At 51.1% G+C, this 230,686-nt stretch carries 192 protein-coding genes and 2 pseudogenes (2 of these 194 running past the window's edge); 78 read left to right on the top strand and 116 right to left on the bottom strand.

All coding sequences use genetic code 11. The annotated features are described in order from the left end of the window. The 8 genes from NHAL_RS06860 to moeB all read right to left on the bottom strand — a co-directional run. Positions 1–4,352 carry the 5' portion of a response regulator gene (locus NHAL_RS06860; RefSeq protein WP_013032449.1) on the bottom strand. Its footprint begins 148 nt before the window's first position, so the window shows 4,352 of its 4,500 coding nt (coding positions 1–4,352); the start codon lies at positions 4,350–4,352; its stop codon lies beyond the left edge, outside the window. Positions 4,353–4,361: 9 nt separating this feature from the next. Beyond that, complete coding sequence (locus NHAL_RS06855) at positions 4,362–5,246, bottom strand: ABC transporter substrate-binding protein (protein WP_013032448.1); 885 nt, start codon at positions 5,244–5,246, stop codon at positions 4,362–4,364. Positions 5,247–5,444: 198 nt separating this feature from the next. Continuing rightward, positions 5,445–6,164, bottom strand: a complete 720-nt coding sequence (locus NHAL_RS06850) for an SDR family NAD(P)-dependent oxidoreductase (RefSeq protein ID WP_013032447.1) — start codon at positions 6,162–6,164, stop codon at positions 5,445–5,447. Between the two features lie 29 nt (positions 6,165–6,193). After that, positions 6,194–8,263, bottom strand: a complete 2,070-nt coding sequence (locus NHAL_RS06845; RefSeq protein WP_275261072.1) for a TonB-dependent receptor plug domain-containing protein — start codon at positions 8,261–8,263, stop codon at positions 6,194–6,196. 230 nt (positions 8,264–8,493) lie between these two features. Continuing rightward, complete coding sequence (locus tag NHAL_RS06840; protein ID WP_013032445.1) at positions 8,494–9,327, bottom strand: citrate/2-methylcitrate synthase; 834 nt, start codon at positions 9,325–9,327, stop codon at positions 8,494–8,496. Positions 9,328–9,386: 59 nt separating this feature from the next. Further along, on the bottom strand, positions 9,387–10,187 hold the full coding sequence (locus NHAL_RS06835) for a citryl-CoA lyase (protein WP_013032444.1): 801 nt from the start codon (positions 10,185–10,187) through the stop codon (positions 9,387–9,389). Beyond that, positions 10,184–12,004, bottom strand: coding sequence for a thiamine pyrophosphate-binding protein (locus NHAL_RS06830; protein WP_013032443.1), 1,821 nt, complete (start codon positions 12,002–12,004; stop codon positions 10,184–10,186). Before NHAL_RS06830 ends, NHAL_RS06835 begins: the two co-directional genes overlap by 4 nt. A 405-nt stretch (positions 12,005–12,409) precedes the next feature. Then, positions 12,410–13,861, bottom strand: coding sequence for a molybdopterin-synthase adenylyltransferase MoeB (gene moeB / locus NHAL_RS06825; protein ID WP_013032442.1), 1,452 nt, complete (start codon positions 13,859–13,861; stop codon positions 12,410–12,412). A gap of 180 nt (positions 13,862–14,041) precedes the next feature. On the opposite strand from moeB, the gene thiD reads away from it, so the two are divergent. The 4 genes from thiD to metK all read left to right on the top strand — a co-directional run bounded on the left by thiD (position 14,042) and on the right by metK (position 20,358). Further along, positions 14,042–14,845, top strand: a complete 804-nt coding sequence (thiD, locus tag NHAL_RS06820; RefSeq protein ID WP_013032441.1) for a bifunctional hydroxymethylpyrimidine kinase/phosphomethylpyrimidine kinase — start codon at positions 14,042–14,044, stop codon at positions 14,843–14,845. A gap of 111 nt (positions 14,846–14,956) precedes the next feature. Next, positions 14,957–15,619 (top strand): class I SAM-dependent methyltransferase, encoded by a 663-nt coding sequence (locus tag NHAL_RS06815; protein WP_013032440.1) that lies wholly within the window; start codon positions 14,957–14,959, stop codon positions 15,617–15,619. 298 nt (positions 15,620–15,917) lie between these two features. Beyond that, on the top strand, positions 15,918–19,166 hold the full coding sequence (locus NHAL_RS06810) for a cation-translocating P-type ATPase (protein WP_013032439.1): 3,249 nt from the start codon (positions 15,918–15,920) through the stop codon (positions 19,164–19,166). A gap of 4 nt (positions 19,167–19,170) precedes the next feature. After that, the gene (gene metK, locus NHAL_RS06805) at positions 19,171–20,358 is read left to right on the top strand and encodes a methionine adenosyltransferase (RefSeq protein WP_013032438.1); all 1,188 of its coding nucleotides are present in this window, start codon (positions 19,171–19,173) and stop codon (positions 20,356–20,358) included. Between the two features lie 160 nt (positions 20,359–20,518). Here metK and NHAL_RS06800 read toward each other — a convergent pair whose 3' ends face one another. Beyond that, on the bottom strand, positions 20,519–20,872 hold the full coding sequence (locus tag NHAL_RS06800) for a hypothetical protein (protein ID WP_013032437.1): 354 nt from the start codon (positions 20,870–20,872) through the stop codon (positions 20,519–20,521). A 5-nt stretch (positions 20,873–20,877) separates the two neighbouring features. Then, positions 20,878–21,285 carry a hypothetical protein gene (locus tag NHAL_RS06795; protein WP_013032436.1) on the bottom strand — a complete coding sequence of 136 codons (408 nt, stop codon included), beginning with the start codon at positions 21,283–21,285 and terminating at the stop codon, positions 20,878–20,880. Positions 21,286–21,986: 701 nt separating this feature from the next. Between NHAL_RS06795 and iscB the strand changes: the two genes are divergently transcribed. From iscB to lodB, 3 genes are all read left to right on the top strand, one after another. Beyond that, on the top strand, positions 21,987–23,270 hold the full coding sequence (gene iscB, locus NHAL_RS06790; protein WP_013032435.1) for an RNA-guided endonuclease IscB: 1,284 nt from the start codon (positions 21,987–21,989) through the stop codon (positions 23,268–23,270). A gap of 164 nt (positions 23,271–23,434) precedes the next feature. Continuing rightward, positions 23,435–25,486, top strand: coding sequence for a CTQ-dependent lysine 6-oxidase LodA (gene lodA, locus NHAL_RS06785; RefSeq protein WP_013032433.1), 2,052 nt, complete (start codon positions 23,435–23,437; stop codon positions 25,484–25,486). Next, complete coding sequence (gene lodB / locus NHAL_RS06780; RefSeq protein WP_013032432.1) at positions 25,486–26,658, top strand: lysine-epsilon-oxidase maturase LodB; 1,173 nt, start codon at positions 25,486–25,488, stop codon at positions 26,656–26,658. The genes lodA and lodB overlap by 1 nt, the downstream gene beginning before the upstream one ends. A 137-nt stretch (positions 26,659–26,795) precedes the next feature. Here lodB and NHAL_RS06775 read toward each other — a convergent pair whose 3' ends face one another. The 5 genes from NHAL_RS06775 to NHAL_RS06755 form a co-directional block, all read right to left on the bottom strand. Further along, entirely contained in the window at positions 26,796–27,194 is a 399-nt protein-coding gene (locus NHAL_RS06775; protein WP_013032431.1) for an HMA2 domain-containing protein, read from the bottom strand. Between the two features lie 239 nt (positions 27,195–27,433). After that, a complete protein-coding gene (locus tag NHAL_RS06770; protein ID WP_013032430.1) occupies positions 27,434–28,135 on the bottom strand; it encodes a hypothetical protein in 702 nt (233 codons plus the stop codon). Between the two features lie 177 nt (positions 28,136–28,312). Further along, a complete protein-coding gene (locus NHAL_RS06765) occupies positions 28,313–28,789 on the bottom strand; it encodes an HMA2 domain-containing protein (protein WP_013032429.1) in 477 nt (158 codons plus the stop codon). Further along, complete coding sequence (locus NHAL_RS06760; protein ID WP_013032428.1) at positions 28,786–29,103, bottom strand: DUF5132 domain-containing protein; 318 nt, start codon at positions 29,101–29,103, stop codon at positions 28,786–28,788. Before NHAL_RS06760 ends, NHAL_RS06765 begins: the two co-directional genes overlap by 4 nt. A 146-nt stretch (positions 29,104–29,249) precedes the next feature. Next, positions 29,250–29,543, bottom strand: a complete 294-nt coding sequence (locus NHAL_RS06755) for an HMA2 domain-containing protein (RefSeq protein WP_013032427.1) — start codon at positions 29,541–29,543, stop codon at positions 29,250–29,252. Between the two features lie 201 nt (positions 29,544–29,744). On the opposite strand from NHAL_RS06755, the gene NHAL_RS20965 reads away from it, so the two are divergent. Together NHAL_RS20965 and NHAL_RS20230 are read left to right on the top strand one after the other, a co-directional pair. Beyond that, positions 29,745–29,921, top strand: a complete 177-nt coding sequence (locus NHAL_RS20965; protein WP_013032426.1) for a hypothetical protein — start codon at positions 29,745–29,747, stop codon at positions 29,919–29,921. A gap of 163 nt (positions 29,922–30,084) precedes the next feature. Then, positions 30,085–30,249, top strand: a complete 165-nt coding sequence (locus NHAL_RS20230) for a hypothetical protein (protein WP_013032425.1) — start codon at positions 30,085–30,087, stop codon at positions 30,247–30,249. Positions 30,250–30,286: 37 nt separating this feature from the next. Here NHAL_RS20230 and folE read toward each other — a convergent pair whose 3' ends face one another. Next, positions 30,287–30,928: a GTP cyclohydrolase I FolE gene (gene folE / locus NHAL_RS06750; RefSeq protein ID WP_013032424.1), complete on the bottom strand. Its 642-nt coding sequence runs from the start codon at positions 30,926–30,928 to the stop codon at positions 30,287–30,289. Positions 30,929–31,074: 146 nt separating this feature from the next. Between folE and NHAL_RS06745 the strand changes: the two genes are divergently transcribed. The 6 genes from NHAL_RS06745 (at position 31,075) to NHAL_RS06715 (ending at position 37,473) form a co-directional block, all read left to right on the top strand. Continuing rightward, positions 31,075–31,863, top strand: a complete 789-nt coding sequence (locus tag NHAL_RS06745; RefSeq protein WP_476703502.1) for a class II glutamine amidotransferase — start codon at positions 31,075–31,077, stop codon at positions 31,861–31,863. Between the two features lie 117 nt (positions 31,864–31,980). Continuing rightward, positions 31,981–32,331: an Hsp20/alpha crystallin family protein gene (locus NHAL_RS06740; protein WP_238985459.1), complete on the top strand. Its 351-nt coding sequence runs from the start codon at positions 31,981–31,983 to the stop codon at positions 32,329–32,331. Position 32,332: 1 nt separating this feature from the next. Beyond that, positions 32,333–34,672, top strand: coding sequence for an endopeptidase La (gene lon / locus NHAL_RS06735; protein WP_013032421.1), 2,340 nt, complete (start codon positions 32,333–32,335; stop codon positions 34,670–34,672). 31 nt (positions 34,673–34,703) lie between these two features. Next, on the top strand, positions 34,704–35,471 hold the full coding sequence (locus tag NHAL_RS06730; protein ID WP_013032420.1) for an SDR family NAD(P)-dependent oxidoreductase: 768 nt from the start codon (positions 34,704–34,706) through the stop codon (positions 35,469–35,471). Next, positions 35,468–36,469 carry an XdhC family protein gene (locus NHAL_RS06725; RefSeq protein ID WP_013032419.1) on the top strand — a complete coding sequence of 334 codons (1,002 nt, stop codon included), beginning with the start codon at positions 35,468–35,470 and terminating at the stop codon, positions 36,467–36,469. Before NHAL_RS06730 ends, NHAL_RS06725 begins: the two co-directional genes overlap by 4 nt. A gap of 437 nt (positions 36,470–36,906) precedes the next feature. Beyond that, the gene (locus NHAL_RS06715; RefSeq protein ID WP_013032417.1) at positions 36,907–37,473 is read left to right on the top strand and encodes a DUF4184 family protein; all 567 of its coding nucleotides are present in this window, start codon (positions 36,907–36,909) and stop codon (positions 37,471–37,473) included. 240 nt (positions 37,474–37,713) lie between these two features. Here the strand turns inward: NHAL_RS06715 and NHAL_RS06710 are convergent, their stop codons facing one another. The 4 genes from NHAL_RS06710 to NHAL_RS06695 form a co-directional block, all read right to left on the bottom strand. Then, complete coding sequence (locus NHAL_RS06710) at positions 37,714–39,441, bottom strand: DUF885 domain-containing protein (protein WP_041354698.1); 1,728 nt, start codon at positions 39,439–39,441, stop codon at positions 37,714–37,716. 213 nt (positions 39,442–39,654) lie between these two features. Next, positions 39,655–39,897, bottom strand: a complete 243-nt coding sequence (locus NHAL_RS06705) for a hypothetical protein (RefSeq protein WP_013032415.1) — start codon at positions 39,895–39,897, stop codon at positions 39,655–39,657. A gap of 271 nt (positions 39,898–40,168) precedes the next feature. Continuing rightward, complete coding sequence (locus tag NHAL_RS06700; RefSeq protein ID WP_013032414.1) at positions 40,169–41,308, bottom strand: carboxylate-amine ligase; 1,140 nt, start codon at positions 41,306–41,308, stop codon at positions 40,169–40,171. Next, on the bottom strand, positions 41,292–42,467 hold the full coding sequence (locus NHAL_RS06695) for a M20 metallopeptidase family protein (RefSeq protein ID WP_013032413.1): 1,176 nt from the start codon (positions 42,465–42,467) through the stop codon (positions 41,292–41,294). The genes NHAL_RS06700 and NHAL_RS06695 overlap by 17 nt, the downstream gene beginning before the upstream one ends. A 154-nt stretch (positions 42,468–42,621) precedes the next feature. Here NHAL_RS06695 and NHAL_RS06690 point away from each other — a divergent pair, with 154 nt between their 5' ends. Further along, positions 42,622–43,287 carry a ferredoxin reductase domain-containing protein gene (locus NHAL_RS06690; RefSeq protein ID WP_013032412.1) on the top strand — a complete coding sequence of 222 codons (666 nt, stop codon included), beginning with the start codon at positions 42,622–42,624 and terminating at the stop codon, positions 43,285–43,287. Positions 43,288–43,371: 84 nt separating this feature from the next. On the opposite strand, the gene NHAL_RS06685 is transcribed toward NHAL_RS06690, so the two are convergent. After that, positions 43,372–45,018 (bottom strand): MutS-related protein, encoded by a 1,647-nt coding sequence (locus tag NHAL_RS06685; RefSeq protein WP_013032411.1) that lies wholly within the window; start codon positions 45,016–45,018, stop codon positions 43,372–43,374. Positions 45,019–45,145: 127 nt separating this feature from the next. Between NHAL_RS06685 and NHAL_RS06680 the strand changes: the two genes are divergently transcribed. Then, the gene (locus tag NHAL_RS06680; protein ID WP_013032410.1) at positions 45,146–45,916 is read left to right on the top strand and encodes a hypothetical protein; all 771 of its coding nucleotides are present in this window, start codon (positions 45,146–45,148) and stop codon (positions 45,914–45,916) included. Between the two features lie 13 nt (positions 45,917–45,929). Here NHAL_RS06680 and NHAL_RS21815 read toward each other — a convergent pair whose 3' ends face one another. Both NHAL_RS21815 and NHAL_RS06670 read right to left on the bottom strand, forming a co-directional pair. Beyond that, positions 45,930–47,693 carry a hypothetical protein gene (locus NHAL_RS21815; RefSeq protein WP_238985458.1) on the bottom strand — a complete coding sequence of 588 codons (1,764 nt, stop codon included), beginning with the start codon at positions 47,691–47,693 and terminating at the stop codon, positions 45,930–45,932. A 335-nt stretch (positions 47,694–48,028) separates the two neighbouring features. Next, a complete protein-coding gene (locus NHAL_RS06670) occupies positions 48,029–51,529 on the bottom strand; it encodes a pyridine nucleotide-disulfide oxidoreductase (RefSeq protein WP_013032408.1) in 3,501 nt (1,166 codons plus the stop codon). 255 nt (positions 51,530–51,784) lie between these two features. On the opposite strand from NHAL_RS06670, the gene NHAL_RS06665 reads away from it, so the two are divergent. Further along, positions 51,785–52,375 (top strand): Uma2 family endonuclease, encoded by a 591-nt coding sequence (locus NHAL_RS06665; RefSeq protein WP_013032407.1) that lies wholly within the window; start codon positions 51,785–51,787, stop codon positions 52,373–52,375. Between the two features lie 67 nt (positions 52,376–52,442). On the opposite strand, the gene gpmA is transcribed toward NHAL_RS06665, so the two are convergent. The 3 genes and pseudogenes from gpmA to NHAL_RS21810 all read right to left on the bottom strand — a co-directional run bounded on the left by gpmA (position 52,443) and on the right by NHAL_RS21810 (position 54,869). Further along, positions 52,443–53,165, bottom strand: coding sequence for a 2,3-diphosphoglycerate-dependent phosphoglycerate mutase (gene gpmA / locus NHAL_RS06660; protein ID WP_041355482.1), 723 nt, complete (start codon positions 53,163–53,165; stop codon positions 52,443–52,445). Between the two features lie 50 nt (positions 53,166–53,215). Next, positions 53,216–54,289 (bottom strand): annotated as a pseudogene (locus NHAL_RS06655) (RNA-guided endonuclease InsQ/TnpB family protein); the annotation flags it as partial. Further along, positions 54,189–54,869 carry an IS607 family transposase gene (locus tag NHAL_RS21810; protein ID WP_013032404.1) on the bottom strand — a complete coding sequence of 227 codons (681 nt, stop codon included), beginning with the start codon at positions 54,867–54,869 and terminating at the stop codon, positions 54,189–54,191. The pseudogene NHAL_RS06655 and the gene NHAL_RS21810, both read right to left, overlap by 101 nt. 229 nt (positions 54,870–55,098) lie before the next feature. On the opposite strand from NHAL_RS21810, the gene NHAL_RS06645 reads away from it, so the two are divergent. Continuing rightward, positions 55,099–55,707, top strand: coding sequence for a hypothetical protein (locus tag NHAL_RS06645; RefSeq protein ID WP_013032403.1), 609 nt, complete (start codon positions 55,099–55,101; stop codon positions 55,705–55,707). Positions 55,708–55,725: 18 nt separating this feature from the next. Here NHAL_RS06645 and hypE read toward each other — a convergent pair whose 3' ends face one another. The 8 genes from hypE to NHAL_RS06605 form a co-directional block, all read right to left on the bottom strand. Next, positions 55,726–56,763: a hydrogenase expression/formation protein HypE gene (hypE, locus tag NHAL_RS06640; protein ID WP_013032402.1), complete on the bottom strand. Its 1,038-nt coding sequence runs from the start codon at positions 56,761–56,763 to the stop codon at positions 55,726–55,728. A 3-nt stretch (positions 56,764–56,766) separates the two neighbouring features. Further along, a complete protein-coding gene (gene hypD, locus NHAL_RS06635; RefSeq protein ID WP_013032401.1) occupies positions 56,767–57,921 on the bottom strand; it encodes a hydrogenase formation protein HypD in 1,155 nt (384 codons plus the stop codon). Further along, positions 57,918–58,613, bottom strand: a complete 696-nt coding sequence (locus NHAL_RS06630) for a D-sedoheptulose-7-phosphate isomerase (RefSeq protein WP_013032400.1) — start codon at positions 58,611–58,613, stop codon at positions 57,918–57,920. The genes hypD and NHAL_RS06630 overlap by 4 nt, the downstream gene beginning before the upstream one ends. After that, positions 58,606–58,902, bottom strand: coding sequence for a HypC/HybG/HupF family hydrogenase formation chaperone (locus NHAL_RS06625; RefSeq protein WP_013032399.1), 297 nt, complete (start codon positions 58,900–58,902; stop codon positions 58,606–58,608). The genes NHAL_RS06630 and NHAL_RS06625 overlap by 8 nt, the downstream gene beginning before the upstream one ends. A gap of 61 nt (positions 58,903–58,963) precedes the next feature. Then, entirely contained in the window at positions 58,964–59,818 is an 855-nt protein-coding gene (hypB, locus tag NHAL_RS06620; protein WP_013032398.1) for a hydrogenase nickel incorporation protein HypB, read from the bottom strand. After that, positions 59,818–60,159: a hydrogenase maturation nickel metallochaperone HypA gene (gene hypA / locus NHAL_RS06615; RefSeq protein ID WP_013032397.1), complete on the bottom strand. Its 342-nt coding sequence runs from the start codon at positions 60,157–60,159 to the stop codon at positions 59,818–59,820. Before hypA ends, hypB begins: the two co-directional genes overlap by 1 nt. A 518-nt stretch (positions 60,160–60,677) precedes the next feature. Continuing rightward, the gene (locus NHAL_RS06610) at positions 60,678–61,817 is read right to left on the bottom strand and encodes a patatin-like phospholipase family protein (protein ID WP_013032396.1); all 1,140 of its coding nucleotides are present in this window, start codon (positions 61,815–61,817) and stop codon (positions 60,678–60,680) included. A gap of 280 nt (positions 61,818–62,097) precedes the next feature. Further along, the gene (locus NHAL_RS06605; protein ID WP_013032395.1) at positions 62,098–62,853 is read right to left on the bottom strand and encodes a phytanoyl-CoA dioxygenase family protein; all 756 of its coding nucleotides are present in this window, start codon (positions 62,851–62,853) and stop codon (positions 62,098–62,100) included. A 160-nt stretch (positions 62,854–63,013) separates the two neighbouring features. On the opposite strand from NHAL_RS06605, the gene NHAL_RS06600 reads away from it, so the two are divergent. Beyond that, positions 63,014–65,353 (top strand): NADP-dependent malic enzyme, encoded by a 2,340-nt coding sequence (locus tag NHAL_RS06600; protein WP_013032394.1) that lies wholly within the window; start codon positions 63,014–63,016, stop codon positions 65,351–65,353. Positions 65,354–65,565: 212 nt separating this feature from the next. On the opposite strand, the gene hypF is transcribed toward NHAL_RS06600, so the two are convergent. From hypF to NHAL_RS06455, 30 genes are all read right to left on the bottom strand, one after another. Further along, complete coding sequence (hypF, locus tag NHAL_RS06595; protein ID WP_238985457.1) at positions 65,566–67,935, bottom strand: carbamoyltransferase HypF; 2,370 nt, start codon at positions 67,933–67,935, stop codon at positions 65,566–65,568. Positions 67,936–68,172: 237 nt separating this feature from the next. Next, the gene (locus NHAL_RS06590) at positions 68,173–69,222 is read right to left on the bottom strand and encodes a class I fructose-bisphosphate aldolase (protein WP_013032392.1); all 1,050 of its coding nucleotides are present in this window, start codon (positions 69,220–69,222) and stop codon (positions 68,173–68,175) included. 98 nt (positions 69,223–69,320) lie between these two features. Further along, entirely contained in the window at positions 69,321–69,707 is a 387-nt protein-coding gene (locus tag NHAL_RS06585; protein WP_013032391.1) for a hypothetical protein, read from the bottom strand. Between the two features lie 46 nt (positions 69,708–69,753). Beyond that, a complete protein-coding gene (locus tag NHAL_RS06580; protein ID WP_013032390.1) occupies positions 69,754–71,163 on the bottom strand; it encodes a hypothetical protein in 1,410 nt (469 codons plus the stop codon). Positions 71,164–71,625: 462 nt separating this feature from the next. Next, positions 71,626–73,203 (bottom strand): GMC oxidoreductase, encoded by a 1,578-nt coding sequence (locus NHAL_RS06575; protein ID WP_013032389.1) that lies wholly within the window; start codon positions 73,201–73,203, stop codon positions 71,626–71,628. Next, a complete protein-coding gene (locus NHAL_RS19715; protein WP_013032388.1) occupies positions 73,200–74,903 on the bottom strand; it encodes a hypothetical protein in 1,704 nt (567 codons plus the stop codon). The genes NHAL_RS06575 and NHAL_RS19715 overlap by 4 nt, the downstream gene beginning before the upstream one ends. 40 nt (positions 74,904–74,943) lie before the next feature. Further along, on the bottom strand, positions 74,944–76,974 hold the full coding sequence (locus NHAL_RS06565; protein ID WP_013032387.1) for a patatin-like phospholipase domain-containing protein: 2,031 nt from the start codon (positions 76,972–76,974) through the stop codon (positions 74,944–74,946). 17 nt (positions 76,975–76,991) lie between these two features. Continuing rightward, positions 76,992–78,443 carry a c-type cytochrome gene (locus tag NHAL_RS06560; RefSeq protein ID WP_041355477.1) on the bottom strand — a complete coding sequence of 484 codons (1,452 nt, stop codon included), beginning with the start codon at positions 78,441–78,443 and terminating at the stop codon, positions 76,992–76,994. A 116-nt stretch (positions 78,444–78,559) separates the two neighbouring features. Continuing rightward, on the bottom strand, positions 78,560–80,080 hold the full coding sequence (locus tag NHAL_RS06555) for a c-type cytochrome (protein ID WP_013032385.1): 1,521 nt from the start codon (positions 80,078–80,080) through the stop codon (positions 78,560–78,562). Positions 80,081–80,104: 24 nt separating this feature from the next. Continuing rightward, positions 80,105–80,272, bottom strand: a complete 168-nt coding sequence (locus NHAL_RS21485) for a hypothetical protein (RefSeq protein ID WP_013032384.1) — start codon at positions 80,270–80,272, stop codon at positions 80,105–80,107. A gap of 61 nt (positions 80,273–80,333) precedes the next feature. Continuing rightward, on the bottom strand, positions 80,334–81,659 hold the full coding sequence (locus tag NHAL_RS06550) for an NADH:flavin oxidoreductase (RefSeq protein WP_013032383.1): 1,326 nt from the start codon (positions 81,657–81,659) through the stop codon (positions 80,334–80,336). A gap of 13 nt (positions 81,660–81,672) precedes the next feature. After that, the gene (locus NHAL_RS06545; RefSeq protein ID WP_013032382.1) at positions 81,673–83,838 is read right to left on the bottom strand and encodes a hypothetical protein; all 2,166 of its coding nucleotides are present in this window, start codon (positions 83,836–83,838) and stop codon (positions 81,673–81,675) included. Between the two features lie 651 nt (positions 83,839–84,489). Continuing rightward, complete coding sequence (locus NHAL_RS06540) at positions 84,490–86,976, bottom strand: hypothetical protein (RefSeq protein ID WP_013032381.1); 2,487 nt, start codon at positions 86,974–86,976, stop codon at positions 84,490–84,492. Positions 86,977–87,152: 176 nt separating this feature from the next. After that, positions 87,153–88,874: a GMC oxidoreductase gene (locus tag NHAL_RS06535; protein ID WP_013032380.1), complete on the bottom strand. Its 1,722-nt coding sequence runs from the start codon at positions 88,872–88,874 to the stop codon at positions 87,153–87,155. A gap of 890 nt (positions 88,875–89,764) precedes the next feature. Further along, on the bottom strand, positions 89,765–91,279 hold the full coding sequence (wbaP, locus tag NHAL_RS06530; RefSeq protein ID WP_013032379.1) for an undecaprenyl-phosphate galactose phosphotransferase WbaP: 1,515 nt from the start codon (positions 91,277–91,279) through the stop codon (positions 89,765–89,767). A gap of 161 nt (positions 91,280–91,440) precedes the next feature. Next, complete coding sequence (locus NHAL_RS06525) at positions 91,441–92,265, bottom strand: polysaccharide biosynthesis/export family protein (protein WP_013032378.1); 825 nt, start codon at positions 92,263–92,265, stop codon at positions 91,441–91,443. A 432-nt stretch (positions 92,266–92,697) separates the two neighbouring features. After that, complete coding sequence (gene fcl, locus NHAL_RS06520; RefSeq protein WP_013032376.1) at positions 92,698–93,621, bottom strand: GDP-L-fucose synthase; 924 nt, start codon at positions 93,619–93,621, stop codon at positions 92,698–92,700. Between the two features lie 141 nt (positions 93,622–93,762). Beyond that, positions 93,763–94,989, bottom strand: coding sequence for a glycosyltransferase family 4 protein (locus tag NHAL_RS06515; RefSeq protein WP_013032375.1), 1,227 nt, complete (start codon positions 94,987–94,989; stop codon positions 93,763–93,765). 105 nt (positions 94,990–95,094) lie between these two features. Continuing rightward, positions 95,095–96,219 (bottom strand): GDP-mannose 4,6-dehydratase, encoded by a 1,125-nt coding sequence (gmd, locus tag NHAL_RS06510; protein ID WP_013032374.1) that lies wholly within the window; start codon positions 96,217–96,219, stop codon positions 95,095–95,097. Between the two features lie 90 nt (positions 96,220–96,309). Then, complete coding sequence (locus NHAL_RS06505) at positions 96,310–97,179, bottom strand: sulfotransferase family protein (RefSeq protein ID WP_013032373.1); 870 nt, start codon at positions 97,177–97,179, stop codon at positions 96,310–96,312. Between the two features lie 13 nt (positions 97,180–97,192). Next, positions 97,193–99,367 carry a right-handed parallel beta-helix repeat-containing protein gene (locus NHAL_RS06500; protein WP_013032372.1) on the bottom strand — a complete coding sequence of 725 codons (2,175 nt, stop codon included), beginning with the start codon at positions 99,365–99,367 and terminating at the stop codon, positions 97,193–97,195. 37 nt (positions 99,368–99,404) lie between these two features. Beyond that, a complete protein-coding gene (locus NHAL_RS06495; protein ID WP_013032371.1) occupies positions 99,405–100,649 on the bottom strand; it encodes a glycosyltransferase in 1,245 nt (414 codons plus the stop codon). Beyond that, a complete protein-coding gene (locus NHAL_RS06490; RefSeq protein WP_013032370.1) occupies positions 100,646–101,749 on the bottom strand; it encodes a glycosyltransferase family 9 protein in 1,104 nt (367 codons plus the stop codon). The genes NHAL_RS06495 and NHAL_RS06490 overlap by 4 nt, the downstream gene beginning before the upstream one ends. Before the next feature lie 87 nt (positions 101,750–101,836). Next, a complete protein-coding gene (locus tag NHAL_RS06485) occupies positions 101,837–103,240 on the bottom strand; it encodes a hypothetical protein (protein ID WP_013032369.1) in 1,404 nt (467 codons plus the stop codon). 386 nt (positions 103,241–103,626) lie between these two features. Beyond that, positions 103,627–104,508: a sulfotransferase domain-containing protein gene (locus NHAL_RS06480; RefSeq protein WP_013032368.1), complete on the bottom strand. Its 882-nt coding sequence runs from the start codon at positions 104,506–104,508 to the stop codon at positions 103,627–103,629. Between the two features lie 11 nt (positions 104,509–104,519). Further along, entirely contained in the window at positions 104,520–105,428 is a 909-nt protein-coding gene (locus NHAL_RS06475) for a sulfotransferase family protein (protein ID WP_049780591.1), read from the bottom strand. A gap of 171 nt (positions 105,429–105,599) precedes the next feature. Continuing rightward, complete coding sequence (locus NHAL_RS06470) at positions 105,600–106,982, bottom strand: flippase (RefSeq protein ID WP_013032366.1); 1,383 nt, start codon at positions 106,980–106,982, stop codon at positions 105,600–105,602. Positions 106,983–107,154: 172 nt separating this feature from the next. Beyond that, on the bottom strand, positions 107,155–108,606 hold the full coding sequence (gene hldE / locus NHAL_RS06465; protein WP_013032364.1) for a bifunctional D-glycero-beta-D-manno-heptose-7-phosphate kinase/D-glycero-beta-D-manno-heptose 1-phosphate adenylyltransferase HldE: 1,452 nt from the start codon (positions 108,604–108,606) through the stop codon (positions 107,155–107,157). Between the two features lie 2 nt (positions 108,607–108,608). Further along, positions 108,609–109,166 carry a D-sedoheptulose-7-phosphate isomerase gene (locus tag NHAL_RS06460; RefSeq protein ID WP_013032363.1) on the bottom strand — a complete coding sequence of 186 codons (558 nt, stop codon included), beginning with the start codon at positions 109,164–109,166 and terminating at the stop codon, positions 108,609–108,611. Between the two features lie 202 nt (positions 109,167–109,368). Continuing rightward, positions 109,369–110,898, bottom strand: a complete 1,530-nt coding sequence (locus NHAL_RS06455) for an O-antigen ligase family protein (RefSeq protein WP_013032362.1) — start codon at positions 110,896–110,898, stop codon at positions 109,369–109,371. A 158-nt stretch (positions 110,899–111,056) separates the two neighbouring features. Between NHAL_RS06455 and NHAL_RS06450 the strand changes: the two genes are divergently transcribed. After that, positions 111,057–111,293, top strand: coding sequence for a hypothetical protein (locus tag NHAL_RS06450; RefSeq protein ID WP_013032360.1), 237 nt, complete (start codon positions 111,057–111,059; stop codon positions 111,291–111,293). Between the two features lie 132 nt (positions 111,294–111,425). On the opposite strand, the gene NHAL_RS06445 is transcribed toward NHAL_RS06450, so the two are convergent. From NHAL_RS06445 to NHAL_RS06420, 6 genes are all read right to left on the bottom strand, one after another. Further along, the gene (locus NHAL_RS06445) at positions 111,426–112,700 is read right to left on the bottom strand and encodes a tetratricopeptide repeat protein (protein WP_013032359.1); all 1,275 of its coding nucleotides are present in this window, start codon (positions 112,698–112,700) and stop codon (positions 111,426–111,428) included. 25 nt (positions 112,701–112,725) lie between these two features. Further along, positions 112,726–114,999, bottom strand: coding sequence for a GumC family protein (locus NHAL_RS06440; protein WP_013032358.1), 2,274 nt, complete (start codon positions 114,997–114,999; stop codon positions 112,726–112,728). Positions 115,000–115,090: 91 nt separating this feature from the next. Next, positions 115,091–115,909 (bottom strand): tyrosine-protein phosphatase, encoded by an 819-nt coding sequence (locus NHAL_RS06435; RefSeq protein WP_013032357.1) that lies wholly within the window; start codon positions 115,907–115,909, stop codon positions 115,091–115,093. A gap of 560 nt (positions 115,910–116,469) precedes the next feature. Then, positions 116,470–118,062, bottom strand: a complete 1,593-nt coding sequence (locus NHAL_RS06430) for a sensor histidine kinase (protein WP_013032356.1) — start codon at positions 118,060–118,062, stop codon at positions 116,470–116,472. Next, positions 118,049–118,660 carry an ANTAR domain-containing response regulator gene (locus NHAL_RS06425; RefSeq protein ID WP_013032355.1) on the bottom strand — a complete coding sequence of 204 codons (612 nt, stop codon included), beginning with the start codon at positions 118,658–118,660 and terminating at the stop codon, positions 118,049–118,051. The genes NHAL_RS06430 and NHAL_RS06425 overlap by 14 nt, the downstream gene beginning before the upstream one ends. Before the next feature lie 699 nt (positions 118,661–119,359). Then, the gene (locus NHAL_RS06420) at positions 119,360–120,124 is read right to left on the bottom strand and encodes a hypothetical protein (protein ID WP_162010820.1); all 765 of its coding nucleotides are present in this window, start codon (positions 120,122–120,124) and stop codon (positions 119,360–119,362) included. 270 nt (positions 120,125–120,394) lie between these two features. Here NHAL_RS06420 and NHAL_RS06415 point away from each other — a divergent pair, with 270 nt between their 5' ends. The 10 genes from NHAL_RS06415 to NHAL_RS06370 all read left to right on the top strand — a co-directional run bounded on the left by NHAL_RS06415 (position 120,395) and on the right by NHAL_RS06370 (position 133,347). Then, positions 120,395–121,495 (top strand): phytoene/squalene synthase family protein, encoded by a 1,101-nt coding sequence (locus tag NHAL_RS06415; RefSeq protein ID WP_013032353.1) that lies wholly within the window; start codon positions 120,395–120,397, stop codon positions 121,493–121,495. 33 nt (positions 121,496–121,528) lie between these two features. Further along, positions 121,529–123,508, top strand: coding sequence for a squalene--hopene cyclase (shc, locus tag NHAL_RS06410; RefSeq protein WP_013032352.1), 1,980 nt, complete (start codon positions 121,529–121,531; stop codon positions 123,506–123,508). A 35-nt stretch (positions 123,509–123,543) separates the two neighbouring features. Then, complete coding sequence (locus tag NHAL_RS06405; protein WP_013032351.1) at positions 123,544–124,272, top strand: phosphorylase family protein; 729 nt, start codon at positions 123,544–123,546, stop codon at positions 124,270–124,272. Positions 124,273–124,276: 4 nt separating this feature from the next. Further along, the gene (locus NHAL_RS06400) at positions 124,277–125,038 is read left to right on the top strand and encodes a phosphocholine cytidylyltransferase family protein (protein WP_013032350.1); all 762 of its coding nucleotides are present in this window, start codon (positions 124,277–124,279) and stop codon (positions 125,036–125,038) included. A 44-nt stretch (positions 125,039–125,082) separates the two neighbouring features. Further along, a complete protein-coding gene (gene aepX / locus NHAL_RS06395; RefSeq protein WP_013032349.1) occupies positions 125,083–126,756 on the top strand; it encodes a phosphoenolpyruvate mutase in 1,674 nt (557 codons plus the stop codon). After that, entirely contained in the window at positions 126,753–127,904 is a 1,152-nt protein-coding gene (aepY, locus tag NHAL_RS06390; protein WP_013032348.1) for a phosphonopyruvate decarboxylase, read from the top strand. The genes aepX and aepY overlap by 4 nt, the downstream gene beginning before the upstream one ends. After that, positions 127,901–128,977, top strand: a complete 1,077-nt coding sequence (locus NHAL_RS06385) for a 2-aminoethylphosphonate aminotransferase (RefSeq protein ID WP_013032347.1) — start codon at positions 127,901–127,903, stop codon at positions 128,975–128,977. Before aepY ends, NHAL_RS06385 begins: the two co-directional genes overlap by 4 nt. A 277-nt stretch (positions 128,978–129,254) precedes the next feature. Continuing rightward, positions 129,255–129,530 carry an RNA recognition motif domain-containing protein gene (locus NHAL_RS06380; RefSeq protein WP_013032346.1) on the top strand — a complete coding sequence of 92 codons (276 nt, stop codon included), beginning with the start codon at positions 129,255–129,257 and terminating at the stop codon, positions 129,528–129,530. Between the two features lie 123 nt (positions 129,531–129,653). Beyond that, on the top strand, positions 129,654–132,305 hold the full coding sequence (gene pepN / locus NHAL_RS06375) for an aminopeptidase N (protein ID WP_013032345.1): 2,652 nt from the start codon (positions 129,654–129,656) through the stop codon (positions 132,303–132,305). Between the two features lie 217 nt (positions 132,306–132,522). Next, a complete protein-coding gene (locus NHAL_RS06370; protein ID WP_013032344.1) occupies positions 132,523–133,347 on the top strand; it encodes a M48 family metallopeptidase in 825 nt (274 codons plus the stop codon). 6 nt (positions 133,348–133,353) lie between these two features. On the opposite strand, the gene NHAL_RS06365 is transcribed toward NHAL_RS06370, so the two are convergent. The 5 genes from NHAL_RS06365 to NHAL_RS06345 all read right to left on the bottom strand — a co-directional run bounded on the left by NHAL_RS06365 (position 133,354) and on the right by NHAL_RS06345 (position 139,133). After that, on the bottom strand, positions 133,354–133,896 hold the full coding sequence (locus NHAL_RS06365) for a cytochrome b (RefSeq protein ID WP_013032343.1): 543 nt from the start codon (positions 133,894–133,896) through the stop codon (positions 133,354–133,356). A gap of 18 nt (positions 133,897–133,914) precedes the next feature. Next, positions 133,915–134,502, bottom strand: a complete 588-nt coding sequence (locus NHAL_RS06360; RefSeq protein WP_013032342.1) for a hypothetical protein — start codon at positions 134,500–134,502, stop codon at positions 133,915–133,917. A gap of 326 nt (positions 134,503–134,828) precedes the next feature. Further along, a complete protein-coding gene (locus NHAL_RS06355; protein ID WP_013032341.1) occupies positions 134,829–135,467 on the bottom strand; it encodes a peroxiredoxin in 639 nt (212 codons plus the stop codon). Between the two features lie 86 nt (positions 135,468–135,553). Continuing rightward, positions 135,554–137,293, bottom strand: coding sequence for an assimilatory sulfite reductase (NADPH) hemoprotein subunit (cysI, locus tag NHAL_RS06350; protein ID WP_013032340.1), 1,740 nt, complete (start codon positions 137,291–137,293; stop codon positions 135,554–135,556). 13 nt (positions 137,294–137,306) lie between these two features. Then, positions 137,307–139,133 carry an assimilatory sulfite reductase (NADPH) flavoprotein subunit gene (locus NHAL_RS06345; RefSeq protein ID WP_041354688.1) on the bottom strand — a complete coding sequence of 609 codons (1,827 nt, stop codon included), beginning with the start codon at positions 139,131–139,133 and terminating at the stop codon, positions 137,307–137,309. 412 nt (positions 139,134–139,545) lie between these two features. Here NHAL_RS06345 and NHAL_RS06340 point away from each other — a divergent pair, with 412 nt between their 5' ends. Next, on the top strand, positions 139,546–139,818 hold the full coding sequence (locus NHAL_RS06340) for a DUF2024 family protein (protein WP_013032338.1): 273 nt from the start codon (positions 139,546–139,548) through the stop codon (positions 139,816–139,818). 139 nt (positions 139,819–139,957) lie between these two features. Here NHAL_RS06340 and NHAL_RS06335 read toward each other — a convergent pair whose 3' ends face one another. The 4 genes from NHAL_RS06335 to NHAL_RS06320 form a co-directional block, all read right to left on the bottom strand. Then, positions 139,958–142,246: a Tex family protein gene (locus tag NHAL_RS06335; protein WP_013032337.1), complete on the bottom strand. Its 2,289-nt coding sequence runs from the start codon at positions 142,244–142,246 to the stop codon at positions 139,958–139,960. Between the two features lie 27 nt (positions 142,247–142,273). Beyond that, entirely contained in the window at positions 142,274–142,522 is a 249-nt protein-coding gene (locus NHAL_RS06330; RefSeq protein WP_013032336.1) for a lipoprotein, read from the bottom strand. Positions 142,523–142,913: 391 nt separating this feature from the next. Further along, on the bottom strand, positions 142,914–143,483 hold the full coding sequence (locus tag NHAL_RS06325; protein WP_013032335.1) for a hypothetical protein: 570 nt from the start codon (positions 143,481–143,483) through the stop codon (positions 142,914–142,916). A gap of 427 nt (positions 143,484–143,910) precedes the next feature. Then, positions 143,911–144,111: a hypothetical protein gene (locus NHAL_RS06320; protein ID WP_013032334.1), complete on the bottom strand. Its 201-nt coding sequence runs from the start codon at positions 144,109–144,111 to the stop codon at positions 143,911–143,913. 92 nt (positions 144,112–144,203) lie between these two features. Between NHAL_RS06320 and hrpA the strand changes: the two genes are divergently transcribed. Both hrpA and NHAL_RS06310 read left to right on the top strand, forming a co-directional pair. Next, positions 144,204–148,103 carry an ATP-dependent RNA helicase HrpA gene (gene hrpA / locus NHAL_RS06315; RefSeq protein ID WP_083761369.1) on the top strand — a complete coding sequence of 1,300 codons (3,900 nt, stop codon included), beginning with the start codon at positions 144,204–144,206 and terminating at the stop codon, positions 148,101–148,103. Between the two features lie 18 nt (positions 148,104–148,121). Further along, a complete protein-coding gene (locus NHAL_RS06310) occupies positions 148,122–150,260 on the top strand; it encodes a RelA/SpoT family protein (protein WP_013032332.1) in 2,139 nt (712 codons plus the stop codon). A 55-nt stretch (positions 150,261–150,315) separates the two neighbouring features. Here NHAL_RS06310 and vapC read toward each other — a convergent pair whose 3' ends face one another. Together vapC and NHAL_RS06300 are read right to left on the bottom strand one after the other, a co-directional pair. Next, positions 150,316–150,717 carry a type II toxin-antitoxin system VapC family toxin gene (vapC, locus tag NHAL_RS06305; protein WP_013032331.1) on the bottom strand — a complete coding sequence of 134 codons (402 nt, stop codon included), beginning with the start codon at positions 150,715–150,717 and terminating at the stop codon, positions 150,316–150,318. Continuing rightward, on the bottom strand, positions 150,714–150,929 hold the full coding sequence (locus NHAL_RS06300) for a type II toxin-antitoxin system VapB family antitoxin (protein ID WP_013032330.1): 216 nt from the start codon (positions 150,927–150,929) through the stop codon (positions 150,714–150,716). Before NHAL_RS06300 ends, vapC begins: the two co-directional genes overlap by 4 nt. Before the next feature lie 396 nt (positions 150,930–151,325). Between NHAL_RS06300 and NHAL_RS06295 the strand changes: the two genes are divergently transcribed. Continuing rightward, on the top strand, positions 151,326–151,538 hold the full coding sequence (locus NHAL_RS06295) for a type II toxin-antitoxin system HicB family antitoxin (protein ID WP_041354686.1): 213 nt from the start codon (positions 151,326–151,328) through the stop codon (positions 151,536–151,538). 198 nt (positions 151,539–151,736) lie between these two features. Further along, on the top strand, positions 151,737–152,888 hold the full coding sequence (locus tag NHAL_RS06290) for an IS4 family transposase (RefSeq protein ID WP_013032329.1): 1,152 nt from the start codon (positions 151,737–151,739) through the stop codon (positions 152,886–152,888). 50 nt (positions 152,889–152,938) lie between these two features. On the opposite strand, the gene NHAL_RS06285 is transcribed toward NHAL_RS06290, so the two are convergent. Then, positions 152,939–153,904: an integron integrase gene (locus NHAL_RS06285; protein ID WP_013032328.1), complete on the bottom strand. Its 966-nt coding sequence runs from the start codon at positions 153,902–153,904 to the stop codon at positions 152,939–152,941. A gap of 211 nt (positions 153,905–154,115) precedes the next feature. On the opposite strand from NHAL_RS06285, the gene NHAL_RS06280 reads away from it, so the two are divergent. From NHAL_RS06280 to NHAL_RS06270, 3 genes are all read left to right on the top strand, one after another. Beyond that, positions 154,116–154,382: a zinc ribbon domain-containing protein gene (locus tag NHAL_RS06280; protein ID WP_013032327.1), complete on the top strand. Its 267-nt coding sequence runs from the start codon at positions 154,116–154,118 to the stop codon at positions 154,380–154,382. Positions 154,383–154,385: 3 nt separating this feature from the next. Beyond that, positions 154,386–154,613, top strand: a complete 228-nt coding sequence (locus tag NHAL_RS06275) for a hypothetical protein (RefSeq protein WP_013032326.1) — start codon at positions 154,386–154,388, stop codon at positions 154,611–154,613. Between the two features lie 188 nt (positions 154,614–154,801). Beyond that, a complete protein-coding gene (locus NHAL_RS06270) occupies positions 154,802–155,377 on the top strand; it encodes a hypothetical protein (RefSeq protein WP_157862491.1) in 576 nt (191 codons plus the stop codon). A 761-nt stretch (positions 155,378–156,138) separates the two neighbouring features. Here NHAL_RS06270 and NHAL_RS19710 read toward each other — a convergent pair. Beyond that, a complete protein-coding gene (locus tag NHAL_RS19710) occupies positions 156,139–156,873 on the bottom strand; it encodes a DUF3047 domain-containing protein (RefSeq protein ID WP_049780590.1) in 735 nt (244 codons plus the stop codon). 665 nt (positions 156,874–157,538) lie between these two features. On the opposite strand from NHAL_RS19710, the gene NHAL_RS06260 reads away from it, so the two are divergent. Then, on the top strand, positions 157,539–158,237 hold the full coding sequence (locus NHAL_RS06260; protein ID WP_013032321.1) for a transposase: 699 nt from the start codon (positions 157,539–157,541) through the stop codon (positions 158,235–158,237). A 411-nt stretch (positions 158,238–158,648) separates the two neighbouring features. Here the strand turns inward: NHAL_RS06260 and NHAL_RS06255 are convergent, their stop codons facing one another. Both NHAL_RS06255 and NHAL_RS06250 read right to left on the bottom strand, forming a co-directional pair. Continuing rightward, positions 158,649–158,918, bottom strand: a complete 270-nt coding sequence (locus tag NHAL_RS06255; RefSeq protein WP_013032319.1) for a Txe/YoeB family addiction module toxin — start codon at positions 158,916–158,918, stop codon at positions 158,649–158,651. Beyond that, complete coding sequence (locus NHAL_RS06250; RefSeq protein ID WP_013032318.1) at positions 158,899–159,171, bottom strand: type II toxin-antitoxin system Phd/YefM family antitoxin; 273 nt, start codon at positions 159,169–159,171, stop codon at positions 158,899–158,901. The genes NHAL_RS06255 and NHAL_RS06250 overlap by 20 nt, the downstream gene beginning before the upstream one ends. A 144-nt stretch (positions 159,172–159,315) precedes the next feature. On the opposite strand from NHAL_RS06250, the gene NHAL_RS06245 reads away from it, so the two are divergent. From NHAL_RS06245 to NHAL_RS06230, 4 genes are all read left to right on the top strand, one after another. Then, positions 159,316–160,407, top strand: coding sequence for a COG3904 family protein (locus NHAL_RS06245; protein ID WP_013032317.1), 1,092 nt, complete (start codon positions 159,316–159,318; stop codon positions 160,405–160,407). A gap of 261 nt (positions 160,408–160,668) precedes the next feature. Next, positions 160,669–161,271 (top strand): transposase, encoded by a 603-nt coding sequence (locus tag NHAL_RS06240; protein ID WP_238985456.1) that lies wholly within the window; start codon positions 160,669–160,671, stop codon positions 161,269–161,271. Positions 161,272–161,384: 113 nt separating this feature from the next. After that, on the top strand, positions 161,385–161,678 hold the full coding sequence (locus NHAL_RS06235; protein ID WP_013032316.1) for a BrnT family toxin: 294 nt from the start codon (positions 161,385–161,387) through the stop codon (positions 161,676–161,678). Next, a complete protein-coding gene (locus NHAL_RS06230; RefSeq protein ID WP_013032315.1) occupies positions 161,671–161,880 on the top strand; it encodes a BrnA antitoxin family protein in 210 nt (69 codons plus the stop codon). Before NHAL_RS06235 ends, NHAL_RS06230 begins: the two co-directional genes overlap by 8 nt. A 115-nt stretch (positions 161,881–161,995) precedes the next feature. Here the strand turns inward: NHAL_RS06230 and NHAL_RS06225 are convergent, their stop codons facing one another. Further along, on the bottom strand, positions 161,996–162,202 hold the full coding sequence (locus tag NHAL_RS06225) for a type II toxin-antitoxin system RelE family toxin (protein ID WP_275261115.1): 207 nt from the start codon (positions 162,200–162,202) through the stop codon (positions 161,996–161,998). A gap of 113 nt (positions 162,203–162,315) precedes the next feature. On the opposite strand from NHAL_RS06225, the gene NHAL_RS20210 reads away from it, so the two are divergent. From NHAL_RS20210 to NHAL_RS06205, 4 genes are all read left to right on the top strand, one after another. Beyond that, positions 162,316–162,597, top strand: a complete 282-nt coding sequence (locus NHAL_RS20210) for a BrnT family toxin (RefSeq protein WP_013032314.1) — start codon at positions 162,316–162,318, stop codon at positions 162,595–162,597. Further along, positions 162,590–162,841: a BrnA antitoxin family protein gene (locus NHAL_RS06215; protein ID WP_013032313.1), complete on the top strand. Its 252-nt coding sequence runs from the start codon at positions 162,590–162,592 to the stop codon at positions 162,839–162,841. Before NHAL_RS20210 ends, NHAL_RS06215 begins: the two co-directional genes overlap by 8 nt. Positions 162,842–163,260: 419 nt before the next feature. Next, positions 163,261–163,428, top strand: coding sequence for a hypothetical protein (locus tag NHAL_RS21805; protein ID WP_238985454.1), 168 nt, complete (start codon positions 163,261–163,263; stop codon positions 163,426–163,428). Between the two features lie 4 nt (positions 163,429–163,432). Then, entirely contained in the window at positions 163,433–163,708 is a 276-nt protein-coding gene (locus NHAL_RS06205; RefSeq protein WP_238985453.1) for a helix-turn-helix domain-containing protein, read from the top strand. 74 nt (positions 163,709–163,782) lie between these two features. On the opposite strand, the gene NHAL_RS06200 is transcribed toward NHAL_RS06205, so the two are convergent. Then, positions 163,783–163,995 (bottom strand): type II toxin-antitoxin system RelE family toxin, encoded by a 213-nt coding sequence (locus tag NHAL_RS06200; protein WP_013032311.1) that lies wholly within the window; start codon positions 163,993–163,995, stop codon positions 163,783–163,785. A gap of 252 nt (positions 163,996–164,247) precedes the next feature. Here NHAL_RS06200 and NHAL_RS06195 point away from each other — a divergent pair, with 252 nt between their 5' ends. Next, the gene (locus tag NHAL_RS06195; protein WP_013032310.1) at positions 164,248–164,466 is read left to right on the top strand and encodes a type II toxin-antitoxin system HicB family antitoxin; all 219 of its coding nucleotides are present in this window, start codon (positions 164,248–164,250) and stop codon (positions 164,464–164,466) included. Then, positions 164,463–164,612, top strand: a complete 150-nt coding sequence (locus NHAL_RS22335; RefSeq protein WP_083761367.1) for a type II toxin-antitoxin system HicA family toxin — start codon at positions 164,463–164,465, stop codon at positions 164,610–164,612. Before NHAL_RS06195 ends, NHAL_RS22335 begins: the two co-directional genes overlap by 4 nt. Positions 164,613–164,857: 245 nt before the next feature. On the opposite strand, the pseudogene NHAL_RS06190 reads toward NHAL_RS22335, so the two are convergent. Further along, positions 164,858–165,130, bottom strand: a pseudogene (locus tag NHAL_RS06190) (BrnA antitoxin family protein). Positions 165,131–165,630: 500 nt separating this feature from the next. Here NHAL_RS06190 and NHAL_RS06185 point away from each other — a divergent pair. The 4 genes from NHAL_RS06185 to NHAL_RS06165 all read left to right on the top strand — a co-directional run bounded on the left by NHAL_RS06185 (position 165,631) and on the right by NHAL_RS06165 (position 170,851). Continuing rightward, positions 165,631–167,430, top strand: a complete 1,800-nt coding sequence (locus NHAL_RS06185) for an FG-GAP repeat protein (RefSeq protein ID WP_013032309.1) — start codon at positions 165,631–165,633, stop codon at positions 167,428–167,430. Positions 167,431–168,531: 1,101 nt separating this feature from the next. Next, complete coding sequence (locus NHAL_RS06175; protein ID WP_013032307.1) at positions 168,532–168,972, top strand: hypothetical protein; 441 nt, start codon at positions 168,532–168,534, stop codon at positions 168,970–168,972. Positions 168,973–169,107: 135 nt separating this feature from the next. After that, positions 169,108–170,385 carry an NAD(P)H-binding protein gene (locus tag NHAL_RS06170; protein WP_013032306.1) on the top strand — a complete coding sequence of 426 codons (1,278 nt, stop codon included), beginning with the start codon at positions 169,108–169,110 and terminating at the stop codon, positions 170,383–170,385. Position 170,386: 1 nt separating this feature from the next. Beyond that, entirely contained in the window at positions 170,387–170,851 is a 465-nt protein-coding gene (locus NHAL_RS06165; protein ID WP_013032305.1) for a DUF2269 family protein, read from the top strand. A gap of 20 nt (positions 170,852–170,871) precedes the next feature. On the opposite strand, the gene NHAL_RS21800 is transcribed toward NHAL_RS06165, so the two are convergent. Then, positions 170,872–171,837, bottom strand: coding sequence for a YecA family protein (locus tag NHAL_RS21800; RefSeq protein ID WP_041354683.1), 966 nt, complete (start codon positions 171,835–171,837; stop codon positions 170,872–170,874). A 142-nt stretch (positions 171,838–171,979) separates the two neighbouring features. On the opposite strand from NHAL_RS21800, the gene NHAL_RS06155 reads away from it, so the two are divergent. The 3 genes from NHAL_RS06155 (at position 171,980) to mgtE (ending at position 175,220) form a co-directional block, all read left to right on the top strand. After that, complete coding sequence (locus NHAL_RS06155) at positions 171,980–172,930, top strand: LysR family transcriptional regulator (protein ID WP_013032303.1); 951 nt, start codon at positions 171,980–171,982, stop codon at positions 172,928–172,930. Between the two features lie 15 nt (positions 172,931–172,945). After that, a complete protein-coding gene (locus tag NHAL_RS06150) occupies positions 172,946–173,758 on the top strand; it encodes an inositol monophosphatase family protein (protein ID WP_013032302.1) in 813 nt (270 codons plus the stop codon). A 94-nt stretch (positions 173,759–173,852) separates the two neighbouring features. Further along, positions 173,853–175,220, top strand: coding sequence for a magnesium transporter (mgtE, locus tag NHAL_RS06145; protein ID WP_013032300.1), 1,368 nt, complete (start codon positions 173,853–173,855; stop codon positions 175,218–175,220). Here the strand turns inward: mgtE and NHAL_RS06140 are convergent. The 8 genes from NHAL_RS06140 to dxs form a co-directional block, all read right to left on the bottom strand. Continuing rightward, positions 175,197–177,446, bottom strand: coding sequence for a serine/threonine protein kinase (locus NHAL_RS06140; RefSeq protein ID WP_013032299.1), 2,250 nt, complete (start codon positions 177,444–177,446; stop codon positions 175,197–175,199). The two genes, mgtE and NHAL_RS06140, sit on opposite strands and share 24 nt — an antisense overlap. Before the next feature lie 143 nt (positions 177,447–177,589). Beyond that, a complete protein-coding gene (gene hpnR, locus NHAL_RS06135; protein ID WP_013032298.1) occupies positions 177,590–179,119 on the bottom strand; it encodes a hopanoid C-3 methylase HpnR in 1,530 nt (509 codons plus the stop codon). A gap of 96 nt (positions 179,120–179,215) precedes the next feature. Beyond that, entirely contained in the window at positions 179,216–179,362 is a 147-nt protein-coding gene (locus tag NHAL_RS20955) for a hypothetical protein (RefSeq protein ID WP_157862490.1), read from the bottom strand. Then, entirely contained in the window at positions 179,337–181,634 is a 2,298-nt protein-coding gene (gene metE, locus NHAL_RS06130) for a 5-methyltetrahydropteroyltriglutamate--homocysteine S-methyltransferase (protein ID WP_013032297.1), read from the bottom strand. Before metE ends, NHAL_RS20955 begins: the two co-directional genes overlap by 26 nt. A 120-nt stretch (positions 181,635–181,754) precedes the next feature. Continuing rightward, complete coding sequence (gene glgX, locus NHAL_RS06125; RefSeq protein ID WP_013032296.1) at positions 181,755–183,863, bottom strand: glycogen debranching protein GlgX; 2,109 nt, start codon at positions 183,861–183,863, stop codon at positions 181,755–181,757. 12 nt (positions 183,864–183,875) lie between these two features. Further along, on the bottom strand, positions 183,876–185,519 hold the full coding sequence (locus NHAL_RS06120; RefSeq protein ID WP_013032295.1) for a copper resistance D family protein: 1,644 nt from the start codon (positions 185,517–185,519) through the stop codon (positions 183,876–183,878). Positions 185,520–185,532: 13 nt separating this feature from the next. After that, positions 185,533–185,925, bottom strand: coding sequence for a copper resistance CopC family protein (locus NHAL_RS06115; protein ID WP_013032294.1), 393 nt, complete (start codon positions 185,923–185,925; stop codon positions 185,533–185,535). Between the two features lie 84 nt (positions 185,926–186,009). After that, a complete protein-coding gene (gene dxs, locus NHAL_RS06110) occupies positions 186,010–187,932 on the bottom strand; it encodes a 1-deoxy-D-xylulose-5-phosphate synthase (protein ID WP_013032293.1) in 1,923 nt (640 codons plus the stop codon). Positions 187,933–188,238: 306 nt separating this feature from the next. Between dxs and ispH the strand changes: the two genes are divergently transcribed. The 10 genes from ispH to lpxA all read left to right on the top strand — a co-directional run bounded on the left by ispH (position 188,239) and on the right by lpxA (position 199,778). Further along, the gene (ispH, locus tag NHAL_RS06105) at positions 188,239–189,201 is read left to right on the top strand and encodes a 4-hydroxy-3-methylbut-2-enyl diphosphate reductase (RefSeq protein ID WP_013032292.1); all 963 of its coding nucleotides are present in this window, start codon (positions 188,239–188,241) and stop codon (positions 189,199–189,201) included. Positions 189,202–189,231: 30 nt separating this feature from the next. Then, a complete protein-coding gene (gene hpnH, locus NHAL_RS06100) occupies positions 189,232–190,347 on the top strand; it encodes an adenosyl-hopene transferase HpnH (RefSeq protein ID WP_013032291.1) in 1,116 nt (371 codons plus the stop codon). Between the two features lie 86 nt (positions 190,348–190,433). After that, positions 190,434–191,552, top strand: a complete 1,119-nt coding sequence (locus tag NHAL_RS06095) for a glycosyltransferase (RefSeq protein WP_013032290.1) — start codon at positions 190,434–190,436, stop codon at positions 191,550–191,552. A 112-nt stretch (positions 191,553–191,664) separates the two neighbouring features. Beyond that, positions 191,665–192,279, top strand: a complete 615-nt coding sequence (locus NHAL_RS06090; RefSeq protein WP_013032289.1) for an HpnM family protein — start codon at positions 191,665–191,667, stop codon at positions 192,277–192,279. 26 nt (positions 192,280–192,305) lie between these two features. Next, on the top strand, positions 192,306–195,014 hold the full coding sequence (locus NHAL_RS06085) for an MMPL family transporter (protein ID WP_013032288.1): 2,709 nt from the start codon (positions 192,306–192,308) through the stop codon (positions 195,012–195,014). A gap of 251 nt (positions 195,015–195,265) precedes the next feature. Next, positions 195,266–196,282, top strand: coding sequence for an HpnL family protein (locus NHAL_RS06080; protein WP_013032287.1), 1,017 nt, complete (start codon positions 195,266–195,268; stop codon positions 196,280–196,282). Positions 196,283–196,387: 105 nt separating this feature from the next. Continuing rightward, positions 196,388–197,533 (top strand): flavodoxin/ferredoxin-dependent (E)-4-hydroxy-3-methylbut-2-enyl-diphosphate synthase, encoded by a 1,146-nt coding sequence (locus NHAL_RS06075; RefSeq protein WP_013032286.1) that lies wholly within the window; start codon positions 196,388–196,390, stop codon positions 197,531–197,533. A gap of 3 nt (positions 197,534–197,536) precedes the next feature. After that, complete coding sequence (locus tag NHAL_RS06070) at positions 197,537–198,328, top strand: hydroxyacylglutathione hydrolase (protein ID WP_013032285.1); 792 nt, start codon at positions 197,537–197,539, stop codon at positions 198,326–198,328. Positions 198,329–198,554: 226 nt separating this feature from the next. Then, entirely contained in the window at positions 198,555–198,914 is a 360-nt protein-coding gene (smbP, locus tag NHAL_RS06065) for a small metal-binding protein SmbP (protein WP_013032284.1), read from the top strand. A 93-nt stretch (positions 198,915–199,007) separates the two neighbouring features. Beyond that, entirely contained in the window at positions 199,008–199,778 is a 771-nt protein-coding gene (lpxA, locus tag NHAL_RS06060) for an acyl-ACP--UDP-N-acetylglucosamine O-acyltransferase (protein WP_041355462.1), read from the top strand. A 19-nt stretch (positions 199,779–199,797) separates the two neighbouring features. Here lpxA and lpxB read toward each other — a convergent pair whose 3' ends face one another. Genes lpxB through NHAL_RS06045 form a run of 3 tightly spaced genes read right to left on the bottom strand, consistent with a single transcriptional unit; the run spans position 199,798 to position 203,050 of the window. Further along, positions 199,798–200,976, bottom strand: coding sequence for a lipid-A-disaccharide synthase (lpxB, locus tag NHAL_RS06055; RefSeq protein WP_013032282.1), 1,179 nt, complete (start codon positions 200,974–200,976; stop codon positions 199,798–199,800). Continuing rightward, entirely contained in the window at positions 200,966–202,069 is a 1,104-nt protein-coding gene (locus NHAL_RS06050) for a DegT/DnrJ/EryC1/StrS family aminotransferase (RefSeq protein WP_013032281.1), read from the bottom strand. Before NHAL_RS06050 ends, lpxB begins: the two co-directional genes overlap by 11 nt. Positions 202,070–202,099: 30 nt before the next feature. Continuing rightward, positions 202,100–203,050: a Gfo/Idh/MocA family protein gene (locus NHAL_RS06045; RefSeq protein WP_013032280.1), complete on the bottom strand. Its 951-nt coding sequence runs from the start codon at positions 203,048–203,050 to the stop codon at positions 202,100–202,102. Between the two features lie 675 nt (positions 203,051–203,725). On the opposite strand from NHAL_RS06045, the gene NHAL_RS06040 reads away from it, so the two are divergent. After that, entirely contained in the window at positions 203,726–205,810 is a 2,085-nt protein-coding gene (locus tag NHAL_RS06040) for a putative bifunctional diguanylate cyclase/phosphodiesterase (protein ID WP_013032278.1), read from the top strand. 4 nt (positions 205,811–205,814) lie between these two features. Here NHAL_RS06040 and NHAL_RS06035 read toward each other — a convergent pair whose 3' ends face one another. Then, positions 205,815–206,573 carry an alpha/beta fold hydrolase gene (locus NHAL_RS06035; protein ID WP_013032277.1) on the bottom strand — a complete coding sequence of 253 codons (759 nt, stop codon included), beginning with the start codon at positions 206,571–206,573 and terminating at the stop codon, positions 205,815–205,817. Positions 206,574–206,734: 161 nt separating this feature from the next. Here NHAL_RS06035 and NHAL_RS06030 point away from each other — a divergent pair, with 161 nt between their 5' ends. Then, positions 206,735–208,435, top strand: coding sequence for a SpoIIE family protein phosphatase (locus NHAL_RS06030; protein ID WP_013032276.1), 1,701 nt, complete (start codon positions 206,735–206,737; stop codon positions 208,433–208,435). A gap of 17 nt (positions 208,436–208,452) precedes the next feature. Here NHAL_RS06030 and NHAL_RS06025 read toward each other — a convergent pair whose 3' ends face one another. Both NHAL_RS06025 and NHAL_RS06020 read right to left on the bottom strand, forming a co-directional pair. After that, positions 208,453–208,962: a PaaI family thioesterase gene (locus tag NHAL_RS06025; protein WP_013032275.1), complete on the bottom strand. Its 510-nt coding sequence runs from the start codon at positions 208,960–208,962 to the stop codon at positions 208,453–208,455. 65 nt (positions 208,963–209,027) lie between these two features. After that, positions 209,028–209,963 carry a hypothetical protein gene (locus tag NHAL_RS06020; protein WP_013032274.1) on the bottom strand — a complete coding sequence of 312 codons (936 nt, stop codon included), beginning with the start codon at positions 209,961–209,963 and terminating at the stop codon, positions 209,028–209,030. A gap of 205 nt (positions 209,964–210,168) precedes the next feature. On the opposite strand from NHAL_RS06020, the gene NHAL_RS20950 reads away from it, so the two are divergent. Beyond that, the gene (locus tag NHAL_RS20950) at positions 210,169–210,351 is read left to right on the top strand and encodes a hypothetical protein (RefSeq protein ID WP_157862489.1); all 183 of its coding nucleotides are present in this window, start codon (positions 210,169–210,171) and stop codon (positions 210,349–210,351) included. 58 nt (positions 210,352–210,409) lie between these two features. On the opposite strand, the gene maiA is transcribed toward NHAL_RS20950, so the two are convergent. The 6 genes from maiA to NHAL_RS05990 all read right to left on the bottom strand — a co-directional run bounded on the left by maiA (position 210,410) and on the right by NHAL_RS05990 (position 216,433). Further along, positions 210,410–211,042, bottom strand: coding sequence for a maleylacetoacetate isomerase (maiA, locus tag NHAL_RS06015; RefSeq protein ID WP_013032273.1), 633 nt, complete (start codon positions 211,040–211,042; stop codon positions 210,410–210,412). Next, positions 211,036–212,013 (bottom strand): fumarylacetoacetate hydrolase family protein, encoded by a 978-nt coding sequence (locus NHAL_RS06010; protein ID WP_013032272.1) that lies wholly within the window; start codon positions 212,011–212,013, stop codon positions 211,036–211,038. The genes maiA and NHAL_RS06010 overlap by 7 nt, the downstream gene beginning before the upstream one ends. Positions 212,014–212,066: 53 nt before the next feature. Then, positions 212,067–213,185 carry a homogentisate 1,2-dioxygenase gene (locus NHAL_RS06005; protein ID WP_013032271.1) on the bottom strand — a complete coding sequence of 373 codons (1,119 nt, stop codon included), beginning with the start codon at positions 213,183–213,185 and terminating at the stop codon, positions 212,067–212,069. Between the two features lies 1 nt (position 213,186). Further along, positions 213,187–214,242, bottom strand: a complete 1,056-nt coding sequence (hppD, locus tag NHAL_RS06000; protein ID WP_013032270.1) for a 4-hydroxyphenylpyruvate dioxygenase — start codon at positions 214,240–214,242, stop codon at positions 213,187–213,189. Between the two features lie 132 nt (positions 214,243–214,374). Further along, positions 214,375–215,583 carry an aminotransferase class V-fold PLP-dependent enzyme gene (locus tag NHAL_RS05995; RefSeq protein ID WP_203434366.1) on the bottom strand — a complete coding sequence of 403 codons (1,209 nt, stop codon included), beginning with the start codon at positions 215,581–215,583 and terminating at the stop codon, positions 214,375–214,377. Next, complete coding sequence (locus NHAL_RS05990) at positions 215,570–216,433, bottom strand: tryptophan 2,3-dioxygenase (protein WP_013032268.1); 864 nt, start codon at positions 216,431–216,433, stop codon at positions 215,570–215,572. The genes NHAL_RS05995 and NHAL_RS05990 overlap by 14 nt, the downstream gene beginning before the upstream one ends. Positions 216,434–216,618: 185 nt before the next feature. Here NHAL_RS05990 and NHAL_RS05985 point away from each other — a divergent pair, with 185 nt between their 5' ends. The 4 genes from NHAL_RS05985 to NHAL_RS05970 all read left to right on the top strand — a co-directional run bounded on the left by NHAL_RS05985 (position 216,619) and on the right by NHAL_RS05970 (position 221,019). Continuing rightward, entirely contained in the window at positions 216,619–217,734 is a 1,116-nt protein-coding gene (locus tag NHAL_RS05985) for a Leu/Phe/Val dehydrogenase (protein WP_013032267.1), read from the top strand. A 114-nt stretch (positions 217,735–217,848) separates the two neighbouring features. Continuing rightward, a complete protein-coding gene (gene pdhA / locus NHAL_RS05980) occupies positions 217,849–218,925 on the top strand; it encodes a pyruvate dehydrogenase (acetyl-transferring) E1 component subunit alpha (RefSeq protein WP_013032266.1) in 1,077 nt (358 codons plus the stop codon). Then, complete coding sequence (locus NHAL_RS05975; RefSeq protein ID WP_013032265.1) at positions 218,918–219,898, top strand: alpha-ketoacid dehydrogenase subunit beta; 981 nt, start codon at positions 218,918–218,920, stop codon at positions 219,896–219,898. Before pdhA ends, NHAL_RS05975 begins: the two co-directional genes overlap by 8 nt. Next, positions 219,895–221,019: a dihydrolipoamide acetyltransferase family protein gene (locus NHAL_RS05970; RefSeq protein WP_013032264.1), complete on the top strand. Its 1,125-nt coding sequence runs from the start codon at positions 219,895–219,897 to the stop codon at positions 221,017–221,019. The genes NHAL_RS05975 and NHAL_RS05970 overlap by 4 nt, the downstream gene beginning before the upstream one ends. A gap of 190 nt (positions 221,020–221,209) precedes the next feature. Here the strand turns inward: NHAL_RS05970 and NHAL_RS05965 are convergent, their stop codons facing one another. The 7 genes from NHAL_RS05965 to pssA form a co-directional block, all read right to left on the bottom strand. After that, a complete protein-coding gene (locus NHAL_RS05965) occupies positions 221,210–221,662 on the bottom strand; it encodes a type II toxin-antitoxin system VapC family toxin (RefSeq protein WP_013032263.1) in 453 nt (150 codons plus the stop codon). After that, positions 221,646–221,867, bottom strand: coding sequence for an AbrB/MazE/SpoVT family DNA-binding domain-containing protein (locus NHAL_RS05960; protein WP_238985452.1), 222 nt, complete (start codon positions 221,865–221,867; stop codon positions 221,646–221,648). The genes NHAL_RS05965 and NHAL_RS05960 overlap by 17 nt, the downstream gene beginning before the upstream one ends. A gap of 267 nt (positions 221,868–222,134) precedes the next feature. Beyond that, entirely contained in the window at positions 222,135–223,586 is a 1,452-nt protein-coding gene (locus NHAL_RS05955; protein WP_013032261.1) for a bifunctional 2-methylcitrate dehydratase/aconitate hydratase, read from the bottom strand. Positions 223,587–223,598: 12 nt separating this feature from the next. After that, entirely contained in the window at positions 223,599–224,723 is a 1,125-nt protein-coding gene (prpC, locus tag NHAL_RS05950; protein WP_013032260.1) for a bifunctional 2-methylcitrate synthase/citrate synthase, read from the bottom strand. Continuing rightward, positions 224,720–225,610, bottom strand: coding sequence for a methylisocitrate lyase (gene prpB / locus NHAL_RS05945; RefSeq protein ID WP_013032259.1), 891 nt, complete (start codon positions 225,608–225,610; stop codon positions 224,720–224,722). The genes prpC and prpB overlap by 4 nt, the downstream gene beginning before the upstream one ends. A gap of 137 nt (positions 225,611–225,747) precedes the next feature. Continuing rightward, on the bottom strand, positions 225,748–226,185 hold the full coding sequence (locus tag NHAL_RS05940) for a universal stress protein (RefSeq protein ID WP_013032258.1): 438 nt from the start codon (positions 226,183–226,185) through the stop codon (positions 225,748–225,750). A 65-nt stretch (positions 226,186–226,250) separates the two neighbouring features. Next, complete coding sequence (pssA, locus tag NHAL_RS05935) at positions 226,251–226,763, bottom strand: CDP-diacylglycerol--serine O-phosphatidyltransferase (protein ID WP_013032257.1); 513 nt, start codon at positions 226,761–226,763, stop codon at positions 226,251–226,253. A 279-nt stretch (positions 226,764–227,042) separates the two neighbouring features. Between pssA and NHAL_RS05930 the strand changes: the two genes are divergently transcribed. The 4 genes in view from NHAL_RS05930 to NHAL_RS05915 are tightly spaced (at most 27 nt apart) and all read left to right on the top strand, a layout consistent with a single transcriptional unit that may run on beyond the window. Then, positions 227,043–228,185, top strand: coding sequence for an efflux RND transporter periplasmic adaptor subunit (locus NHAL_RS05930; RefSeq protein WP_238985451.1), 1,143 nt, complete (start codon positions 227,043–227,045; stop codon positions 228,183–228,185). Positions 228,186–228,189: 4 nt separating this feature from the next. After that, on the top strand, positions 228,190–228,885 hold the full coding sequence (locus tag NHAL_RS05925; protein ID WP_013032255.1) for an ABC transporter ATP-binding protein: 696 nt from the start codon (positions 228,190–228,192) through the stop codon (positions 228,883–228,885). 27 nt (positions 228,886–228,912) lie between these two features. After that, entirely contained in the window at positions 228,913–230,073 is a 1,161-nt protein-coding gene (locus NHAL_RS05920) for an ABC transporter permease (protein WP_013032254.1), read from the top strand. Between the two features lie 2 nt (positions 230,074–230,075). Beyond that, positions 230,076–230,686 carry the 5' portion of an ABC transporter permease gene (locus tag NHAL_RS05915; protein ID WP_013032253.1) on the top strand. It continues 556 nt past the right edge of the window, so only the first 611 of its 1,167 coding nucleotides appear in the window; its start codon is at positions 230,076–230,078; the stop codon falls past the right edge of the window.

The raw sequence follows: 230,686 nt of genomic DNA, 5'->3' as shown, positions 1-230,686 counted from the left end.
TTAAGGAAGGCTTCCTGCCCATGGGTTTCCACCCCTTCGGCAACCACTTTCAAACGCAGACTATGGGCTAACGCAATAATCCCGACAATAATTGCAGCATCATCGGAATTATCCATGATGTCGCGGACAAAACAGCGGTCAACTTTTAATGTATCGACGGGAAAACGTTTCAAATAATTTAACGAGGAATAACCCGTACCGAAATCATCAATCGCCAACTTGATCCCCATTTCCCTCAACTTACGGAACTTAGGTATGGCTGCATCGGCGCATTTCATGACCACGCTTTCAGTAATCTCAAGCTCTAGCAGTTCTGGGGACAAACCCGTTTCTTCCAGGACCGCTATAATCTTATCTACCAGATCCCCCTTTTCCAACTCTCGTCCCGAGACATTCACCGCAATACGGAAAGGTCCAAATCCTTGCCGTAACCAGGACTGCATTTGGACACAGGCCTCTCGCAACACCCATTTGCCAATGGACACGATAAGCCCGGTCTCTTCCGCTAGGGGGATAAACTCGGATGGCGAAACCAGGCCACGTTCTGGATGATGCCAACGTATGAGCGCTTCCATGCCGATGAGCTTTCCAGTGCTCAGCTCCACTTGCGGCTGATAACAGACAGTAAACTCCTTTTTATCCAGCGCCCGGCGCAGATCCGCCTCCAAGACTAACCGCCTAGCGGCCGCCGTTTCCATACCTTCTTCATAAAATTGGTAGCTATTGCCTTGCTCCTTAGCACGGAACATTGCAGTATCAGCATGCTTAATGAGCGTGCTAGTATCTTCGCCATCATTAGGATAGAGGGAAATGCCAATGCTGGTGCTGATATACATTTCCTGCCCCAAAAAAGCAAAGGGCTTAGAAAGCACACCGCAAATTTTAGTGGCCACTCCTTCCGCAACCTCGGACGAACTAATCTCTTCCAAGATTACCGTGAATTCATCACCCCCTAGCCGAGCCACCATGTCCCCAGAGCGGAGACAATGCACAATGCGATCAGCGGCCGCCTTCAGCAGTAAATCACCCACGTCATGGCCGAGGGTATCATTAACAAGTTTGAAGCGGTCTAGATCAAGAAATAGAATTGCAAACATTCTTTTCTCAGAATGAACCCGGTTCAACAACTTCTCAAGATGCTTACGAAACAGGGCGCGGTTTGGCAAACCAGTTAATGAATCATGATAAGCAAGTTGATGAACATGTTTCTCAGCGCGGCTGGCATCGAGCAGGCGGGCCACCCGCTGCCGTAATACACCAAAGTGCAATGGCTTGGGGATATAATCGGTCGCACCCGCGGAAAAAGCTTGCTCAATGGAATGCTCATCATCCAAAGCAGTAATGATTAATACCGGCGTGTGCCTACTGCCCGGCATATCCCGTATTTGAGTGCAGGCCTTGAAGCCATCTAATAGCGGCATGACCGCATCCATCAGAACAAGGTCCGGCATCTGCCGTCTACAAAATGCAAGCGCCTGCTCGCCGTTTACCGCCTCCTCAATCCGGTAACCGCCCTCTTCCAATACATTACGCAAAGCCATGCGCATGGCCCGATCGTCGTCGACGATGAGCACCCGCGATGGTCTCTTGTCCATAGCGCCATAAGATTCCGGCTGAATTTCCTGTTGTAGTGCTTCTTTAACCAGGGAATATTCCGAAACTAACACCGCTAATAATTCTCTAGCCCCTTTGGTGGAACCGGAGCGCCCCAACTCTTCTAATTGCTTAGCCACAGAAGCAAGCCGGGCGGCCCCAAAATTCTTAGCACTGCCCTTAATGCTATGGGCCATATCCCTGAGTTCCTTAGTTCCGTTTTCAATGATCGCTTTTCGCAGCAAGTCCAGATAGATGGGGGTATCCTCAAGAAAGACCTCAATCATTCTAGAAAAGGTGTCACCTACACTGGCACGAAGCTGATTGAATACCTCTGGATCTAATGGAGTCTCATCATCCAGACTTTCTAGTTGAGTACCTGAGGAATCTACGCTAGTTGTGCTTGAAGAACTTAAGCACAACCAATACTGTAGTTTGTCTCGCAATAAATTTAGCCGGAGGGGTTTTGGCAAGTAGTCGTTCATACCTACCGAGAGACACTTATCACTGTCACCTTCTCGAACATTGGCGGTCATGGCAATAATGGGTACCTGCACTTTGCCAGCTTCCAAGCTCCGAATCCGACGAGTCGCCTCATAGCCGTCCATCCGCGGCATATGGCAATCCATCAGCACTAAATCGTAGGATTTACGGGCCACTAGATCCAATGCTTCTTGCCCATTAGCCGCCACTTCCACATGGCAACCAAACCGCTTTAACATCCCGACAGCCACCTGCTGATTCACCCGATTATCTTCCACCACCAAGATATAACGATTGGCGAAACTCGGTTCTTCCATTGCCGCGAGCGGAAGTTCTGGCTGTCCCTTCCCGCTTTGTTTAACCGTGGTCACAATAGCATTATATAAGGGAGACTGCTGCACCGGCTTAGCGATATAGTTCACTACCCCAGGTAAGTGGGAAACATCAACTGTAGGCTGGTGCTGACGCCCCATTAGTATGATTTTAACGGATGAAATCTGGGGAGATTCGGCAATCCGATGCACCAGATCCACTCCCTCCATACCTGGCATATTTTCATCAATAAGGGCAAGATCATAGGCCCGACCCTGAATCGCGGCACTGCGTAACATCTTTAGGGCCTGTTGCCCATTCTCAGCGCTACCATGGTACATTCCCCAAAAGCTAAAGGTCTGTTCTAAAAAACGGCGACTTACGGTGCTGTCATCCACAATCAATAACCGCAATCCAGCCACATTGGCCCTATTGAGGTCCCGCCGTTCTTGAAGTGCCACCGCTTCTTCCAACGGTACAGTAAACCAAAACCTGCTCCCTCCGCCGAACTTGCTCTCTACCCCAATATCTCCCCCCATTAAGTCCACTAACTGGCGGCAGATAGCTAAACCTAAGCCCGTACCTCCGTACTTACGTGTAGTGGAACTATCCGCTTGGGAAAAGGCCTCGAAAATGTGTTTCTGAAATTCTATCGGAATGCCGATTCCAGTGTCCTTTACTTCAAACAGCAGCACTAATTTTTTTGCTGTTTTCTCAAGAAGCTGGACCTCGACCGACACCTCCCCTTGTTCGGTGAATTTGACTGCATTGCCCATTAAATTAATAAGGATTTGCCGAATTCGGGTCGCATCGCCCCGTAGCGATGGAGGGACATTTTTAGCCACCACATAACCTAGATCCAAATCTTTTCGCTGGGCTTGACCAGCAAGCAAACCGATAGCATCATCCAAAATTTCTTGTAAGTAAAAATCAGCCGGATCGAGCTTAAATCTTCCTGATTCGATACGGGAAAAATCCAATATATTGCCGATGAGTTCTAATAGGGTCTCTCCCGAGTTGCATGCCACCTGAACATACTCTCGCTGCTTAGGAGTCAATCCCATATTGCGCAACAACTCAAGCATGCCTAGCACTCCATTGAGAGGAGTACGAAGTTCATGGCTGACATTGGCCGCAAACTCTCCTTTAATGCGGGCAGACTCCAAAGCAGCATCGCGAGCCCTTTTCAATTCCTGTTCCCGTGCCTCTAGAACAGTCATCATCGTATTAAAGGCACTCTCCATATCCATAATATCCTTAGGACCATCCATCTCAGCGCGCACTTGCTTCTCACCTAATTGAGCCTGCCTCATGGTCTCCGCTAAGTTCCTCAAGGGCGTGGTTATCCGCGCCGTAATCCCAAGCAAGACAAGCAATAATACTGCCGCTAGGGCGATGGACACCAACAAATTGCCATGTAAGATATCCGTTGCTAAAGTCTTTAAGGTATCTTTGCCCATGACTACCCGGACAAAACCTATTAGTTCCGGATCAGGGGGATTGGCTATAAAGGGCGATTCTTCCTGTTCAGTATTCCCCTGGCGGGTATAAACTGGCGCCACGAAGTACCATGCTTTTTCTGTTTCTCGCTCTAGCCACAACTGTTTCGGCCACTGTACATTATCTCCTGGCGGCAAAGCTTTTTGCCCCTTAGAAAGCAATACTTGATATTCCAAATCGTAAATGGCCACGCCTTGAATATCCGGGAAAGCTAACGTTGCGTTGGCGGCCTCCTTGGCATTATCGGCGCTTTGGTAGAGTAAGGCGAGCGTGCTTTGGGTAGCAAAAGTCTCAGTAGCACGGCGCCCCTGCTCAATCAGAGTAGTACGAACAGTGCGACTCGATAGGGTTGAAATGGCGAAAGATGAAAACAAGGCCAAACAAAGAATTCCGATAGTAAAAGTGAGTACCAATTGCTGACGGAATCCTATTGGTCCACGAAAAATCCGTAACAATCGCCTCACTCTGGCCTCCTATTGCAGCGGAAAAATCAAATCAAATTCCCGCTTCATCTGACTTGTCAGTTTAAGCCCTAGGTGCTCAGCGGTACGAATATTGACAGCAATCAAAAGATCGCGCAAAGGCATGACACTTAAAGGAATATTGTCACCATTTTGGATCTGCTTTAAGGCAATCTCGGCGAGGCTGCGTCCCATATTCTCATTGTCCGGGTATAAAGCAAAAAGAACTCCCCTTTTTAAATGAGATAAATTGCTAGAGAATACGACTAAATTTCTCTCCCAGGCTTCTTGCAATATCAATGGCAAAACCGCCTGTTCATCAAGGATACTATCTTGTAACAACCAAATGGCATCTGTTTCACTTTCTAATTGACTCAGGACATCGCGGTACAAAGTTGCCGCCTCACGAAAATTTTTTGCTGGCAATGCATTGAGTTTTAAATTATAGTTTCTAATGCTCTCTTCAGCCCGCTCGATAAGCCAATCACTGTAACCTTGCTCGTAAATTACCGTAACTCTCTTAACATCAGGTGTAAGCTCTTTAATTTTCTGAAAGAAAGTTTGCGGATCCGGAGTCAACGAAATCCCTGTCAATTCTGTACCGTCGGGAGCAACCAACACTGCACCTACGACTACTTTAAACATGGATTGTAATTTTCTTGCTGCTAACAAGCCGCGCCCTCCAAGAGCAATAATCACTTGTATTTCTGCTCTTTCAAGCCTTTCTCTTAACATCACAATGTTATAGTCTTTTTCTAGCGCATAAGCATCTATTGGTGTCTTTAATCTTTTTTTTATACCGTTGATAATGCTTAGAAAGACGCTCCGGTAAGGCTCACGGATTTCTGGATAGATAACGGCCACCGGTGATGGACTGGCAAATGCCGCCGGCACCATACCCGCTCCAATCGACATACACCATAGCGATAAAAATAGGCATGGAGAGCAAATTTTTATTCTTTTAATTGGCAACTAGATGTCCCTTACCAGAATTACTAACTGCGAACATCCTTGGTTTTCTAGAAAATTCAAATATTTTATCAATATTTCAGCGTGAACCGCCTACTATCATTTACAGCCAAAATTTATTAATCACTATGTATTGACCCCACCATCGATATCCCAAACTGAGCCGGTCACATAGGTTGCCTCAAGTTGTGCTACAATCACATTGGCTACTTCCTCAGAACTGCCAAAGCGTCTTAGTGGAATTGTCGACAGCAGTTGCTCTTTCGCAGCTCCAAGTTGCTCTGAGGGAATTCCCATCTTAGAAAAAATTGGCGTCTCAATGGCCCCTGGGCAGACCGCATTAACCCGAACACCTCGCGGAGCTAGTTCTACCGCTAAATTTTTTGTAAATGCATTAACGGCCCCTTTCGTCGCCGCATATAGTGAAAAACCTGACGCCCCTCGCTGGGTAATAATCGAAGAAACCGTAGTGATACTACCACTTCTTTTTTCAACTGCAGATAACAAATTTTTTATTAAAAATAACGGCCCCCGAACATTAGTATAAAAAAGTCGATCAAAAACATCCCCATCATAGGCTTCAATGGGAACCGGCTGGGCAATACCGGCATTATTCACTAGCACATCAAGACCGCTATTTCTAAAGGGTGCTGCAAGGGATTCAATATCTGCTAGTTGCCCCATATCCGCAACCAGGGACTCTACTCCAAGCTCGGAAGCAGCTTGTTGCACTTTCTCAGAGTTACGACCAACAATATAGACCTGATATCCTTTTTTTTGTAATTTCCGGGCGGTTGCGAAACCAATTCCCGAGTTACCTCCGGTAATAAGTGCTGTTTTTTTCATTAGATAAAGTTTCTTCCCCTGATAAATGACTAAAAACGTAACCGAACCTCTCCAAAAAAGCTTCTCCCTGCTAACGGTAAGTCATGGGGGATAAACGTTTTCGGACTGCTTACTGGGCTAGGCTCACGGGCATCAGAATCAAATAGATTACGCACCGAAAAAGCGATTTCCCAATGCTCCTTCAGAACCATCCGACGGAGGGTTAAATCAAAAATACTGTAATCGTCGATTTCAAGTCGATTATCACCGGCGACACGGGATCGATCTATAATCCAGTTAAGCTGGGGATTTAAGTGCCAGTCAGGTAAAAATTCCCAGTCTGCACGCAAATAAATCTGATGATGAGGTGCATTGCCTGCGTTTTCGTCTGTCTTTTCATCCGTCGACTGTTGAAACGCATAGTTGCCTAATAAATGAAAATCATCAGTGAGCCCCCAATCAGCTTCCAGCTCCATACCAAAACCAGTCTGTTCACCCGCATTTCGGGCGATATGTCCAGCAACCCCCGGCTCGGACACAAATTGGATGATATCGTCCCATTGATAATGAAATAAGCTCAAGGCAAAGTGCAGCTCATCCGTTGGCCGATAATCAAAAGCCAACTCTATCGTTTCAATAGTTTCCGGGTCCAAGTCAGGATTACCTAAGGTTACAGGGTTATTAATATTGAATAATTCAGCGAAAGAAGGAGCACGAAAAGCCCGCCCATAGAGAAATTTGGTGGTCAGGTTATAGCGGGTCAGCCAAACCAGGGCGAGGCGGGGGTTGACGGTATGACCAAAATCCGAGAAATGATCATAACGCAAGCCGGCTGTAAGCTCCCAATCATTAGCAAAATTCCAAACTTCCTGCATGAAGAAATAATAATTTTTGCGATTTTCCTCGCGTAGGAAGACAAGAGACAAGTCTCCCGTAACATCTCTTAAGCTTCCAAGAGGTTGTGGTAACCCGGTTATAGGATCCTGGAGAAAATTTTTAGTTTCCTTAACCTTATAAAGATCACCATAATAAAATCCAGTACCGACACGCAACTGGTGTTTATCAAATCCCTTATAGAAAGCTGAAATATTAAAGCGAGCATGACGCTCAAATACTTCCGGATTGCCAATCACACCCTCTGGAAAATCTACTCCAGGGACTGCGCCAAAATCTGCTCCTGGTGGAAATAACCGGACATCCTGTTGAACTTCCTGAGTCGTATCCAAATAACTGAGTTGCGCCATGACATCCCAATTCTTAGTAAAAAACTCCGGATTATGATAAGTCAAATCCACATTCCATCGGTCGCTGGCAAATTGTCCGTTAGGATCCAGGGCTTCTGCCACACCGGCACCGGTTTCGAAATTCCGCCGCCGTTGTAAACCTGCCCGTAGGCGCCAATGCTCCCGCGTGATATCCAAGCGAGCATCGAAATTCTCCCGCTGCAAATTCACGGGACCAGGAGCAAGGGAAGCATTAGTACCGAAAACATCATCAAAGAAAGTTTGAGCGTCCGCATCGATAATCTCTCGCTGACCATTGGTATCACCATACTCCAGCATTACCGCTATATCAAAGCCACCCCAACTCCCTCCATGCAATGCCCAAGCATCCCACGTACTAAAACTCCCTGCGCGCACGCCCACCTCGGTCCCTTTTATGTCTTGCTTAGTCTTGGTGATGACATTAATCACACCGGCAAAGGCGTCAGCTCCGTAAATTGCCGATCCCGGCCCCCGGATCACCTCAATGCGGGAAATGGCTTGTAGCGGCATCCCGCCCCAGATTTGGTTCCGATCTCCATGGAATAAATTGGTAATAGGAATACCATTAATTAAAACCAGCACCTGGGGATTGAATTGTGAAAATATCCCGCGAAAACTATAAATAGGATTGTATCCCTGGGGGGCTCTTGCCACATGCAACCCTGGTATAGTTTCCAGCACTTCATCTAAGTCTGTTGCACCAATCTCTTTAATGTCTTCGGCTGTAATGACCGTTGCTACCGCAGGTGCCCTAGGAACAGGTTTTTGCTTTCCGGTAGCAAGGGAAATCATATCCTCACTACCATAAACAAAATCCATGGTCTCCTCATCTTCCTGCCCCAGGTTCTGAGCCATCACTTTAACCGCAAATAGCAGGAATAAAAAAAAGAGGAGGCGGGTTGCAAACACCATAATATTGATGTGATCGTATAGGATATATTTAAGAAATAAAATATATATTTCTACTCCTAGGAACTAGAGCCAATAGGAAGGAAAATTTTTCACCAGATAACCGATCCATTCCCGACCCATAGTTGGGAACTTCCCATTACTCACAAATTGACTGCTCTCAGTCTTAGATAGCATTACTTTGATTCTATACATACCTTATTTGGAACTTCCCAATAGCGATGTTGTTTGCCTTCATATTTAACCCGATCACAACGCAAAGGAAAAAAGGTACCCTCCGACTTTTTTAGTGCATCTAAATAACAAGGAAACATACCCGCAGAAAAACATAAAACTAAGTAGTGATAATATTCACGGCGAGACAACCCCTGATCTGCTGCTAATGCTGCTGCCACGGCAGCAATATTCATATACAAACGCCACCGGCCTTTTAACAAAATTTCCTCGATAGCAAATGCAAGCTCCAGATAAGGACCTTGAGCAAAGCCTAATTCTCCAGCTAAAGCCATAAGCGGTTCAATACGTTCGTCTTTTTTTGTAATAGGACGACCATATCCTGGAATAAGTTTATATTTTTTTAATTCCTTCCTGACAAGCTCTTCTATATCGGCACCTTTATCTAATTGGCATTTTGTCCGCAGTAAAAAATCAATAGCCCGAATATCTGGCCGCCGCCCATAGATCGATGCTTCGGAGACGGCATTCGCTGCTCCTATAGCTAACGCAGCGGTGCTTCTAGCCGTACCTGCTAGCGCGGCAACACGATTATTCCACAACCTTGGATCGGGATAGCTCGTGCACAATGTCCAAATGCCTTCAAACAGCCGGATCTGTTTCTCATTAGGAATCTTCCCTGTAATGCCATAAAGAAGCAAACCCATCCAGGGAAGATCTTGAAGCTCATGAAATAAATCCTTGCCGCGGAAAACGACCCGCTCCCCCGGAAACCAAGCCCCTATGTTCGTCACCCAATGGTCTTCATTTTCGAAAAGATATTCAGGTCCTTGCATAATCTCTATTCCTAATATTTTATCCGGTAAGTTATCGGAGTCGTGGCAATAGCAACGCTCTACAATTGTGGTTCAGTGCTTAATTTCAAACCATTGGCAAAAAATGGATAGCGGCGCCAGCCATACTCTTGCTGCTCCAAAGCATGGGCGGCTGCCCCAGGTAAGCGGAGTAACAGATACAGCATCTCACCTTGTTGAATACTAAAGTCCAGGTCAATCATTGCTGCAGCGGCTACCCCGCTCATCGCCAAGGGGCAATTGGCCGCAGCCTCAAGTTCCAATCGATGTTGCTGCAACCAAGTTAAAACACCTTCGGAGTGATACTTTGCCAGAAAAGCGAGGGTTTGCCGCACCGGCGTGGCACAACTGGCGCCATGGGGATCAAAACCAGGAGGGTGCTCCAAGGGCAACCAAATATCAGCCCGTTCCTCTTGCAGGGGGTGTTTAAGACGCTCCTGCCATGCCATTAAATTTTTACCGCAGTCCTGCCAATAGGCCATAGCCACAGCCACTTCATGGGCACCATTTAACTGACCGGCACCAACCGCAAGGGCAGCCATCAGAGAGGAAGCGGAAGTGGAGCCGCCTACCCCGGCGCACATGGCGGCACGAACGCTGTGTTCCCGCGGCCCTGGGTTAGCGACAGCCACGGCAAGTCCTTCCAAAAGTTTGGCCTTCTCTGGAGCGGGACGCTCTTGTTTTAAGAGCAGGTATAAATATTCAATCCAACTGGCTTTACCCAACAAGTCCCCGTAAACGTCATACCCGGAACAATAACAAGCCGCCGCCGCAAAAGGGTTATCTGGTTCCGCAACTTCTTCCCAGACCCGGCTATGGATAACCTCCCGTTCCTTGCTCATTGCGACGTCCCCAATATCCGTATCCGGGTCTTGATGGGGGGCACCTCCTCCGGATCGACTCGCACATCAATAAGAGTGGGACCTGGCCGTTGACAAATGGCCTCAATATCAAGTTCAAGCAGGTCCTGCGGAGCGTGGATAACATGACCGGGGACTCCCATGGCCTCAGCATAGGCACAATAATTGATTTGTGGGAGTTCAAAGGCGATGGGTTCAGCCTTTGCTAATCGCTGGCCATGCTTCACCATCCCTAGGGCGGCATCATTTAGAATAATGAAAATCACAGGCAATCTTTCTTGAATCGCCACGGTAATCTCTTGACCACTCATGAGCAGACTACCATCCCCCGTAATACATACCACCGGGTTGCCGGGGGCGCCTAACGCAGTCCCCACAGCGGCGCCAATAGCCCACCCCATCGAGGCAAATTCCAGACAACTACGGAATATCCCCCCTCTCGCATCACGCCGACCGGCTAAACGCCGATCGGAGGGTTGTAAGTAGTGGATTGCCCAAGCCATGCTGTTTCCCGTATCTGCTAGGAAGCGAGTATTGGGGGGAAACAAGCGGGTGAGCTCCCTCATTAGCCGTTGCGGCTTAATGGGCGTAGAGTCATCGTAATACTTCGCCTCCTCGTCAAGCTGAAAATGCCACTTTGACTCTCGTACTGTGGTACTCCGCATGGGGGAATCATGTCGCCTGCGTTCTATCCGAGAGATCTGTCCCGCTTCTTTCGGCAGGCGGCTGTGAAGATAATCCAATACGCGCTCGCAAATGGTGTCAATTGTTCCCCGTACGTGCAACCGGGCCATGGGGGTGCGAGTCAAATTACCCTCTGTGTTCTCTATGTGGATTAGCCGGTTATTGAGAAGCGTATTTGCATCCCAGCCATTGCTCGCCCATTCCCCCAGGTTAGCGCCAAATACCACCACGGCATCCACTTTTGGATCAGACAAGGCCTCACTGGCACTGAGATGCCCGGCAAAACCAACGACACCGCGGAATAAGGGATGATAGGGACTAACCAGCCCTTTACCATGGGGCGTGGTAACCACTTCGGCCTGAATTAACAGGGCCAGTTCCAGAATAGTGCCAATCGCTTCACTACATTCTTCCCCTACCACAAACACGACTTTCTTTGCCTGTTCAATCTGGCAACAGAGTGCTTTTACCGCATCATCATCTAGCAAGGAAGGTTGATGTAACAGGGTGGCGAGATTATAGGAAGGTTTTTCAACGGGGCTGGTACTACGCAAGATATCTAAAGGGATGCTCAGATGGGTGGGACCGCGGGGGGACTGATAGGCCATCATGATCGCCGTACTGAGCTTATGTTCCAATTGGTCCACGTGGGAGACTAAAGTACTATAGCGGGAGCAATACTGAAATAATCCGACGGTGTTAATTCCGGTACAAGAGGATTCCTGGAAAGCCCCCCGCCCAAAATTACTCAAAGCGGTCTGGGCGGTAATCACCAACATGGGAATATGGTTCTCATAGGCTGAGGCCACCCCTGTGATCAGGTTGGTGGCACCCGGACCGGTAGTGGCGCAACAAACGGCTAGCTTGCCGGTCTGACGCCCATAACCATCAGCCATAAAGGCAGCCCCCGTTTCGTGGCGGGCGACCACTGATCCCGGCCCCCCACGGCGGGCGCTGCGGGCTAAAGCATTATATAATGGCTCAATAGCGCCTCCCGGCACCCCAAACACATAGTCCACAGATAATTGCGCCAAATAAGCAACTAATAAATCTCCTGCCTCTAATTGTGGCTGAGATACGCTTCCTTGGGCCACGCTAACCGTTCGACTTGGCATCACGAACATCTCCCCCTTGTGAGAACTGTACTTGCTACTTTCAGAATCAGGCCCAGGTATAAAAAAAGATTAGAAATTTTCCCTTGCCGCTAGCGAGTATTAATACCAATTTAATCAAAGAATGCAATTTATTAAGGCTTCAAGTGCTTGTTTAAACTGCATCTATACAATGCAAAGTCACATAAAATTGGTATAAGCGCTTAGGATTTGAGACCTGGATTTTGTCGCGCCCAGCATTTAGCAAAGGGGAAACCTATGTTTTCAATTGTGAGCCGTTGACTCTGGCTTTATGGCCTATGCAACGGCCCTTCCAAATATAACTTTAGGTTTTAAAACGGTATCGCTTAATACCTAGAGGGAAGTGTTTAGGCCTTGCCAAAAGGAAGGAATTAGGATTCTCGGAGGTCAAGAAGACTTCAACGAAACATTTGCGGTGCTGCAAGTCTGATCGTAATTTACGTAGCCTGGAAACACCGCGCCCTCGCTGCAATAGGCACAATGGGATCGCCGCGCCAGCTTGAGTTCGGAAAAACTAGCTTTAAGGGCATCATAATACAGCATCCGGCCGAGCAGGGGCTCGCCCAGTTTCAACAGGATTTTAAGGGCCTCCACCGCCTGCAATAGGCCGATAACACCGGGCAACACGCCAAGGACACCCGCTTCGGCACAGGAAGGGGCTAATTCCGGGGGGGGCGGTTCCGGATAGAGACAACGGTAACAGGGGCCTGAGCGGGCCGGCCAAAAGACACAGATCTGGCCTTCGAAACGGTACACGGCCCCATACACATTGGGCAGTCCCAATTTAACGCAGGCATCATTGACCAAGTAACGGGTGGGAAAGTTGTCGGAACCATCGATGACCACCTCATAGTCCCTACAAATCTCTTCCACGTTGCGGCTCTCTAGACGGGATTCATACTCGTTGATACGGATGGTGGGATTCAACGCTGCCAAAGTTTGACGGGCGGAGGCCACCTTGGGCATCCCGACCCGATCATCCCGATGCAGGACCTGGCGTTGGAGGTTGCTGCGGTCCACCACATCGTGATCAACCAACCCTAGAGTCCCCACCCCTGCCGCTGCTAAATATAAGCTGGCAGGCGATCCGAGCCCTCCGGCCCCCACCAACAACACTTTGCTCGCCATCAGTTTTTGCTGGCCTTTCTCTCCGATTTCCGGCATCAGAAGATGGCGGGAATAACGGCTCCGCGCCGCCCCATCTAATATCTGCGGCACCTCAAAAGGCAAACCCTCATCTTTCCAGCGGTTAAACCCTCCGGCAATGGAACGAACATCCCCATAACCCAGTTGCTTGAGGCTTTCGGCGGCAAAAAGGGAACGTGTTCCACTCCCGCACAGGGTGAGCACGGTGCAATTGAAGTCCGGCACACTTTGTTCAACTCGCAGCTCTAAATATCCTCTTCCCAGGCGGTAGGCACCCGCAGGACTACCTTGGGCAATCTCTTCACTTTCTCGAACATCGATAAGCACGGCACCTTTTGCTTGCAGCGCCAATGCCTCTGTCGGCGTTATTTCCGGAATGCTCCGTTTCAATGACTGTAGCCGGCAATCTTTGCCACTGCCCCCGGCTACCGCGGGAATAATGGTGAGGACATCCCCGTCCTTAAGAGGGGTTTCCAGTCCTTGCAAAGCGAGAATATTATCCTCCCCCAAAAAGAGATTCACGAAAGGACGAACTTCACCTTCCGGAGTCAGCAAGCGATTTAAAATACCCGGATGAGCCACCCCTAATGCCTTAAGGGCACCGCCTACCGTATCGGCTTGAAGTTGCAATTGCTCCGCTCCGCCCACATCACCCCGTAAGGGGGAGGGAATGTGAACCGTAATTTTGCTCATACTTGGATGGCCTCTTCGAGAAAGCTTTGGCTCGGGGGTTAATCTTAATAATTAAGACCCTACAAACTGGTTTAAGGGGTGTCCAGGAAGATATAATCCAGCCATGGTTAAAAGAATATATCGAAAAATTTGGGTAAGTGAACGGCAGCTAGCCGCCTCCCATGGGAATCCTAGCCGGTTATGGATGGTCGCGTCCTGATCATTGCCGGCTCGGATTCCGGTGGCGGCGCTGGAATTCAGGCTGACATTAAAACCGTCACCGCCCTGGGTGGCTATGCCGCCACGGCAATTACCGCCCTCACCGCCCAAAATACCCAAGGGATCTTTGCGGTGCTGCCGGTAGCGCCTCATTTCATCGCTGAACAGGCACGGCGGGTGCTGTCGGATATCGGCGCCGACTGTATCAAAATCGGGATGCTCCATTCAGCGGCAGCTATTGAAACGGTGGCCGATGTTTTGGAAGAGCTGGCGAGGGGCATTCCTCTCCTTCTTGATCCGGTGATGATAGCCAAAGACGGGACTCCACTCCTTGATCAAGCCGCCCTCAAGACCTTAAAACAGCGTTTGCTCCCCCAGACCCACTTGATTACGCCGAATCTCCCGGAGGCCGCAGCGCTTACCGGCCTTAACATCAGCCATCCTGAGGCCATGCCAGAGGCGGCAAACGCATTGCTGGAGCTCGGCCCTACCGCCGTCCTGCTCAAAGGGGGGCATCTTCCTGGCCATCACCTCCATGATCTGCTGATGACACGGGATTATAAAGAAAGTTTCCAAACCCGGCGCATCCCGACCCCCCATACCCATGGGACAGGATGCACGCTGGCTTCGGCCATTGCCACCGGCCTTGCTCAAAAGCAACTCCTTCCGGAGGCGGTTCGGCGAGCCCATGCCTATGTACAAGAGGCAATCCGCACCGCTCCCGGCCATGGGCAAGGCCAGGGACCGCTCAACCATACCCATACCGTGAGTCCCTTTGAGGTCTAACCTCTTGCGGATATTCCAAGAACTTCCATAAATCCCTATACAAAATTAAGCAGTCATCATTCAAGATTATTCATCCCTTACTTTACTCTTAGATTAGGAGAAAAACAGTCCATGTCCAACAAAACACTCCAGATTACCGATGACCTCTATGACTATCTGCTCTCGGTTTCCCTCCGGGAGTCCGATATCTTGCGGGAACTTCGGGAAGAAACCTCGACCATGCCCAGGGCCAATATGCAGATTTCCCCGGAGCAAGGTCAATTCATGGCCCTTCTCATAGAGCTACTAGGCGCTCAAAAGACCCTAGAGGTAGGGGTCTTTACCGGCTATAGCGCGCTTTGGGTGGCCCTCGCGCTACCCTCCGAGGGACGGATTGTGGCTTGTGATGTCAATCCCGACTGGACTGGGATCGCCCAGCGCTATTGGCAACGGGCCGGCGTGACCAACAAAATCGATTTACGCCTGGGACCGGCTATTCAGACCCTGGATCAACTCATCGAAGCGGGGGAAGCGGGCACTTTCGACTTTGCCTTTATCGATGCCGAGAAAGTAGAGTACGAGGATTATTACCAACGGGCCTTGGAGCTGGTACGCCCCGGCGGCCTGATCGCCGTTGATAATGTCCTCCGGGCGGGGCGGGTCATCGACCCTAGCTTCACCGATGAAGATACGGGCGCTATTCGCGCTTTCAATTTAGCCCGGCTGGAAGACGAACGGGTCACCCTGAGTATGGTGCCCATTGCCGATGGACTTACCTTAGCACGAAAGCGCTAACCTGCCCGATAAAAATAGACCCCTTGAGCAACCCATTTCCTGCCCAGTGAAATGGGTTGCCACCTTTGCCCTTCGCTTTGATTTCCCCAAAAAATGACTATGCTTACATTCATTGGGCTGTGCCTAAAAGCACATTGGTGGTGTTTTAAATGGAGAGAATTGAGCAAATGCTTGGAATCTCCAGATCTGGAATACTACCCAGCGCACCTATCCTAAATAACCACCTTGTCTAAGGGGAAACCTTACCCCAGGGCATTGAAAGACAAACAAACTTTGCTATTCAGTGGGGAACACTGAAATGCCCATCAGCCACCAACAAAGAAAAAATCCTCCCCAGTCTTCCGATCTCATTCGCTTTCCCCTAGTACAGCCCGTGCACACCACCGTGAGGGGTCGGGCGCGGTTTAAAATACCGCTTCTTTACCGTGCCCGACACCTGAAAGCACCCCTAGAGAAAAAGCTACAAGCACTAAAATCAATCCATAGCGCCAGCATAAATCCTGTGCTGGGAAGCGTATTAGTTCAATTCGACCCTGCTGTTCCCCTCAGCGAGATTATTGCTTTAATCCAGCAGCAGGTCGCCACTGTGGTGCGGGATATCCCTCCCCCTGAAAAGAAAAGTCCCCAAGCCTCCAAAGCTCACGGCTCGTCAAGTGGCTTTGCCACCATTACTTCGATTTTCGAGTACTGGACCCGACGCAACGAGCCTAAACCAGACCAATTCGCCGGAAGCAAATCGGAACAACCGAAGGACGCCTCCAGGGGGCACGCCAAGGAAAGCGCCCATCAAAACAACTCACTCCCCCTGTCGACGCCCGCGCCCACTGGGGACGGCGCCACCTGGCACAGCCTTGAATCAGCCCAGGTGCTGCAGCACTTAGACAGTGATTTCCATTCCGGCCTGACGACCGCCGAGGCCAGCCAACGCCTGGCCCATTATGGGCCTAATCAATTGCTGCAAGCCCAAGCCCGCTCCCCCCTGCAGATCTTTTTGTCCCAGTTCAATAGCCTCCCGGTTTGGTTGCTAGGCGCTTCTGCGGGTATTGCTATTTTCACCGGGGGGATGGTGGATGCCGCCGTTATCCTCGGAGTGGTGCTCATCAACGCCACCATCGGCTTTGTAACCGAACGATACGCGGAACGGACCCTCACTACTGCCCTTGCCCAGATGGACTCCCATACCACCGTGGTGCTCCGGGAAGGTCAACCCCTGCAAATGTCTGCAGAAGAAGTGGTCCCGGGGGATGTGATCTTGCTGGCCCCTGGCAATTATGTCCCTGCCGACATCCGATTATTAGCCGCGAAACGCCTCAGTCTGGATGAGTCCGCCTTAACCGGAGAAAGCTTGCCCGTTGCCAAAGACCCTGAGTTTCTCGGCAAAGAGGAGACGCCCCTCGGCGACCGCTTGAACATGAGCTACATGGGAACGATGGTCACCGGGGGCAACGGCCGGGGCATTGTCGTCGCCACTGGAACAGCCACCGAAATCGGCAAAATTCAGGCTATGGTGGGCAGCACTAAGCTCCCGGAGACCCCTATGGAACGGCAACTGGACCAAATAGGGACCCAACTGGCCATCCTCAGCGCTGCCGTTTGCGGAGGAGTCTATGTGGTGGGCTTGTTGCGGGGCTATAGCTGGTTGGAAATGCTTAAATCCTCTATCTCCCTGGCGGTTGCCGCCGTACCGGAAGGCCTGCCCCCGGTGGCCACCACCACCCTGGCCCTGGGCATGCGAACCATGAACCGGCGCAAGGTACTGATCCGGCGGCTGGATGCAGTGGAAACCCTGGGCTCGATACAGGTGATTTGCCTGGACAAGACCGGCACCCTTACCAAAAACCGTATGACCGTAGTAAATATCAACACGGGAAGGGGAGAAATTATCGTCAACGATGGCCATTTCTACCTCTCTGGGGATCGGATCGAGCCGGCGCAACTCCAAGATCTCTTGCGTCTTTTCCAAGTCATCGCCCTCTGTAACGAATCCGAATTGGAGACAGACAACACCACCAACGGTTCCTCCACGGAAAATGCCTTGCTAGAAGCCACCGGCCTGGCGGGTATTGATATCCACCAGCTGCGGCAAGAGTTTCCCAGGCTCGAAACTCAATACCGTGCCGAAGGCCGCAACTATATGAAAACTACCCACGCTTCTCCCTCTCCCGAGGGCAAGCGGTTTTTAGCCGTCAAGGGCAGTCCCTCCCAGGTGTTGGCCATGTGCCGCTGGCATACCCACAATGGCAGGCAAGTTGAAATCCAGGAGGAGGACCGAGCCGCTTTTCTAGCCCAGAATGAGGCCATGGCGGCAGACTCCCTGCGGGTGCTGGGCGTTGCCTACACTTGGCTAGAGCCGGATCAACCCTCCAAAAACGCCAAACTGACTTGGCTTGGCCTGGTGGGAATGAGCGATCCGGTACGCACCGGCATGGCCGAGCTGATGAATCGCTTCCACGCCGCCGGTATCGATACCGTTATGATTACCGGCGATCAAAGCGCTACCGCCTATGCCATTGGAAAACAACTTAGCCTGGCCAAAGGGGAACAACTCCAAATCCTCGATTCCACCCATTTGGAAAAACTAGACCCAGAACTGCTATCGGGGCTGGTGCAGCAGGTCCATGTTTTCTCCCGGGTCAGCCCGGCCCACAAACTGCAAATCGTGCAAGCCTTGCAACGGGCAGGAAAAGTGGTAGCCATGACCGGCGACGGGATCAACGATAGCCCGGCGCTGAAGGCCGCCGATATCGGGATTGCCATGGGCAGTACGGGAACGGAAGTGGCCCGGGGGGTCGCCGATGTGGTGCTGGAAGATGATAATTTGCACACCATGGTCGGCGCTGTGGAACAGGGCCGCACTATCTACGGTAATATCCGCAAATCGATCCATTTCTTGCTGGCCACCAACTTTAGCGAAATTGAGGTGATGTTGGCCGCTATCGCCCTCGGCCTCGGACAACCCCTCAATCCCATGCAGTTACTATGGATCAACCTCATCACAGATATCTTTCCCGGTCTCGCTCTGGCCCTCGATCCCCCCGATAAGGAGATCCTGAATAAATCTCCCCGGGATCCCCGAGAATCCATTATTCAACGCCAAGAACTCAAGCGAATGGGGCTGGAATCGGTGGCGATCGCTGCCGGCAGCTTATCCAGTTATGGCTATGCCCTGTGGCGTTATGGCCCTGGCCCTAAGGCAGGCACCCATGCCTTTACCAGCTTGACCTTAGCCCAATTGCTCCACTCCTATAGCTGCCGCTTCCCCCAGCAGAGCCTCTTGAGCGGCGGCCGGCCTCCGCCTAACCCTTACCTTAACTGGGCGGTGGGGGGCTCCATTGGAGCCCAAGCCTTGGCCAGCTTGATTCCGGGACTGCGCAATATTCTGGGTATCACGCCTATCAGCCTCATAGATGGTTTGGTCATTGGGGCCGGGGCCACCCTCCCCTTCCTCATCAACGAGGCCACCAAGCCTACAGGCAAACTTCCAGCCCCTCTCAGCCCGGAAACCGACCCTCCCGCAGCCGAAGCCAACCCTCAAGGAGAATCCTAACACCATGAAAACAGACTTCATGTTCACCTCTGAATCGGTCACCGAGGGCCACCCGGATAAACTTTGCGACCAGATTAGCGATGCCATTGTGGACTCCTTTTTGGTCCAAGACCCCTTGTCCCGGGTCATTGCCGAATGTGTGGTCTCCTCCGGAGTCCTGTTCCTGGCCGTCCGCTTTGCCTCCAAGGCCACTCTGGATATTCCCGGTATCGCCCGCCGCGTGGTTCAGGAGATTGCTTACCCGGAGCAGGTCTTCAATGCCCGGGAGTCGACGATCATGACCAGTTTTCAAGAACTCCCTCTGGATCATCAGGTATCGGCCCATGAAGACCATATGAGTGAGGAAGAAATCGATCAACTCACGGTGCCCAATCAAGCCACCATGTTTGGCTTTGCCTGTAATCAAACGGCGGCCTTTATGCCCCTTCCCATCTGGTTGGCCCATCAACTGGCCCGGCGCTTATCCGTCGTCAGGCTTAAGAACCAACTGCCTTACCTTTCTGCCGACGGGCAGACTCAGGTCGGCGTGGAATATCGAAACCGCCGACCTGACCGAATTCACAGCATCACCGTCGTCGCCACCCAAAAAGAATCCGGAAGCCCTGCTCTAAATACCTTACGAAACGATCTAATCCAACATGTGGTTGAGCCTGTTTTCCAGCATGAGTCCCTTTCCCTGGATAATAAAACCAAAATCTGGATCAACCCGGATGGACCGGTTATCGGCGGCGGCCCGGCCTTACACGCCGGACTCACTGGCCGCAAAAATGCAGTCGATAATTATGGAGGTTACTCACGCCACAGCGGCGCTGCCTTGAGTGGCAAAGATCCCACCCGCATTGACCGGGTGGGGGCCTATGCCGCCCGCCATGCGGCCCGTACCGTGGTAGCGGCTAAATTGGCGGAAGAATGTGAAGTGCAACTGAGCTATACTCTTGGTCAAACCCGACCGGTGAGCATCCAAGTGGAAACTTTCGGTACCGGGAAAATCGAGGATAGTGAGATCCAGCGGCGGCTTGAAGAAAGTTTTGACTTTCGCCTTGGTGGGATTATTCGGAAATTTCGACTACGGGAACTCCCGAGCATACATAAAGACGGGTTTTACCGAAAACTGGCTACCTATGGGCATTTTGGGCGGATGGACATGATCCTGCCCTGGGAACAGGTGGATCCCCAGGTGTTGCTTGATTAGCCCGGGTAATTCACAAGATCACCACTAAGGCACCAAGACCACATAGCCTAAAACGCTACTCTGGTGAGAAAAATGGAACCCAGTATCGCAAGCGCAAATAGTCTAAGGACTAGGATGGCTTCTTTTCAGAACTAGGCCGCCTTTTCCACCTGCGCTCAGGCTAGATAGGCCCGCTCTTAGCCGTGATCAATCTTTCACCTTGCACGGGGGCCACACAACCGCGTAGCGCATCGTCAATAAAGGTGGATGAACAACCGATATCCTGACAGCGCTTTTTAGTAAAGGTTTTCGTGTCCTCACCATCGAATTGGATTTTCTGATTTTTCTCGGCGCGTACCATAACGGGCACGATTGGAATTTGCCCCTCCCTTGTCTCCAGCCACAGCGGAAGTTCCGTTTTACCCTGAATCGTTTTCGAGCCAGAGAGCCGTATTTTCCGCTCACCGAGGGCATGTCCCCACCGGTCGATCAACCGAATGACCACTTCCCCTTCTCCTTGAATCCGCACTTCCATGCCCGCTACTCCACTTCGTCGATATAAGTATGGGCGCCGATAAGGCGGCCAACGGCGATTGTTCCCGGCGAATCAATGCGGTAACCCGGGTCTTCAATTTCCAGGATGGCCATTCCAGCCCCTTCAATACCCGGTGAGGGAACATGGGAAGGGGCATGGAAGGATTGAAGGGGCCGGTCCTGTCCCGCAAAGATGAGAAAAAGCTTGACATAGGCCCCGTCAGTAAGATCCATCGATCCGGTATGCCTATTAAAGGCAACCCCGCCTATCTTCTCGGCGGCGATCTCGCGAACGATGGTAGTATCCCCATCAAGGGTGTCAAAGGCGTGGGCGAAGAGCCATGGCACCGATGTCACCGTAGGATCGAAGAATTCGGCCACCTCCATCTGAATCATTATGCTGCCCTTGGCCATGGTTGCACCTCCTTGATGGAAAATTTAACGCTCGCTTCTGGAAAAGAAAGCCTTATCTATATGGGGTGGTTAACTCCACATCTTTATGAGTCTAGTTGCCCAAAGAAGAGATTTCATCAGCGCGAAAGTAGTGCCTGGAGACTAGAAGGAGTCCTGGAGAAGGTCCCGCTGGAGACCTAGAGAAAGAAGAAGAGCTGAAAGGATGGGCATCTATCCCTAGCAAGGCAGTAACTCTAATCCCACCAGCCGAGAGGAAAAAACCTCTAGAGAGCTCCATGCCCCCGGACCTCGATTTGTTTTAAAGATTGCTATCAACGGGCCGATAAAATACCAATGAGGTAACCCAGAGGAATGGGCCGAATGCGCTCGACTGCTGGCGTTTAATTTAACCCATTAACGGCAAGTGCATGGCCGCGTTTTCCATAAAGTGCTGTAGGAACGCATCGTTGAGTCGTCGCCCAACTAATTCTCCAAGTTCGTCCTGAACTTTTCGAATGAGTTGGTTGGCTCAACCAGCCTCAGCCCTTCGGGGCTACGTTTGAAGTTGAAGCGAAAGCGACTCACCCTGGAGTGCATTTCTCAGCCCCAGGCGCTGAGGTCAAAGGCAATGAACTACGGAGCGACACAGGAGCGAATGCCGAGACTGAACGACCCTTCAAACATTGGCGAGAGAACCCTAACTTTTAGAGTAGCGAAAGCTAATGAATAGAGTTTTTGTATTAGACACTGATAAAACAGCGCTGATGCCGTGCAGGCCCTCAAGGGCTAGGCGGTTGTTGCGGGATGGGAAGGCTGGCGTTTATCGGATGCAGCCATTTACGATCATCCTGAAATATAGAGTTGATTCTAACCCGCAGCCGGTTGAGTTCAGGGTTGATCCGGGCAGCAAAACCACCGGATTGGCTTTAGTTGGGAATTTTCCTCAACAGGGGCGCGTCGTGCTGTGGGCCGCGAACCTGGAGCACAGAGGGCAATCTGTACGCGATAGGTTAGAGAAGCGGCGCAGTTTGCGCCGAGGTCGTAGAGGCAGAAAGACCCGCTATCGTGCGCCACGGTTTTTGAATAGAACAAGACCCGCCGGTTGGTTACCGCCTTCACTGCGATCACGGGTTGAGAATGTTTCGACATGGTTTAACCGTCTACTCGATAGAGCGCCCCTATCTGAATGCCACATTGAAACCGTACGCTTTGATATGCAGAAAATTCAAAACCCGGAAATCAGCGGCGTTGAATATCAGCAAGGCGAATTGATGGGGTATGAGGTACGCGAATACCTACTAGAGAAGTGGGGCAGGAAGTGCGCCTACTGTAGCAACAAGGATGTCCCTCTGGAAGTTGAACACATCGTCCCTAGATCTAGGGGTGGCAGTCACCGGGTATCTAATTTAACCTTGGCGTGCACGCCCTGCAACCAAAAGAAGAATAGTAAAACGGCGACAGAGTTTGGATATTCTCAGATCCAATCCAAAGCCAATCAGCCCCTAAAAGATGCCGCCGCGGTCAATGCTACCCGCTACGCTGTTGGTCGCGCTATTCAATCAGTGGGGTTGCCGACTTCTTTTTGGAGTGGCGGAAGGACTAAGAAAAACAGGATCAGTCAAAGCTACGGCAAAGACCATTGGATTGATGCCGCGTGCGTGGGTGAAATCGGTGAGCAGGTGACCCTCACCGAAGGCTACCGAGCACTTCAAATAAAGGCCACTGGACGCGGCACACGGCAAGTTGCGCGCACTGATAAGTACGGATTTCCACGCGGGAAGGCCGGAAGGTGCAAGCGAGTAAGAGGATTTCAAACGGGTGATCTGGTGAGGCTCATTCAGCCCAAAGGTAAGTATGGGGGCACACACACCGGAATACTGGCAGGCATCCGGGCTAACGGCGCCTTTGACATCAAGGCCAAGGCCCGGAAGATTTCGGCCAACTGGAAGCATTTCAAACTCATCCAAAGAGGTGATGGTTATGACTACGGGCTATCGGCTGTCTGAGCCAAACACGGCGACGACAGCAAGTCATGCTGACCCTCGCGCTCACCGCGTAGCAAGCTGCGCACTCTCGCTGGGGGGGCGTCGTGCGTCCATGCACTCCTTCCTGGAAGAAGAGCCATATCATACCTCGTTACACTAACTTAATTATCAGAAAAGGCCGACACATGAGTTATACCTATCTTTTATCTCCTTCCATTGGCATAGCCCGATTGGGCAACAGCCCTACCGATTTCTATCTTGCCCCAACTGAAATCGGCGGGTTACCGTTGGAATGCGATGCTAACGGCAATGCAACGGGTGCGGCGTTTTCTTCTTTTAAAGATTCGGCTGGAAGAGTGAAGCGCCAGGCGCAGCCATTCCGCGTTATGCGCACCAAAGATAATAAAAATTATGAGGAGATAACGCTATCTACCGAGGGCGTAGCCTCTATCCACTGGACGGTGCATCTCGCCAACAAGAAAGCCGCTTGGTATCAGTTTTCGGAATTGCAGGGAAACCTACTATTGGGTGAAGGCAATAGCTATAAAAATCAAAAAATCCCCCTGAGGAATAATACGGTTACCGATTCTTCTGCTCGCCAGAAATTAATTATCGATCCGGGTCCACGCACCCTCAGCGGTGCAAACCAGAGTATTGAAGTCGCTCGCACCAATATCCCTTCGGATTACCCCCATGGCAGTTTTCCTAATTCCAGCCCCAAATATGGCTGGCCAATCAATTCCCTGGGCACGATTAAGACCGACAGGGAAGGCCGTTTGCTCGTATTGGGCGCTTATGGCCGTGCCGGCGGGGATGAGCCAATTACCAGTTATGGCGGTGCCGATACCTGGTATGACGATATCGCGGATGGGCCAGTTGAGTGCACGGTAGAATTCACAGACGGGACCCGCATCAGCCTGAATAGCTGGGTCGCATGCTGTTCCCCTGATTTCGCACCGGAAATCGTCAATATCTCCACCCTGGACGATACGATGTTTGATGTGGGTGTGCGTCATTTCAACCTGGTGCCGGATATGCATGCCAATGGGGCATGGAATACGGACTTCGTCGCTAACTACCAGCGAGACATTCTGCCGATCATCCAACGTATTTCACGTTATCAGTGGGTCTCGAACGTGCAATCAATGAGCGCCTTCTGCTCGTATATTTTCGATTTCAGCGATCCTTCCCCCGCCAATGCTGCAAACCGCCAACAATATTTTTCTTACTTCCGCAAACCGACTATTTATACGCCGAACGGGATTGAGGGCGAAAGCATTACCCTGTTCAGCGAGGATAATATTCCGATGATGCCCCTCAACTCCGGCAGTAACTCGGTGAGTAACGTGGATATTGAAAAATTTCTGACATTGAACCAGACCCAGTATTTCCTGCTCTCTCAATGGGCGGAAGGGAAATTTGTCAATGATCCAAACTACCAGCCCTATCCCCTCTGTTCTGCCACCAGTGCGGCGATGGGCAATTGCGTGGGCTTGCCCATGTGTCCCGGTATCGAGGTGACCTGGAGCATGCAGAACCCTGCCATTTATGCATCACCTTACCGTATCGCGCAATCTGGCGATGAGAGCAATTACCAGATGCACGGCCTTTCCCCTTCACGGGATGAAACAGAAGGCGGAGGGTGCGAGCCGGGCGATCTGACCAAGCGCATGGCGATTCCATGGCAGGCGGATTTCTTCAATTGCACAATTCAGTACGTTAATTTCACCGATCCCGACATCAATAAGCTGAACGGTATGCCGCTACCACCGAGCTATTATGCTTATTGGTGGCCGCCGCAAGCACCGTGGGATGTGCTGACGGGGGATCTCACGGCCGCGGAGCAGGCGCTCGCCCATACCCCAGCCGGGTTGCAGGTGAATTATGCCCGTGGCATCAACAGCTATGTACAGATGATTACCGAATGGTCTTATCTCGGCTTTATCCGCAACCAAAATTCAGGAGCGAACTCCAATCGCTTTCCCTACCTTGTGGAAACGGAGCGCCTGCATGGCATGTTTGAATACCAGGACGTGCCGGTCAGCCAGATCAGCCATAATCCCGATGACAGTGAAACGACCGTTCCTATCTGGTATTCAAAACCCCAGCAAAAACTAGCTCCAGAACATGCCGAGTTGTTGCGCCTTCGCGTTGAAGAAGAAATGTTCAGGGAAATCGCCGTAGCTGAGTCGCAACGCCAGCGCACGCCGCGACGGGGCACGCGGACCCGTTTCTAGTGACAGATAACAAGAATTGTCTCCCCCTGCTCGGGGAAGTGGATGTGGCCATCGTGGGCGGCGGGCCGGCGGGATCTGCCTGCGCCCTTGCCCTGCGCACCCATAGGCTTGCTTACCGGGTGGCGTTGGTGGAATCCTCCTTCTACCATGCCACCCGGTTGGGAGAAAATGTCTCATCGGCGCTATTGCCCCTGCTTGATTATCTGGAAATAAAAGAGCACTTTCTTGCCCAGGCGGCATATGTGGAAAGCTTTGCAGTACAAGCCTGCTGGGGGAGTCATATCCCGCTGCTGCAACATTCTCTCCGCCATTGGTCGGGTGAGGGTTATTTGTTGGATCGTCGCTGTTTTGATGCCATGCTGGCCGAAACTTTCCATCTACGGGGGGGGAAGTTGTATCTCTCATGCCGGGTAGAAACGATACTTCCGGCGGAAGATGAAGAAGGGGGTTATCTGTTGCACCTGCGGCACCAATCGGGCAAGCGGTTTGCCTTGAAGGCGCGCTTCCTGGTGGATGCCACGGGGCGAAAAGCCAATATCGCCCGCAGATTAGGGGCAACCTCCCTACACTACGATGCCTTGATTGGCGTAAGTCGGTTCTTCGAAATAAACCCCGCGGCCCCCTGGTCGAAAGACATCGTCATTGAAAGCGCACCGGAAGGCTGGTGGTATTCCGCTCCCCTGCCGGAAAACCGCCTGGTCGTCACCTGGATGACGGATGCCGGGCTATGGCGGGAACAAGGGCAGGATAAGCTTAATTGCTGGGAATCCCTGCTGAAACAAGCGCCAAACAGCGATGCCCGGTTGCGACAGACCGCCGTCGCGGCAGATACCACGCTGACCGTGCGCCCCGCCCACACCCATATCCTCGACCAAACAGTAGGAAAAAATTGGCTGTCCGTAGGCGATGCGGCAGCGAGTTTTGATCCGCTTTCCTCATTGGGGATTGGGTTTTCCATGCATTCAGGATGCCACGCGGCGCGGGCTATTGTCGGCTATCTGGAAAGCGGGGAAATGAACAGCCTGCACCATTATAGGGATTCCGTTAAACGGCAATTCACGGAATATCTGCCTACCTGGCAGCACTATTACCGTTATGAAACCCGATATCTCCACTCTCCCTTTTGGCGAGCGCGGCATGAACAGAATTCATTCTCGCAGGCTCTCCCTTAGAAGGACCGAGCTTGCAATCGATGCCCCCTCAGAGGAGAGAAATAGTGGGCAAAATTTTTGAAAAAAATGCGGCCGGTTTAGCGCGGCCCAACCACCCCGATCAGTAGGCATGCGCACGAAGAGGAGCTTAACCTGCCTTATAAGATAGCGCCGATCAAGGCCACAGCAGAGCGCTCCACCATTTTCTCCACCACCACATCCAGAACGGCTTTTCCAAACTTCTCCCCTACCTGACCGACCGCTTTGCCCGTCGTTTGCACCTTCTGTTTGGAGGAGGCAGCGCTTACAGGGGGCATGGTCACTAATTGACGGCAATAGCCATGATCATGAAGCGCTTGCAAAATAGCTTGGGGTTGGGTTCTTTCCCGATGGTAGGCCACGAGGATACTTCCCGTCACCGGGTTGACCTCGGCTTTGCCTATCCCTTCAAACCCTTCCAATAGTGCCTTCAGGGCTGCTGCCTGAACAGGATTCCGCTTGAGGGAAGCAAGCTTGACCCGCAACCGACCAGGTACATGATGAATGTATTGAACCATACGCACCTCAACAAGAAGTAACCTTCTGCCGAGGCTCATTAAAGCAGGCCCTTATTACGTTTTTATGACAATCTTGCCCTCCCCCAGGTGGGAGAGGGCAGGTTTTTATTTTCTCAAAGCTTACGCCAAAGACCCGGAGTCGTTATCCCTGCAAAGGCGGGTATCCAATTTTCTCAGGCATTCAATAGATTCCCGCCTACGGGGGAGTAACAAACTGCATAAATTTACTATTGCAAACCTTATCCCGCTTTCGCTGATGACTTCTTCCGGGAGGAGGGTTCCAACTGTTCCGAGCTTTCCTCAAGCTGGGCTTGCTCCCCTTTGGGTAAGGCGGCACTGGCAATCTCCTTGACTCCTCCCACCACGCCAACCAGCATATCCTTGACAGTAGCAACGGCAGCATTCCCAATGGCTCCGGCCGCTTCGATGGCAGCCATTGCCGCTCCCCGAACCACATCAATCACATTGACCCCGACTTCGTTGGCCGCCTCAGTCACCCCATCGACAGCCCGCCGGGCCACGACCCCCACATCGGCGCCCACTTTGGAAGCACCCTGAACAAGGGCTCTGACGGTGGTATCGGTTACCTTGAGTACATCACCCCCCACATCGCTGACCCCCATGACGACCCCTTTGGCCACGCTCTTGGTGGTCATGGTAAGTCCCGTGCCCACTTCTTCGGTAGCGGAAACGGCCCCTTTGACCACATCCCTGACGACAGTAAGCGTTTCCTCAGTCACATTACCCGTGGCAGTCACCGCATTGGACACGGTGTGACGAACCAAGGAAACGATCTCGGTCTCAATTTCATCAATTCCCCTGAGGCTGTTGACCACTCCCTCTTTAACGGTGGTTCCGGCGGCTCCCACGCTGTATCCTCTACCGGCTTGTGCTGTCCCTTCCGCCTCGGTGGAAGCGGTTTTTTTCGTTTCCTCAGCCATGATCAATCCTCCTTATTTAATAGTGGATTGGTTACTCATTTGGCGTAGTCAATTACGTCATCCTGCGTTTGCGCATCCCCTCCCTTAGACGGTAATCACCCTAGGAAGGTGGCGGCTTCAACATCGTTTGAAAGCCTGAGGTTACCCTCACCTTGTTCCCAGCCAAAGATCTAGTTCTTAGGGACCCTGTTTGCTAGTGGCGGACCTCAGGAGATCGACGGCATACCAAAGCAGTGTAGTTGCCGGTACCAAAATTTGCCCTCGAAAAATTTGAACGATGGCCGTCACGATGAGCACCACATAGAGGACCGAGCGAAAATCAAAGTGACCACTCGTAGCCCAGTTGAAACCTGAATCTAAACTGGAAAATCCTGCGGCAGATTTTTGGAGTACGGGGTCCTGCTGGTATTGGACATTTTCCAGAATAAACAGGCCAGTGGATTGGGCATATTGAGCGATTTGCTCCCGTGCCCCCTCTGTATGGTGGATAAGAATACTGCCGCTCTGATCATTGATTTTAATCTGATGGACCACTGAGAGTTTTTCCAGGGCTTGCCCTACCCGTAAAAAATAATCCGGTTCACCCCGTTTACAGCGAATGCGAATTCTAGTTCTTCCTGGAAGCCCATGACTCAACTCGGCAGCAGGCGTCATTTTGAAGCCGGAGGCGTTCTTTTACCTGAGCTGGCCTCTTCTGCGGTCTCTACTGCTTCCCCTGTCACCGTGCTTCCCTCCTCAAGTTCCGCCCTCGCTTCGGCAACTAGATCTTCGACAACCTCCCCCATTTCAACGACGGTTTCTCGTCCCTTTTCATAAACCACAATGCTGGTTTTAATAGCAGCTTTTGCCAAGGGTCGAACCACGGCTGCCACGGCAGGGATCACAATAGGGGCCAGTACCGAGGCCCCAATACCAATTGCTAGACCTTTAGCAGTATTACTCTTGAAGAGGTCATCTATGGATGCCATATAGCTCACTCTCCACCAAAATTCCTGGGCAATATTTTGAAATAAAATAAGCTTTCACCTGCAGGGACCTTATCGCCTCTAGCGGCTCAAACATAACAACTCAATAGATATGTATATAGAGTACCTTAGGGGAAAAAACAATTACCCTATTGTGATTCTAAAAATGTCTCCAATTGGCCTAATTCCACCCCAGGAAACAATCTTTTTAGGGTGGTAATTAGCGCTTGTACTGAATCCGGTGAAGTAATCTGCTGCTTGTCATAAACCACCAGGATACTGCTGGATATCTCACTTGCCTCCACCTGTTTAATTCCTGGCACCAAAGCCACTTCATCTTTAACTGTTTGTGCCAGCTCTGTATTTCCTTTTAATAGCTGGAACCTTAGCCGCACCCTTCCCGGCACAAAAGAAGTGACCCGCACCCCTTCTGCAATCTTCATCTCTATCCTCTACTTTCTTAGCAAAGTTATGCTATTAATAACTAATTAATAAATTGACACAAATAATACTAATCCCAGAAATTAACGCTCTTTTACCCCTTCTCCCCTGGCGGGAGAAGTTTAGGATGAGGGGGGTTAATGGTTAATAAAGAATGTTTTTTATTGGGATTGGTATAACAGTAGCATTATGGGAGAAATTTTATGTGGACTCGAGTCTTAATTGGAATAGGCCTTTTCCTGCTAGGCTACTACGTAGGGAAACAGGTTGAGCGTGATGCGCCCACCCGTGATTGGTTGCGTCAACGGCGGGAAGAAAAAGAACAAGAAGCGATTTCCACCGAGAATCATGAACCTCCTCCTGCCACTGGAGAACAATAAGCTAATAAAGCCATTTTCATCGGGACTTACTCTTAATGGTCTACGATGCACTTCCCTAAGCCACACGGTAAGGCACTTTGATAGTGAGCTAAATCCTCTCCATTTGTTATTCCTTAAAATGGGGGGGCTGGCCATAAAGCAGGTGAAATGAGCACTCAATTCTATGAAAAACAATAACTTACCCAAAGATAAGGCACTGGAACGCATTGGCGATCATTCCAAGAGCATTGCGGAATATGTGATTTACTTCGTGAAGGGAAAGAATGTCCGCCACCGGTGGGAAGGGGGCGAAAGAGAAACTGGACAGCCTGAAAATAGGGAAAAATAATCACTTGGAAAGCGGACACCGGCAAAAACAAACCAACCTAACCCCCTGAGGAACGGCGAATCAATTCCATAAATTCTGCACGGGTTCGAGGGTCCTGCCGAAACGTCCCCAACATGGCGCTGGTGACCGTCTGGCTATTTTGTTTCTGTACCCCCCGCATCACCATGCAAAAATGACAAGCCTCCAGAACCACTCCCACGCCGCGGGCATTGAGGACCGACATCAGCCCGGTGGCGATTTGGGTAGTGAGGCGCTCTTGCACTTGCAGCCGCCGGGCGAAGACATCAATAACTCGGGCGATTTTACTCAGGCCCACAATGCGCCCCCTCGGCAAATAACCCACATGGGCACGCCCGAAAAAAGGCAATACATGATGCTCGCAGAGGGAATAGAATTCCACATCCTTGACAATCACCATTTCTTCGCACTCGTCCTCAAAAAGGGCATCCCTGACCACCTCCTCCACGGTCATATTGTAACCACTGGTGAGGAAATCCAGGGCCTTGGCGACCCGCTGTGGCGTGCGCTTGAGTCCCTCACGGTCAGGATCTTCGCCGAGGCGGGTTAAAATTTTTTTCACGCTGGCTTCAAATTCCCGGTCATAGTGCTCCCCCGGCTCCACATCCAGGCTACCAATGTAGTGGCCTTCCTTCACCGCCTTGGTCAATTTTTTATCCATTGGCTCTCGCTCTACTACGGGGAACGCCTAGGCGCTCCCATTGTCGCTATGATTAAGATTAAAACAACACTTGTCACCACTTTTTAATAGTATACAGAATTACACCAATTTGATGTCTAAAGCCAAAGCCGCATCCCTAAAGGTTTATGTCCATGTGCCAACTGCTTGGAATGAATTGTAACGTGCCCACCGATATCTGTTTCTCCTTCGAGGGGTTTAGCCAGCGTGGTGGCGGCACCGACGAGCACCGAGATGGTTGGGGAATCGCCTTCTTCGAGGGCAAGGGATGCCGGAGTTTTGTGGACATTTTGCCTGCGGCCCACTCCCCCGTGGCCCACTTGGTCAGGGAGTATCCCATTAAGTCCCTCAATGTGATTGCCCACATCCGTAAAGCCACTGTCGGTCAAGTCTGTTTAGAAAACACCCATCCTTTTGTCCGCGAACTCTGGGGGCGCTATTGGATCTTTGCCCATAACGGTGATTTGAAAAATTTTGCGCCTCCCCTTCTGGCCGACTTTCGTCCGGTGGGGGGGACCGATAGCGAAAAAGCCTTTTGCCTCCTTCTGCAACAATTGAAAGACCGCTATCCCACTGCCATGCCCTCACTGCCGGCGTTGTACCAAACCCTGCGCACCACGGCAGCAGAGATCGCCACTTACGGCAGCTTTAATTTTCTACTCTCCAATGGAGAGCATTTATTCGCCCATGCCTCCACCCAACTGAGCTATATTGTTCGGCGCCATCCCTTTGGCCATGCCCACTTGGTGGATAAGGATATGACCGTTGACTTCCGGGAAGTCACCACCGAAAGGGATCAAGTCGCCGTTATCGCCACCACTCCCCTCACCGATAATGAGACCTGGACCCCGATCCCCTCAGGAACTCTGGCCGCCTTCCAGGATGGGCTTCCGCTGATTTTAGACTCCGGCGAATAGTCCGCTTACGCCTTGCCGCTAGGGCATTTATCTCCTAGGATTTAATTATTCAATAGTCTTCAGGGCCATCGCGACAGACAATTTTCTACTTCTATGGCAATGTATCTCTCTAGAGTGATGCAAATATTGATTAATTCTGAAAATGGGATCTACCAAAAAAACATTTGGCAACCCTCCGCCGATATCTACCGCATTGAACAAGGATGGTTGGTTAAACTCGATCTTGCCGGAGTTCGCAGCGAGGACATCCACCTGAGTGTCCGGGGACAACACCTGATCATCCAGGGTTTGCGCCGAGACTGGATCGTGGAAACCGGGCAGCAATATTACTCTATGGAGATTGCTTATAATCGCTTTAAGCGCGTGATTGAGCTTCCCACCCACTTGGAACACGCCCGTATCACCACCGAGTATCGTGATGGCATGCTACTCATTTGGCTAAAAACAGCGCCTAAAGGGGGGTTGTGATATGGAACACAGCACCTATCCGACACTGCCGCTTAAAAATACTGTCCTCTTTCCCCACTTGGTTCTTCCCCTATCAGTGGGACGCTCAAAGTCCATAGCTGCAGTAGAGACCGCACTGGCCAGCGAAGATAAACTGATTGCCGTTTTTCCCCAACACAATCCCCGGACCGAGGAACCGACAGCAGACGATTTGTTTCGCTTTGGTACGGTGGGCGTGATCAAAAAGATGGCCCGCAGCGGGGACACGGTCCAAATTCTAGTTCAGGGAATAGAGCGGGTGGAACAGTTAGAAACGGTCCAAGCGGAACCTTATCTGTCCCTCAAAGTAACGACCCTCCCTGAACCGTCCGATACGGGCACTGAAATCGAAGCCTTGCACCGAACCGTCATCGAATTGGCGGGCAGAATGATCGAACTGGTACAGCCCCAAGTCCAGGTCAGCATCCACCACATCATTTCCGACGTAGAAAAACCCCTTCACCAGATTTATCTCCTCACCTCTGTCCTGTCGCTGGATTTTGACAAGGAGAAAGAACTGCTAGCCGCTGCCACCCAAGCGGAAGCCTTGCATTTGATGTACCGCTACCTCAACCATGAAGTGCAGGTACTGGAGGTGCGTCAAAAAATTACCAGCACGGCCCAAACCGAGATAGATAAAAAACAGCGGGAATATGTGCTGCGCCAACAGTTAGAGGCCATCCAAGAAGAATTGGGAGAAAAAAGCCCTGAACAGGCCGAAATCAGCGAATTGCGCCGGCGAATGGAAGAAACTGAGCTCCCGGAACTGGTGCGTAAAGAAGTGGAAAAAGAACTTACCCGCTTGGAACGGATGCCCTCAGCTGCCCCTGATTATCAGTTGACCCGCGGTTACGTGGAGCTGGCCCTCGAACTGCCCTGGAATAAAACCACCGAAGACCGTTTAGATCTCAAGAGGGCTCGCGAGATCCTCGATGAGGACCACTTCGACTTGGAGGACGTTAAAGAACGGATCATCGAACACCTGGCGGTAATGAAACTCAACCCTGAGGCGAAATCACCCATTCTTTGCTTCGTGGGCCCTCCGGGGGTCGGTAAGACCTCGGTGGGACAGTCCATTGCCCGGGCCCTGGGCCGGAAATTCGAGCGCATGAGCCTCGGCGGCTTGCATGATGAAGCCGAGTTACGGGGCCACCGCCGCACTTACATTGGCGCCATGCCCGGTCGGATCATTCGCGCCATCCGCCGCGCCGGCTACAAGAATCCTCTCTTGATGCTGGATGAGATTGACAAATTGGGCCGGGATTTTCGCGGTGATCCGGCGGCGGCATTACTGGAGGTGCTTGATCCCGCCCAAAACGTGGAATTCCATGACAATTATTTGGATCTGCCCTTTGACCTCTCCAAGGTCTTCTTCGTCACCACCGCCAACACCTTGGATACCATCCCCCGTCCCCTGCTGGACCGAATGGAGGTCCTCCGGCTACCCGGCTACAGTGACGAGGAAAAACAACAGATTGCCCGCCGTTATCTGATTGGGCGGCAAATTGGAGAAGCCGGCCTCTCGGAGATTCAGCTTTCCATCCCCGATGAAACATTGCGTTACGTTATCCGTCGCTATACCCGGGAAGCGGGGGTGCGGGAGCTAGAGCGCGTGCTAGGGCGGATTGCCCGCAAAGTAGCGACCCAGGTCGCCGAAGGTCAGACTCAACCGATGACAGTCAAACCAAAAAAATTGGTTGAATTACTAGGACCAGAGCGCTTCTTCGCCGAAGAGGTGCGCCAACAACTCCCTCCCGGAGTGGCGGCAGGTCTCGCCTGGACCGAAGCAGGCGGCGATGTCCTCTACGTGGAAGCCGCGCTTCTGCCGGAAGGCAAGGGCCTGACCCTGACCGGGCAACTGGGCAATATCATGCAAGAATCGGCCAAAGCCGCCCAAAGCTACCTCTGGTCCCATGCCGAGGAACTAAGGATCGATCAAAAAAGCATCCGAGAATCAGGGGTCCACATTCATGTTCCGGCGGGCGCCATTCCTAAGGATGGCCCCTCGGCGGGAGTCACCATGGCCACGGCGCTTACCTCCGCCTATGCCCATTGGCCTGTCCGAAACGATACGGCGATGACGGGGGAAATCACCCTGAGCGGCTTAGTCCTTCCCGTGGGAGGGATTAAGGAAAAGGTGCTTGCCGCCCACCGGGCTGGCATCCGACGGATCATCCTCCCCAAAGAAAATGAAAAAGATCTCCGGGAAATCCCGGAGCATGTCCGGCAAAGCCTCCAATTCATTCTTGCCGAGCGGATCGAAGAGGTGCTCACTGCCGCTATCCCGGAGTTGAACAGGCTGCACAGCCGGGGGGCTGCCTAGTGGAGGGTTTGCCCCTAGATCGAATGATCCCATGACCCAGGAACAACGCCTCGCCAACAAGACTGCGGTAGTGACCGGCGCCAGTAGCGGCATCGGACGGGCGATAGCCCTCCTGTTTGCCCGCCACGGGGCACAGGTGATTGTCAACTACCGCCGCTCCAAGGCCCAGGCTGAAGAGGTGGTGGAGGAAATTACCCGCAACGGAGGCCAAGCTAGAGCGATTCAGGCGGATATCTCCAAAATCGAAGAGGTCGATCGCTTGGTCCAGTCTACCCTGGAAACACAAGGTCGAATCCATATCTGGGTCAACAATGCGGGGGCCGATATTCTCACGGGGCCAGGACCCCAGCTTAGCCACATTGAGAAACTAGACCAACTCATTGCCGTTGACTTGCGGGGCACTATTCTGTGTTGTTGGCGAATAGCGCCTTTAATGAAAAAAGCTGGCGGCGGAGTAATTCTCAATATGTCCTGGGACCACGTACTGCACGGTATGCCCGATCCTAACCCGGAGATGTTTGCTGCGGTCAAAGGGGGGGTGTTGAGCTTTAGTAAAAGCCTGGCCCGCTCCTATGCTCCAGAAGTCCGGGTCAATGAACTGGCCCCCGGCTGGATAGAAACTTCTTTTGCCAAAGAAGCCATGACGCCGGAGGCTTACCAAGCAGTGGTCGAAGCCACCCCCTTGCAGCGTTTCGGCACTCCCGAAGACGTGGCCTATGCCGCCTTATATCTCGTTTCCGACGAGGCGTCCTTTATTACCGGCCAGCATCTTAATATCAACGGCGGCATGGTGTCATGAACAAAGTCGATGAGGAAACGCTACAACGCCTTGTCCACTGGTTGGAGGCGGGTCAACATGGATTTCTGATCACCGTAGTGAAAGCTTGGGGCTCCTCCTTCCACTTGATAGGGGCTCAATTAGCCGTCAGCAGCGAGGGACGCTCAGCCGGTTCTCTCTGCGCAGGCTGGGTCGAAGAGGACCTGCGTCAGCGCCTGCCTATTGAATCACCCTGTCGGCCCGAAGTCATCACTTATGGGGCCAATGCCGAACCTCCCCGCAATCGCCCCTTGCCTCGCGAGGGAACCCTCCAATTAGTGATTGAACCGGTGCGCTCCCCGGACAACTTAAAACAAATACTTGCCGCGATCGCACGTCGAGAGGTGGTCTGCCGACATCTGGACATGGGCAGTGGGTATGCGGAAACATTTCCAGGCCAACCAGACAGCCAGTTGCATTTTAACGGCAAGACCCTCATCACGGTCTATAGCCCCCGTTGGCGCCTATTACTCATCGGCGCCACAGCCTCTGCCCATTACTTAGCCCAGATGGCCTTGGCCCTAGACTATGAGGTGATCGTCTGCGAGCCCCGCCCCGAATACGCCGATTCCTGGGATCTCCCTAGCACGGAATTACGCACCGACATGCCAGACGAGATGGTAAGAGAATTCGCCCTAGACCCCTGTGGCGCCGTAGTGGCCATGACTCACGACCCCCAACTGGATGAAATGGCGCTACGAGAGGCTTTAGAATCAAAGTTTTTCTACGTGGGCGCTCTCAGCGCTCAAATAGGCAATGAGCACTCCCAGAAACCGCTCGCCCAGCGCCTTGAGTGGACCCCGACACAACTTTCCCGCCTTCATAGTCCAGCCGGTCTGCCTATCAATGCCCACACGCCGGCTGAAATTGCGCTTTCCATCCTTGCCGAGATCACTGCCTTGCGCCACGCCCGGGAGCACTCCACGACCACCTCCACTAAGCAAGCTTTGGCAAAGGCTAGTTCTGGATTTCATCTCTAATAAACTCTAACTTACCTTCATGAAAATAAAGGATTTTAATTATCTTTCTCGAATTTTTATCATAGATCCAGCGGTTTCTGTCCTGAAATGTGGGCTCACCGCACTTTTTCAGTACCGTATAATTAGACGTTTCCACACCGCCTTCAATAACCCATTTTCCACATCGTATGCTGGTGTCAGCATGAATGTTGGTCCCAAATAGACCTACAAAAACTAGGCTATACCATTTCATCGCTACGCCTCCTGCAAACGATTTAAGGCTAGGATTACTTTTTAGGATAGACCATCACTATCTCCCTATGTTCTCCAAAACAGGGAGGAATTTCCCTTTAGAGTCGGCCTAATCTTTGCCACGCGCCTTTGATTGGTGGGTTGTCAATCTTTTAATTTCGGTGTAAAAATTTAACTACCTTATATCATGTGTAGGGAGTTGGACCATGCCAGCCACCATCATACATCTTGGCTTAGGCCTACAGATGAAATCTGTAACGCCACGATATTTTAGTTTTCCTGTGTTTGTGTTTACCCAATTAGCTATTGATACGGAGGCACTATATTTTCTCATCAAGAATGAATCACCGGTTCATCGATTTCTCCATACCTATCTTGGCGCTACCTTGATTATTTTACTTGCCGTTCTAGTGGGTAGACCACTATGTCAGTGGGGAATTAAATTATGGAATACCTTGCTTAAAGAAAAATACTATCGCTGGCTCTATGTTACGCCTAAAATTTCATGGAGAGCAGCGGCTATAGCCGCAGCATTTGGCGCCTATAGCCATATCCTGATGGATAGTATCATGCACGCCGACATGCAACCCTTTGCCCCCTTTTCGTTAGTCAATGGCTTCTGGGGGGCTATTAGCGATTTTCATCTGCATATGTTCTGCATTATGTGCGGAGGACTCGGTATTATCGTTTTATGGTTATTCTGGGAAACAAGAGAAGTTTTGGAGGCCACAGAAACAGAAAAAGAACAGCAGGTTAGCAACCAGGGGCATTGAGTAATCTAAATAAGTGGTGTCCCGCAAACCTTTTTACTAACAAACAAAAGCGGGTTTGCGGAACACCACAAATCATTCCCAGATGATAGGGGCTTACCACCAAGACACAAAGTACACGAAGGTAAAGAAATCTCAGTCAGTTGGAAGAAATTGATGAAAATGTTCCTCTCTAATCTACTTATTCTTTGTGTTCTTCGTGCCTTTGTGGTGATCTTATGAATTATCCGGGAGAAACCAAAGTTAGAGAGGGGAACCTGCACTACTCCCTAGCATCTCTTTCCGAATTAATGGAATAGGGGGCCCACCATAGGAAAGAAATTTATCGTGGAACGCCCGCCACCCCTCGCGTCCTCCCCGAGAAGCAGTCCACTCTTCCCGTAACTTCTTAATCATCAACTTCCCCAAGGTATAGGTGATATAGGCCGGATCAAAGGTTCCCCGCGCCGCCTGTTGCCTTGCCGTACCCGCATCCTGATAGGCAAATTCCCGAAACATCTGTTCTGATTCTGCTAAAGTCATCCTTTGGGCGTGCAAGCCAATGGCGGAAAGGTAACGCACATTTCGCAATAGGGCATTGAGCAATTGACCGATATGAATTTCTGGATCGCCATTACCTAACCCGGCTTCCCACATCAGTTCCTCCGCATAGTGGGCCCAACCTTCAGCAAAGCCGTAACCCACAAAAAGTTTTCCCACTGGGGAAGCCACCCGGTTGGAGTGTAAGAACTGTAAAAAATGGCCCGGCCAAACTTCATGGACCGAGACAAACAATAGGTCTGCCTTATCCGGAATGTAGGCTTCTTGTTCTTCCTTAGACCAGGACGGATCAGGCGGCGCCACATAGTAAACAGAAGGTAACGCTTTATCAAAAGGACCAGGAATGTCGATATAGGCAAAATTCCATTGCATATAAGGGGGGGAAGGCTCCACCTGAGCTTGCTCAGTGCCTGGAATCGTGACTAGATCTTTAGCAATGACAAAGGCCTTAAGTTCCTGGAGCTGGCGGCGTGCTTCCTCAACAGGACCCTTTTCAGGTTTTACCGCCTGGGCTTTTTCAATGCACTCCGGTATTGTCTTGCCAGGGGCATAATCTCCGCACGCCTTCTGCAATGCCGCAAGATTGCGCTCAAGATCTTGACGCCCTATTTTCTCTAACCGCTCAATAGGCACTTTTACCCGCTCGGTCTCCCGCAACAGGGCCCGAAAAAGAGGCGCACCTAAAGCAAAGTCATCGGTGGCATTGTCTCGTTGTGCCTGCATCCACTGTTGCAGTTCCCTCATCGCTTCAATAGCTCGCTTATTGGCCGCCCGAAATTTTCTCTGCAACTGCGCGTTATCCACGGCGCTGAAAATGGCCAGCGCATCTTTTTCATAGTAAGCGGCGAGACCTCCGAATACCTTCTCGCCAATGTCCACATAGGTTCGTGGCAGCGGCGTCCTCAGGTTATGGCGAATTTGTTTGGCTGCGGTGGGAATGGCTCTGGTGTAAGCAATATAAGCTCGCATACGTTCTTCTAGCGGAGCATAGGGGCGGCTAAGGTAAACATTGGGATCAAGCTCTTGAGTATAGAATGCTGGATTTTTATAAGGCCATTCCGAAGTCTCCAACCAGAAGAGATCCTTATCAATCCAGGCAATTAAATAATCACGCTCAAAACGCTGACTTGCCGTTAAGGAATCTGAATCAAAAGCAAGGGCCCGTTGGCGTTCCGACCGCAGGCGCTTGACCTCTTTGGCAAGCGCTTCTGGACTCCAATCAGGCAGCTTGCCATCAAACTCATGCCGACCCGCACGAACGGCAAAGTCAGGATTGACAACAAAATATTCTTCGATGAAATTGTGAACGAATGCATCCCAGTCGGTATTATTTTCTGCTGCTCGCGTCTCTTGGACACCTACGAAAAACAGGAGTAAGGTCAAAAAGAAAACGACTATACCCCCTGAAAAGAAAGAAAAAGTTTTTCTCATTTTTGTCCCCTTAGCGCCTATTACAATGGGATCGGTTTCACGCAGCTTAACCGCCCCTACGAGCCGACAAGTAGCGTGCGCTGTGCGCACGAAGAGAAGCCTATTACCATAAAGCGAACTCTTCAAGAGCGTTCTGGGGCTCAAGATAGCCTTAAAAATTAACTTTGAAAAGGTAGGCGATGAAACTAAACCCCATCGCCTGACCAGTAGAGATTAATAACTGAGAGTTTGGGATACCGTGTTCGATAACGAATGATGCTGGGTCCGACTCTGGGTTTCCCTATTCGTGGACATGGGGACCACTTCCGGGGAAGGGGTTAATGGCCAGAGCGGGTGAGCTTGCATTCGCTCACTTAAGCTTAAGCTGGGTAATTGGAAACCACCCACCACAGCAGCGCGGGCCTCGGGGCTGAGCTCCCGCGCCTCAGGCAGATCTTTAAGTACGAGAATAGCCATCTTCTAGGATCCTCCTCTTCAAGCTAAAAATATTCGTTAGGCTAAAATTTAAAATTTGCTGAGCCTTTTATGCTCAACCCTCTCGCTGCACACCCTATGCCAATTGTGATGGAGTTCTCGTAAAAAACAACAAGTTATTGAATAAATAAGTATATATTTCTCTTTAGGCCACGACTTCGAGAATGCCATGATCTCTAAACTCTAGCGACAACCCAACATAAACCAAGCTACTGTTTGATAAAGAGCAACAAATGCATTTTGGACCACAGCTTCACTGGGTAATTTCTTGCTCCAATTCTTGAGCCAGCGCAGCAGCGACCTTTTTTAAAGAACCGGTTCTTTTGAAGACTTCCCGCTGCCGGATATAGCTAGGTCCCTCTTCCAGATGTGTTTCCAAGCGCTTCAAATAGGAGGCTGTTCCTAGCTTTTCAGCAGTGGGCGCCAAGGTTGTCAGAAGCTCTTGAATGATAGCTCTCATTGGCTTGCTGTGGCCCTGGTCATCAATAATATAATTTGCCTCGACCCCTTGGTGGGAACTTCTGAAATGATTCATCTTTTCCATCCACCAATGGTGTGGCATTAACAAATAACCACATTCCTTTTGCTCGCAACAACGTTGGAGATAAACAATCAGGGTATGGACTAGCGCCGTCAACATCATCGTCTCCTTAATCGTTGGCTGAGTATCCATGACCCTGACTTCTAAAGTTCCTAGCTGGGGACGGGGGCGCAAATCCCAGTGAATGTCGCGAATAATGCCATAGACCCCAGCCGTTTGAGTATTCTCAAAAAACGTCACAAAATCTTTCCATTTATGAAAAGTAGGCGGCACCCCATAATCCCGCATAATGGCCAACACCCGTTGGCGAAAAGAGGCAAATCCCGTCGAGTGCCCTTCCCAAAAAGGGGAGCTGGCGGACAGGGCTAAGAGAATAGGCAAATAAGGTTTCAACATGGCCATGACCGCAAGGGTCGTGTCCCCTGAAGGCATGCCCACATGAACGTGTAATGCAAAAGTCTTGAAAATGTGGGCTAAATAGCCCACCCGTTTTTCCATCTCCCGATACCGGGGGAGGGGCGTAATGGTGGCAGGACGTACCGAGAAAGGATGAGTCCCGGCACCACACAGGACCAGTTTCTGCTGTTGACAACGGGCTGCTAAAGTTTCAATAACCGCGATAATATCGGTTTCTAACTCCTGGAGGTTGGCGCACACTTTGGAGTTGATCTCCACAGTGCATTGACTCATCTCCGGCTTGATATAAGGCGTCTCGGGATAGTTTTCGATAAGGGGTAAGATCCCATCTGCTAGATCCAATCCTTCCTTATCCAGGAGTTGAAATTCTATTTCTATCCCTAAAGAAGCCTTCCTAGAACCTTTAAACTCCAAATGCTTATGGCTCTTTCGCATACTCAGCTATGGCTTCCCGCGCCACCTGATCAAAGAAGGCTGCCCCCATCCTTAAAGCTTCTTCATCGAAATCGAAAGCAGGACTATGCAAAGGAATATTTTTCCATCCCTCACGGCAAGCACCTATCCGGACATAACAGCCCGGCGCTTCTCGAAGGTAAAAGGAAAAGTCTTCTGAACCCATGCTGGGGTACTCAATGGGGATCAATCCCTTCTCCCCCACCACTTTGAGTGCGGCTTGGCGGGCAATCTCCGCTTCTCGATCAGTATTGATGACGGGGGGGTAACCTTCCGTAATTTCTATGTCTACCATAGCATTATGAAGCTCACCGGTGGCTTTGGCCATACGCTTTAGCCCATGGAGAATATGGTTTCTCACGGCAGGTTCGGTCGTCCTGATGGTCCCTTGGAGCAAAGCGCCCTCTGCAATCACATTGGGTGCACTGCCTGCTTGCACCTGACCAATGGTGACCACTGAAGGATGGAACGGATTAATTTCCCTGGATATCAAGGTTTGTATCGCCATGATGAGCAGCCCCGTCACCACGATGGCATCCACTGCCTCATGGGGTCTGGCTCCATGCCCTCCCCGTCCCTGCACCCGAATGGTAAATTTGTCGGAGTGGGCGGTAATCAGGCCATGGGCCACCATGAACTCACCAACTTTAAATTGGCGCATCACATGGCCACCGAAAATGGCTTTGACTCCCTTGAGGGCTCCGGCTTTGATCATGACTTTAGCCCCGGCCCCTCGCTCCTCTGCCGGCTGAAAGATAAGTCTTACCTTGCCGGGCGGGGGGTTTTCCTTTAGCAAGGCGGCTGCTCCCAACAGCATTGCCATGTGGCCATCATGGCCGCAGGCATGCATCTTGCCTTTATTCGATGAAGCAAAAGGAAGTCCGGTCATCTCCTCCCCGGGAAGAGCATCCATGTCAGCCCGCAAGGCCACGGTTGGACCCTCCTCTTTGCCGGTAATCTGGGCGACGACCCCACCGCCGACCCCGCCATATTCAAAAGCAATATCGAGACGCTGCAATTCCTCCATAATGACCGCAGCAGTTCGCTTTTCCTCAAAGGCAAGTTCTGGATATTGGTGGAAAATCCTCCTTAGCTCCACCATTCTGGGAAAAATTGGCTCAACCTGCGCTACCATGCTCATCAGTCTTCACCCCGCAGCTTTTTGCCCTCAGCGGTTGCCTTGCTCCGGCCCCGCAGACTAGACTTTGAAAATACTGTTTTGTTCTTTATGACAGCTCTATTATTTGATATAGACTAAAAAACATGGTTAATACACTTTTAGGGGATGCTATCCAATGTCCTATACCGTGACCTTATTAATGACGGAGTTCGTTACCCATGATGTTAAGCGCTTCCTGGTAAGTCGGCCGCCTGGGTTTGAGTATCAACCTGGCCAAGGTGTTGAGTTGGCCATTAATCAGCCGGAGTGGAAAGACCAAGGGCGGCCCTTCACGCCGACTTCCCTAGAAGAAGATAAGGTTTTGGAATTCATTATCAAAGAATATCCGGACCATCACGGCGTCACGGAAAAACTGCATGCTTTGCGGCCAGGTGAAGAACTACTCCTATCCGAAGCCTTTGGCACCATTACCCATCAAGGGCCCGGGGTTTTCATTGCCGGCGGCGCTGGAATAACGCCTTTTATCGCCATCATTCGCCAACTTGCCCGTGAGGGTCAGCTTGCTGATCATATGCTGATCTTTTCCAATAAGACGCCGGCAGACGTTATTTGCGAGAAGGAATTCCGTTATTATTTTGATGAAAATTGTCTTTTGACTTGTACCGAGACTAATGGGGCAGGCTATGACAACCGGTTTATCAACAAAGAATTCTTACAAGAGAAAATCTCTGACTTTAGTCAGCGTTTTTATACTTGCGGGCCACCACAATTTGTCAAAGACATTAACAGCGCACTGATCGAGCTTGGCGCTGCTCCTAATACACTGGTGTTTGAAAAATAAGATATTTACAAAATGTGGTTAGTCGCCTTCCCTGGCGACTCCCCATTAGCTTTTTATACTTATTAAACCAAGTAATAGGAGTGTTTATCCACTGATAAAACCTCTTTCCTTTAAATATCTTTCTATATCCTCTTTCGCAAATCCTACTTTCCTTGCTACTCGATCCGCATGGCTTACTTTTGAGATTCCCTCTACGATTTTGTGAGTGGGAGCTTCCCCTACAAACTGCATCTGAAAATGCCGTCCAAGATTATTTTCCTTAAATCGCTCAGCCAGCTCATAGTTATGAGTCACCAGGACGGTATTATTTCCTATTTTGTAAAACCCATTGAGCACATGAAAAGAGGTCTCTAATTTTTCATCATGAGTCGTTCCTTCCGACAACTCGTCTAAAATAATCAAGCTCTGTGGGGTGGTCACCAAAAACATATCCTTTGTCCGTTTAAGCTCCTTTCCGAATCGCCCTTCTACATCCTCTAGGGAGCTGATCTCTGGAACTTGGTAAAAGATCCGGTCGGCAACGGAGGCTTCAGCGTCTTCTGCAGGCACATAGCAACCTATTTGAGAAAGCAATTGAATTTGGGCAATCGTTTTACAAAGAGCTGTTTTGCCCCCACTATTCGGACCGGTAATAAAGGTTAACTTCTGCCCGTCCAGGTCAAGGTCATTGGGAACATAACTGGGATTGCCTTTGCCCAGGATAGGATTCCTCGCCTCCCTCAATACCAAAGTATGGGTCTTTGCTTCGATAACTCTTGGTAATGAGGTGGGACTGCCAAAGGACTTCCCATAGTGATGAAAAGAAAGGAGTTCATCTATCTTCCCCAAGGCTTCCAGTGCGGTGTGGACTTCTTCCGAATCTTTGTAGCGCTTCCGCAAGGGATAAATGCAACTATCCCGGTCAAATGTCCCCACCGCCGGCATATAAGACAGTAGCAGCACGGGCACGAAAAACAACATGAACATGGGCGTCATGGAAAAGGAGATGCCGAGCACCATAGGGCCATAGGTCGTTAGAACAACAATGATGAGCAATACTGCCAGGATAAAAAAGGGCTTAAAGAGGGTGGGCCTAAATCTTGCCGCGGGAACAAATCTTTTTTTCTCTTCTCTGGATTTAATTCCACCTTCTGTTAAATAGACAGGTCCTTGCATCAAAGAGTAAATTTTTGTAGAGCCAAATTGCTTGATATCATCGACCAAAACTCTGAGATAATCGCTCTCCGGTGTAGGTAATGCACGGACATCCTTGACCAAGTCGAGCATAAAAGCAGTGCCCTTTTTATAAGTGGCATAGCCGTAGCCTTCGATTTCACTATCCCCTCTCGAGCTACCAAAGAAACCGGTAAATTTACTAAAAAGTAAACGATAAAAATCTTGTTCCCGCTGTGAAGCTTTTTGCAGCAGCGCTTCGATCTTTTCTCGAAGGCTCCCATTTGACGCCAGTTCCTGCAATGCCTCCTGCTTAGCCTTGATAAGTTTGGCGGAATGTAAAGGCTGGGCTACGGAGCGATACAGTGCGGTCTGCCCCACCACTGTATTGGCGCCATTTAACGCATCGAAAAGCCTGTCCGCTTCTATCACCTGGAATGTAGATTCATCAATAACTCCTTCCCCCACGCGCGATGGCTGTGCGGAACGAATCGACGGTGGAGCTTCACTGCCCCTCAAAATAGGTTCGTACATTCCATGTATCATTTCTCTTAGATATTCTTTTAAAGCACTACTCATCAATCACTCCAAACTATAGGTGAACCTTTCTTTTGAATGGGTATCGAATTTATAATTATTAAAAACCACTATGTTCAATGACTCTTGGGACTGTCAATCCTCAAATTCCAAAACCTCTAGCTTACCGATGACAAAAAAAGTTAAAAAATCAGGCTCTCCTGCCTGGGTCGTTGGAGCCCGTTTAGGGCTCCTCCTCGGCCTGCTCACCCTCCTGTTCGCCTGTGCCACTTACGGAGAACGGGTAGCACCGGTCCCCTTTCCAGAGGCCCAATCGGACCACGTGGATGTGGACGGCGCAAAAGTGGTCGCCCGGGCCTTCGCCAGCGATAAAGAAGCCAATAAAGCCTTTGGCTTTGATATCCGCGGTGCGGGCCTCTTCCCCATTCGCTTTGTTATCGACAACCAAAGCCTGTCAACAACCCGGGTCAGGGCCGACCAGACTTTCCTTATCGACGCTCAAGGACAGGCCTGGCCCTTGTTAACCGCCGAACAAGCCTATCAACGCGTCCGCAGCCATGTGGAACTGGGAGAAACCGCAAAAGGAACCGGCAAACCCGCCGTCCTTCTCGGCGCCGCCGGCGCCCTGGCGGGCATGGCGGTTGGAATTGTCACCGGAGAAAATGTGGGTGAAATTACCGCCAAAGGGGCTGCAGCAGGGGCCGCCGCCGGCGCGCTCTTTGGCGGAACCAAGCGCTATGACGAGCTTGACCAACAGATTCGCCAGGATTTACTTCGAGAATCTCTGCGGAATGAACGGATTCGCCCCGGAGAGTTGGCCTATGGCTATCTCTTTTTTCCGGGCAAGGAAGAAGCCCAATCGGCAAATTCAATACGCCTTGGCCTCAACCTGGGGGATAAAACCCATATCGTCACGATTAACTTTGCGGCACCGAAGTAAAAATTACATCCAATCAACCCATGAGGTACAACACCCCATAGCCTCCGAGAAACAACAACAGGATTAAAAAGCTCTCCCAGCCAATTCCCGCAATCCCCTGACGTTGGCGATACAATAGCCCCAAGAGCAAAACTCCCATTAATAAGGCGGTCAAGGCAATAATAAAGGTCTGGCTCTCCGTGGTAGCGTGCAGGAGTGAACCGTCAAGATAGACGAAATCGGCTGCGGCAACGACCAGGACTTCGAATGAATTGCCTCCTACAATGTTACCGACCGCCAAGGTCAGTGCTCCCTGCTTTACTGCACTTACCGAAACCACTAATTCAGGCAAGGAAGTGGCCACTGCTGTGAATAAGCTGCCAACGAAGGTCTCGGAAAGCCCAGTCTTGGCGGATAACGCAATCCCGGATTGAGCAACGAGGTAACCGGCGATGGCAACCGCTATCCCATTGACCAGAAGGCTCACAGAGACCTTGGCTAAGCTGGTGTGCTGAATCCCCTTTTCATCAGGTTCATCCAGCACGGTCTGAGCCGTTTTCCGGGGCGCCCACATGGGCATCTTACTGGATCTGGAGACGAGTTTAACGGCTGCGAGATAGGCGACAATGATGACAGGAGACGCGGGATGAACCCCAAAGACGGTAACTTGGGGGGTCGTAATCACGGCCAGCAATACCATGAGTAGGCTAATCAAAATCACACTTTGCATTAAATTTTGGAGGGAAGCGGCGGCATGCTCGAGATTGGCCCCCCGGTAAAACAAGTCCGCCACAGCAAGGAAAGCCGTCTGGGCCGCGATACCCCCAATGGCATTGCTTACCGACAGCACGGGATGACCTTCAGCCGCTGCCGTCAGGGAAGTGACGACACCCGCTAAGGAGGTGACCGCACCCAGCAGCACCGCCCCCACTAACGCCTCACCAATCCCCGTGAGATCCGCGAAAAGATCCGCTGAGCGGGTGAGATAAGTTCCCGCCACCCCGATCACTAAAGACGCTCCTGCAAAGATGGCTATTGTGGCCCCAAGCCCAAGCGCCTCGAAATTGAGAACATTCACCGCTTCCCTCTTGCTCAAAAGGTAAGCCACAGTTACCGCCATCAGGGTCAAGGCCACCAGAATCAGCGGAGTCCGGAAACGACGGGCGAAATCGGCTACCATGGCCCCATAATCACGGTCTTCATGAGACGCCATTTCCGTTTTTTTCAGGAGATGACTCTGGGCAGGCAGGGTGCGGCTTTCCAGTCGCATAAGCACGAGATCCCCCCTTTTCAGCTCGCCCACTGGCACGGTTTCCCTCTGGTCTTTTTGGGTGATCCGCTCGACTGTTTCAGGCAGCAAGCTAATTATTCGCTGCAGAGGAGTAGTGACCTGACGCAAGCGACGCCCCCCCACCCATTGGCCAAGGAGCAGTCCATCCATCAGGACGACCCCTATCCACAGAGACCCCCCTATCGGCGCTGAAACCAGGAAAGCCAAGATCAGAAAGGCGAGGGAAGCACTAATAGCCCCAATGACCAGCAGAGAAAGAAACGCCATCATTCCCCAGTGAGAGGAGTGAAGTTCTTTAGCTGCTAGGCGCAAAAAAGGCAAGCCGCCATAGCTAAAAACAAGGAGCGCAAAAAGCGGCGCTATCCAGGAGCGGACCATAAATGCCGGTAAAGAGAACGGAAGCCACTCCTGGAATGGCGGACTATAGAACAGAACGGGCATGGAGAGAAGCAAACCGATCCAAAACTGACGGCGAAGTCTCTTTTCCTCGCTTGGGAGAGTAATCATTAACTCTTGGCGCTCCATTCTCCCTGCTCTCTCGGTTCACCTTGGTATTGTTTTGCCGGATACGTAACGCTTAATCCGGCCTACGGGCGGTTTATGAGCGCCTCCTAGTAGGCCGGACCGATTCGCCGGGAGCGAATCGGGACCTCCTGCAGGAGGCCCGAAGGGCGCGCGCCAGGGAGGGGCGCATCAATAAGGCCTTGAGGCCGTTTCCGGCAAGGTCATTGCCCGAAACCGATAGGCTTAGCCTTCCCTTCATTTGCTCAATTCTCCCCATTTAAAACACGACGACTTTCGTTTGTGGCGTCTACAAGAACCTGAGCTATCCAGAACCGCCGTTAGCTAGGATGGGTTTGAGATAAGACATAATCCAACCACTGGGAAGTGAGCCGGTCCGGAAGACGATTCTGGAGCTGACGCGCCACCAGATTATCGATATCGATCCAACTTAAAGGCTGGTCCTGCTCGGCGCAAGAAAAGACAGCACGGGTGCGTTTTCCCGTCTCCGGGTCAATCTGCCACTGCAAACACTGGGCGCAAACGCCCTTTAGCATGCACTGCATGGGACTTCCCACCATGCCGATGGCTTTGAGATCGGAGCGAAAAACGTCTTTCAGGGGCCCTTTCAAAGCCCCTTGGAAACCGTGCAATAGCCCTGTAGACCCCATCACCAGAAATCGATTTACCGACCTCAAAGGAAGACGTCCACTGCCCTCAGGGCTCCCTAATTCCCCCGCCCCGTAGCGCTGTAGCAGGGCAACCATGTCCGTTTCCACTACGCTCAAGTCCTGGGGCCGACGGGGAGTAATTTTCGGCTCCCGAGCCGTGCTCCAAATGAGCTGATCGGCCGCCATTTCAAGCTCATCTTGGCGGTCTAATTCAGCGGCCGAGCCAAAAGCAGCCACATAGAGAACCCGATTGCCCGCCGCCCGGAGGGCAGGACCCAGATCAAGCATTGCCGCCGCCCCCCAGCGGCCTGCCACGACCAGCACCGTCTCTCCCTGGGGGATCTCAGTAGGCGCCCCGGTCGGCCCCATAAGCACCAGGGGATCTCCAGGCTGCAAACGGCCGACCAAACGGGGTCCAGCCCCCCACTGCAATACCATCAACCGAATTTGATCGTCCTGGACTCCCGTGCCGCTGACGGTGAGCAGCGGTATTTGCAAACGGGTCCCTTCCACTTCGGGGCTATTGGACTCAAAACTCTGCAAACGAAAAAATTGTCCGGGACGGAAATTACGGGCGGCAAGAGGAGCCCGCACCCACACTTCTACTATCCCAGGATTACTGCGGTTGACTTGACTTACTCGCGGGGTCAATAAGTCGGCCATTTGCGCTCGAAAGTCGTTATAGTCCTCTTTACTCGCCGGCGGGTGCAGCGCCAAAGCGGCCATGACCTGGGGATAGCTACGCTTACTTGAGGCAATCGCCTTGACCACACTGCCCTGGAATACCGGATGGGTATCCCCCACAAAAGTGACCATATGCCCTTCCCGGTGGTAAGAAGTAAAGGGACCAAACTCCGACGACTTGCAATCTTCAGCCACCTGAACCGGCTGCAAACCATCGGGATGCTCCACATGGGGTAAGAAGTGATCACCTTCTAACTCAATACTGCCAGGATATTCATGCTCATAGATAGTATTAGGCTTAGCACCGGCGGCAATAAACACGGCGCGGGCGGGCAAGGTGATCTCCTCCCGCGTGCCAAGCCAACGCCCCTCTTCCTGCCTCATGCGCCGACACACCAGCGCTTTCACATGGCCGTATTTATCCAGCTCCGCCCGAAGAGGTTCCAGGCCCTCCGCGTAATAAAGCCCCTCCTCCATGGCCTTGAGGACTTCTTCATGATTACGCTGATAGGCCGGAGAAGCATTGAGTCCCTTGCGGTAGGCCAGGGTAACGCCGCCCCAAGCGCGCAGCAGGGGAATAAAATCCGGTGCCTCTCCTGCCTGAGCGGCCCGTTGACGCTCGGCTCTTACCAAACGTCCATGGGCCAGAAATTCTTCTAGGATTTCCTCATCTTCTTCGCTCAAACCTGCCCGCACTTGCGCCTTGCCCTGGGCTGCCACCAGCTTCTCATAGCGGGTGAGCATTTTTTCCACTTGCTTAATGTAATAGGCTTGAACTTCCGTGGCCGTGTCAATGGCCGTGAGGCCACCGCCTATGACCACCGCAGGCAACCGCACTTGCAGGTTGGCGAGGCTGCTTTCCTTGCCCGCGCCGGTGAGCTGTAGGGCCATTAGAAAATCGCTCGCCTGCCGCATTCCCCGAGCCAAGCTATTGCCCATGGGAATGACCCGGGGCAACCCGGTGCCGGTGGCAATGCAAGCATGATCAAATCCCAGCTTCCAGGCATCCTCCAAGGTCATGGTCCCGCCTAAACGAACCCCACCAAAAGCCTGGAACAGGGGGCGCCGAAGCAAACTGAGATAAATGAGCTTCAAGAAGTTTTTATCCCAGCGTACGGTGATCCCATACTCAGCGACTCCCCCAAACCCCAGTAAAATACGTTCGTCTAGGGATTCCTTGAGGGCTGACCACTCCCGGACAGGCTGTTTCAACAACGCTTCCGGCAAAGGTTCCATCTTGAGCCCATCAATACCCACCACGGCGCACCCCTCCATGGTCAGGTGGTGGGCCATGGTGAAACCGGCCGGCCCCATCCCGGATACCAAGACCTTGTAGCCGTTATAGGGTTGAAGTAAAAATTGCCGCTGCCGTAGGGGGTTCCAGCGGGTGAGAAGATCATAAATCTCCACTCCCCAAGGCAAGTCTAAGACATCCGTCAGCACCCGGGTCTCGATCTGGGGAATGTTCACCGGTTCCTGTTTCTGATAAATGCAGGATTTCATGCAGTCATTGCAAATGCGATGCCCCGTGGCCGGCACCATGGGGTTGTCCACCATGGCAACGGCCAAAGCTGCTATCGTGCGGCCCTCCCGCTTGAGGGCGTGCATCTCGGAGATTTTCTCCTCCACCGGGCATCCGGTCAGAGTAACCCCCAAAGGATCGGCTTTAAACCCCAGTTCCGGCTGGTTCTTCTTCTCCGGAAAACCCTTGGAGCAGAAATCTCCATTATGGTCATGACAGTAAATGCAGTAATGCACTTCTCCCTGCACCGCCCGGGCCGACATGCGGGGATCGGTGAGCTTGAACCCATCGCGCCGCCGAAAGGTGGCTGGATTGGCCTGGAGCCGGTGGAGCGAATCCCCTTCCAGGTGTTCAAGGGGCACCAAGCGGGCATGGTCCACTTTTCGCGGCAGATGAAAACTGGTCCAACCGGCGACCGCCCGCTGCCCATCCGGATCGGTCAACGCCAAGGCGCACCATTGGATTAAGGCCTCAGTGACCTCCCCAGGGACCGCTTCAGCTTGATGCAGGCCCTGGGCCCATTGGGCAACCGCCTGTTCCCGGTCGGCCTCCGCTAACCCAGCTTGCTGGAGTTGTTCGCTCAACCACCGATCTAGGGTATAAAAAGATCGCGCAATGGGTTTCCGATAGCGCCGTCCTCGGCGCTGCACCCATTCTTTTTTAAAGACCATCACCGGATCATGGCTCAGGGTGGCATTGCCACTGGCGGCCAATTCTCCTTCAATCCCAAAGAAGCGCGCCAAAAAATCTTCTAGATGGGGGGCCAAAGCCAAGAGTAATTCACTTTCCGCCACCGGCGGCAAGGGTTCGGAAGCCTGTCGGTAGCTGATAACGTGCCGATAAAGCTCGGAATCCCGGTACTTTAATAAGTCTAAAAACCCCTTATCCAAAACTTCCAGCCCGGTGACCTGGAACAGCTCAGAGAAGGCGATATCCTCTAGCGTCAATGCATCGTCTGCTGCCATCCTTTCTCTCATCAAAAACCAATTGCTCAATAACTGCTTAAACTTATTAGTTTACCTTGCTAGGCCCTAAAATACCCACCATGATTATCAGTGCAGGGGAAATGAGAGGGCGGTCCGGCTAGAGTAATGGGTGCCGGGGATGGAATCGGAACCGTTCCAAAATCAGTGACTAATGATTTTTTGCTCGAAAAGGACACACCCGACCAACCCTGCGATGATATACTAGCAATCACCGAACCCTAAGGATGAGAACCGATGACCACTGCGTCGACGGATTCACCCCCAATCATCATGGCGCCCCATCGCAAATTAACCGTGGCTGAATACCATCGCATGGGCGAGGCGGGCATCTTGCGCGAGGATGATCGGGTGGAGCTCATCGAGGGAGAACTGATTGATATGGCGCCCATCGGCCACTTGCACGCCAGCCTGACGAGTACGCTGAATGAGTACTTGACCCCCCGGCTTATCGGCCGCGCTATCGCCTGGATACAGAATCCCATTCAACTCGCACCTTATTCCGAACCGCAACCCGACTTCGCATTACTACGCTACCAGCCGCACCGATACCGGCACATTTTACCGGCGGCCACCGACGTGCTGCTGGTGGTGGAAATCGCCGATACCACGGTGCATTATGACCGGGAGATCAAAGGACCCCTCTATGCACGGCACGGAATCCCAGAATACTGGCTCATTAACCTCCCAGGGCAATTCATCGAGGTCTATTTCGAGCCCGAACCGGAAAACGCCTGCTACCAAACTGTTCAAGCAGTCACCGAAGGCCAACTGGCGCCCCAATGCTTTCCCGAGGTCATCTTGAATGTCCGTGAATTTCTGAGCTGAAGCTTCGGTATGCCGTTAAAAAACCCTTTGCCTGCCGATGGCAAAGGGTATCGACAAACAGCCTAGCCTAATGGGCCATCCCATCGACAGCCACCTGACCCTTTTCCGAGTCGGCAAGGTAATAATGGGCGGTTGGCCGGAAAGCCTCATCTAGTTCAAACACCAAGGGGATACCGGTCGGGATATTAAGCTCCATGACTTCCTGATCGGACAACCCCTCAAGATGCTTGTATAAAGCCCGCAAAGAATTGCCATGGGCGACAATAATCAGCTCCTTGCCCGCGGCAATATCCGGTAAGATATCTTTCTCCCAACAGGGAATAACCCGCTGAAGCGTCTTCTCAAGGGATTCCGAGGCCGGGACTTTCTCGGAAGCTAAGTGGGCATAACGCCTATCAAAACGCGGATGGCGGGGATCGGAATCATCCAATGGAGGCGGTTCAATCGCATAGCCCCGGCGCCATTGATGCACCAGCTCCGCACCATATTGTTTGGCCATTTCAGCTTTGTTCAGTCCTTGTAAACTGCCATAATGGCGTTCATTCAACTCCCACCGTTTTTCTATGGGAAGCCACATCAAGTCCATGACTTCTTCTACAATCCACAGGGTACGAATGGCCCGCTTAAGCACTGAAGTGTAGGCCTTATCAAATTGGTACCCCTCATTTTTCAATATCTTGCCTGCAAGGCGGGCTTCTTCAATACCATTTGCAGAAAGATCAACATCGGTCCAGCCCGTAAATCGATTTTCCAAATTCCATACGCTTTCACCATGACGCAGTAAAACGATTCTACTCACCATAACCTGATCCTTTCTTGGTAACGTTTAGCTACCAAGTGCTAACATTTCGTTAGGCCGTATCCGACAAAGCCCTTGAGATAAATCCCAAGGGCGCCATTGTGGTCTCGCTTCATGGAGTTTCCGTCCGAACCCTTCACTATCCGAGCGCCACCCAGTTTATGGTTGACTTCGCCCGTCCAGTTCACGGTCTTGCTGGTGTAGGATTCGTTGACAGAAATTACAGTGGTCCCTAGTTTTTTTGCCATCCATTCCAAGCGCTGACGAAACTGGTAGTGGGACCACGTGAGCATGGCGCGAACCGATTTTTTCCTCAGCTTTCGCTTGGTCCGTGAAGCCATTTGCTGCGTTTCAAAGTCGGGGATAAACACGACTTCAAAGTTTTCACAAAGAAAACGGGCGCACTTCCAATGTACTTCACGGATTAAGTCTTTAATCTTCCACCGAAGCCTATTGGCTGCCTTGCGCATACGTTGACGCTTAGCCGCATTGACTCGGTTTTCCTTGCGCTTCGGGTCAAGACGGGACATTAAATCGTCCAAATAGGCACACAAGCGGGCAATCCGCCCAAAATCGCCTTCGCCTAAATCCCCAACTGCGCCATCGGTATAAAAACTGAGGAAAGTGCGCACCCCAGGATCGACCCCTACAGCATAATAGGGCTTGGTTCTCGCCCCCGGCGATAAGGTGATTTCATGGGGCACGCACATAAACCACCGTCCGTTTTCCCACGTGATCCGAGAATCCCGTGGGTGTTCAGGCAATGATTCGGAAAAGGACAGCACCCCCAATTTGGTAGGGTACACAGTCCCTTTCCGAATCATGTCATTGCGGATAAAGAGAGTTTGCGTGGGTTCCCGCTTTGAGCGGAAGCGTACTTTATGGGGGTTGCCAGTTTGCTTGGTCTTTACCTTGGCCGCCTTAACGGCCCGGCAAGCGTCCATGACCGCACCATCACGAATAGCTCGCGGAACCTCAAAGGTATACTCAGGTTGAGCCGGAATCAGCCATTGCTTAATCGCTTTCCAGTCCGCTATCGTCCCTGGAGTAGCTAAGTGTTCGACCGTCTTGTTGTAAATCCTTCTCGATACGCCGAACCAACGCCTGAACAAGTTCTTCTGCGCTGTAGTAGGATAGAACCGGATCTTCTTCGACCTGATTACTTTTATACTTTCGTCGCCCATACATTCGGCAAGAGAAAACGTGGAGGATATGCAAGAGGTCTTGGGTGAGCTCTTCTTCTGCGCTTCCCACACGTTGATCGAGAACCACGATTTCGCCGCCGGGTTTTTGGACGATAAAGTCCACGAGTTCCCAGCCAAACCGTGCAATACGGTCTCGTGAGGCAACCACAATTTTGAGACGCTCTCCGCATACTGCGCGTTCCAGTAAGGCGCGTAAGCCTTTTCGTTTATAGTTGAGACCACTGCCGACATCACGCACCACCTCGCTTGCGTATTCGCTTAGATATTCCACCTGGCACTCTAAGTCCGGCTTTTGCCCTTTTGAGCTGACCCGAGCGTAGGCGACGGCTGTTTGTTTAGTGAGTTGTCCAGTGAAACTGTCCAAATCAAAGAGCCGTTGCCCGCTCGGGGTTCGGATAACATTAATACTTCCCTGGTCTGCATACTTTCTCAGGGTGTTCTTGGATAAACCGAGCGCTTGCACGGCTTTTCTTAAAGGTACCAATTTCATGAGAGAATGGTACTATTTGGTAGTGTTTTGCCAACTAGTTAATCACTCCTTTCCACCGAAAACTCGTTGCAGCCAATATCGTATAGCCCAATGACTTCTAGAGGGTGGGAGTCAATATTCCTGAAAATAGGGGCATTCCGCTTCTCAAATACCTTTGTTTTCACCTTAGTCCTATTAGTAAACTACATTTTAAGAATAATAGGCGCTGACCATGCCAAAGGAAAAATCCATGTCCAAAATCACCCCTCGTGTTTTCCTGCCGGCCACCTTGTTATTATCGCTTCTGTCTATTTCAATAGTATGGCCGGAAACTGAACAAAAAGCTGAACACCATAGAATGGAACATGGTCTGCATTCCATGTCCGCTATGGAAAAAATTCCTCTCACAGAACCCGGTAATGCCATTTTTGCCGCCATTAAGGAAGCGATTGCTCAACTTGAAGCCGACCCCAAAACCAATTGGTCTCAAGTGGATTTGGAAGCTTTTCGACGCCATCTGGTGGACATGTATCATTTCATGACCAATGTTGAAGTGATTGCCCAAACCTCTACAGCAGAAGGAGTTCATATTAAAGTTCGCCCCCTAAGCGCCCCGGCCCAAGAAACCCTGGCCCGCGTACTGGCGCCTGGAGCGCACCCGGCAGTGTTGAAACAGGAAACGGGCTGGAATATGGCGGTGGCGCAAGAAAACGGCATCTATGGCCTTACCATCACCACCGACAATCCCCAGGAGGTCGACAAGATCAGGGGCTTAGGGTATGCCGGTCTCATGGCCTATGGAGAACACCACTTACCCCACCACTGGTTCATCACCCAGGGTAAGGCCCCCCATGAGTGATGCTGTTTATCCCAGCCATTAGCAGATGCGAGGCAATTGCTCTCCCACTAGCATATCCACAATGCGCTCCCCCCCTAGAGCGGTCGCCAGCACCACCCTTCCCTCAGGGACCGCCGTCACTTCGCCAATTATCGCCCCCTCCCGACCGGCGGGGTGGGAGCGCATGGCGGCTAAAACAGCTTCCGCTGCCTCAGCGGGCACTATCGCCACCAGCTTTCCTTCATTAGCCAAGTAGAGGGGATCCAGTCCCAGGATTTCACAGACGCCCCGGACCGTCTCTCGCACTGGCAGTGAGGCTTCTTCAAGACGCATCCCCACCTGGGCCGCTTGGACAAATTCGTTGAGCACCGTGGCCACTCCACCCCGGGTGGCATCCCGCAAACAGTGGATATCAGGACAGGCCGCCAGCATCGCTGCCACTAGCCCATGGAGGGGCTGACAATCGCTTTCCACCGGATTGTCCAAGGCTAGATCCCCACGGGCATCCACGATGGCGGCCCCATGATCCCCCATAAAGCCATTGACCAAAATAGCATCCCCAGGTTGGGCCCGGTGGCTGGCAATATGAACACCTTCCGGAATCACGCCTAGACCGGTGGTGTTAATAAACAGCTTATCCACCGCTCCCCGGGGCACCACCTTGATGTCGCCGGTAACGATACTCACCCCGGCAGCATCGGCGGCACGGCCCATGCTCTCCACCACCTCCTCCAGAAGGGTTATGGAAAGGCCTTCCTCCAGAATCATCCCACAGCTTAGGTATAGGGGCTGAGCGCCGCTCATGGCAAGATCATTGACAGTGCCGTTGACCGCCAGGGTACCGATGTCGCCGCCGGGAAAAAATAACGGATCAACCACAAAAGAATCAGTGGTAAAGGCAAGCCGATTTCCCCCTGGTGACAATTCCCCAAGCCCGATCCGGGCCTGATCTTCCAGGGGAGTCAGCCAAGGATTATGAAAATGACGGACAAAGAGAGTCTCGATGAGATCACGCATGGCCTTGCCGCCACCGCCATGGGCCAAGGTGATATGCCGACTCCCCTGGTGACTGTTCATCCCTTAAGTTCGATCCATCATATCTTGGGGGTGAGCCGGTGTTTGCTGCTGGAGGCGACCAAACCGGTAGTAAGCGGCGCAAGCCCCTTCAGAAGACACCATCAAGGCCCCTAAGGGGGTTTCAGGAGTACAAGCGGTGCCAAAAACCTTGCATTCCCTGGGCTTGAGAATCCCCTTGAGAACCTCCCCACATTGACAGGCTTTAGGATCGGCGATTTTAAGGTTAGGGAGAGAAAAACGCCGCTCTGCATCATAACGGGCATAGCGCTCCCGCAGCCGCACCCCGGAATAATCAATGGAGCCGAGCCCTCGCCATTCAAAATATTCCCGCACCTCAAAAACCTGACTAAGGGCTGTCAGCGCCGCCCGATTACCCTCCTGAGGGACTACCCGGCCATACTGATTTTCCACCTCTGCCCGTCCTCCGGCAATCTGCCGCAGGACCATGGCTACCGCTTGCAACACGTCAAGGGGCTCAAAGCCGGCAATCACCACCGGTTTATGGTAACGCTCCGCGATGAAACCATAGGGACGGGTGCCAATCACCATACTCACATGGCCCGGTCCCAGAAAGCCGTCCAGCTGCATATCCGGGGAGTCCAGAATGGCTTTAATGGTGGGAATAATGGTGATGTGATTACAAAAAACCGAGAAATTGTTGATCCCTTCGCGCTCGGCCTGAAGCACGGTGAAGGCGGTACTGGGAATAGTGGTCTCAAAGCCTAAGCCGAAAAACACCACTTCCCGCTCCGGGTGCTGGCGAGCCAGCTTTAAGGCATCCAGAGGCGAGTAGACCATCCGAATATCGGCTCCCTCGGCTTTGGCCTGGGCCAAGCTCTTGCGGGAACCCGGCACCCGCATGGGATCCCCGAAGGTAGTGAAAATCACTCCCCCTTGCTCGGCAAGGGCAACACAATCATCAACCCGCCCCATGGGCAATACACACACCGGACAACCGGGCCCATGGACCAGCTCGATAGCCTCGGGCAACAGGGTCTCAATCCCGTATTTAAACAGGGCATGGGTATGGCCGCCACAGACCTCCATCAGTTGCAATGGGCGGACTTGGCAGGTGGCAATTTGTTCTATTTGGCGGTTGATTTCCCCGAGCAAATAACGGGCCTTCGCCGGATCCCGAAATTCATCCACATATTTCATGGGACGGAGTTCCCTTGATAGGTGACGGACTTCCCCCGATCATCGGCAAGCAAGGTGTGCACCAAATCCCAGAGAATATGATAAATGACGACATGACATTCTTGAATCCGGTGGATGCTGTCAGTAGGCACAATCAAGCAGTGGTCAAGGAAAGGACTCTTTGCCATCGCCCCGCCACTCATGCCGGTTAATCCGATGGTGGCCAACCCCTGCTCCTTGGCCTTGGCAAAAGCAGCCATCAGGTTCTCCGAATTACCGCTGGTGGAAATACCAATGAGCCCATCCCCGGCCTTGGCGTGGGCCAATAGCTGCCGCACAAAAACATGCTTAAAACCAATATCATTGCCCAATGCCGTCATTAAAGCAGTATCTGCACCTAGGTGGGTGGCAGGAAGAGCAGGCCGGCCTGCGGTCACCGGATGCTGGAATTCCACGGCAATGTGGGCCGCATCACAACTAGAGCCTCCATTCCCCATGGTAAATAGGCGCCCTCCTCCCCGGTAGACGGTAGCCAGAGTATGGGCCACCGCCACCATTTGGTGAAGGTGAGCGTCAAAAAAGGCCTGCTTTACCGAGAGACTATCCGCGGCTTTTTGGCGCACCGATTCCAATAACGCACCATCTCCTTCCTCGGGTGCTTTCCGCCCCTCCTGGAGAAAGGGATAAAGGGAGTGGAGTGGATCCTCATCCATGCTGTTCGTCCTCGGGGGTTAGCCCCTCTTGATCTTCCATTTTAACTTGGAGTTCACCCAACTCCTCAAGCAATTTCAAAGTCTTATCCGCCTCCTCCGGGTCAATGCGGCTCATGGCAAAACCCACATGCACCAAGACCCACTCTCCCACCCAAGCCTCTAAGGGCGAGTCGCCTTCTATGACACAGGCCAAGCTAATTTCCCGCTTAACGCCGCCAACACTGACCACGGCAAGCAAGTTCTCAGCATCGGTAATGTTTACAATCTGAGCCGGGATACCCAAACACATCGCGCACCTCCTGCGCTAATCTGCGCTTAGCTCAGGGCCAGGAAAAATAGAGGGCGCCCAACTAGACAGCTAGGGGATCCTCCACTGCTGCCACGGGTTTCCCCGACTGTTGACCCAGCAGCGCCTGCTGTTGCCGCCCAATCCAAGCGTACCAGTCGGCTAAGCCCTCGCCAATCTGGGCGGAAAGCTGGATGACTTCCATCTGGGGATTAACCCGGCGGGCATATTCCAGGCAACGGGCCACATCAAATTCCAAATAAGGCAAGAGATCGACCTTATTGAGGATCATGAGACGGGCGGCATGAAACATATCGGGATATTTGAGAGGCTTGTCTTCCCCTTCGGTGACCGAAAGGACCACAACCTTGTGGGCTTCCCCCAAGTCAAAGGCGGCAGGACAAACCAAATTGCCCACATTCTCAATAAACAGCAAGCTGTCCTTGGGGGGGCGTAGACACTCCAGGGCATGCCCCACCATGTGGGCATCCAGGTGACAGCCCTTGCCGGTATTGATCTGCAACGCAGGGACACCGGTAGCGCGAATACGCTCCACATCGTTGCTGGTTTGCTGATCCCCCTCAATCACCGCCAGCGGCCCCTGGGCCCTGAGTTCTTCAATCGTGCGGACCAACAGGGTCGTTTTGCCAGCACCGGGGCTGGAAACCAAGTTTAATGCCAAAATCCCATGGGCCTGAAAATAGTGGCGATTTTCCTGGGCATAACGGTCATTCTTACTCAGGATATCTTGTTCGATTTGGACCATCCGCTTTTGAGACAAACCGGGGGCATGGACCCAAATCGGGCCTGAGGTGAAATCCCCTGAATTAGGGGGATGATGCCCATGATGAGGGTGGTGAGAGTGCGCCTCCCCCTCCATTGTCACTTCACCTTCACCGCAACCACATACCGTACACATCACTCTACCTCCAGTTCTTTGATCCGCAACTCCTCACCGCTTGTCACCTGAAGCGGGTAGCCGCCGCACCGGGGGCAAGGGGAAAACCGTTCATTGAGGACAACGGTTTCCCCACAGGACAAACACTTAGCACGGCCAGGGACGGAAATGATCTCTAATCGCGCCCCCTCGGCCAAGGTACCGCGAGTAACCGCATCAAAACTAAACCGCAAAGATTCTAACTCCACGCCCGCCAGAATCCCAACCTCCAACCATACCGCCTTGACCTGGGAATAAGACTGAATCCCGGCCTGCTCCTCCAATATTTGCACCACCCCTTCACAGAGAGAAAGCTCGTGCATTTTTAATTTTGGACAACAATTCTAAGAGGTTCCACTCTATCACTCGGGGCTTGACAATTCCAAAATTTTTGGCTCTTCTAACCTTCTTCACGAAAAAGTTTTCAACAGGCAGGCCTTGACTCCGGGAACGCCCCCTTTTATAGAGACGCTAACTCTTGGTCATTTAAGAAAATTTTTATAAATTACTGATTTTTAAACAACTTTTAGATTGGTTATTTTATCACCAATTTGAAACAAAGGCCTGACGGTTGGGGCTTAACGAGATACTACCCCCACCTTATCCACATACTTATCCACAAAAATTGTGGATAAGTATGATTCTTTATGTAGAGATAACGGACTATCATTAATCAAGAGGAAGCGCAGGAAATATGGCAAGATCAGCTATCCATCCCGGCGAGGTTCTGAGCGATGAGCTGGAGGCCCGTGCCCTGTCAGCGGCGGAACTCGCCCGGCAAATTCATGTTCCGGTCAATCACATTACCCAAATCATAATAAGAATGGAAGGAAAAGAAGATTTACCCTTCCAAGAACTTGCGAATCTCGTCACTTCGCTTTTGGGCATCGTGGCAACCCAGTTCCATGAGGCGATGGAGATAGTCCGGCTGGAACATGAGCAAGCTCAAGACATCATTGCTGCGGGTTTCTCGGGTGCCCAACCCTCGAGTCATAAAGCGGAAGGAACGCGGCAGCGCCGGTTCATATTCGTTGGCCAGCTTGCCTAAATCCTGGGATGGCCGCAACAGCAACAGTTTAACGGGACGCAAGCCGTAGCGCTGCCTTTCAGGCAGTCTGGCTATCAGCCGGTTGATCCGCCCCAAACGCAAGGCATCGTTATCAAACACATCCAGGAAGATGGAATCGAAAAGAGCACCGGCAATTTGTATCGGCGGAGGATAATGATCAATATTAGGAAAATTATCTTCCTCGTAGCTGGGGGCGTAGTGGGTCGAGATAGCCAATATCCGGCTTGCCCCCAGGTGAATAGCAGGTGATAAAGGGGCGGTCATACGGATACCCCCATCTCCGTACCAGCAGCCGTCAATTTCCACCGCTGGAAAAAAAATGGGCAAAGAAACCGAGGCCAGAACATGCTTAAGCTTAAGGGCGCAGTGGATACCCTTTCGATGGGCCCGCTCCCAGCGTCGTAATTCCCTCCCTTGCACCCAACTCACAGACTGGCCAGTGGAATAATTGGAAGCGGTGATGGCAATGGCCTTAAGCTCCCCTCCCCCTAGATTGCGCTGAATGCCGGCTAGATAGCCGCCACTGGGCTCAAAAACCTGTTCTAAGAGGGCCTCTAAGGGCGTAGTATCCAATAGGCTGCGGGCTTCAATGGCACGGGAGGCCCCCCCTAACAGCAGGCGAAACCCCCAGCGGATGACATTACAAAAAATGGAGAGCAAATCAACCCGAAACACCTGTTCGGCATTAAGCCCCGCCCATACCCGGGTCAAACCCTCAACTCTTTCCCCAAAATTGCCAGGTTGATTGGCCAGATAGGCGGCATTGATAGCACCGGCAGAGACTCCGGTCAAAATCGGTATCTTTAGTTCGGGATAAAGCCGAGCAAGGCAATTGAGAAAACCGATCTGATAAGCAGCGCGGGCCCCCCCACCGCTCATCACTAAGGCAAGATCATCCTCTTTGGGGCTCATATAGACATAATATTTTCAACAGTTGACAAATTGACCGAGGTCATTTCTCATTAATGCCGCCATCCAGTGCTTACCAACTCTGAAATAATTTTTATAAGTTTTTGATTTTTATAAACATTAAATGAATTGCTCATTTTGTCATCAACTTGTCATGATGCCCGCTAGCATGGGACCTGCAGCCCTTAAATTCCATCTTATCCACATAGTTATCCACAGAAATTGTGGATAACCTTCCCTAACCCAGATATTGCCGCTAAGCTATGGAAAAATAAGCCGCCCCCTAAACCCGGAATACATATTCCTTCCCTTCCTCTCGCTCGCAGTCCTGGGGATAACTCTTACGCTTGTCCTCATAATACTGCTCGCGGGTATCTCCTTCCGAGAGGCGATTGTAGGTGATAAACAAAAGCCGACGCTGCTTATCTGTAAGGTTAGGCTGAGATCCATGGGGAGTAAAAGAATCAAATAAAATCATATCCCCTGGTTGAGTCGGACAAGAAATGAATTCCATCTCTTTCATCTCCTCTTCGCTCAGGGGAGTCCACCCCTTGAACATGCCACTCTTATGCTTTCCTGGGGCAATCTCTAGGCAACCATTTTCCTGGTTGGCCTCATCAATGCAAATAAGCGCGGTAATACAAAGGTTATTGTATTTCCACCATCCCGCCTGGTGGTCTTGATGGGGCTTGAAACCATCGCCACCGGGGAATTTGAAGTTGATTTTTTCCTTGAAAAGGACCGCCGGCTCACCGAAGAGTTCGGAGATAGCCTCTTGAAGCTTACTGTTATGAAACAGCTGGGCAAACCCCCTATGATAGGGGGAAAAATTCTCCATGCGATTTAACAGCCGCTGACCAGGCTCGGCAAGGGAATCCTCATAATAACGCTGATATTTGCCGGGGGCATCGGGATAGGCTTGGACCTCCTCTACCCAGTGCTTAATCTGCGCCATTTCCTGGTCATCATAAAACCCCCGCACCACAACAAAACCATCACGCTCAAAAGCTTCAATCTGCTCCTCCGTCAAATGGCTCATGGAGACTCCTTCAATCTTCACGGTTAAGAACCAAACCCACCTTTATAACCGAAATATCCCCTTTACTCTATGATCCCATTAGGGGTTAGATAGCCCTCTTTGTCAACTATGCTTGATCACAATTCGACAACATCGGCAACATAGAAATACAATAGAATTCATGATTTCCCGTGACGAAGCACTCGAATACCATCGCCGGGGGCGGCCTGGCAAGCTGGAAGTCACCCCCAGCAAACCTTGCCTCACCCAGCGCGACCTGGCGTTGGCCTATTCCCCCGGGGTGGCCGAACCCTGCCGGGAAATCTATCAAACTCCCGATGATGTCTATCTCTATACCGGCAAAAGCAATTTGGTGGCCGTGGTGACCAACGGCAGCGCGGTGCTCGGTTTGGGACCTCTGGGGCCTTTAGCCAGCAAACCGGTAATGGAAGGCAAAGGGGTCTTATTCAAGCGCTTTGCCGACATCGATGTGTTTGATCTGGAACTCAACGCCCCCACCGCCGATGGGGTGATTCAAGCCTGCCGCCTGCTCGAACCCACTTTCGGCGGCATTAATCTAGAGGATATCGCGGCCCCCGATTGTTTCTATATTGAAGAACAGTTAAAAGAGACCCTAGCTATCCCCGTCTTCCATGACGATCAACACGGCACAGCCATTATCTCGGGGGCGGCCCTGCTCAATGCCTGTGAATTGGTGGGCAAAGAGCTGGATGAAATCAAACTGGTCATCAATGGCGCCGGTGCGGCGGGTATCGCCTGCGCCAAATTTTACCTCACCCTGGGGGTGAACCCGAAAAATCTACTGCTCTGCGACAGCAAGGGAGTGCTCTACGAAGGACGCCAGGATTTGGCACCAGACCACCCCCGTTATAACCCCTACAAGGCCCAATTTATCCGGCCCAGCCAAGCCCATACTTTAGAAGAAGCCCTGGTGGGGGCCGATGTCTTCTGTGGATTGTCCATCCCCAATGTGGTCACTCCCGAGATGGTGCGGTCCATGGGCAACAACCCCATTATTTTCGCCATGGCCAATCCCGACCCGGAAATCACCTATCCGGATGCCCTCGCCGCCCGCCCCGATGTGATTATGGCCACAGGCCGCAGCGACTATCCCAATCAAGTCAACAATGTGCTCGGCTTTCCTTTCATCTTCCGAGGCGCCCTAGATGTCCGTGCCCACACCATCAATGAAGCCATGAAAATTGCTGCGGCCCAGGCTCTGGCGGCCTTGGCCAAAGAAGGGGTTCCGGAAACCGTCTGCCGCGCCTATGGCATGGAGAAAATTGAGTTTGGCCGGGAATATCTAATTCCCAAACCCTTCGATCCCCGGGTACTGTTGCAGGTGACCATCGCGGTGGCCAAAGCGGCAGCCGAATCCGGGGCAGCCCGTGCGCCCATCCAAGACTTTGAAGTCTACCGGGAACAGTTGGAGCGCCGCCTAGGACGCTCCAAAGAAGTCATGCGGCAGGTCATTAATAAGGCCAAACGCCGCTCCCAACTGGCCATCCAAAGCCTTGAAACAGAAAAACCAGCCTCCCTCGGCCCCATTCGGATTGCTTTTCCCGAGGGAGATGATGAGCGCATTATTCGCGCCGCGAGCCGTATTGTGGAAGAAGGTATCGGTGAACCGGTGCTTTTTGGCAATTTCCATGAGATCCAGGTAAAAGCGAAGCAGCTAAGGGTTAATTTGCAGCAAATTGAACTGCTTGATCCCCAAACTCATCCCCTACGGGAGGATCTCGCCCGGCAGTTCTTTGCCATGCGGGCCCGCAGAGGGGTCACCTTAGCCGAAGCGCGTCGCCATATGCTGCGTCGTCATTACTATGCCCCCATGCTATTGCTTCGAGGGGAGATGGATGCAGTAGTCTGTGGCGAAACTTACCATTATCCGGATTCCATCCGCCCTGCCCTTCAAATCCTTCCCCTGGACAAAGGAATCCGTCATGCCTCCGGGCTTTATATGCTTCTGTTCAAAAACCAGATCATTTTTTGTGCCGATACCACGGTCAACATCACCCCCGATGCGGAAACCTTGGCTGAAATTGCCCTGTCGGCGGCGGATACGGCGCGCCGTTTCGATATTGAACCTCGGATCGCCCTGCTTTCCTTCTCCAATTTCGGCTCAGTGAAGCACGCCCTGGTGGATTTGGTTCAAGAAGCGGTGGAAATGGTCCACCGCCGGCGTCCGGATTTGGTCATCGATGGGGAAATGCAGGCGGATACGGCCACCAATGAAGCCATTCTCCATTCCACCTACCCCTTCAGCCGGCTGAAGGAGGGCGCTAACGTCCTGATCTTCCCCGATCTGACCTCGGGGAACATTGCTTATAAATTGCTGGTAGAACTGGGGGGCGCCGAAGCCATTGGACCTATCCTGATGGGGCTATCCAAGCCCTATCATGTCCTGCAACGGGACGCTTCCGTGGATGCCATTGTGAATATTGCCGCCATTGCCGCCGTGCAAGCCCAAGAAATCGAGCTTCAGGCCCGCTCCGCCTGAACGATCTACAGGTTTTTGACAAGCCCAGCATGGGCTAGCCCAAATATAACATCCCCTCCCCCTTGATGGGGGAGGGAAAGGGTGGGGGTGAATGCTTGAGATTCTCAATTTCCCCCTAAGGGGGGGATAAACAAGGAGGACTCTGTTCCGGAAATCGCCTAAATAAGGAAACGGGTAGACTCAGGCATAGAAACCCTTAATTATAAAGTTCATTAGCCGCCCAATGCCCAGGCCGCCCCCACCACGGCCTGTCCCACCGAAAGCCCCCCATCATTGGTAGGCAAATAGCGGTGCGAAAGCACAGTCAACCCTTCAGCCTCTAGTCTTGAGATCATTCCCTCTAGCAGCAACCGGTTCTGAAACACCCCGCCAGAAAGGGCCACGGTCCCCATGCCCTGTGCCTTCCCAAGATGTCTGACCATGGCCACCAGTACTTCCACCAGTCCGAGATGAAAACAAACCGCCATTTTTTCCCTGGACTCGCCTCGGTTAAGATCGTCCAAGAGCCTTTGCCACAGGGGGGTGGGATCAATCCAAGGCAATCTGCTGTTATCCCCCATGCTAAGGGCAAAAGGATAGGGCAGGCAGCGGTCTTTTTGCGGCCATCCTGCTTCCGCCCAAGTCTCCAGGGCCATGGCGGCCTGACCCTCGAAACTCACTTTCCCCCGATGTCCGCCCAAGGCTGCGGCCACCCCATCAAATAATCGTCCGCAAGAGCTGGTCTGGGGGCAGTTTAGCCCCCGTTTCACCATGGCGTTCAAGGTGGCCAAAGGTTTAGTATTGAGATATTGAAATAGTTCTAGAGCCCCATACTCCTCCTGAAACCTGTCCCATCCCAAGCCGGTGAGAATATGGGCGTAGGTGCTACGCCAGGGTTCCCGGATGGCCTGGACCCCACCTATCAGGGGAGCAGGTTTAAAAGTGGCCAGACGTTCAAAACTTCGATAATCGGCGCGGAGAAATTCCCCTCCCCATAGAGTGCCCCCCTCCCCATAGCCTAGGCCGTCCAAGGCCACCCCTAGCACCGGCGAAGTCTCCAACGGCAGTCCATTTTCGGCCATGCAACTGGCAATATGGGCATGGTGGTGCTGCACTTCCAGTAAGGGCAACCCTTCCCGGGCGGCCCATTCCCGCCCCAGCTTGGCGGACAAATATTCAGGGTGTCGATCCACCACCAACATCTTGGGGGTCTGCTGATACAAGCGGCGATAGAGGGAGAGGTTTTGTTGATAATCCGCGAAAGTCTTCGCTTCCTCCAAATCCCCCAAGTGCTGGGAGGGAAGGCACTGCCCCCCCTTGAGCAAACAGAAAGTGTTCTTAAGCTCCCCCCCTAGGGCGAGTAACGGCGGCGCGGCTTCAAAACCTGGCGGCAGCGCGAGGGGGGCTGGCGCATAGCCCCGGGCGCGGCGCAGCCATCTGGGCCGTCCCGCCATGATCCGAACCACCGAATCATCCACCCGGTTAATGATATCCCGATTATGGAGTAAAAAATAATCGGCGATCCCCGCCAGCTTGGAGCGGGCAACCGGATTATGAAGACAGGGAGGTTCTTCGGAAAGATTCCCGCTAGTCATCACCAGGGGCTGATCCAATTCGGCACACAGCAAATGGTGCAAGGGGGTGTAAGGGAGCATGAATCCCAGATACTGCTGCTCCGGCGCTACATTTTCCGCTACCCTCCCTTTTCCTTCCCTTGGCAGCAGCACAATGGGGGCTGCCGGACTCTGCAACAGCTGCGCGGCTTCCTCGGTCACCTGGCAATAGCGCCGAATCATCTCCAAATCCCGAGCCATCAGGGCCAAAGGCTTCTCATAGCGGCGCTTGTTTGAACGGAGCCTGGCCACCGCTTCAAACTGGGTGCCATCACAGGCCAAATGAAATCCTCCCAGCCCTTTGATCGCCATAATAGCCCCTTTAAGTAACAGCTGTGCCGCGGCGGCAATGGGATCGGCACAGCCCAGGGCGGTTGGGGGAATTTCTTGAGCGGTCGCATCTTCCAGCCAAACCTGGGGCCCGCATAGGGGACAGGCATTAGGCTGAGCATGAAAGCGTCGATCATTAGGATCTTCATACTCCGCCTGACATGCTGGACACATGGCAAAGGGTGCCATGCTAGTATTGGAGCGATCGTAGGGAATCTCCGCAATGATAGAAAAGCGCGGTCCACAATGGGTACAGTTGGTAAACGGATAACGATAGCGCCGGCGGGTAGGATCAAAAATTTCCGTTAGGCAGGACGCGCAAACAGCAGCATCGGGCATCACCCCTGTCCGCACTTCACCTTGAGAACTGTGGAAGATGCGAAATTCAGAATTTGGGGGGGTGATCTCCAGTGGTTGGCGCTCAACCGTGTCAATACGGGCCAGGGGCGGGGCCTGGGATTTTAGTTTGCGGACAAAAGCTTCCAAAGCCTCTACCTGACCCCAGGCGCGGATTAAGACCCCTTCACTGTCATTGCGCACCTCACCCCAAAGTCCACATTCTTTCGCTAAACGCCAGACAGTGGGACGCAAACCAACCCCCTGAACCAAGCCTCGGAGGCGAATTGTTTCCCCCACAGGGCATGGCTTAGATTTCGACACGATTAGAGTAACCCTGGTATTTCGTCCCCCCCTTAAATCGCTTCATTGGACCTAAATTTCTCTTTAAAGGCTTGGATGCCAAAAGGCAGAGAACTGACAACAAAATCTTGCCGGAAACGGCCCAAGACTTTATTGATGCGCGCCCTCCCTGGCGCGCCCCCTTCGGGCCTCCTGCGGATGTCCCGATTCGCTCCCAGCGAATCGGTCCGGCCTACTTTCCACCCTGTAGGTCTGGTTTCAGGCCACAGTGACTTTCTCTGATAAATAGACATCCTGAATGGCATTTAATAACTCGATACCCTCTTTCATGGGTTTCTGGAAAGCCTTACGACCAGAAATCACCCCCATGCCTCCAGCCCGTTTATTAATAACTGCGGTCCGCACGGCTTGATGAAGGTCATCTTTGCCAGAGGGACCTCCAGAGTTGATAAGGCCCACCCGACCCATATAGCAATTGGCGACCTGGTAGCGCACTAGATCGATGGGATGATCAGAAGTGAGTTGCTCATAAACGCGAGGATCGGTTTTACCAAAACCAATGGCCCTATAACCCCCGTTGGTCAGCGCTTGCTTTTGCTTCACAATATCCGCCTCTATGGTAGCCGCCAAGTGGTTAGCCTGACCGGTAAGGTCTGCGGCAGTATGGTAATCGGTTCCTTCATGCTTAAAGGCTGAGTTACGCAGATAGGCCCAGAGTACCGTCGCCATGCCCAGCTCATGGGCATGCTGAAAGACCTCGGTGATTTCCTGGATTTCACGTCGGGAATCTTCAGAACCATAATAAACGGTCGCCCCAACCGCCACTGCCCCCATATCAAAAGCCTGATCGACACTACCGAACAGGGTTTGCTCATACCGGTTTGGATAGGTGAGTAGTTCATTGTGATTAAGCTTTACCAAAAAGGGGATGCGGTGGGCATACTTGCGGGATACGGCACCCAATACGCCTAAGGTGGAGGCGACCGCGTTACAGCCCCCTTCTATCGCTAGACGAACAATATTTTCTGGGTCGAAATAGAGGGGATTGGGTGCAAATGAAGCGCCGCCTGAATGCTCCACCCCTTGATCTACAGGCAGGATAGATAAATAGCCGGTACCTGCCAGGCGGCCATGATTGAACAAGGTCTGAAGACTGCGTAACACCCGTGGTTTTCGGTCCGTTTGGGTCACCACAGTATCGAGGAAATCTGGGCCCGGTAGATGCAGAGCACTTTTGTCAATACCCTGACACCGATAGCCCAATAAGGATTCCATCTCTTCGCCCAAAAGGGTTTCGATGTCAATCATTAAGTTTACCTCCAGCTTTAATCATCAAGAAATGCCAAAATCATAGAACAAAATATTACGTTATAGATTAGAAAGGAGAAAAAGATTGTCAATCTGGATTAGTGATTTGTTATCTGCACCTTGATCCACTTAGCTACAGCTTTATCCTCAGCAGGGTCAGTTCTTATCTCGACATTCAAACCTTCCTTAAGATCGGTGAAAGATCCATCTAAGTTTCTAGCCTTGATTTGCGACCGGTCTAACCATATTTTAGTATTCTCGTTCACTCTATAAATATGGCTTTCGGAATCCGTACTAACAGTAACGGTTTTTTCATCTTCGTCAGTGGCAACAATGCTGCCGATAGTCGTATATTTTTCACTTAATCCTGGAGAATAGCCCAGAGGAATAAACTTTTCATATCTCTCATGGCTATCCCCATGAACAAGGGGAATAGAGAATATTAGGAATATAGCGATTCCAAAACATGATGGCTTGTTAAGCATAGCTTGATGCTCCAGTTATAGTGTGTCGCTTGTCTGTATGAGGGGCCTAATAGGATCTAGCAAGATCGTCACGTGCGTCCCTTAACTCACCAATCGCATCTACCATAAGATGCTTTAAGGCAGCATTACCTCTTACTTGTTCGATTAAATTATAGGCTGAGTTAAGATCGGCAACTGCCTGCGGATGCAAATCACTTTCCGCCAATACCATAACCGCATCTTCAATCTCAAAGTTAGCGATCCTCAGTTGCTCATCAAAATCTCCAAATATCGCAAAATGCCTACCCATTGCTCCTTCAATCAATTCAATGCTCAAGCGAATATTTTCCAAAGCATTTATAACCCGAAGGAAAGCAGAAACAGCAACCACCTGATTTCCATTTAATTGAATACCGACCCCCTTAGGATCGCGACTGGCAAGTATCTGGCCTGCCGGAGAATTATTAAAAGCTTCACTGTTATAAAAAGCGACTGCGCCTTCAAGGGTATCAATCACATGATTATGGAAAAAAGGAGCTGTATCTGCCGCCTCGACCAAAGGTGGGGTATTGAAAGTACCATCTCCCGGGGTCCCAAACCCATCATCAGGCGGCACCAATTCATCGCCATAAGTTGCTTCTCTATCAGTAAAACTTTCAACACCCGTATTAAAATTGGCATTACCTACATCCTGTCCACCTAAACGGGCATTGGCCCCTGCATTCTGGTGGCAAATGTTACACTTTCCAACTGTGTCGTCTAAGAATATTTCCTGTCCGCGATTTGCCACTGTCCCTTTTAAAGGCAGGGGTAATGATAAATCCTTTTGCCGCCCCAGGGCGCGTTGAAATGCTTCTAAGGCAACAAGCTCGTCTTCAGTTGGAAGACGAAAATCAATATCCGGAGTTCTATTTAAAGTCTTAGTAAAATGCTGAATCACCGCTCCAATCGCAAATAGCTTCAGGGTCCCCTCCCTAGGTGAACCATCACCGGACCAACCCAAACGAGGTCCCTCTGGACTTTCTACTGAAGTAGGTAGCGCCAGCGTAGGAAGTGCCCCCCGTAATACGAAGACATTTTCTAAATCCCCAAAGCCATCTAGGTTCTCGACAATCAATCCGAACTGGCGCATGAGCTTTGGATTTTCAAAATTCTCACTCAGGTTAGGGTTAAACTCGGCCACGAACAAAGGATCGCTGTCTGGTAATGTGCTAATAAATTCAGGATCAATTGTAAAATTTGCTTCTGCTCTATGACAGGTGCTACAGGTCCGGCCATTGCCGTTAAATGTCTCATTAAAAAAGATATCCCTTCCTTTATCGATAAGTTTTTCTTCGGGTGTAGGTGGAGAGGGTTTAGGAAAATCAGGAGGCTTAGATTCACATGCCGCTAGAAGCAAAAAAATAATAAAGAAAAACCCGGCACGTATCGGAAAAAACAACCCTAAACAACAAGGCCTAATATTGATGGGTCCCATTTTAACTTCCTCTATTCTTTACTAGGGATACCCAATAAAGCTTAGTGACTGTCTCCGTACCTTGCCATCAAAATTTTTTATGGGCGTGCCTATAACCTCGGGGTTGAAGACAGGAGATTTTCCTTTGATCTATTAAAGAGTGTATTGGAGCTTCTAGGGGCACTATTGGAAAGGAAGGTCGCGACTGTTTTACTTACAGCTTCTGATATAAAAATGGAAGGAAAAATAAATAACTAAAGGGCACCTCTAAAAATACCTAGAAACGACCTACATCAATTCATGAGTTTTTATACCAATTTAACCAAAGAATGCAATCTATTAAGGCTTCAAGTGGTTGTTTAGGCTGAATCTACACAATGCAAAATCACATGAAATTGGTATTAGAGGTGCCCTCTAATGTAGAATGAATTTTTAGTCTGAGCTACCACCTTGGCGGCCCATAAGTTTAAAGGGAAAAAGTTGTTAGTTTTGGGTCATCAAGTCCGCCATTCGCTCCGCTAGAGCACCAATGGTCATTGAGGGATTGCGGCCTGTGGGTTTTGGCAGGAGAGCGCCGTCGACAACATAAAGATTGGGATAACCAAACACCTGACCCCGATGATCTACCACTCCATCCTCTGCACTGCCGCCAATACGGCATCCTCCCAGGGGGTGAACGGTAACTAGATTGCGCAACACCCGCCAGTAGAAGGGAACCTTGAGCCGGCCACCATCCACTTCCGATAACTGCCGATGGATGTCGATGATGGCATCAATGACCGCCCGCGACTCCTCCACCTCCCAGTCCAACTTAAGTTTCCGCTGCCAAGGCTTGAGCCAGGAGCGTCCTAGGTGGAGTCGACCATCAGCGGCATCCAGACCTTCACCCAGCCACACCATCACCTGAGCGGTAGGATTTTTCTCGTCCAGACCACGCCTTAGAAGGTTGTGCAACAGTCTCCCCAAGAAGCCGCTGCCTAACCGGGAAGCAGCAGCATTGAGCAACAAGTTGGGAAAGCCATCGTCTTCGATATAGAAACGCTGCCCGTTCACCTCGCTATCCATAAAGCGGAGACCAGCAGAGATAGTTGGCCCAATCCCCTGATTGACATCCACTCCCTTTGGATAAATAGCGGGGGTCAGAAAATTGGCGTTGGCGCTCCAGTCGACACCCAATTGCCGGCTCACTGCAGGCAGAGTTTTGGCCTCATCGCGACTGCGCAATAAGATTTCGGTAGAACCTAAAGAACCAGCGGCTAATACCACCCGGTCGGCTTCCGCCGAACCACGCACCAATTTTCCATCCCGTACTTCATCCCACACTACCCGGTAACCCGTCCCGGCAGGCTCCACATGGCGAACCAGGTGCAGTGGCCGTACCTCGGCCCCGTGCTGCTCCGCTTCCGGCACATAATTGAGATCGAGCGTATTTTTGGCCTTAACATCACATCCAATATCGCAGTTGCCTAGGTGCACACAAGTGCCCTGACGAACCCCCTGGGAATTGACAAAAGACTTGGAATGCTTCGCATCGATGGGGTTAGGTAAATCGTAGCTATATTCTGGATCAAAAGAGATAGCCAAGGGGACCGCCTCAAAGCGATCCCTGTAGCCCAGTTCCTCCGCCGCCCGCCGCAACAACTGAAAACGGTGGGTGTGCTGCCCTTCTGGGATTGAGCCCAGGGCAAGCATGCGGCGCACCTTATCATAGTAAGGACGGAGTTCTTCGTAAGTAATCTCCGGCGGCCACCCCTCCATAAAACAGTCAGCGTCCGCTTCCATCACCACGCTGGAGTAGCATAGTGACCCCCCGCCAACACCGGCGCCCTGGGCTACCGCCATGCCCCGGAAGAAGCGCAGGTCTAACCAACCGCTGTGTTTCTGGGGATGGCTTGGGTGGTAAAACCAGGGATCTTGGAGTTTCCGAGGATAGGTCTCTGGAGTCCAGCGTCGACCGCGCTCCAGCACCAATACGCGTGCGCCTGCCTGAGCCAAACGGCAGGCGGTGATGGCGCCACCAAAGCCCGTGCCGACCACAATAGCATCGAAGTGCGCACTCATTGCCGCACCTCGCTATAACCCGCCTCGTTGGGCACAGGCTGAGGCACATTGGGCACATCCCGCGGAATCCAAAAATGGAGCTGCTTATCACTGCCCTCGGAGACCACGTCCTCAGTGAAGGTAATGGAACCGATACGGGTCCACTCCGCGTCGCCGAAGTTCTTGACCTGGATATCATAAACTAACTTCCCATCCGGATAGTTTCGCAGCCGGATCTCGTCCCGGAAATCCTTAGCATCTACCCGTGGTGTTCCCTCCATCGGCATCAGGCGCAGCAAGTCGGGGGTCACCACTGGGTCCCCAGGTTTGACTCCCAGGGTAGAGATAGGAAAGAGCTGGCGATAGCCAGGTCGAGTATCCATCAGGCGAAACAGCATCCGGTTAATAAGGTTGGCGACCGGGTCCAGACCAATAGTCGGGTAATTGAGTATTTCAATGTCCAGTACATGCTTCGCCTTGGAGCCGCTTAGGTGGCTGACAGTCACAAAATTGCCCGGCCACACCCACTCATCCGGGTCCATCGTTGGGAAAACCTTACCCGCAATGCCAAAGGCACGCTTGGCGCCCTGCCAGATGAGTGGGCCAGCCACCGAGGCGCGGGCAACGAGCAATCCCTCTGAACCCGTAGCGAAGTAACCCGAATAGGGGGTTTCTTGGTCAATCTTCCAAGTCCCTGCGTAACAGACTCCGTTAGAGTGGATTAATTTATTATAGACCGGCCGGATATCCCGCTTGTCGTGCATGTTCCGGGAGCTATCGTTGATGAACTGGAGGAAAGTAGTCAGTCCTAAACCCTTATGATATGGCAGGTTGTGGTCGTCATAGGGTCCACGGAAAGCGGCCTCCTTGACGTAGCGGAAGGTGGTGCCCCGATACTCGCCCACCTGGGTATCCCAGAAGCGGCGGTTGGGAATGAGTTGCATCACTTTCACCAGGAATGGGAATTGGATGAGAAACAGGAAACCGTCTAACCATCCGAAAGCCGGGTAGAAACCAGGCCAAAGGAGAAAGAAAAAGATCACCCCAGGCGGCCGCGCCAGCACCGCCATCCAAGCGTTAAAGCGATAACGATAGGGCTTGTTGGCACCAGGAATGTAGAAGATCGCTAACAGCACCAGAATAAGGGCGGCGAAGGAGGTCCATACGGGGTCATCAGTGGGGCGAAAACCCAACAGCCCTAGCACCCACTGAGGAGCAAAGATGGCGGGGATACCCAACACGAAGTCGGCGATGATCCCCACCCACAAGGTCCGGCGCAGCCAGGTGGTGGCATGGTTACGTTGCTCTGGCTCCGCCTGTAAAGTTGCCCCTTCCTTATCCTCATAGGCCGGCGCATGACGCATAGTTAAGATCAGCAAGGGGAATTGGATGAGAAACAGGAAGCCGTCCAACCATCCAAAAGCCGGGTAGGTTCCTGGATTTAGGAAAAGAAAGAAAATCACGCCTGGCGGCCGAGCGAAAACAGCGAACCAAGCGCTTAGGCGATAACGGTACGGATTGTTGGCACCGGGGATGTAGAACAGAGATAGCAGAACTACCAGCAGAGCGGCGAAGGAGGTCCATACAGGGTCACCGGTGGGACGGAAACCCAACAACCCCAACACCCACTCGGGGGCAAAGATGGTTGGAATGCCAAGAATCCAGTCGGCCAGAATACCGAGCCAAACAGCACGACGGAACCAGACAGCTTGTTTATTCATTGCAAAGCTCCGAATATATAAATGGGAGGGTTTTACCTATTTAGCGGCCAAAAACTCTATGGAGTTTTTTATTCTCAAATACTCGCTTGCCTATTTGAAAACCAAGCTCCCGATAGGCTTCGAACTGGGCTTCATCGAAAAATTGATCAGTTGTACTTTGGTCGGGAAACTTAGGATTGGCTCGACGGTAAGCATACACATCCTCCGGAAGGCCGGAAAAAATCGAGGCCTTGATATAGAGTAAAGTACCTCGGCTGCCATCTGCATAATGAATATCTCCTAACACCCAAGGTTGAGGCGAAAATCGATTAGGGCCCTGAGGTTGTAGCATTTGGGTATCCATATCGATAGCAACGCCAAAATCCACCCGGACTTTCTCCAAAGCATTTCCCAAATCGTCGAATTCCCAATCCTGATCCTCAGTCCCATCGCAAAGCACAATATAACGGCAACGGCGTCTTATGAGTTCATAAAGACCCAAGTTCTCGAAATGCCCCCCGTCGGATAAATAGACATGCATCTGGTTCTCAGCCATCTTGAGGCCGAACATTTCCCGCAAGGAATAGATGAGCCAATAGGGGCGCGACCATCCTTTCATAATTTTGGCCGGCCGCTTCGGGTTGCGAACCCAATAACCCAGCCGCAAGTTCAACAAGGTCATCATAAAAGACAAGGGCCGGGATCGAGTCACTCCTGTATTCGGATCTATAGCCGCTCCCGAAATACTAAAAGCTGTGCTCAGATCCATTGTGCCCCCTAAGTACTCGGCGCTGCGAGCATAGCCTGTCGACGGGGCACCACAAAATAAAGGAGTGAAAATGAAATTATCGCCTCCCCTGATGCGCAGTTTGGGGGTCGAAGAATTCCAAGTCATCATCAGGGTATTAATGATTTGATAAGGGGCTTTGGTCTGGGGAATGTCCTTCAATAGGCATTGACTGGGTTGGCTAAAATCAGTGAAATCCGGTGGCGGCATAAACGCCTGCATCAGCCGGTCACGGTAATAACGATGGATAGAAACGTAGTTAATATTGGCCAACGCCCCAATGAGAAGGGATAAAACTACGCCCCCACGCAGTAGTTCATCTCGCAAAACATCGCCATTATTCACAATGGCATCGGCACCATGATACATCCATTGCAGCAGGCCATAGGCTGCCAAGGCCAGCCCTATATTCAATAAAATTTTGCGATATCCCTGGATCTCCTTTCCCGAGTCCCGGCCCATCCAACCACCAACCAGGGACGCCACCCCTGCCACAGAAAAAGAAGTATTAAACTCTTCAATCAGGTGCTCAAAATACAAATCAATATAACCATGTAATAAGGGGATCATACCGAGCACTATTAACCCAGCCCCGAATAACAGCATCCGCCCCATCCAGAAGTTAGCTCGGTGCCGTAAACGAAATCGCTGTAAGCTGGGAAAGCTAGATAACAGGGCATAGAAAATGGAAGTGACACCGAGCAAAGCTAGAGAGGCAAGTCCCCCCAGCAGCAGTGCGGTAAAACCATTATGGGGATAGCCTGCAATAATCACCGGACCGGGCAACCAAACCAGGAATACGGTTACAGCAAAAAGAATCGGGATAATCACCAGCAGGTTGACTAAGGTGCCCCGGATAACCGCCGCCGATAATGCCCAAAGATCGACACCCTCACCAGGAGTTAGGTAAGAAGCATGCTCACGCAACCAACCCACCACAGCGCCGGGTGTTTCGGTATTGTGGCGGCGGGAAGTCCCGAAAGGAAAATCTTGCTTGAGATAAGACATGAACCAAGTCAGGGAACTGCCAATATAACCTCCGCCTGAAACAGTGGAGAGATAATCCACATGCTTGAGGAAGCCATAACGATGCATCGCCTGTGACAGCCCTAAATTAAAGGTGGCGGAACGAATCCCGCCACCCGAGAAAGCAAGGCCAACCGCATCTTTTTCCGGATGACCTGAAGGAAGCCCCGCCTGACGACGCCTTTCCTGGAGGCGCTCATGCTCCTGTTTCAGCATCTGCTGCTCTGTCAAAACAGGAGAACGGCTTTCTGAATCTTGACTCTCTGATAGGTGATTCAAATTCGACTCCTACTTTATCAAAGTGTCTTTAAGTACTCAAACAAGGCTTCTTTTTGCTCTTCCGGAAGCTCGGTACCAAACAAATGTCCTTGATTGCTGTTACCGGGAACCCGAGTGTCATAGCGGAAACCGATACGCTCCGCTTCTTCCCCTTGGGACACGAACCCCACATTGATAGGATCGAAAAGATCGTAACCCCGGTAAAAGACTTTGGGTCGTTCTTCCGGTTTTTTCAGCATATCCCGCAGAGTAGGTACGGAACCATTATGAAGATAAGGACCCCGCAACCATAGGCCATCGTGGGACACCGCCACATAGCCGTCCACGTCCCTAAAGTGACGCATTCCCCAATCGTAATCTTCCTGATAGGCGTTGTAGCGCTTAGCCGCTTCAGCCGTCCACATATCCACCCGGTGGCGATCAGTACCCACTTCCTCAACCGGGATTACCGTCCTATGTCGCTCCCCTCCCGGCGCATGGCATTTAGCGCAATGCTGCTCATAAATTTCTTTACCCGTTGCTGCCAGTTGTTCATCCAAATGGTATGGAGAAGCGGGATCTTCATTGGCATCAAAGGGTGAATCAGGCGGCGGTACTTCCTGTAACCAGGCCTCAATACGATCCAGGCTATCATGGGCAATGGCTTTGTAAGTCATGCCATCGCCAATGGCGGAACTGATCACCACCTCATGAAGATTAGTATTTAGACCATCCCAGTGGAGGGCATCCCCTTCACGGACTTTCATGTTCCAGAGAGGCATCATATCCGCATTGCCAATGGTTGAATCGATTCCCATTTGCAGAATCCCGAACTTAATGGGATTAAAAGGATCAATCCGCCCCGTCCCCCACGGTGGTCTTTCCTGAGACCACGCAAAATCTTGCCCGTATTGGATAAGCGCTTTTTTGGTCGCGGGAATAATCAAGTAACGATAGAGCAATTTGTCCAACCACGGCAATTCGTAAATCAAACCGATCTGCTCCATAATGTTGTCTGGATTGAACCTGGCATCATTGGCCGCAGCGGCTAGAAAACGGGCATAATCTTGGGGCCTGACGGTATTTCCCGGTCCAGGAACCACAATAATAGGCTGGCTATCTTTTTCCAGGCGATACCTTGCCGAGTGGCAAAAGGCGCAGTTGAAAGACACCCGGGAAAACCCCACGGTTTTTTTGGAGAACCCCACTGGTAATTCCTGACCTTGCTCCCAGGGAACACCAAGCGCAGCATAACCACCAGGCCCAGGCAGATACTCAGGAAACATCTTAGGCAAGACGCGCCAAATCCAATAGGGAACGCCTTGCTCCGCCTCGCTGCCAATTGAACCATATTTAAACCACTCTTCATCCGAAGCCTCTTGCAGAGAGGTTTGTTCAACTTCGCGAAAAAGTTTGTACCAGCCAACGGCCCCAATCACCAGGGCTAACGCCAACAGTACAATGATCCAGCGAACTACTTTTGACTGCATTAGCTCTGGTCCTCCTATTTCATCGCCATAAGATGATTCCAAACCGTACTCCGCGGCCGTTCCAAACAGCATAACGACTCATTTTTTAATTCCTTCTGCTGATCCACTGATTTTTTCTAAAAGGTCTTCATATATTCGACGATGGCTTCCTTCTGTGCTCCGCTTAGATAGGTGCCGTAAGCCTCGCCTTCATGGCCAGCATTGGAGTTCCCCTCCACCTGGGTATCGAACTTAAAGAAGGGGCGACCACCCTCTTCGGCAACCTCGGAGACAAACCCCACCTTTTCCCAGTCATAGACGTTATAACCCCGATAAAACACCTTCGGCCGGTTTTCTGCCGGCTCCAGCAGATCGCGCAGCGTCGGCACCGAACCGTTGTGCAAATAGGGAGCCCGTAGCCAGATACCATCCAAGGGCATGTTGGCATAGCCATTGGTTTTTCGGAAATGATTGAAACGCCAAGGATAGCCCACATAAAGGGTATTTTGGTTGACGGATAACACTTCGGTATAGGAGTTGAGCCGTCCCGGATCGGTACCGATCTCCTCTATGGACTCCACCCTTCCTAGGCGAGCGAATCGATCGGTATCAAACAGGTACTGATCCCCTTCCTTCATGCCATGGCATTCGGCGCAATATTGGACATAAAGCTGCTTGCCTTCAGCCGCTTTAGGCTGATCAATCTCCTTAGGATAAGCCGGAGGCTTAAAATCCCATAACCAATCTTCAATACGCCCGAGCCGCTCCAAGTCAATGGTGACCGGCGTAACGCCCGCCCCCAAGGCGGCGCTTTTATTACGCTCCTTGACGGAGGGATTATTGCCATCCCAATGTAAGTACATCCCTTCCCGTGGCCGCTGATCCCAAATTGAAGGGTAATCGGCCGGGCCAATTAACTCCTCTTCAGGCAACTGGTCCATAGGGAAATTAAACTGGATGGCCTTATAAGGGTTAAAGGTATCCACCCGGCCTGGTCCCCAAGGATATTGGCGGTCAAGAAAAGCCAATTGGTCACGCAGATCAAAGAGGGAGGTTCTCACCTGATCAACAACGAAGTAGCGATAGATAAGCTTCTCGATAGGATCAAGATCACCCCCCATTTCCTCAATCGTTGCCATCACATTTTCTGAGGTAAAGCGGTTATCTAAGGCAACCTCTCTCAAAAACTGGATGAATTGGTACAATTTGAAGTCGTTTGCAGGCATTCCCAAGAAGATCTGGGGCTCGCTATCTTTTGTTTCCCGTAGGGTACCCGTATGACAAACTGCACAGTTCAACCAAACCCGATCGATCCCCGTCACCCGACGTTGTGATACCCCAATTGGCAAATCCCGCCCTTCCTCGTAAATGAATCCGAATGAAGCATATCCTCCCTTCCCTGGAAACTTCTCTGGAAACATTTCTGGAAGGACTTTCCATATCCAATAGGGCAGGCCACTTACCGGTTCGCTACCAATGGAACCGTATTTAAAATGTTCATCAATGGCTTCATAGTCCACCGGCTTTTCAGGCACAAAACGAGCGATGAGATAACCGCCAATTACAACGATAATAGCGATTACCAAGATAGTGAAGATAGGTCGCGACTTCCTAGGCTTTTCCGATTTAGCCGCTGACTGCTTCTGTTGCGTAGCCATGTCAATCGATACTCCGTGACAGGATCAAAGTAAGGCGATCAGTAGCAAAAAAAGGATAACAGCCGGGATAATGATCATTAGCCGCTTCCGGACTTTTAATTCATGTTGGTCGACAGGACTCTCAAGAACCACATCCTCAATCGTTTGATCCTTTGCTACGGTTTGGACGGTTTGGGTTTCAGTGTTATTCATTTGCAACCCTTTTATAAAATTAAAATGCTATTTAGATCATCATATCGAAAAGATATTTGAACTAACGAAAAGGTGGAGGATCATAAACAGTCATCACCTCCCTAATCATGGCATCATGATCGTTGTCATAGCGACGCAAATCGTAGCAGCCCAATGGATTAGCAGGCGCATTAAGGAGGCATCGGTTGCAAAATGAGCAAGGTTTATCAGGCAGATCCTTACCCTGCTCAAGTATCTTGGCCAGATCATTATTAGCAATCAAAGGACGGGCAATGGCCACCCCATCACAGTACCCCTCAGAAATCACCTTCCGGATCAACTTGCCATCCTGATAACCCCCGGTATTGAGGACTGGAATATTGACGCTTTCTTTAACTTTCTTACAAAGTTCAGCACTGACTCCCTCAATGGGATATTTTTTCTTAGTGCGGTTCCAGAGCCAAAGAAATAGTGGCCTCAAGACCTTGAAATGGAAAACCGTATAATTCATGTAACCACGCACACCGCTGGAGGCCATACTGCCATACCACCAATTGGCCTCATCCAGAGGGAATCCCCCTGGCGGAACTAAAGGATGGGGAAAGAGACTCCCCGCCGAAACATGCAATCCATCCGCGCCGGCCTCCTCTACCCATTTACAAATTTGAACATACTCTTCCGGTTTGTTTCCCCATTTTTCCCAGGGATAGAGGGCATTGTTTTCATCAACAATATTGATTTTGACCTGGAGGTGATAATCGTCACCCACTTCCTTGCGGATCCCATGAATAACGTCTAACAAGAAACGGGCCCGGTTCTCTAATGAGCCGCCATATTCATCCTTACGGTCATTAATCCCAGAGCTTAAAAACTGAGTAAAGAGATAACCATGGGAAGCATGTAATTCCACCCCGTCGAGCCCTGCTTCCCGGGCCCGACGAGCGCCATCGACAAATTGCTGGATAGTCTGTTTAATTTCCCCCAGGGTCATGGCCTGACAGAGCAGGCCATGAAACGTATCCATCTTGCTGGTTGATGAAAGTCCCTTATTCATCAAGTTCTCAACCCCCGGAACATCCCGCTGGCGTCCAGAGTGACTCAGCTGCATGATAAACTTGCTGTCATACTCATGGACTTTCTCAGCCACCTTACGCCAAAAGGGAATCTTGTCGTCATCATCAATCATGGCGTAATTGGGCATGATCCGGCCCCGCACATGAATGGGCACGAAGGAGGAGATGATGGCACCCACCCCTCCCCGGGCAAACTTTTCTTCCCAGTTAATACGGGCCTGGGTTCCCGATCCATCGTAGTTATCCCAGCGGCCGGAAATACTGGAGCGGAAGATCCGGTTCTTGACGGTTAAATTCTTAAACTCTAAAGGTTGAAAAATAAGGTCATTTTCCACGATCCAGGCCCCCTTATAGCAGCTTCAGGTACTCGATTAATGCCCACTTCTGCTCGTCAGAAAGACAAGAGATGTTTTCATCGGAGAAATCTCGGCAAATGTGGGTGTTGTGTCCCTTATCCTCAATAAAGTCAGGGATCTGATTATAGGTCAGCAACTTGGGAACCAACTTCTTCAATTCATCGTCAAATTGCTCCTCGCCCTTGAGGGCTTTCACCAACCTGACCAGGCGGGCTGGATCCTTTAAAGCCTCTTTCAAATCATTGAGCAGTTCTTTTTTGTCGAACGCTTTGCTTAAATCAATATTGGCCAGAAGCTTAATGGGAGTGCCCTTCGGAACCCGAACCTCTAGGGAACGGAACCGCAGATAGGTATCCCTCGGGGTCACCTTAATGGAGTCCGGACCTAGACGCTTCTCCGGCCAGAGTAATTTTTCAGCCGCATCCATAAAGGCTTCGACCCGCCCTTTAACCGAAGGATCATGATTGTAGATTCCCAGCATGTTGTTGTGTAAGAGCGGCGCTGTGGCCCACACGCTGATCAAGGAGGGGGTACGGTAATAGCCGCGACCGCCGGCCGGGAACTCATATTCGATGGCATTATCGGGATTAAAGGGATTGTAAAAGGCCACTTTGCCGACCGACGGCAGCTCTTTATAGGTCTGGGATGAGAAATTCTGCCAAACATGACCCTCGAGGGCATTGGAAGCCACTGCCCGGGCAGCGTTGGTGCCAATGGCAATACTAGGATCGTCGGAATAGAGAGGATAACGCCGGTCATCGGAGAGGAAGTTATTTTCCAGAAAATCATCCTGCATGACCAATTTCAGCCAGTCTTTCCTCGCCTCTTCAGCATGCTTCTCCCTCCCTTCGTGGCTATAGCCTTCCGGCAATTTGCTGGAATGGCAACGGGCACAGTATTGAGCAAAAACCTCCTTCCCTAAATTCAATTTTTCTTCGTCTTTAGTCAGGTACTGATCACCACCCGGCGCATCTTGGAGCTTAAAGGGGGGAGGAGAATCCAAGAAGGCGGCGGCATCATCCATACGCTCGGCAGTCAGACGCCAATCCTCACATTCAGCCTCTGCCTTCTCAAGATCGAAGGGACGTTGGGGTTTGATACCAAGGAAAGTATCGTCAACGCTCATCCGATAGTCGCCGCAAGTTCCAATATTGACATAGACCCGCAGTGCTGCACCGCCTGCCCCAATGGAATCGGCACCATCTTTAAGAATATGGGGGACCTTCTCGGTGGTACCATCATTCATCACTTCCTCATAAGTAGGCCGAGCTGAGGTGATGTAAAAAATAGAATTAATCGCATTGGGGTTATCGATAAAATCCATGCTGATACGGGAAGTATCGGAAGTTCCTGCGGGCTGTTTGGCATAGACCCAGTAGAGAAAATCTTCCTCACTTAAACCCTGTCCAAACAGAGCCCCTTCTCGGATGTATTGATTGCCAAACGCCCCGGCAAGGTTCTCCCATTCAGGATGCTCGGGATCTTCGGGCGGATTAACCGGATTGAACGCAATATGGCAAATACCACAAGTTAACCCCGTCAAATAAGGCGGCTCGATGGTGGCATCTTCCTCCAGATATTTTTGGGCATCCCATTTCTCGGGATCAAAGTTTTTATTGGGGAATAACCGGAGTCCCATCACCCCACTAGAGTAGGGATCTTCGCATTCATCCAACCATAAACCGTAGGCATCGGGCTCGCTTGCTTTTTTACAACCGGGGTCATTGAGTACCCCAAATTTCTCGAAACGTTCGTCCCGTAAGCGAGTGTCCAGAAAGGCCAAGAAATTAAGATTAACCTGGAGGCCACTGACCTTGGCAATCTTCCAAGTACGGGCCTCAGCCTCACGCCAAAAATGGGGATTCCCTCCCGCATTGGGCTGGGTTGCATTCTCCCCCATGGGATCACCACCTGCCCATAGATACCAGGTGCAAGCCCCCCGCTGCTCTTCCGGGGTGAGGTCATAACCATAATGATAGGGTTCCAAATAACCTGGAATACCACCACATTCCTTGTCGTAACCGGCAAAACGATGCTTGAAAGGTTCAGGATACTGGGGCTCTGTTGAACCTTTCTGTTCAGGCTGACTATCGCATCCACCGATTATTATGGCGGCAGTCACGATAAGACAGGACAGTGCCGTATTTGTCTTTTTCATTGATGCTTCTCCACTTGTCTAAAGCGTCATTTCTGTCAATCTAGGGTGTTACTGGAACTCAACTGAAGCAATTAACTCAAAGTACCTCCACACCTATTGCATTGCAGATTAACTCATCGAGGCCTTTATTAATTCATTTGAAATGCCTCTTACTGATGGGGTATGGGAGCGAGCCGCCGGCAACCTGACTCGATAGCTACTCTTCGCGCACTTTGAACGACCTATTTTGTTACCGGCGATACCCTTTCAAAACTCCGATATTCCCTCTCATATTGGATTACCCGAACATGATTTTCCTTTTATCGACAAGAAATTACTATTCTTAAACAGCCTCTCTAAGATGGAAAGGAACAAAGCTATTTGAGTGTCTGAATAATGGATTGTATGGCCAGCTATCACTCTCCTGATGTAATTTTTTTAACAATTACTGCGTGATTTTTTATACGAGGTAGTTTTAATGTGTGTTTAACTCAGTGATAGGAAAGGTGAATTGAATACGTGTTATCATTTATTGTTGGCTACCGTAAAGGCGAATTGAATACGTGTTTCTACTTACTTAAGCTTTACCACAGGGATCTGGTGCGCTTTATTAGCCTTATTTCTATTAGCAAGGCCCATAAAGGCTAAAACCACCCCAACAAGTAGAGGCTTCTAAAGACCTATCGTGAAGACATCAACAAGCCGAAATTTAGGACCCCCCTTTTCCCCTTGAAAAGATTCCACGGGCTGGTCAATTCCAATCACATATCCCGTTAATTTTTCTGGCGTCAGCCTAAAACGGATAAAATGCCGATAGTTTTCGGACCGGGCTCCTCCCCCCGCTTCATTGTTATGGCCATTAAAAGCGAGAGCCACAGCCAGATACCAGCCAAACCAGACGCAGCTTAATATCCCTCCTACCAGAAAGGCGGCAGCAAGGCGTCCCCAGCTCACTTCCACCGCTGATCCCCAGCCGGCAACCACCATGACAGAAGCCCCCACAATTAACCATAGCAGTAGCAACCAGCGACCCAACTTTTCCTGGTCCAGGAGACTTTCATTACCCATTGGGGGCTGTGTCATTATCCAGGCGGTCAGTAACGTGACAAGGAGAACCCCGCCAACAACCATAAGAATAGTTGTCCAGGAGCTATAGACAACCAACAGAAAGGGAACCCCAATTTGAAGCACCGCATGCCAGCCCCCCAATGCTGCAAACCGCCATTTTCCGACTTTATCTTGCAGGCTACCCCCCACGACAGCAGCAAAAAGAATCAACCCGCCCAGGGTAAGCAACAGGATTAAAGCCGTCAGCGTATCGGAGAGGACTACCGAGACAGGATACATACCATAATGCCACAAACCATAGCAGATACTGACCACTGCAAAAAGCATCAGAATCCACAGGGGAGTGTAATCCCATTGGATGACCCTGTGGGATTTGGCTCGCTCGAACAATACATTGCTATAGCGCCGACTAGCCACGAGACTGACCAAAGAGGCCACCAAAAACAGGAACACCAACAAACTGGCTAGAAAGGGATGGGGGTCAACATCGGGTCCCCAATAAATAAAAAATCCAATGGGAGCAAAAAGCGCCAAGTGGAATCCAATAAACTGATAATGGCAACGAATCCAAGCTCCTGGACCGCTCTCCATAGCCGCTTCAAAAAATCCTTTGGTTCGAACTGCACTAGCGACTAACAAAGCCACTAATACAATGGCATAACCTAAATCCCAATAATACTCGTAAGTCAAACTACCCCACTCAATAGTTAGCGCCCCTTGAATACGGCTGAGTAAGGAATCACCATTATTCTGCAGGGGCCTCAGCTCATCAGGAATCAATTTAAAAATCGACCAACTGCTCTCTGGAATGGCCGCTGCGAAGTAGGTCATTAGCGCAATGATAGCACCAGCAAGCCAGATATATCCGCCTTGGAAAATATTCCAGGGCATCAAAAGGCGCTTGGTGATAAGCCGATGAGAATCCCGCCGAGAAGGATAGAGTTGGTTTTCCGCAACTTCCTCAACGTCTGTGTGTGACGGATGAAGAAAAGCTCCGCCGCCACCGGCCACCACTGAGGCATAGTTGGAGCGGGTATTTTCAGAGTGATCGGCAGCGTTTTGACCCCAATAGCGAGCATAATGATGAATGTCTCCCGAGATATCAAGCCGGCACTGGGTAGGAGATAATCTTCCCCCTTTGGACTTGAGGAAACTGGGCTCCAGGCCCAGCTTTTCAAAGGTCTCAACAATTTTTTCATCTTCTTTAGCCCACTTCCCAAACTTGATGGCGGGTTCCGGAGTAGCCACGATTAATTTATCGGGCACTCGCGGTACCGACTCGGCCTTGGCTTCAGAAATTTGCGGGTTACAAATAGACGAAAAAAATGTTGCCTGCCGTCGATCGATGCTTCCCCCTTGGGCATCCAATCCCCAGAACCACCACCCATAGGGCAATTTCAATGCCACATAGCTGGCTTCCTGGGTACGTTCGAATCCCTTGAGCTTCAGTTGAGGCTGAGTGCTTCCAACCTCATCAACATTTTCCAGGTTAAAAGGTTTGCGGAACTGACGATTAAATCCATCCAGGGCATCATAATAATCATGATTCCCCGGTATCCCATAAATGGGCCGCCGTGCTTCAGGAGTGACCTCTGGCCCAAAGATGTCTTCATAGGCCCAATTAAAAGGTCTCTGAAATCTCTCCGCCAAGGTGGTGTAATCGGCAATGTGGTAGGCCGTATCCCCCCCCACAAATAAGAATTCGCCCCGCGGCAACTTGAAGGCATTTCCCGTATCATCGGCTAAAGAAACCGTTTTGGTTTCTTTGTTGAGATCCGGCGCGCTATTCTCGTTTGGGAGCCAGAGATCGTGCATACATAAGTAGGCAATATTGTAGGTTGCACATTGTCCATCTCCCGAATCGGCAAGATAATCGAACCAAAATGCCTCCCCCTCGGGCGCCTCCCCATGGCGATCATTAATCTCGGCCCGCATCCAATCCCGAGAGTCAAGTTTATCCCCAAAAAAGGCGTAAATCGCAATCCATTTAAGGCCCGCGATCAACTGACGTCCAAAAAGCCAGGCTACTGGCCCTTTAAATGATCGATCTGACCTCGACCGACCTAACCCTTTACCTTGGAACATAGCCATTAAAGCCCCCTATGGTCCCAGCGTTATAATAATAATTTTCCACCCTGCCGAGCCGGGCGAGGTTTCTGATTTCTCGACAACTACCCGTTTTGAGAAGCGTAGAGTATGCACCCATACCCAAGAACATCACAAAACATGCTTCAACACCATATCCTCAAAAGGAGATCATCAATGTTCTATAGATCGGGATCAGGCTTGATACCCGTAATTCCTTCCGCCACCCGCTCCGCTAACGCAGATATGGTGGCAATGGGATTAGCCCCAACGGCAGTGGGCACGATCGAGCCGTCAGCTACGTACAATCCTTTATAGCCGAAAACTTGGCCCAATTCCTCCGGCTTGGCACTGGTGACCCCCTCTCCAGGATTTTCTGCCAGCCGACAACCGCCCAGAGGATGGACCGTGATGTTTCTACGAAAGGGCCACCACCAGTTGGGCAAGGGGACAAATGCTTTAGCACCGACTTGCTTGCGAAAATGCTTCCCTGCTTTCAGCATTGCTCGATATAAAGAGAGGCTATCCCGGTACGGCCAATGTATTTGCACATAGCCATCCTGACTAAGTGTCATTGTGCCATTGCCCCGATCCAGCCCCATGCACAACAGCACACTGCTCTGGTAAGAGACCTCATTGCCCAGTAGATCATGAAAAGTGTCCCCAATCCGCCCCATGGATTTACCCAAGAACCAGCGTCTAAAGGCCTGTTGAATGATCTTTACGATTGCTGAGAAGTGGGACAAACGGGGACGAATGCCTTCTACATACCAGGCAGCAAAGGCAGGATAGCTGGCATCCTCAAGAATAAAAGCCCGTTCTCGATCAAAGTGACCAAACAAATTATAGTCGGTACGCTGAGTGATGACGGGGCCATAATTAGGATCAGCAGGCTCCTTACCTTCAATCACAAAGGATAAAAAATCTCCATTGCCAGAAAATCCTTGTCCTAAGTTTTTATTGATGTTTGGCAGAGTCTTAAACACATCCCGGCACCGTAACAATAATTCATTGGAACCCAAGGTACCGGCGGCAACAATGACTCGGCGGGTGAATACAGAGCATTCTTTCTGGCTATTGAGGTCTCGGTAATAGACACGATATCCATAATCACCATCGGCATGGGGATCATCAGCCCCGTTTTCGGCCACAGGAACAATTTTTTCCACTAAATGCTCGGTGGAAATTTTGGCTTCATAACGATTTTCAGCCACAAACAAATAGTTGAGATCCAGGGTATTCTTGGAATGAGTATTGCATCCCACATCACATTCAGCACAATACACACAGGAAGTCTGTAAAGCCCCATAACGATTTCTTTCTTGAGTGCCAATGGGGGTAGGATGGGCAAAATCATTGCCAAAAAACACATTAATATCCACCAACTGGGAATCTTTTCCTTGCTCTTTGGCCAGCTTTTGGAACAGCTTGGTCCGGCGGATACGGCGGCGAGGATCATTACTTGCCGGGATTGGCCGGGCCCCCAATACGGCCTTTACTAATTGGTAATAGGGGCGCAGCGTATACTTCTTGCAACTTTCAGGCCACCCCTGCGCGAACACTTCGTCTGGGGGTTCCATGAATACATTGGCGTAAATCAATGAGCCACCCCCCAAGCCCGCGCAGAGCACAGCATCCATATGACCGAAAGTGCGGATATCAAACATTCCATGCAAGTCAAGCTTGGGAAGGCGTTTTGGCCGTGACCGGGATTCGGAAGAAAGATTCCAGAAATTTCTCCCCACCTCATGGGGCGTCCGCGGAAAAGCACCCATGGGATAGCGCTTCCCACGCTCCAATACCAGTACTTTCCCGGGCCACTTCTTTGACAGCCGACAGGCCGTGATAGCACCCCCAAATCCACTACCTACCACCACGGCTTCAAAAGCACCATTATCAGCCATATTTTTATGGTCCTGTTATTTTCTATTTCTTCTTATTTTTTACCTGTAAGAAATCATCTTCTTATGCGGGCAAGGACAGAAACTAGCCCCGGAAGGGAAATTTCTTAATAACTGGGTTTCTTGCCCTGGAAAAAGCCCTGCCAGGCCCTCCACACGAGGGACAAGGGTCCGCCTAAGTAAATGAAATAAATAAAATATCGTTCGCCACCTTTATTACTTTAACATTCTATTTCCTAGAAAAGTCAAAGTTTTTAGCAACCTGCCCTTATGGGACGATAACGCCTATCCTAAAAGTAGCGTTCCTTATTCATCTCTGCCACGGTGGATAGCGGTTCACATTTAGGGTAAAGGGGAAAGAAAGGAAGAGAAGGGAAAGTTAAGAAAGGACTAAGGAGGGGAAAGGGGAATAGCCGGGCCTTACTCCCAGGATTTGCATGAGAGTAATACCAATTTCATGTGCTCTTGCATTGTATATATTCAGTCAAAACAACCACTTTGATGCTTTAATATATGCATTCTTTGATTAAATTGGTATAAGGTGGCCTACCGACAAGTAGCACGAAGAGGCTATAAGTACCTATGAATAAAATATAGGAGATGTTTAGGAGCGAGGGGGTAGTGCTTTGCAAACCCGTTTTTCCTCCCTGAAAAAAGGGTTTGATGCGCGCCCCCCTGGGGGCATCCTCCGAATGTCGCGATTCGCTTCCGACGAATCGGTGCGGGAGGGTGTCAAGTTTTTTGTGTAACTAATTTTCAATTGGGCATCCGCTCAGCGAAGAGGATGACGAATTGATTGAGCACGGCCTTCCAGTCTCGAATGGGTTGAGCCCATTTCTTGGTGATATTGTTCAAGGCCAGTTTGGCCTCAAGCAAAGAAACTCACGGTACAGTTAATAAGCACCATTTCGCTGCAATACAACCCTAACTGTTTTTAGAAGGATAACAACGTCATACCATAGAGACCAATTCCGAACATACCAAGCATCCAGGGTAACTCTTTCACTATAATCCACGTCATTACGACCGCTAATTTGCCAGAGTCCAGTAATACCGGGCCTTACCCCTAGATAATACTTTGCTTGCTTTCCATAGCGGGCAAGCTCACTTTCAATGATAGGGCGAGGACCTACCAAACTCATTTCCCCCTTAAGCACATTCCATAGTTGGGGTAACTCATCCAAACTAGTTTTTCTCAGAAATGCGCCAATAGACGTAACTCGGGGGTCTTTCTTCAGTTTAAAATCCTTCTCCCACTCCTCCCGGGCTTTAGGATCTGCGGCCAATAGATCTTTTAAAACTTGATCCGCATTGGGAACCATAGACCTAAACTTATAGCAGAAGAACGGCTTCCCCCCTTTTCCAACCCTAAGGTGGCCATAAAAAGCACTGCCTCCCGTCAGTCGAATACGAGCAGCAAGATAAGTGAAAAAGGGGGAAAGGATGAGAAGAGACAAGCTGGAAACAAGTATGTCAAAAATCCGTTTCAAAATGCGGGAACCAAAACGCGCCAAATTATTGCGTGCCCGCAGCAATAATACCTCATGACTAAAGAAATAGCTTATATCGGTACCGAAGATAGGCAAACCCCGGATGGCAGGAGCCAAATTAAGATTCGTGCAACATAAACATAATCTTTCTAGCATTTCTCGATGAAGAGAGAGATCTTCTGCCTCCATCGCCACCACCACATGAGGATGACCCAATCGAGAAACCATAATTTCTGGTTCTTCTGTGATTGGGAAAATTGGAAAGAATTTATCCGCTAATTTTAGATAATTTTTTTGTGGACTAGCTTGACTTTCCGGATCTAAAAAAGCAACTACATCAAACCCAAGAAGAGGATCACTGCGAAGTGCTGCCGCAGTCTCTCTGGCATTTTTTCCGGTTCCAATAATAACAGTCGGCCTGGCATATTTCCCTGCTTTTCGCAAAGCATGCTTTGCCGATATCCGGATCAGAGGAACTAACAACAAGGCCAGAAACCAGGTAGCCAATAACCAAGTTCTGGAGAAAGAATCTTCTGCCATAAAAACAATCGCGATATCCACCAATGAGGCGATTGATAATATAGTCAGTATCTCCCGCAATTCCTGCCAAAAAGATTTACGATAGGCATAATGCCCCAAGCCCCAAAATCGAATGAGAACAACAGCTATTACGCCAAGGTAAAGAGCCAAGCGAATTTGCCCTATAGCTCCTCCCTCATTGAAAAAATCCTCCAGCAAGGGGCGATTAAACCACCAGTTACTGACTATGTGACCCATTAGGAAAGCCGTCACTAAAACCAAGCTATCAACACCAAGCAATAATATTTGGTTACGCCACTCCCCATAAGTATGAGTCCTGGAAGGAATTTTGACTCTTAAAGGCAGCGCTGTGTCGGCGGTCAGCTTAATATTGGCCATAGCAATACACTCCCTATATAACTCTCTAATATTTTCATTAAATGGGATGAAGAAGTGATTTGACTTCGGAGCTACCTCGTCATTTCTGAGGTCAGTACAAAATATGTCTAAGCCTGAAGACTAAATCCACCGATTAGGAAAAGATGTTTTAAATGTTTTTATTAGAAAAATACGAAGGGGTTAAGGAACATGCGGAAATAATTAGAAAGTTCATGAAAAAAAACTTTAGTCCCAGATTCACTAACCACGATAATATCATCGGCATGGATTTGTGGATCGGGCATAACTCCTTGCCGGATAGCCTCGATATCATAATAAAAAATTTGTTTTTCATCCTCTCCCTTAGAACGAAATAACTTTATCTCCTCTTGGTCAGCAACTTCGTTTATCCCCTGAGCAGAGGCAATAGCCTGTAATAGAGTCGTTTGCCCTTGAATGGGATAAATACCGGGTCTTGCAACGGCTCCTTCTACTGTCACCCGCTGACTAGCATATTCCTCAATAAAAACACTTACCTGGGGATCCTGTAGATACTTCTCTCCAAATTCCTTTGCTAGCAACGCTTCCAATTGCTGGCTAGTCAAACCATTCACTTGTACCACCCCGATGAGTGGTAAGGAAATAAATCCCTGGGAGTTAACCCGAACCGCCTGGGAAAGCTCTGGCACTTGAAAGACATTGATTTGAAGTAAATCAGAAGGACCAACCCGATAATCATCCTTTCCCTCCACCGGCTCCACTACTGAAGGAGACGATAAGGATAAAGTATCTTCCTCCACCGCTTGTGTTTTTAAACCAGAATGCGCACCTGTAGTGGAATCTGGTAACTGACTCGATACCTCACGGGAAGGAATACTGGCACTACAGGCTGTCACAAACCCCATAACTAATAAACAAAGGACACGCCAATATTCCCCTCTCACCCTATGCCAACTAGACATCCCTAAACAGATCTCTGCAAAAATGTTCCTTTTGGTTTTCATCATGGTACTCTCTTTAATTTGAATTGTGCGAGCAAAAACATGAAGAGTAAAATATGAGACACAAAAGACTCACAACACCGCACTACTAAACCCCGTATTCATCAATAAATAGTCAGTTTTATCCCTTTTCTCTTCGCGAAAAGTTGGTTGCTAAAGTATATGGTTTTTTAGGTTATGATCCGCCAACCAAACTCGCATTTAAGGATTTTGGGGGATACTATTAAAAGAAGGTAGATCAGGGTAAAGGAATTTTTTCACCCCTCTCCCATCAAGGGAGAGGGAATAGAAGACAAAGGGAATCATTCTATGATTTCCTTCCCCTTGGAGGAGGAAGGCTAGAGTGAAGGCACTTTCTTACCTCCACCCTCTTCCATCTAAGGACAGAAGATAAAAGGTGGGAATCTCTTCTTACAACCCCTTAGATGGAGGATGCTTTTAGTTCTCCAGAAACCACTTATAAGTTGAAGCAATCCCTCCGCGCAAATCTATCTTAGGCTGCCAGCCTAGCTGGGTTAATTTCGTTGTGTCCAATAGCTTGCGCGGTGTTCCATCGGGTTTTGAAGTATCGAATACAATCTCTCCCGAATAATCTACAATTTCCTTTATTAATCGAGCTAGATCTGCAATCGTGATATCTTTTCCTGTCCCCACATTAATGATTTCCCCTTCATTATAATGCCGCATCAGAAAAATCGCTGCATCCGCCAGGTCATCCACGTGCAGAAATTCACGCCGAGGAGTACCGCTCCCCCAAACCACCACTTCAGGAGCACAAGCAACCTTAGCCTCATGAAATTTACGGATTAGCGCCGGCAGTACGTGGGAAGTTTTGAAATCAAAGTTATCTCCCGGTCCATAAAGGTTAGTGGGCATGAGGGAAATGGCATTAAAGCCATACTGACGGCGGTAAGCTTGACTCATCTTAATCCCGGCAATTTTTGCCACGGCATACCACTCGTTCGTGGGTTCCAAAGGTCCCGTGAGCAGAGACTCTTCCTTTATGGGCTGGGGAGCATATTTAGGGTAAATACAAGAAGAGCCTAAAAATAAGAGCTTTTTGACTCCCCCCCGGTAAGCTGCATCGATAACATTAGTCTGAATATGAAGATTATCGCAGATGAACTCGGCGGGATAACGGTTATTGGCCAAAATTCCTCCTACTTTGGCCGCCGCCAAGAATACATAGGCCGGCTGTTCTTGTTCAAAAAATGCCTCGACCGCCCGCCGGTCTCGCAGATCCAGTTCCCGACTACTCCTGAAAATCAGATTTTTAAACCCCTCGGTCTTTAGCTGGCGGAGAATGGCCGCACCCACAAGACCCCGATGCCCCGCTACAAAAATTCGTTCATCTGGCTGCATAGCATTAGCTCAAATAAAGTTTCTAAATTTTTTCAAAATCTAACATGATGTGCTCATAATCCCAATACTCCACCCCATCATGCCGTGCTTGCTTACCTAGTAAACCCTAACTCTCCCCTGCGGCAGGGAGGTAAAGTCGCTTTAACTGCTTATTTCACTTAACCCTCCGACCGAAGCGGATGGATAGGACATGTCAATAATCGCCTCGAATCGGTCTGTAATCCTATGTATGTCAAAGGTATGCTCCGCATAGGCACGACCCTTTGCAGCCATCCGCTCCCGTCCCCTGGCGTCGTCGAGTAATTTCAACCCGGCAGTAACAAACCCTTCCCTATCATTGGGCTCCACCGCCCACCCCGCGCCACTCATCTGCACAATGCGCGCGGCTAGGTTTTCGGCAGGCACTGCCAACAGCAACGATCGTTTCGCACACAGATAAGTCAATACCTTAGAGGGCACGGCAAAAGCACCGGCATCTTTCTCAAGCAGGGCCACTAACACCTCTCCTGCAGCCAAGACCTTGTGCATAACACTAAATGGTTGGAAAGGAAGTAAGATCAGGTTGCTCAAACCTTCTTCCCGCTTTCTCTCTGCCAACCAATCCGCGCCGATACCTTCGGAAATGACCACAACCCGAACATCTTTCTGAGTAGCGGTCGCCTTAGCTAAAGCATACAGCAGACTCGGATTGTGCTTAAGGCCCAGGGTACCCGAATAAATAAAATTCCGCGTCGATGCAAGACCTTGAGCCATGCTCCAGTCATTCCGCTTTGGCTCTAGGGGAAGTTCGTCCAGCGGCGCCCAGTTCTCAATCACACAGGCCGCATCCCGTTGTCGAACCACCTCTGGCATATAAGAGATAAAATCATCCGTAATGGCAACTACCCGATCGGAACGTGCCAGTAACCATTGTTCATAACGTTCAAAGGCCTGGCCCACAAAGTCCCCTAAAACGGGTATCTTTTTCCGCAATGCTTTGCGGTACCCCACCCCGAGCACATCTTGTAGCCAAAACACAAAGCCAATCCCTTGTTGTCTACATTCCCGGAGCAGTAGGGATTGGGCACCAAGGGGCGTATTGCCCGACACCACCACATCCGGTGCATATCGAATGACACGTTCCGCAAGTTTTTTCCCCAGCTCCCTTTCCTGCAACCAGCGAGTCACCGTACTGTATTTGTCAAAGTCCTTAAGGAGGCGAATCGGACTCACTTCAATAGTACCCTCCGATTTTTTCTCAAAAGATCCTCGAGGCGCCTGCACAGACTCACAGTATGTATGGAGTACGCTATGACCCCTAGCACCGAGTTCTCGGGAAAGCTGAAGAGGAAAGGGGTGCCCAGCATAGTCGTTCACTAAAATGCGCATAGATGTTAATCTTATAATTTATAGGTTAATGGCCGTTCTGGTTGAACGAAAGGAAGGATGTTTTCTGGTCTGTCGCGCTTTAACTACGCAAAGAAGAAATACCATTTACTCGTAATAATCAAATGCTCGGTAACCTTCACGTCGTACCAAAGCATCCCGTTTGGCCAGTTGCAAATCCTCCGCTATCATTTCCCGCACCAACTCATCAAAAGTAACTTGGGGCTCCCACCCTAACCTCTTGCTGGCCTTGCTGGGATCTCCTAGCAGAGTTTCCACTTCAGTAGGGCGAAAATAGCGGGGATCAATACGGACAATAATATCTCCAGACTTGATATAACCATACTCCGCAGCTTGTCCTTCAACCGCCGCGACCACTCCCACTTCATCAGCTCCCCCGCGACTTTCCCAGCATAAGGAAAATCCTATAATCTGTGCTGCCCGCTCTACGAACTCCCGCACCGAATGCTGCTCACCACTGGCAATTACATAATCATCAGGTGCTTCCTGCTGCAACATCAGCCACTGGGCTTTTACGTAGTCCCGTGCATGGCCCCAATCACGCCGCGCTTCCAGGTTACCTATATATAAGCAATCCTGCAGCCCCAGTACAATTCTCGCCAGGGCGCGGGTAATTTTTCGAGTGATAAAAGTCTCCCCCCGCACCGGAGACTCATGATTGAAAAGAATCCCGTTGCAAGCATACATGCCGTAAGCTTCACGATAGTTCACCGTGATCCAGTAAGCATATAGTTTAGCTGCGGCATAGGGCGAGCGGGGATAGAAAGGTGTCTCTTCATTCTGAGGCACTGACTGCACTTTACCATACAACTCAGAGGTGGAGGCTTGATAAAAACGCACTTTATCTTCCATTCTCAGAATCCGAATTGCCTCCAACAACCTCAGAGTCCCTAAGGCATCTGCATTAGCCGTGTATTCAGGGGTTTCAAAGGAAACCGCCACATGACTTTGGGCTGCTAGATTATAAATCTCATCCGGCTGAACCTCCTGGATAACCCGGATAAGATTAGTGGCATCCGTTAAATCTCCATAGTGCAGAATAAAATAGCGTTCTGATTCATGGGGATCTTGATAAAGGTGATCGATGCGGTCGGTATTAAAAAGAGAAGATCGCCGTTTAATACCATGGATTTCATAACCTTTTTTCAGCAAAAACTCGACCAGATACATTCCATCCTGGCCCGTAACCCCGGTAATTAATGCCTTTTTCATTCCTTTCTTTTTCCTCGCTCATGATCCCAAACGTTTCCTTCATTTCCTTTTAGCGATCGCCGATTCTTTCCTACGAGATACAACTACCCATCATTGATAACCCCAGCGATATAACAGATCCGATTCCATCAGTTCATCGAGCCGACGAACTTCAGGGTAGAATAAATTACGAAGCTCATTTCTTGTTTCATTCGATATAGCGGGCTTAGTTTCCTCCGTGTAGGGGCTATACAACATCCGAGAAACCATGGGGGATTCCTTTATTCGCGAGACTACTGCAGGGAGCCCTATTGCACGTATGCACAACGCTGTCTGTTTAGCAAACCTGGCCAGCCAAAATGAGCGGGGTTTTGCTGCTGGAAGCACTTTTTTTGTGAGTTCTTCTGGCAACTCGAAATTATCAATACCTAGAAACTCATATATACCATTCATAAAACCCAACGGATCCGACTTTAAATCATCAAATATGCCCACATAGATTTGCTCGCGAGAAAACTGCTCTAAATAGTGCGATAGGTGCTTGGCATAGCGTCCATGATCCACAAGTTCCTCTACATGTTGCAGTGCGGTTTCAAATGATTCTTTGACTCTTCCCTGCCTGACCATATAAAGATAAGAAGAAAATGCACGGTCTACGGGTTCACGCAAACACACCATCAGCTTTGCATGTGGTAAATCCTTTGCAATACGCCTACATGCATCCGTAGAAAAAAGGTAATCGTGGGAAATTTCGCCTACAACGACATGGGCACTCGAGGCAGTGCTAAACTGCTTTAAATACCACTCTGGCCCCTTGTGATAATATTTATCAAAATAAAATAATTCTTTAGCATCCGGCAAAAAAACTTGGCTATGCTTTTTTAATATTCTATAAAGCCAAGTCGAACCGGCCTTATCGGGACCAATATAAATAAAGTTGGGGTAGGCGGGAGATAAAAATTCAGGTACAGCAATACTCATTCATATTCCCCAGCTACTTATCAAAGTCGTTGGTACGTGGCCCCACCGTTGAGAGATCAATCGGCTCAAAACCGATATCAAAAGCCGGGGAGTCCGTGGGCAGGGAAAAATCTCCGGTCTTGGGGTTTGTGAAGCGCGGATTGACCATAAGAGAATTGCGATCCCTGCCCTGCCCTTGCCACTCCGCAAAAGTTTTACCAGCGAAAACTAGCGGACGCTCGGTACTGAAGTAAAGATTGTGATCTATCTCCGCGTTCTTCTTGCTCCATTGATCACCGAAAATCCTGCCGTTATCAGCATATACAATATTTCGCTTGAAACTCATCGAGCCTTGGTCTTTTCTGCGCTGGATCAAATAATCCTCCGCGAAAGCAAAGATGTTGTTACGCACCACTAACTGGCCACCGAGTTGCTTATAAGCTGCGTCCGGAACATTATAGATGACATTGTTTTCAAAAGTAATTTCTGCGCTACCATTATCTATCTGAAGTCCAAACGCCGGATGGACGGGATGCTTACCTTCTTCATCGGCATCCCCCGTGTAGCGATTCACATCATGGACCAGGTTGTGGTGGATCACCGTTCCGGGTTGGCGCCCCAACGTATAAATCCCGCTACCACTACCTAGCAGCTTCCGGCCCATATGGTGGACATGATTATAAGCAACCTCATTATGATGAGTAGCGGTCGGTTTGTCGTGCCAATGCCAACCCACAGAAATCCCCATCCCTGCCAACGCGGTCACCTCATTATGGAGCACCCGATTATAGGCACTGTCACCCACCCAAATACCCGCAGCTGCCAGGTATATATGACCAATATTCTCCACTGTATTGTCAGTAATCAAATTATGGCTCGAATGTTCCGCGAGATTCTTCGAAGATTTTTGGGGACCAACTTTTATACCGCCCCCACCAAGGTCATAAAAACGGTTTGCAACAACCTGATTGTGGCTAGAGCCTGCTCCAATTTCTATTCCATAGGGACCAATATGTGCAACCTCGTTATTGCGGAAAACAAGATGGCGAACGCCCTGTGCACTGATAGCAGCCGGTGCGAATATATTGGATTGCTGTCTCGCATATCCTTTTCGTGAAACCCCTGCCGCCGCGTGGGAAAACGCAAGATTACGTAGGACAATGTACTCTACATAGCGCTTACTTGGAATCCCCTCGAAAATAACAAGGTGTGTTAGCCGGGGAATGACAAAGGCTATTTCTTCCGGATTCTGCCCTTGCTTTGGGTAATAAAGCAGGCTTTCTTTATCCTCGTCGTAATACCACTCACCGGGTTCATCCAGGCCCGCATGTAAATTTTCGAGATAAAACCGCTTTCCGTACCAATTTAAAGGGCGATCGGCGCGTTTTATAACCGGCGCTTGCAGATAAATAATACGGCTCTCCTCATCTATCCGCTCAACCGGCCTTCTCGTCTCATCCCAGCCAAAAAATTTCACAACTTCTATGGACTTCAGATCCGACCATTCCGCTTGCAACTGTCCCACTCGGAACTTAAAGGCAAGACGGTTGAGCTTGTCTTCGGGCCTATCGGGAACTGCTATGTCTTCAAAGAAGAAGTAACCGTCGTCAGGCTCCCGGGCACGAACGGCTCGGCTGCCATCGACGAAGAGTTGCCGCGGTGGGACATCACCCCATACCTTGGTCGGCAAGGGCGCCCGCCACAAAGGACCTTCCATAGATTTCCAGCCCTTAATCACCGTCCCCCCACTAATCACGGCTCGTTCCCCAGGATAAGCGGTGTAAGTAGTAGGGAATTGTGCCGTACCAGAATCCAAAGGCGTAAAACGCAGGGGCTGTTCGAGTTCATAAGTCCCTTCCCGCAAATAAACAACGACCGGCTTTATAAGCTCTTTATCCTGCTTCAGTTTCCGAACAGCTTCCTGTGCGCGCTTAATCGTCAGAAAAGGTCCGTCGGACTTATCTTTTGTCGTTGCCGGGCGGCGGCCGGAAAATACGTCATTCCCTGCCGGGGATACGTAAAACGTATGGGCCTCAGCCTCCGCTATCCCGCCTTGTTGCTCTTTTACCTGGGACGAAACACTGCCTGCCGCAAGAAAAAAGCACAATGCAACGACTGCTAAATTCCGGCAATAGAGGATGATGTTTATATCGTACTTTGGTAAGGAATGTCGAAAATCAGGCATCATATATTTCTTTAAAATTTGCATTCTTTAAGAATAAGGGGTAGTGGCGTTTATTTAGGCCTCACCTTGCCACATAGTCCGGGGCTTCTCGATGACCCTGGATCCATTGATAAACCGCAAGCATTTTCTCGGCTTGAACTTGCCAGGTGAAGGGCCCCACTACCTCCTTTCCCCGGGTGCCCATGTCATCTAATTCAGCAGTAGTCTTCGAGAAGGCTTGCCCAAGCGCCGAAGTAAGCTCTCCGCCTTGCAGCTCCACTCTCCAGCCACAGTGCTCTCGTTCAATCTGCGGCCAGGGGGTATGTACCGTAGTAAGTACGGCTCGACCTGCGGCCATAGCTTCTGCGATCACCACGCCAAAATTTTCAAACAACGTCGGCAAAACAAATAACTCTGCGCTTGCGTAGGCGCGTAGCTTGTCGTCCCCTACCAACTCTCCCTTAATGGTGACCCGGGCGCTAAGCCTAGCGGCGTCAATTCTCGCCTTGATTTTTCGTAAGTAGGACTCGTCCTGATGGGGGCCAACGATAAGCAAATCCCACTCAGAATGCTCCTTGGCAACGGCAATGAACGACTCAACCAGCCGATCGAGTCCCTTGCGGGGATGAACGCGAGAGAGGAAAAGTGCATAGCGCCGGGTGGGATCTAAGCCAAGCGCCTGTTTAGCATCTACACACCATGGCATGGCCTTGAAGGCTTCCAGATCGACACCGTTCGGAATCATTGCAACCGGTGTCTTGAAACCCAGGCTACGCACAGCCTCGACCTCGCCCTCCTCGGTTGCATGGAGACAGTGTGATACAGCCAGCATGCGCCGGACGAACAGATTCCAAGCCAGCGATTTTTTCCATTTGCTTCGCTTAAGTGATGCGCCGTATAGATTGGAACGCAAAGAGCACAGCAACTTAAAATCCTGCTGGAGGTATGTTCTGAACGTGGCGTAGGCCGGATATGGCCAAATACTATGTAAATGGAGTATCGTGCCGGGTAGATTGAGCCGGAGTTGCCGTCCCATCACGCTACTAAAATAAATACCCGGGAACAAGTGAGCAGGCACTGTTTCGTGCGGCAAATTATAACGCTCGATTACCTCATTTCTCTCAGGCAGATTACGCCGAACGCTAAAGAGCTGCGAACCAACGCCGAGATCGCGGAGATGCTTACTTAGGAGAGGAACACTGTTCGCAGGACCGCCAAAGCTGCTGTCCAGATTAGCAACAACGTGCAGAACCTTAACTGCCGGTTCGGCTACCCCTTCTTGAAACTGCGTAGTAATAGCAGAAAATTGTAAGGACTTGGTTATCATTTAACTAGCTCAATTGGCGCAGGATCGAAAACAAGCTTCTTAAGCTTCGTCCCAGCAAGAATCTCTTCCACTGCCGCCAGAACTTCCGAGACCTCAATGGAATAAATACATTTTTTCCCGTGCTTCTCACACACCACAAGCCGGCAGCCGAAACAGGGCATTTGATGATAAATAATTCGATGCTGTTTACCGTAAGGAAACCATTCGCCCGGCTTGTTGCGGGCACTAAACACAGCGACACAAGGTGTTCCAACCGAGGCTGCAAGGTGCATCGGGCCACTATCATGTCCCATAAACAGGGAAGCCTGCTCGAGTACAGCCGCGCTTTCCCGCGGTGACAAACCACCACATAAATTCAAGACGGGTCCTTGCCAAGCATGCCCAGTCTCAGCGCTTGTATCGGCTTCGTCTGGCGAACCGATTAACACAAGCCCCAAGTCCGGATAACGTCTGCTCAGCTGGTCGAAAAGTGCTTTCCAATTATTAGATCCCCAGTCATTTACATCCGCCTTTGTGCCGATACTCACTGCTGCGAAAGATGCAGTGCCTTCCCAAGCCATTAGCACATCCCGTGCCTTGGATCTTTCCTGAGCCGTCAAGCCGAGCTGCCATCCCTGCGAATCATCGAGTTCAATCTCCCCCAAAGTCGAGATGCATCGGCCAAGACGACTCGCTTCATGCTCATAAAAATGGCCGCCATCCAATTGCCGGGATTGCTGCAAATCGCGTTTCAGAGGAACGCCAATCAGTTTCTTGATCCCACAAGACCGGAAGAAGAGCATATCCCGAAACGCCTTGAAGAGGCCCCGAGGTGGGGTTAGATAGATCAAGGTATCCGGCCTCCAGGTGCAAATCTCACCCCGCAGTTTGACAAGCTTGTGAAAATTTCGCGTCCTGAGGGGATAGGCCATATAGCCGTGCACCAATCCGGTGTTTTTCAGAACCGCTTCCAGCGGTGCCGCTTTTGTATTTACGGGGATATTGGTGAGCACGCGCCGCTCCGCATCGGGAAACGTCTGGGCAACCAGCCGAAACGCGGGTAGCGCTACGGCCGTATCGCCTATACTACCAATGCGGTATATTAGAATTCGCCGACTCATAAAGATAGAAATCCGTTGTGCATGACTGCCTATTTAAGGGGTCCTAGGCTTAGGTCCTAATTACCATAGAATGGAAAACATCGGCCATTACCCATTACCAGAAGCAGATGAGCTTACATTGAACGATTGAGGGGATTGCAAGGAATTTATTGCTATTAATTTATGCGAAGAGGAATATACTCCGGTGCAGGTAAGCTTGCACATGAACCCGCATGCAAGGCCAAGCGAAATCCATTCTGCTAAATTTAATAACCCCCAGCCGGCTACGAGAAAGCGCACGGCAGGTAATATAAGAAAACCCACAACAGCGGCGATACGAAGGTCAACTCTAGGCTGGCGATAAAGGAGTTTCAACATTTTACGGAGGCTTAAAGCCAGAGCAATCATGAGTGTAACTGCTGCTAGAAGCCCCAGTAAGCCAGCGCCCTGCCAACTATCTATAATAATGTTATGTGCACTAAGAATCCGGTTCGGAAATTCTGCGCCAATTAACCAATTGTCTTCAATTCTATTAAACGCATCCAATATACCGCTTAACCTACCTGAATAAGATTCAGTTTGCAAAAAATATTTATTGTATATCGCTTGAATAAATGGAAAAAATCCAACGATAGCTATTATTATGGTCGGTGGTATTAAAAGAGACATTCTAATAAGATTTTTTTTCCTCCGAAGAAACTTCGGTAGCACCAAGATTCCCCAAAGGATTAAGGCCAATATTACTCCACGACTAGAAATAATAAAAATTAATAAGAGACTAGAAATAATAGCAAAAAGATGAAGAAAACTCTTACTTCTAGATCCTAACCGATACGATGAAAAATATACCGATAATGTCACTGTGACAAAAATGGCAGAAGAAGTTATATGGCGTATAGAACGTCCGAATTCCGCATCCTCTGCACTAGTCATATTCGCTAAACGGTAAAAGATTCCATATGTGATATGATTAAGATCGCCACTTTGCAGTGTAGCTCGTATCGGTTCTACCAAACTAATACCCCCTTCACGACTTGCCATCAGCATGAAGGAAACATAAAGCAGCAGCAAAAAAAGGGGCGCCCATCTAGCAATTGAACTCATTGTGAGTCGATTCCCAGCAACGAAAGCAGCTACGATCAATGCAAATATCCCATAGGAGGCTATCCGCATTACCGTAATAGGTGTATACAAAGGGTAAAAATTGATCACAATGGTGGCAGTCAAAATTAATATATAAAGAGTTACCGATAACACCAAGCTTATGTTGCTACGGACTACCACAATACTGCTGGAAATTAATCTACCTCTTCCTAAAAAGAATGATACACAAACAAAAATAATTGCAATTAAATTAAAATATTCCATATTGCCTGCGGCCGGAAGAGTAACCCATCCAACAGACAAAGAGCTTAAAAGCGCTAGAAAAATAAGTGTTAATAAATTTGAAAAAAAATTATCCCTGCCTCCTTTCAACAAGAATCTATCTTTATTAAGCCATCCGTTACTCATTTGATTTTTATCTCAATCTTCTTCCCAACTTCGCGTTGAAGATTTAGTTCTATGGATTTATTTTTTTAGATACCCACATCTCTCATAGATGGAATACCAAAAACTATAAAACCATATCTAAGGAGAATCAGTGTAGAGTTATAAAAAAGAAGGAATAGCCCTGAGATCAGGTAGATCTCTCTCAATTTCACATTATTTGTTAAGTTTAATGAGATTTACGCCTACGCAGGTATACGACAAAGCAACCTTCACTAGTTTAGGAAGGCACCTCAACAGAGTTATAAAAAAAGCATTACGTACAGTATCAAAAATTATGGGCCAGAAAAGTTCCGACAATAGTTACCGCAAATACGAGCAACATAATAAAGTGGTGGCCCATGCTTACTTCATGCCAACCAACTCGTCAGATCACGTCCCAGCAGCTTGCTCAGTTTTTCCACGTCATCACGGAAATATATGCATAATTTCTCCTGCATCTCAGGTGAAATCAGGTTATTGATTGCCCTCCGGTTGTTCCAACTTTGAACTATACTAGCCACACCAGTGCCTTTTCCGATACCTAATCTCTTTCTAACAGTGGCTGCCACACGGACGCCCTGCGCTAGACGGGGGTAACGAGGGATTTGACGAGCGTTTTCTACCGGAAAGTGAGAGCGTCCGTCATCCCCTACTCCAAGAAAATCCAGTGCGCGACGGTATTCTCGCCTCGGATCAATTTTCATATCGTCTAACAATATTACTAATACCCGCTCGCGAGATACCAACTTAAACAGCCGTTCCATTTGCTCACCGAGCGAGCAGATAGGGCCGTACAATAACTGCTTCGGGTCAGGGCACGTACGGGGCACCAGAACCCCCCGCCGCCGTTCCTTCTGAAGCGCCCATGCCCGCTCTAGTGATAATTCTTTTTCTATTCCTGATTTTAAGTTTTGCGAGTATAGAGAAGGCACCATATGCACGGGATTGCGTAAACACACCAGAAATTTCGCATCTGCATTGTACTGGAGAATAGCAGGTACGGCCTCTAAGGAGTGTAGGTAGCCTGTTGTGGCCTCACCAACAACCAAATGTCCCTCATCTGCAGCTTCGAAAAGTTGTTCATATTCTTTTATAGACCGTGGCCGAAAGAACGACTGGAAATCCCTATTAAAATACCTCGGTTCTTTGGGGCTCGACATGAAAATCTCCGGATGCGCCGATAACCAGGACGCAAACGATGTCGTTCCGCATTTCGGAGCCCCCAAAATAAAAAAATTCGGCCGCTTCATCAACTTTACCCCTACAGGTAGGCAGAACATTCGTATTGGCTAGTCCAATGGCTCAAATCCCGGCCAAGTAATTGGCTCAGTTTCTCTATATCTCCGCAGAAAAATTCTTGTAATATTGCCTGCATTTCAGGTGAAATTGTATTGTCCTTTGGCTTCTGGTTATTCAATGATTGGATCATCTTTCCTATACCAGTAGGTTTGCGGAAACCAATCCATGCTTTCATAAGGCCTACCGCCCGTAGCGTTTGGGCCAGGCGGGGATAGCGCGGGACTTGACGAGCGTTTTCTACCGGAAAGTGAGAGCGTCCGTCATCCCCTACTCCAAGAAAATCCAGTGCGCGACGGTACTCTCGCCTCGGATCAATTTTCATATCGTCTAACAATATTACTAATACCCGCTCGCGAGATACCAACTTAAACAACCGTTCCATCTGTTCACCAAGCGAGCAAATGTTCACGTATAGTAAGTCGTTGGATTCTAAGCACACCTGCGATACTTCTTTACTATGCCGCCGTGTCTCCTGAAGTTTCCACGCTTGCTCCAACGACATTTCTGTTTCTCTCCCCACCTTTATGAGTTGCATATGAACCGAAGCAACCATTTCCACCGGATTACGCAAACATACAATAAATTTAGCGGATGGATTGTACCGAAGGATAGCAGGCACAGCTTCCTTGGATCGCAAATAGGCAGTAGAAGCTTCACCAATAGCCTGATGTTGGCTCTCCACCGCTTTGAAAAGCTGTTCGTATTCCCTCAGGGACCTAGGTCGGTGAGAAAACGGAATATCCTTACTGAAATAATTTGGTTCTTTCGGCTTCGTCATGAAAACCTGCGGATGTGCCGATAACCAAGATGCAAGCGATGTCGTCCCGCACTTAGGTGCGCCCAAAATGAAAAAGTTAGCTCGCTTCATCATTTAAAATTTTATGCTCTATTTTATTGCTTCAATATATACCAAAGCCTGGCTTATATTCCCCACCATCATCAAGATCTAAACCGTATTTTTCCCATCTTGGGACTTTATTTTGGCTGTATGATTGCATTGATTTTTTCTTAATTATTTTTACACTTTGATAAGAGGATTGTTCTAATTCTTAAAACCATTGTAAGAAAAAGCCATACTATTGATCCCCAGATGCTTCCTTACCGACTGCCACAATAGAATGTTCCAAAGCACTAGGGTAACTCCCGTCGCCACGGCAGCTCCTTCCATACCCCATAGAGGGATCAAGAATAAATTAAGGACGATATTCGTAACGGCCGCGATCATAAGCCCGCGGGCCACGTTCCGTTCATATCCGGTCATATTGAGCAGGAATCCCACCGAACCCATTGCTGCATTCACCAACTGTCCTGAGGCGAGAATTGCCAAGGGGGCATAACCGGAAACAAACTCAACCCCAAACACCAGTCGCAGGACCGGCTCGCCAAATACAATCAATACCACAACAACAGGTAACGCGGTGAACAGAATGGCACGAGCGCTGGCGGTAACTACACGTTGAAGACGCACCATGTCCCCAGCAGCATACAGGCGCGAGAAATGGGGTGCGATGACCATATTGATGGCCTGCAAGCCGAAGGCGACCAACGTTGCACTCTGCACAGCCACACGATAGACACCCACCTCCTCCGCATCGCGGAATAGCCCTAGCATGATAATGTCAGTTTGGCTATTGATAATCTGCATACCAGCGATGAGCGACAGCGGCAAAGCACTGGATAGCCAGTGTCGGGTATCATACGCTGGCGCCGCTTCCTTGCTTTGCCAAGGAAGCGAGCGGACAAGTAGCCACCCACCAACCCCGAATGCCATACCAGTCGCCACTGTATGCATCAGCATGGCATCAGCAGGTGTTAGCTGCCGTTGCGGAAATAGGAGCCAAACCACACCTAGGAAGAGCAGGAACCCTCCTGGCCGGAGCACGTGCTCTGGCAATTGACCCTGTATTACCTTACGTAATCCCCTTAAGGCAGCTCCACGAAGATTGCCGAGTGCAATGAGCGGTAGGAGCAACAATGCCCAAGCAAACGTGGTGAGATATTCCTGTGAGAATCGCTCCGAAAAAACCCAAGCAACAGAACCCCCTGCCAGTGCGAGCACTATAGCTATAACTCCAACCGCCTGAAAAGCACGGCGTAATATCCCTTTTAGCAGGCCCCACTGCGCATTTGCCTGGTAGGCTGCAACCTCGCGCACGACGAGGATCGGCAGACCCATTTGTGCGGGAATACCAAGAATTTGGACCAGGGCATAAGCATAAGCATAGATACCAAACCCCTCGGCCCCGAGCACTCGTGCCAAAACCACCGTGGTCGCCAACATGAGCAAGGTATGGCCAACCTTGATGGCAATGCTCCCTATACCGCCACGTAAGAGCTGAGCGCGAAGGCCATTGCTCTTCGCTAACCCAGCTATCCGCCCAAACCGGGCCTTGAACGCTGCTACAGAGACCGCCGCCTTATTCATCCATCACCTACCCTATTGATGGGAAAAGGTCACCACGGATTCTCCCGCTATCACCATGGTAAGCATGCTGCGCCCCAAGGCTTGGATATAAATTCCAGGAACCGTTTCCTGCCATCCATCAAGCCATTCACAATATTGCTGCCAATAAAGCCAGCACCGCCTGTCACGACGATCATGCCCTCTCCTTAATATTGGCGACGTACTCACTGCGAATCCGCTCAATAATGGTTGAAGACGATACTCCAGGTTCGAAACCCATGACCTCAACCTCACCACCTGCCGCCTTCACACAGTCGTAGCCCGCAATCTTCTGCGGCGTATAATCTCCGCCTTTAACCAATAAGTCAGGAGCGATGCGACAAATAAGACGTTCTGGGGTCACTTCGGAAAAAGGCACAACCCAGTCGACGCTCTTTAAGCCAGCAAGTACTGCCATACGGCGCTGAATATTGTTTAGCGGGCGGCCATTACCCTTAAGTGCGCGTACCGAGGCGTCGTCATTGACCGCCACGATAAGGCGGTCACCCCGGCACTTGGCCATCTCCAGGTATGCCACATGCCCCGCATGCAAGATGTCAAAACATCCATTCGTCATCACTATGGTTTCACCCTGGGCACGGGCATCTGCCACCGCCAAAAGCAACTGCTCTTCATTCAAAATCCCTTTTCCAGATTCCGCCTCAACCATAAACGCTTGGCGAAGTTCGGAGGGACTCACCACCGCAGTGCCAAGCTTGCCAACCACCAGCCCTGCAGCAACATTACTGAGAGCAATGGCCTTTTCAAGGCAAAGCCCTGCCGCCAAACCCGCCGCCAGCACCGCGATGACGGTGTCGCCAGCTCCGGTAACATCAAAGACTTCACGCGCTTGTGTAGGTAAGTGCAACTCTGCCCCGGCTGCGGGGATCAGAGTCATGCCCTGCTCTCCTCGAGTGATCAGTAACCCGGTCAAACCAAGATGGCCCACCAATTCCCTGCCTCGCTGGGATAAGCTTGCTTCATCAGGACAGCGTCCCACCACTGCTTCGAATTCGGCTAGGTTTGGAGTCAGCAAATTGGCGCCCCGATAAATCGAGAAATCGCGGCCCTTCGGATCGACCAGTATCCATTTGCCGGCCGTTTGAGCTGCTGCGATTAAGTCACTTACTGCGCTCAACGTTCCCTTTCCATAGTCGGAGAAAACCACTACCTCTACTTTCCTTAGAGCAGAATAGAACAGTTCGGTTATAGCATCGGCGGCGGCCCGCGGAAACGGTGAATCGAAATCCAGGCGGATAAGTTGCTGATGGCTACTTAGCACCCGTAATTTAGCCGTTGTCGCTATTCCCCCGACGCGGTGGAAACCGCAACTCACCCCCGCCGCCTCCAACTTCTCAGTAAGGGTATCTGCAGCAACATCATCCCCAACCAAACCCATAAGGAGCGGCTCCAAGCCCAAAGCCGATAAATTGAGGGCCACATTAGCCGCACCCCCCGGCCGCTCTTCCATGTCCTTCACACACACAACCGGCACCGGTGCCTCGGGAGAAATGCGCGAGGTCCCGCCATGCCAGTACCGGTCGAGCATGACGTCACCAACTACAAGGACACGACACTTGCTGAAATCCGGAAATTCGATCTTCATGGCTAAATCTCAAAAGACTCGCACAACAAATGGAGGATGATAATATGGGCTTCTTGGATGCGCGCCGTCGATTGGACCGGTACCACCAGAGAGAGATCCACGCGTCCGGCCAGCTCGCCGCCATCGCGCCCAAAGAGACCGATAGTAGAAAGACTGCATGCCCGGGCCGCCTCCATAGCACGCACTATGTTTGGAGAATTACCTGAGGTGCTAATGACTATGAGTAGATCGCCAGCGCCAGCTAAGGCTTCTAGTTGTCGCGCAAATACGCGCTCAAAACCATAGTCGTTACCAATAGCGGTAAGTGCGGATGTATCCGTGGTTAGCGCCACAACCGGATATCCTTTCCGGTCTCGATTAAAACGACCGGTGAGTTCGGCAGCAAAATGTTGGGCGTCGGCTGCGGAACCACCATTACCACAGATAAATACTCTTCCCCTGCTCTTGAAAGTGCGCTTTAACATCTCTGCTGCGGCGGCTATTTCACTGCCCATAGCGGCAACGGCATCCACTGCGCGCCGGTGCTCCCTAAGACAATCCTCTATGTTTATTTGGCTCATTTAAGTGTAAAACCCCTAAATCCTGGATACCGAATGACACGAACCTTAGGCCGACAAACCCAGCTAGCTATAACGAAACAAAGCGGTGATAAGTTTTTTTGACAACGGGGAAGCATAGCGCCGCAGCTAATAGTTAGAGGTGAAGAGCTTTCTAGAGCGTGATTAATTTCATCCTGCTCACGGCTGCAGGCCACGCTTGCCTTTAATGGACAAAAGGATTTGTCCGGTTCTCTGGAGGTATTTTCCGAGGTTCCGGTGGATTATATTTTGTAATTGGTGAAATTTGCTTTTTTTGCTGACTGCGTCGCGGCACCTTCAAGGGATGGAAAAAAACCCCTAAGAGGAAAGCAAAGAAAATCCCATTAGCTGGAATGTGGAGATTAAAATCTACTAGAGTATGGAGCAGCAGCAAGAACAATCCTACCCCCGCGCCTATCTGAATAAAATAAAATTTAGAAGCCTGTTTTCCACGCCAAACTTTTATCCACTGCCGAAAATAGAGCAAGAGCGTAGCGACTATCAATACAGCAGCCGGCAATCCTCCCACCAAGAGCCATTCCAGATAATCATTATGGGCACGATGGACGAATCCACCGAGAAAATCCACGGGCTGAAAACGTTGGAATACTTCCGCGAAACTCCCACTGCCGCTCCCAAAGGGGAAAAACTCGCCGATGGCGCGCAGGGTTCCAGCAAAAATCGCCCAGCGACCTTCTTGCATGGGATCATCCAAAGCTGCAAAACGCTTGAAGATAGGGGCAAGTCCTATCTCTAGAGCCAGCACCGCTCCGGCAAAAGTGAGCACCCCGACCGTGCCATACACCTTTCGGCCACCAAGCTTCCACGCAAAAACCCAAAAACTCAGGAAGAGTCCCACCATCGCCAACAAAATCCCGGCTCGAGAACGAGTAAATACCATCCCCAACAAGATCACCAAAGCCATCCCAGCGTACAACATGGAGCGGCTGCCCTGCCGGCTACCCCAGGTCAAAAGGCGCTGACGCCACCCTCCGCGACGATGTGATAGCTCGAAAGGTTGGCCTACTGTTGCGATAAGCAGCGCCAAAACTACCGGCAACGCCATTTCCAACAGACCCGCTAGATGGTTACGATTCACATAGGTGCCTACTGCACTGTTCCTATAATGCTCATTCCCCAAGCGGAAAACACTCTCCGAGCCTGCACCGAATTGAATCAATCCTAATACCGCCTGGAATACTGCAATACCCAAGAACAGGTAGACCAGCCTTTGAAGCTGCTGGTGAGACAAACTCCGAGCAACTAAAAAAACCCCGACGGGGGGAAGTAGAGCCAGCCAGGCGGCTTCCGCATGGCGAGGAATAAGGGCCACAGGGCGCCATGCTTCAGAAAAAGAGCGCTCCCCCAGGGCTTCGCGAAGGGCCTCGGCGTAAAACGCGCGCCCGGGGAGAGACTCAGCCCAAAACACCGGGGGCAAAGGGATTAACTGGAATAAGGGGAAGAGCAAAATTCCACCCACAAGGACATTCTCAGCAATACTTAACTTTTTTTGTCCTTGGGAGTGAGCCCACCATAAAGCGAGCAGGACTAAGCCTGCTAACTCCAGGGCAATGAGAGGTAGCGGCCCGTTCCCCGCCCAGAAAAGGGGCGCAAACAGGAAAACCACTGCCAATATTATCCCCGGGCTTTGCTTTTCATCCATGGCGGACACTGGATAGTTGCTCTTTATGGCTGGATTATTTTTCTTCACCATCCCCTATCCTAAAGACAGTTATTACCTCGTTCTAAAATGATTCTTAAACTAGGCCTATTTGCCTTGGTTTATCTGGACTATCTGGTCTCCCTGTCCTCCCTGGCTTACCTGGCTTATCTGAATGATCTGACCTATATGGATCACCTGGCCTAACCTCCATGGCCTCTCGGGTCTTTCAGGTCTTTCGGGTCTCTCGGGCCTGTCAGGTCTATCATACCTACTGTGCCTATCGGGCCTATCGGGCCTATCGGGCCTATCGGGCCTATCGGGCCTATCGGGCCTATCGGGCCTATCGGGCCTATCCGGACTGGCTAATTGCACTCCCTGCGTCACCCACACACCACCAAAACCAAAAGACGGGGCTGAGAAGCTCAACCCTAATCCTATTACCATGATAGGAATAGGTTTCATAATACCTTTCATAATGTTTCTCTTTACTTTTAGCGTTTAACATCCTCCCCCAACCAAAGCCAGGGGACTCCTAGGATCACAAGCAGACGATATTAGCCTGCTCGCACTCCAATCCTCTATTCAGGTTTTACTGGTACAGAATGGGCTTCCATTACCGGTTCGATAGCCAAGGAATCAAACCAGGCCGTTCCCCGCACCTCAAAATCAGCAGGTGCTCGTCCTAGCAGCTCTAAACCTAGCAATTGCACGCTACAATCTTCCGTAGGCACTTCAAAAGAGAAGCTAAATCGACGCCAAAGGCTGGCACCTGCCAAGCGCTCGCTGGCAGCAAGCTGCTGCTGAGCAGGGGCGAGACAATAGACAGTCCATCGTAAACCTAGGGTGGTTTCTAAATTATCCAGCCGGACATTCCCTCTCAGTTGATAAGCTCCCGGGGATAATAAGAGCGGCTGAAACAGGTGCTTGAAACGAACCCGTTGGCCGAAGAACGCAACCCGCAAAGCCTGCTCCCCCTCCATCCCCGAGGTGGAGACGGTATCAATCTCGACCCCCCGCGGCTGGCTAAAATGCCAACCAAAGCCTTCATTCGCCAGAGGCCGCTCGAAATGACCATTGAAAAGATTGCCGGGGGCCTGTACCTCGACCTTATCCAGGGCATTCACCCAGGTAAAGTAAGCCTCCATCCACTGTCCTTCCCATTGCAGTCGAGAAACAAATGATTGCCGTTCTTGAGCGGAAGGACTACGCTCGCCTTTGGCATCGTATAAAGCACGCACAGTCGCCAACTGCTCTGCATTAACTGCGACATAAGCAAAAAAGTTCGGCCACCAAGAAGGGGAGGTACGGGCCAGAGGAAAAAAGCTCGGGCGCAATCCAGGGCGCTCGGCAATCCTAAGCAATAGAGGAAAAATCTCTTCAGAAAGGCTTGCTCGCATCTGCAAAGCGGTATCCCAACTTTGGATGGCTTGGTCCAAGCGCCGCTGCCTCAGCCAAAAGCCGGCAGCTTCCAATTGGACCGGCCACAGCCTAGGTCCCAGAGCGGAAGCCTGCTCCATCAGTTGCTGGGCGACTGCCAAATGACCTGCCCTTTCCCGAAGGAGGGCCAACATGGCATAAGCCCTAGCATCGCTAGGATTTTGTCGCAGGGTTTCCTGCAGTAGGTGGCCAGCCTGCTCCGGTGCGCTTTCCAGTAGGCGAGCAGCCTGATTGCGCAGAGCTAGAGGGTGCCGGGCATCCCAGGCCAGCGCTTGCTCCGGGTCGCGGGAAGCATAGTGCTCCCCTATGCCAAGCAGCAATATGCGCCATGCCAGGAAGAGCCCCACCCCGGTTATTGCAAGCCAGCGTATTGCTTGCTTGAAGGAATCCTTTCCCGGGGATCGGGTAGCAACCACTGTCTGCTCCGAGCTGGGAAATTAATTAGGCAACTTTCTGATCTGGTAAGGAAGGCATGGAATCATCACTATAATAATAGTAATCATAGCCATGACCATGATTGCGATTGTCAAATTTGGTTAAAACGCCGCCTAGAATAAGGATCTGCCCCATCTTTAACCGCTTGATTGCTCCCTGCGCAAAAGTACGCCGAGTACCTCCCGCCGAAACCACAAACAAGGCTCCTTCCACGAGATTACCCAGTATCAGCGCATCGGCAAGTCCTAGCACCGGCGGCCCATCCAAGATTACATGATCAAACTTTTCCTTTGCTGTGGAGAGCAAGGACATCATCTTGGCGCTCCCTAGCAACCCTGCAGGATCCGGAGGTAGGGGTCCAGCGGTAATAAGAAAGAGGTTGGGAACCGTAGTGGGCTGGCTAATTTCCACCGGCGTGGCTTCCCCGGCCAAATGGTGAGTCAACCCCAAACTATTGTCTGCTTCTAGGACACGGTGCAAGGAAGGATTGCGCAAATCCGCATCCACTAATAGGACTTTTTCCCCTGCCTGGGCAAAGTGAATGGCTAGGCTGGCAGCCGTAGTGCTTTTTCCCTCCCCCTTGCCAGCACTTACCACCAATAGACTCTTGGGAGCTCCTTTAGGGGTGGAAAACTGCAATGCAGTCCGCACGGAACGGTAGGCCTCTGCAAAAGCCGAGCGCTTATCTTCAGTGCTCACCAAGGCCAGTGCAGTCCCCCTTGAAAGGGCTTTATTTGGGTTATTGAATAAGGGGATTAGCCCCAAGGTGGGTAATTCCAGAATTCGTTCCATCTCTTCTGATTGTTTCAAGGTATCGTCTAAATGCTCAAACAGAAAAGCTAGACCAATGCCACCGAAAAGACCGAGAATCATAGACAACAAGGCGTTGAGTTTAAGACTAGGCTTATGGGGCTCCAAGGGAATCTTGACCGGATCCACCACTGAGATATTGTTCAATCCCACTCCGCCGGCCACGCCGATTTCTTTATAGCGTTGCAGCAGCCCTTCGTAGAGCTGGCGGCTCGTATCAGTTTCCCGCGCCAGCACCTGATACTGAATACTCCGTTGAGCGAGATCTTTAATTTCCTCTTTTGCAGCTTTTACCCTTTCTGCCAGCAAACTTTCCAGGGCCATAGCCGCCTCATAGTTTGACCGAATGGCAGCCCGCACATTATCCACCTCCTCGTCGATTTTTGCTTGCAGCTTGTCCATTTGTTCCCGTAGCTGCTTCATCTTGGGATAATCGGGCTTATAAACAAGAAGATTTTCCCCATATTCACCCTCTAACTTGGCCAAACTTTCCTTGAGTAGCTGTATCATCGAGCTTTGCAAAACCTGGGGTAATCCCTGGGAGGCGGTTTTTTGCATCTGCTGGTAAAGGGCTTCGCTCTTGGCCCGCTCTTCTTGAGCGGCAGCAAGGGAGGCGCTCGCGTCTTCTAACTCTTGAGCAACGAGCGGTTGGCTTTCATCAAAATTGATAATGTCATGGTTATTGGCATATTCCACCAGTTTTTGCTCGGTCTCCTCTAAGCGGGCTTTAGCTTGCAGGAGTCGGTCTTTCAGAAAGCCACGGGCGTGGGCAGTGGCATCGTAACGGCGCTCCAAATTGGCGCTGATAAAAACCTGAGCCAAAGTTTTAACCACCTGGGCGGATAGTTTCGGATCCGGGCTGTCATAATAGACTTTCACCAGTCGGGAGTTTTTGACCGGATCGACCATTAGTCCTTCTTGAAATTGATCAATAAGTTTTTCTGTCCCACCTGCTGCACTAGGGGCTTGCTCCATCCAGAGATTCTTTAAAAAAGACTTTAATCTGCCCAAAAGGGAAGGATCCTGGTCGGCGGCAAACACCGGATGCCGCGCCAAGCTCAGCTTCTCAAAGACTCGCTTGGCCAAACTGCGGCTTTTCAAAAGACCATATTGTGTCTGATAAAACTCCTCCCGCGAGGCAGCCGATTCAACCGGTGCAATATCTTCATATTCCACTACCTTGGGTAACTCTCGGTCGATTAGTATAGTTACTCCAGCCCGGTAAATAGGGGTCATGAGAAAGCTGGCGGTTATCCCTGCCGTGGCCACAATGAGAAAAAAGGTCAACACCATCCACTTCCGGCGAACCAAAATCCGCCACAGATCGAGAAGATTGATTTCACCCTCATCGGGATGACTGTAATACACTCCAGACTGAGGGAGAGTCACAGACGAAGGCGGACGCTTGGCGAGTGCGCCGTCTGATTGAACGTTGGGGGTCGGAAGATGGGATTTTTCTTCGTTGTTCACTGGGCTCTCCGCCTAATGTCCTCTATCAAAGACTTTGGTTTTCCGGCAACCAATAAATGCAACAACCCTAAATGGGGACTGAATGCAAATTTCATCTTCCAAGCCCTAACCACTGGGACAACCTTCTACCCATTCCCCCCGGTTTTGCCTCTGCCGGATACCCTCCGTTCAATGCCGGAGGCTGAGGGACAGAATCAGGAGCCTGATTGGCTAAGACCGCTTGGGGTCGGCCCTCGACCAATTGCCTGGCCTCTTCGGCGCTTACCCACTTTTCTGCGGCCATCACTCCTTCACTCAACAAAGGCGGACGCCGCCCTAAACCATGGGCATCGGTCGCAAGCAAATGGACCAGTCCTTCATCCAACATACGCTCCCCCCAGTAGCGAGCACGGCGCCCAAAGCGACCGCTGAGACTGCCTGCTGTCACCTGCATCCAAACCCCTTTTAACGCCAGTTCAACGAACAACTCATAATGGTCGCCAATCCAAGTCAACCGTTCAGGATGGGTAATAATCGGCACATAGCCATAGGCAGACAGGTTGAATGCCAGCTCGGAGAAACGGGGAGGACAAACATGATGAGGCGGTTCAAATAGAAAATAACGAGAGCTATTCAGCGTAGGCACTTCGCCGGCCTGCAACCTTTTTCTCAGATCCGGGGTAATCTGGATGTCTGCCCCCATGACCAATTCCAGCTCGATATCCGCCGCCGCCAGTGCTTGCCGCAACCGTTCCATTGCCGTCTGGATTCCCTCTACGGTGTTGTCATAGAGCCCCAGGTAAATGTGGGGAGTACAGGCGATGGTCGTGATCTGATCACTGACGGCTAGGCGTGCCATGGCCAAAGCAGTTTCCAGATCAGAGGCGCCGTCATCGATCCCCGGCAAAATATGGCAATGCAAATCAATCATATCAATATAATTTATAAAGTCTTAAGCACGCTACCGCCCTACCGTATACATTTTGTTTGCACAGCAAGGATCTTTATCGCTTTTTAGAATGGATGATCTGTCATCGATAGAACATCTTAATTTTTTATTTCGCTGCTCTCACAAGCCATTAAAAAATTAGTACTGCTTTTAAGCTAAAAATGCTAAAAATTTTTTGGAGTTAAAGTTTTTTAAGGGCAGCGTCTATAGCTTCCCTTTCAAGACCCAAAAGTTTTTAGCTCTGGCAACAGAATACGGATTTTTTAACTTGCGATTAACACGCCACCGGGGATTGGGGAAATGACGTGCATTTAAGGAAGGTATCTGGGAAATGTCCCCTTCAGATACGAGGATTCATTAATTTTTTATGACATGTTGCCAAGGGCTGGGGCAAACATGCATTACCCGGAAAGTGTAATAAAGAAGGAGAAATTGTCAAGCCTTTAGAAATAAAAAATATGAAGGTAAATTAGTATTACTCAAGAAGCGCCCTACAGTGACTGACGGAGTATCAAAAAATTTCAATTTCATAAAGCTATTTCTCAGATAGATTGAACTTGAAGGACGGGTGAACTTAGCCCAAGATAAGCTTCGACTCCGCCATCCCGTTCTTTGATAGTAAGCCTAGCTCCCACAGGTGGCAACAAGGATTTGACTAACCCTAACCCCGTACCGAGTCCTTGTCCCGAAACAAAATCTAATTCCTCATTCAAGCAAGCAGGTTCATTGCGGATCAATAACTCGGCGCTCTTTCCCTGGGTGCTTGCTGTTAACCATATCCGAATCTCTCCGCTCTTGGTATCACGATGCTTGCAAGCATTAAGCACTAACTCATTCACAATAAGGGCGACAGGAACTGCTTCCTGTTCCACAATAATAATCGGGGTGTCTAAAGCGACCGTACCATCATCAAAATGAATCGGGCAATTAGCAACTCTGCCCGCATTATGGCAAATGGCTCCCACCGTCTCCTCTAATTTTATCTGGCCCCCTTTGTTAATCGCTTGGAGACCATGAATAGCTGCCACCGCTGCAATCTGGCTAATTGCCGCTTGCATTGGCTGAGTCAATTCAGGAAAATGATGGATATACTGTTGCAACAGGCCCACCAGTCCCTGGAGATGGTTTTTAATCCTATGATGGACCTCGCGAATTAACGATTCCCTTTGGGTCAGCCATCGCATCTCCCGTCGCTTATATTCAGTAATGTCCGTCGCCAATCCCATGATGAGTCCAGCACCCTTGTTTTCCTCCATCAAAATGGAACAACGCAGACTAATCCACCGCGTTTTACCGTCAGGAACCAGAACACGAAATTGCTCTTCGTGAATAGAAGTTCCCTTTTGTTTTTGCAAGAAGCCAACATCAAAAATGCTTCTGGCCTGCCCTCCCTTTTCAGGAAAAGCATTTTTGAGAAAACCTAACGGATCGCTAGACATTGCTTTTTGTGAACAACCCCACATTCGCTCAAACGAAGGACTCACATATAATAATTTCAGCCTATTTCCTTCTATTGACCAAAAAATCTCGGGAATTTCTTCAACTAATTCCGCAAGCCTCTCCCGCCGTTGGGTCCTCTGTCTAAGCTTGTTGCTCCGTTCAATAGCGGCCGCTAGAATCCCTGCAACCAGCCGCAACACGGTAGCCTCCTCGCTTGTCCAGTAACGCTCTGTTTGTTCGTAGCAAGCCAAAAACCCCCATGGTTTTCCATCCACGGCAAGCAAAGCAACCAGTAAAGTGCCCCCCCCCATTGAACCGAGCACCGCCCGGACTTCCTGGGGAAAATCACTCATACTCGTCGACAATAGGCTTTCTTGAGCTAAACGCCCCCACCAGCGATTTATCCCTTCCTCGCTCCCTAAAAAGTTTCGGTTTTTTTGCTTGCCAAGAGGGCACCTCCAACCCGGCTTTGTCCATTCGGCACGAATGGATATCCGCAACTCGAAGGTTTCTTTAGTAAGGTTTTCTGCCAAATAGACGCGACTAAGGGCAAATTTTTTGCCAAGGCGTTCTAATACGCCAACCACTCCATCGAACCATCCTTCATCTTGGCACATCTCTTTTGCACAATCGGCAATCAAATTAAGGATAGCTTCGTCTTTAGACGGTTTCTGTTCTACCCTAGGAATGTTCACACCTCCTCACCTTACCACTGATACAATTAATCTGCTCGCCAGCGTTTATAACGTCCCGAGCTAAGTGGTGCAACTTGCAACGTTGCGCTCTGGCGTGGGATCGGAGACGTTCAAAAGCCTCTCTCTCGGTGAGGCGATAGCGTTCCATAAACAACCCTACCGCGATACTAATTTCCCGACTTCCCCTTAATGCCACATTTAATTGCTCTTCCGATTCCTTAAGCTTTTTAATTTCTTCAGCACGCTCCCTGGCAGCATGGAGAGCTGGCAACAGTTGAGGCACATCAATAGGCTTGACAAGATAACCTGACGCGCCTTCTTCGATGGCCATTTTTACTGTCTCGTCATCGTTATAGGCAGAAAGAAAAATGAACGGGATCCCTTGTTCCCGAAACCAACGACCCACCTCTATACCCGACATCCCCGGCATACGAATATCCATAATTGCAATTGCAGGTTTCACATCTTCAGCAAAAGTCATGGCTGCCTGACCGGAAGTGGCTTCGAAGACTTGATAACCCGCATTTCGCAATCCCTGTGCCAACGTCGAAAGAATAAATCGCTCATCATCGACTAATAGTATCTTGCATGGGTACATCTTATTAACGCCTCTTTACTCTGCCATTCTCTACATAAAAGTTCAGGCTAATGCAAAGGTAACTAGGGTCTACTTGAAGACCCGATCAATCTAGTTTCCCCATACTCATTCAAAGCAACAAACCATATAAAAATAGCCAGCCCCCTCTATAAATTAATGAGTGACTAGTTCCTGTTGGCATTTCACTTGCCATGTTAGGCCCATTGGGTATGGAAATACTGCGACTAAGTTTGCGTGATGACCAATGGGAACGGGTTGGGCGCATGCTTCCGGACATATCGGCAGCGATAACTGGACGAAAGTGCCCACAGAATGCTTAAAAAAACGCCGTTCTTAACCCTTATGCGATGTAGGTGGATATTCAAATATCATGCCTTATTAATAAGTCTTTGTTTTGTTTTAATTTTTATAAATAACCAAGGAATAGCACCGTGCTTTAATGACGCAATTTAGCGACGGAACAAATTATGAGAAGGCAATGAAGAGGGTTTTAATGGAAAATATCAAGCCTGGCTTGGCCCAAGAAAATTAAATAAAAGTTTTAAAAAACAATGGAATATATAGCTAGAAGCAGGAGTTATTATGGCGGAGCCGGCGGTATAAGTCAGTTGTCGCTAAGGTTAATTCCAATATAGCTTTTCAAGCTCAAACATGGCATCGGATATTAAAATAATCAATTAAAATCAAAAATTTAATTCATTATTTTGGACTGGAGGGGAGCGCTATAATCCGCAGCAAAAACCAAAGCAGTAACAAAGGAAGAAGTATCGTCTGCAGAACAAAAACCACGATTAGATCAACGACATGTTCAGCAATTTCTTCCGATTTCTCCTTTAGTTGCTCAATTTCTGCTTCAAAATTAAGCGAGCTTCGCATGTCACCCCACAACGCAGAAAATTTATCGCGCCAGTTTTTTTTCTGTACCTCTTCCTCTTTTGAAGGTATTGACTCACCCAATTGCTTGAGTTCCCTACTTTTCTGTTCCAAGGCGCTGACGGAAGCTCGTTGCTTATCCTCGATAAAATTTTCAAACACTTGACTACTCAAGGAAGCAATTACAGGCATGGCAAGATTAAGGAACAAAGTCAATAGCAGTAATTTATCGATAAAAAAAGGTAAATTCCAGCGTGATAGTAGAGGTAACCACAAACGGGCGATAAACAATAAAACGGACCCCAATAACAACACCTGCATGCCCCACCAGCCGGTCATTTCTAGCAACAATTTTTGTATGCCTAGAGAAGTGGTGCTAGCCAACATTACCCAAGAAAAACGCTCAATGAGATCATTGACCGGGTCCAGAATTTCTCCCAGGGCAAAATTCACACCCACACCGGTGGGCTCAACAGCCAGTTTTGTCCCCTGGGCTACAGAGATGATACCGTTCAAGGTTCGCGCCACCGCAAATGTGGTCAAAGCCTGTTTGAATATTCGGTCAATGTAGGCGCCCCCCTGCTCATTCAAGCCACCCTCCCAAGCCAAGATGGCCAACCAGAGGATAAAAATAGTCAGCCCCAGCTTTTTTAGGGGGGGGCTGAAGTTTGGAGTTGTTGCACTCAATATTAAAGTATATAGTTGAGACTAAAAGACTACTTCAGATAATGCCCACCATGGAGACGCGGCATTGCGGTTCCGCTAATACGGTGGTTCCGGTAATATTAGGCCTCACAGTAACTCATAATAATATCCTAATGTGCGCTTAAATTAGGAAAACAACGGCGCCTCCTTTCAAAAATGATGGGCTCTTATAATATAAGTTGCTATTCTATCGACAAGGCCTACCAGGATTATATCCTTCCTGGCGTCTCCCGCACGTTCGCACTCACCATCCCCCAGCTTCCCCCGAAGCTGCAAGAGGTGGTGGCCAACGGCTATCTGCTGTGCCGCATCGCCGATACTATTGAGGACGAACCCAGCCTAAGCATCGATCAAAAGAAATTTTTCTCCAACACCTTTATTGCCGTCGTCGCGGGGCAAGCCTCGGCTAAATTCTTTGCCCGGGCCCTATACCCCCTGCTCTCCGAACATACCCTGGCCACGGAGCGGGAACTTATTCAAAATACGCCGAGGATCATCCGGATCACCCATAGCTTTACTCCCCGCCAACGGGCCGCCCTTGAGCGTTGCGTGCGCATTATGTGCGACGGTATGCCCCGCTTTCAGAATACCGCCAGCCTGCGGGGCCTAGCCGATATGGAAACCATGGACCGGTACTGCTACTTCGTCGCTGGCGTAGTGGGGGAAATGCTGACGGAGCTTTTCTGCGACTATTCCCCCGGGGCCAACCGCAACCGGGAAGCCCTCCACAGTCTGATGATCTCTTTCGGCCAAGGTTTACAGATGACCAACATCCTCAAGGATATCTGGGATGATCGGAAAAGGGAAATCTGCTGGCTGCCACGCAGTATCTTTGAGCAAACGGGTTTTGATTTGGATAAACTCACACCAGGCCACTATCAACCGGCCTTTGGTGACGGCCTGCAACACCTTATTGGTATTGCCCATGCCCACCTCCGCAATGCCTTAACCTATACCCTGCTAATTCCACCCAATGAGGTCGGTATCCGGCGTTTTTGCCTCTGGGCCATTGGCATGGCCATTCTCACTTTGCGCAAACTACACCGGCACCGGGATTTTTCAGCTAGCCAACAGGTCAAGATCTCTCGCCGTAGCGTAAAAACAACAATAATCTTAACAAGTATTGCAGCAAGTCACGATAAGGTATTAACATTCCTATTTAATCTTGCAGCGAAAGGTGTGCCTTTTATACCACTAGAGGCAACCAGAAACGACAGCAAAGCAACACCTGTACTGCAAGCATCGCCAGAAAAATAGGCCTGATGGGATTAAACGCGAGGGGATCTCACTATGACCCGTGCACTTCGACAAGCTCCGGAATCCGCCGGCGCCGTAGACATCGCCGCCGCTTCTCCGGCAACCGAAGCCTTACCTCAAGGTATTCACCGTACTGAACTCAGTGCAGCCATCACCGCTGCTCGGGACGCCTTGCTCAAGTTACAGCACGCGGATGGCCATTGGTGCTTTGTGCTGGAAGCGGATGGCACTATCCCCGCTGAATATATTCTCTGGACCCATTTTACGGGCGAGTTGGAACCTGAAATCGAGCGCAAACTGGCCGCTCGTTTACGGGCTAAGCAAGCCGACCATGGGGGCTGGCCCCTTTACGAGGGGGGCGATTTGGATATCAGCTGCTCCGTAAAAGTCTATTATGCTCTCAAACTGGCTGGTGATGATCCTAGCGCGCCTCATATGGTCCGAGCCCGCGAAGCCATCCTGGCCCGGGGAGGCGCCGCCCAGTCTAATGTCTTTACCCGCCTTGCGCTGGCCATGTTTGCTCAGATCCCCTGGCGTGGAGTCCCCTTTATCCCTGTGGAAATCATGCTCTTGCCAAGCTGGTTTCCCTTCCATTTGAATAAGGTTTCCTACTGGTCGCGGACAGTTATGGTGCCCTTGTCCATCCTCTACAGCTTGAAAGGGCAGGCCCAAAACCCCCGGGATGTGCATATTCAAGAACTGTTTGTTACCCCGCCAGAGCAGGAACGTCACTATTTTCCCATCCGCTCGCGCCTCAATAAGGTTTTGCTTTATGTGGAGCGTACGGCCCGTTTGCTGGAACCGCTTATCCCCTCAGCCCTGCGGCGCCATGCCATGAAAAAAGCGGAAACCTGGTTCACCGCTCGCTTAAATGGTGAAGATGGCCTCGGCGGCATTTTCCCCGCCATGGTCAATGCCCATGAGGCACTGATCCTGATGGGTTACGGTCCTGACCATCCCTTGCGGGTCCAAGCTAAAAAAGCAATTCAGAACCTGCTCGTGGATGAGGGAGATTCAGCTTACTGTCAACCCTGTCTATCACCCGTTTGGGACACGGGCCTGGCTTCCTTAGCGCTCCAAGAAACCGAAGGAGGACATACCACTGCACCGGTCATCCGTGCCCTTGACTGGCTCAAGGAGCGGCAAATCTTAGAACAGCCCGGAGATTGGCAAAAACAACACCCCCATCTCAAAGGGGGGGGCTGGGCTTTTCAGTACAACAACAGTTATTATCCAGACCTAGATGATACTGCGGTGGTGGCCTGGGCGATGGATCAAGCAGCAGCACCGGAGCACTACGGAGAATCCATCCAGCGGGCCTGCGATTGGCTCTGTGGGATGCAATCCCGTAATGGTGGGTTTGCCGCCTTTGATTCCGACAATACTTATTATTACTTAAATGAAATCCCCTTTGCTGATCACGGGGCTCTGCTGGACCCGCCCACTGCGGATGTCAGCGCCCGTTGTGTGGCGCTGCTAGGACGTTTAAACCAGCCCCAATACGCCCAATCCCTAAAGCGGACCCTGGACTATCTGCGCCAAGAGCAAGAGTCCAATGGTTCCTGGTTCGGGCGTTGGGGAACCAATTATATTTATGGGACTTGGTCGGTGCTGACGGCCCTGGAACAGGCGGGCTTTGATCCCCAAGAAAGTTTTATTCGCAAGGCGGTGGACTGGCTGAAGCAGGTCCAACGTTCAGATGGAGGCTGGGGGGAAGACAACTATTCTTATTTTGACTCCTCCCTGGCTGGCCGCTATCAGGAAAGCACCCCCGTGCATACCGCTTGGGCCCTGCTTGCCCTAATGGCCGCCGGAGAAGCAGACAGCGAATCAGTTAAGCAAGGCATTATCTACCTCCTGCAAACCCAGCAAGGAGACGGATTATGGGATCATCCCGCTTTTAACGCCCCTGGGTTTCCCCGGGTGTTTTATCTTAAGTACCATGGCTATGATAAATTTTTTCCCCTCTGGGCCCTAGCCCGATACCGTAACCATCTCAATCGCCAGTGTTGATCCTCGGTTCTGGCAGTGGAGTCAACCAAGCGGCAATGGCACCGCCATTACCTTTCATTCGAGCCGGTGTGGTGGCAGCCTTACCTGCGGAAGGGCGTTGCCTGACCAAGCAGAAGCTGCGCCCTGGCAGTGATGTCTCCTTGGCCGGTGCGCTTCGCTTACAGCTGTCTGGTATCGGCCCTGAGCATGCTCGCCGGGCTGCTGAAAACCTCTTGTCTACAGGCGCCCAGGCTTTAATCAGCTGGGGCGTCGCCGGCGGGCTGGCACCTCATTTGGAAGCGGGAGTCCTGCTCTTGCCCCAGCGAGTGCAATACCTAGAGGGAGAAGAATACTGGGTTGATCCCCACTGGCGGCAATGCCTTCTGGATCGCTTAGAGGACAAGCTAACCCTCTCCAGTGCCCCACTTCATCATACAGAGACCGTTCTTTCCTCGCCGGAAGAAAAAGCCCGCCTCTACCGTCACAGCGGATGCGTGGCAGTGGATATGGAAAGTGTCGCCGTGGGTAAGGTGGCTAATCAGGCGGGTGTCCCCTTCTTGGTGATCCGGGCAATCGCCGATCCGGCTCAAATTGCCCTGCCTGCTACCGCCCTCAGCGCTCTGAATACCCAAGGTCGGCTGCAACCGTTGGCCCTGCTAGCAAGCCTGTTCTCCCGTCCCGGGGATGTCCTCGGCCTGTGGCAACTGGCCAAGCATTTTCGGGCTGCAAGAGCTACCTTGCAGACCGTAGTGGCCCAGGTGGGTCCAACCCTCCTCGCCCCCTAAAGCCATGCGTGCCCTTATTCTAGCCGCCGGTAGAGGTAAACGCCTTGCAGACAGCCATGACCATCCCAAATGCCTGTTGGAATTTGAAGGTCAAAGCCTACTTGAGCGCCATCTACTTATTCTGACTCAGCTAGGCGTTCAAGACATTGCCATTGCGGTAGGCTATAAGGCTGAGCAGGTGGAACAAGCCCTGGACACCTTGATCTTCCTCCCCCGCCCTCAAACTGTATGTAACGCCGATTTTAACCAAGGCAGCATTGTCAGCCTCTGGACTTTGCGGGATCAGCTACGCGCCGGGGGAGAGATTTTCTTGATGGATGCGGATGTCCTTTATGACTACCGCCTAGGGCAACGCTTATTACAATCCCCCCATAGAAATTGCTTCCTGCTCGACCGCCACTTGGAACCCGGCGAAGAACCCGTCAAGCTCTGCCTTCGGAATGGAGTTCTAGTGGAATTTCGCAAACAGGTCCCCACAGGACTACGCTACGATATCATTGGAGAATCGGTGGGATTCTTTCGCTTCTCGGAAGAGGTCGCCCATCGACTCGCTGATCGCTGCCAAGACTATATGGACCAATCACGTCATGAGGCCCCCCATGAAGAGGCCATACGGGACCTTCTATTAGAAACTCCAGAGCGCTTTGGGGTTGAGGATATTACCGGCTTACCCTGGATAGAAATTGATTTTCCAGAAGATATTCACCAGGCCCAAAATATTATTTTGCCCCAACTGGAACCCCTCAAGTCATCACCGTTATCATAGTTAAAAAATTAATCTTCGATACGGAAAACCCTAATCCTGAACCTATGAGTACTGTACCCCTACCCACCACTACCGATCTGAAACGCCAGCCGTCAAAGTTTGCCCAATTACGCGACTTACTGGAATCCAAGCAAACGGAATTTCTAATGGAAGCCCACAATGGCCTGAGTGCTCGCATTGTTGAAGAAGCTGGATTTAAGGGAATTTGGGCCAGTGGTCTTGCTATTTCTTCCCAGTTTGGGGTGAGGGACAATAATGAAGCCAGTTGGACCCAGATAGTGGATATGCTGGAATTTATGTCCGATGCCACCCGCATTCCCATTCTCCTAGACGGCGATACGGGATACGGAAATTTTAATAATTTGCGCCGACTAGTGAGGAAACTAGAACAAAGGGAGATTGCAGGGGTTTGTATTGAAGATAAAGTCTTCCCTAAAACCAACAGCTTTATCTCCGGTGAGCGCCAGCCCTTGGCTGATGTGGATGAATTTTGCGGTAAGATCAAGGCGGGCAAGGATTCCCAAAATGATCCGGATTTCTCCATTGTGGCTCGAGTCGAAGCCTTAATTGCGGGTTGGGGCCTAGATGAAGCTTTGCGCCGTGCCGAAGCCTACCATGGGGCGGGCGCCGACGCCATTTTGATCCATAGTAAACTGTCCCAAGCCGATGAGATCCTGGCCTTTGCCCGGGAATGGGCGGGGCGGGCGCCACTGATTATTGTCCCCACCAAATACTACAGTACCCCCACCGAGGTATTCCGCAAGGCGGATATCAGTGTCGTGATCTGGGCCAATCATTTAATCCGAGCCGCTGCGGCGGCGATGGCTGAGGTAGCGCGGGAAATTTATGGCACTGAGACCCTGGTTAACATTGAGGATCAAGTGGCTCCAGTCAGTGAAATCTTCCGCCTCCAGGGGGCCGAAGAGTTACTCGCTGCTGAACGCCGCTACACCGCGTCACCAGATGCCGAGACCGGGGCTATTGTCCTGGCGGCAACCCGAGGGGAAGGACTGGAAAGTATGACCCAGGAACGCCCCAAGGTCATGTTACCGGTCGCTGGGGTCCCCTTGTTACGCCGCCTGGTAGATAAGTTTAAGCGTCAAAACATCAATCACATCACCACGGTCACGGGCTATAAACCAGAAGCCATTGATGTGAAGGGCATATCCCTGGTCCATAATCCAGACTACGCCCTGAGCGGCGAGCTCTCCTCCCTCACCTGCGCCCTTGAAGCCTTGTCCGAGGATACCATCATCACCTATGGCGATCTCTTGTTCCGCAGCTATATCTTAAGAGATCTGCGTCACATGCCTGGAAACATTGTAGTGGTAGTAGACTCCGCCATGCCCCCTGGGAAAAGGGAGAATATCCGCGACGCAGCCTTTTGTTCCCAACCGGATGACCGCTCCTTGTTCCGCCAGGATGTGGAGCTGCTTCGGGTTGAAACCCAAAGAGAGAAAATCCACGGGCGGCCCAGCGGCCGCTGGATCGGAATGGTACGCGTGGCGGGTGAGGGCCACCAATGGCTGCTCAAGGGCCTCCAAGCATTGCGGCAACAAGAGAATTTTCCCCAACTGGGGATGCCGGATCTGCTGAATCATCTGGTGGCCAGCGGCCATCCCATCAAGGTTCTCTACATTAACGGCCACTGGCTGGACGTAAATAATATGGAGGATCTGACCCGCGCCGGCGATTTTGCCCACGGTCACCAACAATGATAGAAGCTCATCAATTTATTGACAGGGCCCGTGAATTTGGGTTTGGCTGTTATGCGGGAGTCCCCTGCTCTTTCCTCACACCTTTTATCAATTATGTCATTGAGCGCAATGATTTAAGATATATTTCCTCAGCTAATGAAGGTGACGCCGTGGCCCTAGCCGCCGGCGCCCATTTGGGAGGGCAACCGGCTATCGCCATGATGCAAAATTCCGGCCTGGGTAATGCGGTCAACCCACTCACCTCCCTGACCTACACCTTCCGCATCCCTATGCTTCTCATTATTACCCTGAGAGGGGATCCCGAACTGGGGGATGAACCCCAACATGAACTCATGGGCCGGATAACGGGATCGCTGCTGGAAACCATGGAAATTCCCTGGGAGTATTTTCCCCTGGAAAATGACCAAATTCGCCCTGCTCTGGAGCGGGCCAGCCAGCACTTAAAGAACGCCAAACGGCCCTATGCCTTTATTATGCGCAAAGGCTCTGTGGCCCCCTATGGCTCCAGCGGTAGCAAAGTCCCCCAGCGGGCCTCCCCTAATCCCCTGTTACGCCGCCATTATCAGGCCACTTCCCTTTCCTCCCGCACTGAGGCCTTAACCTACCTCCTCTCTCGAACGCCAGAGCACAATACCGTGATCATTGCCACCACGGGCTACACCGGCCGAGAATTGTGTGCCCTGGAGGATCGCCCTAATCAGCTTTATATGGTGGGCTCTATGGGCTGCGCCTCATCACTGGGCCTGGGACTCTCCCTTGCCCGCCCGGATCTACGAGTGGTCGTCATCGATGGTGATGGCGCCGCATTGATGCGCATGGGCAACTTGGCAACGGTGGGGACTTATGGCGGCCCCAATTTTATCCATGTGCTGTTGGACAATGAAGCCCATGACTCCACCGGGGCTCAAGCAACGGTTTCCAGCAACTTCTCCTTTGCCCAAGTAGCCAGCGCCTGCGGCTATTCTCTGGCCCTAGAAGGAAATGAAGTGGCATTACTGGAGGAATTGTTAAATGCCCCCCTCCAGAATGGTCCCCGTTTTGCCCAGCTCAAAATTCATCCGGGCGCTCCGCGGGATCTTCCCCGCCCCCAGCTTACCCCCTCTGAGACTAAAGAACGGTTAATAGCCCACTTGGTGAGGATTCCATGATTCTGCTTAATCCAGGTCCCGTTAATCTTAGCGAGCGGGTGCGAGCCGCTTTGCTAGGTCCCGATCTCTGTCACCGGGAAACTGAGTTTGCCGATTTGCAAGACGAGATCCGAGAACGACTATTAGCCCTCTATGATCTTGATCCTGAGCGCTGGGCAGCCGTGCTTTTAAGTGGCTCCGGCACCGCTGCAATGGAGGCCATGGTGAGTAGTCTGGTTCCCGCTCAAGGAAAATTGCTGGTCATTGAAAATGGAGTCTATGGGGAACGACTCTCTAAAATTGCCCAGATTTACGGCATAGCTCATGGAACCTTGCACCATCGCTGGGGGGCGGAGATTGATATTCAGCGGCTGGAACAAACCCTCAAAGGGGATCCCGCCATCACCCACGTGGCCGTCGTCCACCACGAAACCACCACCGGGCGTCTCAACGATCTGGCAGCCATTGGCTCACTTTGCCGCCAACACCAAACCCAGTTACTCGTCGATGGTGTCAGCAGTTTCGGTGCCGAAGCCCTGGCTTTCGAGAATTGGGGAATCAACGCCTTGGCGGCTACCGCCAACAAATGCTTGCATGGCATCCCCGGGGCTGCTTTTGTCGTGGTGCGCCGTGATAGCCTGCCCACAAACTCCCCCCAACGCAGTCTTTATTTAGACCTTGCGGTTTACTGCCGGGAACAGGATCGGCGAAGCACTCCCTTCACCCCCGCAGTCCAATCTTTTTATGGGCTGTTAGAAGCCCTCCGTGAACTGGCTGAGGACGGCAATTGGAAGGCCCGTGGAGAACACTATCGCCAATTGGCTGATTTAGTCGCTGACGGACTTAACTCATTAGGTATCGAATCCCTGCTGCCCCGGGAGTCATCCTCCTGTGTCCTCCGGGCCTATCATTTACCCGCAACCCTCAACTACCAGGAATTGCACGACCAACTCAAACGCCAAGGCTTCGTTATCTACGCTGGACAAGGAGGATTAGAAACCCAAATCTTCCGGGTCTCCACCATGGGGGCTGTATCCGTACAAGACATGAAACGTTTTGTCACTACTATTGAAAAAATATTAGAACAAAAGTAGGTAGAAATACCTACTTTTTTCCCTTGTGCTCTTGGGGGGATAGGCGTATGCTTTTGAGCTGTTCGACCTCTGATTTTTATTCCTACCGCTTGCTTTCAGATACGCTGCGCATCGGCCAGGGATAAAAGGCTAGCGAACTAAAATTGGAAAGGGTTCTTTGGCTTTAAGCTGCCTCGTTCCCTGCGCAGCGCCTTTAGCTAGAAAACCCTCTTGATTGAAGAAGGCCCTAGGGCATACTTGTAACCTTAGGGCAGTCGATGTCTTAGAGTGATTGAATATGACTTCCATTTACGTAGGAAACTTGCCCTTCCAATGCTCCCAAGATGAAATACGGGAATTATTTGAGCCTTTTGGCGCAGTAAATTCCGTAAAATTGATTTCTGATCGAGAAACCGGGAAACCTCGCGGTTTCGGTTTTGTGGAAATGGACCATGACGCCGCTGCCGAGGCCATTGAACAGTTAAACGGCACCGACTTTAAAGGCCGCCCGCTGCGTATCAACGAGGCTCGGGAACGTACTTCCCGCCCCCCCCGTCAGAGTCGCCGTTTCTAAAAAGTAAATGCTACTATTTACGCCCGTGGATCGACTCTTGATCCACGGGTTTTTTTCTTCACTTTCCCCTATTATTTAAACAGCATAATTGATTCTTGATAAGCAAGCCTGGGAGAAAAATTTATGCTAGAGATAGAAGCCCCCACCTCCCCCCAAACCATTTACCTAAAAAACTATAAAATTCCTGATTATCGCATTGAAACGATTGATCTCCATTTTGAGTTGGGGGAAAAACAAACCACAGTTCGTTCCCGGCTTGCTATCTCCCGCCATTCAGAAGCTCAAGCTTCCCCTCTAGTCCTTAATGGGGAAGCTTTAGAATTACTCTCTATCAAATTGGACGGCCAAATCTTAGATAAAAAAGATTATCAACAGAATCCAGAATCACTCACTCTTTTCCAAGTACCTGAACGCTTCACTCTAGAGATCGAAACCCGCATTTATCCCCAGGACAATACCACCCTCTCAGGGCTATATACTTCAGGCGGTAACTTTTGCACTCAATGTGAAGCGGAAGGATTTCGTCGCATCACCTATTTCCTTGACCGCCCCGATGTAATGGCCCGTTACACCACTACGATTGTGGCGGACAAGAAAAAATATCCGGTGCTGCTTTCCAATGGCAACTTGGTTGCTCAGGGCGAAGAGGATAACGGCCGCCACTTTGCTAAATGGCAAGATCCTTTCCCCAAACCTTCTTATCTTTTCGCCCTCGTGGCCGGCGACTTAGCCCGTATCGAAGATGAATTTGTCACCCGTTCAGGCCGTAAAGTAACCCTCCACATGTACGTACAATCCCATAATCGGGACAAATGCGAACATGCCATGGCCTCCCTCAAACGAGCGATGGCCTGGGATGAACAAGTTTACGGTCGAGAGTACGACCTAGATATCTACATGATCGTCGCCGTGGATGATTTCAACATGGGCGCCATGGAAAACAAAGGCCTTAACATTTTCAACTCCAAGTATGTGCTGGCCAAACCGGAAACAGCCACTGATACGGATTATGAAAATATCGAAGGGGTGATCGCCCACGAGTATTTCCACAATTGGTCAGGTAACCGGGTCACCTGCCGTGACTGGTTCCAATTAAGTCTCAAAGAAGGTTTTACAGTCTTTCGGGATCAGCAATTTAGCGCTGACCAGGGTTCGCCCGCCGTCAAGCGAATCCAAGACGTCAACCACCTGCGCACCTATCAATTCCGTGAAGATGCTGGTCCCATGGCGCACCCTGTCCGCCCGGAAGCCTATGTGGAAGTCAATAACTTCTACACCATGACTGTGTATGAAAAGGGCGCCGAAATCGTGCGCATGCTTTACCATCTCTTGGGACCAGAGGGCTTCCGCCAAGGAACTGACCTCTATTTTCAGCGCCACGATGGCCAAGCGGTCACCACTGACGATTTTGTCAAAGCCTTGGAAGATGCCAATGCTATCGACTTCTCCCAATTCCGCCGCTGGTATAGCCAGGCAGGGGCCCCAGAACTCCGGATTAGCCGCGCTTATGACTCGGAGAAATCCACTTATACCCTTAAGGTAAAACAGACCTGTCCCCCCACGCCGGGGCAACCCCATAAGGCGCCGCTCCATATTCCCCTGGCCACCGGCTTGCTGGATTCCGAGGGACAGGATTTGCCCCTGCGCCTTGCCGGAGAAACCACCCCAGTCACCGGCACGCGAACCCTTGAATTACGCCAAGAAGAAGAAACTTTTGTCTTCCATGACATTCCCTGCGAACCGGTACCGTCCCTGCTGCGGGGTTTTTCAGCCCCAGTCAAACTTTACCTGGATCTTAAAGATGAAGAACGTTACTTTCTTTTAGCCCATGACAATGATCGCTTCAACCGCTGGGAAGCCGGCCAACAACTGGCGGTCAAAGTCCTCCTAGAACTGGTGAAAGATTATCAGCAGGGAAGGCCCCTCGTTCTCGACTCCGCCTTTATTGATACAATTGGCAAAATCCTCGAAAGCGATGAGCCTGACCAAGCTTTTGTGGCTCACATTTTGGCCTTACCCTCCGAACATTACCTGACTGAGTTCATGGCAGTCATCGATCCCGATGCCATTCATGAAGCTCGTTGTTTCATCCGGCAAAGTCTTGCCAAAGCCCTCCGAGAAACTTTTGCCGCCACTTACAAAGCGCTTACCGAGACCGGCGCTTACCGCCGAGATCCTAAAGAAATGGGCCGGCGTAAGCTACGCAATACCTGCCTCGGGTATCTTATGGAACTGGATGAGCCAGATATTCGCGGTCAATGTCTCCAGCAATTTAACAGCGCCGACAACATGACCGATGTCATTGCAGCCCTCTCTAGCTTGGCCGATATAGATGGTCCTGAAAGAAAGATTGCCCTCCAAACTTTTTATGACCGATGGCAGGAAGATTCTTTAGTCATTGATAAATGGTTCACCCTCCAGGCCCTTTCCCGGCGTCAGGATACTCTCGCAATAGTGCAAGAACTCACCCACCATCCCGCCTTTAAGCTGACCAATCCGAACAAGGTCCGGGCCCTCATCGGCGCTTTCAGCCAGGGCAATCCCGCTCGTTTCCATGATCCCAGCGGCAAGGGCTACCGCTTTCTTGGAGATTATGTCCTTAAGCTTGATCCTCTTAATCCGCAAGTGGCTGCCCGTCTTGTGAGCGCCTTCAATCTTTGGCAACGCTATGACCAAAATCGGCAAGGGCTGATGAAGGCGCAATTGGAACGCATCGCTAAAACACCGCAGATTTCTAAAGACGTCTATGAGATCGTATCGAAAAATCTGGCCTAAGCGGAGGTTGAAGCCTACCTTTATCGATAGTTATCCACCAATCCAAATTCTTGCCTAAGTATCTTGCAAAAGTTTCGAAGTATTGTGGAGCCAGGGGACAAGGAAGTCCCCGCAAACCCTTTTTTCAGGGAGGAAAAACGGGTTTGCGGAACACCACCGGCTCGCTCCTAAGATATCTCATATTTTATTCATAGGTACTTAGTTCGTGGCACCCAACATGAGAAACAACTTAAACAAAAGTCTGCTATTGAGTTTGTTAAGTCTGCTCCTGTTGGCAGCTTGTGCCACTTCTCCCACGGGCCGCACCCAATTGGAGTTTTTTCCCTCTAACCAAATGGCCCAAATGGGAGAGGCGGCCTATCGCCAAATCAAACAAGAAACACCGGCTTCCCAAGATCCCGCTATCAACCGCTATGTGCACTGTGTCGCTGAAGCCGTCACGGCGGTGGCCCCTCCTCCCCAAAGTGGAGACCAGTGGGAAGTGGCGGTATTTAAAGCCGACCAAGTCAATGCGTTTGCTTTACCAGGAGGCTATATTGGCATTTACACAGGCCTTCTCTCAGTGGCTGAAAACGCCGATCAACTTGCTGCGGTTATCGGCCATGAAATCGGCCACGTCATCGCCCAACATGGCAATGCCCGTTTGTCTACCCAATACGCCACCCAGGCAGGCCTCCAGCTTGTCCAGATTCTAACCGGCACCCCCAGCAGTGCTACCGGCCAACAACTCATGGCCTTACTGGGGGTAGGGGCCCAAGTGGGCATTGTTTTACCTTTCAGCCGCGCCCAAGAAAGCGAATCCGACATCCTGGGCTTGCGCTATATGGCCCGCGCCTGTTTTGATCCCCGCCAGAGCATTCAGCTTTGGGAAAATATGATGCAAACCGGTGGTCCCCAACCTCTGGAATTCCTCTCCACTCACCCCTCTGATCAATCCCGTATTCGTCATTTAGAGCAGTCCTTACCTAAGGCCCTGGAGCTCTATCAACAAGCCCTCGATCAGGGCCGGCGGCCGAAATGCAAATTAGAAAAAAAGCAGTAGCTTCAACTACAGGCGCAGCATTCGGCGCACGACTCGATCATTGCGGAAAGCGTGATACAGGGCCCCGCTGATGTGCACCGCTGCCACGGCAAGGAGTGCCCAGCAAGTCCAGAGATGAATATCCGAGAAAAAGATATTAAGCTCTTCATCCTCCCACCCCCAGTTAGGGAAACCGACCGTCCACCACCAGGTTGTCCCCCAGCCGCTAAATGAAGAAGAAAGATATCCGCTGATACAGACGGCAAAAATCAGGAGATACAAGATCACATGATCGGCAACAGCGAGTCGGTGCATCCAACGGGGATACTCCTTGGAAATCTCCACCCGAGGGCGGTGTTTAAAGCGGACATAGAGGAGTAAGCCCAGCAATAACACCAGGGTAATCCCGATGTTCTTGTGTAATTGGAAGGGGAATGCCCGATAAACCAAATCCTCGGATGGCAGAGGCAAGGCTAACATCCACCAGCTGGAAATGAACAAAAAGAAAATTGAAACCGCCAGTACCCAGTGGATGATAACGGCCGTCCGACTGTAACCTTCTCTTTGCATATTGCCTCGCAGCTTTTTTTATCGATATGACTGTCTACTCGACTGAATCTGACTCTGGCGGCCCACAATGGCACCTACCGTCATCATGAGATGAATGAAGAACCAGAGCAGAATGTCCCAAAGGTACATGCTCCTTAATATGGGCCCGGTATTGACCACTGCGATAAAACCGACCACATCAATAACGGCTAAAGCAGCGAAGACCAACACGGCGGTGGTCGGTGCCCAACTGCGATAATGGACCAATGCCGCACCGATGATAATTGACCCGAAGGCAATGAGAGTACCGGCAAAAGCCAATTTCATTTGAAAGCTAAAGAACCAGTCCGGTGCGGACAAAATGAAATTCTGGACATTCGCCACCATCTGCTCGCACTCAGCCAGCGAAAGCCCCTCTTCTTCCAACTCATCCTCGGGACACTCTGCGGCGGGGACAACTCCGCTGGCAGGCGTAGCCTGGACGATGACCCCCTGCTTCATCCATTCGTTGCCATGAACCGCAGTCAGCAAAACACCCAACACAATCGCTACGGCACCCAAACAACTGGCCCATGTGGGCCCTTGAGAGGGTGAATGGGGGGTGGGGTTGGAAAAGGATGTGGCCATGCAACACCTAACGTTTTTTTGATATTGGGCTTTACCAAAAACTATTCCTGCAATGGCAGCAGGCCTGGGGGGCAAAGGGAGGCAAGGGGTGGCGAGACGCCATAAAGTTATACCAATTTAATCAAAGAATGCAATTTATTAAGATCTCAAATGCTTGTTTAAGCTGAATTTATACAATGCAAAATTAGATGAAATTGGTATTAGCCGCAAATTAACGCCCATGATAGCCAGGTGACCGGGGAGAAACCCAACCACCCAGCTATTTATCACGGACGACAATGCCTACTCAAAAAAGAGGCATTTGTTCCAAATATCGCTTTATTTGGTTACTTATTAGGTTGCGGAGTCATCCGCAGGTAGGGCTTGATTTCTTTGTACCCCTTGGGGAATTTCTCTTTAAGAACCTCTGGATCTTTTAATGACGGAATAATGACGCACTCGTCACCATCTTTCCAGTTCACAGGCGTTGCCACACTATAATCATCGGTCAACTGCAGGGAATCGATGACCCGCAGGATTTCATCAAAATTCCGGCCTGTACTAGGTGGATAAGTGATCACCGCCCGGATCTTCTTGTTGGGATCAATAAAATAGACCGAGCGCACCGTCACCGTTTCACTGGCGCCAGGATGAATCATGTCATAGAGCTCGGAGACCTTCCGATCCGCATCAGCGATGATGGGGAAATTCACCTGGCATCCCTGGGTTTCGTTGATATCGTTGATCCACCCCTTATGGGACTCCGTGTCGTCAACACTCAGGGCAGCCACTTTAACATTGCGCTTTTTGAACTCATCTGCCAACTTGGCGGTAAGCCCGAGTTCCGTGGTGCACACGGGCGTGTAGTCGGCAGGATGGGAATAGAGTACCACCCAACTGTCACCAATCCACTCGTGGAAGTTGAGCGGACCAATTGTGGATTCCTGGGTAAAATCTGGGGCGACATCGCCGATATGTAGTGCCATGACGCTTCCTCCTCTAAGTTGTTTTGTAAATAACGAATAATACCGAACAGGCCTAAAGATCGCTACCGCTCTAGGGTGGCTTGCAATTAGGCACTTTGTACCACCTTCTCGGGCCGAACCTCGTGGAACTCCCGTCCCGCCCTGACTTCATCAACATAGCCCATCCGGATCACAAAATCTCCAAAATGTTCGCCTTGTTGCCGTTCCCGGGCATAATGTTCAAAAATGGGCGTGAGCACCGCAATAATTTCCTCCTCGGTTAAGGATTCCCGGTATAGCTTATTCAAGCGGTGGCCGGCAAACCCTGCTCCCAGATAGAGATTGTAATGACCTAACGATTTACCCACCAGCGCGATTTCGCCTACGTAGGGACGGCCACAGCCATTGGGGCAACCGGTGATACGGACCGTGATGGGTTCATTACTCAACCCTAACTTTTCCATGACCGCCTCCAGGCGGCTGAGAAATCCGGGCAGGATGCGCTCGCTTTCAGCCATAGCCAAGCCGCAAGTAGGCAATGCCACACAAGACATGGCATCACGCCGCACAGCACTAAACCGATCAGGCAAGGGAATGCGATATTTTTCCAATAACGCCTCAATGCGGGGCTTATTGGTTTTGGAAATATTGGCGATAGTCAAATTTTGGTTGGTGGTAAGGCGAAAATCTCCCTTGTGGATCTTGGCGATTTCCCGCAGTCCGGTCATCAAAGGCTGATCCGGGGTGTCTTTGATACGACCACTTAACAGGCACAGGGTAAGGTGCCAACGACCCTTTGAATCCTGGGCCCAACCAAAACGATCGCCATTATTTTCAAAGTGGAATGGACGTGCCGGTGGCAAAGACCAACCTAGCCGCTGGTTAAGTTCCGCCTTGAACCAATCGATACTACGACTATCGATAGTGTATTTCAGCCGGGCCTGCTTGCGGTCGGAACGATTGCCAAAATCACGCTGAATTTTAAGGATGTTTTCTGCAACTTCCAGTAATTGGCTGGGGGTACAGAAGCCGATCACATCCCCTAGGCGAGGATAGGTCGCCGTCTCGCTGTGAGTCATCCCCATGCCCCCACCAACACAGACGTTGAAACCCGTGAGGCGGTTGTTTTTCCCAATAGCAATAAAACCGAGATCTTGGGAGAAAACATCAATATCATTGCTCGGCGGAATAGCCACGCCTATTTTGAATTTACGGGGAAGATAAGTCTTACCATAGAGGGATTCCTGGTCTTCAGGCAGCGTACCGGCAACTTTTTCCTCATCCAGCCAGATTTCGTGATAAGCTCGGGTCTGGGGCAAGAAATGGTCGCTCAACCGCTTGGTCCACTCATAAACCGTCTTATGGAGAGGGGAAAGGTAGGGGTTATTGTGGCAGACCACATTACGGTTGACATCGCCACAAGCGGCAATGGTATTCAACAATGCCTGATTAATGCCCGCAATGGTGGCTTTAAGATGACGCTTAACCACCCCATGAAATTGAAAAGTTTGCCGGGTGGTAATACGCAGGGAATTATTGGCGTACTGACGCGCCAATTCATCCAATTGCAACCACTGCTTCGGCGTGCAGACCCCCCCTGGCATCCGTACCCGAACCATGAAGGAATAGGCGGGTTCCAATTTCTGGCGCATCCGCTCGGTACGTAAATCCCGGTCATCCTGCTGATAGGTACCGTGGAATTTAAGTAGCTTGGCATCATCTGCGGTGACGGCGCCCGTCACTGGATCAGCCAGGCTTTCCTTAATCGTTCCACGCAGATAATCGCTCCCTTCCTTGAGCTTTTCCTCGGCACTAAGTTTGCCTTTTTGCTGCAAATCGTGAGTCACTGTCCCGACCTCGTCAATATACGTCTCGTTGGTAGCGCCTGCTCTGCTGCAGATCCCTTACATACTCCACTGCCTTTTCCCTGGAGACCCGGCTTTCCTTCTCCACAATAGAAAGCAATGCCTCATGCACATCGGGCGCCATATACTCAGCATCACCGCAGACATAAAAATAGGCCCCTTCTTCTAACCAGGCATAGAGCTCCCGGCTATTTTCAAGCATCCGGTGCTGAACGTAAGTTTTTTTCTCTTCATCCCGGGAAAAAGCCACATCAATTCGAGTTAATAAACCATTCTTGCGGTAATCGAGCCACTCCCGCTGATAAAGAAAATCGGTGTGAAAATGCCTATCCCCAAAAAATAGCCAATTCCGACCAGAAGCTTCAGTCACTTCCCGTTCTTCTAAAAAAGCACGGAAAGGCGCCACCCCGGTCCCCGGCCCTACCATAATGATAGGCGTAGCCGAGTCTTCCGGAAGGCGAAAGTTTTTATTACTGTCGACATAAACAGGCACTGTCCCATCCTCAGGCACCCGTTCCGATAAGAACGTGGTCGCCACTCCCTTGCGGGAGCGCCCATGGCTTTGGTAGCGGACCACCCCCACCGTCAGGTGGACTTCATCAGGATTGGCCTGATAGCTAGAAGCGATAGAATAAAGCCGGGGCGGTAGCTTTCTCAGCAAACCGATAAATTGCTCGGCCGTGATTCCCCGCAGGGGGTAGCCCCGAACGACATCGATGATCTCTCGACCATAAATGAAATCCCGCAGCTGGGCTCGGTTCTCCTCTTGCAACAACCTGCCAAGCTCCCGGGACTCGGCAAAGGTGGCATATTTCTCTAAAAATGGCCGAGTAATGGTGGTGATCTCATAGCTATGGGATAACGCTTCTTCCAAAGTGGTGGTTTCTTTCTTGGCATCGGAAACAACCGCCTTGGGATCGAGACCGGCCACCTCCATAAGTTCAGCAACTAATTCTGGACAATTACTTGGAACAATTCCCAGGGAGTCTCCAGGCTCAAAAGAGAGGGAGGAACCTTCTAAGGACAGTTCCACATGCCGAACATCTTTGCTAGACCCCCGCCCCGTAATCTTAAGGTTTTCCAATAAGGCCGCAGGAAAAGGATTTTTTCTAGAATAACTAGAAGTGGTGGCGGGTACCGCCACCGCCGAACCGGTGGTCACCGCCGCTGGGGTGCTCAATTCATCGGAAAGGGATTTCAGAATGCCATCGATCCAAGCCTCAGCAGAATCATCGTAATCCACGTCACAGTCCATGCGCGGATAGAAGCGCTGTCCTCCTAAAGCCTCTAGGCGGGTATCAAAGTCCTGGCCCGTCTTACAAAAATGTTCATAGCTACTATCCCCAAGGGCCAACACTGAAAACCGAAGGCTGTCCAACTTAGGTGCCTTTTTGCCATGCAGAAATTCATGGAATGCTTCGGCATTATCCGGTGGATCGCCCTCGCCATGGGTGCTTACAATCACAAAAAGGTAGTCTTCACGTTTCAGTTGCCGCGTCTTGTAACTTCCCATGTTTTGTAACGTAGGGGTAAAACCCGCTGCTGACAGTCGCTGGCACAGCATTTCCGCAAGTTTTTCAGCATTTCCAGTTTGGGAGCCAAACAACACCGTGACAGCCCTAGCAGGGCTAGCATCCGCTACTGGCTGCGCCATAGGTTGCGCCGCACTCCCCGCGCCCTGCCTAGCGGCATTAAAGCCGGCGAGATAACCGCCAAGCCAAGTCAATTGCTCAGTGGTCAGAGCTGGAATTAGACGGTTTAAAGTCTCTGCCTGCTCCGCAGTAAGCGGGCTATTTTGAACGCTAAATAAATCGTTTCCCATGGCAACGTATGTCAGCCTCTTGGCCATCCTGTTTACTCACCAGAACCGCGATGTTCTGGCAATTATGTCTTAATGAACCAAGAAAATTAACAAATACTCCTTATAATGTAAAAAAATAAAAAATTATTTATTATTAATTTTCATTATATCAAAAATAGCAGGATACTTTACTCGATCCAGAAAGATATTCTAAAAACAACCACCCCGGATTTTATACTAATCCCAGCAATTAACCCTCTCTTCTACTCCTTCTCCCCTCGCAGAGAAAGCGAGGATAAGGGGGTTAACAAAGAATTTTTTATGGAAATGGGTATTAGGAGCGTATATTGCTAAAACTCCATAACTAGCTGCTTGAGTCTATTAATTAACCTGTATTAAGATTATTTTTTTTGATCAAAGGGAGCAAGATTCTATGCAAATCGATGTATTCGATACCTATGTCACCACAACGGAAGGAAAGCGGCTTCATTTTGATGTCTTTCTTCCCACGGGTAAGGAAGAAAAACTAGCCAAGCAGTATGCGAAAGAATGGCTTGAAAGCATTGGCATCCAGGTGAAAGACGTCCAGCAGGAATCTTGCATTTATTGTCATAGCGAAGCGGCCAATCCTGCGGTCCAACAACACATCGAACAGCACGGATACTTCATTTATCAGATGGAAGGCTGTCCTTCGCCTGCCAGATAATTCTTAAAACAGCGCTAGTCCTGTTTTATATCCACGCAACCTACACCTCACTTGAATTTAAGGACCTGGTCACAAAGGCACCAAGCATTGACTAAACAGCGTCAAAAAAAGCTTGGTGTCTTTGTGAAATTTCATCATTCTAGGTGTCTTTTTGCGCTCGCAAAAAGGCCTCTGCCATTGCGCCTTGGGGTTGTGGAGACGATTTAGCTTTACTGCGCTTAGGCTTCCGTGCTTGCCCAGCGGCAGCCTGCGGTTGTTTTCCTGCTGCTTCCTTGAGACGCATGGTTAGACCAATGCGCTTACGGGCTTTATCAATTTCCAGAACTTTTACTTTAACGATATCCCCCGCCGAAACAACCTCATGAGGGTCCTTCACAAAACGGTCTGCTAATGCAGAGATATGCACCAATCCATCCTGATGCACGCCTATATCGACAAAAGCGCCAAAGGCAGTCACATTGGTCACTACCCCTTCTAACATCATCCCAGGCCTGAGATCCTCCAAAGTTTTCACATCTTCCTTAAATGTGGCCGTTTTAAATTCGGGACGAGGGTCCCGTCCTGGCTTATCAAGCTCCTTGAGGATATCTTGAATCGTGGGTAGACCAAACTGCTCATTGGTAAACTGGGCCGGATCCAGTGATTTCAAAAAATCCGTATGACCAATCAAATGGTGTATGTCGTGCCCCGTGGCATCCATGATTTTTTCCGCCACCGGGTAAGCTTCAGGATGGACTGCCGAAGCGTCCAAGGGGTTATCGCCCCCCCTGATACGCAAAAAACCGGCTGCCTGCTCAAATGTCTTAGGACCAAAACGAGGAACCTGCTTGAGGCTCTCGCGGGAGGCAAAAGAACCGTGGGCATTACGGTATTCCACCATGTTGCGGGCCAAAGTAGGCGTAAAGCCGGACACATAGGACAAGAGTGCGGAAGAAGCGGTGTTGAGATCAACGCCCACGGCGTTGACACAATCTTCTACCACATTCGCTAAGGTGCGCCCCAACTGAATCTGATTGACATCATGCTGATATTGACCGACACCAATCGATTTGGAATCGATCTTGACTAGCTCCGCTAGAGGATCTTGCAGACGGCGAGCAATGGAAACAGCGCCACGCAAGGAGACATCCACTTCCGGCAACTCCTGGGCCGCGAACTCAGAGGCGGAATATACGGAGGCTCCCGCTTCACTGACCATCAGCTTTTGCAGCTTGAACTCCGGCTCTTTTTTTAACAGTTCCGTCACCAGCTGCTCCGTTTCCCGAGACGCCGTGCCATTACCGATACTGATCAACTCCACCTGATGTTTTTTCACCAGCCCGGAGAGGGTATCCATGGAGGCCTCCCATTGCTTCTGGGGCGGGTGGGGATAAATCGTGGCCGTTTCCAGTAGCTTCCCGGTCTGGTCAATGACCGCCGCCTTCACACCGGTGCGGAAGCCAGGGTCCAAGCCCATGACCGGGCGGGGGCCCGCAGGGGCGGCAAGCAGCAGGTTGCGCAAATTCCGCGAAAAGACGCCAATCGCCGTTTCCTCCGCCTGTTCTCGCAGACGGGATTTAAGCTCTGCCTCTAGATGGGGATAAAGCTTAACTTTCCAAGCCCAGCGTACCGTTTGCAGCAGCCAAGTATCCCCCGGCCGCCCTTGCTCCTCAACGCCAAAATGTTTGGCTACCATGGCTTCACAGGGATGACACCGTTCCCCCTCTTCGGTGGGAATGTCTAATGTCAAGCTAAGCACCCCTTCGTTCCGGCCTCGGAAGAGGGCTAAGGCACGGTGGGAAGGAATCTTATGAATAGCCTCCCGGTAATCAAAGTAATCTGCAAATTTGCTGCCCTGCTCTGCTTTTTCTTTCTGCACTTTGGCGTTCAATTCACCCTGTTGCCACAGATATTCCCTGAGCTGGCCTAGCAAGCGAGCATCCTCAGCAAAGCGCTCCATTAGAATCCGTCGCGCACCCTCTAATGCTGCGGGGACCTCTTCGATGCCCTTATCCGGATTCAAATAATTAGCGGCGATCTCTTCTGGATTGAGTTCTGGATCTTCTAACAGTTGCAATGCCAGTGGTTCAAGCCCGGCTTCACGCGCTATTTGTGCTTTAGTGCGGCGCTTTGGTTTATAAGGTAAATACAGATCTTCCAGCTCAGTTTTGGTCGTCACGGCCTGGAGCTGTTGTGCTAACTCCCCCGTTAATTTACCCTGCTTCTCAATGGAGCGCACAATAGCCTCTCGCCGCTCTTTAAGTTCGCGCAGGTAAATTACACGGTTTTCCAGGTAACGTAGCTGGGTATCATCCATCCCGCCGGTGGCTTCCTTGCGGTAGCGGGCAACAAAGGGAACCGTTGCTCCCTCATCCAACAGGCCTATGGCAGCATCCACCTGCTCAGGTCGAATTCCCAGTTCCTGGGCAATCATGTTTGCAAGCTTCATGGGGATTTTTTCTAAAATTGGGGAGGGTTACTTCCCATTGTCGGGCTGCCGCAAACCTAGCTCTCCCTCAAGACCGGCCTTAATTTCTTTTAGCCTCTCGGTATCTTGAAAAGAATGGCCTTTGCTGCTTTCCAGAATTTTATTGATCCGATCCAGAGAATGTTGCAACTTTGCTTCCCGTGAAAGCTGCTCCTGTCCTTCATCCTCCTTCTCGCCACAGCCTGCCAGCAATAAGAGGGAAAAGACCACCACTGCCGCGCTCAACTTACATTTCACCGTTATGACTCCTCTCTACTCTACTTGGAATAATCATTATCAAATCAATCAGTCACTCCAGGGGAATGAAAAGGGTGTACAGTTCCAGCGGCAGGATCAAGAAGCAAAATAATGCTCAGACTAGGCGCTTATCCCTATTTTGTCAAACCAGAGTCGAATGGCTACTTCCTTGTCAGAAGCATTTAAAATCAATATGTTAATACCAATTTAGTCAAAGAATGCAATTTATTGAAGCTTCAAGTGGTTGTTTGGACTGAATCTATACAATGCAAAATTACATAAAATTGGCACAAAAATCATCAACATTTTGTTCTCGCTTGCCCTGATACCTGAGCGCTTTCCCAAGTACCAAGGCAATGCAAAAACTAAGAGTAAGGGGACGATATTGGAGCTAGCTTTCTCGCTCCAATTGTCCTTCTCCAAAGGGTTGTGGCACTAAAATGAGCTTAGGGAATGGTTCCCTTCCTAGGGAATCCGTCATAGTCTGACCCACCATGGGCCTTTCCAGTACCTGAAAGTAGGCATGGGCAAACGCGGAAGAGTGGTATTGAATGGGTATATAATACTCTCGGTGAAGCCTCAAACTCACCGGGAAGAGATTATAATTCAGCCGTCCCTGATCACCTATTGAGCACAAATAAAAGGTTAACCCCCAGGAAAGGTGGGACAGGGATTTTTTTGCGTTGTTTAAACCATTAGGGGGCTCTTTTAAGGATTTGAAATAGGATGATTGGCGTATTACACCCACCCCCCACATTCCCCACGAAACCGTTTTGACAACGACCACGGCAAAAACAGATTTTTCCAGTCCCCAGACAAAAATAACTAACATCGTCCCTGCGGAAGCACTCCAGGCAAGAACACCCAGAGGACCCCCAATAATCATTTTTATATTATTATTCTTCTTCATGTCCTTATCTTTATTATTATTTTTAATATGCTTTGTGTTAGCAAACTTCATAGTTAGCCAGTCCCTCACTAGACCGGGCCAATAGGGAGCCGGAGCATAAAACCACTTAATCTACCGGCCCGCCACCACAGTCTCAAGTTAGTTGCCACCGCCCCCTAGCTAAAGGAACGCAGCGGAAAACGAGATGGTTAGCAGAGGAGAATTACCAACCTATTCCTCATTCGCCCTGCCTAAAACTAAATGACGGCAGGACGCCCCACAGGAGCAGCGTCATAAATGATGGGCAACTATTCAGCCACCCCTCAACCACCGCGCTACTCCGATAGCCTCTCCTACCGGATATTAACTGAAAAATCAACCTTAGAAAAAGATGTATTTTATATGCATAAATAATTGATTCTCCTAGTTACATCTTTGTTAAGGTAATCAATAACCACAGGTAGTATTGTTTTGCCGGATACGCAACGCTTAATCCGGCCTACGGGATCAATGGCTCCGCCGTCGTAGGACTTAATCCTACTGCCACGATCCCGACGGTCCTCTGAGAAAATTCGCTGGGGGTAACCTCCGGCAACTGGGTGCGGCAGCCAGCAGCCCCTAAGACCATCAGAAACACCAAGCCTGATTTAGCTAAAGCCAAGACCCATTGGAAATGAGTAGATCTATCTTTCTGATTCATAAACTCTCTTTACTCCCTTGCCAAGCTGTTTTCTTTGCCAATAGCCCCCTGCCCAGTAAAATATGGAGCTTTTAAACCCAATTTATCAATCTATGGGTTCCGTTATTTTGCAACCACAACTGAAAGCATTAGCCTCAAAGATTCCCCACTGTATGCGCTGTGATCAGTACCCGCTGAGACGCCGCCTGCAGCGATTAGCGAAAGGGGATTCAATTCATAAGTTAGACCAATTGACCCAAGCTATCGAGCACTCTCTCCTGCGGCGGGAGCAGCGTCGCCATCAGTTGCCCGAGCCCACTTTTCCCCAATCCTTGCCAGTCATTGAACGGCGGGAAGAAATCGGGGCCGCCATCCGTGATCATCAAGTGGTCATCCTATCCGGTGAGACGGGTTCTGGAAAAACCACCCAATTGCCGAAAATCTGCTTGGAACTGGGCCGTGGGGTCGCAGGCATGATCGGTCACACCCAGCCGCGCCGAATTGCGGCCCGAAGCGTGGCCAATCGAATTGCCGAAGAATTAAATAGCGATCTGGGGCAACTGGTGGGCTATAAAGTCCGTTTCCATGATCGGGTCAGCCCCAACACCTACATTAAGCTCATGACCGATGGGATTCTGTTGGCGGAAACCCAAGGGGACCGCTTTTTAGAACAATACGATACCCTCATCATCGATGAAGCCCACGAACGCAGCCTCAACATTGATTTTCTCCTAGGCTATCTGAAGCAACTCTTGCCCAAGCGGCCCGATCTCAAGGTCATCATTACCTCCGCCACTATCGATACCGAGCGCTTTTCCCGGCATTTTAACCAGGCGCCCATCATCGAAGTGTCCGGGCGCACCTATCCGGTAGAGGTCCGTTATCGCCCTCTTTGTGGTGAACAAGCCCAGCAGGAGCGGGATTTACCCCAAGCCATTCTCGATGCGGTCGATGAACTGTCCCGACTGGGAGCGGGAGACATTCTGGTGTTCCTTCCCGGAGAACGGGAAATTCGGGAGACCGCCGAGGCGTTGCGCAAGCACCATCCCCCCCATACCGAAATTCTGCCCCTTTATGCGCGGCTGTCGGCTGCCGAACAGAATCGGGTCTTCAAACCCCATGCCGGAAGACGCATCGTGCTTGCAACCAATGTGGCCGAAACCTCCCTGACAGTGCCGGGAATTCATTACGTGGTGGACCCGGGCCTGGCCCGCTTGAGCCGTTATAGCGTGCGCAGCAAGGTGCAGCGGTTGCCCATTGAAAAGATATCCCAATCCAGCGCCAATCAACGGGCTGGCCGTTGCGGCCGCATCGCGGAAGGGGTCTGCATCCGCCTCTATGATGAGGATGATTTTCTCAACCGTCCCCAATTCACCGATCCGGAAATCCTGCGGACCAATCTGGCGTCGGTTATCCTGCAAATGAAGGCCCTGAAATTGGGAGCGGTGGAGAATTTCCCCTTCATCGATCCCCCGCCCGCCAAAATGATCAACGACGGCCTGCGGCTGCTAGAAGAATTGGGGGCTTTAGATGACGCCCAAAATTTGACCGCAATAGGCCGGCAACTGGCCCAATTGCCCATTGACCCCCGGATTAGCCGGATGGTGCTCGCCAGCAATGAATTCCATTGCCTGAACGAGATCCTCATTATCGCCAGCGCCCTCAGTATTCAGGACCCGCGGGAGCGCCCTCTTGACGCCCAACAAGCAGCCGATGAGGCCCATACCCGCTATCAAGATGAGCGCTCCGATTTTCTCTCTTATCTAAAACTATGGGAGGATTTTCACCACCAACGGGCCCATTTGTCACAAAATAAGCTCCGGGCCTATTGCCGGGAGCATTTTCTTTCCTATTTGCGTCTGCGGGAATGGCACGACATCCACCAACAGCTCAAACTGTTGGTGACCAATATTGGCTTTCGTCCCAACCAGCTACCGGCGGAATATGAGGCCATTCATCGGGCGCTGCTCACGGGCCTGCTCGGCAATATCGCCTTTAAGTCGGAAAAAGACCACTATCTGGGCGCGAGAAATATCAAGCTCCAGATCTTTCCCGGATCCGCCCTTTTCAAAAAGCGCCCCAAGTGGGTCATGGCGGCGGAACTGGTGGAAACCTCCCGGCTCTATGCCCGCTGCGTGGCCAAAATTGAACCCCAGTGGATCGAGCCCCTCGCTTCCCATTTGGTTAAACGCAGCTATTTTGATCCCCATTGGGAGAAGCGTCCCGCCCAAGTGATGGCCTATGAACGGGTCACCCTTTACGGCCTAACGGTGATTCCCAAACGCCGTATTCACTATGGCCCGCTTAATCCGGAAGAAGCGCGGGAAATCTTCATTCGCCAAGCCCTGGTCCATGGGGATTATGACACCCGCGCCCCTTTCTTCCGCCATAACCAGCAGCTCTTTGAAGAAATCGAAGAACTCGAGCACAAAAGCCGGCGCCGGGATGTCCTGGTGGATGAAGAAATCCTCTATCAATTTTATGACAAGCGGATTCCCGCCGGGATCTATAACGGCGCCGGCTTTGAACGGTGGCGCCAGCAAGCAGAGCGAAAAACCCCCCGGTTATTATTCCTCAGCCGGGAAGATCTGATGCGCCATGGGGCGAGCGCAGTAACGGTAGAGCGTTTTCCCGACCAAATCACCGTCAAGGGGATCCCCCTTGCCCTGGGTTATCACTTTGAACCGGGCCACCCCTTGGATGGGGTGACCCTCACCGTCCCCTTGGCGGTGCTCAATCAACTGGAGGCCAGCCGTTTTCAATGGTTGGTTCCCGGGCTGCTTAAAGAAAAAATCACTTGCCTGATTAAAGCCTTACCTAAAGCCCAGCGGCGTAATTTTGTCCCGGTCCCCGACTTTGCAGAGGCTTGTATTCAAGCCTTGAATCCCGAGCAAGGCCCCCTGCTGGAAGTGCTGGCGCGCCACCTCCAAACCATGACCGGGCATCCCCTCTCAGCCACCCATTGGCAAGACGCGGAGCTGCCGTCTCATCTACAAATGAATTTTCGGTTGGTGGATGAAGAGGGGAAAGAACTGGCCATGAGCCGGGATCTAGCTGCCCTGCAACAGGAGTGGGGCCACAAGGCCCAACGCAGTTTTCGAGGCTGGGACGAGAGTGGACTGACCCGGGAAGGGATCACCCAATGGGATTTTGGCGAGCTGCCAGAACAGGTTGAACTGGAGCGTCACGGGCTAAAACTCAAGGGCTACCCGGCGCTACAGGACAAAGGGAGTTCGGTCTCTTTAGTGATCCTGGATTCGGCCGAGACGGCGCAAGAGACCACCCGTTTAGGGCTGCGGCGCCTATTCATATTGGCACTGCCTCAGCAAATCAAATACTTGCGAAAAAATCTGCCCGGCATCCAGAAGATGTGCCTCCACTATACCCGTATCCCCCCTGCCCCTGGGGAAAAAGGCGCCTCCTCAAGGCCTTCCTGCGAAAGCCTTAAAGACGAACTGGTCCAAGGGATAGTGGATCGCACCTTTATTCTTGACCGCCCCTGGGTGCGCAACGGGGAAGCGTTTGCGGCCCGTAAGGAAAAAGGCTGTAGCGAACTGATGATGACCGCCAATGAACTCTGCCGCCTGGTAGAAGCGATTTTGGCCGAATATCACGAAATAGCCAAACAGCTCACTGGCAATCTTCCCCTTCCTTGGCTAAATTCCATTAGCGACATGAAGGAACAACTGGCCCATTTGGTCTATCATGGCTTTATCAGCCAGACCCCGCCGGCGTGGCTGGTCCATCTCCCTCGCTATCTCAAAGGGATGAGACTGCGGCTCTCCAAGCTGCGGGAGAACCCTGGCCGAGACAAGCAGCGGCAGGCCGAGATTGCCCCTTTATGGCTCGCCTGCCGGCAGAGGTGGGAAGCACAAGGTGAGACCCATCCGGCCCTGGAAACTTATCGCTGGATGCTAGAGGAATACCGGATCTCCCTTTTTGCCCAGGAACTTGGGACAGCGCACCCAGTCTCACCTAAGCGATTAGCCGCCCAATGGAAAGCGGCTTCCTAACAACCAAGACATCACCCCATGGTTTCAACGCAACACAACTTCAAACATTTACCCCTGCCCTCCGCCTCCGAGCTGGAAGAAGCCAGGGCGCTACTCACCAGCCAAGCCCCTGAGAAGCAAGTGGCGTCCTTGCTAGCCCAGGGCAATGCCGTTGCGGAATTATTGGCAGAACTGGGAGTGGATACGGAAACTCAGAGCGCGGGGCTCCTGCTGCCGGCAATGGAAATGGGGGTTCTCAATCCTGCGGTGATCACCAAAGAATTAGGTCCGGCCATTACCCGGCTACTCCGGGGCGCCGAGCGCCTGGCCGTGCTGAAACACTACCGCAGCAGCGAAAAAGACCCGACCCAGGCGGAAAAACTGCGCAAAATGTTGCTGGCCATCGTGGAAGACCCCCGGGTCGTCCTGGTCCGCTTGGCTGATCACCTCTATCGCCTGCGCCATGCCAAAAACGCCCTTGAAGCCACCCGCCAGACTCTAGGCCAGGAAACCCTAGACATTTTCGCTCCCCTGGCCAACCGCTTAGGTATCTGGCAACTCAAATGGGAGCTTGAGGATCTGGCCCTGCGCTATTTGGAGCCCGAGACCTATCAACAGCTCGCCAGAGCCCTGGACGAACGGCGAATAGACCGGGAGCGCTACATTGCCAAAATAAAAGCGCAGCTCAAAGACGCCCTCACCCAAGCGGGTCTCCGGGGCGAAGTCAGTGGCCGGCCCAAACATCTCTACAGCATCTGGAAGAAGATGCGGAACAAAAACCTGGACTTCCACCAGTTGTTCGATGTCCATGCCTTCCGGGTCATCGTGGATGACGTGAGCGCCTGTTATGCCACCCTAAGCCTGGTCCATACCCTTTGGACTCCCATCCCCGAGGAATTTGACGATTATATCGCCAACCCTAAACCCAATGGTTACCGCTCCTTACATACCGCGGTCCTCGGCCCGGGAAAAAAGCCCATGGAGATCCAGATCCGCTCCTTCCAAATGCACGGGGAATCCGAACTGGGGGTTGCCTCCCACTGGCGCTATAAGGAGGGAGCAGCCCTAGATACAGCCTTTGAGCAACGCATTGCCTGGCTCCGAAGCTTCCTGGATCGAAAAGAAGGCAGCTCGGATAACACTGACCTCATCGAGCAGTTCAAATCCAAAGCCTTCCATGACCGAATTTACGTCCTAACTCCCCAGGGACGGGTCATCGACTTGCCGGAAGGCTCCACTCCCTTGGACTTTGCCTATGCGATTCACACCGAAGTGGGCCATCGCTGCCGGGGCGCCAAGGTGGATGGGGCCATGGTGGCCCTCACCCAACCCCTGGCCAGCGGTCAAAAGGTGGAAATCCTCACCACCCGGGAAGGCACCCCCAGCCGGGACTGGCTCAACCCCCGCTTAGGTTATCTCCATACCGCTAGCGCCCGGACCAAGATCCAACGTTGGTTCAAGCAACGGGATCACGACCTCCATGTGGCCCGGGGACGGACCCTGCTGGAGCGGGAACGGCAACGGGTCAAACTGGCGGAAGTGGATTTGGCTCCCCTGCTCAAGCGGTTTCGCCACCCCCGCCCGGATAGCCTGTTGGCAGCCCTGGGCCGAGGGGATATCAGCCTTGGCCAACTGAATACAGCCCTTCGGGAACAACGACCGGAAGCTCCCCCGCCCACACCTGAGCAGAGCGCCCGCCCGGCACCCTCCGCAACCGCCGAAAATGCGGTCCATGTGCTGGGAGTCAGCAACTTACTCTCCCGCCTGGCCCGTTGCTGCAGCCCCATTCCGGGCGATCCTATTATTGGCTACATTACCCAAGGGGGCGGCGTGGCTATCCACCGTCGTGACTGCCCCAACATTACCAAGCTTTCGCCGGAGCGCCGGGACCGCCTGGTGGACGTGGCTTGGCACAGCCAACAGGGAGAAACCCATTCCATGGACATTTCGATTCAAGCGGAAGATCGCAAGGGATTACTGCACGACATTACCAGCCTCCTCGCCCAGAAGGATGTGAATATCCTGACCATCAACACCTTAAGCGACCGCTCCTCGGGACAGGCCCATATGCGGCTAACCATTGAGGTCAGCGATACCGGACAACTCAACGGCTTGCTCAAACGCCTGACCCGGATTCCCGGGGTGATGGAAGCCCGCCGTTCCGATCCTGGAAAATAAAACTTACTCATCTTCAATTTCCTGGACAAGTTGTTTCCATAAAAGCCTCTCATTATCAATGCCTGAGATTACTGCTCCGCAGGGGATAATGCCGGGCGATGGCCTCGAAATCACGGTCATTATGGAGCAGCCATGCCCCATGCTCCAAAGCGGTAGCGGCGATCATGCAGTCCACTGGCTTACGAATAGTCATGCCTTTAGCGCGGAGGCCGCGATAAATAATCGCTGCTTGGATAAAGACTGATTGGGTCATGGGCAACAACAGCAGGGGCTCCAGTCGGGTTTGAGTGCGGCTGAAGGTCTGATCGTCGCGAATCCCCTGGAGGATCTCAGTCAGTATCACTCCGCATAGGGCCAAGTCCTCGCCCTGCCCTATTATCTCCTCCAGCCGTTGTACGTGCGGCAGGTCATGGCCACGGAAAAAGTCGATCCAAACACTGGTATCCACTAAGGTCATTCACAGACCTCTCCGCGCATCGCGCCTAGATCCCCCTCCCACTCCACCTGTCCTTTGAGTTCCAACAGCTTCTTTTGATTCTCGCGGCGTAACAGTTCGCGCAGGGCGAAGTCGACAAGCTCGCGGCGGGTCTTAAGGCCGGTGACACGCAGGCCCTGTTCGATCAGCTCAGGATCGATGACGATATTGGTACGCTGTCCTGAATGACTCATGGCAGTCTCCCATACACATATTTATAAAATCAGTGTGTATAGCCTACTCTACTGGCACCAAGATTTCCTCTCGCATAGCTTATAAAGGGTCAGTCTTCACATTCCAATATTCAACGCTATGTTCAGCTATTCTCGATGCATGGTGAAACTTTCAAAACTAGAATTTGCGCGCCTATTGTTCGAAAGGGATGCGGTAGTTGAATGGTGCCTATATGAAGTGCTTTAATCACTACCATAGCCTAGCAAAGCACCAAGAAACTATTTGCCAGAATTAACAAGATACGGGGTGTTGGAGCCACTGCGAGCTACCATGGTTGATAAACCGAAGGGTTGCCTTTGGAACAGCTATCTGCCAATGACCTAAGAGGTGAATATGGCTAAATGAGGAAGCGAGTAATGAAGGATAAATTTGATGGCTTTGCAGTCAATCTCTACTTGGATAAAGAGGGAGATTGGCTTGCACATTTTGTTGAGATGGCAGAGGTTTCAGCGTTTGCCGACACCCCGGAGCAAGCATTGAATGAATTGGCCATAGCTTGGGAGGGAGTTAAGGAGAGCTATCGCAAGCATAGGGAAGAAGTCCCCGTGGCACCGTATAAAAAGACTTAGCGGGACCTTGAGGCTTGTGAATGCTGGCTACGATAGCTTTAGCTTCTCCCGAATCACTTGTGGCGGTGAAAGCTCACATTTCAATATGTGCTGTCACTACTGTCCCACTAAGAATTAACGAAAAAGGCCTGAAAACCAACTTGTTTTGATACAATGAAATCACGACAAATCATTGAAGAACAAGAAGGAGTTCAGGCCTTGGCACATCATAATACTGTATTTTCTCAGTTACTGAAACTAGTCCCGAGACATGAATTCGAGGTGCTGGCAAATCAGCACCACGAGGGCCGGAAACTACGCAAGATGACCCGTTGGTCACAATTTGTTTCCATGGCACTGGCACAGCTGTCAGGGCGCACTAGTTTGCGTGATGTGGTCAGTAATCTATCGGCTCAGGCCAGAAAACTCTACCTTTTAGGTGCCGTGCCGGTGAGCCGCTCCTCTCTAGCCCGGGTTAATGAGAAACAACCCTATGCACTGTACGAAGCGTTATTCGCCAAACTGTTTTCCCGCTGTCAAGGGCTCGCGCCCCGTCATGGTTTCCGGTTCAAGAACAAGCTCTACTCACTTGATGCTTCTACTCTCGATCTGTGCCTGAGCGTCTTTCCCTGGGCGAAGTTTCGAACCACCAAGGGGGCCGTCAAGCTCCATGTCGGTCTGGATCATGACGGGCTGCTCCCCGCATTGATGACCGTCACTAACGGCAAAGTCCACGATATTACCGTGGCCCGTACTTTGGCATTACCCAAAGGCAGTATCGTGGTCTTCGATCGGGGCTATACCGATTATGATGGGTATCATCAACTCAATACCCAGGGCATCTTTTTTGTCACGCGCCAACGTAAAAAGGCCCGCTATCGCGTGGTTGAACGCCGTAAAGTCGATAAATCCAAGGGCCTGACGAGCGATCAGACCCTCGAACTGACCGGCGCCAAGGCCCGAAACTGCCCGATCGCTCTGCGCCGCATCGGCTTTAAGGATTTTGACACCGGTATCCGGTATTGCTTCCTGACCAACAATTTTCATCTTGCTGCCAGCACTATCGCGGCAATCTATAAGTCCCGATGGCAGATCGAACTGTTTTTCAAATGGATAAAGCAGAATTTAAAGATCAAGCGTTTCTTGGGAACCTCAAAAAACGCCGTCATGACCCAACTCTGGATCGCCCTTTGTGCCTATTTATTGCTCGCTTATCTCAAGTTCGTCAGCAAAATAGACTGCTCTCTTCAGCAGATTATTCGATTGCTCCAGCTCAATCTGTTTGAGCGGCGCGACCTTCAAGCATTGCTACGAGGCGATCCGCCAGAACCAGAACTTCTACCTCTTCAGGCTTCATTGCAGTTTTCGTGAAAGTTTATGGGACAGTAGTGATGTGCTGTAGTCGGAGCACACTAGAAAGCTTACGACAGCATAGCCAAAGGACTTATCACAGCATTCCCGCCCCGTTTGAGCACATGGGTGTAAATCTGGGTGGTGCGAATATCTTGATGACCTAACAATTCCTGAACCGTGCGAATGTCATAGCCGCTTTCTAAAAGGTGGGTTGCAAAAGAATGGCGCAGGGTATGGCAACTGGCCGGTTTCTCAATCCGGGCGCGCCGCACCGCTTTTCTTATGGCGGCTTGCAAGGTCTTTTCATAGTAATGATGCCGCCGGACCAATTTTGTCCGGGGGTCCACGGAACGCTTCGGCGCTGGAAACACATATTGCCACCCCCACTCCTTATTGGCCTGGGGATATTTGCGCTCTAGGGCATAAGGAAGATACACGGCTCCAAAGCCCTGTGCTAAATCCCGCTCGTGCCACGTCTTGACCGTGGCCAGGTGACGCTTAAGGGGGACGATCAAGGGCTCAGGCAACAAGGTGACGCGATCTTTCCGCCCTTTCCCTTCTCGCACCCCTATGGCTTGGCGCTCAAAATCGATATCCTTAACCCGCAATCGCATACATTCCATTAAACGCAAGCCTGAACCGTAGAGCAGGCTTGCCATCAACCACTGCTCTCCTTCCAATTCCCCCAGTAATCGAGAAACTTCTTCTCGGCTCAACACCACCGGCAAGCGCTGAGGTTTTTTCGCCCTCACCACATTGGCGAGATCGCCTAGCGGCCGTTCCAAAACTTCTCGGTAAAGAAAAACCAAAGCATTCAGTGCCTGGTTTTGTGTCGAAGCTGCTACATGCTTCTGACAAGCCAGATAAGTCAAAAATTCGGAGACTTCCCGCTCGCCCATCTCAAGGGGATGACGTCTTTGGTGAAAGAGAATAAAGCGCTTAATCCAAGCCACATACGCCTGTTCCGTTCGGATACTGAAATGGCGAACACGGATGGCTTGGCGAACCTGCTCTAAAAAAGGGGATTTTGCCATGCAAGAATTAAGATATTTTAAGCGTTGCTTAATTCTACATAACACATTTTTAATTAATTGTGATCTGATTCACAATACATTGATTATAAAATTAAAATTATTTATTTTAGGTCAAATAATTTGTATTATATGGAGAATAATTTTCTGTTATAAAATAGATTTTTTATATCTACTCAATGTTAGGCTTCAAACCAACACATAAGGAGAAGTAATGGAAATTTTTATCCTCTGGCTATTTCTGAGTATCATCGCAGGCGTAATCGCAAGCAATAAGGGTCGCTCCGGCTTTGGATTCTTCCTTCTTTCGGTAATATTAAGCCCCTTAATCGGTATCATTGCGGCTCTGGTAGCAGGGGAAAATAGAACTAATGTAGAAGAAAAGAAAATATCATCTGGAGAAAATAAAAAATGTCCGTACTGCGCAGAAATCATCAAGAGTGAAGCGGCGGTATGCCGTTACTGCGGCAAGGGCGTTTAAGCCATGAAGCATTATATTGTGGCGGCAGGTGTTTTAATTCTAATTTACGTTGTGTACATTTGGTTCAACGGCTGGTCGGTCGCATCTCAAAGATGTGACGATGGTAAATTAAATAAATTAGTAGCCGCAATGGATATTAAATCACTATCCAATGCTCCATTTGGCAGTATTGCATTGGAAGGATATAAGGCAAAAATCAATCAATGTTATGACCTATCCACTTGGAAGTAATAGTTGAGGATTTTGGTATTAAAAAGCCTAACAAGGCAAATGCACTCGGACGGCAAAAAGCACCGCTCCTTCGTCGCTCTGCTTTTTGCCGCCGGTGATTTGCAGCGTTATGCGGATGAAATAGTAGCTATCGAATGATTCCTACGGAATGCAAGATGGAAGACTTGTCTGCGCTAGAGGGGCAGGTTATGACCCTGACAGCGAATCTGGTATTCGGCCCCGGTGATAAGAATATTAGCCGCCGTACAGCGTTAAACCGAAGACTTTTCGTTCGGCTTGTCGACAAGGGATTAGACGAGTACGAAACCGCCAGAAGGCATATCCTGGCGCAGCTTGCGGAAAAACAACGGACTCCTGATGAGATGGCTGAGCAAGGACGCGTCATCTATATGTTGAAGTTTGTGGACCATATGGAAAATTGTATATGCACAGTACGTCGCATACTTCGGCTTCTGAATCATCTCAAAGGAAATCAGGACGGACTGGAGTTCCCGAGAATCGTCAGGAGACAGATCGACTCTCTTGCGGACGACGTCGTGGACATGCGAAATGTTGTGGAGCATATGGATGACGAGATCCAAAAAGACAATATAGAAGAAAACGAGTCCGTTATGATCCAATTACTGGACTCTCAAGATGGTGTAAAAGTAGCCGGAGAATCTCTTAAGTTCTCAAGGCTGGGCACATTGCTTCGACGACTTCATGAGCTTTCGAAAAATATGGCCGAATGGAGTGCCGAAAGTAGTGAAAAATCATCTGCATAACAAGGGCGCTGCACACCGACGCTTGACCCCGTCGCGCCTTTGTTGCCACAAAGCCGCGCCGGCCTCAAGCGCGGGTGAGCGCCAACGTTGGGGCTCACTACTAGGAAAAGGACCAACAAAGGGGTCAGGTCTTGTCTATTGCTATTGTGGATTTACGGTAATATGCTTGATTCATCCTTTACACAAGGAAATTAATGCATATTTCGCCCCACCTTCACCATTCGCGCATCCAACCAATGATTAAAAGCTGTTGGACAACCTTGGTAATTCAAAATTCAAGGCCAAAAGATACCCCCATTATCATTAAAGGAGTCAGTAAGCACTTAGAGTTTGGTGGGTACGGCGCTGACATACCTTAAGCTACCCTACTAAAAAAGGGCTTTTCCAGCAGTTTTTGAAGTTCTCGGGGAATCACCAAACAACACTTAGATTTCCAATCTTCTCCTTGGCAGTAGTACTCCATTGGAGTACATTAACTTAAGCATGATCACTGTCGCTGAAACTCAACCCTATCGTAAAAAAGCCAAAAAGCTACTCTCAGAAGAAGAAAGAAATTATCTGATTGCTTATCTTTCTGAGTACCCTGCTTCAGGGACTATCATTCAAGGCACTAACGATGTCAGAAAACTTCGATGGACAAGAAATGATAGTGGTAAAAGTGGCGGATACAGAATAATTTATTCCTTTCATAATAAGTATCGGCGTCAGAGCTTGCAATCCAACATTTGGTCGCGTGTAAGACATGCGATCATGTTTTTCCGTCACTGAGTCAGGAACTGGATCCGCTTGATATAGGCGCGCGCACCCCCGCTTGTATCTTCCGTATTCATCTGGAAGCTGAAGGAGGTAATAGGCGGAACTTCCGACCGAACGAATACCATGCGAAACGTCTCGTCGAGGTCGATCTCGGTGCTCACTGTCTTGCCCGGCGGAGGATTGCACGGCCGGCACAAATAGCGCCCACCTTTTTGATAATAGTTGGCTGTATACACCTTCCCCGGCTGTGCATTTTCGCTCAGGAAAACAGAGATGAAATACGGCGCGTCGGGAACGAAGAAACTGCCACTTTCGATTCCTTCCTCGCCAAACGACACCATCACAGCGATCGGAACGCGATAAACGCCGCCTTCCCAGTCCGCACCCTCGGGATAGCGCTCGACGCCCCAGTCCACCCGGAGGCGACTCGCGCCGCCCACATCCATCTTCCGTACAAACAGTCCCGCTTCTTCCCCGTCAGTGCTCAGCGTCAAGCCATTCTCGTTAAATCGGGGATTGAGCGCCTTAGCGTCAAGACGCAACTCGTAGCCGCGATTTTGCAGCCAGGTGACAGCTTCGCCGGCTGGTTGCTCGGTGAAATCCACCGTATGGACGGCAGAGCTAGCGGAATCCTCGCCATGTACCGGACCAACCAAAAACGCGCAAACCAATCCGCGAATTGTGACCCCCAGCCGATGACCGACGTTAGGAAGTTCCACCTTGTGCTGAGCTACTCGCATCAGTAAGTTCCAGATCGCACTGCCAAGCTCCATAGAGGGGCAATGTAGCAGAGAATAGCACGAAATGCGACAGAACGCTGGGGTTCAGATTCTGGGATCAAACATGGCTTCCGACTGTCAGTCCGTGGCATTTTTCCGGCCCCGTGACCGTGATGTGCTACTGGAAACAGTGGCGCAAGGTGCGCACCAAAGTCCGCAACCTGCTGGCCTTCGGGACGCACAAACGGCAGGCAATTCTGACCGCGCGTAGTAGCAAGAGCTACTGGCACTTGTCGCGGTCGCTGGCCACCCAAACAGGAATGACCAATGACTGATTGAAAAGCCAAGGCTTGATCTCGGTGCGTGACAGGTGGATGAAAGCGGATGGGTATGCCTGATCTTGTCGTGTGCTCCCTTCGCATGAACCGCCGTGGTACGTGCTCCGTATGCCCGGTGGTGTGGGAGGAGAGGCATCGTGAGGTGCCTCCCTATCCCGATTAGCCGAAAGAAAAGATGCCAATAAGCACACATATATGCTAAAATTGGCTTCATGAAGCCTTTCAACTGGAAGCATATTAAAAATCATCAACTTATAGAAGAACGTCAAAAAAATACGGAAATATTTGGGGTCAGAGTAACATTTATCTATTATCATTGCCTTTTTGACTCGTAAATTAGGTGACGCAATGGCAAGATTAACCCGAGTTGCCCCTGTCGGCGTGCCTCAACATATCCTACAGCGAGGAAATAACAGGCAGGTCTGCTTTGCCAGTGAAGAAGATATGAAAGCGTATCTCAATTGGCTCAAAGAGTTGTCCCTGAAGCATCAGGTCGATGTGCATGCCTGGGTCTTGATGACAAATCATGTGCATCTGCTGTGTACCCCTTGGAAAGAGAATGCCATTAGCCGTATGATGCAATCAATCGGTCGCCTGTATGTTCGCTATTATAATCATACCTACCAGCGCAGTGGCACGTTGTGGGAAGGTCGTTTCAAATCTTGTTTGGTGCAAAGTGAGCGGTATCTGCTTGAACTCTATCGCTATATCGAGTTAAATCCGGTCAGAGCGGATATGGTTGATGATCCCAGTGACTATAGCTGGTCGAGCTATGCGATCAATGCATTGGGCGTGGAAAGTGAATTACAAACGCCGCATCCAGAATATCTGGCTTTAGGGAAATCGAAAAATGAGCGGTTGAGCAACTACCGTGATTTGTTTAAAGCGCATGTCGGAACAGACCTATTAAAGAAAATCAGGGAGAATATTAATAAAGGGCTGGCGCTGGGAAACGAGCGGTTCACGTCACAAATAGAAGCATTAACCAAGCAACGCGTCACGGCAAGAAAGCCAGGAAGGCCACGAAATCGTAATATTGAAACATGAATGTTACTCTGACCCCGAATATTCCCCGAATATTCTTACTCTGACCCCGAATATTAAATCTGATCATGAACGGGCACGGCGGGAAATGGAAAAACGCGCCGAAAAAATCGAAGCGCAAAAAACACTAGCGATTCAAAAACACAAAGAATTCATAAGAAATCTGGGTGTTGAATACCAAGGCGTTCAACCACTTGAGGCTAAGCAACATCGTATAACGCATTGCTATTCATGCAAGGAGCATCTTGATAGCAACATAAATATCCAATGTGCATCATGCGGTTGGCTTATTTGCTCATGCGGCGCATGTGGTTGCGATTATGAACATTAAGAGAAATCATCTAACAATCACATCCAGCCGACCCAAAAACCACTACGCGCTTTTCGGCTGGCTGATGTGAGGCGTTAGGGCTGTCAAAACTGATCATAGTGACCTCCGATGGCGAAAATATAGATGTATTTATCATCGAACTTATACACGATGCGGTCTTTTCGACTAAGGCGCCGGGACCAAAGGCCGGAAAGGCTATGTTTCAACTGTTCAGGTTTTCCCATTCCTGTAGTGGGGTCACCACGCAGCATTTCTTTTAATACGCTACGCAGCGCCTTATGTAGTTTTTTGTCGCGTTCACGCAGGTTCTCGTATGCGGTCCAGGTATTGCCTTCAAAGACCAGTGATCTCATCCATTTCCTCGGCTGAAGGCCTGTATCCTGTTCCCTTCTCGTGGGTACACAATGAATCCGCTATTTGTCGCATTAAGTCATTGTTCTGCAATACAAATAGTGTTTCTTGCTCACGTTCCCAATCCTCGGCGCTCAACACCACGAAATCGTCACCACCGCGGCGCGTGACCTTCAGCGGCGCATGCCTACTAACCACTTGTTCTACCAGAGTTTTTAAATTATCTCTAAACTTATTTACACTTACGCTATCCATTGGTCGATGTTCTCAGTTGTACGATGATCCCGTACAATATAGACAAAAAGCCCTAACAAGGCAAATCAACTCGGACAGGTTTCGTCGCTGCGCTCCTCAACCTGCCGGTTATTTGCAACGTTAGCTGAAAAAGGGAAAAGAAAATTGGCCTATATCCTAAAGCACTGGCGCGGCGAGTTTTCGCTGGCAATATCCTTCTGGGTTAACGTATTTCTCATCAACATGGGTATCCGCATTTTTGAAGTGTGGTTAACGGAAGCATCCCCAATCGAAAACCCTGTTGTGGCATCGCAGGTTACTATTGCCTATGTTTTTATAGCGCTTGCTGTTGTTTATCCTTGGCAAATAATAGGGTTATGGCGTTCTGCAAATAAACATGTAGAGGAAACGAAAAAGGGATTTTGGCCAGGTGCCGTTAAAGTCTTGGTTGTACTAGGCCTCCTTGGAACCTTTGGCAATATGAATGTTTCATGGCCAGTATATAAGGATTTATATCAAATTGGCTTTGGAAAGGATGAATACGGAGATTATAAGGTAGAGTTGACTGAGCACGGAAACCTTATTCATTTGAAGGGAGGCCTAGGTTTTGGTATTTCAAAAGAAGTTAAACAATTGGTGTCTAAGAACCCCAATGTTAAAGGCATCATACTCGATAGCCTTGGCGGAAGAATCTATGAAGGCAGAGAGCTTTCTAAAATCATACTAATTAATGGTCTTGACACTTACACATTAAAAGGCTGTTACTCTGCGTGTGGTACGGCATTCATATCTGGTAATAAACGCTTTCTAGCGAAAGGTGCAAACCTCGCTTTTCATCAATATAAATCAGGAGCACAAAGTCTTGACCCTTATGTTGATATGCCCGCTGAACAAAAAAAGGATTTAAGGATCTATCAAAGGCGAGGTATTAGCCAGGAATTTATCGATAGAATATTCAAAGCAAATAAAGATGATTTATGGTACCCGACCATTAAAGAAATGTTAAATGCCGGAGTCGTACACGAAGTAGTTAATCCTTCTAATTTAAAGCCGATTGAATATGGCGCTATCAATAAGGCCGACTTGGAAGAGGCATTCAAAGATATTTCAGGATTCCAAGCCATTAAAAAATATGAGCCTAAAACGTATCAAAATATCATCAGTAATATGGAAGCTCAGATGGAAAAGGGTGCGAGCATGATTGAGATACAACAGAAAGTAGGGGCTTATATACAGGGCGCCTCTAAAAATACCTAAAAATACGCAAAAATGACCGACATCAACTCCGCTGATTTTTCATGTAACTTGATCGGGAATTTCGCTGTCCGATTGTGTGGGGTCTTTGGGGTCATGGGGTCTTTGGGGTCAGAGTAACATTTATCTATTATCATTGCCTTTTTGACTCGTAAATTAGGTGACGCAATGGCAAGATTAACCCGAGTTGCCCCTGTCGGCGTGCCTCAACATATCCTACAGCGAGGAAATAACAGGTAGGTCTGCTTTGCCAGTGAAGAAGATATGAAAGCATATCTCAATTGGCTCAAAGAGTTGTCCCTGAAGCATCAGGTCGATGTGCATGCCTGGGTCTTGATGACAAATCATGTGCATCTGCTGTGTACCCCTTGGAAAGAGAATGCCATTAGCCGTATGATGCAATCAATCGGTCGCCTGTATGTTCGCTATTATAATCATACCTACCAGCGCAGTGGCACGTTGTGGGAAGGTCGTTTCAAATCTTGTTTGGTGCAAAGTGAGCGGTATCTGCTTGAACTCTATCGCTATATCGAGTTAAATCCGGTCAGAGCGGATATGGTTGATGATCCCAGTGACTATAGCTGGTCGAGCTATGCGATCAATGCATTGGGCGTGGAAAGTGAATTACAAACGCCGCATCCAGAATATCTGGCTTTAGGGAAATCGAAAAATGAGCGGTTGAGCAACTACCGTGATTTGTTTAAAGCGCATGTCGGAACAGACCTATTAAAGAAAATCAGGGAGAATATTAATAAAGGGCTGGCGCTGGGAAACGAGCGGTTCACGTCACAAATAGAAGCATTAACCAAGCAACGCGTCACGGCAAGAAAGCCAGGAAGGCCACGAAATCGTAATATTGAAACATGAATGTTACTCTGACCCCGAATATTCCCCGAATATTCTTACTCTGACCCCGAATATTCACAGTATGACCCGTGCCACTGGTTGACATAAACTACAACATAACTACAATGTAGTGTATGAGCCACCTGGAATTCGAATGGGATCCTCAAAAGGATGCTTCCAACCAGCAGAAGCATTGCGTCTCGTTTCAGGAAGCCAAAACTGCCTTTACGGACGAGTACGCCCGTTTGATTGCAGATCCAGACCACTCTGACGAGGAGGATCGGTTCATTTTGCTGGGCACCAGCATTCACTCTCGCCTGTTGGTTGTGTGCCACTGTGTTAGGTCGGGAGAGACTATACGGATTATTTCCGCGCGCAGGGCTGATAAGCGAGAGAGACAGGTTTATGAAGGGTACCGACATGCGTGATCATTACGATTTCTCCAAATCAATCAAGAATCCGTACGCCAAGAAGCTCAAAAAGCAAGTCACGATACGGCTGGATGAAGATACTATCGAGTATTTCAAGAAGCTTGCCGAGGAAAAGGACCTTCCCTACCAGAGCCTTATCAATCTGTATCTTCGAGATTGCGCTCAGTCGCATAAAGATCTCAAGCTAGAGTGGCAATAACTGTTAATCGGGTAAGGGCGGGTTTTTAACCCGCCCTCCCCACACCACCTAGCATGCGCACAAAGGGATCAGATCTTGTCTATTGCCATTTGTGGGAAAGCAGGTAACCGCCAATTCACCGCTTGTAAACCTCCCGGCGATTGCCAATCCGCACCACCAGAATCAGCAATTCGCTATCCTGAATGTCGGCGATAATACGATAATCACCGGCACGATATTTCCAGAACTCGTCCAGCTTCGAGACCTTGAGGGGATCGCCGATACTGTGTGGGTCGTCCAGCTTCGCGATCCGATCATTCAAAAAGCGTAGGAATCGTGAAATTTAACTCCATCAGCCCATAGTTCAATGTAGAATACATTGAGCGGGATGGAAAGTTCAGAAAACCGGGTTTTTCTACAACCTCGTTGGGCGGTGTTGATTAGTATACATATATTATGCATACTAACCGCATGGAGATCGAATTCGATCCAGAGAAGGCGGCATCGAACCTACGCAAACACCGCGTCAGCTTTGCTCATGCCGAGCAGGCGCTCCGAGATCCCCTTGGCATCACCATCGAGGATCCTGACTCGGAGAACGAGCCCCGCTTCGTCACTCTTGGCACCGATTCCCTGGGTCGAATTCTGGTCGTAGTCCACACACCGCGAGGAGATCGAGTCCGCATCATCTCCGCACGTAAGGCCAGCCGAAATGAGGCAAGGAACTACCATGCATAAAGAGTACGATTTCAGCAAGGGCAAGCGAGGCCCAGCCATCGAATCCCCCGGCAAAACCCGTATCACCATCATGTTGGATAACGACATAATCGAGGCATTTCGGGAGCGTGCCGAAGCAAGAGGCATCGGGTATCAAACCGCAATTAATGAGGCTTTGCGAGCAACTCTTAACGATGAGAATGTCCCGTTAACCGCTGGTAAGCTTCGGGAGATTCTCCGGCAAGAGCTGCACCATGCAGACTAAGCGTCCAATCGGGTAAGGGCGAGTATTTAGCCCGCCCTCCTCACGCCACCCATAAAGGGGTCACATACGCACAAGGTCAAACAGAGGGGTCAAGTCTTGTCTATTGCAGACTACAAACTTGCGGCAATATCCGGTTCATGAGCCATACTCAATCATCATCCCTCCATCAAGCTAAGTGCCAAGATCCCGATACCCCCGCAGAACACCAGCGGAAAGAGAGGGGGTTGTCAACACAGCTTGGCAAATATCCGGCAATGACGTATGATTTTATTTATGCACACCGTTGCCGAAACTGAGATCTTCCAGCGCTACGCGGCATCCCAGTGGTCGGAGCAGGAGCATGAGGCGTTCATCAACTCTGGATTGCCGCTAATCCCTCGGCTGGGGAGGTCATCCCTGGTTCTGGGGGCTGTCGTAAGGTGCGTTGGTCGCGTGCGGGGATAGGCAAACGTGGTGGCGTGCGGGTGATTTATTTCAACGGCGAGGATGGCCGTATCTGGCTGCTGATTGTTTATGCCAAGGCTAAATTCGACAGCCTGTCGGCTAAATTTCTCGCCAAACTCAATCAGGAGGTAGAACGTGGATAAGGAAATGGAACAGTTTGAAAGTGATTTACTCGAATCGGTACGCCAGATGAAAGCAGGCAAAGCGGCGCGAGTGACCTATGTAGCGGTCCCGCCCCTGGTGGAGGTGCGCAACCGTGCCGGTTTTACCCAAACACAATTTGCCGCATTATTGGGGGTTTCAGTGCGCACCTTGCAAGAGTGGGAACAGGGCAGGCGTCAGCCTTCGGGAGCCGCGAAGACTCTGCTACGGATCGCAGAAAGGCACCCAGAGGTGTTGCGGGAGCTAGCAGAGTCTTCCTGAAGCCAAATCGTTGCACCAGTACAAAATAATTACTAGTAAAAGCATAAAAGAGCATAAAAGTAAAAGTAAAAGGGTCAGATCTTGTCTATTGCCATTTGTGGGAAGGTAAGCAACCGCCAATGCACCGCTTGCAAAACCTCCCGGAAACTGCCAATCCGCACCACCAGAATCAGCAATTCGCTATCCTGAATATCGGCGATAATACGATAATCACCGGCACGATATTTCCAGAACTCGCCTAGTTTCTTGCCCTTGAGAAAAGTGGTGTCAGGTCTTGTTAAATGCATTAGAAGCGCTGCACTGGGCTCTCCTATATTCTCTAAATGTCACCGCTAACAACGTTCACGGCTTCGTCCCCTTGGTTTTAATAGCAAAAAAGTATCTTCGAGAAAATGTCTAGAACATACGACGAAGAGAGAGTAAAATTCATTGTGGTACTCTCATTTTTACAGGCTGGAGGTGACTTCCAGCTCAGCCTTGTTAGGCCCGTGTCGGATAGGTGAATAACTGATGTGAAGGATGCTGGATGAGGTAGTCAAATGCAACGGCAATTCACGCTTGAATATTGGATTGATGATGGATGGTACGTGGGTAAATTAAAGGAAGTACCAGGGGTATTCAGCCAAGGTGAGACACTTGAAGAGCTAGAGGAAAATATCAGAGATGCCTACTCAATTATGCTGGAAGAAGAAACTCCTATTGCTCATCCTGCTCACTCAGGAGCAAAAACTAAGGATATTACGGTGGATGTCGTGTGAAGCGAGGGAATTTTATTCGAGAACTTGTTAATGCAGGTTGTTACTTGAAGCGACATGGAAAGAAGCACGACATCTATGCAAACCCACGGAACGGGAAACAAGCTCCAGTACCACGGCATCCAGAAATCAAGGAGAGTCTTTGTTAGCTTATCAGAAGGCAATTGGGAATCAAAGGCAAGTAATTAGAAAGCGCAAAAAGAAAAAGGGGTCTACCATCGGATTTTGCAGGTAGCCAGCAAACTTTAAAAGGAAATCGGTGCACATTCAAGCACAAGAGATTGGGGCGATTCTACAAGGCAAGGAGCATGGCCGGAATTCAACCAGGTCAATAAGAAACAGATTCGACTACAGTTGGCCGCTTTAAATACCACAGGGCAGGTTGAAGTGGCTATTAAAAACGGTGCTTGTCGACATTCTCCGCAAGCCAAGCCTTAATCAGTGATTGATAAGGCACATCTCGCTTGTTGGCCTCGATCTTGATGCGCTCCAAGAGCGCTACCGGCAGGCGCAGCGAGATGGTCTTCGTTGATAGCTTTAAATTTGGGAAGCGCGCGGGCTTTGCTTGACTCTAATCCACATAGTTGCTGGAGTCATGGCTCTCCCAAAAAGCTTGCTCCTCAGCCTCGGTCTTAAACTTAGGTAGCGTTTTCTTCGGCTTGGCCATAGAACGTCCTCTCTTTGCGGTGCAAATCGCGCGCGGAGATCACACGGATCAAGGTCCCAGCGGTGCGAAGGATAAAAGTAATATGCAGAAGCCGACCCTCGTCGGTCTTGCTCAAAGCGTAGTAGCGAGGCTCCTGCTAACTATATTTCGTGTCGGGTACCACGTCAAAAAAGCCTGCAATGTGAAAACTGCCCCCCCCACATGAAGAGCGCGTGTCTCCAACACTACACTCAAAACTGTTTTGCATAACCGAACATATTCCCCGCCGCTACGGTTGCGGATCCTCGTCCCGTACCGCATTGCAAAAAATATTCTTGACCTGCATCAATTTATTACATGAGTTTGGCGCTGAACGACCCAGCTTTGGCACACTTCCTGCCTCAACGGCAATAATACATAGCGTAAAGCGCTAATCCCACCTTATAGAAGCTGAGGTAGCCGCAGTACAGAGCATTAACGCTCTTTGAGAGAGGCTACTTCAAACCTATGGAGGAAGTCTGATGAACACACGCCCTAGAAGCCGATTTTTCCTTCGTTTCCTTTTGGCTTTCACTTTCAACATTCTCACAGGCCAGCTGCTGTTTGCAGCGGACCCTGACCCTGGCCTGGCGGCAGAGGGTGGCACAACGAAGTGCTGCATCGGGTCAGATTTCAACGCAGCAGGCCCATGGGCGCCAACCGAGGCCATCGCTTTTGGTGATTTCAATGGCGATGGTTACCAAGATGCGGCCTTAGGCATGCCGTCTTTCGATGTGGACAATGTCGAAGACGCCGGCGCAGTGCGGGTCCTATACGGCTCGAGCGAGGGGCTCACCACGACGGACGACCCGTCTGTCGACTTGGAGCTTTGGGATCAAGACCGGCTCGAAGTCTCCGGATCCGGGGAGGTTGAAGCCGGTGACCGGTTCGGGGCATCTTTGGCGGTCGGGGATTTCAACCAGGACGGCTACGAGGACCTGGCTATCGGATCACCTGGCGAGGACTCCTCGGCGTTCGAGGATAGCGGCCAGGTGGATATCATACATGGCTCGCCATCCGGACTGGTTGGGTGCCACTCTTGTAACAATAGGCATGAGACATTGGTTCGTGAGACGTTTGTTTTAGAGTCAGCGGGAACCAACTTCGGCTCCGCACTCGCTGCCGGGGACTTCCATGGCGATGGTTACCCGGATCTGGCCATCGGAAGCCCCGGAGAAGTCAACGCCGATGGAGCAATTTCCGGGGGAGTATTCTTATATACAGGCAGTTATTCCGAGTCTCCCCAGTGGTGGTATTTCGGTGGAGTCACCAGGCACTATGGCATCCGGTCCGGTTTTGGGTCTGCGCTAGCCGTCGGCAACTTCAACGGCGATAAGAATCCAGTCACCGGCCTGCCTTTGGACGATCTTGCTGTGGGCGCCCCCCACGACGATGTCCGTCTTGGGTCCTACTATTCTTTTGTTACAGGCGGAACCGTTCTGATTTATGAAGGTTCTGCAGACGGTCTGAAACACGACAAGACGTTCCATCAGGACGATCCTCTCCTTCCCACTTGTTCTTCTTACGGGAACAAACTCTGCGAGGTAGGAGGCAGGCTTGAGGACGGTGACCAATTTGGCGCGTCACTGGCTGTCGGTAACTTCGACGGTGATTATAACCCAGACACCAACTTGTCCTTGGACGACTTGGCGATCGGCGTTCCCGGCGAGGGGCACTGGCTTAAGCTCAGCCAAGTATCCGCCCCTGGGCCGTTTCCAGACGGAGTGGGCAAAGAATATGTAGAGGATGCCGGTGCGGTCAATGTGATTTTTGGGACCAGGACGGGACTCGAACCACAGGACAATCGGATTTGGCATCAGGACAATGGGTTTGACCACACGGACATGCCCGACAAGGTGGAGGCCGGTGACGGCTTTGGTTCAGCCCTGGCAGCGGGAGATTTCAACGACGATCTGCGCGACGAGCTGGCCGTTGGCGTGCCCTACGAAGACCTGGAAGGAATACCTCGGGCCGGCCTAGTGCATGTGCTGTTAGGGTCATCCACGCTGAAAGACTTGGAGGTCTGGCCTCACAATCGCGTTTGGAACCACCTTCAATTGGATAACCCGATCCGTTCGAACGATTGGTTCGGAGATGCACTGGGCGCTGGCGATGTGAACGGCGATGGAAAGATAGATCTGGCGATCGCCGCCCCGGTTCATGCCGACGTAGAAGGGTCTGTGGCGCACGTGCTGTGGGGCACCAGGCATCACTACGGGCCAGGATGGAATAAGTGGCAGAGTTGGTACGAGGCTACAAACAGGCTTGAAGAGGGACCGTAGTTATTTGGGATATGCTAACGCGCCGTGCAAATCGCAATTAGCCGGGGTCTACCATCGGATTTTGCAGGTAGCGGGCGAGCTTTAAAAAGGTTAGCCTAGGTTTAGGACGGGGGTGCAGGGCAATGGGGTCAGGTCTTGTATATTGCTGTTGTGGGTTTATGGTAATATACATGGTTCACATATTTCGCTCGACCTTCACCATTCGCGCATCAAACCAATAATTAAAAGCTGTTGGACAACCTTGCTTGCAGCAAAGGGTGGTTCAAGACCGAAAGATCTTTTACCATTAAGCGCTTAAATTTTGGTGGATACGGCGCTAGCACGTCTTAATCCACCCTACTGAAAAAGTTTCTTAAGCTCACAGGGAATCACTAAAGTTTGGTATTTCTTTAAGCACTGGGAGCAGGGTTTGAGAACACCCAGAGGTGTAGCTTTAAAATAACAGATAAAAGCCCTCTGGTCTCGACCGGTGATCGGCGATGTTAAGACAAAAATATCCTAGGAAATCGATTTGGAATTAGCGTTCTATCTGCTAACAGTAGTGCTTATAGGTACCACAAGCTACTGGATATTAGGCAATGCTTACAGCATGATGCGTAAGCCTGCGGTGTACTTTCCCTCGTCCCTGGCGCTAGTTAGTATTATCGGTGTGTTTATAGCAGGCATTGGTGGCATTCTTTTAGCTGTATTGATTTTTAACCTGGAGTTTCGCAAACGACAGGATTACAACAAAACCCATCGCGTTATCGCGGGTACTTTCGTTCTCGGTGTTTGCCCTCTTAAGCGCCTACACACTCGCTTGGCTGATTCTGGATTAACTTGCATAAAGGGGTCAGATACAAGTCCTCCCAGCCATTACTAGGGGCCAGGTCTTGAATATTGATATTACTGCAGTATTACTAGGGGCCAGGTCTTGAATATTGATATTACTGCAGTAGTATAGGGATCATATAGCTAGACTACTCAGACTAGAATTTGTATCATGCCCCGGTTCACAATGCCCGCTCTCATTAATATTTCATTACTAAGTTAGAGAAAGATGGCCCCATATAGGATCGAATAGAAGCAATCGACCAAAAGCAATAAAGGGAGAAGTATTTAGTGCTCATAATTGCGGAAGCGTACAAGACACGTCCCATTCGCTTTCTCGGGCTATGGGAAATCAGCGGCTGGAAATTGAAAGCCTATGGCATTTCCTATGCCAATCAGATCCCAGGGCAACAGTTGATAGACGCGGCACATCGGGTTACAGGAGAGCGGCTGTCCGCAAGCGCGGCGAAAACCCATCATTATGGCGTTGGCTTTGTCGGTATCCATGAAGGAAAGACCGGTAATTTTGTCTTTGTGGATTGGTGGGCGGATGAAAATGAGTTACACCACCATGTGTATCTGTCTCCCTCCGAACAACCCGCCGCTCTGGAATATATGACTCCTACAGGGTTGACTGCCTGTGCCTGGGATCTATTCTTGATCAGTCACGAACGGGACGCCTGGGTAAATCATGTCCTTAAGCAGGCTGCGGCACCCGATCTTGAGGGTTAGCTAAAAGCAAGGTTAAACAAGGATGTTTAATCGCACCAATAAATCTGCACCCTCTGGGTTTCGAATCACTTAATATAAATTATAGGACAGAATTGAACAACGCGAGGGAAACGGAATGACTGAGGGCTGCTCCCCATGAAAGTCTTGGTCACCGGCGCAGATGGCTTTATTGGCCAACATTTAGTAACTGGGCTTCTTGCCCAGGGACATCAAGTCGTAGGGGCTGTGCGTCGCCCTGATCGCTTTGCCCGCCTATTCCCCGGAGTTGAATGCATACCTGTTGATTTTACTCAGGATCAGCGCCCGGAGGATTGGCGGCCGCGATTAACAGGTATCCAAGGGGTGATCAATGCGGTCGGTATTTTCACCGAGCAGGGCACTCAAACCTTCGAGGCAATCCATACCGCAGCACCACGGGCCTTGTTCACCGCCTGCGCCCAAATGGACGTCCAGCGGGTGATCCAAATTTCCGCTCTCGGGGCTGATTCCCAAGCCCGCAGCGGCTTTCATCTCAGCAAACGGGCAGCCGACAATTATCTCGCCTCCCTTGACCTTGAGTGGGTAGTTGTCCTGCCTTCTTTGGTCTTCGGCCCTGGGGGCCAAAGCGCTTCCCTCTTCACCATGCTGGCGGCCATGCCCCTCTTGGTTGTTCCTGGTAAAGGCCATCAACAGGTACAGCCAGTCTCTTTGGACGATCTAGTGGCAGCCGTCATCGCCCTGCTTGAACCCGATGCCCCCACCCGCTGCCGAATCCCTCTGGTGGGTCCTCAGCCCGTTTCCCTTCGCGAGTTCCTCACGAACCTGCGTCGTGCCCTGGGATTGCCCCCCACGGTGGTATTGCCGGTGCCTAGGGGGCTGGTGCATGCTGCCGCGCCGGTGGCTGAGCGACTGAACCTGCCGCTACTATCGCGGGAAGCACTGGAGATGCTCGAACGGGGCAATACGGCCCCTCCGGAAGCCATCAAAGAGCTGCTAGGACGATCGCCCCGTGGGATTGGCGAGTTCATCCCGCCTTTGTGGCAAGCCGCTGCCCGCCGTTCGGCACGCCTCGCCTGGCTGCGGCCACTGCTGCGGCTCGCCCTGGCCTTCGTATGGCTGATTGCCGGCGTGGTCTCGCTAGGCGTTTATCCCGTGGAGCAAAGCTATGCCCTGCTGGCGGCCACCGGCATTACCGGCGTGCTGGCACCCATTGCCCTCTATGGTGCCTCACTGCTTGACATTATCCTGGGAGTGGCCACCCTCACTCTGAGCCGAGCCCGTTGGCTTTGGCGAGTACAGATCGGCGTGATTCTGGTCTACAGCACCATTATCACTTGGTATCTCCCCGAATTCTGGGCGCACCCTTTTGGCCCCCTCGCCAAAAACGTCCCCATCCTGGCCCTGCTTGTCGCCTTACTGGTCACCGAGGAGTGAGATGGAATACTTGATTGTCAAGTGGCTGCATATCCTATCCTCTACCCTGCTCTTTGGAACCGGCTTGGGAAGCGCTTACTACATGTATTTCGCCAATCGTTGTGGAGACCCGCGGGTAATTGCCGTGGTCACCCGGCATGTGGTTTGGGCGGACTGGTTGTTCACTACGCCCACCGTCATTTTTCAACCCCTCTCAGGCCTTTATCTGGCCTATCTGGCGGGTTTTCCTCTACTTTCAGGCTGGATTATCTGGAGTTTCGCTCTCTATTTCCTCGCCGGCGCCTGCTGGCTCCCTGTCGTTTGGCTCCAGCTTCGTATGCGGGACATGGCTGAGGCTGCCCACCGCCACGGTCAGACGCTGCCCCCCTTGTACTGGCGTTATGGGCGCATCTGGCTCGGCCTGGGTATCCCTGCTTTCATTGCCATGGTCATCGTGTTTTATCTGATGGTCGTCAAACCTCTCTGAGCAGGGTGTGACTACCGCTCCTATTTTCCCAAGCAGCATTTTTTATATTTTTTACCGCTGCCACAGGGACAAGGATCATTACGGCCAACCTTGGGGGTAGTGCGCATGTAAATCGTAGAAGAGGTACGGGATTCTGATAGGGGCACATTCCAATCCTCATTTTCTTCCAGTGCTTCCTCTTCCCAGCGCTCCTGTCGCTTGCGAATCTCTTCGGCATCATAGAAGGATAAAGGATTGTTAAATTGTTCCCATTCAGGTTGATCCCCTTCAGCCAATGCCTCTTTAATGTCATTTAAATTAAATTCTGGGAAATCTGGATCTACCACTTGGGTACGGATCAATTCCTCCAGCAAATCCTGGTGTCGGGCGCGGGGAAAACTCAACAATAAGCTAGCTGCGCTGGCACGGAAAATATTGTCATCACTCCGATCGGCGGCGAGGGCCGCGACCCTGTCAAGGTTTTGTTCTAAAGCTTTCGTGCCCTGTTCCTGAGCTGCAGCAGTAATACAATACAGGGCATGGATACGGGTAAACCAGGTTTTAGTTCGGTCTTGCATCAGGTGTTCTAATTCAGGCAAAACCGCAGCGAACTTGCCACGGAATAGAGCCGGCCAGTAGCCGCTAAACCATTCCCAGGCGGGATCATTTTCATTCTCGCCCATCCGCGACAAAGCTTCTAGCAAGGGTTTTGCTGCTCTAGGAGTCTCCATCGCCCCGAGAATAAACACACAATGGAGTAAGCCCCACCATTGACCGCTACTGGCCGTATTAGACCAATTGGCTTCATCGGCAAGGTAGTTTTCCAACAGCGGTAGCATCGCTTCACCACGGGCCACATTCTCATCAACCACTTCTCGCGGAACCCGGTCCTCCAGAGCCGTCAAAAGACCCAATAGCTCTTGGTTGCTCATCGCTTGGAGTCTCTCCGGCGAATAGTTAGGAAGCCGTATTTCCCTTTCCATGTTGTCCTCTAAAAAATTCTCCAACTCATTTTCCCCAATATCCCCTAAATAGGGTCCAACCTAGCCTACTCGGGGGACTTATCACAGAAAAATTGCGAAAAAACTTTAGACCACCCTGAACCCAAGACAGTTTCCTGCCAGAATAAAGTGGTTCATACTTCAGGTTATGTTTATTGAGCTTCGCCATCTCCGAACCCTACTCAGCCTGCAAGAGACCGGTAGCGTCAGCCAAGCTGCCGAGCGCTTGCATTTAACCCAATCAGCGGTCTCTCATCAACTGAAGGCCCTGGAAGCGTATTTTGAGTGCCCGTTGTTCATCAGAAAAAGCCATCCGCTGCGACTGACCTCCGCCGGTCAACGCCTGCTAGAGTTGGCGGCGGTAATCCTACCTCAGGTGGAGGCGGCAGAGAGAGATCTAGCCTGCATGGCGGAGGGGCGCGCGGGACGGCTGCACATTGCCGTGGAATGCCATAGCTGCTTCCAGTGGCTGCTGCCCTCCATGGATGCCTTTCGCAATCGTTGGCCGGAGGTAGAAATGGATCTCTCTCTGGGCTTTAATTTTGAGCCACTGCCCGCCCTGCAGCGGGGCGATATTGACCTGGTCGTCACCTCCGATCCCCTTCATCTGCCCGATATTAGTTATGATCCCCTGTTCCGGTTCCAAAGCATGCTCGTTATTGCTCCTCACCACCGCCTGGCCAATAAAGCTTGGGTGGAGCCGGCTGATCTTAGGGGGGAAATCCTGATTACCTACCCGGTAGAGCGGAACCGGCTGAGCCTTTATACCGATTTTCTAGACCCGTCAGGCGTTGAGCCGGCAGGCCAACGGACCGCAGAGTTGACCCTCATGATCCTGCAGTTGGTGGCCAGCAATCGAGGGGTGGCGGCCCTTCCCAACTGGGCCATAGTGGAGGAAGTCAAGCAAGGATACGTCAAGGCCCTCCCCCTCGGCCAAGCAGGATTGTGGGCGACCCTGTTTGCTGCCGTGCGAGCGGAAGAAAAAGATCGGTTTTTCATGCAAGATTTTATCAAATTGGCGCGGGAGACCTGCTTCCAGAACTTGTCTGGAATCTTGCCCGCCTCAGCGGACCAGCCTTCTAATCATGCAATATTCTAATAATGGACGGGAGCTATGACCCCTGATCTGGAACCACTCAGTGAAATTATCATAAACACGGCCCGGGAACAGTTGCTGCCCCGGTTTGCTGCCATTGGCAGTCAAAGGAAAGCAGACGGGAGTCTACTCACCGAAGCCGATTTAGCCATGCAAAATCAAATAGGTCGCGCCCTAACCGCACGCTGGCCAAAGTTTGAATTTCTCAGCGAGGAAATGGAGGAGAAAGAACAAAACCGTTTGTTGGCAAACACGGATCAGGGCTTGTGGTGCCTCGACCCCCTCGATGGCACCCGCAATTTTGCCGCCGGTATCCCTTGTTTCAGCGTCTCCCTTGCGCTGATCTTAAAACAGGAAGTGGTATTAGGTCTGGTCTATGATCCCCTCCGTGATGAGTGTTTCAGCGCCCAAAAAGGTCAAGGGGCATGGCTTAATGGCAACCCTGTGGGAGAGCGTTACCCTAGCGCTCCCTTGGGAGGAGGAATCGGGCTGGTTGATTTCAAGCGCCTCCCCCCTGAGTTGGCAACCCGTTTAGCCACAGAACCTCCCTATAGTTCCCAACGAAGCTTGGGTTCAGTGGCCCTTGACTGGTGCTGGATTGCTGCTGGTCGTGGTCACGTCTACCTCCATGGGAGACAAAAACTCTGGGATTATGCCGCCGGCAGCTTGATACTCAGCGAAGCGGGCGGCCATGCCTTGAGTTTAGCCGGGGAACCTGTCTTCCGGGCCACACTGGAACCACGTTCGGTGGCTGCCGCCTTAGAAGAAAGCCTATTTAATGAATGGATTACTTGGTTAGGAATTGTTCGTCAAGCAAGGGGAACCCAATAACGCCCACTTCCTCCCGATGGAAAATAGCATCAAGCGAGGATACTCCTGAAGGCTCCTGGGAAATCGGCATTTTTGCCCTAGATGAGGTATCACCGTGGCAGATCAAAATAACGAGAACGACAGCCAACTCTTCGCTGAACTGGAAGAGGCCCTCAATGTTGAAGATTTAAACCGCGCAGCGGCACAACTACAGGCCAGTCATCCTCCCGCTATCGCCAATACCCTGGAAGCCTTTCCTTGGGAAAGGCGTCTCCAAATTTGGCAACTGCTGGCTCCCCAAACCAAGGGGGCAGTACTGATCGAATTATATGAAGAAGTCCAGGATGGCCTCATTGCGGAATCGGTTCCTGACGATCTAGTTAAAGCAGTCTCTGGACTTGATATAGACGATTTGGCCGACCTCTATAAGCGTCTACCAAAAGAAGTCCGCACGGCTGTTCTGCAAACCATGGATGAGCAGCGGCGGCAACGCTTTGAGGCCGTGAGCCGCTATCCCAATAATACGGCCGGCGGTCTGATGGATGTGGATGCGATAGCCGTCCGGGGCGACGCCACTCTGGACGCGGTGCTGCGTTATTTGCGCAGGACCCGCCGCCAGCAGGGAGAACTTCCCGAGCATATGGATGCGGTGATCGTGGTTGACCGGGCCTCCCAATACATGGGCATCCTTTCCCTTAGCGATCTGGTCTCTCTGGCAGAAAACCGTATCGTCTCCGAAGTCATGAACACCGAGATTAAGCCTATTCCCGCCATGACGTCCGCCAAAAAAGTGGCGCGGTTATTCGAAGACTATGATCTTCTCTCCGCCCCCGTGGTGGATGAAGATGGCAAATTGATCGGCCGAATTACCGTGGATGATGTGGTCGATGTGATCCGCGAAGAAGCCGACCATACGCTCATGAGCACAGCGGGGCTGGAAGAAGAAAGCGATATGTTCGCCCCCATCATACCCAGCGCCAAACGGCGAGCCATCTGGCTTGGCGTCAATTTGGTCAATGCTTTTATCGCCGCCTGGGTCATCGGACAGTTTGAAAATTCCATCGAGCAACTGGTGGCGCTGGCGGTACTCATGCCTATCGTGGCCAGCATGGGCGGTATTGCCGGCACCCAAACATTGACCTTGGTCACTCGAGGTATTGCCTTGGATCAAGTGGGACCGAGTAACATAGGAAGGGTACTGAGAAAGGAATTGGGCGTGATTTCGGTCAATGCCTTATTGTTCGCCCTAACGGTAGCCGCTATGGGTATAATTTGGTATCAGAACATTAACCTTGGCCTAGTGTTTGCCTCCGCTCTGACCATTAATCTACTCAATGGGGCCATGGCTGGAACCATCATCCCCTTTGCTCTACACAAATTAGGGATTGATCCCGCATTGGCGGGTGGGGTAGTGCTCATGGCTACCACTGATGTGCTTGGGTTTTTCACTTTTCTTGGTCTAGCCACTTTTTTTCTCCTGTAACCTGTGGGCATTTTCAGGTGGCCACTGCTCTCCCACGGGTTTGGAGACTATCAAGGTGGTCTCGCGGGCATGAGTACCCTGGGAATCAGCGGTTGCATCAGGGGAGGTCATTGGGTCTATCTCGGACTGATGTTCTTTCCACCACTGGGCAGCATCCTCATCACTCCAACTTCCAGCAGCCTTACACTGTCGCAGTGCAAGCAACAGCTCCTTTGCGTTTTGGGGGCGCTGCTCAGGGTCCTTTTTCAAACACTTCATGATCACCCTTTCCAAGTCCTCGGAAACCGGTTTTCCCAACCGTTCGGAAAGTGAAACTGGCGGTGTGTGAACCTGATGCATACAGATTTCCACCACGCTCTTACCATCAAAAACGGGTTTTCCGGTCAGCAAATAATAGCCCACAGCCCCCACCGCATAGAGATCGCTGCGAACATCAACCCGTTCGGGATGGGCAATACCTTCCGGTGAAACATACAAAGGCGTTCCCGTCAATGTATCAGCGGCGGTCAAGGCTGATTGTTTACCTGCATCAAGGGCTTTAACGAGACCAAAGTCGAGCAACTTGACCACATCGGACATCCCACCGCGCTGGCTCAGGATAATATTCGCCGGTTTGATATCACGATGGATCAAGCCAATACCGTGGGCCTCAATCAGCGATCCGCAGATTTGCTCGAGAATCTTAATGGCACGACCTTCAGGTTGTGGCCCATAACGTTTCACCAGCGTATCTAAGTTAATCCCTTCGAGAAATTCCATCGCATAATAAAAGACCCCTTCGGGGGTACGACCATAATCATAGACGGCAACCGTATTGGGATGATTAAGCCGGCTGGTGAGCTGGACCTCACGTTCAAAACGTGCGATCGTTTCATTGGTGGTTCTCTCAATATCCAGCAGTTTGATAGCGGTAGGGCGACGGAGCATACTGTGATGTCCACGATAAACCACGCCTATCCCTCCCGTGCCCACCTTCTCTTCTAGGGTATATTGGCCCAGTCGTTTTGCCTGTAAAGCGGCCTGCCGAGCCTGCCGCTCCAACCGAGCGACAATCACCGTAAAGATAAAGATAACCACGGCACTGGCACTCAGCAATGCAAATAATCCCCAGAAGGTATAACGGAGGATATACAGCGGATAAAACGCCTCCTCCATGTCCACCTCAGTGGTGACCCCGAAACCGTACTCCGGCAACCAGTTCCAAGCACCAATGACGGGCACGCCTCGATAATCCCGATAGCCTTCTACATCAACACCGCTATTACCCTGGGTGGCATCCGCCGCCATACGGGTTAACTCCCGCTCTGAACGCTTCAGGGGGGGGCGTTTTCCTGCAACCATGTTGACCTGAGGATCGCGAATTTCGATATTTAGAATCGACTGTTCCCCTTCCCGATCAGACAACAAGCCGATAGATTTTAATTCATCCTCAAAGCGGCTTTGGGAAATCAATAAACCGTTTTTATCAAAGGCGTAGGTTTCACCACTTTCACCAGCCCGGGCCACAGAAAGAATTCGGGTAAAAACCATTTCAGGTCGAATACGCAGCCCAATCGCGGCGACGGGGCTCCCGTCTTTCAAAATCGGTGCAGCCACGAACATAGTGGGTAACCCTGCTCGCAGGATCTGATCCTTGTCCTCCAACAAAGCCACACTGCGAAAAGGGAGTATGATCAAAGGCTTGAGCTCACTGCCATTCTTTGGAAAAAGCTTCTCTAAAGCTTCTTCCGGAAGCGGGAGATTGGATCTACCAATGAGGATATCCCGCTGAGCGGCGATGACCTGTCCCCCAGGATCAATCACGACGAAGCCATTGTAGTGCCTAGCCACCAACCAAGGCTGCATCTCCTTGCGAAGCTCGCGCAAGGATCTTGCCCTCAGGAGCATCGTCTCAGGGCTCTTGGGTTTTTTAGCCAGTTCCAACAGTTCCTCCACATGAGCGCGAACTTGTGGAGCCACTGCAACGGTTCCGGCATACATTTCCTCGTCCTCCAGCCAAATCTTTAGGGCGGCAACGTCGGCGTCAAGAATCGTCTTGAGATTGGCTGCCATTGACTTTTTCAGCGCCCCCTCGACATAGCTATGCATAAACCAGCCGATTACGCCCAGTACGATGCCGGCAATAATGGGCCATAACCAAAGTCGCCTGCGCAGGAGGAACGACTGGCTGCCAGATAGTGACGGGCTAAGCGACTGACTGCGGGACGCCGTGATAGAAGAATCCATTTGAGAGCCTATCTGAAAACCTTATACATTTTAGGGTATAGACTCAAGAGAAGATAGATAGTTGTGCCCGTAAAGCACGGCACAGTGGATTTTCATCTATCTGGGGGGATGAAAGGCCGCCTAATAGCCTGAATTCTGGATGCTTATCGAGTTTCTTCAACAAATTGTGCAGTGGCCCTATCAAGCACCGGTTTCCGTCGCCCTTGCACTCTATGAACGTAGAGCGTTTTCGGATCAACCGCCGTTCCCGGAGCAGAGGGCAAAGCCAGTTCATACTTGGGTGGCCGTCCATGATCGGCAAGTAAGCGCTCTAAATTGTAGACCTTATTGAAGCGCCAAAGCATCTTTAAGAAATTGAATTGGCCCCTAAACAGGCGCTGGGCGACTAATGCGGTTAAGTGCCTCGCCGTCCGCCAGGAGACATGCTTCATATTCATGACCTGTTGGGTTTTAAGAAGCTCCGCATAAAATTCCTCCAAGGGAAGCCGGGTTGGAAGTACCGCGTGTTGAATATCAAAGAGACGGTAATCCCGAGTCGTTAGGCGGTGGGATTCGGTGTGCCAGATTTCCGTACCCGGGTAAGGCGTATTGATACTGATGTTCACCACCTCCGGGACCTCAAGACACCACTGACGAACGACTTCAAATCGCTCCCGGTCCCAATCCGGATCCGCGATAATATTAATGGCCACGGTGATTCCTAAGGAACGGGCGCATTCGAGGGCTTCCATATTTTTGTCAAAAGGGACCCGCTTGCGAAATTTACGCAATCCCTCTTCATCGATAGCCTCAAGGCCCAGAAACATATATTCCACCCCCAAGTCCCGCCAAAACTTAAAAACATCCTTGTTGCGCAAGAGCACATCACCCCGGGTTTCAAGATAGAATTTTTTCTTGATGCCTTTACGGGCGATTGCCTCACCGATCTCTAGCCCATGCTTTGATTGGATAAAGGCCACATCATCAACGATGAAAATACCCGGCTCCTTTATCCGTTCCAGTTCTTCGACAGCCACCTCCGGGCTGAGAGTGCGATAGCTTCTGCCATAAAAGGTCCAGGCGCTGCAAAAATTGCAATCCCAAGGACACCCCCGTGAAAATTCAATGGAAGCACAAGGATCAAGCTGGCCAATAAAGTATTTACGGCGGTGCCGTACCAAATCTCGGGCGGGGCGCACCTCATCAAGACTGGGCACCATGACAGGGGCGGGACCTTCCCCCTCCAGAGTCACAGCCCCAGGCACTTCGGTGATGGCCTCCCTGTCCTGTTCGACCACATCCATAAGCTGTGCCGCAGAAGCTTCCCCTTCCCCACGAAGAATACAGTCGATACTCCCTTCCCCGTGCTCCAGAAGTTCCCGGACAGTAAAAGAAGCACTGTGCCCCCCCACAAAAATAAAACATTGGGGCAAGCATCCTTTGGTCTCTTTTGCCAGATCAACAATTTCGGGAACATTCGCTAGAAAATTGCATGAGAAGGCAATGACATGGGGGCGCCAATGTTCAATGAGCTTAAAATAGGCAGCGTGGCTTTCTACTTGCAAATCAATGATTCGGACCTCATGCCCCCCACGCCGAACCGCCTCGGCAACCAACTCAAGCCCCAAAGGCTCCAGCCGTAAAAAAACCTCGGTGTACATGAGGGGGCCTGGATGGACAGCGAGAAAACGCATGGCACCACCTTTTTGCTCACGTCGCAAGCGATAACAAAAAATCTAGTAGAAACGCTTAGCTAATTCCAGGTAATCGTGAGCTAGGGCGGTTCCCATTTAGAGGAAACCCCATTGGTCTTGGGGCTGACGTGACCAGACCGGTGAATGCCCGTCCCAGGAAGGGGCGGGCGGGACTTGGCCGCCAGGCAGGAAAGCCTGGCGTGGCAAGCCGATGTCTTTACCGCCTAGCAAGGCCCACTTCATCAGTCCGTAATTCTTGTGCTGCCGCCACCAGGGTGCAAAGCGCCGCTTCCACCTCTGGCCAATCGCGGGTTTTGAGACCACAATCGGGATTGATCCAAAGCCGCTCAGCGGGAACATATTCAGCCGCCTTTTTAATCAAGCCCACGATTTGGTTGACATTGGGTAGTGCTGGAGAATGAATGTCATAGACCCCAGGCCCCACTTCATTAGGATATTCGAAGGCAGCAAAAGCCTCTAACAGTTCCCCACCGGAGCGGGAAGTTTCAATGGTAATGACATCCGCATCCAAGGCAGCGATAGCATGAATGATATCGTTAAACTCCGAGTAACACATGTGGGTGTGAATCTGAGTTCCGTCCCCCACTCCCGTAGAAGCCACTCGGAAACAACGCACCGCCCAATCCAAATAGTGCTCCCATTCCGTTCGCCGCAATGGCAACCCTTCCCGAAAAGCCGGCTCGTCCACCTGGATAATTTTGATACCCGCCTGTTCCAAATCCTGAACTTCATCGCGGAGAGCCAGGGCCAGTTGGAGGCAGGTATCCGAATAGGGCTGATCATCGCGCACGAAGGACCATTGCAACAAAGTGACCGGCCCTGTCAACATCCCCTTTACCCGCCTAGAAGTCAGTGATTGGGCATAGCGTATCCACGCTACCGTCATGGGCTGCCGGCGAGTCACATCCCCATAGATGATCGGTGGCTTAACGCAACGGGAACCATAGCTTTGGACCCAGCCATTGTGGGTAAAGGCAAAGCCCTCTAGCTGCTCGCCAAAGTACTCCACCATGTCATTGCGCTCAGCTTCCCCATGGACGAGCACATCTAACCCATAGTTTTCCTGAGCCTCGATGGCCCTGGCGATCTCCGCTTCCATCTGCAGCCGGTATTCCTGCTCAGAAATCCGGCCCGCCTTAAAATCCCGTCGTATCTTACGGATGCTCGAAGTCTGGGGAAAAGAGCCAATTGTGGTGGTCGGATAAGGGGGCAGTTTTAACTGTTCTCGCTGGACTTGGGCACGAATGGAATAGTCGTGACGGCGCCGGGCCATCTCCGGATTCACCTTGGCCATGCGGGACCTGACTTCCGGCCGATAAATCCGATCTGACTGGCGGCGGCCAGATTGGGCTGCCGCCGAAACTTCCAAGGCCCCGGCCACCGAATTCCGCCCTTCAACTAACGCCTGTTTGAGGGTTACCACCTCTTCGATTTTTTGCACCGCAAAAGCCAACCATGACTTCAATTCTTCATCCAGTGCTGGCTCCAGAGCCAAATCCATGGGACTATGGAGCAAGGAGCAGGAAGGGGCCACCCAAAGCCGCTCCCCAAGGCGTTCCCGCAGCGGTTCCAGCAGTCCGAGACTGGCCTCCAGATCATTACGCCAAATATTGCGCCCATCAACCACGCCCGCTGAGAGTACTTTATAGGGAGGAAGCTCATCCAAAACTTTGGTCAGTTGCTCGGGACCGCTCGCCAGATCGATATGCAACCCCTCTACAGGCAAGTGGCAAGCAAGGTGAGTATTATCCCCAAGCGCGCCAAAGTAAGTGGTCAGAAGGCATTTTAGACCCCTATTCGCCAGGCCAGAGTAGGCCTTTTCAAAAGCCGCCTTCCAATCCGCGGGCAAATCCAAAACCAGAATGGGCTCGTCGATCTGAACCCATTCGACTCCTTGGGTTTGAAGGCGGTGCAACAACTGGCCGTAAACGGGAAGCAGCGACTCTAACAAAGAAAGCTTATCAAAGGCCTCGCCCTTAACCTTGCCCAACCATAAAAAGCTTAAGGGCCCAAGTAATACCGGTTTAACGGAAAAACCCAGCGCTTGGGCCTCCGCGACTTGGTTAAATAGGGCGTTGCTGGCAAGACGAAAATCCTGCTGCGGTTGAAACTCAGGGACAATGTAATGGTAATTGGTATTAAACCATTTGGTCATTTCACAGGCCGCGCCCCCCTCACCGCCCGACCCCTGCCCTCGGGCCATGGCGAAATAAGTATCCACATCGACTTCATCTTGGGGTTCACCAAATCGCGGCGGCACCACCCCCAGCAGGGTAGACATATCGAGAACATGGTCATACCAAGAAAAATCACCTACCGGGATTAAATCCAGGCCGGCCTCATGCTGCCGTTGCCAGTGGAGTGCGCGTAACTCCTTCGCCGTCTGAGTGAGCTTTTCCTGGTTCCAACGTCCTTTCCAATAGGACTCCAATGCCCACTTCAACTCCCGGTGGCTGCCTATCCGTGGGAATCCCAAATTGTGCGCCAAGATCACGAGGAATACCTCCCTATTTATTTCTTGTGTGTAAAAACAAGAGATAGTGTGGCGCAGGCACTTTATTAATACAATTTAATTATTTTTATATTTTCATGAAAAACATTCATAAAGATAGATTCAACTGACCTGGCGTAATAACAGCAACGCTCGGCCTTTAACGCCTATTTCGCTGCCTGCCGGGTAAAAGTCTGAATCTTCCTCAGGGAGTGGCTCATCCGTGGCCAGGGTTTTTACCCAGCGTTGTCCCCACTTTTCATCCGGAAGCGTAAAAGTCAGTGGCTTGTGATGGGCGTTAAATAATAGATAGAAGCTATCATCAACCAGCGGCTCACCACGACGATCGGTACTCGCAATCGCTGCCCCATTTAAAAACACCCCCAGTGATTTGGCATAACCCACATTCCAATCTTCTTCGGACATCTCCTGCCCTTCCGGAGTGAACCACTTAATATCAAAGATATCGCCACCGTGAATGGGACGGCCCTGAAACCAGTGCCGACGGCGAAAAATAGGATGTTCTTTTCGGAAATGAATCAGGCGTTGGGTGAATTCCAGCAAAGTATTATCTTTATGGTCCCAATCAAACCAGGAGATCTCATTATCCTGGCAATAACCATTGTTATTCCCCCCTTGGGTCCGGCCTAGCTCATCCCCCCCCAGCAACATGGGGACCCCCTGGGATAGAAATAGGGTCGCAAGGAAATTACGTTTCTGGCGAGCCCGGAGGTTATTGATTTTAGGGTCATGGGTAGGCCCCTCGACGCCGCAATTCCAGGAGCGGTTATGACTCTCACCGTCCCGGTTATCTTCCCCGTTGGCCTCATTATGCTTTTCGTTATAAGAAACCAAATCGTGGAGGGTAAAACCATCATGGGCGGTGATGAAGTTGATGCTGGCATGGGGCCGGCGGCCGCTAGCTTCGTAAAGATCGGAACTTCCCGTAAAGCGGTAGGCAAACTCCCCTAAAGTTTGATCCACCCCGCGCCAATAGTCCCGCACAGAATCCCGATATTTCCCATTCCACTCGGCCCAGCCCGGCGGGAAATTACCGACCTGATAGCCCCCCTCGCCGAGATCCCAGGGCTCGGCAATCAACTTGACCTGGGAAATCACCGGATCTTGATGAATAATATCGAAGAAAGCACCGAGACGATCCACCTCATGGAGCTCCCGGGCGAGGGCCGCCGCCAAGTCGAATCGGAACCCATCCACATGCATCTCCAGAACCCAATAACGGAGGCTATCCATAATCAGCTGAAGGGTGCGGGGATGCATCATGTTGAGGGTATTACCGCAGCCCGTGTAGTCCATATAGTAACGGGGGTTGTCGGGCTTTAAGCGATAATAGCTGGCATTATCAATCCCTCGAAAACAAAGGCTAGGTCCCAATTGGTTCCCCTCGGCTGTGTGGTTATAAACCACATCTAGGATCACCTCAATCCCCGCCTGATGTAATGCCTTGACCATGGCCTTAAACTCGGTGACGTGCTGGCCTAGTTCAGAGTTAGCAGCATAGCGGGCATCCGGCGCGAAATAGCCGATAGAATTGTAGCCCCAATAATTGCTCAATCCCCGTTCAACCAAAGGGCGTTCGGAAACGCTCTGGTGAACGGGCATCAGTTCAACTGCGGTCACTCCCAGGGAGTGAAGGTAGTCAATCACCGCCGGGCAGGCCAAGCCGCTATAAGTTCCCCGCAGATGCTCCGGAATTTCTGGATGGCGAGCAGTAAAGCCCTTAATATGGACCTCATAGATTATTGTGTCGTCCCAGGGGGTCCAAAGTTGGCGATCTCCTTCCCAATCAAAACTGGGATCGATAACCACACATTTGGGTAGAATCGAAGCACTGTCCCGCTCGTCTTTGCTGAGATCGGCATCGGGATGCCCGATTTGATAACCATAGAGGGCATCAGTCCACTGCACCGATCCTGCGATGGCCTTGGCATAGGGATCAAGCAAAAGTTTAGCCGGATTAAAACGATGGCCGGCACGGGGTTCATAGGGGCCATGGACGCGGAAACCATAGCACTGCCCTGGCCCTACCCCTGGCAAGTAACCATGCCAGGAAAAGTCAGTCACTTCCGGAAGCTCGATCCGAGTCTCATCTGAGCCATTGAATAGGCAAAGCTCGACTGCCGTCGCATGCTCTGAAAAAAGGGCAAAATTAGTCCCCGCTCCGTCCCACGTTGCACCCAAAGGATAGGGTTCTCCCGGCCATACCTTCATCGGCTTATCGCTTCAATGTTTCTCTCCATCAGTTACTGGAGCTTCAGAATAAAATAATAGCAGCAGTCCAACCAGAACAAATGATACTCGCCAAACCCAACCGGCCCAGTAACCCTCAGCAGACTCCAGGCGAAGCTCCAACCAGCGCCCCACGCCCATGACGACCGCCAGGATACCGAGAGCGGCATGATTGACTTCAATGAGAAATTCGGATTTCAGGGCAAACACCGTATGGGAATGGGTCAATAATAAACCACCGCCCACCATACAGAGCAGGGGAAAAACCAAAACGGCACGGGGATGGGTTAGCTTTCCCGTCCGCACCCGCCATTCAAATAAACCCAAGGCAATGACCAGCACCGTCAACAGGCGATGTTGCAGTACCACCGGCACTTGTAAGGTCTGCCAAAAACTTTCCGCTCCCAGGGGCCAAACGGTAGAAGCGGCAAATAGGAACAGGAAAACAGCCAGCCCTAAAAACAGCAGGGGCCAATGAGGGGCCCAGGTAAAAAACTTACTGCGATCCACAAGCGCTAACAACGCCATAAGCAAGACTACTGCACCAGAGAAATTGTGATTAAACTCACTCTGAGCCCTTTCCACGGCCACGGGCAAAGAATAAATGTCAAAGACAGAGCTGGCAGCCGCCGAATATTCTTCCCGCGATGGAGGCACTAAGCGGGGCATCCTGGGCATAAAACGATCCGCGACTTCGGTAAAACTGGCCTGTTGGTCAGGGGTATCCACCGCCGGTGGCAATGAAGCCAGGGCCGCCGCCGAGAGCAGGATGATGCTCAATACCCAGGCCTCCGCACCCAGGAAAGGCGGTAATTTTTCCAGTACCCCCGTCGCTTGGCGCTGCTTTTGCCAACGCCTAACTTGGGAAAAATTCCTCGCGGCTAAGCCCAGCGCCAAAAGCAGCAGCACCCCTTTAGTGAGCACCATGGTCCCATAGCCGGTGCCTATCAGGCCTTGCCAGCTCCCCACATAGTTGATTGCCAGGTAGACACCGGCAGCGGCCAGGAGAACCACCGCGCCCAACGCCACAGGCGAGAAACGGGCCATCCAGCGGGGCCAAAGATAGGAAGCCTCTAGATTTCCCCATAGCAGCCGCCATAGGGCTAATAGATGCAAGATTCCCCCCACCCAGACGACAGCAGCCCACTGGTGCACCACGGTAATAGTCATCAGGGGCACCCGGTTATCAACCCGGCTTGCCCCATGGACCAGCCAAGCTCCCGCGATCATCACTCCCCCACCCAAAAGCGCCAACCCTATCCAACCGGCTAGAGAAGTAGGCCGCCGCGAGAGCCACAACCAGGACACTGCGGTAAGCCCTAAAACCACAATGATCCGGACTATCCCCGCTTGAGCAAAATCGGTTGCTAAAAACTGCGCTAGCGGCCACTCCCTGAAGTCGTCGGCCAAAGTCCAAAACTGAAACGCAAGCCGGAGGAGCTGAGTGGCGGCCAATACCCCGCCTCCCACTGTGATCAAATGAGCACTTCGCTGCAGCGCTATTCGGCCCATAATGGTGAGAGGCTGCCAAGGCCGTAACACGGCAAGAGCCACCACCCCCCCTCCCACAGCCAATCCTAAGGCGATGAGGTCAAGACCATGCAGTAAAACGTCAAAAAACTCGATTAACAGGGTCATTGTTGCCTGCTACTTACTGGGGCTCGCTGATAACGAAACGAATAACTCCTTCCGTGGTATGCCCGTCAGTGGCTAGGATCTTATAGCGCACTTGATAGGGGCCCGGCGCTAGGGAGGGCAGTGGAATATAGAGGCGGGCTGGATCGGCCTCTGGGGCAAAATTGCTCTCAGGAATGGACAGCCGTCTCGGACGATCCTTGGCCCCCCATAGGCTAGCCTGGGCGAAAGCCTTTTCTATCTTAACGTTAAAGCGAAGCATAATGGCCTCGGGAGCTCGGGCTAGGACCTCTTGATCTGCAGGCGAGGATTTCACAATCACCGCGTGTCCCCAAGCCAGGGTCATCACTGCCCCCAGGACCCATAAAACCCAGAACTTAAAGGCAAGCCCCCAGGTCAATGGGGGCAATCTTCCCCGTTTCCTTAGCTCCACAAAGTGGGACAAGCTCTTTGCCAGCGCAAGTAAGACAATCCTAAGTGCCCATTTCCCCGGCTAGCCATGGACGCCTATTACGGAAGGTGCCATAGCGGCCTTGGATTTAGGCAATTGAGCCCGGTAAGTTTCTATGCTCCGGAGAATTCCCGGCCCATCCAAGTGGCAGTGGGCCAGTAGTTCTTCTCGGGAGCCATGTTCCAAGTAACAATCGGGCAAGCCATGCAAAAGCACAGGCACCGGAATCCCGTGGTTCGCGAGACACTCGTTTACGGCACTACCGGCACCGCCGGCAATAGCGTTATCTTCCACCGTCACCAGCAATTCATGGCTCATGGCCATTTCCAGAATCATGTTTTCATCCAGGGGCTTAACAAAGCGCATATTCACCACGCTGGCATCGAGCTTTTCCGCCGCCTCCAGGGCGGGTGCCACCATGGCACCAAAAGCCAGGATGGCAATACCTTGGCCTTCCCGCTTTAGCTCCGCCTTACCCACCGGGAGTGCTGTCATTTTTGCTTCGACCGCCACCCCAGGACCTTTCCCACGAGGATAGCGGACGGCTGCAGGCTGCTCCAACAGGAACCCGGTATAGAGCATCTGCCGGCATTCGTTTTCATCAGCCGGAGCCATGACAACCATGTTGGGAACACAGCGAAGATAGCTCAGGTCAAAACTGCCCGCGTGGGTCGGCCCGTCTGGTCCCACCACCCCCGCCCGGTCTATTGCAAAGAGTACCGGCAGGTTTTGCAAGGCAACATCATGGATCAGTTGGTCGTAGGCCCGCTGCAGAAAAGTGGAATAAATCGCCACCACCGGTTTGAGCCCATCACAGGCCATCCCGGCAGCCAAAGTGACGCTGTGCTGCTCAGCGATACCTACATCAAAGTAGCGTTCTGGAAAACATTCGGAAAATTTCACCAGACCCGAACCCTCTCGCATGGCAGGCGTAATCCCCACCAAGTGGGCATCCTGGGCAGCCATATCACATAGCCACTGGCTGAAGACTTGGGTGTAACTCACCGCGGGCGAGGGTTTCTTTGGCGCATGCTGAAGCCCGACCTTGGGATCAAAGGGAGTCACCCCATGGTAGGTCACCGGGTTTTCCTCAGCCAGCGTATAACCCTTGCCTTTGCGGGTGACGATGTGCAGCAATCGAGGCCCGCTCAACTTATGTAAATTCCGTAGGGTGCGGACCAGGGAGGCGAGGTCGTGCCCATCCATAGGGCCGAAGTAATTAAATCCCATCTCCTCAAATAAGGTCCCCGGCGCCACCATCCCTTTGACATGTTCTTCCGTGCGGCGCGCTAATTCCCACATGGGAGGCGGCATATGCTCGAGCACTTTTTTGCTGCCTTCCCGCACGGTGGAATAAACCCGGCCGCTCAACAACCGGGTTAAATAGCTGGAGATCGCCCCCACATTAGGGGAGATAGACATCTCGTTGTCATTCAGGATCACGAGCAAATCGGCATCCAAGGCGCCGGCATGGTCCAAAGCCTCATAGGCCATTCCCGCTGTCATCCCGCCATCCCCAATAATCGCGATGCTCTTGCGATTCTCACCTCTTTGCTTAGCGGCGATGGCCATACCGAGGGCAGCGCTGATTGAAGTACTAGAATGGCCCACGCCGAAAATGTCGTAAGGACTTTCATGACGGGCGGGGAAAGGCGCCAAGCCACCTGCTTGACGGATAGTTCCCAACTGCTCCCGTCGTCCCGTGAGCACTTTATGGGGATAGGCCTGGTGCCCCACATCCCAGACCAGACGATCCTCGGGGGTATTGAAAACATAGTGCAGCGCGATTGTCAGTTCTATGGTCCCCAAGCCAGCGGCTAAGTGTCCTCCACTGCGAGCGACGGAATGGAGAAGGAAATCGCGCAATTCCTCAGCCATCGGCTCCAACTCGGACTCAGGCAAACGGCGCAGGCATTCTGGGGAATCAATCCGTTCTAATAAAGGGTAGCTAGTTGCAGAAGTCATGGTCTATCCATGATAAGGCGTTAAGACTCTTAATTATGTAGAGCACCGTACGGAGGCGCAAGGATTTTGTCGTCGGAACCAGAGATGGCTGGGTGGAACCCAAAACAGTGAATCCTCAAATACGCTCCTCTCCTAATAAGGTAAGCCCTAAATAAGCTGAGGGCAAACCTAGAAATACTTTCTAAGTATAAGGTTTCTCTTGATTGTACTTGCAAAGGGCGCTAGCGGCCTGTATTTTTTCCTGATTAAATACATTCTGACAACACTTAAATTTTTGCACATTAAGAGAGCAACAGGATTAAACCGATGAAAGTTACCCTCGCTCAACCCCGCGGTTTTTGTGCCGGGGTAGTCCGTGCTATCGATATAGTCGAGCGCGCGCTAGAAATTTACGGCGCTCCGATTTATGTCCTACACGAGATCGTTCACAATCAACACGTTGTCGAAGACTTACAGCAACGAGGGGTCATCTTTACCGAAGATTTAGTCTCCATACCTCCTGGCTCTGTGACCATTTTCAGCGCCCACGGAGTCGCTACTGCCGTTGTGGAAGCAGCCAAGGAAAATAATTTACAGGTCATTGACGCCACCTGTCCCCTGGTTACCAAGGTTCACCTCCAGGCACAGAAATACCACCGCCACGGGAATGAATTGATCATCATTGGCCATTCGGGCCACCCGGAAGTAGAAGGGACCCGCGGGCGAGTGGAGGGGCCCGTATATGTCCTGGACTCGGTGGAAGAAGCAGAAAAATTGGAGATCAAAGACCCGGAACATGTGGCTTATGTGACCCAAACCACCCTCAGTATCGATGATACTCGCGATGTCGTCGACGCGCTTAAGAAGCGCTTTCCCAAAATCCATGGCCCAGAACTCGATGACATCTGCTACGCTACCCAAAATCGCCAAAACGCGGTCCGTGAGATGAGTAAAGAAATCGACATCTTACTGGTCGTGGGTGCGCGTAATAGTTCAAATTCTAACCGCTTGCGGGAGGTTGGCGAACAAAACGGCGTTATTGCCCATCTTATCCAGGATACGAAAGATCTCGATTCAAGTTGGTTTACCCCCCAGTCGCGAGTGGGAGTTACTGCCGGTGCCTCCACACCGGAGGTGCTTGTGCAAGGGGTATTAAACAAGTTGCGTGACTATGGTGTAGAAGAAGTCCAGGATTTAGACGGGGTTCAAGAATCCGTCAGTTTTCGCCTACCCGCAGTGCTACTGCGCGCTGAGTTGCAACAAAAACAAGCAGCACATTCGAAAAACTAGAGTTATTTCAAAGTTCCAAGGGGGAAAAGCATGGGTATACCTTTAATCCAGCAATATCGTGTTGGCCGCTATGTTTTGGGCAAAAAGTTTCGCGGTGAAAAACGCTATCCCCTGGTGCTCATGCTTGAACCCCTTTTCCGTTGTAATTTGGCCTGTGCCGGCTGTGGCAAGATTGATCACCCGGAGGAGATCCTCAATAAGCGCTTGAGTGTCCAGGAATGCCTCGATGCGGTTGATGAGTGCGGCGCGCCGATTGTTTCCATTCCCGGCGGAGAGCCCCTGCTCCACAAGGAAATGCCAGAGATCGTCGAAGGCATTATCCAACGCAAAAAATTTGTGTATCTTTGCACCAACGCCCTACTGCTTGCCAAGCGTCTCAAAGACTATACACCGTCCCCTTACCTTACTTTTTCCGTCCATTTGGACGGCAACCGGGAACACCATGATGCCTCCGTTTGCCAAGAAGGCGTGTTTGATCGGGCGGTAGCCGCCATCAAACTATGCCGCGAGCGGGGCTTCCGGGTCACGGTAAACTGCACCCTATTCCAGGGCGTCAAGCCGGCAGAAGTCGCTGACTTTTTCGACTACTGCATGGAAATGGGTATAGAAGGCATCACCATCTCCCCAGGCTATAGCTATGAACGCGCCCCACGCCAGGACATTTTCCTCCAGCGAGCCGCCAGTAAACGCCTATTTCGAGATATCTTCCGCCTGGATAAGGGACGTAAATGGCAATTTAACCAATCCAGCCTCTTTCTAGATTTTCTGGCCGGGAATCAAACTTACCAGTGCACCCCCTGGGGTAACCCTACCCGCAACATTTTTGGCTGGCAACGACCTTGCTATTTGTTTTCGGAAGAAGGTTACGCTCCCACCTTCAAATCCCTCATGGAAGAAACCGACTGGAGCAAATACGGTACCGGAAATCACCCCAAATGCGCTAATTGCATGGCTCATTGCGGCTATGAAGCCACGGCCGTCAACGATACCCTGGATCATCCTCTGAAGGCTTTCAAGGTTTTCCTCCAGGGACCGCGCCTTGAAGGCCCCTTGGCCCCCGAGTTGCCCATTAACTATTCAGAAAAGCCAGATACCGTATCCATACCCGTTGATAGCCTGCGCCGTAAAAGTCGGGGAACCTCCTAACGACACCAGGCTTGGGAGCTAAGAAGCCGTGCTCAACGGTTTCTTAGCCAAACAAACAAAAATTATAAAAACTATTTTTAGAGGTTATGAGTATCCAGTGGGTCGCCCTGCCAGGTCTTTTCCTATGGTGGGGAATCTTGCTGTTACCTTGGCGTCCTTGGAGTAGTCGAGAAAACCTTGCAGCCCAAGCCCCTTCGCCAGACTGTGATCTGAGCCAGATCACGGTGCTTATTCCTGCCCGCAACGAAGCCCCTGTCATTGGCAAGACCCTGCGCGCCCTGCAAAACCAAGGCAAGGGACTCCAGGTGATCCTGGTCGATGACCAATCCAATGATGGCACCGCTAAGATTGCCCAGGCGGCCATGCCTAGCGAACAACTCCAGATCATTGCCGGCAAACCCTTGCCTCCCGGTTGGAGTGGCAAACTATGGGCCCTTGAGCAGGGCCGGCACCATATCAAGACCCCCCTCACCTTACTCCTCGACGGGGATATTAGGCTACAACCCGGCATGATCGAAGCGATTAGGAACAAAATGGAAGCAGAAGGACAGCACCTCGTCTCCTTGATGGCTTGGCTGCGCATGGAGACTTTCTGGGAAAAACTGCTGATGCCCGCTTTTGTTTACTTTTTTAAGCTACTCTATCCTTTTCACCTTTCCAATAAGGGTCCTTGCTGGATAGCCGCAGCCGCCGGCGGCTGTATTTTAATCAAAACCCAAGTGCTCGCGAAAATGGGAGGCTTTGGGGTATTACGAGGCGCATTGATCGATGACTGCGCTCTGGCACGGCAAGTTAAGAGCCTTGGCTATCGGACTTGGATTGGGCTGAGCCATGGCGTCCACAGCCTCCGCCCCTACCCCAACCTGACCAGCATATGGGAGATGATCGCTCGCACAGCCTTTACCCAGCTTGGCTACTCCAATGGGTTATTGCTCCTCTGCTCAGCAATTTTCATTGCTGCCTTTTGGCTGCCACTCATCGGCCTAGGGGCAACGGATCCAGGAGTGCGGTGGACTGCGCTGCTGGCCCTTATGGGGATGATCCTCAGCTATCTCCCTATTTTGCGCTATTACGGTTTATCAACCGCTTGGAGTTTGACCCTGCCACTTACCGCGGCTCTATATTTAGCCATGACTTGGAGTTCGGCGGTGCGTTATTGGCGGGGCGAACGTTCCCGCTGGAAAGCCCGCCTCTATAGGGCCTAGAAGAAGATGTCCAGCCTTTTGGACGGGCAGGGCAGTTTGTCTGTCACTGGAGCTATGCTATGGTGCATACCCCCAGAGAGGCAACCCATCAGAACTAGGAAATTAAGGATCCATGAAACGAGTATTAATTGGGGCCATAGTGATGATTCTCGTGGGTATCACCCTGGTCATACCGCCTGCCTTGGCAGAGCAGCCCTCTTCGGCAGTGGAGCGTTTGAATAATACCCTTTTGTCGGTGATGAAAAAAGCCGAGGAACTTGGCTTTGAGGGTCGCTATCAACGACTGTTGCCCGTGATTACCCAAGAATTTGACTTACCTTTTATTGCCCGTTACACCCTTGGTTCTTCCTGGGATGAACTTAGCGACGAGCAACACCATCAGTTCATAGAGACTTTCCGGGAACTTTCTGTGGTCGATTATGCTCGCCATTTTGACGGTTATGGCGGCGAGCATTTCACCATTGAAGGGCAATCCCCTCTTCCCCGCAGCGGCATGAGAGTCCGGAGCAAACTCATCGATCCCGACGGCTCGAGCGTCGTTTTCGATTATCTCCTCCACCAGACTGACAGCCAATGGCGGATCGTCAATGTCATAGCTGACGGGGTGAGCGATCTGGCCGTCAAACGCGCTGAATATCGCCACATTATGAAAACAGAAGGCTTTAGTAGCCTGCTCAATAAACTTAAACAAAAAATCGCACTCTACCGAGGCCCGGCAGATGCGTGATCCTAATGTTACTCAGCTAGCGCGCCATGCTCCGTTCCGCCTCTTCTGACACTCCACGCCATATCAATGGAGTGGGCAACTTTTTGGCCCGCTGTGTGGATTGGGTTTACCGGTTAGCCCCCTGGGTGGTTATTGTCACCCTAGTGATCACAGGGGGGGTGTTTTACTATGTGACGGAAAATCTCGGTGTCAATACCGATACCGAGGATATCCTTTCCCCGGATCTTCCTTTTCGGCAAAGCGACAAGCGCTATTCTCAGCTATTTCCCTATTACGAAGACAACCTCATCCTGGTTATCGATGGGGATATTCCCGAACAGGCGTGGGAGGGAACCCAGCGTCTTGCCGCTAAGCTAGAACAAAACGAGGCGTTATTTAAGCGCGTTTACCTTCCCCAAGCCAACGATTTCTTCGAGCGCTACGGCTTAATGTATCTGGATTTACCAGAGCTCGAAGAGATGGCGGATAATCTGGCTCAAGCACAACCCTTTCTCGGCCGGTTGACCCAAGACCCCTCCTTGGGCGGCCTGCTTGAGATGCTCAACGAGCTTATCAAAGCAAAGCATGAAGGGGACACCACCCTTGAGTTGCAGCCTATCCTCGATCCTATTAGTCGGGCCATAGGAGCGACCCTTTCAGGACAGCCTTACACTCTGTCCTGGCAAAAGCTGATGAGCGCGGATCAGACCGCCCCAGAAGAGCGGCGCCAGTTCATCATTGTTCAGCCCCGCATGGATTTCAGCCGGCTCCTGCCAGCAGAGCCCGCCATCGAAGCCATTCGTGCATTCGCCCAGGAACTTCCCCCTGGCATCCAGGTGCGAATCACCGGGGATGCGGCCCTCTCCCATGAAGAATTAGAAAGCGCCATCGAAGGAGGAAAAATTGCGGGGGTCCTGGCCATCGCCATGACCGGCATCCTGCTCCTTATCGGGTTGCGCTCGATTACTCTCCTATTGGCGACCTTGCTGACCTTGATCAGCGGACTCATTCTCACCGCTGGATTCGCAACCGTTGCCATAGGCTATCTTAACCTGATTTCGACGGCCTTCGCCGTACTCTATATTGGTCTAGGCGCCGACTATGCCATTCATTTTTGTTTGCGTTATCAGCGGCTTGTCCATACTGAATTGAATCAGCGAGAGGCCCTGTCCGCGGCAGCCGCTGAAGTGGGAACTTCGCTGGTGCTATGCGCCGTCACCACGACCATTGGTTTTTATGCCTTTATTCCTACCGACTTCTCCGGGGTCTCTGAGCTGGGACTCATCGCTGGTACCGGGATGTTTATCAGCCTAGGGCTCAACCTGGGATTCCTCCCTGCTCTCCTACGCCTGCTACCAGTACCCCCCGCCGGCCCCCAGAGAGCATCAGGAGGGATCTTCGGTTTTCTCTTCCAATTGCCTTTACATTATAAACGCAGCATCCTCTGGAGTAGCCTAGTCTTAGGGCTGGGGGCGCTGGTGCTACTCCCCCAAATGCGCTTTGACTACAACCCCCTCAATCTCCGGGACCCTAGTTCTGAGTCGGTATCGACTTTGCGTGACCTTATTGAAACTGAAACTACTCCGCCCTGGAGCGCAGTCGTATTAACCCCAAATATCAGCCAAGCACAACAACTAGCCCATCAGCTACAGCAATTGGATACCGTGGGGACCGTCGTCACGGTCCAGGATTTCATTCCGGAACGGCAAGAAGAAAAGCTGGCGCTGATTGATGAGTTAGCGTTCCTGCTAGGGCCCCTATTAGGGCCAGCGGAATTGGAACCACAACAGCATGGGGTTACCCTCCGACAGTTTATGGGAACCCTAGAGTCCTATCTTGCCGATCCTGCAGCCTCCCCTTCGCCGGCGGCCTATGAACTGGCAGAGCAATTCCAACAACTGCTGAATCGTCTTAAGCAAAGCGATTATGCCACCCAACGGCAGTGGCTACTCACTCTCCAGCGCAGCCTGCTGGCCACTTTGCCGGATAACCTGGCACGGCTAAGGCACTCGCTGGAGGCCAGCTCCATTACCTTGAATACGTTGCCAACCGACCTCCAGCAACGTTGGACGACCCCCACCGGCATCCAACGAATTGAGATTTTTCCCCAGGAAAACATCGATATCGACAAGACTGAAGACCTACGTCATTTTGTCCAAGAAATCCATAGTGTTGCACCTGATGCCACCGGATCCTTAGTGCTTACCCTCAAGTCAGGGGAAGCGGTCGTAGCAGCATTTCAGCAGGCTTTTACCTATGCCCTCCTAGCAATCACCGCAATATTGCTCTTTCTGCTACGTAACCTCCGGGATGCGATATTAGTCTTGATCCCCCTGCTCTTAGCGGGGATTTTGCTTGGCGCAGCGATGGTGATATTGAACACCCCCTTCAACTTTGCCAACATCATTGCCCTCCCCCTCTTGCTCGGCATCGGCGTTGACAACGGCATTCATATGGTTCGGCGGATGCGCCAAGCGCCCCCAAAAACAGGCAATCCCCTGCAAACCAGTACCGCCCGGGGGGTCGTATTCAGTGCCTTAGTGAGCGCTTGCAGCTTCGGCAATTTATTGGTTACCCCCCATCCAGGGATGGCCAGTATGGGACTTTTGCTCACCGTCGGCGTCGCCCTGACTTTGCTATGCACCCTACTGCTGCTGCCCGCACTACTGATGGCAACCCAAAGTCGCTCCGATCGTGTTTTAAATGGGGAGAATTTAGCAAATGAAGGGGAGGCTAAGCCTATCCGTTGCGGGTAATGACTTTGCTACGAGGAGGCGCTCATAAACCGCCCGTAGGCCGGATTAAGTGTCGCGTATCCGGCAAAACAATACTTGGAATCTCCAGATCTGGAAGACTATCAACTGCTCCCTTGTCACCGTCAAAGGAGCATAAGTTTACCTGGATGTTACATGGTATATTATCGTCTCTAGCAGCAGCCAGGGATGATACCCGCTTTCTTATGCGGCTGCAGTTCCATAAAATAAACAATACAATAAGGTTCATCTAGGTGAAACGGGTCGTTTATATCGCTTTTCTTGCCGGACTGGCGCTGTTTACAGCTTTAGTGGCCTATCAAGGGGTGACTCAAGTGGCCTCTGCCCTAGCCATGGCAGGCTGGGGGCTGTTGGTAGTAGTTCTGTTTCACTTGGTCCCCATGACCGCCGATGGGCTCAGCTGGTATGTATTGCTCGACCGCACTTCTCGGCCACCGTTTCGCACTATCCTGTGGGCCCGTTGGATAGGCGAGTCAGTGGATACCCTCCTGCCGGTTGCGCAAATAGGAGGTGAATTGGTCAAGACCCGCCTGCTCACTCACCATCAGGTGCCTGGCAGCCAGGCAGGAGCCAGTGTCGTAGTCAATCTTACCCTTGCCGTCTTCACCCAGGTCATTTTTACCCTAGTGGGGCTAGTACTCCTGACCCTGTTGCTAGGTGAAGGTAAACTGGCCCAAGGGGTACTGGCAGTAACCGCTTTAAGTGCCTTATCTATCATTGGTTTTTATTGGTTCCAACAGCGTGGCCTATTTGGCTGGCTGGCGCGACGGTTCGAAAACCTCGCTGGTGGCCGCAATTGGCTTGCTTTGGTCGGCGGCGCCGATGCCCTGGATACCGCGGTAGTCCAGCTTTATCATCAACGCCGCCAAGTACTGCGAAGCGCTTCCTGGATGCTCCTCGGTTGGCTCCTAGGAGCTGGTGAAGTCTGGCTGGCACTTTATTTTCTTGATCATCCCGTCGGCTGGATCGAGGCCCTTATGATTGAAAGTCTGGCCCAAGCGGTCAAAGGCGCGGCCTTTCTGGTTCCTGGGGCCCTAGGGGTCCTAGAGGGCGGGTATATCCTACTGGGCAGCCTCATTGGTCTTCCTTATAGTGCCAGTTTAGCCTTAGCGCTAACCCGGCGGGTACGAGAGCTGTGCCTGGGCGTTCCAGGGCTTTTAGTGTGGCAATTCATGGAGGGAAAACGCCTCTGGCGGCAGACCAAATCCGCACAGGAGCGACTTTCCATTGATACTTCCCTAAGTAATTAATCGCTGCCTTTCTTCCTCCCTAATTGCTTGTCTCATTGCCTCGAAACAGCTAGGATTTAGGGCTTTACTAACAAGTCATCTGTTTAGTTTAAAGGAGAGTGACCATTGAATCTTCCACGTAACCCGACTCGCCCCGTCCGCATCGGCAATATCACTATTGGTGATGGCAACCCGATAGCGGTACAGAGCATGTGTGCTACCCACACTCGGGACGTCGAAGCGACCGTAAAGCAGGTCAACGACTTGGTAAAGGCTGGCGCTGACGTGATACGCATTGCGGTAGACACCAAACGGGATGTGGAAGCGCTCATAGAGATCCGGCAGCAAACCCAGGCAAACTTGTCCGTGGACCTGCAGGAGAATTATCGGCTTGCCAAGCTGGTCGCTCCCTATGTGGATAAGGTCCGCTATAATCCAGGACATTTATACCATCATGAACGGCAAAAGCCCTGGCAAGATAAGGTGAAATTTCTGCTAGATGTGGCGGGTGAAAATGATTGTGCCCTACGAATTGGAGTCAATGGGGGTTCGGTTGACCCGGCCAAGGCTTCCCAATTCCCTGAGGGCGACTCCATCTCGCCGATGTTGGCGAGCGCCTTGGAGCACTGTGAGCTGCTGGATGCCCTTGATTTCACCCGCTATTGTGTTTCCCTCAAAGATTCAGACCCCAGGAAGGTCACCGAACTGAACCAACGTTTCGCTGCCGAGCGCCCCGATATCCCCCTTCATCTAGGCGTGACCGAAGCCGGTATGCCGCCGGAGGGGATCATCAAAACTCGAATTGCTTTTGAGCAACTTATTAGCCGTGGGATTGGAGATACTATCCGGGTTTCCCTCACCTTGCCCTTTGACCGTAAGGGAGATGAGATCGAAGCAGGCCGCCAAATTCTCGCTGATATTGCCGCAGGGCGGGTACGCAGTGTGGTGGACTACGGTCTCAAAACCCTCAACATCATTAGTTGCCCGAGTTGTTCGCGGGTAGAAAATGAGGCGTTTATCGAGTTAGCACAACAAGTGAAAGCCATGACGGAATATGCCGCTGATCATGCTGTCACCATTGCAGTCATGGGCTGTCGCGTCAATGGGCCTGGTGAAACCGATGATGCGGATCTGGGTCTTTGGTGTGGACCTAAGGCGGTTAACCTCAAACGGGGTAGTGAAACTCTGGGGAGCTATGGCTACAATGAAATCTTACCCCGCCTGAAAGAGGAGCTTGATGTCATTATCGCAGAGCGAATGGAGACCACCTAAATAATGCTCGTCGAGCAAATTTGGACTGCCAATGCTTACCGTAATTTTAATTACCTGATCGCCTGCCCAGAGACTGGCGAAGCCCTCGCCATCGACCCTCTTGACCATCGCCAATGCCTCGCCACGGCCAAACGTAACGGCTGGCAAATTACGCAGATACTCAATACCCACGAACATGGCGACCATACGGGGGGCAATCGAGCCATGGTTGCCCAAACGGGGGCCAAGTTGCTCGCCCACAAAAATGCCAAAGACAAAATAAGGGGTCTCGATCAAGGCCTAGGGGCGGGAGATGTGGTTAAGGTGGGAAAGACTGTGGAGTTGGAAGTCCTCGATACCCCTGGCCATACCCTAAGTCATGTGTGCTTATTCGCCCATACCGATCTCCCGGCACTTTTTTGCGGCGATACTTTATTCAACGCCGGCGCAGGCAACTGCTACCATGGGGGTGATCCCATTGCGCTCTACCATACTTTTATCCAGCAACTTACCAAACTTCCCGATACCACCCGGATCTACCCGGGACATGAGTATATTATCAATAATCTGCGCTTTACCTTGGACCGGGAACCGGATAACGCCCAGGCAATAGCGCTGCTCTCAAAAGTCAAGCTTCAAGATCCCAACCAGGCCTTTGTTTCAACCCTCGCTCTAGAAAAAGAAATCAATACCTTTTTCCGACTCGACAGTCCCACTTTAATTAGGAAACTCCGTGAGGCTTTTCCCGACTTACCAAAGGATCTAGATCCCCAAAAAGTATTTCTCAAATTGCGGGAACTTAGAAACAAATGGTAACGAACTCCTATCTTTTAAATTCTTTTCGGAGAAAAAATTTTCTAGAAAAAAGTTCCAGAAAGCGCCTTTCCTTGACAGGTTACCCCCCCCGTGCTACATCTTAGAGTGTCTTTCGTTTTCTTCTCTAGTCAGAGAGTTATAAAAGAAAACAGAGAATACGAGGGGCAAAAAAACAAAAATAGAATCAACCGACTCAACCCAAACAATAAAGTAGGAGTAAAAAGGAATGAAAGATAAACTAGCTATTGCATTAATCACGGGCGCCTTGATCTTTGCCGGAAGCAGCATTGCTTATGCCAGCGATCATGGTGCTAAAGCCCTAGAGCATGCGGGTATGGCCGCCGCCCATGGTGAAGATGGACATGCATCAGTCCTCTCAAAGCATGCCAAAGAAGCCTTGAAGCATGCGGAAAAAGCAGAAAAGCAACACGCCTCAGCCCATGAGCACATGAGCGCAGGTGTTAAGCATCTGAAAGAAGGAATTAAACACGGCGACATGGGACATGCTGAGGAGGCCACCAAACATATTAACGAAGCCATAAAACACATGGAAGCTGCCCAAAAAGCAGAACATGGAATGGACTAAAGCTGTAAAAGCATACATTCATAGTATCGATTGACAGCAGCAAACCGGGCCAGGGAATAAGCTTCCTGGCCCGGTTTCTTTATGAAGACTGAGATGAAAATACACCCCACTGCGGTGGTTGCCCCCGAGGCAGAGTTAGGCAAAGACGTTATTATTGGGCCTTATGCGGTTATCAACTCCCCGGTAAACATTGGCGAGGGAAGCGTCATTGGGCCCCATACCGTTATCCACTCCTTTGTACGGATAGGACGCCGCAATCAAATTCATGCCCATGCGGTTATTGGCGACACTCCCCAAGATCTTTCTTTCAGTAACCTGGAGACTTGGGTCTCCATTGGTGATGATAATATCTTGCGTGAGGGGGTGACCATCCACCGTTCAACGGATCCCAATGCGCCTACCCACATAGGAAACAACTGTTACCTTATGGCTTACTCTCATGTGGCCCATGATTGCACTATCGGCCAGAGCGTCATTCTCACTAATAACGTTCTGCTCGGAGGACATGTGGAGATAGGGGATAAAGCCGTCTTGGGAGGATCCGCCGTGGTACATCAATATTGCCGAGTCGGCGCTTATGCCATGGTTCAGGGCAATGGTTCCGTAGGCCAAGATGTCTTACCCTACAGCATTGTGGGGGGGCATCCTGTCCGCCACTATCGCCTCAATACCGTTGGACTGCGCCGGGCAGGCATCAAAGGAGAACGTTACCGGATCTTAGAGCAAGCCTTTTGGCAACTTCGTAATGGCGCAGACTTAAGCGATTTGCCCGAAACCCCCGAGATAACCTACCTCAGAGCCTGGCTCGCCACAAAATCAAAGCGTGGTCTTCACCGTTTTGCCGCCAAAAACTCCACTGAATAACGCCGCTCATCCCGTAAGACTAGTTTCTCAACATATTTGGCTGTTGATTCAATTCTTCGCCCCTCAGCATCGCCACCGTGAGTTCGGCAATGGTCTGCTGGGCGCCCGCCCCCAACTTGTCTTTAATCGTGCGAAACTTTTGCTGCATTGCCCTAACTCGATCTTGGTCCTCTAAGAGGCTCAGCGCCTCTCTAGCAATCTGCTCCGGCGAAGCTTCCTGTTGGATCAATTCCGGGGCTATACCTTCACCGGCAATAATGTTGCAAAGCGCAATATGGTTAACCCTGATGAGGAGGCGCCCAATCCAATAGCTCAAAGGTTTCATCTTATAAATGACCACCAATGGCACACCCATCAAAGCTGCTTCCAAGGTCACTGTGCCGGAAGCAACAACCATGGCATCACAAGCTGCCATGACATCATAGGAGCGATTAGGGATAATTTTCAGGGGAAGCCTGCGTCCCTTTAAATAGGGGGCTAAATCAGCTTCTTCTAGGGTCATGGCCAGGGGCAATAAATATTGAATGTCAGGTTCCTGCAAATAAATTTGCTCCGCGGCATCTAATAGTATGGGCAACAGCCGTTTAATTTCGCTACGACGGCTCCCAGGCAGTAAACCCAAAGTTTTACGGTGGGGATCGAAACCAAATTCAGTCACCGCCTCATCACGACTGAATGGGCTTTTCACCTCATCCCGCAATGGATGCCCAACAAAACAAACCGGAACTCCTGCCTGCTCATAAAAGGGCACCTCAAAGGGCAGCACTACTGCCATCATGTCCACTAAGCGGCGAATCCGATGGACTCGATGTTGTCGCCAAGCCCATATTTGAGGACTAATGTAATAAAGCACTTTAATACCCAGCGCCTTGGCCGTCTTGGCTAAGCGGAGATTAAATTCTGGATAATCAACTAGGATCAAAAGATCCGGGCGCTTTTCCTCAAGGAAACGGCGCATCTTTTGGAGCGCTCTATAAATCTCTTTAAAGTGGGATAACACTTCCACCAGCCCCACCACGGCCAGTTGGGAGGAATCAAACAGCGCCTCTGCACCCACCGCCCGCATTCGGGGTCCCGCAATACCACAGAAGCGAACCTGGGGGAACATTTTCTTTACCTCACGGATCAGATAAGCCCCATGCTGATCTCCTGAGGCCTCACCGGCCACAATGGCAACTAAAGGGGTATTATTTTCCAAGCAAGATACTCCGGATAACTTCAATAATCCGATCCACCTGGAGATCACTCAACTCAGGAAAGACTGGCAATGAAAGGCACTGGTTGGCGACCCGCTCGCTGACTGGAAGCGTGATGTCCCCATATGCCTTCTGAAAGACTGCTTGTCGATGGAGGGGAATCGGGTAATAAATCGCCGATGCAATTTCCTTAGCGGCTAGAGCTGCCTGAATTTTGTCTCGCTGGGGGGACAACAACGTATATTGGTGATAAACATGGGTCCTGCCCCTATCCTCATAAGGCGGAATACAATCCGGCAGTTCCGCCAGGGCCGTGCTGTAACGTTGGGCAATGCGCCGCCGCTCAGCATTGTATTGATCAATATATTTGAGTTTTATCCTCAAGATAACCGCTTGCAGTTCATCCAAGCGGCTATTAAAACCTAATTCCGAATGATGATAACGCTGCCAGCTACCATGATCACGCAATCCTCGGAGGTGCCTGGCGACCGGATCAGAAGAGATGGTAATCAGCCCTCCATCGCCATAACCTCCTAGATTTTTGCTGGGAAAAAAACTAAAACAGCCGGCAAAACCCAAGCTTCCAGTCTTACGGCCTGCAATTTCCGCCCCAAAAGACTGGGCGCAGTCCTCTATAATCAGCAAGCCATGCTTCGCGGCAATCCCCTCTAAAGCCGCCATATCAGCCGCCTGCCCAAATAGGTGGACAGGAAGAACAGCCCGAGTTGCCGGTGTAATTGCCGCCTCCACCTGCTCTACATCGATGTTAAATGTTTTTTCATCGATATCGACGAATACGGGGCGAGCTCCTACATAACAAATCGCCTCAGCCGTTGCAATGAAAGTAAAGGGAGTGGTAATCACTTCATCTCCTTCACCAATCCCGGCAGCAACTAAAGCGAGATGGAGCGCATCAGTCCCGGAAGCCACACCGACACCATGGGTTACCCCCAGATAGGCCGCTGCTTCCTCTTCGAATGCTTTAACATTAGGTCCCAGAATAAACTGGCTGCTGGTGAGCGCTTGTGCTAGACCCTCCTCTATTTCCGCCTTGAGAGTTTGATACTGCGCCTTGAGATCCACCATTGGAGTCATAATACTCATTCCCGTCGAGCTAATTTTAAACTATCCACTAAGCATGCCACTGATTTGGAGGGCAATGGCCAAAGCTCGACGCCCTTCCTCGCCACTAACAGGAGGCGGAGTCCCTTCTCTCACCGCTTTTAGGAAAGCTTCAATTTCCGCTTTGATGGCATCACTTTGACCAAAGCGGCTCTCTTCATGGGTAATTTCGGGAATGCTAGGAAACATTTCCTTTGTCCCCTTGCGATAAATACTTAGTATTTTATCCTGAAAGTCAATAGAGATATATGCATCCTGCTGGAATATTCGCATTTTACGTTGTGCTTTCATGCTGACCCGGCTAGCCGTCACATTCGCGACACAATCATTAGCGAATTGGATACGGGCGTTAGCAATATCAATATCGTCGGTAAGCACTGATGCCCCATTGGCATGGATCTCCTTTACCGAGGAATTTACAATACTCAATATAATATCAATATCATGGATCATGAGATCCAACATGACACTCACATCGGTACCTCGGGGAGAAAAAGGTGCCAGACGATGTGACTCGATAAAGCGCGGCATGGAGAGAAATTTTTGTAGAGCTAGTGTAGCGGAATTAAATCGCTCTAGATGGCCAACTTGAAGCACTAGATTATAACGCTTAGCAAGCGCGATTAATTCATCGGCCTCGGCAAGGGTAGCCGTCATGGGCTTTTCTAACAGCACGTGGATACCCTGACTCAAGCACTCCTTGGCTACTTCATAGTGAAGTTGGGTAGGAACCACAATACTGACGGCATCGACTTTACCGAATAAATCACGGTAATCGGTCAGCGCAAGCGTTCCATATTCTCCAGCACTCTGATGGGCGACCGCTGGATCGAGATCCACCACAGCCACTAACTCGGAGCCAGGCAATGAGGCATATTTTTGGGCATGAAAACGCCCTAAATATCCAACGCCAATCACCGCGGTTCTAATCTTATGCTCCCTATCAAATGTCACTTAACCTATCACCTATGGCTGTCATTGAAGACCAGTAAAATTCAGGCCGTGGAGCAACAATAAAGCTCTACTGCATTGCAACAGACCTTTATTAGGTAAGTTCACCCTTCAGGAGCTAAAATTGGAGGCCCCCTAAGCCGCCCCAAGCCGCCCTATTATCTTAGGCTAGCTCCGCGATGGGGCCCAAAATTGGATGATATTTTAACAGCTCTTGAGTAGTAAGTAAGTAGAAATACTTATTTAAAAATTTTTTTTTGCAGCTTATTTAAATTACGAGGCATTTCATCAAAACTATAAAAAAAATATATAAACTTTTTATAAAAAAATTATCATTTAAATGCCTCTAAATCACTTTCACCCACTTCTGGGTGGCGAACAAGAATAATAGAAAAAAGCGGAGGTTGTACACACCTTTCACCCCTTTCCAGCAGTGGCATGAACCCAGGAGTATCCTAAAACCGGGATAAAGGTAGCCACTATAGAGCACCTTATCCACCGCAGGGGACAAGTGGAGGGGGCAGATCAATCAGGGAACAAACTCCTATTTTACGCTTTGAAAAATAAAATTCATGAAAGAGCCGGTAAAATTTGACAAAATCCTGGAACCCGCCCTCCAACGAGGGCTGTATTTTTCAATCTTGGATAAAGCGCTGCTAAAGGTACGGGACCAACAAGATGCGTAAATTGCGAGCGCTAATCATAGAAGATTCCGAAGATGATGCCACCCTGCTTATACACCAACTACAACGAAATGGTTACCGACTATTCGCAAAACGGATTGAAACCCGAGAAGCGATGCTCGAAGCACTTCAAATGCAACACTGGGACATCGTATTCTCAGATTATACGATGCCCTGCTTCAACACCCTGGAAGCCCTTGCTCTCCTGCATGAACACCACCTAGATATCCCCTTTATCATGGTCTCTGGCACTGTGGGCGAGGATCGGGCCGTCGAAGTCATGAAGGCAGGTGCTCATGACTATATCATGAAGGACAGTCTAAGTCGCTTGATTCCGGCAGTGGAGCGGGAATTACGAGAAGCCGAAAGCCGGCGGCAACGACAAGCGGCAGACAATGAGCGCATTCGTCTCAGCTCTATCCTGGAGGCAACACCAGACCTTGTCGCCATCACCGACTTAAAAGGCCGCATCCACTACATCAATCGGGCAGGTCGTCGATGGCTCGGCCTTGACGAAAAAAATCGATGCCCCATGACCCTCTTGACCGATTATCAACCTTTTTGGACAGCGGCTTTAATGGAAAATAACGCCCTACCTTCCGCTCTAGCCGAAGGAGTCTGGGAGGGAGAAATGGTAATCTTGGATTCTAACGGCTCGGAAATTCCCGTATCCCAGGTTATCCTTTCTCACCGGAATCAACAGAATCAAGTCGAATTTCTCTCCACCATTGCCCGGGATATCAGAGAACGTAAACACTACGAACAAGCATTGCAACATCGAGTCACCCATGACGCCTTGACCCATCTCCCTAACCGAATCCTGCTCCGGGATCGGCTGTCTCGGGCTCTCATCAACGCAGAACGGAACCAGCACCTAATTGCTGTTTTATTTTTGGATATTGACAATTTCAAACAAATCAATGATGCTCTAGGGCATCTTGCGGGTGATAATTGCCTCCGCATGGTTGGTCAACGGTTAGCGCAATGTATTCGCACCAACGATACGGTAGGACGCTACGGAGGTGATGAATTCCTCATTATTCTGGGTAACTTACACGCCCCCGCAGATGTAGAAATCATCATAAAAAAAATTCGTGCCGCCCTTAGTCAGCCCTTCAGAATCAATAATCATGATGTCTTTATTACGCTCAGCATAGGAGCCTCTCTTTATCCCCAGGACGGTGGCGATGAGGAGAACCTGCTGAAGTCTTCAGACACGGCCATGTACACCGCTAAGCATACGGGCCGGGATCAATTTCGGTTTTATGCCCCCAAAATGAAGGATCGAGGGCGAGAATTGTTAGCACTAGAAACCGACCTCCGTCGTGCTCTAGAGCGGGAAGAATTTATCCTTCACTATCAACCTCAGCTCGATCTCAGCACTAACCAGATTACTGCCGTGGAAGCACTTGTGCGCTGGCAACATGCCCAGCGGGGACTGGTGTCACCCGGAGACTTTATTCCGCTACTGGAACAAACTGGCCTCATCGTAGAAGTGGGCAACTGGATACTAGAGACGGCCTGCAAACAAGCCCAAGCCTGGTGGGCATGGGGTTATCCTCTTCGCATCGCGGTGAACTGTTCCGCCCGCCAATTTCAACAACATTTATTGGATACCGTACGCCAACTTCTACAAAAATACTCCTTAAACCCTGCCTGTCTAGAGCTTGAAGTCACCGAAAGCGTGGTCATGCAAGATGTTCAGTATGCGACCCATATATTGCAGCATTTAAAAGTAATGGGGGTGACGTTAGCAATTGATGATTTCGGCACTGGTTACTCATCACTGGCTTATCTTAAACGCTTTCCCATCCATAGCTTGAAGATTGATCATTCTTTTGTCCATGAACTCTCTGATGATTCGGAGGATGCTGCTATTGCTGAGGCGATTGTGCTACTGGGCCATAGTCTAGATCTAGAAGTAATTGCAGAGGGAGTAGAGTCAGAGGCCCAAGCCCAATTCTTCCAAAATCGCCAATGTCACCGCATTCAAGGTTATTGGGTAGGACGACCGATGCCGGCAGAAAATCTTTTTCCTTTGATTGAAGCACGCAACATTAAATGCAGGATAGAGAACTAATGTCCTAGCTGAGAAATTCTAAGACCGCATTCACAAACACTTCGGGTGTATCTGCATGCACCCAGTGCCCAGCACGGGGGATAGCCATAATGTTCGCTTTAGGAAACTTTTTTCTAATCTCTATCTCTTCACCCTTTTGGATGTAATCAGAACGTTCGCCTTTAACAAATAAGGTAGGACCTCGATACGTACCTCCCCCTTCTATCGCGGCGCAAATCGATCGATAATTACGATGTAGATCATCCAAGTTTATACGCCAACGATAACCATTTTTACCTTTATCCAGGTTTGTTAACAAAAATTGCCTTATGCGGTGATCGGGCAGTGCATTGGATAGCGCCTTATCGATTTCCCTGCGGCTGTCATAAGCGGATGGATTTAAATCCCCTAAAGCTTCGAAAATGAAACGGTGCTCTGGAGGATAAGCACGAGGCGCAATATCCACAACCACCAATTGGGTGACCCGTTCTGGAAAATCCAAGGCATACTGCATCGCAATCTTACCTCCCAGAGAGTGGCCTAGCAAAGTGGCCGCGCCCATTCCCAGCTGATCCATAAAGCTGGCTAAGTCTCTGGCTAAAGAGGGATAATTAAAGACTTTCTTATGGGGCGAACGGCCATGGTTGGGCAGATCGACGGTAATGACTTGGAACTGGCGGGCAAACTGAGATGCCAAACTCCGCCAATTATCCATGGAGCCGAATAAACCATGCAAAATAATAAGGGGGAGGCCATTCCCCTGAATTCGGTGATGAAGTAACATAAGAAACGCTTTACATCCGAGTATAATATTATATGCTTCCTGGATGAGAGAACGCTAGAGTCTATCCTATGGAAGCCAAAGATTACCATCCTTCCGCTAATTCTCGATAGCGCTTCTTTGGGCATAGAAGACCAAGAATACCGCTACGGAGGCCGTCTGCCATGGCATGTCTTCAAACCCTTTGCGGTTTCAAATTCCACAAATCATACCCTATTTCCGGCGAGCGGACAGTTTTAGGGCGACATTCTGATTGCAGCATCGTGTTCGACGACAAAACGGTGAGTCGCCACCACGCCCAAATTCTCCAGATTGACCAAAAATACTATCTTGAAGATCTTAACAGCAGTAATGGCACTTATGTAAATGGTCAGCAGATTCAAGGTCGCCATCGCTTGCAAGAGAACGACCAGGTCACGATGGGAGATATCTCGGTGGTGTTCCATATGGAGGGGCCTCAAGAGACGACCATAGCCCCAAAAACAGAAATTTTATCGGCAAAGGCGAATACGCCAAGCAGGTCACGGGTAATCACCGAACTGTCAGGATCCTATAAGTCACAGATCATTTCAATGATAGACGCAGGAGACACCCGTTCAAAAACACAGTTTACCATCAACACTGAAGCTAAGTTAGCCGCGCTGTTACAAATCACTAAAGATCTCAGCTCAACCCTAGAAATGGATCAGGTCTTTAATAAGGTGCTTGAAAGTTTATTCAACATTTTTATTCAGGCCGATCGGGGTTTTCTCATATTGCGAGATGAAAAAAACCAAACCTTTAAACCCCAGGTAATTAAATACCGGCGCATGCCTGATAGAGACAAAATTCGTATTAGTCACACCATTATCGAGCAAGTGATAAGAGATAAAACAGCGATCCTCTCAGCCGATGCTGCTAGCGACTCTCGTTTCGACACCAGCGAAAGCATTCTAGATTTGCAGATTCGATCCGTCATGTGCGCCCCACTGATTGGGAGTTCTGGAAAATCCTTCGGGGCCATTCAGCTTGATACTGCCAATCCTAAAGAACATTTTCGGCAAGATGATTTAAATGTGTTGGCTACTGTTGCCTGCCAAGCAGCCTTTGCCATAGAGCATGCTCAATTACATGAAGAGGCTTTAAAGAAACATGAGTTAGAGCGGGAGTTGGAGTTGGCCGACAAAGTCCAACATGATCTCCTCCCCAGTTCGTCTCCCTCCGTTGAAGGCTACGATTTTTTTCATTTTTATCAATCTGCCCATCAAGTGGGCGGAGACTATTTTGATTATATTCACCTCCCGGAATCAAAATTAGCTATTCTTTTAGCCGATGTTTCCGGTAAAGGGATCTCTGCAGCTTTAGTCATGGCTAAACTCTCGGCGGAGACTCGGTGCTGCCTGGAAGCCGAATCATCACCCGCGAAAGCGCTTTCTAGGCTTAATAAAAAATTTATACAACGGGGCTGGGAAGATCGTTTTGTCACCCTAGTGATGGTTATCCTCGACCCTCTTCAACATACCGCTACCGTGGTGAATGCCGGGCATCTTCCTCCTTTTCTGCGCCATGCTGATGGACAAGTTGAAGCCATTTGCGCAAAAACAGCCGGTCCTCCTTTAGGCGTCCTTCCAGACTATCATTATGAAGCACTCCAGATAACCCTTGCTCCTCAGGACAGCTTGACGATATTTACCGATGGTTTCAACGAAGCAATGAATGAGGAAGATGAATTATTTGGTCTGACGCGAATCCGTACTCAATTACAAGCTCACGCCTCAAATGCTGCCACCATAGGCACTGAACTCATCGAGGCTGTAAAACAGTTTATGGGTCAACAAACACAAAGCGATGATATGTGTTTAGTCTGCTCTTTCCGGGCTAAATAAATCTCTTAAGAGTTAATTCAGAACCGATTGTTTTCTCTCTGAAAACTCAGGGGTGATAACTCTGGACGATCACTGCGGTAGACTAAAAAGGCAACCACTTCAGCCTCAGCAGTTTTTTCTCCCCCTCCAAAGAGTTCGCAGGTTAAGAGATATTTGCGTTCATTTTTAATATCCGTAACCCGAGCCCGCAACTCCAGAGGACTGTCCATGGGCGTAGGCTGAAGGTAACGGATATAAAGGCTGCCGGTGGCAAAGCGATAATGGGGCGCTGAGCCTAAAGGACGATGCTCATTGCGAACGGCGGTCGCCATAGCGGTCGCCATGCAATGACAGTCAATAAGGGTGGCAATGATACCGCCACAGGTAATACCCGGCCACCCCTGATAGGCGGCTTGGGGTTGCCAAAAACAGACCGCTTCATCCCCTTGCCAAAAGCTTCGGATATGCAACCCGTCGGGATTTTCGGTGCCACATCCAAAGCAAACTTTGTCAGGCATATAATCTTGAAAATATTGTTGCTGTGTCATGCCAAAATGTAAAAATCCATCGGCTTTGCCAACAAGTGATGATCACCCATTCCAGTGCGCTTACTTCAATGGATGGCTGCTAGCTCCTTGCGCTGCTCCTCCAGACCCTCCCAAAATGCCGCCACTCCTTCTAGCATTTCATTGCCATAATGGATGAATTCATCTTCTTTGATGCCCTGGGTAAAGTAGATCTCTTCCAATTCTTCCTGAGTATGGCGGGCATGCTGGGCCTCAAGCCGGCTATGCCAGGTAAAAAAGGCCAATGGCAAGGCCATTCCAGTACGCTCATTAAACTTAGAAAACCCTTCGATAAGCTCTTCCCAAAACCCTGCTGCCGCCCAATTCTCCACGGCATAACTGGCCGCCTGGGATACCTTATAGTCTTCGCTGCCATAGAGGCGGTTCAGTTCATCGCAGAAAAATAAGGTGGCTTGCGTACCATGGCTTCGCTTACCCACATCATTAAAACCTAACCCTAGCTTGTAGGCAATCCGTAATAACCACTCAAAATGAGCCGCCTGAAACCGGAAAATGCCTCCTTCCACACTCCCTTCGGTAGAAACCAGGTTAGGGTCTGTTTCACGCCCAGGGTCTAAAGTTTTTTGGGTCTTCCGTTTACCAGGATTGAACACTACGCCAATCTCATTGGCAAGAATTTCTTTCGATGCCCGCATACTCTCCAAGGAATCGGCATTGATGGTTTTCAGCAATTGGGCGATTAAAAATCGGTTTGAAAATACGGAGAATTGCACAATGAAGGCTTTCACCTGTTCCAGATTCTGCTCGCCCTGCTTGAACCATTCCGTATAGCGGTTGTGGAGAATAATCCGATGGCTCAACAGCTCTTTGTTGATCCGGTCTTGAAAAGACAAAAACCGTCTCGCCTTGGAAGTAGAATAACCCGATTTTCCTTCCATCAGGGCCTGTAGGGAAGGCGCTGTCAACCCAATGAGATGGTGTTTTGCAGCGAAATCATGCAATTGATGTGCAGATGTATTCATACATTTCACCTCCTAAAAATTGCCTAGCCGGCGGAGGCAAAGCACAGCCATCCTCTCTTGGGGACCTTTACCAATACAGGATTAAACTCTGTGCCCAACAAACTATCCTTAAAATTATTAGACCTGACCACCCCAGCAAAATTCCACCGAAATTTAAAATATAGCATTTCTTGTTTAAATGAGACCTAAGGCGCTTGGGGCAGGCGTGACCAGACACACTGTAAACCCGTCCCTGGAAGCTCGACGTCGGCTTACCACGCCAGGCTTTCCTGCCCTGGCGGGCAAGTCCAGCCCGCCCCTTCCTGGGACGGGCGTTCACCGGTCTGCGTGGGTCCACCGGACCCACGGTCCCGGCTCACCCCTGCCGCCGACGGTCTGGTCACGCTAACCCCAAGCCCAATGAAGTTCCATCTAAATGGGAACCACTATACTTAGGTAGCGTCCCATTAATACTCCGGTGATGCCTGCCGGAAATGCTCAAGGGCGGTACAGTGTCGATAAATGTCATTGAGACGGGGATAGGGACTGAGATCGCAATCAAAACGGCGGGCGTTATAAACCTGGGGGACAAGGCAAATATCCGCCATCGTCGGACTATGGCCATAGCAGCACAGGCCCGTGGCCGGATGGGTCGCCAAATGGGTCTCCAAGGCGCTAAATCCCTCTTGGATCCATTGCTGGTACCACTCCTGCCACTGCGCCTCACTATGCCCCCACTGATCAATGAGATATTGCCGCACCCGCAGGTTATTGAGGGGATGAATGTCACAAGCGACCAACTGGGCAAGAGAACGGACATAAGCCCGCCCTTTAAGATCAGCCGGCAACACAGGGGGGTGGGGGTAAAGCTCATCTAAGTACTCGATGATAGCCAGGGACTGGGTCATCACCGTCTCCCCCTCCACCAAGGCGGGCACTAATCCTTGAGGGTTAAGCTTCAGATAAGCGGGCTGTCGTTGTTCTCCTCCATGGCGGAGAAGATGGACGAACTGGGAATGGTATTCAATCCCCTTGAGATTAAGGGCAATGCGTACCCGATAGGCTGCCGAGCTACGAAAATAAGTATAGAGGGTCAACACCGGCGCATTTCCTGTTCAATCGCCCCAAAAATAGATCGTCCTTGGCTGTCCTGCATCTCGATACGCACCCGATCCCCATAGCTCATGAAGGGGGTCACCGCCGCTCCTTCCTCGATGATTTCCATTACCCGGCGCTCCACAATGCAGGAATAGCCCCGGTGCCAGTCAACATTGGACACCGTCCCCGAACCGATGAGAGTCCCTGCAATCAAGGAGCGGGTTTTGGCCCCATGGCTGATGAGTTGAGGAAAATCAAATTGCATATCCTCGCCCGCATCCGGTTCCCCGAACAGCTTCCCATTCCAATAAGTCCGCAAGGGAAGATGGACCTTAGCCCCATCCCAGGCGGGTCCCAGCTCATCCGGGGTCACCACCACCGGGGCCAAGGCGCTGGCAGGCTTGCCCTGAACAAAACCAAAACCTTTGGCCAGCTCCGAGGGTATTAAATTGCGCAAGGAGATATCGTTGACCAGCGTGAGTAACTTGATATGAGACCGGGCTTGGGCAGGCGTGACCCCCAAAGGCACATCGTCCGTAATCACCACCACTTCGGCTTCAAAATCCACCCCAAAAGCGTCGTCGGCCACGCAAATCGGCTCCTGGGGCCCCAGAAAGTGGTCCGACCCGCCCTGATACATGAGGGGATCGGTCCAGAGGCTAGGCGGCATCTCCGCCCCCCGGGCCTTGCGCACCCGCTCCACATGGCTTAAATAGGCGCTCCCATCCAACCATTGGTAGGCCCGGCGTAAAGGGGCAGCCAATTGTTCCACTTCCAGGGCAACGCCCTCTATTTCGCCTCCGTTGAGAGACTGATAAATGTTCTCAAGCTTGGGAGCCATGCTTGCCCATTCATCCAGGGCCTCTTGGAGGGTGTTGGCAATCTGGGGTACCGGTACCGCCCATTGAAGATCCCGGTCCACCACCATCAAGGTCCCATCCCGGCTCCCACTATCCAAAGTGGCGAGTTTCATAAAAATCTCCGTTTATCGATACCCTAAAGCTTCCAACTTAAACTAGGGTCTGTTTACTTCCAAGAATCCACATAACCGGTCCACTCCACCCCAGGAGGAAATTCCGCCACTTCTAAGGCATCCCGGGCATCGACCATTACCGCCACTTCATTGGTTTCTTTACGGAGGGCCTTCTTTCCTGCTTCAAAAGCCTTGGGGTGAGGTCCGTGGGTAATGCCGCTAGGGTGTAAGGTCATCATGCCGGGGTGAATATTGTCCCGGGAGAAAAACTCCCCCTGGTGATAGAAAAGGACCTCATCATAGTCGTCGTTATTATGGAAAAAAGGAACCTTTAAGGCCCCGGGATCACTTTCGATAGGACGAGGACAAAAAGTACAGACCACAAACCGACTGGCGGCAAAAGTCGTATGGGCTGAGGGCGGGATATGATAGCGATGGCTCATAACAGGCCGGATGTCCCGCCAATTGAGGCGCACCGGGAGCAAGGTCCCATGCCAGCCCACCGCATCCAGAGGATTGAATGGATAAATAATGGTGCTCAAAGCGCCCCGGCGCTTGACCACGACCCGCCATTCACTTTCAGTCTGTTGGGCCAAAAAGCTCTCATCAATCTCCGGGGTATCCAACACTGCGGGATCAAAAACGGCATGGCTACCCACAATCCCTTTGTCCGGGAGCTGATAGCTGTCTGCGGTAGCCTCCAGCAACAGCAGACAAAGAGGGTTCTCGGTTTCTACCCGCCAAAGGGTTCCCCGGGGTAAGAGGATATAATCCCCTTCACGAAACGCTAAATGGCCATAGTCGCAATATAAATCCCCGCCCCCCTGGTGGATAAATAACAATTCGTCACCATCAGCATTGCGCACCAAATGGTCCATAGAGCTATCCGTCTTCCAGAGGCGAAACTGTAAGTGGGGGTTACTGAGTAGTCGGAAAGCATTCCAGGGGGAAGTTTGATTGGCTTCAAGCCGGGTGGTATCAAAGGCTCGTGGCCGCAAGGGACCCTGCACATCGCTCCAACCCGTTGGCGGATGACGATGATACATTTGGGTGGAAGGGCCATAAAACCCTTCCTTACCCAGCTCCCGCTCGTAGCTTTCAGGCGGAAGATCCGCATGGGCCTGCTTTGAGGCGACCCCTTCTATTTTCGGTAATGTAATCCAGTGACTCATTTCAAATCGCCCCCCGCTTTATTTGATCCTGCTCAATCGCCTCAAACAAGGCTTGAAAATTGCCTTCCCCAAAGCCCTGATTACCCTTACGCTGAATGATCTCGAAAAAGATGGGGCCAATCATGGTTTGGGTAAACAGTTGCAGCAATAAGCCCTGCCCTTGCTGCGGCGCCCCGTCAATCAAAATCCGATCCTGGTGCAAGCGGGCCAGATCTTCACCATGCTGAGGTATTCGCGCTTCTACAGCATCATAATAAGTATCCGGCACCCCCATAAACTCAACTCCCTGGTGATGGAGAGTCTCTACCGTCTGGTAAATATCCTCGGTGGCCAAGGCAATATGCTGGATTCCCTCTCCATGATAGGCTTCTAGGTACTCTTGAATCTGGGATTTTTTATCTGAAGGCTCATTGATGGGAATACGAATCTTACCGCAGGGGCTGGTCATGGCCCGGGACTTGAGCCCCGTGGCCTTGCCATGGATATCAAAATAGCGAATTTCTTGAAAGTTGAATAAACGCTCATAAAAGTGAGCCCAGTGATCCATCCGGCCTTCAGGAACGTTATGAGTCAAATGATCGATGTGGGTTAATCCTACCCCCTGGGGATTCCTGGACACGCCGGGAATAGGCATAAAATCCACGTCATAAATGGATTGTTCACCGTAGCGATCAACGAAATAAATCAAACTCCGTCCGATTCCCAAAATCGCCGGGATATTCAGCTCCATGGGCCCAACCGGAACATGAAACGGCTCAGCCCCTAGCTTCACCGCCCGTTCAAAAGCAGCGGCAGCATCCCGAACCCGGATGGCAAAGGCGCAAACCGATGGCCCATGGACCCGGGCAAACGCCTGGGCAAAACTGTGGGGCTCATGGTTGATGATAAAATTGATGTCGCCCTGCCGGTAGACAGTCACGTCTTTGTGACGATGTCTGGCCACCGCCACAAAACCCATCCGCTCAAACAAGCGGGCCAAAACACCGGTATCCGGGGCGGTGAATTCAATAAATTCAAAGCCATCGGTACCCATGGGATTCTCAGGTAATGTAAGCATGGCAATTACCTATAATTCAGTGAATAGGCTTAAAGACTTCTATTTTTTATAGACCATGGGGAGCTAGGAAAGAGTTCCAAAAGCAAGGAAACAGATGGCAAGAGAGAAAAGAGATTGCCTAAAATCAAAAACTCAGCATCCCTCCCACACCGTGACTAATCGGTCCACGGCAGTATCGATTTCTTCCTCGGTATTGAGAATATCCGGCCCTAAGCGCAAATAGCCCTCCCGGGCATCGGTCCGAACACCCTGGGCCGCCAACCTTTGGGACAGCTTCGCCGCCTCGGGATGGGGAATCGCCACAAAGGCGCCACAGTCTGTAAGGGAGCCAAAGACTTTGATAGCGCGGCCGGCTAATCTTTCCCTTAAGCGAGATAATTGTCCTAAAGAATAAGTCCGCAGCCGCTCCACGCCGAGGGCTAAGGTCAAATCCAGTCCAGCTCTGGCCTGGTAAAAGGGCAATATGGCAGTCGTGGATTCAAGAAAAGCATCTCCCCCCCGAGCAAAGCGGGGAGGTGAGGGTCGCTGGAAGGCAAAGGGGGCCTCCTGGGCAAACCAACCCGTATCCAAAGAAACCAGGGAACCGTCTAAGTGGCGGGGATGTAAATACAGCCAACATGCGCCTGGACCGCCGCGTAAGTATTTGTAGCAACCCCCGATGACAAAATCAGCTCCCAGTGCTTCCACCTCTACCGGGAACACCCCGACAGCATGGTAGAGGTCAACCAATACGCGAGCACCCCGATCCTGAGCAGCCCTCGTGAACTGCTTTAAATCAGCCAGTCTCTGGCCGGTGACAAACATGACCATGGAGATCACCACCAGATCGGTATGCTCCCCCATGGCCGTCAGAACATCCTCCAGATGGTAATGCCCCTCCTGATCGGGCTCCACAAAGGTCAAGGCAATTCGATCCCGCTGGGCATAAACCTTCAAAATAAAATCAATAGAATTGAACTCGCCTCGCGTGGTGACCACCTGGATTTTTTGGTCATAGCAATTGAGTACCGCCCGTAGCGCCTGACCGGCACTGGCTTTAGGCACGACACAGTCTGCACGGGGAGCCTGGAGTAACTGGGCCATTTGCTCCCGAAAGCCGTGGATCGCTCCTTGCCAGTCTTCCCAGGCCTCATCCATGCGCTGATACCAACAATCCAGGCCGGTGGCCACATCTTGGGCAGTGCGGTCCAAGGGCCGGCCTAAAGAGTGATTGGCAAGATAAATTTCACCTGCTGAATGGCGCAGAACCCGGGAAAAAAGTGGATGAATGTGGGAAATTAACCCCGCCTCAGTCAGTGGTCCCACCCCCAAGGCCCGGACCGCCTGTTCAATCTCCGACACTACCAATCTCCGTGCGCACATCCAACAATTCCGGGAAAAAAGTAAAATCCAGGGCCTTTTTGAGATAGGCCACGCCTGCTGATCCCCCCGTCCCTACTTTATAGCCGATGATCCGTTCCACCGTTTTCATATGACGGAAACGCCACAGTTGGAACTGCTCTTCCATATCCACGAATTTCTCACACATGGCATAGGGGTCCCAATGCTGCCGGGGGTTCTCATAAATCGCCTTGAACACGGGGATGAGTTTAGGATTACGTTGGTAGGGCAAAGACCAGTCCCGCCTTATGGATTCCTGGGGCACGGCATAACCTTGCCGATACAAGTGGCGCAGAAATTCATCATAAATGCTGGGCCGTTCCAGAATCGCCTGCAATTTGGCATAACTTTCAGGATCATCCTTAAAAATTTCCAGCATCGCTCGCCGTTTATTCCCTAGCGTAAATTCAATGGCCCGATATTGCATGGACTGGATTCCCGAAGCCTGCCCCAACACATGGCGGAATTGGGCATATTCACTAGGGGTCAAGGTGGCCAATACCCCCCACTGGGAAAACAACTGAACCTGAATTAATTTGATACGGGCAAAAATTTTAAAACAAGGCTCCAAGGTATCCGCTTTCATATAGGCAATGGCCGCCTGCAATTCATGCAAAATTAACTTCATCCACAGTTCTGTGGTTTGGTGCTGAATAATAAATAACAACTCATCGTGGTGAGGGGGATCGCTGCGAGGATTTTGAGCACTCAGTACCTGATCTAGACAGAGATAATCTCCATAGGTCATTTTGTCTTGGAAATCCGTTTGGATTTCCCCTTCAAAGCTAGTCTCTGGTCTCTGGTTTGACATGACGATCACTTTAATTAATAAAGAACATAAATTTAGTGGAGAAACTTTCAATTACTCAGGATGTCCACATGGGTAAGGATTCCCCAAATTGACAGATGAAGACTGTGCAACTTTTATTTTTAGACTAGCAAATGTTCAATTTGTCACGCTGTAAAGACAAAGCAGGCAAGCAATAGTATTTCCCTATGGCCACACCCCACGTTTTACAAACTTCTCCCTCCGCTCATCCAATTCCTGAGGATAAATTCGATCTTTTTCAATATGCGCAAATGCTCAGGTTTGGTGATGTCCATTTCCACCTCGACCCGGCTACGCAACTCCAAGCAATAGTCGCCATTCACAATACCCGCTTGGGACCGGCATTTGGCGGCTGCCGCTGTGTTCCCTATGCCTCCACCCACGACGCTATTCAAGATGCCATGCGGCTCGCCCAAGGAATGAGCTACAAAAATGCCCTGGCGCGTCTGCCCTATGGAGGAGGGAAAGCGGTACTTATCCGGCCACCGGAAATCCAGGACCGGGAGGCCTACTTCGAAGCCTTTGGCCAATTCGTGGAAAACCTAGGGGGACGTTACATCACCGCCGTCGACAGCGGCACGGCAGTAGCGGATATGGATTATGCGGCCCGGCGTACCCTCCATGTCCTGTGTACTTCAAGGCACCGGGGAGGCAGCGGTGATCCCTCGCCCCATACGGCACTCGGCGTTCGCCTCGGCATTCAAGCCGCGGTGACCCATAAACTCAAGCGTTCTGATTTGGAAGGTCTCCAAGTGGCCATCCAAGGCGCCGGCCACGTGGGCTATTATTTAGCTAAGGAACTCCATGCGCTAGGCGCACGCCTGAGTGTGTGCGATATCAATGAAAAAACGGTTCAGCGCTGTGGGGATGAATTTAATGCCCGGATAGTGCCCCCGGAAGCGATTTATGATTTACCTTGCCAAGTATTCGCCCCTTGCGCTTTAGGAGGGGTGATCAATGATCACACCCTGCCACGGCTGCAAGCCTCCATCATTGCCGGTGCAGCCAATAATCAATTGCTTCAATCCCGACATGGGAAAATCCTCCAGGAACAAGGAATTCTTTACGCTCCAGACTATGTGATTAATGCCGGCGGCGCCATCCGTGCTGTGATAGAAGAAGAAACGGAACTCAAAGCCAAGATAGAAAATATTTACCCCACCCTCATGGAGATCTTCCAACGGGCGGGCGATAGCCACCAAGCCACCAATGAGATTGCCGATCACATGGCGGAAGAAATCCTCTATGGACCCCCAGGAGAACCCACTATACTTATTGAATAAAACTTAAAAATACCGGATTTGTTCAAAGTGCCCATTGCCTTTTCGCTCCAGGGAACGGACAACGAAAACCGATGAGTCGTCTTGCACGTCGAACCCAAAAAAAAGGAGAGTGCCTTGGCTACTGTCGCCCATTTCGAAGTCCACTACACCCAGTACCTCAACGAAAAAGCCGAAATTCTCGACTCCCTGCCTCCCTTTGCCCAAGACTCTAAAAATCTGCTTCCCCTCTACCGGGCCATGGCCCTGACCCGCCTCTTTGACAAGAAGGCGGTATCATTACAACGCACGGGACAATTAGGAACCTATGCTTCTTCCCTGGGACAGGAGGCCATTTCCGTGGCCATCGGCCATGTCATGGTTCCCGAAGATACTCTCCTGACCAGTTACCGGGAATATGGGGCCCAATTGCAGCGAGGCGTCACCATGACCGAGCTGCTCCTTTATTGGGGGGGCGATGAGCGCGGCATGGCCTATCAGGGGTCCCGCCAAGACTTTCCTATTTCTGTTCCCGTTGCCAGCCAAATCCCCCATGCGGTGGGGGTAGGCTATGCCATAAAACTGCGGCGTGAACCCCGGGTGGCAGTGTGCGTACTGGGGGATGGGGCCACCTCTAAAGGGGATTTCTACGAAGCCATTAATGCGGCTGGGGTATGGAATTTACCGGTAGTATTTGTCATTAACAACAACTGCTGGGCCATCTCGGTCCCCCTGGAAGGTCAGACCCATGCCCAGACCTTAGCCCAAAAAGCCATTGCCGCCGGCATCCCCGGCGAGCAAGTCGATGGCAATGATGTGATTGCCCTCCAAGACCGCATCCACAATGGGGTGGAAAAAGCCCGTCGCGGCGAAGGACCGTGCCTGATTGAAGCCCTCACTTATCGGCTCTGCGATCACACCACCGCTGATGATGCCAGTCGCTACCGAGAACAAGCAGAGGTGGAAGCCCGTTGGGGCTTCGATCCCCTCCAACGGCTGCGGACCCATCTCACCCAAGTCGGCGCCTGGGACGAAACACAGGAACAGGCCCTCCAAACGGAACTTACCCAACAAGTTGAAGAAGCCGTCCAAAAATACTTGGGTACTCTTCCCCAAGCACCGGAAAGCATGTTTGATTATCTTTATGAGACCTTGCCCACCGCCCTGAGCGGACAGCGCCAGGCAGCCATTGCCAGGGGGAAAACCCATGCCTGAAATTACTTTAGTAGAGGCGGTCAACCTGGCAATGGCCCATGAAATGGGGGTCGATGACAACGTGGTGGTCCTGGGAGAGGATGTGGGGGTCAATGGCGGCGTATTCCGCGCTACGGTCGGCCTTCAAGCCCGTTTTGGCAAGGAGCGGGTGTTTGACACCCCCCTAGCCGAAGGACTCATTGCGGGAATGTCCATTGGCCTGGCGGCAGAGGGACTAAAGCCCATCGCCGAAATCCAATTTATGGGGTTTATTTATCCGATCATCGACCAAATCATCAACCATGCCTCCCGGCTCCGCAATCGCACCCGCGGGCGGCTGACCTGTCCGATGGTCCTCCGGGCCCCCTATGGCGGAGGTATCCATGCCCCAGAGCACCATTCCGAGAGCACCGAGGCCCTATTTGCCCATATTCCGGGACTGCGGGTTGTCATCCCCTCCTCGCCAACCCGCGCCTACGGCTTGCTCCTGGCCGCTATCCGGGATCCCGATCCGGTGATTTTCCTGGAGCCCAAACGGATTTACCGGCTAGTCAAACAGGACGTTGCCGACGATGGCGAGGCCCTACCCCTGGATGTGTGTTTTGTGCTGCGAGATGGCACCGATGTCACGCTCGTGGCCTGGGGCGCCATGATCCACGAAACCCTTGCTGCTGCCGAGAAGCTAGCCCAGGAGGGGATCAGCGCCGAAGTGATTGATGTGGCCACGTTGAAACCCCTCGACATGGAAACGATTTTGGAATCGGTCACCAAAACCGGGCGCTGCGTGATCGTCCATGAAGCGGCGCGCACCTGTGGGGTCGGTGCCGAAATTGCTGCCCAGTTGGCCGAACAGGGGCTGTTGAATCTGCTGGCGCCCGTCCAAAGGGTCACCGGCTATGACACCATCATGCCCCTATTTCGTCTGGAAAAACAGTATCTACCCGATACCGACTCTATCGTGGCCGCAGCAAAGAAAACATTGGAGTTCGCATGAACCGTATCTTTAAGCTTCCTGATTTGGGGGAAGGGTTGACCGACGCTGAAATCGTCGAATGGCACGTTAAAGTCGGCGATGAGGTCAAAATGGACCAACCCTTAGTGGCGGTGGAAACGGCCAAGGCCATCGTGGACATTCCGAGCCCTTACCAGGGCCGCATCGACAAGCTATATGGAGAATCCGGGGATATCATCCACGTGGATGATCCCCTGGTGGAATTCGAAACCGAAGGGGCCCAACCCCAACCGGAAAAGCGGGAGGATACGGGCACGGTCGTGGGCAAGGTGGAAACAGGCAAGGAGGTGGTCCAAGAAACCGCCACCCGAGTAGGGCAGGTTCCTTCAGGCATTAAGGCCACTCCTGCCGTGCGTGCCCTCGCCCACCGCCTGGACGTGGATCTCTCCATTGTCACCCCCACGGGTGCTGATGGCATGGTCACCGCCACAGACGTCCAGCGGGTAGCAAAGATACTGGCTGAGGTGGGTCCCCTGGAACCCTTGCGGGGAGTCCGCCGAACCATGGCTCGAGCCATGGCCACCGCCCATGCGGAAGTGGTCCCGGTCACCGTCAATGATGATGCGGATATCCAGGCCTGGAGCCCGGAGGAAGACATCACCCTGCGCCTTATCCGCGCCATTGTCACTGCCTGCCAAGCGGAACCCGCCCTTAATGCCTGGTATGACAGTCATGCCATCGGGCGGCGGATACTCAAGAAAATTGATCTCGGCATTGCCGTCGATACCCCCGATGGGCTTTTTGTACCGGTCCTGCGGGATGTGGGTAACCGTGAGCCGGCCAATCTTCGCCAAGGACTCGATGCCATCAAGCAGGCGGTGCGGGAGCGTAAACTCCCACCCGAAGAATTACGGGGCTATACCTTTACCCTCTCCAATTTCGGCACCTTTGGCGGACGCTACGCCGATCCCGTGGTAATACCGCCTACCGTCGCCATCCTAGGCGCGGGCCGTCTCCATGAGGCGGTGGTCCCCGTCAACGGCAAACCGGAAATACACCGCATTCTTCCTTTGTCATTAACCTTCGATCACCGCTCGGTCACCGGCGGTGAAGCCACCCGCTTTCTGATGGTGGCCATTCAGGACCTGGAAAAGGCCGAGTAAAGCATAGTGCCCAATAAACACCACGTAGGCCGGATTAAGCGCAGCGTATCCGGCAACAACAAAATACCTTGGCAATCATTGGGCAAGGGAGGCTTTTCGCGGACGGTCAAATCCCAGCGTTCTACTGCCTGTGTGACGATGTGTTGAAAAGCCTGCACCAGGATGAGGGCCGACAGCGCACAGGGTCAAATCAGGCAGCGTAATCATTCAGACAAACCACCTCCATTCCTTCGAATCGCCGCCAACGATGATCATTGGTTACCGCGCAGGTGGCACCATGCTCAAGGCCGGTTGCCAAAATGATGGCGTCAGGCGTTTTCAATCCGAGACGCGCGCGGAGCAGGCCCACCGCATGTAGGATAGGGCGGATTATGGGACAGAGCGTGAGGTTCGGGAATGCCTCCAGCAGGAGTTCGTATTCATCGGCGATATCCTCCCGCCCTTGGCGTAGAGGTTGGATTTTGATTTCCAACAGAGAGAGTTCGGAAGAGACGGCTCGACTGCGGCCGGAAGCCACTTGTTCCAAAACCTTTGTCGTTAACGGGGCGAATATCGGATGATCTTCGATATGATAGATCCAAACACAGCTGTCGAGAAGCAAGCATGAATGTTCCTGCAAAGCTGACTCAATCGTCCCAGGCATCCCGTTCCTTTTCCAGGTACTCCTTACCGTTCTCCTGGGGCCATACCTCTCGATGCAGACCACGCAGTTTAGCGACGAAATCCTCCGGACGCGGCACCATGACCAGATGATCTCCCCGGGCCAGAACCAGCAGTTGTTGCCCCGGTTTGAGTTTCAGCGCCTCCCTAGCGGTGCGGGGAATGACCACCTGATTTTTTGAACTCAAAGTTACGATGCAATTCGTCATGGCTATAGAGTAAAGCGTAAATGTATTTACGCTTTACTCTATGGTCGAGGGTCAATTTCGTCAAGCGGAAAATTAAACAGCAGCCGACAGCAAAACGATACCCTGTAGGCCAGAATAAGCGTAGCGTTTCTGGCAGTTACCCTGCTGGAAGCGACCCTAAGGCCTTATTGATGCGCGCCTTCCCTGGCGCGCCCCCTTCGGGCCTCCTGCGGAGGTCCCGATTCGCTCCCGGCGAATCGGTTCGGCCTACCTAGAGCTAATCAACAAATCCATAAACTCATCCACGGGCATGGCCGCCAGACGCTCTTGATCGGCAAAAAGATCCAAAATCATCTGACAGCGTTCTGAAGGAAAACGGCCGCGCAGACTGTTCTGAAATTTATCCAGCAGCAAGGGCAAGGCTTCGGTACGCCGCCGCCGGTGCCCTAAAGGATATTCCACCTCCACCCGGGAAGTAGCACTGCCATCCCTAAAAAAGACTTGGACCGCATTGGCAATGGCCCGTTTCTCAGGCTCTAAATAATCCTGGGTAAATTCCTTCTTCTCGGCAACTTCCATCTTCTCCCGCAAGGCGTCAATCCAGGGATCACGGGCCCGCTCATCTTCGTAATCATTCATGGTGATCCGGCCGTCCAGCAAAGCCACCGCCACCATGTATTGCAGGCAATGATCCCGGTCTGCAGGATTGTGGAGAGGACCGGTCTTATCGATGATTCGCACAGCCGGCTCCTGGGTTTCAATCACAATCCGCTCAATGTCCTGCCACCGGGGCATCACCTGGGGATGTAGTGCAATGGCTGCCTCGATGGCGGTCTGGGCATGGAACTCCGCCGGATAGGCCACCTTGAACAGGATATTCTCAACCACATAGCTATTCAAAGCCCGGGATAAGACAAAGGGCCTTCCCTTGAAGAGCACCTGGTAAAACCCCCAGCCGGGGGCCGTCAAGGCTGACGGGTAGCCCATTTCTCCCTGCAAGGCCATAAGGGCTAGGCGCACCCCCCGACTGGTGGCATCGCCGGCGGCCCAGCTCTTGCGGGAGCCGGTATTGGGGGCATGGCGATAGGTTCGCAAGGGCCCCCCATCCAACCAAGCATTGGAGAGGGCATTGATGACTTGCTCTCGGGTTCCCCCTAGCAAAGCAGTCGCCACCGCGGCGCTAGCGACCCGCACCAGCACCACATGATCCAGTCCCACCCGATTAAAGGCATTTTCCAAAGCCAGGACACCCTGGATTTCATAGGCCTTAATCAAAGCGGTTAATACCTGGCTCATCAACAGCGGCGGCCCTCCCTCTTTCTGCCGCCGCCGACTGAGATAATCGGCACTGGCCAGAATGGCGCCCAAATTGTCGGAGGGATGGCCCCATTCAGCGGCCAGCCAAGTGTCATTGAAATCCAGCCAGCGGATCATGCAACCGATATTGAAAGCGGCCTGCACCGGATCGAGGGCATGCACCGTTCCCGGCACCCGGGCGCCTTCGGGAAAAACGGCGCCGGGGACAATAGGACCCAGCAGCCGGGTACAGGCAGGATTATCAAGCGCAAGCAAAGCACACCCTAGGCTGTCCATTAAGCAATAATGGGCGGTCTCAAAGGCCTCAGGAGAGGTGATTTCCCCCTGGATCACGTAATCCGCAAGGGTCGTCAACACCTTATCCGGTGGCGGCCGCTGGGCTGAACGTCTGTCATTGATCATGGAAAGAGCTCTCTAACCGCGCTGATCAATAGGCACAAAGTCCCGGGGCTCGGGACCGATATACTCGGCCGTGGGGCGGATCAGCCTATTGTCGGCCCGCTGCTCCATAATATGGGCGGCCCAACCGGAAACTCGGGCGCACACAAAGAGGGGCGTATAAAGGTGAATGGGAATCCCCAAAAAGCGGTAAGCCGGCGCGACATAAAAGTCCAGGTTGGGAAACAATCCCTTTTCCCGCTTCATGACCGCTTCAATCTGCTCGGAAATAGGAAACAAACGATCGTCCCCTGCCCGTTCCGCCAGTTGCCGGCACCAATCCTTGATAATGGCATTCCTCGGGTCGGCTTCTTTGTATACCCGATGACCAAAACCCATGATTTTTTCTTTCCTGACGAGCGCCGTCAGGATCTCTTGCTCCACTTCATCCGGTCTTTGGAAACGATCGATGAGTGCCATCGCCGCCTCATTGGCCCCTCCGTGTAAAGACCCCCGCAGGGTGCCAATCGCCGCGGTGACAGCAGAATAAAAGTCAGAAAGAGTGGAGGCCGTCACCCGGGCGGCAAAAGTGGAAGCCGCAAACTCATGCTCGGCGTAAAGAATCAAAGAGACATCCAACACCCGCCGGGGAATTGCCTCTGGGGGTTCTCCGTGCAGCAGTTTCAAAAAATGTCCCGCCAAAGACTCCTCTTCCGTGTGGGTATCGATACGGGTACCCTGACGATGAAAGTGGTACCAATACAGCAGCAGGGAAGGAAACAGGGCTAACAAGCGATTAGCCATATCCCGTTGCTGCTCCAGATCGATTTCCGGCTCGAGGCAACCCAGGGCCGAACACCCGGTGCGCATCACATCCATGGGGTGACTATTGCCCGGCAGGGCCTCTAACACCGGTTTAAGTTCCTCGGGGAGGCGGCGCAGGGATTGCAGTTGCTCCCGGTATTCTCTAAGCTGGGCACTGCTGGGAAGCTGGCCGTAAATCAGCAAATAAGCAACTTCCTCAAAACTGGCCTGCTCAGCCAGCACCTCAATGGAATACCCCCGATAGGTCAACCCCTTGGCTTCTTTCCCTACCGTGCTAATGGCTGTCCGGCCGGCGGTGACGCCAGCTAGACCGCTACTGACCGTTTCTGGACTCATGATTTTTTCTCCTTTGACGGACGTGCATCCCGTTGGCGTTCATAATCATAGTACCCTAATATTTCATAAAGCTCTTCCCGGGTTTGCATCTGCTCAATTAAACTTTGCTGGGTCCCCTCCCGGCGCAGGGTCTGGTAGACTTGCAAGGCCGCCGCGCTCATAGCCCGGAAAGCGCTTAGGGGATACAACACCAACCGGACTCCCGCTTCCCCCAGTTCCTGGACGGTCAATAAAGGGGTACGTCCAAACTCGGTCATATTGGCCAGCACCGGAACTTTCACCGCTTGGGTAAAATGTCGATACTCCTCCAAGGAGCTTAAGGCTTCGGCAAAAATCATATCCGCCCCGGCCTCCACATAGCCCTGTGCTCGCGCCACCGCTGCCTCCAATCCCTCTAGGCTATAGGCATCGGTGCGAGCCATAATCACAAACTGTTCATCTCTGCGCCCCCTAACCGCCGCCGCCACCCGGGCCCTCATCTCCTCAATACTCACCAAGGTCTTACCTGGCCGATGGCCGCAGCGTTTACCCTGTTCTTGATCTTCTAGATGCAGTCCTGCAGCTCCAGCCCGACTCAAGGTCTCCACGGTATGGGCAATCATAAGGTCATCTCCCCAACCGGTATCGGCATCCACCAACAGGGGTAAATCGGTCACCGCCACGATACGGCGAACCTCTTCTACCACCTCAGTGAGGGTTGTCAGACCGAGATCCGGCAGGCCAAAGGATGCATTGGCCACCCCGGCTCCGGAAAGATAAAGGGCCCGGAAATCAGCCCGCTCGGCAAGCAGCGCCCCATAGGCATTGATGACCCCCACCACTTGCAAAGGCCGTTCCGCATTGACGGCAGCCCGTAAACGGACGCCAGGGCTGTTGTTTTCAGTCACAAGCTTTCTCGATGTCTAGGTTTTGCCGGATACGCCATGCTTAATCCGACCTACACGCCGTTTATCAGCACCCCCCTGGGCAGGCCCGGAAGGGCGCCCTAAGCCGTTTCCAGCAAGGTGTCTATTGCCCACAGAAATCAGTTAACGATGGTAACCGTCGCGTTAGCATAGTGAATAACCTTTCCGCTCACGCTGCCGAGCAACAGCGACTCGATCCGGGAAAGGCCACGTCGCCCCATGACGACCAAAGGTTCAGTCTGTTCACCCACGTAGCGGATAATTTCCTCGGCGGGATCGCCAAAGAGGATCTGCTCTTCCACTTCCCGTTGCTGATCGCCAATGGCTTGGTGGGCCTTATCGAAAGCCTTGCGGGCGGATTCTTTCTTAGTGTGATCGATATCTTCCCGGGACAGTTGGGACATCCCCATGATCTCACTGGGAGTTGCAGGAAACACATAGACAAACTTCATTTTCCGTCCCGTCACCTTGGATAGGTTATCGGCGAAGCGTGCCGCCCGTTGGGAACCCTCAGAACCGTCTACCGGAACGATGATGACTTTAAACTCAGCACTCATAGCGTCAATTCCTTCACTCAGATGTTCGAACTGATTTTTATCTCTAATGCAGCCTATCACTTACGCTAAAATAGCCTTTTAATCCTAATACTAGATACCATTAATAACCCCATTATCGCAAAAACAACAGGCCAGAAGGATAAACTCCCAGGGAAAATAAGTGATATAGCATATAATAAGGGAAAAATAATGCCATTAACCGTAATGGGAACCCCTTCGAAATCTTTTTGTTGAGAGATGTTATAACGAGCTAGGCGTAACATTCCACAAGTGACAAAAAAAAGCAGAATCGTGGTCACAAAAGCGCCAGGAAAATCCAACATGTAATATAAGAACACCGGCGCAACTCCAAAAGAAACCAGATCAGCCAAGGAATCAAGTTGCCTTCTGAAAGCATTTTTTTGCCCCATAAGTTCCGCCACTTTACCATCCAGGGTGTCTAAAGCAACCGCAACCAACAACAGTGATGCGCCCTCGGTAAAACCACCTTGGGCGAAGAAAAAAATCGACCACATCCCACTGCATAAGTTGGCCACTGTAAAAAGATGTGAAACACCTATTAAACTTATGATTCTCATATAAAAAATTATAATTCCCTGGGACTCTATTGCAACTTTCCCTGGTAAGACAGGCTTTCCCTCCTGGTTTGCAGATTGAACCACTCACCTTTTAAGGAATTCTGTGGAAAAATTTAAGTCCAATGGAGTAATTTTCCTCCGACACCACTGATTTCATCAGGCTTCTTTCTAATTTAAATCGAGGTATTCAACACTCCCATGGAGGAATTGGAAAAGCTCAGGATCCAACGTGTCCCGAAAACAAAGTCTCGCTTGGTCTCCAAGTCCCGTCGAAAAAAGTTGGCTTTACCAATTGGTTTACTCTTTGGGATTGTCCTCATTTATTTATTTTTTACTGGAACCTTTAGTTCTAGTGTTGAAGTGACGGTGGGAACTGTAGCGGTAAGCTATCCCGCTCGGGAATACACCCTCTTCAATGCTACAGGCTATGTGGTCCCCCAGACCAAGGCCGATATCGCCTCTAAGGCCACGGGCCGGTTAGAAGCCCTAGAAGTGGAGGAAGGCAGCCATGTCAAGAAAGGCGACATCGTTGCCCGACTGGAAAATCAAGATGTCCTGGCCGGCAAGGAACGGGCCAAAGCCAATGTCGCCGTTGCCCATGCCCAACTGGCGGAGGCCAAGGCCGAATTAAAGGATGCCACTGTCGCCCTGGCACGTGCCCAAAATCTCGTCAAAAAAAAATTCATCCCGCAAGAAACCTACGATACCGCCGTGGCGCGCCATGATAAAGCCATCGCCGCAGTCCAAAGCGCCGAGGCCAATATCTTGGCGGCCGAGGCGAGCTATGAAGAAGCCAAGGTCACGGTGGAATATACCCTCATCCGCGCCCCCTTTGACGGCGTTATTTTGAAAAAACACGCCGATCTGGGGGATGTGGTGGCGCCCTTCTCCTCCACGACCCAATCCAAGGGGGCAGTGGTCTCCATGGCGGATATGAACACCCTCCAAGTAGAAGCCGATGTCTCGGAGTCAAACTTGACCCAGGTCAGGGCCGGCCAACCCTGCGAGATCCAGCTGGATGCCCTCCCCGGCGAACGTTTCCGTGGTCGGGTCCATATGATTGTCCCCACCGTGGATCGAACCAAGGCCACGGTATTAGTGAAAGTCCGCTTCGTAGAGCTGGATGAGCGAATTTTGCCGGATATGAGCTCGCGCGTCTCCTTTCTCTCAAAAGAGTTATCCCCCCAGGAACAAAAACCCCATACCGTGGTGCAGGCCTCCGCCCTGGTGATGAAAGGGAATCAGCCCCATGTCTTCCGCGTTAACGATAACACGGCCCATAAAATACCGGTAACCTTGGGAAAACGGCTGGATGAGTTGGTCATTGTACAAAGGGGGCTTAATCAAGGCGATAAGGTGGTTCTCAATCCGCCAGACAAATTGAGGGAAGGTACCCCGGTAGAGTTGAGTCAAACCGACTAAGTTTATGAAAAACATGGTCGAAGTAAACAACGTCAGCAAATCCTACCAGCGGGGCAGTCAGATTATTCCCGTACTGGATGACATTAGCCTGATCATAGCGGAAGGTGAATTTATCGCCCTCATGGGGCCTTCCGGCTCGGGGAAAAGCACCCTGCTTAATTTAATTGCGGGTATTGACACCCCCGACCAGGGCAGACTGTTAGTCAACGACATTGACATCACCACCCTATCTGAGCGCTCGCTCGCCCAATGGCGAGCCGAGAATGTGGGATTTATTTTTCAATTTTACAATTTGATGCCCGTTCTGACCGCCTTTGAGAATGTAGAACTGCCATTGCTATTGACGGATTTATCTCGAAAAGAGCGGCGGGAACATGTGGAACTGGTGCTGGCCATTGTGGGTCTTCAAGATCGAATGGATCATTACCCTTCGCAGCTTTCCGGCGGTCAACAACAACGGGTGGCTATCGCCCGCGCGGTAGTCACCGATCCGACCATCATCGTCGCTGATGAGCCCACCGGGGATCTGGACCGTGTCGCTGCCCGAGAGGTGCTAAACCTTCTCCAACGGCTAAACCGAGAACTCCATAAAACCGTGATCATGGTCACCCATGACCAATTGGCCGCTGAGCGTGCCCATGTGATTAGGCATCTGGATAAGGGCGTATTGAATAATCAACCCCCTCCTGTCCCCTCCTGAAAGCCTATTCCAAGGTCCTACTAGGAAATGCGCTACTTAGTTCTTTTAATCGTTAGAAATGCTTTCCGCCAAAAACTTCGTACCATCTTAACCGTTACCGGAATCATTGTCGCTACAGTGGCCTTTGGTTTGCTGCGCACGGCGGTGGATGCTTGGTATGGCGGATCGGAGGCGACTTCAGCCACCCGTCTAATCACGCGAAATGCAATCTCCTTGGTTTTCCCCCTCCCCTTGAGCTACAGAAACAAGATCCAGCAAGTTGAAGGAGTCGTCGCCACCAGCTATTCCAATTGGTTTGGCGGTGTTTATATTAGCGAAAAGAATTTTTTCCCCCAATTCGCTATCGAACCCCGCAGCTATCTTAAGCTTTATCCTGAATATGTGCTTTCACCTCAGGAAAAAAGGGCTTTTTTTAAAGACCGACAAGGCGCCATCGCCGGCAGGAAACTGGCGGAAACCTATGGGTGGGAAATCGGTGATGTCATCCCGATTCGGGGCACCATCTACCCCGGCGACTGGAACTTTGTCCTTCGGGGGATTTATGAAGGGGCTAGCGAAAAGACTGACGAAACCCTCTTCTTTTTTCACTGGGAATATTTAAATGAAAGGTTGAAACAAGTTGGAGCCGAGCGAGCCGATCATGTGGGTATTTATGTCGTCGGCCTAGAAAACGCAAGCCAAGCCGCCGAGGTCTCACAAGCCATAGATGATCTTTTTGAAAACTCGTTGGCGGAAACCCTCACAGAAACGGAAAAAGCTTTTCAACTTGGATTTGTCGCCATGACCGAAGCCATCGTCATGGTCATTGAGGTGGTCTCTTTCGTCATCATCATCATTATTATGGCGGTCACGGCCAATACCATGGCAATGAGCGCCCGGGAACGGAAAAAGGAATATGCCACCCTCAAGGCTCTAGGTTTTCCAGGCAGCTTTATTGCCATGCTGATTTATGGGGAATCGGTGATAATTGCAATGGTCGGCGGTTTGCTGGGGCTGTTTTTCCTTTACCCTGCGGCAGATGTCTTCGCAAATAAAATCGGCACCTTCTTTCCGGTCTTCAAGGTCACCCAAGAAACTGCCTGGCTGGCAATAGGCATCGCCTTTTTGGTAGGGCTTGCCGCTGCGGCCATTCCCGCTTGGCGAGGGGCCACCATCCCGGTGACTGAAGGTTTTAGCGAAATCGGTTAGCCATGAATCTCCCCTACTCCTATATTCTCCGCAATCTTTGGACTCGTAAGCTCACGACGCTGCTGACAGCCATAGGGATGGCATTGGTCGTCTTTGTCTTCGCTACGGTACTGATGTTGTCCGAAGGATTGGAAAAAACCTTGGTGGCAACAGGGAGCCCCGACAACGTCATTGTTATTCGGCGCTCGGCTGAAACTGAGGTCCAAAGTGTTATCGATCGTGAGCAGGCAGCCATCATCGTCAGCCTCTCGAATCCCGCCTATGGTCCCGCGGGAAAACCGCTGGTCTCCAAGGAGTTGATGGTGCTGATGGTGCTCACCAAAAAAGACAGCGGAAAACCGGCCAATGTCACTGTCCGGGGTATTTCCGATACCGGCTTAGTGCTCCGCCCCCAAGTTCGTTTAACGCAAGGAAGAATGTTCCACCCCGGAGCACGGGAAATTATCGTGGGCAATAAGATATCCCAGGGTTTCACTGGTATTGGCATAGGAGAAAAACTTAATTTGGGATTGGGGGAATGGACCGTCACCGGCATTTTCGATGCCGGCAAAACAGGATTTGGCTCCGAAATTTGGGGGGATGTGGATCAACTCATGCAGGCCTTCAGGCGTAA

This window comes from Nitrosococcus halophilus Nc 4 (assembly GCF_000024725.1).
In the GTDB taxonomy this organism is placed as follows: domain Bacteria; phylum Pseudomonadota; class Gammaproteobacteria; order Nitrosococcales; family Nitrosococcaceae; genus Nitrosococcus; species Nitrosococcus halophilus.
Note: the sequence above shows the minus strand (reverse complement) of the source record. Positions and strands in the feature narration are given on the sequence as shown.

Coding starts and splice junctions, on each gene's coding strand:
- NHAL_RS06810 (WP_013032439.1), top strand. CDS start 15,918: ATGCCCATCAGCCACCAACAAAGAAAAAATCCTCCCCAGTCTTCCGAT.
- NHAL_RS06380 (WP_013032346.1), top strand. CDS start 129,255: ATGACTTCCATTTACGTAGGAAACTTGCCCTTCCAATGCTCCCAAGAT.
- ispH (WP_013032292.1), top strand. CDS start 188,239: ATGAAAGTTACCCTCGCTCAACCCCGCGGTTTTTGTGCCGGGGTAGTC.
- NHAL_RS06480 (WP_013032368.1), bottom strand. CDS start 104,508: ATGAAGCGGCCGAATTTTTTTATTTTGGGGGCTCCGAAATGCGGAACG.
- aepX (WP_013032349.1), top strand. CDS start 125,083: ATGAGTACTGTACCCCTACCCACCACTACCGATCTGAAACGCCAGCCG.
- vapC (WP_013032331.1), bottom strand. CDS start 150,717: ATGACCTTAGTGGATACCAGTGTTTGGATCGACTTTTTCCGTGGCCAT.
- NHAL_RS06280 (WP_013032327.1), top strand. CDS start 154,116: ATGGAAATTTTTATCCTCTGGCTATTTCTGAGTATCATCGCAGGCGTA.
- fcl (WP_013032376.1), bottom strand. CDS start 93,621: ATGCAGCCAGATGAACGAATTTTTGTAGCGGGGCATCGGGGTCTTGTG.
- NHAL_RS06320 (WP_013032334.1), bottom strand. CDS start 144,111: ATGAATCAGAAAGATAGATCTACTCATTTCCAATGGGTCTTGGCTTTA.
- NHAL_RS06120 (WP_013032295.1), bottom strand. CDS start 185,519: ATGACCCTGTTAATCGAGTTTTTTGACGTTTTACTGCATGGTCTTGAC.
- NHAL_RS06760 (WP_013032428.1), bottom strand. CDS start 29,103: ATGGCATCCATAGATGACCTCTTCAAGAGTAATACTGCTAAAGGTCTA.
- NHAL_RS06090 (WP_013032289.1), top strand. CDS start 191,665: ATGAAACGAGTATTAATTGGGGCCATAGTGATGATTCTCGTGGGTATC.
- NHAL_RS06295 (WP_041354686.1), top strand. CDS start 151,326: ATGAAGGATAAATTTGATGGCTTTGCAGTCAATCTCTACTTGGATAAA.
- NHAL_RS20210 (WP_013032314.1), top strand. CDS start 162,316: ATGCATACTAACCGCATGGAGATCGAATTCGATCCAGAGAAGGCGGCA.
- NHAL_RS05990 (WP_013032268.1), bottom strand. CDS start 216,433: ATGTCAAACCAGAGACCAGAGACTAGCTTTGAAGGGGAAATCCAAACG.
- NHAL_RS06195 (WP_013032310.1), top strand. CDS start 164,248: ATGCAACGGCAATTCACGCTTGAATATTGGATTGATGATGGATGGTAC.
- NHAL_RS06345 (WP_041354688.1), bottom strand. CDS start 139,133: ATGGGAAACGATTTATTTAGCGTTCAAAATAGCCCGCTTACTGCGGAG.
- pepN (WP_013032345.1), top strand. CDS start 129,654: ATGCTAGAGATAGAAGCCCCCACCTCCCCCCAAACCATTTACCTAAAA.
- gmd (WP_013032374.1), bottom strand. CDS start 96,219: ATGAAAAAGGCATTAATTACCGGGGTTACGGGCCAGGATGGAATGTAT.
- NHAL_RS06405 (WP_013032351.1), top strand. CDS start 123,544: ATGGCACCGCCATTACCTTTCATTCGAGCCGGTGTGGTGGCAGCCTTA.
- NHAL_RS06250 (WP_013032318.1), bottom strand. CDS start 159,171: ATGGATAGCGTAAGTGTAAATAAGTTTAGAGATAATTTAAAAACTCTG.
- shc (WP_013032352.1), top strand. CDS start 121,529: ATGACCCGTGCACTTCGACAAGCTCCGGAATCCGCCGGCGCCGTAGAC.
- NHAL_RS06325 (WP_013032335.1), bottom strand. CDS start 143,483: ATGAAGTTTGCTAACACAAAGCATATTAAAAATAATAATAAAGATAAG.
- NHAL_RS06695 (WP_013032413.1), bottom strand. CDS start 42,467: ATGAGCATGGTAGCGCAGGTTGAGCCAATTTTTCCCAGAATGGTGGAG.
- NHAL_RS06680 (WP_013032410.1), top strand. CDS start 45,146: ATGACAAAAAAAGTTAAAAAATCAGGCTCTCCTGCCTGGGTCGTTGGA.
- NHAL_RS20965 (WP_013032426.1), top strand. CDS start 29,745: ATGTGGACTCGAGTCTTAATTGGAATAGGCCTTTTCCTGCTAGGCTAC.
- NHAL_RS06685 (WP_013032411.1), bottom strand. CDS start 45,018: ATGAGTAGTGCTTTAAAAGAATATCTAAGAGAAATGATACATGGAATG.
- NHAL_RS05920 (WP_013032254.1), top strand. CDS start 228,913: ATGCGCTACTTAGTTCTTTTAATCGTTAGAAATGCTTTCCGCCAAAAA.
- NHAL_RS05955 (WP_013032261.1), bottom strand. CDS start 223,586: ATGATCAATGACAGACGTTCAGCCCAGCGGCCGCCACCGGATAAGGTG.
- dxs (WP_013032293.1), bottom strand. CDS start 187,932: ATGACTTCTGCAACTAGCTACCCTTTATTAGAACGGATTGATTCCCCA.
- NHAL_RS06605 (WP_013032395.1), bottom strand. CDS start 62,853: ATGAGCCATTTGACGGAGGAGCAGATTGAAGCTTTTGAGCGTGATGGT.
- NHAL_RS06025 (WP_013032275.1), bottom strand. CDS start 208,962: ATGACACAGCAACAATATTTTCAAGATTATATGCCTGACAAAGTTTGC.
- hypB (WP_013032398.1), bottom strand. CDS start 59,818: ATGTGTACGGTATGTGGTTGCGGTGAAGGTGAAGTGACAATGGAGGGG.
- NHAL_RS06020 (WP_013032274.1), bottom strand. CDS start 209,963: ATGAATACATCTGCACATCAATTGCATGATTTCGCTGCAAAACACCAT.
- NHAL_RS05925 (WP_013032255.1), top strand. CDS start 228,190: ATGAAAAACATGGTCGAAGTAAACAACGTCAGCAAATCCTACCAGCGG.
- NHAL_RS06165 (WP_013032305.1), top strand. CDS start 170,387: ATGGAATACTTGATTGTCAAGTGGCTGCATATCCTATCCTCTACCCTG.
- NHAL_RS06040 (WP_013032278.1), top strand. CDS start 203,726: ATGCGTAAATTGCGAGCGCTAATCATAGAAGATTCCGAAGATGATGCC.
- NHAL_RS06815 (WP_013032440.1), top strand. CDS start 14,957: ATGTCCAACAAAACACTCCAGATTACCGATGACCTCTATGACTATCTG.
- NHAL_RS06170 (WP_013032306.1), top strand. CDS start 169,108: ATGAAAGTCTTGGTCACCGGCGCAGATGGCTTTATTGGCCAACATTTA.
- NHAL_RS06490 (WP_013032370.1), bottom strand. CDS start 101,749: ATGAGTCGGCGAATTCTAATATACCGCATTGGTAGTATAGGCGATACG.
- folE (WP_013032424.1), bottom strand. CDS start 30,928: ATGGATAAAAAATTGACCAAGGCGGTGAAGGAAGGCCACTACATTGGT.
- NHAL_RS06355 (WP_013032341.1), bottom strand. CDS start 135,467: ATGGCACTACATATCGGCGATGTCGCCCCAGATTTTACCCAGGAATCC.
- lpxA (WP_041355462.1), top strand. CDS start 199,008: ATGAAAATACACCCCACTGCGGTGGTTGCCCCCGAGGCAGAGTTAGGC.
- NHAL_RS06475 (WP_049780591.1), bottom strand. CDS start 105,428: ATGATGAAGCGAGCTAACTTTTTCATTTTGGGCGCACCTAAGTGCGGG.
- NHAL_RS06010 (WP_013032272.1), bottom strand. CDS start 212,013: ATGAAACTCGCCACTTTGGATAGTGGGAGCCGGGATGGGACCTTGATG.
- hpnR (WP_013032298.1), bottom strand. CDS start 179,119: ATGCGTTTTCTCGCTGTCCATCCAGGCCCCCTCATGTACACCGAGGTT.
- NHAL_RS06535 (WP_013032380.1), bottom strand. CDS start 88,874: ATGGCTGATAATGGTGCTTTTGAAGCCGTGGTGGTAGGTAGTGGATTT.
- NHAL_RS06745 (WP_476703502.1), top strand. CDS start 31,075: ATGTCCATGTGCCAACTGCTTGGAATGAATTGTAACGTGCCCACCGAT.
- NHAL_RS05970 (WP_013032264.1), top strand. CDS start 219,895: ATGAACCGTATCTTTAAGCTTCCTGATTTGGGGGAAGGGTTGACCGAC.
- NHAL_RS06740 (WP_238985459.1), top strand. CDS start 31,981: ATGCAAATATTGATTAATTCTGAAAATGGGATCTACCAAAAAAACATT.
- hypD (WP_013032401.1), bottom strand. CDS start 57,921: ATGAAATATGTGGATGAATTTCGGGATCCGGCGAAGGCCCGTTATTTG.
- NHAL_RS06360 (WP_013032342.1), bottom strand. CDS start 134,502: ATGGCCACATCCTTTTCCAACCCCACCCCCCATTCACCCTCTCAAGGG.
- NHAL_RS21485 (WP_013032384.1), bottom strand. CDS start 80,272: ATGAATAACACTGAAACCCAAACCGTCCAAACCGTAGCAAAGGATCAA.
- NHAL_RS05965 (WP_013032263.1), bottom strand. CDS start 221,662: ATGCCTGGGACGATTGAGTCAGCTTTGCAGGAACATTCATGCTTGCTT.
- NHAL_RS06525 (WP_013032378.1), bottom strand. CDS start 92,265: ATGATGAAAACCAAAAGGAACATTTTTGCAGAGATCTGTTTAGGGATG.
- NHAL_RS06095 (WP_013032290.1), top strand. CDS start 190,434: ATGAGTATCCAGTGGGTCGCCCTGCCAGGTCTTTTCCTATGGTGGGGA.
- NHAL_RS06775 (WP_013032431.1), bottom strand. CDS start 27,194: ATGGTTCAATACATTCATCATGTACCTGGTCGGTTGCGGGTCAAGCTT.
- NHAL_RS06755 (WP_013032427.1), bottom strand. CDS start 29,543: ATGAAGATTGCAGAAGGGGTGCGGGTCACTTCTTTTGTGCCGGGAAGG.
- wbaP (WP_013032379.1), bottom strand. CDS start 91,279: ATGGCCAATATTAAGCTGACCGCCGACACAGCGCTGCCTTTAAGAGTC.
- moeB (WP_013032442.1), bottom strand. CDS start 13,861: ATGAGCAAAATTACGGTTCACATTCCCTCCCCCTTACGGGGTGATGTG.
- NHAL_RS06855 (WP_013032448.1), bottom strand. CDS start 5,246: ATGGTGCCGGCGGCATTTGCCAGTCCATCACCGGTGGCCGTTATCTAT.
- NHAL_RS06365 (WP_013032343.1), bottom strand. CDS start 133,896: ATGCAAAGAGAAGGTTACAGTCGGACGGCCGTTATCATCCACTGGGTA.
- smbP (WP_013032284.1), top strand. CDS start 198,555: ATGAAAGATAAACTAGCTATTGCATTAATCACGGGCGCCTTGATCTTT.
- NHAL_RS06580 (WP_013032390.1), bottom strand. CDS start 71,163: ATGGGACCCATCAATATTAGGCCTTGTTGTTTAGGGTTGTTTTTTCCG.
- NHAL_RS06725 (WP_013032419.1), top strand. CDS start 35,468: ATGAACAAAGTCGATGAGGAAACGCTACAACGCCTTGTCCACTGGTTG.
- NHAL_RS06765 (WP_013032429.1), bottom strand. CDS start 28,789: ATGACGCCTGCTGCCGAGTTGAGTCATGGGCTTCCAGGAAGAACTAGA.
- NHAL_RS06715 (WP_013032417.1), top strand. CDS start 36,907: ATGCCAGCCACCATCATACATCTTGGCTTAGGCCTACAGATGAAATCT.
- aepY (WP_013032348.1), top strand. CDS start 126,753: ATGATAGAAGCTCATCAATTTATTGACAGGGCCCGTGAATTTGGGTTT.
- NHAL_RS06770 (WP_013032430.1), bottom strand. CDS start 28,135: ATGGCTGAGGAAACGAAAAAAACCGCTTCCACCGAGGCGGAAGGGACA.
- NHAL_RS06260 (WP_013032321.1), top strand. CDS start 157,539: ATGGCAAGATTAACCCGAGTTGCCCCTGTCGGCGTGCCTCAACATATC.
- NHAL_RS06455 (WP_013032362.1), bottom strand. CDS start 110,898: ATGGTGAAGAAAAATAATCCAGCCATAAAGAGCAACTATCCAGTGTCC.
- NHAL_RS06150 (WP_013032302.1), top strand. CDS start 172,946: ATGACCCCTGATCTGGAACCACTCAGTGAAATTATCATAAACACGGCC.
- NHAL_RS06200 (WP_013032311.1), bottom strand. CDS start 163,995: ATGCATTTAACAAGACCTGACACCACTTTTCTCAAGGGCAAGAAACTA.
- NHAL_RS06485 (WP_013032369.1), bottom strand. CDS start 103,240: ATGAGTAACGGATGGCTTAATAAAGATAGATTCTTGTTGAAAGGAGGC.
- hpnH (WP_013032291.1), top strand. CDS start 189,232: ATGGGTATACCTTTAATCCAGCAATATCGTGTTGGCCGCTATGTTTTG.
- prpC (WP_013032260.1), bottom strand. CDS start 224,723: ATGAGTCCAGAAACGGTCAGTAGCGGTCTAGCTGGCGTCACCGCCGGC.
- hypE (WP_013032402.1), bottom strand. CDS start 56,763: ATGAACAGTCACCAGGGGAGTCGGCATATCACCTTGGCCCATGGCGGT.
- NHAL_RS06030 (WP_013032276.1), top strand. CDS start 206,735: ATGGCATGTCTTCAAACCCTTTGCGGTTTCAAATTCCACAAATCATAC.
- NHAL_RS06850 (WP_013032447.1), bottom strand. CDS start 6,164: ATGAAAAAAACAGCACTTATTACCGGAGGTAACTCGGGAATTGGTTTC.
- NHAL_RS06560 (WP_041355477.1), bottom strand. CDS start 78,443: ATGCAGTCAAAAGTAGTTCGCTGGATCATTGTACTGTTGGCGTTAGCC.
- NHAL_RS05975 (WP_013032265.1), top strand. CDS start 218,918: ATGCCTGAAATTACTTTAGTAGAGGCGGTCAACCTGGCAATGGCCCAT.
- NHAL_RS21815 (WP_238985458.1), bottom strand. CDS start 47,693: ATGATTACTCTCCCAAGCGAGGAAAAGAGACTTCGCCGTCAGTTTTGG.
- NHAL_RS06730 (WP_013032420.1), top strand. CDS start 34,704: ATGACCCAGGAACAACGCCTCGCCAACAAGACTGCGGTAGTGACCGGC.
- NHAL_RS21810 (WP_013032404.1), bottom strand. CDS start 54,869: ATGAAATTGGTACCTTTAAGAAAAGCCGTGCAAGCGCTCGGTTTATCC.
- NHAL_RS06285 (WP_013032328.1), bottom strand. CDS start 153,904: ATGGCAAAATCCCCTTTTTTAGAGCAGGTTCGCCAAGCCATCCGTGTT.
- NHAL_RS06610 (WP_013032396.1), bottom strand. CDS start 61,817: ATGAGCCCCAAAGAGGATGATCTTGCCTTAGTGATGAGCGGTGGGGGG.
- lodA (WP_013032433.1), top strand. CDS start 23,435: ATGAGTTATACCTATCTTTTATCTCCTTCCATTGGCATAGCCCGATTG.
- thiD (WP_013032441.1), top strand. CDS start 14,042: ATGGATGGTCGCGTCCTGATCATTGCCGGCTCGGATTCCGGTGGCGGC.
- NHAL_RS06840 (WP_013032445.1), bottom strand. CDS start 9,327: ATGCAAGGACCTGAATATCTTTTCGAAAATGAAGACCATTGGGTGACG.
- pssA (WP_013032257.1), bottom strand. CDS start 226,763: ATGAGAATCATAAGTTTAATAGGTGTTTCACATCTTTTTACAGTGGCC.
- NHAL_RS06435 (WP_013032357.1), bottom strand. CDS start 115,909: ATGATTGATTTGCATTGCCATATTTTGCCGGGGATCGATGACGGCGCC.
- hypA (WP_013032397.1), bottom strand. CDS start 60,159: ATGCACGAGCTTTCTCTCTGTGAAGGGGTGGTGCAAATATTGGAGGAG.
- NHAL_RS06500 (WP_013032372.1), bottom strand. CDS start 99,367: ATGCAAATTTTAAAGAAATATATGATGCCTGATTTTCGACATTCCTTA.
- NHAL_RS20230 (WP_013032425.1), top strand. CDS start 30,085: ATGAAAAACAATAACTTACCCAAAGATAAGGCACTGGAACGCATTGGC.
- NHAL_RS06050 (WP_013032281.1), bottom strand. CDS start 202,069: ATGACTCCAATGGTGGATCTCAAGGCGCAGTATCAAACTCTCAAGGCG.
- NHAL_RS06665 (WP_013032407.1), top strand. CDS start 51,785: ATGACCACTGCGTCGACGGATTCACCCCCAATCATCATGGCGCCCCAT.
- NHAL_RS06555 (WP_013032385.1), bottom strand. CDS start 80,080: ATGGCTACGCAACAGAAGCAGTCAGCGGCTAAATCGGAAAAGCCTAGG.
- NHAL_RS06795 (WP_013032436.1), bottom strand. CDS start 21,285: ATGGCCAAGGGCAGCATAATGATTCAGATGGAGGTGGCCGAATTCTTC.
- NHAL_RS06710 (WP_041354698.1), bottom strand. CDS start 39,441: ATGAGAAAAACTTTTTCTTTCTTTTCAGGGGGTATAGTCGTTTTCTTT.
- NHAL_RS06630 (WP_013032400.1), bottom strand. CDS start 58,613: ATGGATGAGGATCCACTCCACTCCCTTTATCCCTTTCTCCAGGAGGGG.
- NHAL_RS06235 (WP_013032316.1), top strand. CDS start 161,385: ATGAGCCACCTGGAATTCGAATGGGATCCTCAAAAGGATGCTTCCAAC.
- NHAL_RS06415 (WP_013032353.1), top strand. CDS start 120,395: ATGATGGGCTCTTATAATATAAGTTGCTATTCTATCGACAAGGCCTAC.
- NHAL_RS06700 (WP_013032414.1), bottom strand. CDS start 41,308: ATGCGAAAGAGCCATAAGCATTTGGAGTTTAAAGGTTCTAGGAAGGCT.
- NHAL_RS06800 (WP_013032437.1), bottom strand. CDS start 20,872: ATGGAAGTGCGGATTCAAGGAGAAGGGGAAGTGGTCATTCGGTTGATC.
- NHAL_RS06600 (WP_013032394.1), top strand. CDS start 63,014: ATGATTTCCCGTGACGAAGCACTCGAATACCATCGCCGGGGGCGGCCT.
- NHAL_RS06070 (WP_013032285.1), top strand. CDS start 197,537: ATGCTCGTCGAGCAAATTTGGACTGCCAATGCTTACCGTAATTTTAAT.
- NHAL_RS06035 (WP_013032277.1), bottom strand. CDS start 206,573: ATGTTACTTCATCACCGAATTCAGGGGAATGGCCTCCCCCTTATTATT.
- hrpA (WP_083761369.1), top strand. CDS start 144,204: ATGGGTTCCGTTATTTTGCAACCACAACTGAAAGCATTAGCCTCAAAG.
- NHAL_RS06835 (WP_013032444.1), bottom strand. CDS start 10,187: ATGAGCAAGGAACGGGAGGTTATCCATAGCCGGGTCTGGGAAGAAGTT.
- NHAL_RS06540 (WP_013032381.1), bottom strand. CDS start 86,976: ATGGCTATGTTCCAAGGTAAAGGGTTAGGTCGGTCGAGGTCAGATCGA.
- NHAL_RS06590 (WP_013032392.1), bottom strand. CDS start 69,222: ATGATTGACATCGAAACCCTTTTGGGCGAAGAGATGGAATCCTTATTG.
- NHAL_RS06625 (WP_013032399.1), bottom strand. CDS start 58,902: ATGTGTTTGGGTATCCCGGCTCAGATTGTAAACATTACCGATGCTGAG.
- NHAL_RS06230 (WP_013032315.1), top strand. CDS start 161,671: ATGCGTGATCATTACGATTTCTCCAAATCAATCAAGAATCCGTACGCC.
- NHAL_RS06300 (WP_013032330.1), bottom strand. CDS start 150,929: ATGAGTCATTCAGGACAGCGTACCAATATCGTCATCGATCCTGAGCTG.
- NHAL_RS06830 (WP_013032443.1), bottom strand. CDS start 12,004: ATGCCAAGTCGAACGGTTAGCGTGGCCCAAGGAAGCGTATCTCAGCCA.
- NHAL_RS06845 (WP_275261072.1), bottom strand. CDS start 8,263: ATGGCTCAGAACCTGGGGCAGGAAGATGAGGAGACCATGGATTTTGTT.
- NHAL_RS06505 (WP_013032373.1), bottom strand. CDS start 97,179: ATGAGTATTGCTGTACCTGAATTTTTATCTCCCGCCTACCCCAACTTT.
- NHAL_RS06545 (WP_013032382.1), bottom strand. CDS start 83,838: ATGAAAAAGACAAATACGGCACTGTCCTGTCTTATCGTGACTGCCGCC.
- NHAL_RS06005 (WP_013032271.1), bottom strand. CDS start 213,185: ATGAGTCACTGGATTACATTACCGAAAATAGAAGGGGTCGCCTCAAAG.
- NHAL_RS06185 (WP_013032309.1), top strand. CDS start 165,631: ATGAACACACGCCCTAGAAGCCGATTTTTCCTTCGTTTCCTTTTGGCT.
- NHAL_RS06575 (WP_013032389.1), bottom strand. CDS start 73,203: ATGAGTGCGCACTTCGATGCTATTGTGGTCGGCACGGGCTTTGGTGGC.
- NHAL_RS06705 (WP_013032415.1), bottom strand. CDS start 39,897: ATGGCTATTCTCGTACTTAAAGATCTGCCTGAGGCGCGGGAGCTCAGC.
- NHAL_RS06155 (WP_013032303.1), top strand. CDS start 171,980: ATGTTTATTGAGCTTCGCCATCTCCGAACCCTACTCAGCCTGCAAGAG.
- glgX (WP_013032296.1), bottom strand. CDS start 183,863: ATGAAGGTATGGCCGGGAGAACCCTATCCTTTGGGTGCAACGTGGGAC.
- lon (WP_013032421.1), top strand. CDS start 32,333: ATGGAACACAGCACCTATCCGACACTGCCGCTTAAAAATACTGTCCTC.
- NHAL_RS19710 (WP_049780590.1), bottom strand. CDS start 156,873: ATGCGAGTAGCTCAGCACAAGGTGGAACTTCCTAACGTCGGTCATCGG.
- NHAL_RS06310 (WP_013032332.1), top strand. CDS start 148,122: ATGGTTTCAACGCAACACAACTTCAAACATTTACCCCTGCCCTCCGCC.
- NHAL_RS06425 (WP_013032355.1), bottom strand. CDS start 118,660: ATGTACCCATGCAAGATACTATTAGTCGATGATGAGCGATTTATTCTT.
- NHAL_RS06335 (WP_013032337.1), bottom strand. CDS start 142,246: ATGAAGCTTGCAAACATGATTGCCCAGGAACTGGGAATTCGACCTGAG.
- NHAL_RS06205 (WP_238985453.1), top strand. CDS start 163,433: ATGGAACAGTTTGAAAGTGATTTACTCGAATCGGTACGCCAGATGAAA.
- NHAL_RS06340 (WP_013032338.1), top strand. CDS start 139,546: ATGCAAATCGATGTATTCGATACCTATGTCACCACAACGGAAGGAAAG.
- NHAL_RS06585 (WP_013032391.1), bottom strand. CDS start 69,707: ATGCTTAACAAGCCATCATGTTTTGGAATCGCTATATTCCTAATATTC.
- NHAL_RS06255 (WP_013032319.1), bottom strand. CDS start 158,918: ATGAGATCACTGGTCTTTGAAGGCAATACCTGGACCGCATACGAGAAC.
- NHAL_RS06370 (WP_013032344.1), top strand. CDS start 132,523: ATGAGAAACAACTTAAACAAAAGTCTGCTATTGAGTTTGTTAAGTCTG.
- iscB (WP_013032435.1), top strand. CDS start 21,987: ATGAATAGAGTTTTTGTATTAGACACTGATAAAACAGCGCTGATGCCG.
- NHAL_RS19715 (WP_013032388.1), bottom strand. CDS start 74,903: ATGAATAAACAAGCTGTCTGGTTCCGTCGTGCTGTTTGGCTCGGTATT.
- NHAL_RS20955 (WP_157862490.1), bottom strand. CDS start 179,362: ATGAAGTGGGCCTTGCTAGGCGGTAAAGACATCGGCTTGCCACGCCAG.
- NHAL_RS06645 (WP_013032403.1), top strand. CDS start 55,099: ATGTCCAAAATCACCCCTCGTGTTTTCCTGCCGGCCACCTTGTTATTA.
- NHAL_RS05940 (WP_013032258.1), bottom strand. CDS start 226,185: ATGAGTGCTGAGTTTAAAGTCATCATCGTTCCGGTAGACGGTTCTGAG.
- NHAL_RS06270 (WP_157862491.1), top strand. CDS start 154,802: ATGACCCTGACAGCGAATCTGGTATTCGGCCCCGGTGATAAGAATATT.
- NHAL_RS06085 (WP_013032288.1), top strand. CDS start 192,306: ATGCTCCGTTCCGCCTCTTCTGACACTCCACGCCATATCAATGGAGTG.
- hppD (WP_013032270.1), bottom strand. CDS start 214,242: ATGCTTACATTACCTGAGAATCCCATGGGTACCGATGGCTTTGAATTT.
- NHAL_RS06275 (WP_013032326.1), top strand. CDS start 154,386: ATGAAGCATTATATTGTGGCGGCAGGTGTTTTAATTCTAATTTACGTT.
- NHAL_RS06460 (WP_013032363.1), bottom strand. CDS start 109,166: ATGAGCCAAATAAACATAGAGGATTGTCTTAGGGAGCACCGGCGCGCA.
- NHAL_RS06450 (WP_013032360.1), top strand. CDS start 111,057: ATGGCCTCTCGGGTCTTTCAGGTCTTTCGGGTCTCTCGGGCCTGTCAG.
- NHAL_RS06670 (WP_013032408.1), bottom strand. CDS start 51,529: ATGGCAGCAGACGATGCATTGACGCTAGAGGATATCGCCTTCTCTGAG.
- NHAL_RS06400 (WP_013032350.1), top strand. CDS start 124,277: ATGCGTGCCCTTATTCTAGCCGCCGGTAGAGGTAAACGCCTTGCAGAC.
- NHAL_RS05985 (WP_013032267.1), top strand. CDS start 216,619: ATGGCCACACCCCACGTTTTACAAACTTCTCCCTCCGCTCATCCAATT.
- NHAL_RS06240 (WP_238985456.1), top strand. CDS start 160,669: ATGAAAGCATATCTCAATTGGCTCAAAGAGTTGTCCCTGAAGCATCAG.
- NHAL_RS06215 (WP_013032313.1), top strand. CDS start 162,590: ATGCATAAAGAGTACGATTTCAGCAAGGGCAAGCGAGGCCCAGCCATC.
- metK (WP_013032438.1), top strand. CDS start 19,171: ATGAAAACAGACTTCATGTTCACCTCTGAATCGGTCACCGAGGGCCAC.
- NHAL_RS06690 (WP_013032412.1), top strand. CDS start 42,622: ATGTCCTATACCGTGACCTTATTAATGACGGAGTTCGTTACCCATGAT.
- NHAL_RS06515 (WP_013032375.1), bottom strand. CDS start 94,989: ATGCGCATTTTAGTGAACGACTATGCTGGGCACCCCTTTCCTCTTCAG.
- NHAL_RS06495 (WP_013032371.1), bottom strand. CDS start 100,649: ATGATAACCAAGTCCTTACAATTTTCTGCTATTACTACGCAGTTTCAA.
- NHAL_RS06470 (WP_013032366.1), bottom strand. CDS start 106,982: ATGAATAAGGCGGCGGTCTCTGTAGCAGCGTTCAAGGCCCGGTTTGGG.
- NHAL_RS06140 (WP_013032299.1), bottom strand. CDS start 177,446: ATGGATTCTTCTATCACGGCGTCCCGCAGTCAGTCGCTTAGCCCGTCA.
- NHAL_RS06385 (WP_013032347.1), top strand. CDS start 127,901: ATGATTCTGCTTAATCCAGGTCCCGTTAATCTTAGCGAGCGGGTGCGA.
- hldE (WP_013032364.1), bottom strand. CDS start 108,606: ATGAAGATCGAATTTCCGGATTTCAGCAAGTGTCGTGTCCTTGTAGTT.